This window comes from Pseudomonas sp. UBA1879 (genome assembly GCF_002338065.1).
In the GTDB taxonomy this organism is placed as follows: Bacteria; Pseudomonadota; Gammaproteobacteria; order Pseudomonadales; family Pseudomonadaceae; genus Aquipseudomonas.
In genome coordinates this window covers 113,011-342,756 of sequence record NZ_DDHJ01000014.1, presented here as the reverse complement: position 1 = coordinate 342,756, position 229,746 = coordinate 113,011, and the positions used below count along the sequence as shown (strand labels likewise).

Here is a 229,746-nt window from a genome sequence, read left to right as displayed (position 1 = left end):
CATCGCCGTTATCCCTCAAGGCGATGTGATCAGCAGTTACAAAGGCGCGCGCTGGAGCGATCCGGCCCCGGTGCTGCTGCGTAATCGGCTCGTCGACGCGTTCTACCGCGATGGCCGTGTGCAGTCGATCAGCACCGACGAGAGCAATCTGCAGGCGGATATCGAGCTGGGCGGTGAGTTGCAGGCGTTCCAGAGCGAGTACAGAGGCACCGCTATCGAAGTGGTGATTCGGCTCGATGCACGACTGGCCGACGATCATCAGCGCATCATCGCCAGCCGTCGCTTCGAGGTGCACCAGCCAGTGGCCGACAAACAGGTGTCAGCCGTGGTGACAGGCTTCGGGCAGGCCAGCGATGCGTTGACCACCCAACTCGTGCAGTGGACCGTGGAGCAGGGCCAGCGGCATTACGCTGCCGAGCCGAAGAACCAGTAGCACACGGCGATGGCGGCGATGACGCCGGACAATTCCGCCAGCAGCGCGCACCCTACGGCGTGACGCGCGCGTTGAATGCCGACAGCGCCAAAGTACACGGCCAGCACATAGAACGTCGTCTCAGTGCTGCCCTGAATGGTCGCTGCTACCAACGCCGGGAAGCTGTCCACGCCTTGGGTCTTCATGGTCTCGATCAGCATGGCCCGCGCTGCGCTGCCTGAAAAGGGTTTGACCAATGCGGTGGGCAGCGCATCGACGAATCGAGTGTCCAGCCCCATCCATTGAATGGCGTGGCGAATACCTTCCAGCATCAAATCCAGCGCCCCCGAGGCACGCAATACGCCCACCGCGCAGAGCATCGCTACCAGATACGGCAGCAGATTTTTCGCCACGTCGAAGCCTTCTTTCGCGCCCTCGACGAAGGTTTCGTACACCTTGACCTTGCGCAGCGCGCCGACTACCAGGAACAGCATGATGATGCCGAACAGCGTGACGTTGCCGAGGATCGACGACAGGCTGGACAGCGCCGCAGCGGAGAGTCCGGCCAGAATCGCCATAAAGCCGCCCAGCAGCAGTGCGCCGGGAATGAGGTAGGCCAGCACCACCGGGTCCCACAGACGCAGACGCTGCATGAACGCCACCGAGAGCAGGCCGACGAGTGTCGAGGCACTCGTCGCTAGCAGAATCGGCAGGAAAACCATGGTCGGATCAAGCGCGCCTTGCTGGGCGCGGTACATGAAGATAGTGACGGGGAGCAGGGTCAGCGAGGACGCATTGAGCACCAGAAACAGAATTTGTGCATTGCTGGCGACGGTCTGGCTGGGGTTCAGTTCTTGCAGCGAGCGCATGGCCTTGAGGCCGATGGGCGTTGCCGCGTTGTCCAGACCGAGGGCGTTGGCCGCGAAGTTCAGCGTGATCAGTCCCAATGCAGGGTGCCCGCGAGGGACTTCAGGCATCAGGCGATGGAACAGCGGCGCGAGGGCTTTACCCAACCAGTCGACGATCCCCGCTTTCTCGGCGATGTTGAGGAAACCGAGCCACAGGGTCAGCGTGCCGAACAACAGGACCATGACCTCGACCGAGAGTTTGGCCATCGCGAAGATGCTTTCGACCATGGCGGCGAAGACCCCGGCGTTTCCCCCCAGTAGCCACTGCGCCAGCGCGGAAATCGCCGCAACCACGAAAAAACCAAGCCATAGGCCGTTAAGCATCAGTGAATCCCCTTGCAAGATGCGGGGATGATAGCGGCGGGGGCGTAAACAACAAACCCTCTAAGGGCTTGCGTCGGCATTGTGGGCATGTACCGCCCATGTGGGAGCCGGCTTGTAGGCGAATGTGGTGTGTCATTCAGCCTTGATGACACTGGCCGGACGCCTTCGCCAGCAAGCCGGCTCCCGAGATTACGCGCTCCGTCAGTACGAACGACCTATAAAAACCAACCCCAGCCAAGGCCGGGGTTTGTGTTCAAACGGCGCAGCGATCAATCCACAGCCAACTGCCCTGCAGGCAAGGATTCCTTGCTGCGCCAGTGCGGCAGGGAATTCCAGTAGCGCTGGCCTTTCGCATCGTCGTACATGCCTTCCCAACGGGCGATAACCAGAACGGCCAACGCGTTGCCGATCACGTTCAGTGCCGTGCGCGCCATATCCATGATGCGGTCCACACCGGCGATGAACGCCAGCCCTTCCAGCGGAATGCCCACGCTGCCCAGGGTCGCCAGCAGCACCACGAAAGAGACGCCCGGTACGCCGGCGATGCCCTTGGAGGTCACCATCAGCGTCAGGACCAGCATGATCTGCTGGCCGATTGGCATATCGATGCCATACAGCTGCGCGATGAACAGCGCCGCAATGCTTTGATAAAGCGTCGAGCCGTCAAGGTTGAAGGAATAGCCCGTCGGTACCACGAAACTGCTGATCGCCTTCGGCGCACCGTAAGCCTCCATTTTCTCGATCACACGCGGCAGCACGGTTTCGGAGCTTGCGGTGGAGTAGGCCAGTACCAGCTCATCCTTGAAGATGCGCATCAACTTGGTCACGGAGAAGCCGAACAGCCGAGCGATCAGGCCCAACACCACGAACGCGAAGAAGGCAATGGCCACGTAAACCAGAATCACCAGCTTGGCCAGCGGCAGCAGGGAGGCGAAGCCAAAGTTGGCGACCGTGACGGCGATTAGCGCAAACACGCCTATGGGTGCGTAGTTCATGATCATGTGCGTGACCTTGAACATGGTTTCCGAGACGCCCTGAAAGACCTTGACCAGCGGCTCGCGTACATCAGCGTTGAGGCTGGACAGCCCGAGTCCGAAGAACACCGAGAAGAAGATGATCGGCAGCATGTCGCCACGGGAGACCGCAGCGAAGATGTTCGACGGGATCAGGTTGAGGATCGTCGCGATAAAGGCATGATCATGCTGCACTTCGGCGGTGGTCTTCTCGTATTGCGAGATGTCCACAGTGCCCAGAGTGCTCATGTCGATGCCCGTGCCGGGATGGAACACGTTGGCCAGCACCAGGCCAACGACGATAGCAATGGTGGTGACGATTTCGAAATACAGGATCGTCTTCAGGCCGATGCGACCGAGCTTTTTCGCATCCCCAACCCCTGCAATGCCGACGATTAGGGACGAGATCACAATAGGGATGACGATCATCTTGATCAGACGAATGAAGATGTCGCCCGCGGGTTGCAGAATGTTGCTGATCCACCAGGCCTTTTCGGCGCTGAAATGGTTGAGCACAGCGCCCAGTGCGATACCCAGCACCAGACCGATGAGGATCTGCCAGGCGAGGCTGATTTTTGCCTTCTTCATGTCGATAACCTTGTTGTAGTTGGGGTGGACATTTCTCACCGACGCGTCCGGGGCTACTCACGAGAGCAGCGTCGAAGCCTATACCCTTGGATCTATCCAGAAGGTCTCTGTAAATGAGCGTCCGAGCTACGGGCAGGCGGAAAAAAGGCGCAACTATTCTCATCCTGACGATCAGCGTCTAATGCCGTAAACGCCTGCCCCATGCGCAATCGGTATGAGACAAATCAAGGACTTAGCTTTAAACAGCGTGAAACGACGCACTCCAAGACTCGCGAATTTTGCTGAGAAGTGGCTAAAACGTCGCCTGGCGGTCGTTTCGATATGAATCAGGCAAAGGCAAGTGACAAAACAGTCACCCGTGACCAACACATGGCTTGTTGGAGCAAATTCATCGATGTACGGTCGCGCGCAAACCTGTGACAGCCAGCATGCTAGTGATCCGATTGTGCATATGCGAAGAAGAGAAGAGGTGACGCGCCCTACTGTGCGCAAGACCATGCCTACGGCGGGTGCTCGGAATCAGCATGCAGAATGCGTAAGGGGGAGGTGGCAGATATTTGCGCGTCGCAAGTCCACTGTCAGCTCGCAATCCAATGGCGACGGACGATGGACTTGCGGTGCGGCTTCCTGACCCGGCCCGTTAGTGAGAGCACTCCCTGTACTCCTGAGGCGCTGCGACCACTCCTTTGGTCAGAACGCCCCGGCCCCTTGGTCACGCACAGACCCTCCTCGGGTTGTGCGGCTTTCAGGAAGACCCAACGACATTCGGTCTTCCGTCATTCAAATCAGTACCAGTTCGGATCTTTCTTAAGCTGCTCTTTGAGAAGGGTTTGCATCCCTTCATCCGGCTTACCAAGAAAGCGGTAGTCAGCATGACGCGTTGGCGATTTGTCCGCTGGGAGCCCAGCAGGCACTTCGACCAACATGGCATAGGCATGCTTCTTATCAAGGCTGAACGCCACAATAAGCCGTTTGTTAATACACGTATCCTGAGTTTCGCAAAGCGGACCTACCAGATACGGCTCCCTGTCTTCAGTCACGGCGTTCATCTGATCCGATGCACCGGACAGGTTGATTACCCAATCGGGCAACCGTTCTTCTTTCTTCACAACTGTTGACCAGGTATCGCGGTACTGGGCATCGGAACTCAACAGCTCGTTTACCCGCGACTGACCATCGTTAGCGGCCATAACCATGGCGCTGGCGCTCGACAAGAGCACCAGTGCCATGGCATGGAAGTGCCTGTTCAGCATTCCAGGTCAGCCTCGACCACGACGACCGAAGAAGAACGACACAACGAACATCACCAGGAACACGATAAAGAGAATCTTGGCGATACCCGTTGCAGTGCCTGCGATACCACCGAAGCCCAATACTGCTGCGACGATAGCGATGATCAGAAATGTGATAGCCCAACTCAACATGGTGATTCTCCTTACTGTTTTTAATTTCTAGCCACAACGAGGTATCGGGGTTGACCCTCGTGTAGGGCGTCGGTGCCATTGCTGGTCAGAAAACCCAACTCTGTTGACGCGGTGCTTGCTCGACGGCAGCAGCTGCGTCCTCAACCGGTTGCAGACTCAGGCCAACATCAGTCGCCTTCAGCGCGCTCGCCTTGGCGAATGGGGCTGTATGGCTGTAGGCATGATGAGCCGGGACAATTTCTTCGTGTGTCTGGGTCCAGTGAGCGAACTGCTGAACGACGATCAACGTAATCATCAGCGCCAAACTGGCGAACAAACCTTGCTGCAGGTGCAGTGGAGAGATACGCAGAGTGGCGAGGCGTTGAGTGTTCATGCAAAGGGCTCCAGGCAATCTTGTCGGTCGGCGGTTCAGACCTTGTTGCAGGGAATATTGCAGCCTGTGTGCCAGCTTTTTGATCGAGATAAAAACCATATAAATCAATGGCTTAATAGCGACTCGGAGAAGCATCCTACGCGCAAGCTGCACGATTCAACATTTGGCATCGTGCGTATTGCACGAAGAGGTGGGGCAAAGTGTCGCGGGGTCTGATCGCTGTTCACGGACTGCAGATCGAAGAACGGCACATTGTGGGAGGAAACTTGCTGCTCAAAAGCCAGCCGCATCAACGATCACTGTCGCAGAGGTTGATCAGCCTTCGTCAGCGAGCTCCCACGGGATCGCGCCAGCCACAGTAGAAAAACAGCCGGATTAAGTTACCCCGCAGTGCGGGTCATCACCCGCAACGTATCGGCGTCTACACCTTTGACCCCACGAATGTTTCGTGCGATTTCAACAGCCAGCTCTTTCTCGGCGTAATTGGCAACCACCCCATCCAGGCTGACAACGCCGCTTTTGGTTTCCACTTTTATATTGAGTCCATCGAGATTGCGGCTGTAGATCAGGCTCGATTTCACCTTGCTCGTGATCCACGCATCGCTGAATTCCTCGCGGACGCTGCTGGCCTGGGCTTCGTTCTGCTCCTTGATCGCTTGGGTGTCGCGAGCGCTGACGCTGATGAGGTTGTTCACCTCAGTCACGCCATCGGTGTTGCTCGCCAGGCTGCCGGCCAGTTGCTTGGCCTCAGCATCTTTCGCCTGCCCCTTCAACGTCACCATACCCTTGGCGGAGGTCACGTCGATGTTCAATCCTTCGGTCACGCTGTTCCATAGCAGCTTGGACTTGATGGTTGCCGTCAGCGTCGCGTCGTCGAAGCGTTGGGCCATATTGGCCTTGGTACCAGGTTCAGCCGCTACCTGCGGGTCGATCTGCAATTGGTTGTCGACGTTGTTGATGCCCTGCGTGTCGCTCGCAATCTGCGTGGCCAAGTCCTTGTCGACGGCATTCTCGACCTTCCCCGTAAGCGTTGCAGTCCCTTGCTCGACCTTCACGCCGATATTGAACGGGCTCAGATGGCGGTTGAGGGCGAACGCCGTCCAGATCGAGCCCTCTTGGCGCGCTTCAGCCAGCTGCGTTTGCAGATCACCTTGGGCGGCGTGAGCGATAACGGGCATCGTCACCAGCCAACCGGTGGTGGCCACGGCCAAGACGATTTTCTTCAACGGGTGCATGGCAGTTCTCCAGACAATTGCAAAAAGGGCTACTGGAGAGACTTTGTATTTGCGCGGATGTTCTGCACCCGACAATCCTAGGAACAGTTCCCGCTCGATGTAGGAGACAGATAACCGACCTTGTAGGGCGTAAATCAATGCGCTGTCTGAAATTTCCGCAGATAGCTACCATGCAACGCGCCGAATCAATCAGAATGAACCATGCAACTTGCCCGATTTTTCCGGGACTAACCAAGATCATTTACTTAGGAGCGTAGGAAAAATGGAAGCAGCCACTGAGAATCAGGGCCGTATTCTGCTTGTGGATGATGAATCCGCCATCCTTCGCACCTTCCGCTATTGCCTGGAAGATGAAGGCTACAGCGTCGCCACCGCCAACAGCGCGGCTCAGGCAGAGGCGCTGTTGCAACGTCAGGTGTTCGATGTGTGCTTTCTGGATTTGCGTCTGGGCGAAGACAACGGCCTGGACGTATTGGCGCAGATGCGCATTCAAGCGCCCTGGATGCGCGTGGTGATTGTCACCGCGCATTCGGCTGTCGATACGGCGGTCGACGCCATTCAGGCCGGCGCCGCGGATTACCTGGTGAAACCGTGCAGCCCTGACCAGTTGCGACTGGCCACGGCGAAGCAGCTTGAAGTGCGTCAATTGTCGGCGCGTCTGGAAGCGCTGGAAGGCGAGGTGCGCAAGCCCAAAGATGGCCTGGATTCCCACAGCCCTTCGATGATGGCGATTCTGGAAACGGCCCGTCAGGTTGCCAATACCGACGCGAACATTCTGATCCTCGGCGAATCAGGGACCGGTAAAGGCGAGCTGGCGCGAGCGATCCACGGCTGGAGCAAACGGGCGAAAAAGGCTTGCGTCACCATCAACTGTCCTTCGCTCACGGCCGAGCTGATGGAAAGCGAGCTGTTCGGTCACAGTCGCGGCGCGTTCACTGGGGCCAGCGAAAGCACGCTGGGTCGGGTGAACCAGGCAGACGGCGGTACGTTGTTCCTCGATGAAATCGGCGATTTCCCACTCACGTTGCAGCCCAAACTGCTGCGTTTCATTCAGGACAAAGAGTACGAGCGCGTGGGTGACCCGGTGACCCGTCGTGCCGATGTGCGCATCCTCGCGGCCACCAACCTGAATCTGGAAGACATGGTTCGCGAAGGCCGTTTCCGTGAAGACTTGCTGTACCGCCTGAACGTGATCACGCTGCACCTGCCGCCTTTGCGCGAACGCGGCGAAGACATCCTCACGCTGGCGGACCGGTTTCTCGCCCGCTTCGTCAAGGAGTATGGCCGTCCTGCCAGAGGCTTCAGCGAGGATGCCCGCAGCGCGCTGGTGAACTACCGCTGGCCCGGTAACATCCGCGAGCTTCGCAACGTCATCGAACGGGCGAGCATCATCTGCCCGCAGGAAAAAGTCGAGATCAGCCATTTGGGGATGGGTGAGCAGCCGACCAACAACGCTCCGCGCGTGGGTGCCGCACTCAGTCTGGACGAGCTGGAAAAAGCACACATCGGCGCGGTCTTGGCCACCAGCGACACACTCGATCAAGCCGCACGCACGCTAGGCATCGACGCCTCGACGCTGTACCGCAAACGCAAGCAGTACAACCTGTGACCGTGCGCCCATGAGGTTCGCGATGAAGTTGCGTACTCGACTCTTTCTCAGCATCTCGGCGCTGATGACGGTCGCGTTATTTGGCCTGTCGCTGGGGCTGGTCAGCGTCATGCAGATGGCCAAATCCCAGGAGGATTCGATCCACGACAACTTCATCACGCTGGATATCGGCCTCAAACTGCGGCAGAACCTGGGCGATCAGTTGGTCATGCTGCTCAAAGACACGCCGGATCAAACAGCGCTCAAACAGAACCAGGCACAGTTTCAGGAGCTGCTCGATCAGGGCATCGATCACGATCAGCAGACCAACACCAACAGTGGCTTTGAAAAAGCGCGGGGCGACTACGAGCATTTCCTCAAAGCACTCGAAAACGCTGGCAGTAGCGCTGATGCACTGAACGACAACCAATCGGTCACCGCTGCCTTCAATACGTTGCGCAACGGCTTGCTGGACGCCCACCGTCAGGCGTTAGAGAACATCAGTCACGCCGAAAGCGCTTCCCGTAGCCGCGCTCTATGGGTCGCGGCCTTGTTGGGCCTGGTCGGCCTGGCGGTGCTGGCCATCGGCTTCGTCACAGCCCACGGCATCGCTCGCCGCTTTGGTGCGCCTATCGAAGCGCTGGCCAAGGCAGCGGACAAGATTGGCCAAGGCGACTTCGAGGTCATGCTGCCGATCTCGTCGTCCGCCGAAATGAACCAGTTGACTCGACGTTTCGGGATCATGGCCGAGGCATTGCGTCAGCATCAGGTCACCAACGTCGATGAGCTGCTGGCAGGGCAACAGCGTTTGCAGGCGGTGCTCGACAGCATCGACGACGGCTTGTTGATGATTGACCGTCAAGGGCGTCTCGAACACCTCAACCCCGTCGCGCAACGGCAGTTGGGCTGGGAGGAAGGGCGTTTGGGTCAGGGGCTTGGGGAAGCGCTGCAGCGTCCGGAACTGGACGAGCAGTTATACCTGGTGCTGCGTGGCGGAACGCTGGAGCGAGCGCCGGAAGACTTATCTATCGACATCGACGGCGAAACTCGTCTGTTGACGTACAGCCTCACGCCCGTCAGTCATACGAAAGGTCATATCCTCGGGGCGGTGATGGTGTTGCACGATGTAACGGAGCAGCGCGCCTTCGAACGCGTGCGCAGCGAGTTCGTGCTGCGCGCCTCCCATGAACTACGGACCCCGGTGACGGGCATGCACATGGCGTTCGGCCTGTTACAAGAGCGTGTGCATTTCGCCCCTGATTCGAGGGAGACGGATTTACTCAAGACCGTCAACGAAGAAATGCAGCGTCTGATGCAACTCATTAACGATCTGCTGAATTTTTCGCGTTATCAAAACGGCCTGCAAAAGCTCACGCTTGCGCCCTGCGACGTGGGCGATCTGCTCACTGAGGCCCGTCAGCGCTTTGCCGCGAGCGCGCAGGAACTGGACGTGATGGTTCTGTTGGAAGTGCAGGAACCTTTGCCACGCCTGCAAGCCGACAAGGCTCAACTGGAGCGGGTGCTGGACAACTTGCTCGACAACGCCCTTCGCCACACCCCCGAATCCGGGCTTATTCGGCTTCAAGCCCGCCGACACGGAGAGCGGCTGATCATCAGCGTGGAAGACAACGGCGAGGGCATCGCCTATGGCCAACAAGCGAGGATTTTCGAACCCTTCGTGCAAGTGGGTCGTAAAAAAGGTGGGGCAGGGCTAGGCTTGGCCCTGTGCAAAGAAATCGTACAACTTCACGGCGGACGCATGGGCGTGTACTCACGGCCAGGGCAGGGCACACAGTTCTATATGGCGCTGCCGTTGTAAGCGATGCTGCTAATCCGACTCTGCCTTCAGCGTCTATCGCTCGCGTTGCGGTGGGTTGCACATCCCAGACGGGCGCTGCGCTAGCAGGCGGTTCCGGAAAAACGACGGCGGCGAAGCGGTGGTCAGGTGACTTGTCTTTTACCGACCCACCGCCATCGCGGCCGTCGTGCCTCCGGCGGCTCCTACTGTCATTGCGGTGGATTGCACCTCCCGGTCCGCCGGCTCGCCCTGTAACTGCGGTAAACCGCACATGTTAGCGACTGGCGCCGAATCAGTAGGAGCCGCCGGAGGGACGACGGCCGCGAAGCGGTGGGTCAGGCGCACCGGGTCTTCAAGTTTCGCGGCCTTTGGCCAGGATTAAAGCCTCACGCTACGTCATCGGCCCTGCGCCCGGCATTGCGACGGCCACCGGTGACCAGCTCGGTGAATTTGGCGGCGGTGAGGGGACGGGCGAAGAGCCAGCCTTGGCCGTAAATGACGCCTTCGCTCTTGAGCAGCAACGCCTGGGACTCGAATTCGATGCCTTCAGCGATCACTCGCAATTGCAGCGCGTGGGCCATGCGGATGATGTGCGGCGCCACACCGCTGCTGGCGGCGTCATGCCCGAGGGCGTCGATGAAGGCCTTGTCGATCTTGAGGCAATCGACCGGCAGGGTTTGCAGATACGCCAGGCTGCAGTAGCCCGTCCCAAAGTCATCAATCAGCACCTGATGCCCACGATCTCGCAACGCCTGCAGATGATTGCGCGCGACCACAACGTCTACCAGACCCCGCTCGGTCACCTCAAACGCGATCTGCCGAGGAGCAACGCGATGCAACGCCAGCAGTTTTGCGGTCACCCGGCCAATACGCGGAGCCATGACATCGCAAGCGGCCAGGTTCACCGACACATACAAATGCGGATTGGCGCGCAGCAGGTGCCCAAGCTGTTCGAGCAACTGCTGCAAGACGAAATCGGTGATCTGGCGAATCTGGCCGGTATTTTCAGCCAGCGGGATAAACAAATCGGGACTGGTCAGAGTGCCGTCAGGTCGTCGCCAACGCACCAACGCCTCAGCGCCCACGCATAGGCGGGTATTAAGATCGAAGATCGGTTGATACAACACTTTCAGCTCACCCCGGCGCAGCGCGCCGTGCAGTTCGCCGCCCAGCGACTGGCGTTGACGAACGAGCTGCAACACCAGAATCCCGATGCACAGCGACACCAGAACGCTTGCAGGGACCAGCAGCCACCAGGCCCCGGTGATTTTTTGCTGCAAGCCGTTGCGCGGCGTGATGAGCACTAACTGATACTCCGGACTCTGCGTGGGCATCCGGTAGACCAACTTGTCCTGAGTGGTCATCAGTGTTTCAACGGTGGTCGGGGACCAATCGGGGGTAGGGGGCCAAGACTGCGGAGGGCCCAGCACCGGCACGGCTTTTTTGCCCTGGTCGAGCACGACCACCAGACTGCCGCCGGCAGGCAGATCGACCACATCGGTCAGGTGCCCACGAGACGTCGACACGCGAAAATCACCACGCCCCAGCATCAGCGAGGCGAGGTTGTCGTCTGGCTGAGTGGAGGTGTTTAGCCAATAGTCATAAGTGGGGCCACGAATGTCCGGCGCGCGGCGCTTGCCGATCATGCTTTCGCGGGTCCAACTGGAACACGTCTGCGTGTCGCTCACATACGCCACTTCATAAATGAAGCGATAGCGCGAGTTGACCTGACGCAGCTGTTCAACCATTTGGGGGCTGCAACCCCGTAAAGGCTGAGCTTCCAACTGATCGAGGCCTGCGCGAAGCTGGCCGAAAAGCTGCTCGAGGCGCACCAGGAAGCGCTCGCCCTGAGCGTTCATTTGCGCGCTTTCTTCCTGCTTGGCCTGATGCATCGCCAGCCCGAAACTGCCCGCCAATAGCACAACAGCACTCAACAACGCCGCGAGCAAAGCCAGGAGCGAAGGACGATAAAAGACTGAGCGTAATTGCGATGAAGCCGTGAACATCGGCCAATATCCAATGGAATACCCATCAGTTATAGCAACAAGTACAGAAATAGCCCGTTAAAAATCATCCGCAATGCAAATTAATGCTTTGAATTCAACACGTGCAGCATGGCTGCGCTCTGCAGATCAGGTTCACCGTCAAATTTTTGTGGTCGGTAGTGCATCTGAAATGCCGCAAGCACGTGACGCGTCGCGATGTCCCATTCACCCGTTTGCGGGGTCGGGTAACCCAGCAACGCCAGTTGTTGCTGAAACCAGACTACGCTGGGCAGCACGCCCATCATCTGCGCCTGTTGCTGTGCCACCTGCTGTTCATCCGGCCAAATGCCCAAGCCTTCCTTCGCCAGCCGTTTCCACGGGAACAGCGGGCCCGGATCGAGCTTGCGCAACGGCGCGATGTCACTGTGGCCGATCACGTGGCGTGGCTCGATGTTGTTGCGTTTGACAATGTCTTTGAGCAACACGATCAAGGCCTGAATCTGAGCTTCGCTGTAGGGGTACCACAAACGCCCGGTCGGGGTGTCGCGATAGCCCGGGTTGACGATTTCGATGCCGATGCTGCTGGAATTGAGCCAAGTGCGGCCGTCCCATTCGCTCTCTCCGGCATGCCAGGCACGCTGACTCTCATCCACCAGCTTGAAGACGGTGGCCGGGCCGTCGCCTATCAAATAATGGGCGCTGACCTCTCCATGGGTCAGCAGCGCGAGCGACCGCTCCAGTGATGCAGAGGTGTAATGGACCACCACGAATTGCGCGCGACTGTCGAAGTTCACGGAGGGATGGCTGGTGTCTAGCTTCGGCCCGCTGGAGCAGGCCGTTAGCAGCAGGGTCAGGAAAAATGCGCAGAAAGACTTCATATCGAGACAGAACACTGAGGCAGATAATGCAACAGTGTAACGTAATGGGGCGTCGGCGCCCAAAGTTGCGATGAGGCGAGGTTGAAGGCGGCGTGGGTTACCCCTGTTCGATGCGATTTCGACCGTTATCCTTGGCTCGATACAAGGCCTGATCTGCGCGCTTGAGTACAAGATCGCTACGTTCACCCGGCCTGAACAGGGTAATGCCCATTGAAACGGTGATCGTGACAGGCTCGCCCTTGAAGTGAAACGGACACTGCTCGACGGTCTCGCGAAGACGCTCCAGCAGCGCCACGCCGTCCGCCATTGACGTGTCAGGGAGCAGTACGACGAACTCTTCGCCGCCGAAACGTGCGATGAAATCCGAGCCCCGCAAGCGCTTTTTTATCTGCGCGGCGACAATCTTCAACACCTTGTCGCCGGCCAAATGGCCGTAGCCATCATTGATGCGCTTGAAGTGATCGAGATCAAGAATGCCAAGCAAAAGGCTCGATCGACGTTTTTGTACTTGAGCGACTTCATGCTCAAGACGCTCGTTCCAGGCCGCACGATTCGGCAGACCGGTCAGCGTATCGATAAGGGCTTTTTGCCGTTGCTCTTCGAGGTGCGCGCGGAAGCCCACCGCTTCCTGCTCCATGGTGGCAACCCGGCATGCGAGGGATTGCAGCCGCGAAGCCACTTCCTGCTCTCGCGCATCACGCTGTTGTTGATGTGCGTCCATGGTGCCAAGCAAGCCTTCCAGCCGGGTTTCCAGAATCGTTTTCAGGCTGGTGAGGTCGGCCGCTTCCTGCACACTGGTCTGCAGATCGCCTACATGCTCGCGTAACTGATCATTCATCTCGCGGGAAGCGATCTGCTGCCCGGCGTGATCGTCGCTGGCCGCCTGCAGGTTGGCCTGGAACGACTCCAGGCGCTCGTTCAACTGTTTCAAGTACAGCTCGAATTCGTGCTGGCCGCTGTCGGTGATGGCCAGCATCAGCACCACAAGATCGTCGAGGATCGGCAGCAGTTCGTACCAGTTCAGTCCATGTTCGAGCCGCAGGCGCATGGCTTCAGCCTGTGGCCTGTGGTGCTCAGGGAGGGTCAGATCATCGAGCAGGCCAAGCAGCGTTTCTTCGATGTGCGCCGCAACCGAGCTGTAGCTGGGCTCAGGGGAAGACGGCAACGCGTACGGTCCATCGTCTTCGGCTCCCTCGGTCTTCTCCGCTTTAGCGGTCTCCTCGGTGTCGTCAGGCCCTTCTTCATCGTAGCCGGAGTCTTCAGCCGCCTCTTGAACAGCTTCGTTTTCTCCCGCTTCAGCTTCGGCAGGCTCGATGGCCTGCTCTTCACGTGTGGGCTCTTCCTTGGTGAGCGCCGCTTCACTGGCCACATCAGCGCTGGCGACATGAGCGGGCTCCGGCTCGGCAATAGCGTCCGTGACAGCGTTCGCGGCTGAGTCAGCACCTGGGGAATCGGGTTCCGCGTGTAGAACCGACGATGACCCCGTCGCAGGCTCCGGATCACTGGATTGAGCCTCGGCCACCGCGGCCGGCACCTCGACCTGCGCTGCGGTGGCGAGGGAAGTGGCAGGGGCCACGGGGTGCTCGACAATGTCCGACGGCGGCGCTTCGTTGGTCCACTGTGCCGCCTGCGAGGGGCGTGCTTCGGGGGACTCGTCATCGTCGTTCTCATTCTCGTCAGCCCAAGCCGGCACCACATGCTTCGGCGCCTCGGCATCTGGCTGGACGGGTGAGTGGAGAACCTCCACTTGCTCGGCTGCGGCATCGCGATTGCCAAACAAACGCTGCAAGAAACCCGGGCGCGCCGCCTCTTCAGGGTGTTCGATCACGGACAGCGCCTTGCCCTGCAAGCCACTCAGTTCGCTCAGCAACAATGGTAATTCTCGAGCCTGATCGACACGGTCTTCGAGATGCTTGGCGAAACGCTTGAGCGGTTTGGCAACTTCACGAGGCAGGGGCAGCGACTGCAATTGACTGACCAGCGAGGTCAGGGCCGTACCCATTTGCTCGATCCGCTGCTCGCGGCGCTGCTCGGAATCCAGCACGGCTTTTTCCAGCCGTGGAATCAGCGCCGCCAGCCCGGCGTCCATATCGTCCTTGCGCACGATTTCGCGCATTTCCTTCATGCACTGATCAACCGCCTTGTCAGCCCCCTCAGCCGCCAGACTGCTGCGCACGAGACCGCGCCGCAGCAAGTCGAGGCGGGCGTTCCAGCGCTTTTCGAGCTTGTCCTGTTGCTCGATGCTCTTGAGGTATTTTTCTTTCCAGCGTTCGGCTTCGTCGCTCATTCCGGGGGCTCACGGGGAGATAAGCTTGTTATCGGCAGGGAGTCACCGATTAATGAGGCGGGCAAGCGAATCTCCACCGCAACCGGCAGATGATCGGAAATGGGCTGAGCCAGCACCTGCACTTTTTCAAGCGTCAGGGTCGGGCTGAGAAGAATGTGGTCCAGACAGCGCTGCGGGCGCCAGCTGGGAAACGTGGCTTCGATCTGCGGTGCCAGCAGGCCTAGATCACGCAGGGGCGAGGTTTCCAGCAAATCGGCGGCATGGGTGTTCATGTCCCCCATCAGCACCTGATGTTTGTAACCACCGATCAACTCACGAATGTACGCCAGTTGCCGGGTTCGGGTCCGGGCGCCCAGCGCCAGGTGCATGACGACCACGACCAACGCATCTTCACCCTCACCGAAGCGAACCAGAATCGCGCCGCGACCCGAAGGGCCTGGCAGGGGGTGATCTTCAATGTCCCAGGGTCGCAGGCGGCTTAGCACCCCATTGCTGTGCTGGGCGAAACGTCCGAGGTTGCGATTGAGCTGCTGGTGCCAGTAGGGGAATGAGCCCAACTGGGCGAGGTGTTCGACTTGATTGACATAGCCCGACCTCAGGCTCCCGCCATCGACTTCCTGCAGGGCGACCAAATCATAGTCGTTCAGCAGGTTGCCGATCTTTTGCAGGTTTCCGGCCCGACCGTTGTGGGGCAGCAGGTGCTGCCAGCCACGGGTCAGATAATGCCGGTAGCGCTCGGTGCTGATGCCCACCTGAATATTGAAGCTGAGCAGCCTGAGCCTGCCATCGGCGGGCAATCCGGTTTCCTGCAGGTGTCGCTCGTTGACCTTGGGAATATGCCGGGCAACGGTGCGTTCAGTACCCCAGCGCGTCATGATCGGCGCTTACTTGGCGGTCAGCGCTTCGCGCTCTTTGGCGATCAGCTGATCAGCCACCTGCAGCGTTTGCTCAGGACCACCGGCAGAGCCCAGGTCGAAGCGGTATTTGCCGTTGACGATCATGGTCGGGACGCCAGAAATTTCATACTTCTTGGCCAGTTCCTTGTACTGGGCGATCTTGCCCTTCACAGCGAACGAGTTGTAAGTCTCGAGGAATTTCTGCTTGTCCACGCCTTGAGTGGCCACGAAGTCAGCCATGTCATTCGGGTCAGTCAGACGCTTGCCGCCCTTTTGGATGGCATCGAACACAGCCGAATGAACCTTGTGCTCTACGCCCATGGTGTCCAGGGTGATGAACAGTTGGCCGTGGGCATCCCAAGGGCCGCCAAACATGGCAGGAATACGAATGAAGTGAACGTCAGCCGGGAGTTTTTCAATCCATGGATTGATGGTCGGCTCGAAGGCATAGCAATGTGGGCAGCCGTACCAGAACATTTCGACGACTTCGATCTTGCCCGGCTCTTGGACTGGAACGGCGCTGCTCAGCTGGACATATTGCTTACCGGCTTCGATCGGCTCTGCCGCCTGGGCAGTCAGACCGAACAGGCTGGTGAACACCAGAGCGGCGCTGAGAATCAGATTACGCATGCTTAACTCCTGGGCATGAAAAGTCACCTCGGTGGCCGCATAGGACCGGGTCGGGTGATACGAGTTCGCAAGTGTAACGCTTGCGCGCACAAAAAAGGGCAGCCGTTCGCCACCCTTTTTGGCCCGTTGGCACGATAAGCGTGAGCAACCTTTTCCGACCGTCGAATCACCACGAATCAAGGTCTTAGGGTTAATCCAGGCTTAATGCAGGCCCTGTATGTAGGCCGCCAATGCATCGATATCTTTATTGCTGAGTTTGGAGGCGATAGTGCGCATGACCATGGTGTCGCCGTCGTTGGTGCGATCCCCCTCGCGGAACGCTGTCAGCTGCTTTTTCACGTAGTCCGCGTGTTGCCCACCCAGACGAGGAAAGCCTGCCGCAGCGATGCCTGCGCCGTTGGGTGAATGGCAGCCAGTGCATGCGGGCATGCCTTGATCGAGCTTGCCTCCGCGAAACAGCGCCTCCCCGCGCGCGACGAGATTCGCGTCCGCCGCGCCGGCGCTGCCTTTCTGGCCGGAAAAATAAGCGGCGATGTCGGCCAGATCCTGATCATTCAGCGGGTTCAGCATGCCGGTCATCTCCAGCACTGTGCGCTTACCGTCTTTTATTTCGTGCAGTTGCTTGAGTAGATAGCGCTGGCCCTGTCCGGCGAGTTTCGGAAAACCGGGGGCCATGCTGTTACCATCCGGGCCGTGACAGGCGCCGCACACAACAGCTTTCGCCTGGCCAGCGGCGGGATCTCCCACGATCACATCAGCGGCGCGCGCTGCGCCGGGAATGCCCAGCAGCAGAAGCAGACTCACCAACAGCTTGTTCATCGGCTGATCAACTCATTTTTGTTGTTGAGGTGAGGTGAGTCCGACTTCTTCGGACGTCACCCTGCGACGGGACACGCACACACGAAATGGGCGGCAATATATACTTGCGCCATCGAACGGAAAACGACACACGTTGCCGCACCCTCGCCGCAACGCCTCACCGGATATCCCATGCAACTCAAGAACCCGATCCTCGGCTTGTGCCAACAAGCCAAGTTCATGCTCAGCGCTGCCAAAGTCGATCAATGCCCCGATGACGAAGGTTTCGAAGTCGCCTTCGCCGGTCGCTCCAACGCAGGCAAGTCCAGTGCGCTGAACACCCTGACCCACGCCAGTCTGGCACGCACGTCGAAAACTCCCGGCCGTACTCAGTTGCTGAACTTCTTCAGTCTGGACGACGATCGCCGCCTGGTCGACCTGCCAGGCTACGGCTACGCGAAAGTGCCCATCCCGCTGAAACAACACTGGCAGCGGCATCTGGAAGCCTATTTGGGAAGCCGGGAAAGCCTGAAGGGTTTGATCCTGATGATGGACATTCGCCACCCCATGACCGACTTCGACCTGCTGATGCTCGACTGGGCCATCGCCAGCGGTATGCCGATGCACATCCTGCTGACCAAGGCTGACAAGCTCACGTTCGGCGCTGCGAAGAACACGCTGCTCAAAGTGCAGTCGGAAATCCGCAAGGGCTGGGGCGATGCCGTGACGATACAGCTGTTTTCCGCGCCTAAACGCATGGGCCTGGAAGAGGCGTACACCGTTCTCGCCGACTGGATGGAACTGGAAGACAAAGCGCCTGCGGCCTGAATCGCAGGCAAAAAAAACCCCGGACTTCATATGGGGAGGGGAAGTTCGGGGTCTAAGTCCAGACCTTTAGGGAAAAGTCCGGATATCTGCCAACACTTAACACAACATAGGAGCATGAATGGCTACGTCAGCCATTCGCAACCTCTGACCGGGGTTTGTACTAAGAAGTTCAAAAACCGGGGAAATTTCATGTTGGCAGCGCAGGTAGAAGGCACCGCTCAGTGCACCCAGTCCTCGTAGGACAACTGCGCAACCCGGCTGAACTCCCTCAAGTTGTTGGTAACAAGCACGCAGTCATTGGCGATGGCATGCCCGGCAATGGCGGTGTCGTTTCCACCGATGACAAGACCTGCTTCGGTCAGTTGGCGCTTGACCTCGATGGTGGCATCAACGGCATGCCTGTCCCACGGCAAAACCTCATCCAGACGCTTAACAAACTCATCGACCAGCGTCTTATGCCTGGGCGATGCTTTTTTGCCGATCTGCCCGTAGCGCATCTCGGCGTAGGTGATTGCAGAGATCACGATCCGGTTGCTACGCGAGACTTCCGCAGCAAGGCGTCGCAAGACTGACTCTGGACGCTCGCGCATGATAAAGGAACAAATGCAGGTATCGAGCATGTACACCGTCACAGCTCGAACCTGCCTTCATCATTAATAACCATCGGGCGTTCCTGCAGAAAGTCGCCATCGGCAACCGGCAAATCGGCCAGTGAAAGCCAACTAGAGCGAACCGGGCGCAGCGTGATGGTATCGCCCTCGCGGGTGATCTCCAGCTCACCGACGCCCTCGTAACTCATATCGGTGGGAAGGCGGATTGCTTGATTCTTGCCGTTTTTGAAGATTGACACCGTGCGCATGATTTGACCCTGCATATGCCTGACCTATGCAATATAAATACGCCGTCAGACCTATGCAAGACCTATGTCTGGTTTGAGATCAATGCGCCTCATCCCAGTTGTTGCCCACGCCCACTTCCACCAACAGCGGCACGTCCAGTTCTGCGGCGCCACTCATGTGCACGCGGATGTCCTGGCTGATCTGCTCGACGAGGTCCTCGCGCACTTCCAGCACCAGTTCGTCGTGGACCTGGAGGATCACGCGAGCATCCAGCCCTGACGATTCCAGCCAGCCATTCACCGCGACCATTGCGCGTTTGATGATGTCGGCGGCAGTGCCTTGCATTGGCGCGTTGATCGCCATGCGTTCGGCGCCTTTGCGCAGGGCCTGGTTTTTTGCGTTGATGTCCGGCAGGTACAGGCGGCGCCCGAAGATGGTCTCGACGAAACCCTGCTCGGCGGCCTGGGTACGCGTACGCTCCATGTACTCGAGCACGCCTGGGTAGCGCGCAAAGTAACGATCGACGTACGCCTGGGATTGCTTGCGATCGACGCCAATCTGCTTGGCCAGACCAAATGCGCTCATGCCGTAGATCAGACCGAAGTTGATCGCCTTGGCGCTGCGACGCATATCGTTGGTCACCTCTGCCAGTTCCACACCGAAAACCTCACCCGCCGTGGCGCGGTGGACGTCCAGGTCGTTGCGGAAGGCATGCAACAGGCCCTCGTCTTTCGCCAGATGCGCCATGATCCGCAGTTCAATTTGCGAATAATCCGCCGCCAGCAGTTTGTAGCCCTTTGGGGCGACAAATGCCTGACGGATCCGACGACCTTCGGCGGTGCGGATCGGGATGTTTTGCAGGTTCGGGTCGCTGGACGACAAACGCCCGGTCACGGCCACGGCCTGATGATACGAGGTGTGGACTCGTCCTGTGCGCGGGTTGATCTGCTCCGGCAAACGGTCGGTGTAGGTGCTTTTCAGCTTGCTCATCGAGCGGTACTGCATCAGCACCTTGGGCAGCGGAAATTCCTGTTCCGCCAACTCCGCCAACACCGCTTCAGCCGTGGAAGGCTGGCCAGTCGCGGTCTTGCTGATGATCGGCATGCCGAGCTTTTCGTAGAGGATCACCCCGAGCTGTTTCGGCGAACCGAGGTTGAATTCTTCGCCCGCAATGGCAAACGCCTCGCGCTCCAGCTCGGTCATTTTGTTGCCCAGCTCGACGCTCTGTATCCCCAGCAGGTTGGCATCGACGTACGCACCCTGACGTTCGATGCGTGCCAGCACGGGCATCAATGGCATCTCAATGTCATTCAACACGGGCGCCAAACTTGGGGTTTTTTCCAGTTTCGCCTGCAGGACTTCGTGCAAGCGCAGGGTGAGGTCCACTTCCTCAGCCGCGTAGATACCCGCTTGCTCAAGTGCGATCTGATCGAAGCTCAGTTGCTTGGCGCCTTTCCCTGCGATGTCCTGGAAGTTGACCGGCGTGTGACTCAGGTATTTCGCGACCAGGCTGTCGCGGTCATGGCGAGTGGCGGTCGAGTCCAACACGTAGGATTCGAGCATCGTGTCGAATTTGACGCCCTGCACGTGGATGCCCTGCGCCTGATCGCCGCCGATGGCGCAGTTGGCCAGCAAGTTGATGGCGAACTTGGCGTGCTGACCGACCTTGACCTTGCTCGCGTCTTCAAGCATCGGCTTGACGGCCTTCAGGACGTCGTCGCGATCGAGCTGCTGCGGCACGCCCATATAGGAATGAGTCAACGGGATGTAGCAGGCTTCATGGGTCTTGATGGCAAAGGACAGCCCGACAATCTGCGCGCGCTGGGCATCGGTGCCATTGCTCTGCGCCACGAAAGCGAACAACTTGGCGGCTTGAAGCTTCTTCAGCCAATCGTCGAACTGCGTCTGTTCCAGAATCAGTTCGTACTTGGCTTCGATGACCGGGGCAGGCTCTTCAGGCGCAGCGATTTCTGTACCTTCCTGCTTGGCGTCCCGTTGCAGGTCGTTGATCCAGCTTTTGAACTCAAGCTCGGTGTACAGCGCGAGCAGGGCTTCGCGATCCGGTTCGCCGCAGTGCAAGGCATCCAGTTCAATGTCCAACGGCACATCGATCTTGATGGTCGCCAACTGGTAGGACAGGAAAGCCATTTCCTTGTGTTCTTCAAGCTTGGCGGGTAATGATTTTGCGCCGCGAATCGACAGCGTCGGCACCTTGTCGAGGTTGTCGTAAAGCTCTTTCAAGCCGCCGCCGATCCCGACCAGCAGACCTGCAGCGGTTTTCTCGCCTACGCCAGGAACGCCGGGGATGTTGTCGACTTTGTCGCCCATCAAGGCGAGATAGTCGATGATGTGTTCAGGACCGACGCCGAATTTCTCTTTCACGCCCGCCACATCCAGCACGCTACCGGTCATGGTATTGACCAGGGTAATGTGCCCGTCCACCAGCTGCGCCATGTCCTTGTCACCTGTGGAAATGACCACTGGACGGTCGGCCGCCGCGCTGCTGCGGGCCAGGGTGCCAATCACGTCGTCGGCTTCGACGCCTTCGACGCAGAGCAGCGGGTAACCCAGGCCGCGTACGCAATTGTGCAAGAAATCGATCTGCACGCGCATGTCGTCCGGCATGCTCGGACGATTGGCTTTGTACTCAGCAAACATTTCATCGCGGAACGTGCCGCCTTTGGCGTCGAAAACCACGGCAAAGGGGCTGTCGGGATATTGTTTGCGCAGGCTCTTGAGCATGTTCAGCACGCCTTTGACCGCACCGGTAGGCAAGCCTTTGGACGTGGTGAGTGGCGGCAGCGCGTGGAAGGCGCGGTACAGGTAAGAAGAACCGTCCACCAGGACGAGAGGCGCTTGACTCATGTGAGGGATCAACCTTTTCGGCGGGGTCGGCGCTAGAATGCGGGGACCGTTGACGACAAAGGCACAAGGTTATCATGCGCGCGCTAAATCGCCTGTTACTGGTCGGCTGGATGGCTGCGTGCCCGCTGATGGCGGCGGCCGATGATGACGCACCGTCCGCGGAGCCTGACGTCACGATCCGCAAGGACGGCGACAACTTCGTTCAGGAATACAAGGCCAACGGGTTCGTTTACGCGGTCAAAATCACGCCGAAACACGGCAAGCCGTACTATCTGGTGCGTGCAGACGGCACGAGCGGTCAATTCATTCGTTCGGATCAACCGGACATGCTGATTCCCCAATGGGTATTATTCAGCTGGTAACGCCCTACATTCACTTTTTGCTGGCAGTGTTCATATGTCCGTTTTTACTCCCCTGGCTCGGCCCGAGCTGGAAGCTTTTCTCGCCCCTTACGGGCTCGGCCAACTGCGTGATTTCCAAGGCATCGCAGCCGGAAGTGAAAACACCAATTTCTTTATCAGCATGGAAAAAGGCGAGTTCGTGCTGACGCTGGTCGAGCGTGGTCCGGTGCAGGAGATGCCATTCTTCATCGAATTGCTGGACGTGCTGCACGATGCCGATCTGCCCGTGCCTTACGCGTTGCGCACTACTGACGGCCAGGCGTTGCGGGAGCTGAAAGGCAAACCGGCGCTGCTGCAACCGCGCCTGTCGGGCAAGCACCCGAGTGACCCTAACACTCAACACTGCATGCAGATCGGCGAGTTCCTGGCGCACATGCATCTGGCAACCCGCGAGAAAACCATCGAACGCCGCACCGATCGGGGCCTGGAATGGATGCTCAAAGAGGGCACCAACTTCATCTCGCATCTGAACCAGGCTGAAGGGTCGCTACTGAAGGCCTCGGTCGAAGAAATTGCCCGCGAACAGGCCAGGATCATGGCCTTGCCGCGCGCCAACGTGCACGCCGACCTGTTCCGTGACAACACGTTGTTCGAAGGCACGCACCTGACCGGCGTCATCGATTTCTACAATGCCTGTTCGGCGCCGATGCTGTATGACGTGGCGATTGCGGTGAATGACTGGTGTTCGTTCGAGGATGGCAGCATCGACGCACCGCGGGCTCGCGCATTGTTGGGGGCGTACGCGGCGCTGCGTCCGTTCACAGCGGCAGAAGCGCAATTGTGGTCGACAATGTTGCGCGTAGGCTGCGTGCGATTTTGGGTGTCGCGCCTGATTGCGGCCGAGAGTTTTGCCGGGCAAGACGTGTTGATTCACGACCCGGGCGAATTCCGCAAGCGGCTGGAGCAGCGTCAGGAAACACACATTCCGCTGCCGTTTGCGTTGTAAGCGTTAGCCTGGTCCGCCGGGTCGGCACTGCTGACCCATAACTGCGGGAGTGAACTTGCTCACAAAGAGGTCAGTACATCCGAACCCTTGGCGGGCCTGGAATGCAGTCTTCGTGGGCAAGCTCACTCCCACAGAATTCATGCAGCCTCACGCCCTAAGCGATTCACGCCAGTTGAAGGCAACGCCTATCACAACGACTCCAGACACCCCGCCAGATCATCCGCCAGCTTGCTCAACACGTGCTCATACCCTTGCGCGGTCGCAGGGGTATAACCGCCTAAACCGTCCAGCTCTGCCAGCTTCACTGGCAAACCTGCGCTCAGGGTGTCGGCCAACTTGGGGCGCAATGGCGGCTCACTGAACACACAGGTCTTGCCATATTCCGCCAGCCGCGCGCGCATGGCGGCGACATGCTGGGCGCCGGGCTGGACTTCGTGACTCACCGCGAACACCCCGGCATGCTTCAAGCCATAAGCCTCTTCGAAATAATCGAAGGCTTCATGAAACACAAAATATTTCTTATCGGTGATGCCCGCCACGCGCTGCTTGATCTTCGCGTCCAGCGCGTCCAGCCGTGCATCGAAGGCTTTGACGTTGCTGTCGTAGCGAGCGGCATTTGCAGGATCGGCCTCGCTCAGATCAGCCGCCATCTTCGCCGCGATCACCCGGGCGTTGACGGTGGATAACCACAGATGCGCATCGACGCTGCCGGGGCGGTGATCGTGATCATGCTCGTCGTCATCATCATCGTCGTGATGCGCGCTGCTGGCGGTGAACGTACGCAGATGCATGCCGGGCAGCGATTGAACCGGCACCGAGGCTTTAGTGCGACCGGCGAGCACGCGGGGCAGGAAAGTCTCCATGTCGGGCCCGATCCAATAGAGCAGATCAACGTCTTGCACGCGCCGTACGTCGGAAGGGCGCAGTGCATAGTTATGCGGCGAAGCCCCTGGCGGCAGCAACACTTCCGGCACGGCAATGCCGTCCTGCACGGCCGCTGCAATCAGCTGTAGCGGCTTGATACTGGTCAGCACACGAACGTCGGCCTGGGCGGGGGTGATAGCGGAAAAGCCTGTGATAAAAACGACAAAAAGTAAAAAAAGTCGGGACACGATGACCACTCATGGGGGCAGGAACGGGTAACATAATAACGTCTCTCACAAAAGCCGTCGCCGCCCATGTCTAAAACACCGCTGGCCAGTCGCCCTCACGATCACTCTCATTGCGTCCACAGTGCGCTTGCTGAAGCCGATGCGCTCTGCGCTGGCAAAGGCCTGCGCCTGACCGCTCTGCGTCGTCGCGTGCTGGAGCTGGTCTGGCAAAGCCACAAGCCACTGGGCGCTTACGACATCCTCGCCGTTCTGAGCGAAGAAGATGGTCGCCGTGCCGCGCCGCCGACGGTTTATCGCGCGCTGGATTTCCTCCTGGAAAACGGCCTGGTGCATCGCATTGCCTCACTCAACGCCTTCGCCGGGTGTAACCACCCGACCCATGCGCATCAGGGCCAGTTCCTGATCTGCCGCGCTTGCCACGCCGCCATTGAGCTTCAGCACGGCGCTATCAGTGCGGCCATCGTCAGCGCCGCCAACGAAGTCGGTTTTGACGTTGAAACCCAAACTGTCGAAATCGTCGGGGTGTGTGCTGGCTGCAAGGCTGCCTGATGAGCGACGCATTGATTCGCCTGCAGGGCGTTAGCGTTACGCGCTCTGGGCAGAGCGTGCTGGACAACATTCAGCTGAGTGTCAGCTCTGGCGAAATCGTGACCCTGATCGGCCCCAACGGCGCGGGCAAGACCACGCTGGTGCGCGCCGTTCTTGGCCTGCTCAAACCCGACGCGGGTGATGTCTGGCGCAAGCCCAAGCTGCGTGTGGGTTACATGCCGCAAAAACTTCATGTGGATCCGACGCTACCGTTGTCAGTCCTGCGTTTTCTGCGGCTGGTGCCGGGGGTTGATCGCGATACGGCACTGGCGGCATTGGTTGAGGTCGGCGCCGAAAAAGTCATCGACAGCCCGTTGCAGGGCATTTCCGGCGGCGAAATGCAGCGAGTCTTGCTGGCCCGCGCGCTGCTGCGTGAGCCTGAATTGCTGGTCCTCGACGAACCTGTGCAGGGCGTGGACGTGGCCGGGCAGGCCGAGCTTTACGCGCTGATCACCCAACTGCGCAATCGCCATAAGTGCGGCGTGCTGATGGTGTCCCACGATCTGCATTTGGTGATGAGCACGACCGATCAGGTGGTCTGCCTGAATCGCCATGTTTGCTGCTCCGGCCATCCCGAGCAGGTCAGCAACGACCCGGCGTTTGTCGAGCTGTTCGGCCAAAATGCGCCGAGCCTGGCGATCTATCACCACCATCACGACCACGCCCACGACCTGCACGGCGAGGTTTGCCAACCCGCCGAACACACTCACGACCATCCTCCCGCTCACAACCATGACCACGGGGACAGCTGCAAGCATGGCTGATTTTCTACTTTATGCCTTGCTCGCAGGCCTCGCGCTGGCAGTGGTTGCAGGCCCCCTTGGGTCGTTTGTGGTCTGGCGGCGCATGGCCTATTTCGGCGACACCTTGTCTCACGCGGCCTTGCTCGGCGTGGCGCTGGGCTTTTTGTTGGACATCAGCCCGACCATCGCGGTGACGGTCGGCTGCCTGCTGCTCGCGATTCTGCTGGTCACCCTGCAACAACGTCAGCCGCTGGCCTCCGACACGTTGCTAGGTATTCTCGCCCCCAGCACGTTGTCCCTCGGGTTGGTGGTGCTGAGTTTCATGCGTGAAGTGCGCATCGACCTGATGGGCTACCTGTTCGGCGATCTGTTGGCGATCAGCCCCGCCGACCTGGCCTGGATTCTAGGCGGCAGCGCGGCCGTGCTGGTGTTGATCTGCGCGCTGTGGCGCCCGTTGCTGGCGATCACGGTGCACGAAGAACTGGCCACCGTTGAAGGCCTGCCCGTTGCGGCGTTGCGTATGACGTTGATGTTGTTGATTGCGGTCGTGATCGCCGTGGCCATGAAAATCGTCGGCGTGCTGCTGATCACGTCGCTGTTGATCATCCCTGCCGCTGCGGCCCAACGTCACGCCCGCTCGCCGGAGCAAATGGCCCTCGGCGCCAGCGTGATCGGCATTTTGGCGGTGTGTGGCGGACTGGCCCTGTCATGGTTCAAGGACACGCCTGCAGGCCCGTCGATTGTGGTCTGCGCCGCCGCGCTGTTTCTGCTCAGCTTCCTTTTGCCCAAGCGGTAGAACCTTGCTCGGGATGCAGAGTCATACTCGGCAATCATTGAATGGCGGCAATGTGCAATGATTCGGTTCAGCGTCGCCGATGGTGATCAGTTATTTTCGGTGCAAGGCACTTATGTGTAGACTTGCTCGTTTTTTGCGCAAATAGAGAATCGCAGGAATGAAGCCGTTCGCATCCCGTTATCTGCTGCTTGCTGCATTTTCCATTCTGTTGGGCGCTTGCCAGAGCAAGCCCGTCGAGCAGACCGTCTCAGTGGCGGCCCCCGACGCCTACCAGCAGTTGGAACAGAACATTGCCAGCAGCGAATTGGCCACCGCTGAAGATCAACTCGCCGCTTTGCAAAGCAAGAACGCTGACGACCCGCGTCTGGAGCAATACCAGCGCCAGCTGGCCGAGGCTTACTTGAGCCGCAGCCAGATCGTATTGCAGAAGGGCGATGTCAACGCCGCTGCCACAGCCCTCAGCCGTGCCCGCGCCTTGATGCCTAAAGCGCCCGCGCTGACCAGCGGGGTCAATGGCGCCATCGCCAACGCGCGCAAGGCCGAGCTCGAGAAAGCCGAAGCCGAACTGCGCGCTGCCGAAGCCAAACGCACTGCCAAAATCATTGACCCGACCGTTGATAGCACTACCATTGCACTGAAAATCACCGATTCGAAACAACTGCGGCGCCAATTGAATGACATCGCTGCCGATATCACGGCTTTCAACTGCGACGTGACTGTCCAAGTGCCGCGCACTGACGACTATCCGTGGCTGGCAACACTGTTGACCAAGCGGGTAACGAAGATCAATCCGGATTTCGAGTTGCAGATCCAGCGTGAGATCGAGAAGACTGAACCTGCGCAGATTGTTTTGAAACCCGCCAAGCTCTGATCACTTTTTGATCAAAAGAAAGGCGTTGCCCTCACAGGCAACGCCTTTTTTATTGGATTGACACAACTATTGACATAACGACTGTGGGAGCCAGCAAACCGCCTCCCCCAGGTTCGGGGTGAGTCAGACCCACCCTCACAGCACGATTACGCAGGAATCGCCTTAGCCTTCGGCTCACGCGCCCATACGCGATGCTGTTTGATGGCTTCGAAGAAGGCGTTGAACGATTTGGTGTCCGACACCGCCAACAGCCCCGCGTCCGCTTCCAGACGCAACAGGTCGATCAGCTCTTTCGCTTCGCCAGCGTAAGAGATGGCTTTGAGGTGCTTATAAGCCTCAAGCACGTAATGCAACGCCACGCCGTTACCGCTGAGCGCTTTGATCGACGCCGCGCCTCCTGGAATGAAGACCGCGTCGAAGGCAATCGACGGCAACCCTTCAATCGACGCATCCACTGCCAGGGTCTGGCCGCCTGCGGTTTTGACCGGTGCCGAGGTCGGACCAAGGATTTTGGCGTGCGCGGCTTCTGCTTCGAGTGCTGCTTTCATCGCCGCTACGGCTTTGTCGTCCACGCCATCGGCAATGATGATTGCCACTTTGCGGGACGCGATGTCACCAGACAGCAGATTGGTCTGACTCAACAGAGGCGACTTATCCACGGTTGGCTTACCGGTTTTCTGAGCCTTAACGGTTGGGCCTTTCGGCGCTGGCAGACCCAGATTGGCGGCGACACGCGTAGCAAGGGTCATGTCGATATTGGCGAGAATCTCGTTCACCTGACGTGCACGAATGTATTCTCGCTCGACTTTGCCCAGTTCGAAGCTGTAAGCCGCGATGATGTGCTCTTTCTCATGTTCGCTCATGCTGTTGAAAAACAGCGTGGCTTGGGAGAAGTGATCGCCGAACGAAGGGCTGCGCTCGCGAACCTTGTGCGCTTCTACACGCTCTTGATAAGTCTCGAAGCCACCATCTTCAGGGCCTGCCGGTGTCTCTTTCGGCCAGCCACCGTCGATGGAATTTGGCTCGTAGGACGCACGGCCTTTGTCGATGGTCATGCGGTGCTGAGCATCGCGCTGGCCACTGTGGTTCGGCGAGACCGGGCGATTGATCGGAATCTCGTGAAAGTTCGGACCACCGAGTCGGCTGATCTGCGTATCCGTGTAGGAAAACAGACGGCCTTGCAGCAGCGGGTCATTGGAGAAGTCGATTCCCGGCACCACGTGGCCTGGACAGAAGGCAACTTGTTCGGTTTCGGCGAAATAGTTGTCCGGGTTGCGGTTGAGCACCATCTTGCCCAGTGGCGTAACCGGCACCATTTCTTCAGGGATGATCTTGGTTGGGTCCAGCAAGTCGAAATCGAACTTATGTTCGTCTTCTTCGGCGACGATCTGCACACCCAGTTCCCACTCGGGATAGTCGCCCGATTCGATAGATTCCCACAGGTCGCGGCGGTGGTAGTCAGTGTCCTTACCGGCAAGTTTCTGCGCCTCATCCCACAACAGCGAGCAGGTGCCGTATTTCGGCTTCCAGTGGAATTTGACGAACGAGGATTTGCCCTCGGTATTGATCATGCGGAACGTGTGAATGCCGAAGCCCTGCATGGTGCGCAGGCTTTTTGGAATCGCGCGGTCGGACATGGCCCAGATCACCATGTGCGCCGACTCTGGCACCAGCGACACGAAATCCCAGAAGGTGTCGTGTGCCGATCCGCCGGTAGGAATCTCATTGTGCGGCTCAGGTTTCACGGCATGCACGAAGTCAGGAAATTTGATGGCGTCTTGAATGAAAAAGACCGGCATGTTGTTGCCGACCAGGTCGTAGTTACCCTCGGCGGTGTAAAACTTCACCGCAAAGCCGCGCACGTCGCGAACGGTATCGCCCGAGCCGCGTGGGCCTTGCACGGTGGAAAATCGAACGAAGACAGGGGTCTTTTTCCCTGGGTCGCGCAAGAATTCGGCCTTGCTCAGCGCGGAATGGTTTTCATAGCTTTGAAAATAGCCGTGGGCCGCTGTACCGCGAGCGTGGACGATACGCTCCGGGATGCGCTCATGGTCAAAGTGAGTGATCTTTTCACGCATGATGAAGTCTTCGAGCAGCGATGGACCTCGATTGCCGACCTTCAGCGTGTTTTGGTTATCGGAGACTTTCACACCTTGGTTGGTGCGCAGGGCCTGGCCAGTAGCGTCGGAACGGAATTGCTCAAGACTGTCGAGCTTTTCGTTGGTGTTGCCCCGATCCAGAGTGTCGGTGCCTGCCAGTTCGCTTTTCGGTGTCGCCGTTACAGGTGTAGGTTTTTTCGTAGCCATCGGACAAAGACTCCTCGGTTCAGGCGGCTCTTTTCTCGGTGTCCCGTGGGGGAAATCGGTATGAGCTCGTTAAGCAGGAATTTCCCGGACAACTCACAGGGAAAATTCGGCGCTAATGTAGTGACTGAGGATGAAAATGAGCGTTCCGTGTTTTTTCGCACCTTTGGTCTACCGTTGCTCCATTGACGATGCAGCCCGATATGACCGTTCGGCAGGTGATCCACCAAATAAATGCTAAGAATTCTCGGCCCAATCCCGACACGACAGGCTAAAATGCGCGCCCGGTTTATCCAGCCGAGGCGATAGACGGTTCCACCTCTCAAGTCGCCCAGCAGCGTTCGAGGCTGTTCTCACGCTGAATTTCCAACGCGCCCCCACAAGGTTCGCTACGTGATCGAGTTTCAAAACGTCCATAAAACCTATCGGGTTGCCGACAGGGAAATTCCCGCGCTGCACCCCACCAGCCTGCGGATCGAAAACGGCCAGGTGTTTGGTCTGATCGGCCATTCCGGCGCCGGCAAAAGCACGATGCTGCGTCTGATCAATCGCCTGGAAGCCCCGAGTGGCGGCACGATCCGGGTCGATGACGTCGATGTCACCGCGCTCGATGCCGACGGCCTTCGAGGGTTTCGTCGTCAGGTCGGGATGATCTTCCAGCACTTTAATCTGCTGTCTTCCAAAACCGTGGCCGACAATGTCGCGATGCCGCTGACCCTGGCCGGCGACATGTCTCGGGCGCAGATCGATCAGCGCGTTGCCGAGTTGCTGGCGCGGGTCGGGTTGTCTGATCACGCGAAAAAGTACCCGGCGCAGCTGTCCGGCGGTCAGAAACAACGCGTCGGCATTGCCCGCGCTTTGGCGACCAAGCCGAAGATTCTGCTGTGCGACGAGGCCACCAGTGCGCTCGATCCGCAAACCACAGCCTCGGTCCTGCAACTGCTGGCCGAGATCAACCGCGAGTTGAAGCTGACCATCGTGCTGATCACTCACGAAATGGACGTGATTCGTCGCGTTTGCGATCAGGTGGCGGTAATGGACGCAGGCGTGATCGTCGAGCAAGGGGCGGTGGCCGATGTGTTCCTGCACCCTAACCACCCGACCACTCGCCGTTTCGTGCAGGAAGACGAGCAGGTCGATGAGAACGAACAAAACAGCGACTTCGCTCACGTTCAAGGCCGCATCGTGCGTCTCACGTTTCAGGGCGATGCGACTTACGCGCCGCTGTTGGGTACGGTCGCTCGTGAAACCGGTGTGGACTACAGCATCCTGGCCGGACGAATCGACCGCATCAAAGACACCCCCTACGGGCAGCTGACGCTGGCCATTACTGGCGGCGACATGGAGGCCGCGTTTGCTCGCTTCACCGCAGCTGACGTTCACATGGAGGTCCTGCGCTGATGGAAACTTTGGCTGCTCTGTTTTCCAACGTCGACTGGTATGAAATCTGGGTCGCCACCGGCGATACCCTGATCATGCTGGGCATTTCCCTGGCATTCACGGTGCTCCTGGGCTTGCCCCTCGGCGTGCTGATGTTCCTCACCTCGCCGCGCCAACTGCTCGAGAACAAGCCGGTCTACGCGACCATCGGCCTGATCGTGAACATGCTGCGGGCGCTGCCTTTCATCATCTTGCTGATCGTGATGATGCCGCTGACCGAAATCATCACCGGCACGTCGCTGGGGATTCTCGGCACGCTACCGCCGCTGATCGCCGGCGCCACGCCGTTCTTTGCGCGCCTGGTGGAAACCGCGCTGCGGGAGGTGGATCGCGGGATCATCGAGGCGATCCAGGCGATGGGCGCCACGACCCGGCAGATCATTGTCAAAGCCCTGCTGCCAGAAGCGCGGCCGGGCATTCTGGCGGCGATCACGGTCACTGCGATTGCCTTGGTGTCGTTCACCGCCATGGCCGGTGCAGTGGGTGCGGGCGGCCTGGGTGACCTGGCGATTCGCTACGGTTACCAGCGCTTCCAGAACGATGTGATGTTCGTGACGGTCGTATTGCTGCTGGTGCTGGTGCAGATCCTGCAAACCGTGGGCGACAAGCTGGTCGCGCACTTCTCACACCGTTAATCGAATGGGCCGACACGTGATCGGCAGATGCGTGCCCTGGGGTGCGCATTTCAAGGAGTAAAGCGTTATGAAAAAACTGTTGGCCGTATTCGCTGCTGTGGCCGCATTGTCCGCCCACGCCGATGAAACCCTGACGGTGGCGGCCACTGCGGTGCCCCATGCCGAGATTCTGGAGTTCGTAAAACCTGCGCTGGCCAAAGAAGGGGTGACGTTGAACGTGAAGGTGTTCAACGACTACATCCAGCCAAACGTGCAGGTCGATCAGAAGCGCATGGACGCCAACTTTTTCCAGCACCAGCCGTATCTGGATGAGTTCAACAAGGGCAAAGGCACGCATTTGGTGAGCGTGGCCAAGGTGCACGTCGAGCCTTTCGGCGCGTACTCGGACAAGATCAAGAACCTGGCTGACCTGCCGGATGGCGCGACCGTTGCACTGCCGAACGATGCGACCAACGAAGGCCGTGCCTTTCTGCTACTGGTCAAGGCTGGCCTGATCACCTTGAAAGACCCGACCAGCATCACCGCCAAGCCGAGCGACGTGCTGCAGAACCCTAAAGCGCTGAAATTCCGCGAGCTGGAAGCCGCGACCCTGCCGCGTGTGCTGACCCAGGTGGACCTGGCGTTGATCAACACCAACTACGCGCTGACCGCCAAGCTCGATCCCACCAAGGACGCGTTAATCATCGAAGGTCAGGAGTCGCCGTACGCCAACATCCTGGTGACGCGCGAAGACAACAAAGACGCGCCTGCGATTCAGAAACTGGTCGCCGCGCTGCACAGCCCTGAGACCAAGCAATTCATCGTCGAGAAATACAAAGGGGCCGTTGTTCCGGCGTTCTGATCTCAACGTTCTTTGCGAACCTGACCTTTCACCTTCTCTCCACCAACCCCGGCAGTTGCGCGACCAGTTTCTGGTTGTTGATCGGCGCGCGGATGAAGCCACGTTGGGTGCCGTCGGGGCCGAGGAGGGCGAGGTTGCCGCTGTGGTCGACGGTGTAATTCGGCTTGCTGGTATCGGCCGGGATGAACGGAATGCTCACGGCATTGGCCAGCTTCTGAATGGTGTCGACAGGCGCTGTCAGGCCGACGAACTGCTTGTCGAAATAACCCAGATACGTCTTCAACTGCTGCGGCGTGTCCCGGTTTGGGTCGACGCTGATCAGCACGACGCGCATCTTGTTGACGGTCTCTTGCGGCAGTTCGCCTTTGATCTGGCGCAGTTGGGCCAGGGTGGTGGGGCAGATGTCCGGGCAGAAGGTGTAGCCGAAGAACAGCAGCGTCCATTTGTCTTTGAGCGAATCCAGCGAGACCGGCTGGCCGTCCTGATCGGTGAGTTTCAGGTCCGGTAAGGTGCGGCTTTGCGGCAGCAGGATGACCCCTGCGTCGATCAGCGCGGTCTGGTCGCCCTGGCTTTTGCCGGACAGCGCCCGGTTAACGGTCAGGCCAAGAACCACCGCCACGATGGCCACAAGGATGAACACGGTTTTTTGAGTTCGGGTCATAAATTCAGCATCGAGAATTGATCGGCTGCCACGGTACAACACGCAGGGCCCGTACAGAAAGTGAATCGCCTCGGGTCGGCGATGGCGCCGGCGATTAAGGCGTACCGGCGCTGCAACCATGTCTGAGGAACAGTCATCAAATGGCGATGCACTGGCCGTTGATACCTATGAACCTGGCTTCACAGGCGCAGCATTAGGAGGTCTTTGGCTGAAAAGGCTCCAGAAGTGGCGTTTTAATAGCCAAGGCACATAACCATGAAACTGTTATGACAATTACGTCTTAACTGCTGTCGTAAGCCAGCTAACGTAGGGATTTCCCTATAATCACTGCCTGGTTTATCGCCCTATGGAGCATCCATGAACATCGCCGCATTGCGCGAGCAGATCACACGAGCACAGGAACACGAGACTGAGACTGGTCAGCTATTGCGCCAACTCGAACTGCAACTCCCTCATCTGCACCCCGCCATCCATCTCCCGGACGTCAATGCCGGGGCCGTTCTGGCGCGTTTCGTCAATGCTTATATCGATCAGGTCCCAGACTTGCTGGACGCTGCCAACGACGTGGCCGTGCAGGCCGGGATCGAGGATCAGATCAAACCGGTGCTCAAAATCGCCGAGCAATTCTTCAGTGCGCCGCCTGCCATCATGGACGGCCACGAAGGGCTCGACAGCCTGCTGGACGAGGCGTATCTGGCGCATCGTCTGGTAGAAGAAGTGAACGACCTGTACATCGGGCATCTCGGCCAGCCACTCATCCCGGTGAACACCACCGTGGCCAGCGTCATTGCGCATCAGTTGATCGGCGAGGATTTCGCCAACCAACTCGATGAAGTGGTGCATCACGCCATCGACGAAATGCTGGACGAACAGAGCTTTTCAATTGAATCGGTCGAGGCGTATCGCGAACACCTCGCGAGTGCCGACACCGAAGCCGCGTGGAAGCGCTGGCCGAGCCTGTCCCGCCAATTGGGTGTGGGGCTTGAGATGGAATGCGCGAAGGATTGAACCGCCGCAACATCGCCGTGAACACCTGCTGGGGCAAGCTTGCTCACAATAGCGTCAGGTCAGACAAACCTGATCGCGAGCAAGCTCACTCTTACAGTCACAGCGCTCGCCGTGATGTCAATGTAACGCCGCGCCCCCAATTGAGGTGCGAATCCGTCCCTCGACGCGTCGCTTCAACAAACGCTGCTCAAGCAACAACCGCGAGCCTTGAGCCGCGTTGGCGCGCCCCCATTCTTCCAGCAGTTCAAGACATGAATGATCGATGTAGCTGAGGTTGCTCAGCGGCACGTGCAGCGTCGTGCCTGGCGGGACGTTGCCCAACGCCTGCGTCAACGCAGGCACTTTGAGGAAAGTCGCGGCCCCGTGCAGACGCAGCTCCATTTCACCCTCGGCTTCTAGGTCTACAAGGTTGATCTTCAGTCGTGAGGCGTTCAGCGCCAGTTTCACCAGTGTCAGACCGAAGCCGATCAGCACGCCCGTCAGCAAATCCGTCAGGATGATCGCACTCGCCGTCGCGCCATAAATAAACATCGGCATGCGGCCATAACGCCCCAATCCGCGCAACGCTTTGAGGTCCACCAGCTTCACCCCGGTGTAGACCAGCACGCCCGCAAGGCTCGCCACCGGAATGCTCTGCAAGACGCTCGACAGCAGTAGCACGAATGCCAGCAACCAGAGCCCGTGGAACATCGCCGACAGGCGCGTCTTCGCACCGGCCTGAACGTTGGCCGAACTGCGCACGATCACGCCAGTCATCGGCAGCGCACCCACCAGCCCACACAGCATGTTGCCGACGCCTTGGGCGCTGAGTTCTTTGTCGAAGTCAGAGCGCTGGCCGTCATGCATGCGGTCCACTGCTGCCGCAGAAAGCAACGTTTCGGCGCTGGCGATGAAAGCGACGGCGATGGCGGCGATGAGTATCGCGGGATCAGCGAGGTTCAGCAGGTCGGCGGGACGTAGCCAGTCGATGGCGTCGGCAAGATTGGCCGGCACCTCAACGCGCTTCACGTCGAGACTCATGGCCAGGCTCACCAGCGTCGCAATGCCCACACCCAGCAGGGCGCCTGGCACGAATCGCAGTTTTTGCGGACGGCGTTTTTCCCACAGCCACATCACCGCAATCGTACCCAGCCCGAGCATCCCGGCCTGCATGCCGCTGCCCGGACCGATCGCACCGAAGAGGGTTTGCGGGAAGGCGATCAGGTTATCCAGCCCGGACGGTTTGGGGCCGCTGTCGAACATGACATGCATCTGCGATAACACGATCAACACGCCAATCCCCGCGAGCATGCCGTAGACAACCGCTGGCGCCGTCACGCGAAACCAGCAACCGAGTTTGAGCCGACCGGCCAGCAATTGCAGCAAACCCGCCAGCAGCAGAATCGGCCCGAGCATGGCCATACCGTGCTCACGCACCAACTCGAATACCAACACCGCGAGCCCCGCTGCGGGGCCGCTGACCTGCAACGGTGAACCGGCCAGCCAGCCGACCACTATGCCACCGATGATGCCTGTGATCAGCCCTTTTGCTGGCGGCATGCCAGATGCGATGGCGATCCCCATGCACAACGGCAGGGCGACCAGAAACACTACCACGGAAGCCAATAGCTCCCGTGGTAACAAGGATTTGAGATCTGTAGTAGCCATGACGACTCTCCGCAAAAACTTCAGACGTGACGAAGCCAACAGCACGCGCACTGCGCGGCCGCCAAGGGCTTGATAAGGGGTTCAGGCGTTGGGATGAAACAGCGTCAGGAGGGCGACGCTGCGTTCATCCGATGATCAATCGCAGATCAATAACGCCCGCGCGGCAACGTGGCCATCGGGACTTTGTGATCGCCGTCCAACGGCAGGAAGCAGTCCTGCTCGGCGTCGTAGGCGCGGATTTCGCTGGTCTCGATGTCGTAGACCCAGCCATGGATGAACAGCTGACCGCTCGCCAGTTTCGACGCCACCGAAGGGTGGGTGCGCAAATGTTGCAGCTGAGCGATGACGTTCTCTTCCGTCAACACGTGCATGGTTTCGTGCTCGCCGGAGCAGCTGCAGTTGTCTTGAACCACGGTCTTGGCGACCTCGGCGTGACGCAACCAGGCTTTGACCGTCGGCATCTTTTCCAGGGTGTCCGGGTTCAACACCGCGCGCATCGCGCCGCAATCGGAGTGGCCGCAGACGATAATGTGCTGCACGCCCAGCGCCAATACCGCGTATTCGATGGCAGTGGAGACGCCGCCGTTCATCGGGCCATAAGGGGGCACGACGTTGCCGACGTTACGGGTGACGAACAGGTCGCCCGGCGAGCTTTGAGTGATGAGTTCTGGAACGATGCGCGAGTCTGCGCAGGTGATGAACATGGCTCGCGGGTGTTGGGCGGTCGCGAGCTTCTTGAACAGCTCTTCCTGTTGGGGGAAGACGTCATGGCGGAAATGCTTGAAGCCATCGACGATGTGTTGAAGCGCTTCGTCGGCGGATTCAGCCTTGGCCGAGGCTGGGGCCGTGGAAGCTTGAGGTTGTTTATCCCTGTTGCTCATGTCTCATCCTCTCTGTCGGATTGAAGTGGAGTTTCCAGTGATTCCCGTGGAGGTCCCACTTTTTTCTGGCATGACGGACAATTCCATCTGTGCGCGACCAGCCGGTCACTTGCGAAACACCTTATCGATAAAAACTTAATTGAAACTGAATGCATCGCTCTAGCTCGCGGGTCTGGCGTTAGAAAATCTAACGCGACGGCGAATCGTGGAGCCTGTAGGCGCGTGCCGTGTCCCGCGATCGGCTGCGCAGCCGTCGTAAACCCGGGACACGCGGTACCCCAGCGGAACCGAGTTGCCTGGTTTTACCACCGCTTCGCGGCAGATCGCGGGTCGCGCCTCGCTCCTACATCAGCGTATGAGACGCCATCCGAGTCACAACAGCGACATCTGGCCGCCCGGCGGACAAAACGCCTCGCAGTCCAGCTTGAAACTTTCGCGCTGATTCAGCCCCAGTTTCTTCACCGCCATACTGTAGCGTTGCGCCAGCAGTTCGGCGAATACGCCTTCGCCACGCATCCGCGATCCGAACCGGCTGTCGTACACCTGGCCCCCTCGGCTTTGCCTGACGAGGCTCATCACGTGCTCGGCCCGTTGCGGGTAATGCGCCTGCAACCACTCCTCAAAAAGCGGCGCGACCTCCAGCGGCAGCCGCAGCATCACATAGCTCGCGCTCAGGGCCCCAGCGGCTTTGGCTTCGACCATGAGCTTTTCCAGCTCCATGTCGTTGATCATCGGGATCATCGGCGCCAGCAGCACCCCGACCGGTACACCTGCATCCCGCAGCACGCGAATGGCTCGCAGCCTGGCCTTGGGCGCGGCGGCCCGGGGTTCGAGGATGCGTTTGAGTTCGTCGTCCAAAGACGTAAGGCTGATGAACACCGACACCAGATTCAGCTTCGCGAGTTCTGACAGCAGGTCCAGATCGCGCAGGATCAACGAGCCTTTGGTGATGATCGTCACGGGATGGCGATAACGCAGCAGCACCTCCAGCGTGGCGCGGGTGAGTGCGTATTCGCGCTCGATGGGCTGATACGGATCGGTATTGGCGCCCAGCGTAATGGGCGCGACGCTGTACCCAGGCTTCGACAGTTGCTGCTCGAGCAAAGCGGCCGCGTTGGTTTTGGCGATCAGCTTCGTCTCGAAATCCAGACCCGGCGACATGTCCCAATACGCATGGCTGGGACGCGCATAACAATAGATACAGCCATGCTCGCAGCCGCGATAAGGGTTGATCGACCGGTCGAAAGGAATGTCGGGGGACGAATTACGCGCAATGATGCTCTTGGCGGTTTCCAGCGTGACGGTCGTGCCTTGGGTGACGGGCACCTCCTGATACCAGCCGTCGTCTTCGGCTACCGAGCGATTGGGGGCAAAGCGGTTGTGCGGATTGGTGGCCGTGCCGCGACCACGAGGCGGCAAATGAATCGACATGCGGGCATCCCCAATGACTGTTTATTCATACAGTATAGAATTAGCCCCGGTCCTTCTACCGGCCTGGCACTGCTGCCGCCGACCTCGGACAAACGGCACCGACTCACCACCATTGCGCGGCAGTCAGCACAACGCCCATTGCTTTTTCCGACGCAGCCTATGCGCTGTATGAAGGTAACAACGCGAGTCAAAACCTGGATTGCGTGGTTGCCTCTTCACTCAACAAATCTCGTCAGGGTGAAAAACAATAACTTCGGCTGTTCCAATGTCGTGGCAAATGCGCTCAACGAAGTTTTGACATTTGTCTCACACCGCCTTGACCCCTCGGAACCGACACTCGCGGCACCTCCAGCCCCTGCTCGCTTGAACGGTACTGCTCAATGCGCTTTAAATTGATCGCTCCGCTGGTCGCCACGCTGTGGGCGGCTTCTTCTTTTGCGCTTGCTCAGACTGACGACGCGTTCTCTGCCACGCCACGTCCTAGCCAATGGGCGCAGCCGGTCGACACGCATTACAACCTCTACCAAATGACCCCGACGCTGTATCGCAGTCGCCAACCCGACGCCGCGGCGCAGCCCCTGTTAAAGCAGCTGGGCGTGACAACGGTGGTGGATTTCATCAAGGAAAGCGACAGCACATGGCTGTCCGATCCTGCTGTGACGCAAGTGCAGATTCCGCTCCAGACCGTTCATGTCGACGACGATGACATTATTCAGAGCTTGCGCGCGATTCAGACAGCGCAAGAAACAGGGCCGGTGCTGATGCACTGCAAGCACGGCCTGGACCGAACAGGTTTGGTCGCCGCGATGTACCGGATTATGGTGCAAGACTGGAGCAAGCAGGCCGCGCTGGACGAGATGGAACACGGCGGATTTGGGGATGAAGACAGCCTCAAGCATGGCATCGACTACATCAACAAGGTTGATGTCGATGCCCTGAAAGCCGCGCTGAACAGCGGCGCTTGCAGCACCAGCGCGTTTGCCAGCTGCGCGATCAAGGGCTGGTTTCAGAAAACGGATGTGGTGGGCATTCAGACCCTTCTCTGGCGGTTGTAACGCCTGCGGGAGCGAGCTTGCTCTGGGCCGCATCCGGGCGATTGCGGTGGCTCTGTCACCAGCGCGTTGCCTGACGCGCCGCAATCGCGAGCAAGCTCACTCCTACAGGGTTATCACCAAGCCTGCGGCCTTGGCAGACCGCCGGAGCGGCATGTGGTCAGCTCGGATCAACAGGCTTCTTGAGCTTGGGATTAGGGAAAAACTGCACCCCCTGTACCTTTGGCCCGGCCGGTTTGACCGCAGGCTTGTTGACCCGCGTACCCAACTCCTTCGGAATCGACTGTCCTTGCGCGTTGAGCGTGTCGGAATAGCCGCAATGCACGCACTCGCGGTGCGGCACGTCGTCTTCGCTCCACATCATCAACTTGTCGGGCTCGCTGCACGCCGGGCAGACCGCCCCGGCGATGAAGCGTTTTTTGGTAACCACCTGCGGTGTATCGGTCATGCTGCCGCGTCCTCGCTCAAGCCGGAATGGCGCAAGAGTGCGTCAATCGAAGGCTCGCGTCCGCGGAAGTCGACGAACAGCACCATCGGGGCTTGAGAGCCGCCACGAGCGAGGATTGCCTCGCGGAAGGCACGGCCAGTCTCGGCGTTGAGCACACCATCCTCTTCGAACTTGGAAAAAGCGTCTGCCGACAGCACTTCCGCCCATTTGTAGCTGTAGTAACCGGCCGCATAACCGCCCGCGAAGATGTGCGCAAAGCTGTTCGGGAAGCGGTTATAAGCGGGCGGACGCATCACCGACACTTCATCACGCACGCCTTCCAGCACCTGAAGCGTCGTGCGACCGTCGCCGTGGGTGGCGTGCAGTTCGAAGTCGAACAGCGAGAACTCCAGCTGACGGACCATCATCAGGCCGGACTGGAAGTTTTTCGCTGCGAGCATTTTTTCCAGCAAGTCCTGAGGCAGCGGTTCGCCGGTCTCGTAATGGCCGGAAATCAGCGCCAGGCCTTCCGGCTCCCAGCACCAGTTTTCCATGAACTGGCTAGGCAGCTCGACAGCGTCCCAGGCCACGCCATTGATGCCCGATGCGCCCGCGTGTTCAACACGGGTGAGCAGGTGGTGCAAGCCATGGCCGAACTCGTGGAAGAGGGTGGTCACTTCGTCATGGGTCAGCAGGGCCGGCTTGCCTGCGTCTGCCGGTGTGAAGTTGCACACCAGATTGGCGACCGGGCTCTGCAGCGACCCTGCCGAAGTGCGACGACGATCACGAGCGCCATCCATCCACGCGCCGCCACGCTTATTGGCGCGAGCGTAGAGGTCGAAGAAGAAGCGACCGACGTGCTGGCCGTTTTCCTTGATTTCGAACAGACGAACGTCCGGGTGCCAGGTGTCGAAGCCTTTCTGCTCGGAGATTTCGATGCCGTACAGCTTTTGCACGATGGCAAACAGGCCGCTCAGCACTTTATCGATCGGGAAGTAAGCGCGCAGGGTTTCCTGAGAAACGCTGTAGCGCTGCTCACGCAGCTTCTCGCCGTAGAAGCCGCTGTCCCAGCTTTGCAGATCTGCGCAGCCTTGCTCAGCGGCATAGGCCCTGAGCTGTTGCAGATCCTGCGCTGCGAACGGCTTGCTGCGCTTGGCCAGATCCCGCAGGAAGGTCAGCACTTGGTCGCTGGACTCGGCCATCTTGGTGGCCAGGCTCAATTCGGAGAAGCTGGCGAAGCCCAGCAGTTTGGCCAGTTCCTGACGAAGGTCGAGGATCTGTTCCATCACCGGACCGTTATCGTTCTGACCGGCGTTCGGCCCTTGGTCCGACGCGCGGGTGCAGTACGCGGCGTAGACTTCTTCACGCAGCGCGCGGTCCTGGGCGTAGGTCATCACCGCGTAGTAGCTCGGAAATTCCAGAGTGATCAGGTAACCGTCGAGGTCCTTGGCCTGAGCGGCAGCGGCCATTTGCGCCTTGGCCGAATCGGTCAGACCGGCGAGAGAGGCCTCGTCGGTAATGTGCTTGGTCCAGGCCTGGGTCGCGTCGAGCAACTGGTTGGAGAACTGGCTGCCCAGCTCGGACAGCTTGCTCTGCACTTCAGCGTAGCGCTTCTGCTGCTCGGGTGGCAGGTCGATCCCCGACAGGCGGAAATCACGCAGCGACTGCTCAAGAATGGTTTTCTGGGCGACGTCGAAACCGGCGGCTTCTGGGCTGTTCGCCAAGGCCTCAAAGGCCTGGAACAGCGCGCGATTCTGGCCCATTTCGGTCGAGTAGGCGCTCAGCGCAGGCAGGCAGGACTCGTAGGCTTCGCGCAGTTCGGGACTGTTGCGTACGGCGTTCAAATGGCTGACCGGGCTCCAGGCAGCACCGAGGCGGTCGTTCAGTTCGTCCATCGCCAGCACCAGGCCAGCCCATGTAGGCTGAGCACCCTGCTGGGCGAGGATGTCGGCAATCGCGGCGCGGTTGTCGGCGAGAATCTGGTCAATGGCAGGTATTACGTGCTCGGCACGAATCGCCGAGAAAGGTGGCAGGTCGTAGGATTGCAAAAGAGGGTTGTTCGCGCTCACGGTTTGGCACCTTGGCTGGAAGAAACACCTGAGCATCTTAATTACAATCGGCGCTGACCGCAGCTAATCAGTGCCAGAGAAGGAGCCTATCGTGGCCATTCGCACGTTTCAGCATCACACCCCAGCCCTTGGCGAACGGGCTTTCGTCGACCATTCGGCGGTTGTCATTGGCGACGTCGAAATCGGTGCAGACAGTTCGGTCTGGCCGCTGACGGTGATTCGCGGCGACATGCACCGCATCCGCATTGGCGCGCGCACCAGCGTTCAGGACGGCAGCGTGTTGCACATCACCCACGCCGGGCCATTCAACCCGGATGGCTTCCCGCTGCTGATCGGCGACGAGGTCACTATCGGCCACAAAGTCATGCTTCACGGCTGCACCGTCGGCAATCGGATTCTGATCGGCATGGGCACGACCATCATGGACGGCGCCGTGGTCGAGGATGAAGTGATCATTGGCGCGGGCAGTCTGGTGCCGCCGGGCAAGCGTCTGGAGAGCGGATTTCTGTACGTGGGTCGCCCGGTGAAGCAGGTCCGCCCGCTGACGGAAAAGGAAATTGCCTTCTTCCCGTACAGCGCGACCAATTACGTGAAGCTCAAGGATCAGCACTTGGCTGAAGGTTTCGACAGGCCCTGCTGATCTGCCCGAAACGAGGGAACCCATGCATTACCAGAATATTCTGTTCGACCTGGACGGCACCCTGACCGACCCGCGCGAAGGCATCACCCGTTCGATTCAATTCGCCCTGAGCAAACTGGGCATCGATGAACCGGACATCACTCGGCTCGAACACTTCATCGGGCCGCCCCTGTTGCAGCAGTTCATGCGTGCGTACGACTTCGACGAAGCCAGGGCCTGGGAGGCGGTGGGTTTCTACCGCAAGCGTTTCAAGGTGACCGGGCTGTACGAAAATCGGGTGTTTGATGGCGTATTCGAGCTACTGGACCTGCTGTCGAGCCAAGGCCGCACGCTGTTCATCGCGACGTCCAAGCCATGGGTGTTCGCCCATGAAATCGCCCGCCACTTCGACTTCGCCCGGCACTTCAAGCTGATCTACGGCAGCGAGCTGGACGGCACGCGCACCGACAAGGTCGAGCTGATTCGGCATTTGCTGGACGAAGAAAAGCTTGATCCCCAGCAGACGTTGATGATCGGCGATCGCAAACACGATTTGATCGGCGGCAAACGCAATGGGCTGGACGTGGCAGCGGTGGGTTATGGGTTCGGCAGCCGCGAGGAGCTTGAGGCTGAGGCGCCGACGTATCATTTTGAGTCACTGCCAGCCTTACATCAGGCTTTTCTCAAACCTCTCTAACGCGGCAGAACCTGTACGCGCGCTTGCCCGCGAAGACGCCGTGCCTGAGAAAAGAGATGCTGACTGACACGCCGTCATCGCGGGCAAGCGCGCGCCTACAAGGCCAAGGTCAGTCCGCAGACTTAAGCAGCTTCTCCAACGCGGCCTTGCGTTCATCCTGGGGCAATCCCCCCATCTTCTCGACAGCGTTGAAGAACGCAGACCAATCCCCCTTCACCTGCTTGAACAGCGCCGCGAACGCAGGCGTCCACTGGTCATACAGCCCGATCGGCAGCAATCGGGCATTGTTCATTGGCGCATAAACCCAGCTGTCGAAGCGTGGGTCGCCGCCCCATTGAGTGTCACGCAAGTGCCGGTACTCACTGCGCAAGCGTTCGAATTCGGCAGCTTTGCGCTCGCGCATGATTTCAGGACTCAGCGGCGTGGCGTACAGCGTTTTCAGGCGATCTCGCGTATTGAGCACTAACTGCGTCAGCTGGTCTCTACGCTGCGTTTCGGACGACGCCGTCTCAGCCGGCATCCCACGCGCGGCGCGCCATTGTCGGGTGCCTTCTTGCTCAACGAAGGTGGCGTAGGACTCATTGAACTCAGTGTCATCCTTAACGTAAAACCGCTGATGCGCCAGCTCGTGAAAGATCAATGTCGCCAAGCGTTCATCACCCCAGTTCATCATTGAGCTGATGATCGGATCGTCAAACCAACCCAGCGTCGAATACGCCTCGACACCGCTGACGTAGACGTCCTTGCCGTCGAGTTTCTGCAACGCCGCTTCGCCCCGCGCCGCGTCTTGGTTGTAATACCCGCGATAGGCGACGCAGCCTGCAATGGGGAAGCAGTGGGTCACAGGGTCTAGCGAGAACTCACCCGTGGCGAAGACGTTCCAGACCACGTATCGGCGATGAATGTCGGCGAACAGTCGATAGCTCCGGTTATCCGGCAGATGCAGGTGGTGGCTGGCGAACTCGCGGGCTTGCTGCGACGTGCGCAGGCGATCGCGCAATGTGGGGTCGCGTTGCGGATCAGCGATCACGTCGGCCACCGGCTCGCGGGCGCGCAACAAAGCCAATTGCCCGCTGGCTAACTGCGTGTAATAGGAAAGACTGGAACAACCGCTGAGGAGTAAAATCGCCAGCATCTGCATGCCGCGCCGGAACCACGAGATATTCAATCGATTCATGCCGCGGCCTTAACATCGGAATAAAAGGGTTGCCCCCAGCGTTATGCCGGAGAGCCGACCTTTGTCGCAACCCCCCTTTTCACTTGCCTGAATGCGGAGTCTGTCATGCGCGTGCCCCTGTCGATCATTGCCCTGAGCCTGTTGGCCGGATGCGCAGGCCCGTTGCCTGCGGTGGACCCGCAACAGGCTTGGGTCGACCTGCACACCTTCACCGGCAAGACCTTGATGGCCGACAAGCTCGACGGCGTCAGGACAGAAGACGGCCGCTATTTTCAGGTGACGCCGGGCAAACACAAGCTGGAAGTGCGTTACGACTATGAGTACGCACCGGGCGGGTTGGGGCTGTCGATGGACATTTACAACGAACTGACCTGTTACGTGACGATCAACTATGACCACTTCGAAGCAGGCCACCGCTATCGCCTGGACGTCCGCCACATTGCCAACAGCATCGATGCGCAATTACGGGATGAACAGCGCAGGGTGTTGGCGGAAGAGGGGCAGATCTTTTGTATTCCGTAAGGCCGGAGCAGCACGGCATTGCGTCTACCCCTTGACCTGTGCGAGTGAGCTTGCTCACGAAAAAGCCATTACATTCCCAAGATAGGCAGCGGGTTAAAACCGCATTTGTGAGCAAGCTCACTCCCACAGAGGTCCAGCATTGGCCCGAAGTCCCCTGCTGATGCGCTCTTACAGTGGATCAATATCGACTAGTAACTATCGATCATTCTTCTGATAGATGATCTTCTTCGTGCCGTTTTCACATGTGCCCACGACCATGTTCTGATCGTGAACCTCTTCGTTGCCAACGACCTCGAGGGTGTAAGAGCTGACGTTCTGCGCCTGGATCTTGGCTTCGATTTCTGCCTTGAGTTCATCGCAGGGCTTGGGCGCGGCGAACACGCTAGTGGTCAGCGCAGCGAGGATGAGGGTGGTAGCGATACGTTTCATGTTCGACTCCTTCGATGCCTTGCGGGTCGCAGCGGCACTTCATATGACCTTGCTCGCGTGTACCGGTTCTCAAGGGGTCGAAACGCAGATGACCCGCCTGCGCGGGTCATCTGAATGTTGCATCAGCGCAGGATCAGCTTAGCAGCGTGGCATCCAGCGTGATCTTGGCGTTCAGCACTTTCGACACCGGGCAGCCTTCTTTGGCTTTAGCGGTCAGCTCGTCGAACTGCTGCTGAGTGGCGCCTGGCACTTTGGCTTTCAGGATCAGGTGCACAGCAGTGATCGAAAAGCCTTCGCCATCCTGGTCAAGGGTGACTTCGGCTTGGGTGTCGATGCTCTCGGCCTTCAGGTTCGCGCCGCCGAGGATCATCGACAGGGCCATCGAGAAGCAACCCGCATGGGCCGCGCCGATCAGTTCTTCAGGGTTAGTGCCCTTGCCACCTTCGAAACGGGCCTTGAAGCCATAGGGTGCGTCGCGCAGGACGCCGGTTTCTGTGGAGATGCTGCCGATACCGGACTTCAGGTCACCTTCCCAGTGGGCGGACGCTTTCTTGACGATGCTCATGGTGTCTCCTCATGAAATGAATGCGATGTCTCGCACATGGACCAAAAGTCTGAGGAGTGTAGGCGGGAGTTAGTTCAACGGTTGTGACATGTGTGCTTTATTTCCGATGCTCAGCGAGATAATTCCGACCAAATTAGTAGGAAATTTCGCGTTACCCATTGCAACCTCAAAATCCGGCCCTATCCTAAGGCCTTAACGCAAATGTTTAGGCTTAACGCAGGCTTTGTGCCCCCGCCGTTGTTTTCAGGCGCCCGGCCAGCCTCCCAAGAGGATTCACCACGGCCTATGAAACGCTTAGCTGATGTGAAGATTTCCATGCTCGATCTGGTTCCGGTGCGCGAGGACAAGGGCCCAGCCCTGTCGCTGCGAAATTCGCTGGATCTGGCGCAACACGCTGAGAAATGGGGTTACAACCGTTTCTGGGTGGCTGAACACCACAACATGGACGGCATCGCCAGCTCCGCGACGTCGGTCCTGCTGGCGTATCTCGCCGGTGGCACGTCGACCATTCGCGTCGGCTCTGGCGGCGTGATGCTGCCTAACCATGCGCCGTTGGTGATTGCCGAACAGTTCGGCACGCTGGAGAGTCTCTATCCGGGCCGAATCGATCTGGGCCTTGGCCGTGCACCCGGCTCCGACCAGATGACCGCCCGCGCCCTGCGCCGTGAGCGCTCTGGCAGCGCCGACGACTTTCCCGATGATGTCGCTGAGCTGATGAATTATCTCGGCCCACGCCAGCCCCATCAGCGCGTCGTTGCCGTCCCAGGCACCAACACCAATGTGCCCATCTGGCTGCTGGGTTCAAGCCTGTTCAGCGCGCAATTGGCCGGTCAGCGGGGCTTGCCCTATGCCTTCGCCTCGCACTTCGCGCCACGTTTCATGCACGAAGCGATTCGCGTCTATCGCAATCACTTCCAGCCCTCCGATGTACTCGACAAACCTTACGTAATGCTTGGCGTGCCTCTGTCGGCAGCCGACACCGACGAGCAAGCGGATTACTTGGTGACGTCGGTGTACCAGCGCATTCTCAACCTCATGCGCGGGCAGAGCCTGATGCAGAAGCCGCCTGTTGAAAGCATGAATGGCCTGTGGCTGCCCCATGAACGTGAAGCCGTGATGGATTTCCTCGGATTGGCGATGGTCGGCGGCCCGGAGAAAATTCGCGCCAAGCTGGATGTCTTGCTGGAGCAGACGGACGCCGACGAGCTGATCTTCACCTGTGACATGTACGAACACGCGGACCGGCTGCGTTCGTACGAGATTCTGGCGCAGGTGGCCAAGGGGTGATCACCGCCTTCAAACTGTAGGAGCGTGGCTTGTCCCGCGATCGGCGTACGTCGGTGTTCCATGTGACCTGTAGGAGCGAGCTTGCTCGCGATTGCGATGTGTCAGCACCCTAGATGTTGCTTGATACAACCTTATCGCGAGCAAGCTCACTCCAACAGGACCGCCCTCCAATAAAAAACCGACGCCTACGCGTCGGTTTTTTTGTGGAGCAACGGGCTGAATCAGCCGCGTTTATAGACCATTTCCTTGCTGCCGCCGTCGCAGGTGCCGACGACTTTTGCGTCCGCCGCGCTGCCCTTATCAACCGCTTCCAGGGTGTAAGACGCCACGCCCTTGGCTTTGATCTTCGCGTCGATATCCGCTTTCACGTCGTCGCACGATTTGCCGGCTGCGAAGGTGGTGCCCGCAATGCTTAACAACCCTACCGCCAAAAGAATCTTCTTCATCGGTCACACTCCCTCGTCAGGCACTTTTCAAGCGTAAGAAGCCGCTCAATCGAGCGGCCCGTTCACATGATCCTCGCGTCCGCATTCACGAACGGCGCGTCACGTGTAGCGAAGGTTGTGGCATTCAGCCAGCGCAAAAGTTCATCAGCTAGGATCGATGCGGAAGCCGACTTTGATGGTCACTTGGAAGTGCGCAACCTTGCCGTCCTGGATGTGGCCGCGGGTTTCCAGCACCTCGAACCATTCCAGGTATTTCACGGTCTCCGCCGCCCGGGCGATGGCGTTCTGGATGGCGTCATCAGTGCTGGTGGTCGACGAGCCGACCAGTTCAAGCAGTTTGTATGTGTGATGTTCAGACATGGCAGATCTCCAGATGGCTCCGAAGGGAGCGTAGCAGTGAAAAGTCTCCCTACGTCTGGCGTGACAAGCGGCTAAAAAGTTCATAAATAACCACGCGGGAAAACCACACTGCACTTTCTGAAAACCCTGTAGTCGGAATCAACACACGCCACTCATCACTGCAGGAGAGTCAAATCATGGCATTCACGTCATCCCGTAAAGCGTCTTTGCAAAGTATGGAAGCTGAGATCGAAAGTCTGCTCAAGTCGCTGGAAAGCTTGAAGTCAGATGCTTCGGACGAGTCGCGGAAAACCTTGAAGACCCTGAAAGCCAACGCTGAAAGCGCACTCAGCCATTCGCGCAGCCTGCTGAGCGATGTCTACGAAGACGCGAAAGTAAAAACTCGCGAAGCGAGCGTGGCCACTCGCGACTACGCGCAAGAACACCCTTGGACAACAGCCGGTGTTGCCGTTGGTGCAGTCGGCCTGCTGGCCGCGTACCTGCTGTGCAAACGCGGCAACTGATTCAGCCTCGAATCAGGACCGACCTGAACGCGCCAGCTCCTGCTTGAGCCATTGAGCCAGCTGCTGGGCGCGCCCGTCGGCGGAGCGTTTAGGCACCCATAACGCCAGTTGCGCCGGGGTTTCGCTGAAACCCCAGGGCGCAGCGAGGCGTCCGGCTTTCAAGTCATCGGCCACCAGCGGTTCTGGCGCGATGGCGATGCCCAGGCCCGACACAGCGGCCTCCAGCAAATAATAAAGATGTTCAAAGCCTTGACCGTAATCCAGCGCGTCGGGATCAATGCCGTTCTGCATCGCCCAGCTGGGCCAAGCTTGTGGGCGCGACGACGTCTGAAGCAGTGCTTCGTTAAGCAACGCTTCTGCAGGCGCGCCTTTCAGCGCTTCAAAGCGCGAGAAGTGGGGGCTCAATACCGGGCCGATGCGTTCACTTACCAGTTCAAATACTTGCATGTCGGAGGGCCACGGCGGCTCTGCGAAGACCAGCAGTGCGTCCAGACCGGGGCGTCGCGGGTCGAGATCACCTTCGCCTGCTGACAGGTGCAAACGCAGGTCCGGCAAGTCGGCATTCAGCCGCCCCAAGCGCGGAATGAACCAGCGCGCAAGCAGGCTTCCCGAACACCCCAGCACGAATGGCGCGTCGCCGCTGCCCCTACTCAACTCGGCACATACATGACGCAAGCGGTCGAAGGCTTCGCCGCTGGCATCGCGCAATCGCACCCCAGCATCTGTGAGTTTCAAGCCGCGCCCGTCTTTACTGAACAGGCTGACGCCCAAGTGTTCTTCCAGCACTTTCAACTGTCGGCTGACCGCACCATGGGTAACGTGCAGCTGTTCGGCGGCTTGACTAACGCTGTTGAGTCGCGCGGTTGCCTCAAAGGCTCGCAATGCGTTCAGTGGGGGGAGGTCTCGGCTCATGGTATCTGTGAGTTTTTCTGACAGGTTGCGGCGATCTTATCGGTTTTCATCGGCCATGGCGCTGGTTAAAGTGTGTTCACTGCCTTAACGGCTCACCTGATTCGTCACCCTGGAGGTTCGTATGTCCCAGACAGACACCCAAACCCAATACCGGAACGGCCCTGACACTCGCGGCATGTTCGGCGCTTTCGGCGGTCGCTACGTTGCTGAAACCTTGATGCCGCTGATCCTCGACCTGAACCGCGAGTACGAAGCGGCGAAGGAAGATCCTGCGTTTCTCAAGGAATTAGCCTACTTCCAGCGGGACTATGTCGGACGTCCGAGTCCGCTGTACTTCGCCGAGCGACTGACCGAGCACTGCGGCGGCGCAAAGATTTACCTCAAGCGCGAAGAGCTGAATCACACGGGCGCGCACAAGATCAACAACTGCATCGGCCAGATCCTGCTGGCCCGCCGCATGGGTAAGAAACGCATCATCGCCGAAACCGGCGCAGGCATGCACGGCGTGGCCACGGCCACTGTAGCGGCGCGTTTTGGTCTGGAATGCGTGATCTACATGGGCACCACCGACATCGAGCGCCAACAGGCGAACGTGTTCCGCATGAAGCTGCTGGGTGCCACAGTAATTCCGGTTGTTGCGGGCACAGGCACTCTGAAAGACGCCATGAACGAGGCGCTGCGTGACTGGGTGACCAACGTCGAAAGCACGTTCTACATCATCGGCACCGTTGCAGGGCCGCACCCTTACCCGGCGATGGTTCGCGACTTCCAGGCCGTGATCGGCAAAGAAACCCGCGTGCAGCTGCAGGAGCAGGAAGGCCGTCTGCCCGACAGCCTGGTGGCGTGCATCGGCGGCGGTTCCAACGCCATGGGCCTGTTCCATCCGTTCCTCGACGACACGACAGTGCGCATCATTGGTGTCGAAGCGGCGGGGCATGGCATCGATTCCGGCAAACATGCGGCAAGCTTGAACGGCGGCGTACCGGGTGTGCTGCACGGCAACCGTACCTTCCTGCTGCAGGACGATGATGGCCAGATCATCGACGCGCACTCGATTTCCGCTGGTCTGGATTACCCCGGTATTGGCCCCGAGCACGCCTGGTTGCATGACATCGGTCGCGTCGAATACACCTCGGTCACCGACGACGAAGCCCTGGCGGCGTTCCATGAATGCTGCCGTCTGGAAGGCATCATCCCGGCGCTGGAAAGCGCCCATGCGCTGGCCGAAGTGTTCAAACGTGCGCCAACGCTGCCAAAAGATCACCTGATGGTGGTCAACCTGTCCGGTCGTGGCGACAAGGACATGCAAACCGTCATGCACCACCTGGATCTGTCCCAGCAGGAGAAACATTGATGAGCCGCCTGCAAACCCGTTTTGCCGAGCTGAAAGAACAAAATCGTGCGGCGCTGGTGACCTTCGTCACTGCGGGCGATCCGGCCTATGACACCTCGCTGGCGATCCTCAAAGGGTTACCGAAATCCGGTGCCGATGTGATTGAGTTGGGCATGCCTTTCACCGATCCGATGGCAGATGGCCCGGCTATTCAACTGGCGAGCATTCGTGCACTCAATGCCAAGCAAAACCTGGCGAAAACGCTGCAAATGGTCCGCGAGTTTCGCGTCGATGACAACACGACGCCGCTGGTGCTGATGGGTTACTACAATCCGATCCACAACTACGGTGTCGAGCGTTTCATTGCGGAAGCGCATGAATCCGGCGTCGATGGTTTGATCGTGGTCGACCTGCCGCCCGAGCATAACAACGAGTTGTGCAATCCGGCTCAGGACGCGGGTCTGGATTTCATCCGCCTGACCACCCCCACCTCCGACGATGTTCGCCTGCCGACCGTTCTGAACGGCAGCTCGGGTTTCGTGTATTACGTCTCGGTGGCGGGTGTGACCGGCGCTGGCTCGGCCACGGTGGAACACGTCAAGGAGGCCGTCGCTCGCTTGCGTCGCCACACTGACCTGCCTATCAGCGTCGGTTTCGGTATTCGCACACCGGACCAGGCCGCCGCTATCGCTCGCCTGGCCGACGGTGTGGTGATCGGCTCAGCGCTGATCGATCAGATTGCCAACGCGCAGTCGCCTGATCAGGCCGTGAATGACGTATTGAAGCTCTGCTCGGAACTGTCAGAAGGCGTTCGTCAGGCCCGAGTGTCCTGAACGTAAAGTTTCTGATACAGAGGAATCAACCGTTTAGATCGCAGACTAAGCAGTACAGCAAAGGGGTTCAGGACCTGGTTCTGAACCCCTTTTTGCTGCCTCGAACTCGCTCAGGAGCGCGCCACATGAAAGTCTCGAACCGTTTGATCGCAGGGTTGGGCGTATTGATGGTCAGCGCCAGTGCGCTGGTGCACGCTGCGCCGCCGGATCAACGTGGCGGCCACGATGACCATGGCCCAGGTCAGCATCAGGACCATGGCCCGCAAGGAGGTCCGCAAGGTGCCTCCCATGAGGAGCATGGCAACGATCACCGCGCAGACAACCGTGGCGTCGACCACCGCGGGGGCAATCGTCCTCCCGCAGACTTCGGCGAAGTTCGCCGCACGATTCAAGAGCATCGCGATTTAATCGGTCGCGGCCAGCCTCTGCCACCGAACGTGCATGTCGTCAAAGGACGTCCGTTGCCACGGGGCTATGGCCGTCGACTGGATGCCCGATCGCTCGAATACCTCCCGCGCTACGACGGCTACGAATGGCGCCGACTCGGTCCAGACGTCGTGCTCGTCGCGCTTGGCAGCGGGATTGTCTACGAGATTCTGGAGGGTGTGCTGAATTGAGGCCCGGCCCGACGCTCAACGTGTGCCAGAAACCAGAACGTTGAGAGTGAGCTTGTTCACGAAAGGGGCAATACAGTCGCTGCATCATTGGCTGATAGCCCGCATTCGTGAGCAAGCTTACTTCCATAGGGATTGCACCTGATTCAAGATCACCGGCCTATCACGCTTTCCTAAACATCCCCACATTCAGCTCCCTGACCCCACCCATCCAGATCGCATGCTCGGTGTGATCCGCCAGATCATCTCCGGTCAGCGGGTGAGTAAACACCACCAGCCCATTGCGATTCAGCGCCAGATGCAGCATCACATCGGCAAATTCCTCGTGAGAAAACGCCAGCTGACAGCTCCAGTCCGGATGCGGTCCGACAGGCCTTTCATGCACCCGCCCCATGCGAATATCGAATTTCGCCGAAACCATCTCGCACAAGGCCCGCGCCTGCTCGATAGTTTGGGCGTCGAAATAAACGTGGGCGTGATAGCCCTCAGTGGATGTCATCTCCAATTCCTCGATGTCCTTGAAGTCATTTATCGCCATTGCACACGACGAAACCTGTAGGAGTGAGTTTGCTCGCGATAGCGGTATGTCATATGGCGCATTCATAACAGACCTTCCGCCATCGCGAGCAAGCTCACTCCTACACAAAGCGTCTTCATCGCTCACACCGCGATGGACGGCAACGGCTTGCCCACCAACGAATCCCCGCTCAACGCCTGTTCACTTTTCAACCAATCGACAAATCGTTGCACGATCTGCACCCGCCGTTTGCGTTGCGGCAGCACGATGTAATAGCCGTACGCCGAGATGGCGGTGGCCTCGATGGGCCGACATAGCAGCCCCTGATCCAACAGCTCATCCACCAAATGCCGCCAGCCGATCGCCACGCCCTGGCCGCCAATCGCCGCTTGAATCAGCAACGTGTAATTGTCGAATCGCAGCTGCCCCGGTGCAGGGGCTTGAGCGATGCCGAGAGCGCGAAATACGCCGCCCCAATCGAACCAGTTGTTGCCCCCTTCACCCCGTAAATGCAGCAGCGGGAATTCTTTCAGCGCTTCGGGTCGCAGCGGCAGATCACGCCCGGACAGCAGTTTGGGGCTGCACACCGGAAACACCTCTTCGCTGAACAGCCAGTGGCTTTCGCCTTGCTTGAAACGGCCGTCGCCAAACAGTACTGCCACGTCGATATCGGCGCGCAGCATGCTGTGGCTGCGCTCGCTGGTCACCAGGCTGACATCGACATCGGGGTTGTCCTTATGAAAGCGGTGCAAGCGGGGCATCAACCAATAGGCCGCAAAGGCGAAGTCGGTCGCGACCTGCAGCACCTCGTGTTGATGTTGCTCCGTGATGAGGCTCAACCCGGCGTCCATGGCCTGCAATCCGGCCTGCACATGGTTGAACAGAATTTCTCCAGCGTCGGTCAGTTCGATGCCGCGATAAATACGATCAAACAGGCGCGTAGCGAGTTGTTCTTCTAACCTTTTGATTTGCTGGCTAATGGCCGGTTGTGTCGTACCCAGCTCGATGGCTGCGGCAGTGAAACTGCGCAGCCGTGCTGCCGACTCAAAACCGCGAAGCAAATCCAGGGACATGGCACCAAGGGCGTCAAACATAAGTGTGGCTTATCCTAGGCATTGCGTTTTATGGGCTTTACCGCGAAATCCATGGGTCTCATTCTCTGGTCCAGCAATTTCGCATAAATATTCACTATGGAATGCCGCGAAGACATGAAGCGCAAGAACATTCTTTTCATCATGGCCGATCAAATGGCCGCGCCGATGTTGCCGATGTACGCCTCATCTCCCATAAAAATGCCAAATTTGAGTCGCCTCGCCGCTGAGGGCGTGGTGTTCGACGCTGCCTATTGCAACAGCCCGCTGTGCGCGCCGTCGCGTTTCACCCTGGTCAGCGGTCAACTTCCGAGCAAGATCGGCGCCTACGACAACGCTGCCGAATTCCCCGCCGACGTCCCGACCTACGCCCATTACTTGCGTCGTCTCGGTTACCGCACCGCGCTGTCGGGCAAGATGCATTTTTGCGGTCCCGATCAGCTTCACGGCTATGAAGAGCGTCTGACCAGCGACATCTACCCCGCCGACTATGGCTGGGCCGTGAACTGGGATGAGCCGGATGTGCGCCCGAGCTGGTATCACAACATGTCGTCGGTGTTGCAGGCCGGCCCCTGCGTGCGCACCAATCAGCTCGATTTCGACGAAGAAGTGGTGTTCAAAGCTCAGCAATACCTGTTCGATCACGTGCGCGAGGATGGCGACCAGCCGTTTTGCCTGACGGTATCGATGACCCACCCCCACGACCCGTACACCATTCCCAAGGAATACTGGAATCTCTACAGCGACGACGAGATCCCGATGCCGCCTGCGCCGCCCGCTCAGGCTGATCAAGATCCGCACTCCCAGCGCCTGCTCAAGGTCTACGACCTGTGGGACAAGCCGCTGCCCGAGAACAAGATTCGTGACGCCCGCCGCGCGTATTTCGGCGCATGCAGCTATATCGACGATAACGTCGGCAAATTGCTGAAGACTCTCGAAGACACGGGGCTGGCCGATGACACAATCATTGTGTTTTCCGGTGACCACGGCGACATGCTCGGCGAGCGTGGTCTCTGGTACAAAATGCACTGGTTTGAAATGTCGGCCCGCGTGCCCCTGCTGGTGTACGCTCCGGGGCAATTCAAGGCTGGCCGCGTGAAGGCTGCCGTATCTACCGCCGACCTGTTGCCGACCTTTGTGGCGCTGGCTGAAGGTGAACTGGAAGCCGGTTTACCACTGGACGGGCGCTCGCTGCTGCCGCATCTGCAAGGCGAAGGCGGTCATGACGAAGTGTTCGGCGAGTACATGGCCGAAGGCACCAACAGCCCGCTGATGATGATTCGTCGCGGCGCGTACAAATTCATCTATTCGGAACAAGACCCGTGTCTGCTCTACGACATGGTCAACGATCCGAAGGAGCAGGAAGAGCTGAGCCAATCCGAGGCCCATCGCGACCTGTTCAATGCGTTCCTGGCCGAAGCTGCGGCCAAGTGGGACATTCCGGCGATACACCACCAGGTGCTCGCCAGCCAGCGTCGTCGGCGCTTCGTCGCCGAGTCGCTGGCCCTCGGCAAGCTGAAGAGTTGGGATCACCAGCCGCTGGTAGACGCCAGTCAGCAATACATGCGCAACCATATCGACCTCGACGATCTGGAGCGCAAGGCCCGTTATCCACAACCTTGAACCCTGCCAACACCTAGAAAACCAAGAAGGGGCACACCATGAAGAAGTTGTTCACGACGCTGGCGGTTGCGGTGATGAGTTTAGGGAGCGTCGTTGCATACGCCGCGGACGCTGCAAGCTGCAGTACGGTCAAGATGGCCGATCCGGGTTGGAGCGACATCGCTGCAACCAATGCCACAGCGGGCTTTTTGCTCGACGGCATGGGTTACAAGGCCAAGGTCGATACGCTGGCAGTGCCGATTGCCTATGGTGGCCTCAAGGACGGTCAGATGGACGTTTTCCTGGGCAACTGGATGCCAGCGCAGCAGGGGTTCTATGACAAGTTCATCGCCACGGGGGACGTGACCCAATACGCGAAGAATCTGGAGGGCACCGAATTCACCCTCGCGGTTCCGGACTACGTCTACGACGCAGGCGTGCACAATTTTGCCGACCTGAACAAATTCGCCGACAAATTTCACAAGAAGATCTACGGCATCGGTTCGGGGGCTCCGGCCAACGCGTCGATTCAGGAAATCATCAAGAAGAACGAATTCGACCTGGGCGACTGGAAGCTGGTCGAATCCAGCGAGCAGGCGATGTTGGCCGAAGTGAAGCGTAACGTGAAGAAGAAAGACTTCGTGGTCTTCCTCGGCTGGACCCCGCACCCGATGAACGTGCAGATCGCGGGCATGCATTACCTGAAGGGCGGCGAGAAATACTTCGGCGACACCGGCAGCGTTTACACCGTGACCCGCAAAGGCTACGCCGACGCGTGCCCGAACGTGGCCAAACTGTTCTTCAACCTGACGTTCACGCAGGACATGGAAAACAGCATCATGCAGGACGTGGACAGCAAGAAAATCAGCAACGCCGACGCGGTGAAAGCGTGGGTCAAAGCCAACCCTGCCGTGCTTGAAAAATGGCTCGACGGCGTGAAAACCCTCGACGGCAAAGATGCGCTGGCGGCCGTGAAAGCCAAGCTTTAAAGCTGAAAGGCATCGCGAGCAAGCTCACTCCTGCAGGTGTGCGCAAACCCCGTGGGAGCCGGCCGCAGCAAGCCGGCTCCCACATGAATTTGAGCGTCAGCTCTGCGCCATCAACCGCCGCAGTTCCGCGAGCACTGGCGCTGAATTTGGACGCACCCCGCGCCACACGTAGAACGCCTCTGCCGCTTGTTCCACCAGCATGCCCAACCCATCCACTGCCTGCCCGGCCTGATGCTCGGTCGCCCAACGGCAGAACGCCGTCGGCTCTTTGCCGTACATCATGTCGTAGCAAAAGGTTTCGCCCGGCTGAATCAGACTTGGCGCAATCGGCGGCAATTCACCCGCCAGGCTCGCTGACGTGGCGTTGATGATCACGTCGAACGGCTCTTCCAGCCAGTCATACCCTGCAGGCAGAACCGGTCCCAATTCGGCGAACTCCTTCGCCAGCTGCTCGGCTTTCTCGACCGTACGATTGGCGATGACCAGCACATAAGGCTCTTCTGCGAGCAAAGGCGCCAGCGCGCCCCGCACCGCGCCGCCAGCCCCCAGCAACAGGATGCGCTTGTCTTTGAGCTCGACGCCGTGATTCACCGTCAGATCCCGCACCAGACCGGCGCCATCGGTGTTGTCGCCGAGCAAGCTGCCATCCGCTTGCCGCGCCAGGGTATTCACGGCCCCCGCGCGACGGCCACGCTCGGTCAGTTGATCCGCCAGGCGATAAGCCTCCTCCTTGAAAGGCACCGTGACGTTGGCGCCCCGGCCCGTCACGAAGAACTGCCTGGCGAACGCCGGGAAGTTGTCGAGTGGCGCCAGCGCCGTTTGATAGTCCAGCGATTCCCCCGTCTGTTCGGCGAACAGGCGATGGATCAACGGCGATTTACTGTGAGCGATGGGGTTGCCGAAGACAACGTAGTGATCAGTCATGCTCAGGCCCCCTCGGCCAGCCAGTCGCGGTCTTGCAGGAAATACTCGGTCAGACGCGCTTCTTCGCTGCCTGGCGCGGCTTTCCAGTCATAGCCCCAGCGCACTTGTGGCGGCAGCGACATAAGAATCGACTCCGTTCGCCCACCCGATTGCAGGCCGAACAGCGTGCCGCGGTCGTACACCAGGTTGAACTCCACGTAACGGCCGCGGCGGAATTCCTGAAACTCGCGCTGTTGCGGCGTAAACGGCGTGGCTTTGCGGCGCTGAACAATGGGCAAGTACGCATTGACGAAAGCGTCACCAATCGCGCGCAGGAACGCGAAGCTGGTGTCGAAATCCCACTCGTTCAGGTCATCGAAAAACAGGCCACCGACGCCGCGCGGTTCGTTGCGGTGCTTGATGTGGAAGTAACGATCGCACCAGGCTTTGTAACGCGGGTAGACGTCCGCGCCAAACGGCGCGCAAGCCTGCTCGGCAACGCGGTGCCAATGGACGCAGTCTTCTTCGACGCCGTAATACGGGGTGAGGTCGAACCCGCCACCGAACCACCAGACCGGCTCTTCACCTTCTTTTTCGGCGATAAAGAAACGCACGTTGGCGTGGGAGGTCGGAACATGTGGGTTGTGCGGGTGCATGACCAGCGACACGCCTAGCGCCTCGAAACCGCGACCCGCGAGTTCCGGGCGGTGAGCACTGGCGGAGGGCGGCAAGCCGGCGCCGAACACATGGGAAAAGTTGACCCCGCCTTTTTCGAAAACGTCGCCGTTCTCGATCACGCGGGTGCGACCGCCACCGCCCGCTGGACGCTCCCAGGCGTCTTCGACGAAGCGGCCGCTGCCGTCTTCATGGGCCAGCGCGGTGCAGATCCGGTCTTGCAGATCGAGCAGGTAGGCTTTGACGGCATCGGTGCGTGAGGACATGGGCGTACCTTGAAGTAACGTGTAACCGGTATTGTTGAGCGTCGTTTCGTGGGCCGTCTGCATTCGACGATGACAAAGCAGGCGCGAAAGACCTCCTGAAAGTGGCGCGTAGCATACACCGGCTGGCGCGCTGCCGCAGTTGACGAAGTCCAAACGAAGGAGTCCGATAGGGCCCTTTCGCACTCGCAGTTCTGATCCCGCAGTTTCGATCCATGACGGAGAAAGCAAATGGCAAAGCGTATCCAGTTCCGCAGCCACGGCGGCCCTGAAGTCCTTGAGTATGTCGATTTCGAACCGGCAAAACCGGGCCCCAAGGAAGTCGTCGTGCGCAACAAAGCGATTGGCGTCAACTTCATTGAGACCTACTTCCGAACGGGCCTGTATCCGGTAGCGTCGATGCCGTCAGGCTTGGGCAACGAGGGGGCGGGCGTAGTCGAAGCGGTCGGTAGCGAGGTCACTCACGTTAAAGTCGGTGACCGAGTCGGCTACGGCACCGGCCCACTGGGCAGCTACGCGGACCTGCACCTGACGCAAGGCGCGAACGTGGTGAAGCTGCCGGACGACATCAGCTTTGAACAGGCCGCCGCGATCATGCTCAAGGGCCTGACCGTGCAGTACCTGTTCCGTCAGACGTACGAAATTCGTCCCGAAGAAATCATTCTGTTTCATGCTGCGGCGGGTGGCGTAGGCTCGATTGCCTGCCAATGGGCTGCAGCGCTTGGTGTGAAGCTGATCGGCACTGTCAGCTCCCCGGAGAAGGCCGCTATCGCTAAGGCCAACGGGGCTTGGGAAGTGATCGACTACAGCAAGGAAGACGTAGCGAAGCGAGTACTGGAGCTGACGGACGGCAAGAAAGTCTCGGTGGTGTACGACGGCGTCGGCAAAGACACGTGGGAGACCTCGCTGGACTGCCTGGAACTTCGCGGGCTGCTGGTCAGTTTCGGCAATGCCTCGGGCGCGGTGTCGGGCGTGAACCTGGGAATTCTGGCGCAGAAGGGCTCGCTGTACGTGACCCGTCCGACGCTGGGCTCCTATGCCAACAGTCTCGAAACCTTGCAGGCGATGGCAGACGAAGTGTTCGCGATGGTCAGCAGTGGCAAGGTGAAGGTCGACAACATCAAGCAATACGCCCTGAAAGACGCCGCCCAAGCGCACACCGACCTGTCGGGTCGGCGCACCACCGGGTCGATCATTCTGGTGCCGTAAAGATTGCACGGAACGTGGCGGACTCCACGTTCCTTCCTTGATCAGTCCCACGCAGGGCGTGGGAACGATCAGCACCATCAGCGAATTGCCTCAGCCCGCCCTCATCACCTCAGCCGTCACCAGATCCCGAATCACACTGGGATTGCGACGGCCGCCGAGTGCGCCATTCAAGACCATGTCCAATTGCCCATGAAAATACTGCTCGATCCGCAAGCGGGAGCGGGCGGCCGGGCGGCCGGTGGGGTTGGCGGAGGTGGACACGATAGGGCCGGTCAGCGCGCAGAGTTCGCGGACTTGCGGATGGTCGCTCACTCGCAGGGCCACGGTTTCGCGCCCCCCGGTGATCCAGTCAGGCAACAGCCCCTGATGGGGCACCAGCCACGTATTCGGGCCCGGCCAAGTGCTGGCCATGCGGTCGATCCACAGCTCGGGGAAATCTTCGAACAGGAAATCGAACTGACGGATGTTGTCGGCAATCAGGATCAGGCCTTTTTCCACTGGCCGCGCCTTGATCGCCAACAAACGATACACCGCCTCGACATCCCACGGATCACAGCCCAGGCCCCAGACCGCTTCGGTTGGGTAGGCAATCACCGCTCCGGCACGGATCTCTTGTGCGGCTTGTTGCACACGCCAACTGCTGACCATCGCTCGCTCTCCGAATAAACGCTGATGGGCAGTTTAACCTCAGCGCGCCCGGGCAAACCATCGTCCCGCTTCACAGGTCACGCTGCCGTCCAGTTCAAGCTCGGTCAGCGCCACCAGCACTTTCGGCAACGGCCAACCGATGCTGACGGCCAGCGCTTCGCTGGTGTGTGGCGCGGCATGTAGCAGTGCCAACAAAGGATGAGCAGGGGTCGTCACTGCATCGGCCGGGCCTAGGTCAGCCGCCAGATTCTTCCAGCCCTGCAAGCCCTCCAGGATGTGGTCAACAGTCTCGACCAGCGTGGCACCTTCACGAATCAGCTGGTGACAGCCTCGGGCGCCGGGATGATGAATCGACCCCGGAATGGCGTACACCTCGCGACCTTGCTCGGCCGCCAGTCGCGCTGTGATCAGCGATCCACTGGCGACGCTTGCCTCGACAACCAGCACCCCAAGCGACAGGCCGCTGATGATCCTGTTTCGACGGGGGAAATTGCTGGCATGAGGCTCGGCATCCAGCGGCAGCTCCGAAACGAGCGCACCTCCCTGCGCCACGATGTTCGTCGCCAGCTGTCGATGCCGCTGTGGATAAAGTTTTTCGATACCTGTTCCCAGCACACCGATGGTGGCACCTTTCACGTCCAAAGCGCCTTGGTGCGCGGCCCCATCGATGCCCAGGGCCAATCCGCTGGTGACGACGAATCCGGCGCCGGCCAGGCTTCGCGCAAACGCTGCAGCGGTGTCCAGAGCTGGCCGGGAAGCGCGTCGACTGCCGACCATTCCCAGCTGCGGACGGTCAAGCAAAGCGCGATTGCCCGCAACGAATAACAGCGGAGGCGGATCGGGAATCTCCGCCAGCAGGGCAGGGTAATCAGGGTCGTCCCACATCAGTAAATGCTGGTCCGGACGCTCTAGCCAGGCCAATGCAGCGCTGGCACCATCGCGCACGGTCGGATCACGTCGGGCATCGGCACTGATCGCGGGAAGGCGCAGGGAACGCCATGCGGAGGCTGGCGCGCTGAGGGCAGCCGAGGCGCTGCCAAAAGCATTGATGAGGGTCTGGAACCGCTTGCCCCCGATTTCAGGCAAGCGATGAAGGCGCAGGCGCGCCTCCAGTTCGGCTGGCGACTGCCCCACTTTTTCGAACATCGGCATGAGATCTTCCTTGACCCGGCGCCCACCTCATAGAGCCGGGCTAACCTGTGGATAACTCTGTTGACAACGTTTAGATAAGTGAAGCATGCCGGTGGAAAAAAGTGTTTTAGAGCTGATACATAGGATTACGGATTGCGCACTCGGTCGCTCACCGCCAAAGATCGATTCGCGTGCAGCACCATGCCGTAGCTGAGGTGGTTGTAAGTGCGGAACACCATCAGCAACCCGGCACGCTCGTCAGGAATCTTCACTTGCTCGCCTGTGATGCGGTCACGCACGGTTTCGCCTGCCTTGTAGATCGCAAGCACGTTACCTTCGGCCAGGCCTTCCATCTTTCCGCGATCCAGCGTCACGACGTCGAACTCGCCAATCTGCGTCACCCCACGTGGCACATCAATGATCGTGCCGCGGATTTCCTGCTGCGGTTCGCTCGGCACGAACGTCGAGTTGATTGCACGCTCTTCGCTGATGAACAGACGATCGCCCAGGCGAACTTCTTGAGTGGAGCGCTGCATTTGCAGCGTGCCGACATCCCCTTCGGCGGCCACAAGCTCGCCGCTGCCGATATCGTCGGCGTTGATGCCCAGCGGCACGTTGGTTTCAGGATCAAAGTAGGTCTTGCCCTTGCGGAACACGCCATACGACACGTGGTCCGGGCTGAAGACGCCACGGGCGTAGATGCGATCCCCCGCGCCACTGAGCACGCGCTCGCCATTACCCGCGACGATGTACGGGGCCGTCTCGAACTCTTCAGGGGTGTCGATGATGCGGTTGTTCAGCAAAAACGCGTTGATCGCGCCCAGCGGAATAGTCGGAATCGCGTCGGCAATCGGCGTGCTGCGCACACGCGGTGACAATTTGATGGTCCCGCGAGACTCGCCACGGCTGGCAACGATCCTCGGCTGGCCGTCCACGTAGATCAGCGTGAGGGTGTCGCCAGGGTAGATCAGATCCGGGTCGTGAACCTGCGGATTGGCTCTCCAGAGCTGCGGCCATTTCCATGGCTGGTTCAGAAACTTGCCGGAAATGTCCCAAAGCGTGTCGCCGGCGACAACGGTGTAACGCTCTGGATGGCCTTCCCTGAGTTGTACTTGCGCCTGGACAAGGCCTGTCGCGGCCAACAGCAGCAGGGCGAGTAGTGATTTCCTCATGCGGTGAATCCCTTTATCATGTTGGCTTCGCGTGAAACATTGAGTCTTGCGAGACTTCGGTTTTACAAGGGCTGCCCGCTTGTCGTGTGACGTTCCCAAGCCTAGCAGCCGATCCTGAATTTACCCTACAAGTGCAGCCCTTACGTATATGGCCATTTTAAACATTCTCGAATTTCCCGATTCGCGCCTGCGCACCCTCGCCAAGCCGGTGGTTGCCGTGGACGACGGCATTCGCCAGTTGGTCGACGACATGTTTGAAACCATGTACGAAGCGCCTGGCATCGGTCTGGCCGCGACGCAGGTTAACGTACACAAGCGCGTCGTTGTAATGGATCTCTCGGAAGATCGCAGCGAACCTCGTGTTTTCATCAACCCTGAGCTTGAGCCGCTGACCGACGAGATGGATCAGTACCAGGAAGGCTGTCTGTCCGTTCCCGGTTTCTACGAGAACGTCGATCGTCCGCAACGGGTCAGGGTCAAGGCGCTGGACCGCGACGGTCAACCTTATGAGTTGATCGCCGAAGGCCTGCTGGCCGTATGCATTCAGCACGAATGCGATCATTTGAACGGCAAGCTGTTCGTCGATTACCTGTCCACGCTCAAGCGTGACCGGATCAAGAAAAAGCTGGAAAAACAGCATAAGCAGAACGCTTGATCCCTCACCCAAAAGGCCTCTTGCTGAGGCCTTTTCTTTTTACACAACGAGAAGCCCATGACTGAGCCACTGCGCATCGTCTTCGCCGGCACCCCGGAATTCGCCGCTGAACACCTCAAAGCCCTGCTCGACAGCCCCTATGAAGTGATCGCGGTCTACACCCAGCCCGATCGTCCGGCGGGTCGTGGCCAAAAGCTGATGCCAAGCCCGGTCAAGCAACTCGCTCTGCAACATGATATTGCCGTGCTGCAACCGCCGACCCTGCGCGCTCCCGAGGCACAGGCCGAACTGGCGGCGCTCAAGCCCGATCTGCTGGTGGTCGTCGCCTACGGCCTGATCCTCCCACAAGCGGTCCTCGACATTCCGCGTCTCGGTTGCATCAACAGCCATGCCTCGTTGCTGCCGCGCTGGCGTGGAGCGGCGCCGATCCAGCGCGCCGTGGAAGCGGGTGATGCCGAGAGTGGCGTCACCGTGATGCGCATGGAAGCAGGGTTGGACACCGGCCCAATGCTGCTCAAGGCCGTCACACCGATCACCAGCGAAGACACCGGCGGCACCTTGCATGACCGTCTGGCCGAGCTCGGCCCGGTTGCCGTGGTGCAGGCCATTGCCGGTTTGGCAGAGGGCACTCTGATCGGCGAAGTGCAGGACGACAGCCTCGCAACCTACGCACACAAACTGAATAAAGATGAAGCGCGCATCGACTGGTCGCGTCCGGCTAATGAACTGGAGCGCCTGGTACGGGCCTTCAACCCGTGGCCGATCTGCCACAGCACCCTCAACGGCGAAGCCTTGAAAGTGCTGGCGGCGCAGGTTACCGAAGGCCAGGGCGCACCGGGCACGATTCTGAGCGCCAGCAAGGAAGGCCTGATCGTGGCCTGTGGACAACAGGCGCTGCGCCTGACCCGTCTGCAGCTGCCGGGTGGCAAGCCCCTGGGTTTCGCAGACCTGTTCAACAGCCGTCGCGAGAAATTCGCGACCGGGACCGTTTTGGGTCTCTCGGTTGACGCACCATGAACCCGCGTCTGGCCGCCGCCAAGGCTTTGGCTGCTGTGCTCAGTGGGAAAGCCTCGCTGAACAGTTCGCTGCCCGCGCAACTGGACAAGGTCGATGATCGTGATCGCGGCCTGACCCAAGACCTGGCGTTCGGCACGGCCCGCTGGGAGCCGCGGCTGTCAGCGCTGGCGGCCAAGCTGCTGCAAAAGCCGTTCAAGGCTGCTGATAACGACGTTCAGGCGCTGCTGCTGGTAGGCCTTTATCAGCTGTTCTATTCGCGCATCCCTGCTCACGCGGCCATTGGCGAAACGGTTGGGTGCGCCGACAAGCTGAAGAAACCGTGGGCCAAAGCCTTGCTCAATGCCGTGCTGCGCCGTGCCCAGCGTGAAGGCGAAGCGCTGTTGACCGAACTGGAACATGACCCGGTCGTACGCACTGCCCATCCGCGCTGGCTGCAAAAAGCCTTGAAGGCTGCATGGCCTGAACACTGGGAAGCCATCTGCGCGGCGAACAATGCGCATCCGCCGATGATTCTGCGAGTCAACCGCCGCCACAAAACGCGCGCCGACTACCTGCAACTGCTGCACGACGCCGGGATCGCGGCGACCGGCAGTGCGTTCAGTCAGGACGGGATCGTGCTGGCCGAACCGGGCGATGTTCGCTCGTTGCCGGGATTCGCAGACGGCTGGATCAGCGTTCAGGACGAAGCTGCGCAACTGGCCGCCGACCTGCTGGAGTTGGCGCCTGGCCAACGCGTGCTCGACGCGTGCTGCGCGCCGGGAGGCAAGACCTGCCACCTGCTGGAAGTGCAATCGGGCTTGTCCGGGGTCGTCGCGGTAGATCTGGAAGCCAAACGCATGGTCCGGGTCAAAGAGAACCTCGATCGGCTCGGCCTGAGTGCCGAACTCATCGCTGCCGACGCGCGCGCGACGGATCAATGGTGGGACGGCAAGCCGTTCCAGCGCATTCTTCTCGACGCCCCGTGTTCGGCGACCGGTGTGATTCGTCGTCACCCGGACATCAAACTGACCCGTCAGGCCGACGACATCCCGGCCTTGGCGACGCTGCAAGGTGAGCTGCTCGACGCGCTGTGGCCAACCCTGCAAGTCGGCGGGATCTTGCTGTACGCCACCTGTTCGACGCTGCCGACTGAAAACACCGAAGTGATCGGCGCCTTCCTCGCGCGCACGCCGGGCGCTCGGGAACTGGACATCGCCGGTCAACAGGGTAATCCGCCACCAGGCTTGAAACAGCCGCATGGTCGGCAGTTGCTAGCCCAGGAAGGCGGCCATGACGGATTTTATTACGCAAAGTTGATCAAGATTTCTGCGAGCTAACTGTAGGAGCGCGGCTTGTCCCGCGATCGACTGCGAAGCAGTCGCAAATCCAGACGCATTGGCCATGTCAGACACACCGCGTGCACTGACTTCACGACGGGTTCCCCGCCGATCGCGGGACAAGCCACGCTCCTACAGGGATCAGCGGTGCGGAAATTTCAAGGAGAGACTGATTGAAAATCATCATTCTCGGTGCAGGCCAAGTGGGCGGCACGCTGGCGGAGCATCTGGCCAGTGAGGCCAATGACATCACTGTCGTGGACACCGATGCGGAGCGCCTGCGAGCACTGGGCGACCGACTGGACATTCGCACCATTCAGGGCCGTGGCTCGTTTCCCACCGTGCTGCGTCAGGCCGGTGCCGACGACGCCGACATGCTGGTGGCCGTGACCAGCAGCGACGAAACCAACATGGTCGCCTGCCAGGTCGCTTACACCCTCTTTCACACCCCGACCAAGATCGCCCGCGTGCGCGAATCGGCGTACCTGACCCGAGCCGGACTGTTCGATAACGACGCCATTCCGGTAGACGTGCTGATCAGCCCCGAGCAGGTCGTCACCAATTACATCAAGCGCCTGATCGAATACCCAAGCGCCCTGCAGGTCATCGACTTCGCCGAAGGCAAGGTGCAATTGGTGGCCGTGAAAGCCTATTACGGCGGGCCGTTGGTGGGGCAGCAGCTGCGTCAATTGCGGGCGCACATGCCGGAAGTCGACACACGGGTCGCGGCCATTTTCCGTCGAGACCGTCCGATCATTCCCCAAGGCGATACGGTGATCGAAGCCGAAGACGAAGTCTTTTTCATCGCTGCCAAGGCGGACATTCGCGCCGTGATGGGCGAAATGCGCAAGCTGGATGTCAGCTACAAGCGCATCGTCATTGCCGGGGGTGGGCAGATTGGCGAGCGGCTGGCCGAGGCCATTGAACACCGCTACCAGGTAAAAATCATCGAGATGAACCCGGCGCGCTGTCGCTACCTATCGGACACCCTCGATAACACGGTGATCCTGCAGGGCAGTTCATCGGACCGCGATCTGCTGGTGGAAGAGAACATCGACAACGCCGACCTGTTCCTGGCGCTGACCAACGACGACGAGGCCAACATCATGTCGTCGCTGCTGGCCAAGCGGCTAGGTGCGAAGAAGGTCATGACCATCATCAACAACACGGCCTATGTCGATCTGGTGCAGGGCGGCGAAATCGACATCGCCGTCAGCCCGCAGCTGGCGACCATCGGCACCCTACTGGCCCACGTGCGGCGCGGCGATATCGTCAGTGTCCACTCGCTACGACGCGGTGCGGCAGAAGCGATCGAAATCGTAGCCCATGGCGATGCCAAGTCGAGCAAGGTCATTGGCAAGGCGATCATGCACATCAACCTGCCGCCCGGCACCACGATTGGCGCGATCACCCGAGCCGATCGCGTTTTGATCGCCCATGACAGCACGGTCATCGAGTCTGGCGACCACGTCATCATGTTCCTCGTGGACAAGAAGTACATTCGCGACGTGGAACGGCTGTTTCAGGTGGGGTTGAGCTTTTTCTAAGGGGGGCGACATGCTCGAATCACTGGAAAAGATGCTCGCCAAGGGCATGGACAATGCGCTACTGCGCTTCGGGCTGGGGAAGGGTTATCTGGATGCTGGCGATTCGACCAGCGCGGTTGAGCACTTGCAACGCTGCGTCGAATTCGACCCCAAGTATTCGGCTGCTTGGAAGCTATTGGGCAAGGCATGGCTCGCTTCAGGGGATAACGCGAAGGCTCGCCAGGCGTGGGAACAGGGGATTCAAGCGGCGGTCGGCCATGGTGATAAACAGGCCGAGAAGGAAATGACGGTGTTTATGAAGAAGCTGGATCGCAAAGGATAGTAAACGTATAAGCGAGCGTGCTCGCGATCGATTCCCGGGCGAGAAGCGGCGCTCTCTTATTGCTGCTGGTATATTCAGTGTTTATAGTATTTAAAACATCGCGTTTATTACGTTTACAAGAAGTATAAAAACTAAGCCAATGGTGAACACTCATATTCTGCTGAACGCGATAGACACTTCCACCTGTTGATTTTATCTTTTATTTCTAATCATAATCCGGGCAGCCCCAAATACAGTGTCAGGGAGACATGGGATGTTCTTAGGGAAAGTGCCCTCATGGCAGGAGATAGAAGACCGCATAACCCATGAGATAGGTTATCAATCAGGGGCGGACTTTCGCACTCACCTCAATGAATATGTAGCGTCAGCTTCTCTTAATATTCGCCGTATCCATAACCTCAGAACCGCATTCATCCATGCTGAATGGCGCGCTGGCGATCTTTTGAGGCAGCGTTTCTCCGATCTCGATATAAACAGCATCCTTCAAGAGTTACTGGGTGTCGTCACCCAAATGGCGATGATCGTGGCGGGCAGCGTTTTAACCGGCGGAGCCATTGGCGCGGGCATAGGCGCCTTTGCCGGTGGCGTGGGCGCTGTCCCGCTCGGCGCGGCAGGGGCCGCGATGGGCTTACACGTCAGCACTTGGATACTGGGGATATTAGGGCTAGCGTCCACTGCCGAGTTCTTCATCGAGGGTTTGCCTGCCATCGGCGACTATTACCTAAACGGCATATGTCTCTCTTGGGAAGGCACACGAGGAGATGAAGGATTAAGTCCGTACAGCCAGGATGACCCGACCGCTCAGGGAAACGCAGTGCACCAGATCGCATTGGGACATGTGGAGGTTGCCGTCTTGCTACTGGGCGCAATCGTGGACTATCTCACGCGAGGCCGAAGTCACGCCGGTGTTCTGGCCCAGGAAATGCGCGCCAGTACCAAAGGCGCGCGCTTGGGTGAATGGATGCTCAAGCATGAAGACGCGCTGAAAAAAAGACCCGATCTACAGACGTCACACCCCCGCCGAGGTGCAACCGGCCCACAAGAGCCCCCACCGCCTCGCCGTCCAGGCAAAGACGACGAGCCTCCCAAAAGCAAACCCAACACCATGCCTCGTCATGAAGTAGAGTGCTTCAAGGCGGACAAAATGCCTGCCTCTAAAATGGGCGAGTTCGAACGCCAATTGAAAGGGCAGGAAGACGGATTGAATCGGCTGACGGTGGACGAGTATCTGGAGAATATTGCTAATCCGGTGAAGCGGAGCAAGACGGCTGCCGCATTTGCTAGAAGGAACTTACGAAACAAATTGCAAGAGCGTTTTCAAAATGACTTTTTGCAGACCATGAGTCCAAAAGAAGCAAAGGCAGAAGGCCTGAAAAAAGCAATGGAGACCATGTCGACCCTTGCAGGCTTGCATAATCCTGACTTAAGTGCCGGCGGGAGGGATATTATTGCGGACTTTGGTGACAAACAGGTCAACTCTAGTATTGGCGCTCAATGGAGGAAAAAAATAGAAAATTTAAGGTCTGCTGCGGAAAAGGTGCCAAAATATGCGCAAGGGCAGACGATGCTCAACGTAAAACTTCACAAATGTTAAGGAGTAAAAATGGACGAGATATTTTCAATATTTTTGGAGACATTTGGTGGCGAAGTTGACCGCCGGGAGGTACCTCTATCCAGCATAGAACGGTACAAGGGGAAGCTGCCTAATCTGCTTCTTGAATATTGGGCCGAACACGGCTGGTGTGGTTACGGGGATGGAATTTTCTGGACGGTAAATCCCCAGGAGTACGATGGCGTAGTTGCTTCTTGGCTAGAAGGGACTTCTCTTGAAAACCGTGACAAGTACCACGTGATTGCTCGCAGTGCCTTCGGCGACTTGTATCTGTGGGGTGAAAAAACTGGGCATTCACTTAAGATAGCAAGCGTGGTTTCAAGATGCGTAATTAGTAACTTTGAAATCGCAGATGATGGCATGGATAGGGAGTTACAAGGATTTTTCTTATCTAGGAATCTAGATTCCGACGACTTTGGTGACCTTTTCAAACCTGCCAAGAAGAAGCTTGGCAAATTACGTCATGACGAAATATATGGTTTCGTTCCAGCATTTATGCTGGGTGGCCCGGACACTCTTGAGCACCTTGAAAAAGTAAAAACGGTCGAGCATTTGATGTTGCTTTCGCAGATAACAGAACTTCAACCTTATAGCTTTTCAGATAATTAGGAAAGAGTTTTTAGAAACGAACAGCCCTGGGAGCGACGAGGAGCCCCAATGTAAATATGCATAAATGTTAACTGAGAAGGCGAGATAGATGGATAGAGTATTCGCTAGATTTCTAGAAAAATTCGGTGAGCCAATCGATCGACAAGAGGTGCCCGCGTCGACCATCGATCAATATAAAGGGAAATTACCAAACCAGCTTCTTTCATACTGGGCCGAACAAAGTTGGTGCGGTTACGGTGAAGGGATTTTTTGGTTAGTTAATCCACAAGAGTACGAAGGCGTAGTCGCTTCGTGGCTCGAGGGAACTTATCTTGAGCGACGTGACAAATACCATATCATAGCCCGAGGCGCATTTGGCAGCCTCTATCTCTGGGGTGAAAAAACTGGATATTCGCTTAAAATAGAAAGCGTTGTTTCTAGGTACGTAGTGAATGATTTGGAAATAAAAAGTCATGGCATGGATAAAGCGCTACAAGGCTTTCTTTTATCTAGAAACGTAGACTCCAACGACTTCGGCAATCTCTTTAAACCCGCAAAACAAAAGCTCGGCATGCTGCGTCATGATGAAATGTACGGCTTCGTTCCCGCATTGATGCTGGGCGGGCAGGACACTCTCGATCATCTTGAAAAAGTGAAAGCAGTGGAGCATTTGACCCTGCTTTCACAAATCACCGAGCTTCAACCTTATAGTTTTTCAGATATTTAGACGGAAAGGTTAGGTGAAAAGGCAGGCCGAACAATGACAGATGAAGTATTTACATCGTTTCTGGAAGAGTTCGGCGGTCAGACTGATCGGCAGGAGGTACCTCTTTCGAGCATTGAACGCTATCGGGGAAAACTTCCTGAACTACTTTTAAAGTATTGGGCCGAACATGGTTGGTGCGGCTACGGCGGAGGGATTTTTTGGTTGGTCAATCCGCAGGAATATGAAGGAGTAGTCGCCTCTTGGATACGCGGAACCCAATTTGAAAAATTTGATACTTATCACCTGATCGCGCGAAGTGCTTTTGGCGATTTATATCTGTGGGGCGAAAAAACCGGGGCGTCTCTTGATATAACCAGCATCTTATCTAAATACGTGGACTTTTACTCGACCCTAGGCGAAGAGCAAATGGATAAGCAGTTGCAAAACTTCCTGCTGACCAGAAATAGAGGGGATGATAATTATGGAGAATTGTTTGAACCAGTAAAGAAAAAGCTCGGCACTTTGCGTCACGACGAAATGTATGGCTTCGTTCCGGCATTAATGCTTGGCGGGCCGGACACTCTTGAACACCTTGAAAAAGAAAAAACGGTCGAGCATTTGATCTTGCTTTCACACATAGCAGAACTTCAGCCTTACAGCTTTTTAGATAGTTAGGAGGGAGGCTTGTTCGAACGAACAGGCCTGTATGGAAATGACGGTGTTCTTGAAGAAGCTCAGCCGGCTGATCTGACAAATTGTAGGAGCGCGGCTTGTCCCGCGACCTGCTGCGAAGCGGCAGTAAATTCGACACGTGCGGTGGATCAGTCAGACCGCATTTGTAGACTTTACGACGACTGCGTCGCCGCTCGCGGGACAAGCCGCGCTCCTACAGGTAATCGCGAAAGTCCCTAATACCAGCGCTTCTCACCCTCCGGCCGCTTCTTGAAGCGCTTCATGGTCCACATGTACTGGCTCGGATACGCGCGCACGTATTTCTCCACAACCTTGCTCATCGCCGCCGCCGAGGTTTCGGTGTCGGTGCTGTACATGTCGTCCGGCGCGGCTTCCAGAACCACTTTGTAACCCGAGCCATCTTCCAGGCGCATCGCGTGCAGGAACACGCCGACCGCTTTGCCGCCCGCCAGCATGTTTGGTACGAACTTGCTGGTCAGCGCCACGGTCCCGCAGAACGGCACGAAAATACCTGCCGACTCTGCGGGCTCCGGGTCGGCGGGAATCCCCACCGAGCCGCCTTTGCGCACTTCTTTAATGACGCTGAGAATGCCTTCCTTGGTCGACGCGGCTACGCGGTTGCCCAATTGCACGCGCTGCTTGCGCAGCAGTTCATCGACCGCTTTCAGCTTCGGCGGGCGATAGAAAATGATGGGGTTGCACTGGCTGCAATAGAAGTGGTTCAGCACTTCCCAGTTGCCGAGATGGCTGGTGATGCCGACCACCCCTTTGCCGGAGGCCAACGCGTCTTTCAGCACCTGCAAGCCTTCGACTTCGCGCACCAGATTGATCGATTTTTGCGCAGGCCAGATCCACGCACAGGCGCTTTCGGTCAGGGTCTTGCCGATGTCCATCAGACTGCGACCGACCAACGCCTCAAGCTCGGCGGGGCCCAGCTCGGGAAAACATTTGGAAAGGTTGATCCGCGCAACTTCGCGCGAGCGATTGGGCAGCTTCCACATCAGCCAGCCAATGCCGGTGCCCACCCATTGCACGGCGCGCCACGGCAACAACGCGAACAACCGCAACGCCCCGACCATCATGGCGCCTTTGAACTTATCCACAGATCACTCCTGAATCGATGAGGCGGGCATTGTAACCACTCCTGCAAGCAACGCGGACCCGTGTGGGAGATTCTATGGTGGAGGTCAACGGTCAATGGCCTGGTTTATCAATAGACGCGGTCTCGCTTCTGCCGCAGGCGTGGGAGCCGGCTTGCTGGCGAATGCGGTGAATCAGCTAAACATTAAGCGACTGACACGCCGCTTTCGCCAGCAAGCCGGCTCCCACAGTAGATCTCTGCCATCAGCGAGAAAGCTGCGCATAGCGATCACAATCGGTCGTGTGGTCCATCACCATCCCGGTCGCCTGCATATAGGCGTAACAAATGGTCGGGCCGACAAAAGTGAACCCGGCTTTCTTCAAGGCTTTGCTCATGGCTTCGGCTTCAGGGGTGATCGCCGGCACTTCGCTGCGGTCTTTGAAGTGATTGATTCTTGGGTGCCCGCCCACGAAGGACCAGACGAACGCCACCGGGTCTTCAAGGCGCAACCAGGCTTGAGCGTTCTTGCGTGCGGCGTTGAGTTTCAGGCGATTGCGCACGATGCCCGGTTCCAGCATCAACGCTTCGATTTCACTGTCGGTCATGGCCGCGATCCGTCGTGCGTCGAAGTCGAACAGCACTTCGCGGTAGCGGGCGCGTTTCTTCAAAATGGTGATCCACGACAGGCCGGCCTGGAACCCTTCGAGCAAGAGAAACTCGAACAGCTTCTGCGCGTCGCGCAACGGCACACCCCACTCTTGGTCGTGGTAGTCCATGTAAATCGGCTCTTCGTTGCACCAAAAGCAGCGTGGCATAGGGCTCCCAAGGGTGGAGGCGCTGCCGAATCGGGTATACTCCCGCTCTTTAAATCGCAGCCCCCCAGTACAGGTGAATTTCGTGAGCCAGCCTACGCCAGCCGTGCGTACCTTCCAAGACTTGATCCTCGCCCTCCAGCAATACTGGGCCGAGCAAGGTTGTGTGGTACTTCAGCCCTACGATATGGAAGTGGGCGCCGGCACATTCCACACTGCCACGTTTCTGCGCGCCGTCGGCCCGGAAACCTGGAACGCCGCCTACGTACAACCGAGCCGTCGTCCTACCGATGGCCGTTACGGCGAAAACCCCAACCGCCTGCAGCACTACTATCAGTTCCAGGTGGTTCTGAAACCCAACCCGGACAACTTCCAGGAGCTGTACCTCGGCTCGCTGAAACACGTCGGCCTCGACCCGCTTGTCCACGACGTGCGCTTCGTCGAAGACAACTGGGAATCGCCAACCCTCGGCGCCTGGGGCCTGGGTTGGGAAATCTGGCTCAACGGCATGGAAGTTTCGCAGTTCACCTACTTCCAGCAAGTCGGCGGTATCGAGTGCTACCCGGTCACCGGCGAAATCACCTATGGCCTCGAACGGCTGGCGATGTACCTGCAAGGCGTTGAATCGGTCTATGACCTGGTCTGGACCGACGGCCCGTTCGGCAAAGTGACCTACGGCGATGTGTTCCACCAGAACGAAGTGGAACAATCGACCTACAACTTCGAACACGCCAACGTCGACAAACTGTTCGAACTGTTCGACTTCTACGAAGGTGAAGCGGTACGTCTGATCGACGCCGAGCTGCCGCTGCCGAGCTACGAAATGGTCCTCAAGGCCTCGCACACCTTCAACCTGCTGGATGCCCGTCGCGCTATTTCCGTGACCGCACGCCAGCAATACATCCTGCGCGTACGCACCCTGGCTCGCTCTGTCGCCCAGGCGTACCTGATGGCCCGGGCCAAGCTTGGCTTCCCGATGGCCGCACCTGATATCCGCGATGAAGTGTTGGCGAAGCTGGAGGCTGCACAATGAGTGCTCACGATTTCCTGGTTGAATTGGGCACCGAAGAACTGCCACCCAAAGCACTGAACACCCTGGCCGACGCGTTTCTGGCCGGTATCGAAAAAGGCCTGCAAGCCGCAGGCCTGACCTACAGCGCCAAGCAGGTGTATGCCGCACCCCGTCGTCTGGCGGTGCTGATCACCGAGCTCGCCACTCAACAGCCCGATCGCAGCGTCAATCTGGATGGCCCGCCACGGCAGGCCGCGTTCGACGCCGATGGCAACCCGACCCAAGCTGCACTGGGCTTTGCCAAGAAGTGCGGTGTCGATCTGAGCGAAATCGATCAGAGCGGTCCGAAACTGCGTTACAGCCAGAGCATCGCCGGTAAGCCGACCGCCAGCCTGCTGCCGACCATCGTTGAAGACTCATTGAACGACCTGCCGATCCCGAAGCGCATGCGCTGGGGTGCGCGCAAGGAAGAATTCGTGCGTCCGACCCAATGGCTGGTGATGCTGTTCGGTGAACAGGTCATCGATTGCACGATCCTCGCGCAAACCGCAGGCCGTGAGTCCCGTGGCCACCGTTTCCATCATCCGGACAGCGTACGCATCACTTCGCCAGTCAATTACGCCAGCGATCTGCGCGCCGCTCACGTGCTGGCTGATTTCAACGAGCGCCGCGCGCTGATCAGCAAGCGTGTCGACGAATTGGCGACCCAGCACGAAGGCACTGCCATCGTGCCGCCCGCGTTGTTGGACGAAGTGACCGCGCTGGTCGAGTGGCCGGTGCCGCTGGTGTGCTCGTTTGAAGAGCGTTTCCTCGAAGTGCCGCAAGAAGCTTTGATCACCACCATGCAGGACAACCAGAAATATTTCTGCCTGCTGGACGCCGACGGCAAGCTGCTGCCGCGCTTCATTACGGTCGCCAACGTCGAAAGCAAAGATCCGTCGCAGATTGTCTTGGGTAACGAGAAAGTCGTTCGCCCGCGCTTGACCGACGCCGAGTTCTTCTTCAAGCAGGACAAGAAGCAGAAGCTGGAAACCTTCAATCAGCGCTTGCAGAACGTCGTGTTCCAGGCGCAGCTGGGCACCGTGTTCGACAAGGCCGAGCGCGTGTCGAAGCTGGCGGCGTTCATCGCGCCACGCATTGGTGGCGACGCCCAGCGCGCGGGCCGTGCCGGTCTTCTGTCCAAATGCGACCTGGCGACTGAGATGGTCGGCGAATTCCCGGAAATGCAGGGTGTCGCGGGTTACTACTACGCGCTGGCCGATGGCGAGCCGGAAGACGTCGCACTGGCGCTGAACGAGCAGTACATGCCCCGTGGCGCAGGCGCCGAACTGCCAAGCACCCTGACCGGTGCTGCGGTGGCCATCGCGGACAAGCTCGACACCCTGGTCGGTATTTTCGGCATTGGCATGTTGCCAACGGGCAGCAAAGACCCGTACGCACTGCGTCGCGCAGCGTTGGGCATCCTGCGGATTCTGATCGAGAAGAAGCTGGACCTGGACCTGATCAAGACCGTGCAATTCGCTGTCACTCAGTTTGGCGCGAAGGTCAAACCGGCCGGTCTGGCCGAGCAAGTGCTGGAGTTCATCTTCGACCGCCTGCGCGCACGCTACGAAGACGAAGGCGTCGACGTGTCGGTCTACCTGTCGGTCCGTGCCCTGCAGCCGGGTTCGGCGCTGGACTTCGATCAGCGCGTGCAAGCCGTCCAGGCGTTCCGCAAGTTGCCGGAAGCCGCTGCACTGGCCGCCGTGAACAAGCGCGTGTCGAACCTGTTGGGCAAAGCCGAGGGCAGCATCGCCCAAACCGTCGAGCCGAAGTATTTCGACAACGCCAACGAGTTCTCGCTGTACTCGGCGATTCAGCAGGCAGACCAGGCTGTCGCGCCAATGTCGGCGAACCGTCAGTACAACGAAGCGCTGGCCCGTCTGGCAGCGCTGCGCGAGCCGGTGGACGCCTTCTTCGAGGCCGTGATGGTCAACGCCGAAGACGCCAGTGTGCGCGCCAACCGTTATGCGCTGCTGGCGCGTCTGCGCAACCTGTTCCTGGGTGTCGCTGACATTTCTCTGCTGGGCTAACGCTGGAGTACATGATTTGAAGCTGCTGATTCTCGATCGGGACGGAGTGATCAACGAAGACTCCGACGCCTACATCAAGTCGGTGCAGGAGTGGATTCCGATTCCCGGCTCGATCGAGGCCATCGCGCAGTTAAGCAAGGCCGGCTGGACGGTGGCAATTGCCACCAACCAGTCCGGCATCGCTCGCGGTTATTACGATCTCGCCACGCTGGACGCCATGCACGCGCGTTTGCGCGAACTGGTGGCGGAGCAGGGCGGTGAGGTCGGTCTGATCGTTTATTGCCCCCATGGCCCGGACGCCGGGTGCGATTGCCGCAAGCCCAAGCCGGGCATGCTGCGCAATATCGCCAGCCATTACGCCGTGGATCTTCGCGGAATCTGGTTCGTCGGTGACAGCAAGGGTGACCTGGAGGCGGCGGTGGCCGTCGACTCTCAACCTGTTCTGGTCATGACGGGCAAAGGACACAAGACGCAGAGCAACCCGTTGCCCGCAGGAACGTTGATTTTTGACGATCTGGCGGCGGTTGCCGCAGAACTTATTCACAACAGCGCATCAACGAACGACTGACCGGTCGTTCAACGACACGCTCAATCCGGGCACTGCCCGTAACGGTAAAAGCAGCTATGTCGACAGTGCAGGCCATCAGGATCTTTGTCTTTTACCTGCTGCTGGGCACCACTGCCCTGCTGTGGTGTTCGCTGAGTTTCTTCGTTGCGCCCTTCCTGCCTTTCCGCGCGCGTTATCGCTTCATCAACGTGTATTGGTGTCGCTGTGCGGTCTGGCTGACGAAGGTGTTCCTTAACATCAAAGTCAACGTCACTGGCCAGGAAAACGTGCCAAAGACGCCATGCGTGATCGTCTCCAATCACCAGAGCACGTGGGAAACGTTCTTCCTGTCCGCGCATTTCCAGCCGTTGAGTCAGGTCCTCAAGCGCGAACTGCTCTACGTGCCGTTCTTCGGTTGGGCAATGGCGATGCTTCGTCCCATTGCCATCGATCGCAACAACCCCAAGGCTGCGCTGAAGGTGGTGGCCAAGAAAGGCGACGAGCTGCTCAAGGACGGCGTGTGGGTGTTGATCTTCCCGGAAGGGACGCGGGTGCCTTATGGGCAAATCGGCAAGTTCTCGCGCAGTGGCTCGGCCATGGCCGTGAACGCGGAGTTGCCGGTGCTGCCCGTCGCCCATAACGCGGGCCGGTACTGGCCGAAAGAAGGCTGGGGCAAAAAGCCAGGGACCATCGAAGTGGTCATCGGTGAGCCCATGTATGCCGAAGGCATTGGCCCTCGTGCGATTGCCGCGCTGAATGACCGGGTTTCCGCCTGGAACGAGGCCACGCAGCGGGCAATGGGCTCCCCGGTCATGCCTGCGCCCACACCGGAAAAATCACCGGCGTGAATTGTGGATAACCTGTGCACCGAATGTGTGAGATTCCTGATAATCGACCGTAAATATCTGATTTTATTGCTTATTTCCGGTCGCGATGATTGGACCAAAAACGTGCATAAGTTTTTATGACAGGCAGTGCAGACGCTTGAAAACACCGGTCTTGAGCCTTCCCCGCCAAGACCGATGTCGTTTCTAAGCGCGCTGAGGCGGTGCTGATATCCGCAGATTGCAAAGCGCTGCCATTCCGATCAAAACCAGACCTCCGCAGGCGGCCGCAACGAACCCCGTGGCAGGCGATAACGTGTCGATGGCGTATCCAACCAGAGGCATGGACAGTGTTTGACCCAACCTGTTTGCCGAGTCCTGCAACCCTATCACCTGGCCTCGCACACTGGCTGGGGCAAGCTCTGCCACGGCCTCTGAACTAGCGGCCAATGTCGGCGTGCACAGCAGGTTGGTCGGCAACAACGCCAGTAACAGCCCCCACCAAACCTGATCGAAAAACGCCACCGGCAGCAGTAAAAGGCTCATGGTCACGGCCAGCCGCATGAGTGACCAGGATCGGTGAACGATGCCGTGGACGTAGCCGCCCGCGATCGAAGCGACAGACATCGCGGCGATGACATAACCCGTGAACGCGATTTCGCCGTTTTCTCGCAATACCGCAATCAGTGCCAGCTCAGTGCCAAACAGCACGAACAGCGCTCCAGCACTGACCAGCAATACACCGACCAGCCGGAGACTCAGCCACTCCCGCCATTTAAGCTGGACGGCATCTTGGTCGCGAGCGACTTCGTCGACGTTGCGCATCGGCCAGTTCAGCACGTAGAGCGCGATGTAGGAAAAGGCGCGCCACACACCGATGCCCACCAGCGTCGCCGTAGCGGAATAGGTGGTGATCAGCAGAATGCCCACCGCAGGCGTGATCACGAAAGAGAGTTCCATGAGCATGGTATTCAGCGAATAGGCCGGGCGACGCTGATCTTCCGGCACCAGGCTGGCGACGAATTGCCGGGACAGGGAGCCTGTCGGGATGGTGAACACCCCGGCCGCAAAGGCCAGTGCCACGAACAGCGCGTAATTGACCAACGGCAGCAGAACCCATGCCAGCGTCGACAACGTTCCACAGATCGCGACCACCGGGCGCAGGCCATGACGATCCATCATGCGCCCCAACAACGGCGAGCCCACGGCAAACCCCAACGCCGTGGCAGTCGCGACCACCCCGGCATCGAAATAACTGCGCCCCATTTCATTCAGCACATGCAAGCTGAGGGTGAGGGTCATGATCGTCAGCGGCAGTCCCGCCACGAACATGAACAGCGTCGCTGGCAGCACCCGAGGGATGGCCAGCACTTTCTGGTATTTACGAAACGACATCCGGTTACCGCTCCTTTAACCCCGTCCTTGTCCTGATACAGCGTGCCCCGCTAAATAAGTCGGCGAGTTTATGCCTTCGGTTGAAGCAAAAGGGCCACCAGCGCGCTCCAGCCCGTTTGATGCGAAGCCCCGAGGCCTCGGCCATTTTCGCCGTGGAAGTATTCGTGGAACAGCACAAGATCCCGACTTTCCGGATCTATTTCAAGCAGTGGATAACCGGCCATGGAAGGCCGGTTGCCGGCGTCGTCGCGTAGGAAAAGTCTGTTTATGCGCTGGCTCAGTCCGTCAGCCACTTCATCAAGCGATGCCAGATATCCGGAACCAGTCGGGTATTCGACGGAAAATTTCTCCCCGTAGTAGCGATGAAACTCGCGCAGCGATTCGATCAGCATGTAGTTAAGCGGCATCCACACGGGTCCGCGCCAGTTGGAGTTGCCGCCGAACAGACGGGAGTTCGACTCCGCCGGTTCGTAATCCGCCGACAGCGTGTTGCCGTTGATCTGCATGCTGAACGGCACCTCGCCATAGTAGCGAGACAGGGAGCGGATGCCGTAAGGCGAAAGAAATTCGCTCTCATCGAGCATGCGCTTGATCAGGTCTTTGGTGCGTTGGCCGCGCAACAGCGCCAGCAGCAACCGGTTGCCTTTGCCGGGCTCGGTCCAGCGGGAAACCAGCGCAGCCAGGTCAGGCCGATGGTGCAGGAAACCCAGCAATCGCTCACGCAGCCCTTTTAGCCCTTCATGCTCGCGTTGTTCCAGCACGCGCACGGCAAACAGCGGGATAAGGCCGACGAAGGATCGCAGCTTCACGGACTCACGTAGGCCATCGGGTCGGTGCAGCACGTCGTAGAAAAAGCCGTCCTGATCGTTCCACAGCCCTTCGATTTCATCCTGGTCGACTTCGTTGATGGCCCCCGCGATGTACAGGAAGTGCTCGAAAAACTTCACCGCTATGTCGATGTACACCTCGTTGTGCTGCGCCAACTCGAGCGCGATGCGCATCAAGTCCAGGGCGTAACCGGCGACCCACGCGGTGCCGTCGGCCTGATCGAGTTGGTAACCGGGGGCGAGTGCGGCCGAGCGGTCGAACAGGCCAATGTTGTCGAGCCCAAGGAACCCGCCCTGAAAGATGTTGTGGCCCTCGGCGTCCTTGCGATTGACCCACCACGAGAAATTGAGCAGCAGCTTGTGGAACACTTTTTCCAGAAACGCTCGATCGCCCTGACCGTTCTGCGCCTTTTCAATCTGATACACCCGCCACGACGCCCATGCGTGCACCGGCGGGTTCGCATCGTCGAAGCGCCACTCGTAAGCGGGTAACTGTCCGTTGGGGTGCATGAAGCGGTCTTTGACCAACAGCAGCAACTGGTCCTTGGCGAAATCGACGTCGATCAAGGCGAACGCCACGGCTTGAAACGCCAGGTCCCACGACGCATACCACGGGTACTCCCATTTGTCCGGCATCGAGACAATGTCGAAATTGCACAGGTGTCGCCATTGGTTATTGCGGATGCGCGAACGCCCTTCGGGCAACGGAGGCAGTCCCGGATCCCCAGCGAGCCAGGCTTTAACGTCGAAGTAATACAGCTGCTTCGACCAAAGCAACCCGGCCAACGCCTGACGCTGAACGTTGCGGGCATCGGCGTCTTCCAGCTTGTGCTGCAAGGCGCCATAGAATTCGTCGGCCTCCTTGCGACGCTCATCGAAGAGCGCGCGGGCATTCACATGGGCTGAACCGGCAGGCGCGAACCGCAGGTACACCGCGTGGGACGCGCCAGCTTCCAACGTCAGGATGAAATGCGCGGCAGCCTTGGTGCCTGCGTCTCGGCGTATCGCCTCGGGATTTGCGCCGGTCAGCCAATCGTTGATGCCATCTTTGAACGGCCCGGCCGCAGGATGCCCGAACAGCTTCGGCGCGTTGGTGCGGTTCTCGCAAAAGACCCACTCTGCGGAGTCGTGTCCCCAGGCCGTGGCTTCCCTCACAGGCTCCATCGGATGCCGGGCGATAATCACCTTATCCACACGCGACAGGGCAGGGCGCTCGACCTCATCGCCCCAGCTCCAGATGTCCCGCGCCCAAAGCTGCGGCAGGACATGCAGACGCGCCGGTTGATCCGAGCGGTTGACCACGGTGACCCGCATGAAGATGTCGTCAGGCGTGTGCTTGGCGTATTCGATGCTGACATCGAAGTAGTGATTGTCGTTGAACACCCCGGTGTCGAGCACTTCGTATTCGGGATCGTCCAGACCCCGACGGCCGTTCTCCTCAACCAGATCACTGTAGGGAAATGCCGCATGGGGGTATTTGTAGAGCATGCGCATGTAGGCATGACTCGGCACGCCATCGACATGGAAATACAGCTCCTTCACGTCTTCGCCGTGGTTGCCTTCAGCATTATTGAGACCGAACAACCGCTCCTTGAGGATGGGGTCGCGCTCGTTCCACAGCGCCAGCCCGAGGCACCAGTGTTGCGCCTTGTCGGAGAACCCTGCCAGCCCATCCTCACCCCAGCGATAGACCCGGCTGCGGGCATGGTCGTGGGGGAAAAAATCCCACGCCGCGCCGTCTGCGCTGTAGTCCTCACGCACCGTACCCCATTGCCGGTCACTGAGGTAAGGGTCCCATTCTCGCCACTGCTCGGCGCCCTGGCCTTGTAGTCGTAAGCCTTCGGTAGTGTTCAGATATGTCGTATTGGCAGAGTCGGCAGGCATGTTCACTTCCAGGGTTAACGCCGTGGAAACGGCTGAAACCGGCGCTCAGTGCAGAGGAATCTATCGCGCCGTCAGTTAGGTCAATTTTTTGGCAACCGGGTTATTCACGGGCCGATTAGTGATGGCAATTAGACGCCGTGCACGGTCGGCGTATCGTTCCAGCGTGGGATACGCCTATGGCCAGTCCGAAAAGCGTCAGTGCGGGAACTGGCTTGCTGGCGAACACGCCCGGCGACTACCCGTCTACCCTGAGATTCACCGCTTTCGCCAAGCCGGCTCCCACTCATTAAGTCCATCGCCTATCCCGGCGCCGGATACGAAACAGATGGATCTCGTGTGGTTGCTCGCGTGACGGGCGGAGGCGGTATGAATACATTGGGTGATCTGGCGTCCAGACGAAACAACAATTTCAATCTGATCCGAATGCTCGCCGCCACCGCCGTGTTGGTTTCGCACAGCTACCCGTTGTCCCAAGGCAGCACGGCGGTAGAGCCCCTGTCTGGGTGGTTGGGCCTCTCGCTGGGCGAGCTGGCTGTCATCACCTTCTTCTGCGTGTCAGGTTTTTTCATTTCGCTGAGCCGTGACCGCGCACCCGGCCTGATTGATTTTGTCGCTGCCCGATGCCTGCGCATTTACCCGGGCCTGACACTGGTATTGCTGTTGAGCGTGTTTCTGATTGGGCCGATCTTTACGACACTCAGCACGCCGGAATATCTCCGCTCGGGGGCTACTTATGGCTACCTGAGCCACAACCTGACGCTGTTCAGCATGCAATTCCAACTGCCGGGGCTGTTCGAGGACAATCCCTGGCCAGGCATCAACGGCTCGTTATGGACCCTCTTTTATGAGGTGATGCTCTACGTGCTGGTAGGCGGACTGGGGATCTTCTCCTGCTACGGGAACAACCGTCGCTTCGCCACGTTTCTGTTGGTGTACGGCGTTGCCTACGTGACGTTCAAAGTGCTGTCGGCCAACACCACGCTGCTCGCGGATCTGCACCGTTTGCAGTACTTCTTCACATGGGGTTTTCCGTTCGTGTTGGGCATGTCGCTGTACCGCTATCGGCAGCATATCCAGCACCGTTTCCTCTGGTTTTTGCCGATGGCCGCGCTGGCGGCCGGGTCGTATCAAACGCCGTATTTTTTTGAGTGTTTCGTGTTGGCGTGGACCTACCTGATTTTCTACCTCGGCTTCGCAACGCACCCATTGGTCGATCGCTATAACCGGTTAGGTGATTACTCGTATGGCGTCTACATTTATGCGTTCCCGGTGCAGGAAATCCTCGCGCATCAGTTCAAGGGCATCGGTCCGGTGACGATGATGCTTGTTGCGTTCCCGATTGTGCTGGCGGCTGCGGTGTTCTCCTGGCATTTCATCGAGAAACCGGCGATGACCAGGCGTCACGCGCTCGCTGCGCACATCACCCATTCGTTCAGCGGCCTGAAAGCGTATTGGGCGGGGATGGGAAAAGGCACGGCGTGAAATGCAAAAAACCTCGGTCGATACACATCGGCCGAGGTTTTTCGGAATGCAGGTGAAAAACTGTGGGAATGCCGCCTCAGGCGCGGCGCATCTGGACGGGATCAGGTACCTGATCGATTACGGAACTGCCGAGCGATGATCGGCAGGATGCGGTAGGCATCCGATGCATAACGTCGGCCGAGGCGCGTGGGTTCGGTGCACAACCGGTGCAGCCACTCCAGTGACAGACGCTGCACCCACATCGGCGCCCGCCTTACCTTGCCCGACAGGAACATCAACGAAGCGCCCGTGCACAAGCCGATGCCCCTTGCGCCGCCACGTTTGTACACCTCGCAGGCCAGCACTTCCTGACGAGGCGAGCCAACGGAAAACACGGTCATGCGCGAGCGCTGTCGCTGAATGAAATCAACGCAGCGCTCGACCTCTTGCGGGTCTTTGATGAAACCCATGGGCGGGTTGTAGTGGTGGAACGTCACGGACGGGTAGCTGCGTTTGAGGGTCGTGACGACGTCCCGCTCGCAGCCCAATACGGTGACGTCCCATTGCCTGAGCTGGGCGATGTTCATCATCGCCCGCGTCAGTGTGCTGCCGGGGATGGGCTCGGCAATCCCCGCGTTCAGCCGCTGAAGCACGGGATACAGGACCCGGCTGTCGCACAGCCGATGCCCCGCATGCCGATAGGCCTCGCGCAATTGCTCATCATGCTCGAGCAACACGATGTGATTGACGTTGGCGGTCACCAGATATTTGAAAGGTGCGTCCGTGAGCGTGATCAGCTCGTCAATGAGCTCACGTTGTCGTCCACGATAGAAGTCGATTCCAAACACTTTCATAGGGCGGGCTCCTGCTAATGAATAATCGCGTGCAGTGCCGACTCACACTGAGCATCAGCGCGAATCTGGCGTGTGCGACCCTCTCGGGTACCAGCGGCAAACATCGGGAGCGACGAAACAAGCAGGCACGGCAAAGCCGCGCGCTGCCTGAACAACACGAATTCCGTCCGGGAAATGTCCGCGGTGAAAAAACAGTGAGGATGAGTCGCGCTATGAGGTGGTTGCGCCAGTCGGTGTTGGCCGGCCTGACGCTGACGGTCCTTCAGGGACTGTGCATCCCCGCCCAGGCGACAACCTTGCCCATGGTGTTGATCAACGTCTCGGGGGCCGAGTCGTCGGAAGGCAAGTTTCCGGGTGAACACGGGACGGACTACTTCTTCCCCAGCGAGGACTACTTCGCTCGCTGGAAAGCCAAGGGCATACGCACCGTGCGCTTTCCAGTGAAGTGGGAGCGATTACAGCCGGTGTTAGGCGATGGGCTGGATGCCACGTATGCCGGGTTGATAGACAAGATGCTCGTGCAAGCGAACCAGCAAGGCATCGGCGTGATCATCGATGTGCATAACTATGCTCGGTATCGACAGCAGGTGATCGGCAGCGCCAATGTGAGCGTGGATCATTACCGTCAGTTGATGCAGCGCATTGCCGAGCGTTGGCATGAGGCGCCGGCGCTCTACGCGTATGACTTGATGAACGAACCCCATGACGATTCCGATGCCATTTGGCCTCAGGCCGCGCAAGCCGGTATCGACGGGATTCGCCAGGTGGATCGCAAGCACCTGATCATTGTCGAGGGACGAGACTGGTCCAGCGCCGCCCGTTGGCCTCAGAACAACGACGCCTTGCTGGCGCTGAAAGACCCGGCGAATAACCTGGTGTTTTCCGCGCATCTCTACCTGGACAGCAATGGAAGCGGCACCTACAAGGACGCGAGAAATCGGCCCATTGATCCCGATATCGGCGTGAATCGCGCCAAGCCTTTCATTCAGTGGCTGCAAAAAAACGGTCGGCGTGGGCAGATCGGTGAGATGGGGTTTCCGGATGACGATCCCCGGTGGGCGATCGCCGCGGATCGACTGCTCACGTATTTGCAGGCGTATTGCGTGCCCCTTGCCTACTGGACCTCCGGCGAAAGCTGGGGCCCCGAGCCGATGAATCTGGAACCGGTCAACGGCCAAGACCGGCCGCAATGGCAGGTATTAGTGAAATACCTTGAAGCCTCCAAATGCACGCAATACGGCCCGGGCGCTACTCGCCGCTGAGTCAGCGCTGCGGCTGGATCGGAGACCGCAACGGAGGATCCGGGATCAGCGTGTACGATCTCGACGGTCGACTTGATGCTGACGCTCGCGCGAAATACACGAACGCCGCGAGGGCCAGTCCTGTCAGATCGCCGCCGTACATGATTGAGGTCGACAGAAAAAAGTTGAACGCGTTAAGCGTGAAGTCCAACTGAAGACCACTGAGCAGATCCCCTTTGCGGCGGCACGTGCGCATGATTCGCCAGTAACCGAAATAGTAAAAGCCGGCGATCAGCGGTGTGAGGAAACCGAAGCGGTAAAACACCCCCAACAGTCCGACATCCGAGAGGTAAAAGTAGGCGTTGTATAGCCGCGCGAAGCCGTTCTGCCATTGCAACGACAACGCCCCCATGCCGACGTAATAATTCGCCGGCACTTCCCGCAAGACAATGTCCGAGGTCGTCACTCGCACACCGCCTTCGGTGGTGGCCTCACCGATGAGTGCGTTGAATTGCTGGTACTGGTTCTCGAAGAAATCCGGCGCGATGAAGTACGCCACCAACACAATCCCGATCACCGCTACGCCGGTTTTCAGCAACACGCCCCACCGCGCCCGAAAGATCCAGATGCCGCCCAGTACCCACATCAACATGGTGTTGCGGGTCTGCAGCACCAGCCACAGATAGGACGCGAACAGCAACAGCAGCAAGACCGACCCCAGCGAATAGGCGCGTCGGATTCGGTACATCAGCATGTAGGCACAGACGCTGACATAGGCTGCGCCGATGCTGAAGCGATTGGGACGAAGGGGGTTGAGGCCGTAGTCCTTGTCGTCGACGTTGAACGCCACGTCGTTGTTTTCCGCCAGCACGCCGAAGTAGTAGAGGTAGCCAACCAAAACGCAGGCCAGGCCCGAAGTCAGAAAAAACCGTTCCAGTTCGTCTTGGGTCGGTCGCGCCTTCATCATCAGGAACAACGCCGGGAAGAACAACAAGTACAGAAAGCTGCGACGTTCTTCGAGCAGACCGTACAACAGGGGCTGACCGAATTTGGCGTTGGCCAGCAGGGCCGACAGTAATGGCAACAGCAGGCCAAAGCTCACGATCCATAGCGCTGCTCGTGACTGATGCGCACGCCTCCAGACCAACAGCAATCCCAACGCCGAGACCACCACGGCGATGATGAACAACTCGCGCAGGTAGGGCAGCCCGGCCTTTTTATTGTCGGTCAAGAACAGGCACGCCGAGTTCAGAAATAGCAGGATGAACAACAGAGTCCGGTAGGAAAACAACGCTCTGGTCACGGCGAAATACCTTCATGGATGAAGCCAGACAGGGTAGGGGCCGAGACTCTAGCGCCAGGAAAAGGCGAAGCCCTCACTGATGCCCTTCAGGCCATAACGGATGTTTTTCAGGCTGCGACCGTTTTGCAGCACCGTAATCGATGCCAACGCCAGGGACGACACCACGCAACATGCAGTGGAGTGGAATTTTCGGTTGTACATGATCGCCGCGCGATTGCGATAAAAGTGGAAGAGGTGGCTCTTGCCCTTGGTGCTGCCGCTGTCGCCATGCCGGGCGAAGCTACCAAGCGCGACCTGAAAGGTGATGCCCCGCGCCGCTGCACGTCGCTGCCAGTCCACTTCTTCGGAGTACATGAAGTAGCGCTCGTCCATCAACCCCACCTCTTCGACGACCCGTCGAGACACCAGCATTGACGCGCCCATGAGGTAATCCGGCGTGGGCAGATTGAGTTGCGGCAGTTGCGCGCGTTCGGCCTTCTTGCCGATCAGCCGCGTCTTGCCAAGCCATGGGTACACCGTGCCGCCGCCCACGCACTGAACCATTTCGGGATTGTCGGCGTAGACCAGAACCGAGGCGCTGAATCCGCAATGGGGATCGCTGTGCATCGTATCGAGCAGCCGCTCCAATGCCCCTGGCTCAACGGTGATGTCGTTGTTCAGAATCCAGAAATATTCGTAACCGGCGCGGGCTGCGTAATCGATGCCGACGTTGTTGCCGCCCGCATAGCCGTGGTTGCCGTTGTTTCTGATCAGGCATTGACTGTAGCGGCGGGTTTCGTGGGCAATCTCTTCCTGGGTAGCAATGAGGGTGTCGGCGAGATCCCGTTGCACAATGTTGCTCAACAATTTTTTGTAATCTGACGCATCGGAGTCGTTGTCGATGATGATCACGGGAATCGAACCACACGCCTCGAGAGAACGGATGCAGCTGAGCGTCTGCTCGGCACCGTTCCAGTTGAGGATGATTGCGCAGACCTTTTCTGTATTCATGGGTGCCGAGCCTCAAGAGGGGGGGATAAACGACAGACGTGGCTGCCGCACGATGCGGAGAAAACCGTTTTTTCAAATCAGGACTAGAGGGTAAAAAGGCGCCGATGCCAGCGCTTTGCTTTGATCAATACGATGGCGATCATCGACAGGTTGATCAGGACATTGGCGGCGGCAAAGGCCATGACCACCGCCACTGGATCCTTGAAGAAGAAAGCGCCGGCCAGCACGGCTGAAATCCGCAGGCTGGTGCTGACGATCTCGAACACCAGGAAGACTTTCTGCAAAGACAGCGCGGGGATGGCCACCAGACACGGTCCGCCGATAAACCCGGCGAACTCCGAAATGGCCAGCCAGCGCGCGTATTCTCCAGCGGTGTGCCACTGCCCGCCGAACGCCAGATCGAACAGCCACGGCCCGGCGATGACCAGGGACGCGAAGGGCGCCAGGCCGGCCAGGGACATGCCTAATACGCCGCGCAGCAACAGGCCAGCCACTGGGTCACGGGCATGAATCGCCTCGGTGATACGCGGGTAATAAACGCTGCCTACCGCCTTGCCGATGAAGTTGCTCGGCATCGCCAGCACTTGAAGGCACAGCGCAAAAAATCCTGCCGGGACCGCACCGAATGCCGACGCCAGGACCAGCGTCGGCATGTGCACCGACAACGCGTTGATCAACACTTGAGGCGCACGGAACAGCGGGAAGTCCCGGTATTCGGCCGCCAGCTGACGCAGCGTCTTGATAGGCTCGTTCTTCGTTTCAGATGAGGCCTTGAACACACTTGGCTCGCGTCGCAGGCGAATACCGATCAGCAATAATCCGCTGTGGATCACGTAATAAAGCGAACTGGTGATCACCAGGACTGGCGCTGTCGCCATGATCAGCCCGGCGCCACTGCGCGTCGCGTTATAGATCAACGCGTGCAACGTGGCAGCCCGCGCGGTCAGCGTGAAACGCTGGTTTCGGTAGAGCCATTGCTGGGTGGTCTCCAACACCGCCGAACTGAACATCACCACCGGCAGCCACATCAGGTATGGAATCAGCAGGTCGACCCCCAAGGCATGGGAGGCCTGTTCGCCCCAGCCGTAGAGGAGCAGGGCGGTGAGGCCGCAGATCAACGCCGCCATCAACAGCGACAAGCGGATCAAGCCACGGGCATCACGCTCCGATTGCGGCAGCACGATCGACATTGGGTAGGTCAATGCGCACCACGGGATGAGGATGATGGTCAGGCTTTGAAAGGTGCCGACCACGCCGAATGCCTCGGGCCCGTAGATCCGCATAATCACCGGAATCAACGCCAGGTTGATCGCCTGCGCACCCGCGCTGCCGGAGATCGTGGTGGCAATGTTGCGCACCAGCTTCGCTTGCCATAGCTGCCGAATCGCCCCACGCCACCCTGCGCCGGGTAAGCCGGGCGCCGTGAATTCGGGGTCTGCCATACCGCTCTCCTTCGCCGGGCGGCGCTCAATAAATGTTGCGCGAGAACAGGGTGAACGGCGTGATCAACAGAATCTTGATATCGAGCCAGAGCGACCAGTGATTGATGTAGGCAAGATCCTTTTCGATCCGCAGCTGCATCTTTTCCAGGGTCTCGGTCTCGCCGCGTAAGCCACTGATCTGGGCCAGTCCGGTAATGCCGGGCTTGATCCTGTGCCGCGCCATGTAGGCGAGGATTTTGTCGCCATAGTAGTGATTGTGCGCGACGGCATGAGGGCGCGGTCCGACCAGGGCCATTTCGCCGCGCAGCACGTTGATCAGTTGAGGCAATTCATCGATCGAGGTCCGGCGAATGAACGCCCCCACGCGAGTGACGCGAGAATCATGCTGCGTCGCCTGCCTGACTTCGGTGTCGTCGTGTACGCGCATGGAGCGAAACTTCCAGACCATGATGATCAAGCCATTGCATCCATGCCGTGGCTGACGGAAGAACACCGGGCCGGGGGAGGACAACTTCACGGCAATGGCAACCGTCAGCATCACCGGGAACAGAATGATCAGCGCCAGGAGCGCAAGCCCTCGGTCGAATAATTCTTTGCCGAAAGCTGCCGCCGGGTGCGAGCTTAGCGGGGTCTCGTTGAGGTAGATCGCGGGGAAGTGTTCGATCTGCGAGATCGACTGATTGAGCAACATCATGCTGCTGAAGTCGGGAATCCATACCACGTCCACGTTGAGGTCCAGCAGCGCCAGGTAGATCGCTTCGATCTGCGCGGCCTTGCTCAACGGCATGGCGATGTACACCCGCCTGATGCTGCGGCGCGTCACCAGTTCGTTGAGGTCCTCCAGCGCGCCAAGAACCGGGAGGTCATCGTCGTCCGGCGCGTGCAGGATGTCATCGCCTGTGGAGATCATGCCTTGCACCGGCACTCGGTCACGCAGTTGCTGAGCGAGGCTGTAGGCCAGCGGGCAGGTGCCGACGATCAGCGCGGTGCGTTCGAATCGCAGCCAACGGGCGTGGAGGTTGGTCAGGTAACGCAACGGCAGGTAGCTGCACGCCTGGGCGAGAAACCCGACGAGCACCAATTTCGCCAATAGCGTCTGATCCAGATTGGAATAGTCGAGACAGGCCAGCACTACCGTCGACAGCGCGCCCATCAGCACTAGCCAAGCGGCGAGCAGACGCAGTAATCCAAAGCCGTAGCCATAGCGCTTATGGTAGACGTGCAGCGCAGAATAAATCGGCACCGACGCCAGCATCCCGAGCAGAATAAGGACGCGGTAGGGAATGGGGATATCGCCGAAGTGATCGAAGATCACATAGCAGATCGTCAAGTTGGACAGGGCAGTGGCGCATATCCACTGACTCCAGAACGTCAAGCCTCTCCGGTTGACCGAAGGATGTAAGCGTCGAGCAAGCATGGTGATACTCCCAAGCGTTCGTCGCATGGCCTGTAATACGCTGCCCAGGCTGAGCCGATGATTTCCATTAGCGACAGTCGCCGTTATCCCGTTACACCGTTGCCTGATAGGCCTCACCCGGGAGATAGCCGTAATAGCCTTGGTGGTCATACCGCAGATTGACTGCGGAGACTTGGTTGAGAATCACGCCAATCACCGGGGCTCGGTTGCGCAGCAATTGCCCGACCCCTCGTTGAGCCACCGGGGCAGGGGTGCTGTCGGATTTCACGACGTACAACACCGCATCCGCCAATGCACACAGCAAGGCAGCATCGCTCACCGAATGGCTGGCGGGGGAATCGATGATGATTCGGTCGTAACGCTGCTTGGCCCAGTCCAGGAAGCTGTTGAAGCGGGGAGAGGCGAGCAGCTCCAGTGGGTTGGACGGCACGGCACCGGCCGGCAGGACGTCCATGTCCCCAACCTGCTGAATACACTCGCCGCTGCGCGCGTTTCCGTTTACCAGATTCGCCAGGCCAATATGAGCGTCGCTGAGCCCGAGGTTTTTCCCCAATGTGGGCCGGCGCAGATCAGCCTCAATCAACAGCACGCGTTCCAACCTTCCCAGTGCGCAGGCAAGGTTCACCGCGATAGCGCTTTTACCTTCACCCGGCACGGAGGAGGTGATCACCACCACGTGGCGGCGTGTCTCGATATCGCTGAGCATCACCCCCGTGCGTGCCGTCCGGATGGCCTCACTGAAAGCCGAATCGTCGTTGTGCTCGAACTGCCGCGCGATCCGGGCGCGGTTTTTCTTTTGCAACAATGGCACGACGCCCAGCACCGGGAGGCGAAGTTTCTTCTCCACGTCATCGCTGGATTTGACCGTGTTCTTCATGGCATCACGCATCAGCGCCAAACCGCACGCCAGACCGAAGGCCAGGACCGCGGCAATCGACAGGATCAGCGACTTGCGTGGCATGTTCGGGATGAGCGGAGGAATCGCCTCGTCGACGATGCGCGCGTTGCTTGAGCCCAAATCGGCGGTTGCCGTGGTTTCCCGCAGACGATTGACGAACGTTTCATACAACGAGCGATTGCTGTCGACATCTCGCTGCAACTCGCGCAGCTTGAACTCCTTGCGCGCAATGTCCTGAATCTGCGCGCGACTGGTGTTGACTGAAGTCTTTAATGCGCTCTCGTTGGCTTGAGCCAATTGGTAATTGTTCTGCAAACCGGCAACCACCTGATTCACCTGAGTCGCCATGCTTGCTTTCGCGGCAGCCAGGTCTGAACGCGCCGCCACCATGTTCGGGTGCAGGTCGCCGTAGCGTTTCGACAGCTCGTCGACCTTGGCCTGAGCCTTTGCCACATCCGCCTGGAACTGCTGAACCACCGGATTATTGATCACTGCCGGAAGGGTAGAGAGCTGGCCCGCGCCCTTGCCGTTGATCGACTGTACCTGTTGGTACTGACTTTGCGCTTCGGCGCGCTCACGACGAGCATCAATCATTCGGTCACTGGTTTTGGACAGTTCATTGGCAGTGAGGGTTGTCACCCCGCTGACGTCCACTAATCCTTCGGCATCCCGATAAGCCTGGAGCTTGTTCTCAGCCTGCTGCAGCTGTGTGCGCAACTCGACAACGCGCGTGTCCATCCAGCGACTGGCATTGAGAGAGTCATTGACTTGCGCGTCCAGCCGGCTGTCCAGATAACCCCGCGCCAGTGCGTTGGCTGCAGCGGCCGCCGTCTGTTTGTCCTGAAGCGTGACACCGATGGTCACCAGTTGACTCTTGCCGACCGACCCCACGGACGTATGCTCCATCAATTCGGCCACGGCGGCGTCGAACACCTGACTGGGTGTCAACACGTCCCCGTTGCTCCACGTCACCGGGAACACCTCTGGCCATACCGACGACACTAACGCTTTGATGCGCGTCATCAGGTACGGCCGCTGTCGGGGATCGAACTCGGGATGCTCGGTCAAGTGGAGTTGCCGCACGGCACGCTCTGCCACGCCGCGACTCTGGATCAGGCTCAGCTGCGTTTGCAGGTAATCATTGGTCGGATTGCTTGGGTCGGAGGGCGGCTGGAACGTGATGACTGACATCCCTTTGGGCTCGATCACCAGCGACGCAACTGCGCGAAACATCGGCGTGACCGTCTGTATCAACACCGCCGCCAATATCACTGCAAGCAAGGTAAAGGTCAGAATGCTCCACTTGCTTGACCATAGCGTCTGCCCGATCTTGCGCGAATCGATGAAGTCCTTGTCCTCGTCGGGCATGCCGTCGGGATACCGTGGGATCTCGTTTCTTCTGCTAATACTGATCTGGCCCATGATCAAAAGAACCCCTGATCGATATTGATGGTGTCACCCGGTTCGACCAGGGTGCTCAGTGTGGCCTTGATCTCGCTGCGTTTCAGATCGGAACCACGGACCAACGTGATGCGTTTGTCCGAAGCCCGCTCAGTCAATCCGCCCGCCAGCGCAATCGCCCTGTCTAGCGTTAATCCCGGTTGGAAGGGGTAGCCTCCTGGCAACTTGACCTCGCCACCGATGAAGAACGGCCGATACTTCAGCACGCTCACCGACACTCGAGGGTTCACCAGATAGCCGCCTTTCAATTTGCTGGTGATCAGTTGTTCGACGGCGGTTGGGGTCATGCCTTTCGCAACGACTTCCCCAAGAAACGGGTAGCTGAACGCGCCGGCGTCATTCAGGACGATCTCCTTGAAAGTGAGATCGCTTTCTCCAAACACGTTGATGGCTATCGTGTCGCCCGAACTCAGTTGGTACTGTGCTGCCGCGAACGTCGATGCGCTGCAGACCAGCAACATCGCGGCGATCAAGAGTTGACGTACGCACATGAGAACACCTCCCTTTCAAAGTGAAACAGTGGCGAGCGACTCGACCTAAAGACTCAGGGCCACTGTCAGCAGGTATACGTTGCGGGTGTAGGTCTGATCGGAAAGATCAGAATCGTTCTTCCAGCGCTGATAACCGAGGGAGACTTCTGCCCAGCGGGTAGGTGAATAAATCACCGAAGCGCCATAGTCATTGAGCTTGTCGTCCCTGCCTCCGACACCGAGGTATTCGAGGTCTGCGTAGCGATAATGCACATCCGTGGCCACCCAGGGTGTCCACGTATGACGCCAGCCCAAACGGGTGCTGGTGTCATGGACCGTGTTGGCGCCGTCGTCACCTTCCTCGAACGCCTTGCTCGCCTTGATCGAAAACGTAGAGTACGTACGCGGTTTGTACTCAACGTTGGCCTCCCATGTGGGGCTGCTGTAGTCGTTAACGTCGCTGTTATCGAAGTTCTTACGCTCGTACCCCACGCGCACACCGCCGCTGAGCTTGGCGGTGAGGTCCCGTGTGATGCCCACGAGCGCCGCATCGCCCGTGCTGTTTCGCGGGCTGTTGGAAAGGACGTAATCGAAATCGCTGTGACGCAATTCCACCAACGCGCGGGTCAGGCCACCGAGCCGGTGATACCAGGTGCCTATGTACGTGCGAGTGTTGTGCTCCTTGTCATCGTTGAGCGAGCCGGCATTGCGATACCGCAGCTCTTCGTACTCAGCCGACACCTCGATCTGATTCATCGCCGTTCGGGCGCCGTAGGTATAACCGAACTTGCCGTTCTTCAGCGTGTACTTGTCGTTCTCACGCGGTTCTGCAGTTTGCACGGTGTCTTCAGCCCGTCGATAGCCCACTTCTCCCGTCAGCCGATTGCGGGAATCGAACTCCATGACACTTCGCCCAATGAACGACTGATCGACATGATCGGCCTCGGCGTGGTCTTGATACGTGCGGCTGTCGACGGCGTACTCCAACTGGTAACCGCTGGTTCGTGTTTGCGTCTCCAGGACAAACGTTGGCCGCACGGACGTGATCCAGGCGGCCTCTTCATGGTCAGGCAGGGTCCGAAAGTTATCGTCGTAGCACTCGCTGACTTTCAGCGTCGGGGTGAAATCGAATCCCCCCAGTTCCACGCTCTGCGGCTTGCCCGCCACGGCGGCCATCGGCAAGGGGACGATCACTAGCAGTGTCATGAAATTTTTGCGATTGATCATTCACACATCCTTTCACGCGACAGGGCCAAAAATGGACATGGAAATAGCGCAAGGCGAAGCCGGTAGCCCTTCCGGACATTTCCGGTAAAGGCCATTTCTATCTGGGAATTTTTAGCCAGTCAGTGCCGAGGCGTGGAGCAGGGCAGATGGCGTACTGCACAATCGGGGTTACCGACCGCAGCGGGTACAGCAGGCGGGATAAAATTTTGGATATAGCTACCGCACCGAGGTGACTCGGAAGGGCAAACCAAACAAGAGAGAATGTTCACATCAACCATGCGTAAAGCGGGGACGCACGGGACAACGATGACTGCTGATCCGTCACGACTCTGTCGCATCCGGGGAACTGCGTTGGCGACCATTGGGTGCGTCGGGATAACTGAACCTATCTCCAACGGCGTCGCTCGACGGAGTGAGTATGCTTGAGGAATATGACTTGTGGGAGTGTCTCGACGGACGGTCTTTACCCTGTAACGGCGGTGAAACGCCGATCAGCCGATCTGTATTGTTTGAGAGACAACACGGCTTTTCGCGCCAGTTGATTTCGACTTACATGAGGTCAGCCTGTACGTTCGCTGTGCCGGCATCAGTAGGGTATGACAGCTAATCAGATTTGCAGCGTTCCACGTGGAACACTCATATAAATTCGGCCCTTTTATAAAAAAACCCGGCGCGTGGCCGGGTTTTGTTACAAGCGAGCTCAGAACGGGTTCCGCGCCTTCAGTGATGCACTATCAGAAATCAAGGTTTGATACGGCCAAAGCATTGGCCTCAATGAAGTCGCGACGCGGCTCCACTGCATCGCCCATCAGGGTGTTAAAGATCTGATCGGCAGCGATTGCATCTTCAATGGTCACTTTCAGCATGCGACGAACAGTCGGATCCATAGTGGTCTCCCACAGCTGATCCGGGTTCATCTCGCCCAGCCCTTTGTATCGCTGAATGGTGTGACGCTTGGTGCTTTCGGCCATCAGCCAGGCAAGGGCTTCCTTGAACTCAGTGACAGGCTTCTTGCGCTCGCCGCGTTGAACGTATGCGCCTTCTTCAAGCAACGTCGCGATCTGCGCGCCCAGGGCGGTGACCGTTTTGTAGTCGTTACTGCCGAAGAAGTCGCGGTTGAACGTCACGTAATTGGACAGACCGTGAGAGATCAGCTCCACCTCTGGCAGCCAGACATTACGCTCGCGATCTTCACGCAGGCTGGCCTTGTACACCAGGCCAGACTTCTCACCTACACGCAGACGCTCGTCAAATTTAGCGAGCCAGTCCTGCATAGCCGCATGGTCAGACAATTGCTCCATCGAAACCGGTGGCAGATAGACGAAATGCTCAGTCAGTTCCTGCGGGTACAAGCGCGACAGGCGCTTGAGGGTCTTCATTACCATGCGGAAATCGTTGACCAACTTTTCCAACGCAGGGCCGGAAATCCCAGGCGCGGATTCGCTCAGGTGCAGGCTTGCATCTTCAAGGGCCGACTGCGTCATGTACTCTTCCATGGCGTCGTCGTCTTTGATGTATTGCTCTTGTTTGCCTTTCTTCACTTTGTAAAGCGGAGGCTGAGCGATGTAGATGTAACCGCGCTCAACCAACTCCGGCAATTGACGGAAGAAGAACGTCAGCAACAGCGTACGAATGTGCGAACCGTCGACGTCAGCGTCGGTCATGATGATGATGTTGTGATAGCGCAACTTGTCGATGTTGTACTCTTCGCGACCAATGCCACAACCCAGCGCGGTGATCAAAGTCCCGACTTCCTGAGAAGAAATCATCTTGTCGAAGCGCGCTTTTTCAACGTTCAGGATCTTGCCTTTTAGCGGCAGAATGGCCTGAGTCTTACGGTTACGCCCCTGCTTTGCAGACCCGCCAGCAGAGTCACCTTCCACCAGATACAGCTCGGAAAGGGCAGGGTCTTTTTCCTGACAGTCCGCAAGTTTGCCCGGCAGACCGGCGATATCAAGTGCGCCTTTGCGGCGAGTCATCTCACGCGCCTTCCGCGCCGCTTCACGAGCTCGGGCCGCGTCGATCATCTTGCCAACGACCGCCTTGGCCTCGTTCGGATTCTCCAGCAGGAAGTCAGAAAAATATTTACCCATCTCCTGTTCCACAGCCGTCTTCACTTCGGACGAAACGAGTTTGTCCTTAGTCTGCGAACTGAATTTGGGATCAGGCACCTTCACCGAAATAATCGCGGTCAGTCCTTCACGGGCATCATCGCCGGTCGTGGCGACCTTATGCTTCTTCGCCAGACCTTCCTGCTCGATGTAGTTGTTCAGGTTACGCGTCAGCGCAGATCGGAAACCCACCAAGTGAGTACCGCCATCACGCTGAGGGATGTTGTTGGTGAAGCAAAGGAGGTTCTCATTGAAGCTGTCGTTCCACTGCAAGGCGATTTCAACGCCGACGCCATCATCACGCTGGATGTTGAAGTGGAACACCTGATTGACCGGTGTCTTGTTGGTGTTTAAGTACTCAACGAACGCGCGCAGGCCACCTTCGTATTTGAACAACTCTTCCTTGCCGCTGCGCTCGTCTTTAAGAACGATGCCGACGCCAGAGTTAAGGAACGAAAGTTCGCGAATTCGCTTGGCCAGAATGTCCCAGCTAAAATGGATATTCTTGAAAGTTTCAGCCGAGGGCTTGAAGTGAATCTCGGTGCCAGTTGAATCGCTGTCACCGACAATCTTCATCGGTTCTTGAGGGACGCCGTGGACGTATGTCTGTTCCCAGATCTTTCCGCTGCGGCGAACCGTCAAGTTCAGCTCTTCTGACAGCGCGTTTACGACCGAAACCCCTACGCCGTGCAAACCACCGGAGACCTTGTAGGAGTTGTCGTCGAACTTACCGCCCGCGTGCAGCACGGTCATGATGACCTCTGCTGCTGAAACGCCTTCTTCCTTATGCACGTCGACCGGAATACCACGGCCGTTGTCGCGTACGGTGATGGACTCGTCCGGATGGATGATGATGCTGATGTCATCGCAATGCCCAGCCAGCGCTTCGTCAATGGAGTTATCCACCACCTCAAACACCATATGGTGAAGACCGCTGCCATCGTCTGTATCACCGATGTACATACCGGGACGCTTGCGCACGGCATCGAGTCCTTTAAGCACCTTGATGCTGGACGAGTCGTACGTTTGATTTTCGCTCATGCATTCACTCCCGATGGTCGTGGGTCTGGGTGATACCGCCGTGTTCCACGTGGAACAAGGCGACCGGCGTTTCCGTCCGCCAGCCCTCCCTCAACAATTCATGATCTACACAGGTGATAAAAACCTGGCAGTTTAATTCATCCAGCAAGCGACATAAGGCGCTGCGGTGTTGCTCGTCGAGCTCTGATGGCAGATCGTCGACGAGGTAAATACATTGGCCACGTCTGGCCTGACTGACCAGATGTCCCTGCGCAATGCGCAACGCGCACACCACCAACTTCTGCTGGCCGCGCGAGAGGATATCGGCTGCGTTATGGCCACCCAACCGGAGTCGCAAATCCGCGCGTTGCGGACCGGCCTGGGTATGACCCATTTGCTGATCACGGTGAAGGGAAGAGGCGAGCACAGTACTTAGGTCTTTCTCTTTATCCCAACCGCGGTAGTAACTTAACGTCAAACCTTCAAGCTGGACCAGCTCGCTCAAAGTTTGCTCGAAGACGGGTTTTAAGGCCTTGATATAGGCCCGCCGAAATTCATCGATTTCGTCGCTAGCCAAACACAGCTCACGGTCCCAGGCAGCCTGCGAAGCGCCGTCAAGTGTACCATGCCGGAGCCACGAGTTCCGCTGCCTCAGCGCCTTCTGCAAGCGCTGCCAAGTAGCCATGAAACGAGGTTCCACGTGGAACACACCCCAGTCCAGAAACTGCCGTCGTATCTTGGGCGCGCCTTCGAGCAAACGAAAGCTATCAGGGTTGATCAGCTGGAGCGGCAACGTCTCGGCCAACTGCGCTGCGCTTTTGGCGTTTTGACCGTCAATGCGAATTTGAAAGTCACCCTGCCTATCTCGAGATATGCCGAGGTTGCTGTGCCCGCCTTCGGCCAATTCGACTTGCCCAAACACGGTGCACGCAGGCTGTTCATACTGAATGACTGGCTGCAATCGAACGCTGCGAAATGAGCGCGCGAGCCCAAGCAGGTGTATGGCTTCCAAGACACTGGTTTTGCCACTGCCGTTTGCGCCATAGAGGATGTTGATTCGAGGGGAAGGAGAAAAGGTCACCGGGTGCAAATTGCGCACCCCGGTGACCGAGACGCGGCTGAGAGACATCTACAGGCTGCGGATTACAAGCGCATCGGCATAACGACGTATGCAGAATCGTCATTGCCCGACTCTTGCACAAGTGCACTGCTGTTGGAATCGGACAAAATCAGACGCACCTGCTCCGTGGTCATGACACCCAGCACGTCGAGCAAATAGCTCACGTTGAAACCTATCTCCAGTGAGCCGCCGTCGTAATCGACACCGATTTCTTCTTCGGCCTCTTCCTGCTCAGGGTTGTTTGCCTGGATTTTCAACTGGCCGCTGGCAAGCTGAAGGCGTATACCCCGGTATTTCTCGTTGGACAAGATAGCAGTGCGACTGAACGCCTCGCGCAGGGCCTGACGATCACCGACTACCAGTTTGTCGCCACCTTTAGGCAACACCCGCTCGTAGTCAGGGAATTTCCCGTCAACCAATTTGGAGGTGAACGTGAATTCTCCAGTGGTCGCGCGAATGTGATGCTGGCCGAGCACGATGCTGACCGTGCCGTCCTGTTCAGTCAGCAGACGCGCCAATTCAAGAATGCCTTTGCGAGGGACAATCACCTGATGGCGGTCAGCCTGTTCGATCTCTGCTGCCATGGAGCACATCGCCAGACGATGACCATCAGTCGCCACCGCGCGCAGCACGCCAGACTGAACTTCGATCAACATACCGTTGAGGTAATAACGAACGTCCTGCTGGGCCATAGCGAAGCTGGTGCGCTCGATCAACCGGCGAAGTTTGCTTTGGACCAGATTGAAAGTCAGCGAGCCAGGACCTTCTTCCACGGTCGGGAAGTCATTGGCGGGCAAGGTCGATAACGTGAAGCGGCTGCGACCGGCTTTGACGACCAACTTTTGCTCGTCGACTTTGATATCGATCAACGCATCGTTGGGCAAGCTTTTGCAGATATCCATCAGCTTGCGTGCAGGCACGGTAATTTCGCCCGGCTCTGCCGGCTCTTCCAACTGCACACGACCGACCAGCTCGACTTCGAGGTCGGTACCGGTCAGGGACAACTGCTGGCCTTCAACGACCAACAACACGTTAGACAGAACCGGCAAGGTCTGGCGGCGTTCGACAACGCCGGCGACCAGTTGCAGGGGTTTCAACAGGGCTTCGCGTTGAATGGTGAAATGCATGGTCTAGTCCCTTGCCTTGATAAGCTGCGCTGGCATTACGTAGTCAGGGTGCGCAGCAAGTTCTTGTAGTCTTCGCGGATGTCCGCGTCGGATTCTTTGAGTTCGTTAATCTTGCGGCAGGCGTGCAGAACGGTGGTGTGGTCCCGACCACCAAATACATCGCCAATCTCAGGCAAGCTGTGATTAGTCAGTTCTTTGGACAACGCCATCGCCACCTGGCGCGGCCGCGCGACCGACCTGGAACGCCGTTTTGACAACAGGTCGGAGATCTTGATCTTGTAGTACTCAGCAACGGTGCGCTGAATGTTATCCACACTCACCAGCTTGTCTTGCAGCGCCAGCAGGTCTTTGAGCGATTCACGAATCAGCTCGATGGTGATATCGCGACCCATGAAGTGCGAGTGGGCGATGACACGCTTGAGCGCACCCTCCAGCTCACGCACGTTGGAACGGATACGTTGCGCGATGAAGAACGCCGCATCGTGCGGAAGATCAACCTTGGCCTGATCCGCTTTCTTCATGAGGATCGCCACCCGAGTTTCAAGCTCCGGCGGCTCAACGGCGACCGTCAGGCCCCAGCCAAAGCGTGATTTCAAGCGCTCTTCCAAGCCTTCGATTTCTTTAGGGTAACGGTCGCTGGTAAGAATGACCTGCTGACCGCCTTCGAGCAGCGCGTTGAAGGTGTGAAAAAACTCCTCTTGCGAGCGCTCTTTGCGGGCGAAGAACTGAATGTCATCGATCAGCAGCGCGTCGACCGAACGGTAGAAGCGTTTGAATTCATTGATGGCATTTAATTGCAACGCCTTGACCATGTCTGCCACAAAACGCTCGGAGTGGAGGTATACCACTTTGGCATTCGGATTCTTCTTCAGCAGGTGGTTACCCACAGCGTGCATCAAGTGCGTCTTACCAAGGCCCACCCCACCATAAAGGAAGAGTGGGTTATAGCCATGCTTGGGGTTATCTGCCACTTGCCAGGCCGCTGCACGCGCCAGTTGGTTTGACTTACCCTCGACGAAGTTCTCAAAGGTAAAAGTGCGGTTGAGATAGCTCGTATGCTTCAACGCGCCTTCGACTTGAACATTTCGCTGTTCAGCCCTGGCGGGCGCCTGCTGGGAACTCGCACCAGCCATGGGATCGAAACTGGCGCGTGAAGGCTCATCATCGACATCCAACGCGGCCTGAACAACGGGGGCAGGCGCTGGTGCGGGCTCGGTAGGAGGGGGCGGTGAAGGATGAGTGCTGATGGAAGTCTGCGTAGCCTGAGACGCGGCTGCGGAAGCCGCCAACGGCGCATTCGGCGCGGCACGAGGAGCCGAACTGCGTTTGCTGCCTATTAATAAGGAAAGCGCAGGCGTAACGCCTTGACCTTGTTCCCCCAACAGTTCGAGCACACGACCCATATATTTTTCATTCACCCAGTCAAGCACAAACCGGTTGGGCGCATAGACACGTAACTCGTCGCCCTCGGCTTCGACCTGTAGCGGACGGATCCAGGTGTTGAATTGCTGGGCAGGCAGCTCATCGCGCAAAAGCTCCACGCACTGCTGCCAAAGTTCCACTGACACGGATATCCCCTAAGTTTCGAAAGCCGGTAAGGCAAAACAAGCGGCCATTGTACCCACCAGCGCGCGACTTATCCACATGTCGGATGCTGCTATACACCTCAAAAACGAGATTTGCGGGTGGTAAAAGTGAGGTCATGGCCTGTGCATAAGCTCTGTGGATAACCGCAACTGACCTCGTTGCATAACTCGGGTAAGAGATCTGTGGATAACCGGTCTGTGGATAAAATGGCGTTCCACGCACAGGTTTTCCGACCACGCACCACAGGACCAGCACGGCTTTTCGACAGGCTTTAGGCTCTCTGTACATCACGAGTATCGTGACCTACAGATACTTATCCACAGATACCTGAGTCACTAGTCTTTATAAGCTCTACAAAAAAGCTTTAAATACTCTCCTTCTTTATTTTTATGTCTGTGCGATTTCGGAAGCGTCCGGCGAGGCCATCAAGGGGATAGAAATGCATCTATCAACTAAATGCAGGAAACGCTGGTTGGAAATTGACCTGCGAGCTTGCTTTCTCTAGAATCCCCGCTCTCTTAAAACGGGGTCATTCCGGCCCGTTGTGGACGAACCAGGTAACACACCATGAAACGTACTTTCCAACCGAGCACCATCAAGCGCGCCCGCACCCACGGTTTCCGTGCTCGTATGGCCACCAAAAACGGCCGTGCAGTCCTTTCGCGTCGTCGCGCCAAAGGCCGTAAGCGTCTGGCAGTTTGATTAATCGGCACAGGTGGTGAGTCAGGACTTCAGTCGGGAAAAGCGCTTGCTGACACCCCGGCATTTCAAGGCAGTCTTTGACTCCCCCGCCGGCAAGGTTCCGGGGAAAAATCTCCTGCTCCTTGTGCGCAACAACGACCTGGATCACGCCCGCTTGGGTTTGGTGATCGGTAAGAAGAGCGTCAAGCTCTCCGTCGAGCGCAATCGCTTGAAACGCCTGATGCGCGAATCGTTTCGTCTCCACCAGGACAATCTGGTTGGATGGGATATCGTGGTCGTCGCGCGCAAAGGCTTGGGCGACATTGAAAACCCCGAGTTGATTCAGCATTTCGGCAAGCTCTGGAAACGTCTGGCGCGCAGCCGACCCATTCCAGAAGCCAAATCCGAAACTGCGGGGGTAGACAGTCCTGATGCGTAAACTGGCGCTCGCTTCGATCCAGTTTTACCGCTACGCCATTAGTCCGCTGATGGCCAGAAACTGTCGTTTCTACCCGACATGTTCCTGCTATGCGTACGAAGCCATTGAGCATCACGGCCTGGTACGCGGCGGCTGGCTGACCTTGCGCCGTTTAGGCCGCTGTCACCCTTGGAATCCCGGTGGTTTTGACCCGGTTCCACCAGCTTCCACCTCCCGTTCCTCTTCGATGGCCGAGTAATCATGGATATTAAACGCACGATCCTGATCGTCGCCCTGGCAATCGTGACCTATGTCGGTGTCCTGAAATGGAACCAGGACTATGGTCAGGCTGCCTTGCCGACTCAGAATGTTGCCGCCAGCACCAACACATCCGCACTTCCCGACACTCCACAAGGTACCGCCGCTGCCAATGCGGACGTGCCCAGTGCATCAGGTGAAGTGAGTGCACCGGCTGAAACGCCTGTGGTTGCCAGTAAAGACCTGATCGAGGTCAAGACCGATGTATTGAACCTGGCAATCGATCCTGTCGGTGGTGACGTGGTGCAGCTCCGCTTGCCACTTTATCCTCGTCGTCAAGATCATCCGGAGATTCCGTTCCAGCTATTCGACAACGGCGGCGAGCGTATTTTTCTCGCACAAAGCGGTCTGACGGGTGCGAATGGCCCTGACGCTCGCGCTGCAGGTCGTCCGGTTTACTCGGCCACACAGAAAAGCTTCCAATTGGCAGAGGGTCAGAACGATTTAGTCGTCGACCTGAAATTCAGTGATGCCGGCGTCAATTACATCAAGCGTTTCACATTCAAACGCGGCTTGTACGACCTGACTGTCAGCTACTTGATCGATAACCAAAGTGCTCAACCCTGGAACGGCAACCTGTTCGCCCAGCTAAAGCGCGATGCCAGCGCGGATCCTTCCTCGACCACTGCTACCGGTACCGCGACATATTTGGGTGCGGCAATGTGGACACCTTCGGAGCCTTACAAAAAGGTTTCGATGAAGGACATCGACAAAGGCTCGATCAAAGACACCGTACAAGGCGGCTGGGTGGCGTGGTTGCAGCACTACTTCGTGACCGCGTGGATTCCGAACAAGGCTGACAACAACACTGTTACCACTCGTAAAGACAGTGCAGGCAACTACATCATTGGGTTTACCGGTCCTGCCGTGAGCATTGCCCCGGGTGCCAAGGCTGAAACTACGACTACGTTGTATGCCGGTCCGAAGAGCCAGGCTGTTCTGAAAGAGTTGTCCCCAGGTCTCGAACTGACGGTCGATTACGGCATTCTGTGGTTCATTGCACAACCGATCTTCTGGCTGCTCCAACATATCCACAGCATTGTGGGTAACTGGGGCTGGTCAATCATCTTCCTGACCATGCTGATCAAAGGGCTTTTCTTCCCTCTGTCTGCTGCCAGCTACAAGTCAATGGCGCGTATGCGTGCCGTTGCACCGCGTCTGGCTGCGCTGAAAGAGCAACATGGCGATGACCGCCAGAAGCTTTCGCAATCAATGATGGAGTTGTACAAGAAAGAGAAGATCAACCCATTGGGCGGGTGCTTGCCGATTCTCGTTCAAATGCCGGTGTTCCTGTCGCTGTATTGGGTGTTGTTGGAAAGCGTCGAGATGCGTCAAGCGCCTTGGCTGCTGTGGATAACTGACCTGTCGATCAAAGACCCGTTCTTTATCCTGCCGATCATCATGGGTGCGACCATGTTCATCCAGCAGCGGCTGAACCCTACGCCTCCGGATCCGATGCAGGCGAAAGTCATGAAGTTGATGCCGATCATCTTCACCTTCTTCTTCCTGTGGTTCCCGGCAGGTCTGGTGCTGTACTGGGTTGTGAACAACACCCTGTCCATCACCCAACAGTGGTACATCACCCGCAGCATCGAGGCGAAGACCAAGAAAGCGGCTGCGTGATCTACCCTGTGTACAAGTAATCCAGAACGCCCCCTTGTGGGGCGTTTTGCTATCTGCCATTTATGCAGGAGCCGGACCATGAACGTCCCTCGTGAAACCATTGCAGCCATCGCCACCGCGCAAGGTCGGGGAGGCGTAGGCATCGTGCGTGTGTCGGGACCGTTGGCGAGCGCAGCCGCCATGGCCATCATCGGTAAAGTCCCTGAACCTCGTCGTGCCCATTACGGTCCGTTTCAGGACGGAAACGGTCAGATCATCGATGAAGGCATTGCCCTGTATTTCCCAGGCCCGAATTCTTTCACCGGTGAAGACGTGTTCGAGCTTCAGGGCCATGGCGGCCCCATTGTGCTCGACATGCTGTTGCAGCGCTGTGTGCAGCTTGGCAGTCGACTCGCACGACCTGGCGAGTTCAGCGAACGGGCATTCCTTAACGACAAGCTCGACCTGGCTCAGGCCGAAGCAATCGCCGACCTGATCGAAGCCAGTTCTGCACAGGCGGCGCGAAACGCGTTGCGTTCACTGCAGGGCGCCTTTTCTCAGCGTGTGCATAACCTCACTGAAAAATTGATCAGGCTGCGTATTTATGTCGAAGCCGCCATCGATTTCCCCGAAGAAGAAATCGACTTCCTCGCCGATGGTCATGTGCTTAGCATGCTCGATGACGTACGTGAGCAGTTGTCCACAGTCCAGCGCGAGGCTAACCAAGGCGCACTTTTACGCGACGGGATGACCGTGGTGATCGCTGGCCGCCCTAACGCCGGCAAATCAAGCCTGCTTAACGCCTTGGCCGGTCGTGAGGCGGCCATCGTCACCGAGATTGCGGGCACCACTCGGGATGTCCTTCGGGAACACATCCATATCGACGGCATGCCCCTTCACGTCGTTGACACGGCCGGGCTACGGGATACAGAAGACCATGTTGAAAGAATAGGGGTCGAACGAGCCTTGAAAGCGATCGGAGAAGCCGATCGTGTTCTGCTGGTGGTAGACGCGACAGCACCAGAAGCGGTGAATCCGTTTGCGTTATGGCCAGAATTCCTGGACGAACGCCCTGACCCTGCAAACGTAACGCTCATCCGGAACAAAGCCGACATCAGCGGGGACGTCGTGGGCCTGAATGTAAGTGCGGATGGCCACGTCACGATTAACCTAAGTGCCAAGGCAGGCGGTGAAGGGCTCGAGCTTCTTCGCGAGCATTTAAAAGCCTGCATGGGTTATCAACAGACCTCAGAAAGCAGCTTCAGCGCGCGCCGCCGCCATCTCGAAGCCTTGAATAATGCGAGTGAGTCACTGGACCATGGCCACGCTCAATTGACGCAGGCAGGTGCCGGTGAACTGCTGGCCGAAGATTTACGGCTTGCTCAGCAGTTTCTAGGTGAAATCACCGGCGCATTCAGCTCTGACGACCTTCTAGGGCGCATTTTTTCGAGCTTCTGCATCGGAAAATAACGCCTCATCGCCTGTCCTCCGCAGCTCTTCACCTAGAGCTGCTCCCGTACGTTCCCGAACTTCTCCTGTTTTATTGCGCTCCGGTTCCCGAAGCGGGATTTCGCTTGCCCGTTATCAAGCGTGCGGGGCTGACGGCATCGTTAAGCCCTGTGCATAACTCAGCATAAGATCCGTTGATAACAGGGGCTGTTACCTGGGGCTAACCCCGCCTGTGGATAACAGGCCGTTTAATCCACAGGCTAAATCCTGTTATCCCAAGGCCTCCTGCCTACATCAACACAGGCTTTCAATTCTCTGTACACCAGCATTGACAAGGCCTGTAGGGATCTATCCACAGAAAGGATGTCCTCTAAACATAAACATAAAAACAAAGCTTTTATAAATTTCTTTCCTTTTTATTCTTCTAACTCCCGTTCATCCACAGCTGGTTAAATTTTGTGCAAAAGGTTCCTTTCGAGGGGGCTAAGTCCCTATACTTGCCGCCAATTTCCTATTCCCCCCATTAACAGGCACGAGGTGCGTGGTGGATTTCCCTTCCCGTTTTGAAGTGATCGTCATCGGCGGCGGTCATGCCGGTACCGAGGCAGCACTGGCGTCTGCGCGCATGGGTGCTAAAACCCTGCTGCTTACGCATAACGTGGAAACCCTCGGGCAGATGAGTTGCAACCCAGCGATTGGCGGCATTGGCAAAAGCCATCTGGTCAAGGAAATCGATGCACTGGGCGGTGCTATGGCCACTGCTACCGATTTGGGTGGCATACAGTTTCGGGTACTCAATAGCCGTAAAGGCCCAGCAGTAAGGGCGACCCGCGCTCAAGCCGACCGCATTCTTTACAAGGCAGCCATCCGCGAAATCATTGAGAACCAGCCCAACCTGTGGATATTCCAGCAGTCCTGCGACGACCTGATCGTTGAACAGGATCAGGTACGCGGTGTGGTCACTCAGATGGGGCTTCGGTTCATGGCCGATTCAGTCGTGCTGACCACAGGGACATTCCTCGGCGGACTTATCCACATCGGGTTGCAGAACTATTCGGGTGGCAGGGCTGGCGATCCACCGTCCATTGCGTTGGCACGCCGTCTTCGCGAGTTGCCTCTACGTGTCGGACGTTTGAAAACGGGCACGCCCCCCCGCATCGACGGCCGATCTGTGGATTTCACGGTCATGACCGAGCAACCCGGGGACACTCCGATTCCGGTGATGTCGTTCCTGGGCTCAAAAAACCAGCATCCCCGTCAAGTGAGTTGCTGGATTACGCATACCAATGCGCGCACCCATGAAATCATCGCAGCCAACCTTGATCGATCGCCGATGTACTCCGCTGCGGGAGAGATCGAGGGGGTCGGCCCGCGCTATTGCCCGTCGATTGAAGACAAGATTCATCGCTTTGCCGACAAGGAAAGCCATCAGGTGTTTATTGAGCCGGAAGGGCTCACCACCCATGAGCTGTATCCGAACGGTATCTCGACCTCTCTGCCGTTTGACGTGCAATTGCAGATCGTGCGCTCGATTCGCGGCATGGAAAACGCACACATCGTGCGCCCCGGCTATGCCATCGAATACGACTATTTCGATCCACGTGATCTGAAATACAGTCTGGAAACCAAGGTCATCGGCGGTTTGTTCTTCGCGGGTCAGATCAACGGCACCACCGGTTACGAAGAAGCCGGTGCGCAAGGCTTGCTCGCCGGAGCGAACGCAGCCCTGCGTGCACAAGGCAAAGAAAGCTGGTGCCCGCGCCGCGATGAGGCCTACATCGGTGTGCTTGTGGATGACTTGATCACTCTGGGTACCCAAGAGCCTTACCGGATGTTCACGTCTCGCGCTGAATACCGGCTGATCCTGCGTGAAGACAACGCGGATCTGCGACTCACCGAAAAAGGACGTGAGCTGGGCCTGGTTGACGACGCTCGTTGGGCGGCTTTTTGCGCCAAGCGCGAAGGCATTGAGCAGGAAGAACAACGCCTCAAATCCACTTGGATTCGTCCAGGAACGGAGCAGGGCGATGCGGTATCGGCCCACTTCGGGACGCCGCTGACCCACGAATACAACCTGTTGAATCTGCTAAGTCGCCCGGAAGTGGACTACGCGAGCCTTGTGGCCATCACTGGGAACGGCTCGTTTGATCCACAGGTCGCCGAACAGGTTGAGATCAAGACCAAATACGCGGGCTACATTGATCGTCAGCAGGATGAGATTGCCCGTCTGCGCGCCAGCGAAGACACCAGATTGCCTGCGGACATCGATTACACCGGCATCTCGGGTCTGTCGAAAGAAATTCAAAGCAAGCTGGGGATAACTCGGCCTGAAACCCTCGGTCAGGCATCCCGTATTCCAGGCGTCACGCCAGCGGCGATCTCGCTGTTGATGATCCATTTGAAAAAACGCGGCGCGGGCCGTCAGTTGGAGCAAAGCGCTTGAGTTCTATGGTCACCCCGCAACATGCAGAAGAACTGACCCTTGGCGCCCGGGAACTCGGCGTTGAGTTAACCGAGGCTCAACATGCACAGCTGTTGGGTTATCTGGCGCTCCTGATCAAGTGGAACAAAGCGTACAACCTGACCGCTGTCCGTGATCCGGACGAAATGGTGTCTCGGCATTTGCTGGACAGTCTGAGTGTGGTGCCCTTCATTGAAGGCCAGCGCCAACTGGACGTTGGCAGCGGCGGCGGGATGCCGGGCATTCCCTTGGCGATCCTGTTTCCGGACATGAAGGTCACGTGCCTGGACAGCAATGGCAAGAAAACCCGATTTCTCACGCAGGTCAAACTTGAGCTGAAGCTTGATAACCTCGAAGTTATCCACAGCCGTGCGGAAGCTTTTCAGCCAGAGGTGCCATTTACCGGGATCATCTCCCGCGCGTTCAGCAGCCTGGAAGATTTCACCCAGTGGACGCGACACATGGGCAACAGCGAAACTCGCTGGCTGGCGATGAAAGGTCTGCATCCTGCGGACGAACTGGTAGGATTGCCGGCAGATTTTCATCTGGAAAGCGCGCAAGCCTTGGCTGTCCCCGGTTGCCAAGGTCAACGGCATCTGCTGATACTGCGCCGCACAGCATGACAGGGAACACACGCAAGAATGGCTAAGGTATTCGCGATAGCGAACCAAAAAGGGGGGGTGGGTAAAACCACCACCTGCATCAATCTCGCCGCGTCGCTGGTCGCCACTAAGCGTCGGGTGTTGTTGATCGACCTCGATCCACAGGGCAACGCCACCATGGGCAGCGGTGTGGATAAACACGCGCTGGAGCATTCGGTTTACGATCTCCTGATCGGCGAATGCGACCTCAATCAGGCTATGCACTTTTCTGAGCATGGGGGCTATCAGCTTCTACCGGCCAACCGTGACCTGACCGCCGCCGAAGTCGTTCTGCTTGAAATGCAGATGAAAGAGTCCCGCTTGCGCACAGCACTAGGGCCGATTCGGGAAAATTACGATTACATTCTCATCGACTGCCCACCGTCGCTGTCGATGCTGACACTCAATGCGCTTGTTGCGGCCGATGGTGTGATTATCCCCATGCAGTGCGAGTACTTCGCTTTAGAAGGGCTCAGTGACCTTGTGGATAACATCAAGCGAATCGCCGAACTGCTGAATCCTCAGCTCAAAATCGAAGGTCTGCTGCGGACAATGTACGATCCGCGTCTGAGCCTTATCAACGATGTGTCCGCGCAGCTCAAGGAACACTTTGGCGATCAGTTGTACGACACAGTGATCCCTCGCAACATCCGTTTGGCAGAAGCGCCAAGCTTCGGCATGCCAGCTCTGGCCTACGACAAGACCTCCCGCGGTGCCCTGGCTTACCTGGCTCTGGCGGGTGAGATGGTTCGTCGTCAACGTCGCGGTAGTTCACGCGCCGCAGCCCAGCCCACTTAAGGAAATCCCATGGCCGTCAAGAAACGAGGACTCGGACGTGGGTTGGACGCGCTTCTGAGCAGTCCCACCGTCAGTGCTCTGGAAGAACAGGCCGTCAAGGCCGAACAACGTGAGCTGCAACACATTCCGCTCGACCTGATTCAGCGTGGTAAGTACCAACCTCGGCGGGACATGGACCCGCAGGCGTTGGAAGAACTGGCCAATTCGATCAGGGCACAGGGTGTCATGCAGCCGATCGTAGTGCGCCCGATTGCTGACAATCGCTATGAAATCATTGCGGGTGAACGTCGGTGGCGCGCGAGTCAACAGGCCGGCGTAGAAAACATACCTGCAATGGTGCGTGATGTGCCTGACGAAGCGGCCATCGCGATGGCGCTTATCGAGAACATTCAGCGTGAAGACCTGAATCCGATCGAAGAAGCCATTGCCTTGCAACGCTTACAGCAGGAATTTCAGCTGACCCAGCAACAGGTCGCTGAGGCTGTGGGCAAATCCCGGGTCAGTGTGGCCAACCTGCTGCGTTTGATTGCGCTGCCTGAAGTGATCAAAACCATGCTGTCCCACGGCGACCTCGAGATGGGCCACGCTCGCGCATTGCTTGGCTTGCCGGAAGAACGGCAGGTAGACGGGGCGCGACATGTTGTCGCACGTGGTCTCACCGTGCGCCAAACTGAGGCGTTAGTCAGGCAGTGGTTGAGTGGCAAACAAGAGCCTACTTCGCCCGCCAAAGCCGATCCGGATATTACGCGTCTCGAGCAGCGTCTGGCCGAGCGGCTGGGCTCTAACGTGCAAATCCGCCACGGTCAGAAGGGAAAAGGCCAGCTGGTCATTCGCTATAACTCACTGGATGAGTTGCAAGGTGTTCTCGCTCACATTCGTTGAAACAAATAGACCGCAGCGTGTAGTCGGAAATCACTACCCAGCAGTTGAATAGGGGCTGAACCGCCCCTATACTCTGCGCGCATTTTGTCGGCACAAATTATGCCAAGTTATTGATTTTGGCGGCCGACACACGAGGAGCCCATGTGATGGAAACACGCACGCCAAACCGCTTGCCGTTCCATCGTCTGGCCGTTTTCCCGGTATTGCTGGCTCAATTAATTGTCCTGTTACTGGCCGCGGTGACGCTTTGGCAGTGGCATGGAGTCGTAGCTGGGTATTCAGGGCTGTGCGGAGGCCTGATAGCGTGGCTGCCCAATTTGTACTTCGCTCATAAGGCGTTTCGGTTTTCCGGTGCCAGAGCAGCCCAAGCCATCGTTCGGTCGTTCTACGCCGGCGAGGCAGGCAAACTGATTTTTACGGCAGTGCTGTTTGCACTGACCTTCGCAGGAGTGAAGCCGCTGGCCCCGCTGGCGATCTTCGGCGTGTTCATGCTGACCCAGTTGGTCAGCTGGTTCGCACCCCTGCTAATGAGAACAAGACTTTTGAGACCTTAGGGCGTTTGAGGCAACCATGGCAGAGCAAACAGCTTCGGGCTATATCCAGCACCACTTGCAAAACCTGACCTTCGGTCATTTGCCTGACGGCACTTGGGGCTTTGCGCATTCCGCAGCAGAAGCAAAAGAAATGGGCTTTTGGGCTTTCCACCTCGATACTCTCGGCTGGTCGGTGGCCTTGGGTCTGATTTTTGTCCTGATTTTCCGCATGGCGGCCAAAAAGGCCACCTCCGGTCAACCTGGCGCGCTGCAGAATTTTGTCGAAGTGCTGATCGAGTTCGTCGACGGCAGCGTGAAAGATAGCTTTCACGGCCGCAGTGCCGTCATCGCGCCACTGGCACTGACCATTTTCGTCTGGGTGTTCCTGATGAACGCGGTCGACCTCGTGCCTGTGGACTGGATTCCACAACTGGCCATCATGATTTCCGGTGACCATCACATTCCTTTCCGCGCCGTGTCGACCACCGACCCGAACGCTACGATCGGTATGGCGCTGTCGGTCTTCGCGCTGATCATTTTCTACAGCATCAAAGTCAAGGGCATCGGCGGTTTCATTGGTGAGCTGACGCTTCACCCGTTCGGCAGCAAGAACGTTCTGGTACAGGCGCTGTTGATTCCTGTGAACTTCCTGCTTGAATTCGTAACGCTGATTGCCAAACCGGTTTCTCTGGCTCTGCGTCTCTTCGGCAACATGTACGCGGGTGAACTGGTGTTCATCCTGATCGCGGTCATGTTCGGCAGTGGCCTGCTTTGGCTGAGTGGCCTGGGCGTGGTTCTGCAGTGGGCGTGGGCTGTCTTCCACATCCTGATCATCACCCTGCAAGCGTTTATCTTCATGATGCTGACCATCGTTTACCTGTCGATGGCTCACGAAGATAACCATTGAGGCCCGCCTGGCGAGTCTGATGATCCTCTCATTGCGGTGAGGGGATGCCCGCAAGGGCGGATGTAAAACGATTTTGCTTTACCGCTTTAATCTAAAAAAACCTAACCAATACGACGTAAAAGTCGGGAGGAAAGATGGAAACTGTAGTTGGTCTAACTGCTATCGCTGTTGCACTGCTGATCGGCCTGGGCGCACTGGGTACTGCAATCGGTTTCGGCCTGCTGGGCGGTAAATTCCTGGAAGGCGCTGCGCGTCAACCAGAAATGGTTCCAATGCTGCAAGTTAAGATGTTCATCGTGGCTGGTCTGCTCGACGCTGTAACCATGATCGGTGTTGGTATCGCTCTGTTCTTCACTTTTGCGAACCCCTTCGTTGGTCAACTCGCTGGCTAATCGCTCGAATTTTCGAGTTGATTGGTGTGATGGACAACGAACGAGCGAGGTGTTGGCGTGAACATTAATGCAACCCTGATTGGCCAGTCCGTTGCGTTCTTCATTTTTGTGCTGTTCTGCATGAAGTTCGTGTGGCCTCCGGTCATCGCGGCTTTGCACGAACGTCAGAAGAAGATTGCGGATGGACTGGACGCTGCCACCCGAGCAGCTCGCGACCTGGAGCTGGCCCAAGATAAAGCGGGTCAGCAACTGCGCGAAGCGAAGGCTCAGGCAGCTGAAATCATTGAGCAAGCCAAGAAACGCGGTAACCAGATTGTCGACGAAGCCCGTGAACAGGCCCGTGTCGACGCTGACCGTATCAAGGCTCAGGCTCAGGCCGAGATCGAGCAGGAACTGAACGGCGTCAAAGACGCGCTGCGCGCCCAATTGGGCAGCCTGGCAGTCAATGGCGCAGAGAAGATCCTGGGTGCCACAATCGATCAAAACGCGCACGCGGAGCTGGTTAACAAACTGGCAGCAGAAATTTAAGCGAGGGCGATCATGGCAGAACTGACCACGTTGGCCCGACCTTACGCTAAGGCAGCCTTCGAGCATGCCCAGGCCCACCAGCAACTGGCCAATTGGTCAGCCATGCTCGGCCTGGCTGCTGCAGTGTCGCAAGACGACACAATGCAGCGCCTGCTCAAGGCCCCGCGACTGACGAGCGCAGACAAGGCCGCCACTTTCATTGAAGTGTGCGGCGACAAGTTCGATGCCAAGGCACAGAATTTCATTCATGTCGTTGCTGAAAACGACCGTCTCCAGCTTCTGCCGGAGATCTCCGAACTGTTCGAGCTGTACAAGGCTGAGCAGGAAAAATCGGTAGATGTGGATGTCACCAGTGCTTTCGCATTGAACCAAGAACAGCAAGACAAACTCGCCAAGGTTCTCAGTGCACGGCTCGGCCGGGAAGTGCGCCTGCACGCTGCGGAGGATGCTGCCCTGATAGGTGGTGTCATCATCCGCGCCGGCGACCTGGTTATCGATGGCTCAGTTCGCGGCAAACTTGCGCAACTAGCCGAAGCATTGAAATCTTGAGTTTGAAGGGGCAGCAGAGCAATGCAGCAACTCAATCCTTCCGAAATAAGTGAAATCATCAAGGGCCGCATCGAGAAACTCGATGTCGCCTCCCAAGCCCGAAACGAAGGCACTGTCGTCAGCGTGTCTGACGGTATCGTGCGGATTCACGGTCTGGCCGACGCTATGTACGGCGAAATGATCGAGTTCCCGGGCGGCGTCTACGGTATGGCACTGAACCTGGAGCAAGACTCCGTAGGTGCGGTGGTACTGGGCGCTTACACATCGCTGGCTGAAGGCATGAGTGCCAAGTGCACCGGCCGCATCCTGGAAGTTCCGGTAGGTAAGGAACTGCTGGGTCGCGTTGTCGACGCACTGGGTAACCCAGTCGACGGTAAAGGCCCTCTGAACAACACCGAGACCGATGCGGTCGAGAAAGTTGCTCCGGGCGTTATCTGGCGTAAGTCGGTAGACCAGCCTGTACAGACTGGTTACAAGGCCGTCGATGCCATGATCCCTGTCGGCCGTGGTCAGCGCGAGCTGATCATTGGTGACCGTCAGATCGGGAAAACCGCTCTGGCCATCGACGCGATCATCAACCAGAAAGACAGCGGCATTTTCTGCGTATACGTCGCGGTAGGTCAGAAGCAATCGACCATCGCTAACGTTGTTCGCAAGCTGGAAGAAAACGGCGCTCTGGCCAACACGATCATCGTGGCTGCCAGTGCTTCGGAATCGCCTGCACTGCAATTCCTGGCGCCGTATGCCGGTTGCACCATGGGCGAATACTTCCGTGACCGCGGTGAAGACGCGCTGATCGTTTATGACGATCTCTCCAAGCAGGCCGTGGCTTACCGCCAGATCTCCTTGCTGTTGCGTCGTCCACCAGGACGTGAAGCTTACCCAGGCGACGTGTTCTATCTCCACTCCCGTCTGCTGGAGCGTGCATCCCGCGTTTCGGAAGAATACGTAGAGAAGTTCACCAACGGCGCAGTGACCGGCAAAACCGGTTCGCTGACCGCATTGCCGATCATCGAAACCCAGGCTGGCGACGTTTCCGCGTTCGTTCCGACCAACGTGATTTCCATCACCGACGGTCAGATCTTCCTGGAATCGGCCATGTTCAACTCCGGCATCCGTCCGGCAGTGAACGCCGGTGTTTCGGTATCCCGTGTGGGTGGTGCCGCTCAGACCAAGATCATCAAGAAGTTGTCGGGTGGTATCCGTACCGCGCTGGCTCAGTACCGTGAACTGGCAGCATTTGCCCAGTTCGCGTCTGACCTGGACGAAGCGACCCGTAAGCAACTTGAGCATGGTCAGCGCGTTACTGAGCTGATGAAGCAGAAGCAATATGCGCCAATGTCGATCGCTGACATGTCGCTGTCGCTGTATGCCGCTGAGCGTGGGTTCCTGACCGACGTTGAAATCGCCAAAGTCGGCAGCTTTGAACAAGCGCTGATTGCTTACTTCAACCGCGATCACGCCGATTTGATGGCCAAGATCAACGTGAAGGGTGACTTCAATGACGAAATCGATTCTGGCCTGAAAGCCGGTATCGAGAAGTTCAAGGCCACCCAAACCTGGTAAGCCGCAGCGGGAGCCGCGAGGCTCCCGCTTGCTAACCTGATAGGTGTTACATGGCAGGCGCAAAAGAGATTCGCAGCAAGATTGCGAGCATCAAAAGCACGCAAAAGATCACCAGCGCCATGGAAAAAGTGGCGGTCAGCAAAATGCGCAAGGCTCAAATGCGCATGGCTGCTAGCCGTCCTTACGCGGAGCGCATCCGCCAGGTGATTGGTCATCTTGCCAACGCTAACCCGGAATACCGCCACCCGTTCATGATCGACCGTGAAGTCAAGCGTGTCGGTTATATCGTAGTGAGCAGTGACCGTGGTCTGTGTGGTGGCTTGAATACCAACCTGTTCAAGGCTTTGGTCAAGGACATGGCGAAGAACCGTGAAAACGGCGTAGAGATCGATCTGTGCGTGGTCGGCAGCAAAGGTGCGGCGTTTTTCCGCAACTTCGGCGGTAACGTCGTTGCTGCGATCAGCCACTTGGGCGAAGAGCCGTCGATCAACGATTTGATCGGCAGCGTCAAGGTGATGCTGGATGCCTATCTGGAGGGCCGTATTGACCGCCTGTCCGTGGTATCCAACAAGTTCATCAACACCATGACTCAGCAACCAACGGTCGAACAGTTGATTCCGTTGGTCGCTACCCAGGATCAAGAACTCAAGCATCACTGGGATTACCTGTACGAACCCGACGCCAAAGAGCTGCTGGACGGCTTGATGGTGCGTTATGTGGAGTCGCAGGTGTACCAGGCGGTGGTCGAGAACAACGCAGCTGAACAGGCTGCGCGGATGATCGCGATGAAGAACGCCACTGACAACGCCGGTGACCTGATCAGCGATTTGCAGCTGATCTACAACAAGGCGCGTCAGGCAGCGATCACCCAAGAGATCTCGGAAATCGTCGGCGGCGCTGCCGCGGTTTAACGGTTCAAATATTCAGAGGATCCAGCTAATGAGTAGCGGACGTATCGTTCAAATCATCGGCGCCGTGATCGACGTGGAATTTCCACGCGACAGCGTACCGAGCATCTACAACGCGCTGAAAGTACAAGGCGCGGAAACTACCCTGGAAGTTCAGCAGCAGCTGGGCGACGGCGTAGTTCGTACCATTGCGATGGGTTCCACCGAAGGCCTGAAGCGCGGTCTGGATGTCGTCGACAGCGGCGCAGCCATCTCCGTACCGGTTGGCAAAGGCACCCTGGGCCGTATCATGGACGTTCTGGGTAACCCGATCGACGAAGCTGGCCCGATCGAAGCTGACGAGCGTTGGGGCATTCACCGTCCAGCGCCTTCGTTCGCTGATCAGGCAGGCGGCAACGACCTGCTGGAAACCGGCATCAAGGTTATCGACCTGGTCTGCCCGTTCGCCAAGGGCGGTAAAGTCGGTCTGTTCGGTGGTGCCGGTGTCGGCAAGACCGTAAACATGATGGAATTGATCCGTAACATCGCCATCGAGCACAGCGGTTATTCCGTGTTCGCCGGTGTGGGTGAGCGTACTCGTGAGGGTAACGACTTCTACCACGAGATGAAGGATTCCAACGTTCTCGACAAAGTGGCCCTGGTATACGGCCAGATGAACGAGCCGCCGGGAAACCGTCTGCGCGTTGCTCTGACTGGCCTGACCATGGCCGAGAAGTTCCGTGACGAAGGTAACGACGTTCTGCTGTTCGTCGACAACATCTACCGTTACACACTGGCCGGTACCGAAGTTTCTGCACTGCTGGGCCGTATGCCTTCCGCAGTAGGTTACCAACCGACCCTGGCTGAAGAGATGGGCGTGCTGCAAGAGCGCATCACTTCGACCAAAGAAGGCTCGATCACTTCGATCCAGGCGGTATACGTACCAGCGGACGACTTGACCGACCCGTCGCCAGCGACCACTTTCGCCCACTTGGACGCCACCGTCGTTCTGTCCCGTGACATCGCTTCCCTGGGTATCTACCCGGCGGTTGACCCACTGGACTCGACTTCGCGCCAGCTGGACCCGAACGTTATCGGCCAGGATCACTACGACACTGCTCGCGGCGTCCAGTACGTTCTGCAACGCTACAAAGAGCTGAAAGACATCATCGCGATTCTGGGTATGGACGAGCTGTCGGAAACCGATAAGCAGTTGGTATCCCGCGCTCGTAAGATTCAGCGCTTCCTGTCGCAGCCGTTCTTCGTGGCTGAAGTCTTCACCGGTGCTTCGGGTAAGTACGTTTCCCTGAAAGACACTATTGCTGGCTTCAAGGGCATCCTCGCCGGTGAGTACGACCATCTGCCAGAACAAGCGTTCTACATGGTCGGCGGCATCGAAGAAGCGATCGAGAAAGCCAAGAAACTGTAATCCAGGCGTCCGGCAACGGGCGCTAATCAGGTTGAGGCAAGCAAATGGCTATGACAGTCCATTGCGATATCGTCAGCGCGGAAGGAGAGATTTTCTCCGGTCTGGTCGAGATGGTGATTGCACACGGTAACCTGGGTGATATCGGTATTGCTCCAGGTCACGCGCCGCTGATCACTGATCTGAAGCCGGGTCCGATCCGTCTGATCAAGCAGGGTGGAGAAGCTGAGGTGTTCTACATCTCTGGTGGTTTCCTTGAGGTTCAACCGAACATGGTCAAAGTGCTTGCCGATACCGTGCAACGCGCTGCTGACCTGGACGAAGCCTCTGCTCAGGAAGCCGTCAAGGCCGCTGAGAAGGCCCTGAATGAAAAAGGCGCAGATTTCGACTACGGATCTGCTGCAGCACGTTTGGCGGAGGCCGCAGCCCAACTGCGCACCGTCCAGCAAATTCGCAAGAAGTTCGGCGGCTAAGGTCGACGGTCCTCATGTGCGATTGAGTAAAAGGGTAGCCTCGGCTACCCTTTTTCTTTTTTGGCTCCTCCCGCTGAATCACCCGCCCGGCTAAGGCTGAGGCTAGTCCGCCTGGAATCCCTTCATGTCCCTCGATATCGTCATTCTCGCCGCAGGCCAAGGTACTCGCATGCGCTCGGCGCTGCCTAAAGTCCTGCACCCGGTCGCCGGCAACTCCATGCTGGGCCATGTTATCCACAGCGCTCGTCAGCTTTCCCCGCAAAGCATTCACGTCGTAATCGGCCACGGCGCCGATGTGGTACGTGAACAGCTCGCAGCTGATGATCTCAATTTCGTGTTGCAGGACAAGCAGCTGGGCACTGGCCACGCCGTCGCCCAAGCCGTACCTGTTCTGAGCGCTGATACCGTGCTGATCCTGTACGGTGACGTGCCGTTGATTGAAGTGGCAACGCTGCAACGCCTGCTGACTCTGGTGAACGACCAGCAGTTGGGCCTGCTGACCGTCAATCTGGACGACCCTAGCGGCTATGGCCGTATCGTCCGGGATGCCGAGCATCGTGTCAGCGCCATCGTCGAGCATAAAGACGCGACTGACGCGCAGAAGGCGATCAAGGAAGGTAACACCGGGATTTTGGCCGTTCCTGGCAAGCGACTGGCTGAGTGGCTGAGCCGTCTTTCCAATAACAACGCCCAAGGCGAGTATTACCTCACCGACGTCATTGCCATGGCGGTGAATGACGGTCTGACCGTCGCCACCGCGCAGCCGCAGGACGCCATGGAAGTGCAGGGTGCCAATGACCGCAAGCAACTCGCCGAGCTTGAGCGTCACTATCAGCTTCGAGAAGGTCGCCGACTGATGGCCCTCGGCGTAACACTGCGTGATCCCGCGCGTTTCGACGTGCGTGGCGAAGTGACCGTTGGCCGCGATGTAATGATCGACGTCAACGTGATCCTCGAAGGGCGTGTAGTCATCGAGGACGACGTGTCTATCGGTCCGAACTGCGTAATCAAGGACAGCACGCTGCGCAAAGGCGCAGTCATCAAGGCGAACAGTCACCTTGAAGGTGCGATTGTGGGAGAAGCCGCTGACGCAGGTCCTTTCGCTCGTTTGCGCCCCGGCAGTGTTCTGGGCCCCCGGGCCCATGTGGGTAACTTCGTCGAATTGAAGAACGCCGAAATGGGCGAGGGCGCCAAGGCGGGCCATTTGAGCTATCTGGGCGACGCCGTCATTGGCGCGCGGACCAACATTGGTGCTGGCACCATCACTTGCAATTACGACGGTGCCAATAAGCATAAAACCGTGTTGGGTGAAGACGTGTTCATCGGCTCTAACAATTCGCTCGTGGCACCTGTGGATATCTCTTCAGGCGCAACCACGGCAGCCGGTTCCACCATCAACCAAGACGTGGCTGCTGAACAATTAGCCGTGGCTCGTGCCCGCCAGCGAAATATTGATGGCTGGAAGCGTCCGGTCAAATCCGGGAAAACCTGAGTTATCCACAAGACACATCAGGCTGGAACGCTGGTCACAGCATTCAAGCCTGATTCCATGCCCGGTCGCCCGCGGATGGCCATCTGCGAAGATGTCCACGCTCCAAATCTTCATCGACCTCGCGCTCGCCTCTTGACGAATATGTTTCGATAGGTTTTTATTGCCGTCGTTATCTTTCGAAACGAAACTTAGGGCCAGCATGTCGAAACGCAACACACCCCAACGTCGCCACAATATCCTTGCGCTTCTTAATGAGTTGGGTGAGGTGAGTGTGGACGCGCTGGCCAAACGGTTCGAAACATCTGAGGTTACGGTTCGTAAGGACTTGGCAGCTCTCGAAAGTAACGGCCTGCTGCTGCGTCGCTACGGTGGCGCGGTGCCTATGCCGCAGGAGCTTATTGGCGAGCCCGGCCAGCCGGTGTCTCGTTACAAGCAAGCCATTGCCCGTGCGGCCGTGACGCGCATTCGCGAACATGCACGGATCATCATCGACAGCGGCAGCACCACCGCCGCCATGATCCCGGCACTCGGCCAGCAACCCGGCCTGGTGGTGATGACCAATTCACTGCATGTGGCCAATGCTTTGGGCGAACTGGAGCATGAACCGGTGTTGTTGATGACTGGCGGCACGTGGGATCCCCATTCCGAGTCTTTTCAGGGCCAGGTCGCCGAGCAGGTACTGCGCTCTTACGATTTCGATCAGCTGTTTATCGGCGCCGATGGCATCGATTTGCAGCGCGGTACCACAACATTCAACGAGCTGCTTGGCTTGAGCCGGGTCATGGCTGAAGTCGCGCGAGAAGTGATCGTGATGGTCGAAGCCGACAAGGTCGGTCGCAAGATTCCCAATCTGGAACTGCCGTGGAGCAGCGTCCATACCCTTATTACCGATGATCGCCTGCCCCAAGCGGCTCGCGACCAAATTCAGGCTCGCGGCGTGACACTGATCTGCGCCGCTGTTTCCTAGGAGAAGACCATGTGTGGAATCGTTGGCGCCGTCGCCGAACGTAATGTCACGGCCATCCTGATCGAAGGCCTCAAGCGCCTTGAATACCGCGGCTACGACAGTGCTGGTGTGGCGCTGTTCAGCAACGCCGGCGTGCTCGAGCGCCGTCGTCGTGTCGGCAAGGTCAATGAATTGGAACAGTCGCTGGCGGGTGAGCCTCTGGGCGGCCGCCTGGGCATTGCCCACACCCGCTGGGCCACTCACGGCGCGCCGCTGGAACACAACGCCCACCCGCATTTTTCCAGTGGCGAACTGGCGGTCGTCCACAACGGCATCATTGAGAACCATGAGCCGCTGCGCGATCGCCTGAAAGGTCTGGGCTACTTGTTCACGTCGGACACCGACACCGAAGTCATCGTCCATTTGCTGCACCACAAGCTGCAAGACACGCCGGACCTGGCTGCTGCCTTGAAAGCCACGGTCAAGGAATTGCACGGCGCGTACGGCCTGGCCGTGATCAGTGCCAAGCAGCCGGATCGTCTGATCGCCGCGCGCAGCGGCAGCCCGCTGGTGGTGGGTCTGGGTCTGGGTGAAAACTTCCTGGCGTCGGATCAACTCGCGCTGCGCCAAGTCACCGACCGCTTCATGTATCTGGAAGAAGGCGACATCGCTGAAATCCGCCGTGACAGCGTGCAGATTTGGAGCGCAGACGGCCAGTCGGTCGAGCGCGAGGTTGTGCAATATCGCGAAGGCGCTGAAGCCGCCGACAAAGGCGAGTTCCGCCACTTCATGCTCAAGGAAATTCACGAACAACCAAAAGTCGTGCAGCGCACTTTGGAAAACCGTCTGGGCCAAGGCCAAGTGCTGGTCCAGGCCTTCGGGCCTCAGGCCGCCGAACTGTTCGCGAAAGTGCGTAACGTACAGATTGTCGCCTGCGGCACCAGCTACCACGCCGGTATGGTGGCCCGTTACTGGCTGGAAGGTCTGGCAGGCATTCCGTGCCAGGTCGAAGTCGCCAGCGAATTCCGCTACCGCAAGGTCGTTGTTCAGCCGGATACGCTGTTCGTTTCGATCTCGCAATCCGGTGAAACCGCCGACACGCTGGCCGCGCTGCGCAACGCCAAGCTGCTGTCTCCCCAAGAGGGGGGCTTCCTTGCCAGTCTCGCCATTTGCAACGTCAGCATCAGCTCACTGGTGCGCGAATCCGACCTGACCCTTCTGACCCAAGCTGGCCCGGAAATCGGCGTCGCCTCGACCAAGGCGTTCACCACGCAACTGGTCGCGTTGATGCTGCTGACCCTGTCACTGGGCCAAGTCAAGGGCACGCTGGGGGCAGGCGTTGAAGCCGAGTTGGTAGAAGAACTGCGTCGTCTGCCGACCCGCCTAGGCGAAGCGCTGGCCATGGACAGCACTGTTGAAAAAGTCGCCGAGCTGTTCGCCGAAAAGAACCACACTCTGTTCCTCGGTCGCGGTGCTCAATTCCCGGTGGCGATGGAAGGGGCTCTGAAACTCAAAGAGATTTCCTACATCCACGCCGAAGCCTATCCAGCCGGCGAACTGAAACACGGTCCACTGGCTCTGGTCGACAGCGACATGCCGGTCGTGACCGTCGCGCCGAACAACGAACTGCTGGAAAAACTGAAATCCAACCTCCAGGAAGTCCGCGCCCGGGGTGGTGAACTGATCGTCTTCGCCGATGAGCAGGCCGACCTCAACAACGGTGAAGGCACCCACGTCATCTCGATGCCGCACATCGTCGATGCCCTGGCGCCGATTCTTTACACCATCCCGTTGCAGCTGCTGTCGTACTACGTCGCGGTGCTGAAGGGCACGGATGTGGACCAGCCGCGTAACCTCGCGAAATCGGTGACGGTGGAGTGACGGTGTCTGGTTTCGAAAAAACTGCAGCCTGCCGTTTACGCAGGCTTCAACCGGAACCAGCATCACAACTTTGCCAGTGGCTCATACGCGTGTTCCTGGATGTCGGAAAGGCGTGAGGCGTGCACTTGGCCGCTGAGCCCATAGAATTTCTGGAAGCTCATGATCAGCGGCATCCATTTGTCCGGGTCGATTCTGTTGGCGTGACCTTCCATGAGCAGATCGGGGTGGACGTGCACGCGCGTGACGCGAACCTCGATCAGGCTCAGCACGCCGCGTAACGCGTCGCTGTCTTCGCCCATTCCATGAGCGGCCGCGACAACGGCTTCAAACTGGAGTGGGCATTCCAGCGCTCGCGGCGCTTCGACGGTGAGGTTGGGAGTGCCGTTTTCGTTAACAGTGCTGACCAGAACAACGGGTGTTCCGAGGTAAAGGATGTGCGGCGCTGTGACAACATGAGGGGTGTGCATGAGCGAGTTGCTCCGTGATTAGGGTGCCTCATGGTGCTGCCTAATTTCGTTCCACCCTTTCCGATTCTTGCGGCGCGAATGCGTTCATCTGAGCGCGGGTGCGCGGTCCCTTCTTATTGAAAAGCCAGCATTCACCGACATCACTGTTCAACCGGCCGCTTGATAAAATCAATCACATGAGTAGATAACGTGTCGTAATCATCATTGAAATGATGGTTGCCGGCGATCCCTAATATGTTCCCGACGGCGGTGGTGTCGGTGCATCCGCTCTTGCGTGCCTCCTCCGAGCCATACACGCAGAACACTTTATTCGCCGGCAACCGCGCCATTTCCGGCCCGGTTGGGTATTTGCCGGTGTCTTTGCCCATCATGCCTTCGATGCGGATCTCGAAGTTTGCACTGCGCGCAAATGACAGGAGCACAAGACTTTTGATATCGGCTTGGTCTTTCGTCGGTAAGCGGTTGTAGAGTGCGGGAATCACGTCAGCGCCGAATGAATAGCCCGCAATAATGAAATGTTTGATCCCCCATTTCTGGCGATAGTGATCCATCAGTTGTGCCAGTTCAGCCGCACTTTGTTCCGGACTTTTGAAGTCCCAATAATATTCGAGCGCATCTATACCGACCACGGCGATGTCGGCGTCCGACAGATGTTCCGACACTTGCTTATCCAGCCCCCGCCAGCCGCCATCGCCCGAATAAAACAACGTCAGTGTGTCGCTCTGATGGGCAGCGGGCAATTCGATCAACGGAAGTTTATTCAGAATGTTCAATTCTGGAATATTCAGGATCGCATGCCGCAAATACGTCTCCAGTTCTTCTGATATGACTGCTTTAGGCGTTAGCGGGGTGGTGACATGCGTGGCCACTCCGTTCTCCCAAATGGTGAGCTTGTTCGACGTCAGGTTGTGCCATGTTCCTTTTGACGGAAGCACAGTGGTCGGATCCGCGCAGACTTCCTTGCTCGCCTCGCCAATGCTGTCGGTGGTCAACGAAACAGCAACGGCCCGTTCGTTTTTCTGTAGGGACAACCAGCGCTGCGCCAACATGGCCTCTTCATCGAGGCCGACGACAATGTCTGCCGAGGGTGCAAAGCGACGCAGCGATTCGTCGAAGTTGCGAAGAGCCTGCAAACAATCGGTCGGCGAAAGTTCGATTTTCACGATAGTGGCAGACGCATCGAAGCTCAGTTTACGCAGGCGCTTGGTGCTTAGATCGTTGTCGACCGGAACTGCGATGACGATGGTTTTTTTCGAGACATTGGGCACGAACAGCGTCAGCGTTGAGGCGCCGCCCAAATCATGGGTCTGTATCGTAGGCAGTACCCGCGGCAGCATGGCCCTGCGGGCTTTTCGTTCAACCACGGATTGAGAATGAAGAATCCAGGCGGACGCCAGAGCGACGATCACGAGAGCAATCAGCAGGCAGTGTTTACGTTTGAGTGGAAGTAAGGGCGTTTTGATTGCGTGCATTGTGATTGTTCTGGAAGGCGCTCAGCGTCCGGTATCGCGAGGACACCTCTAACGGTTTGTGTATGAAGGGGTAAGTAGCGAATCAGTCGCTCAACCGCCGCGATGCGCTCGAAAAGTTGAACGCCACTCACTGTATTCCGTATCGGCTGTCTGAACGCTGACGAAGCGGAGTTCTCGAAGCGTGGGTACAAAAAAGCCACCCGAAAAGTGGCTCTTAGGGTGATAAAGGAATCTGCTGCGAAATGGCGCTACCCTGTCAGCTCGTCACATTCAGAGTGGCGAAAACGCCTTAAGCGACCTGATGCGCGGAGGTGTCGCGAACATGTCCTTTGGCTGTCTTGCCCGCTTGCTGCACTGCCCACTTCATGAACTCAACGATGGCCCACTCTTCGCGTCGCTCGTTGGCGCAATACACGAAATAGTCGAATTTCAATTCGGAAGTCGTGTTAGTCACCTGCACCAGGCGTTTGGACTTCAAGGCTTCTGAGGCGAAGACATTGTTGACCAATGCGATACCCTGTCCCGCGCAAGCCGCACTTATCAACAGGGACTCATCGCCATAACTCGACCCCTGGATCATCTTGCGGTTGCCGACACCAAATGCATTCATCCACACCTTCCAGTAGTTGCGCTCAGTATCCTGGAGCAGTGGATAAGTCAGACAGTCCTGGGGACTTTCAATGTTGCGTTGCTTGCCAAGCAGGTGCGGGCTGCACACTGGAATCAGATAAGACGACCATAGACGGGTGGCGTGGTTCTCGGGGCTGCTGGCTACTTCGCGCTGGATGGAGATATCCACATGGCCGTGCTTGAGGTCGGAGAGGCCATTGCAGATCTGGATCGAAATCTCGATGGTCGGACAGCGCTCTTTGAAATCGCCCAGCGCCGGGATCAACCAGGCGCTGGCGATGGTGGATGTGGTGCTGATGGCCAAGCGGGTCTTGCGAGGCTGTCTCAGGGCTGCACCGGACCAGGCTTTATCGATGACGTCGAACGTGTCGGACAACTCATCGAACAGGCTCCGACCACTGGTGGTGAGTTGGATGCCCTTGGCATCGCGCTCAAACAGGCGCTTTCCAATTTGATCTTCCAGGCCTTTGATCTGCTGGCTGACCGCGGCGGGGGACACACACAGGTGATCAGCGGCACGTTTCATACTGCCAACCTTGCACACCTCCACGAAGGTGCGCAGCGCAATCAGGGGGATCGCTCTGCTCATTGTGTTGACTCCAACCGAATGCCGTAGCGCGAGGGCTGCGGAGTGAATGCGTGTAGGAGTGATGCCATGTCAGTCGTTCCAGAACGTGCTTGATGCCCAGACCCGCCGTGCACGTGGCAAAAACCGGACGCAATGGGACCTGTCTGGCAAGTGCCACCAGACCGTTTCGTTACAGGTTCAGCTGTGGATAAGTGTTGAATCAGGTGGTGGCAGGGCTGTCATTGGCCTTGCGGGCGGCTCTGGGCTTGCTCTTGCTGAGCACAAACCACACCGCCAGGCAGATGAGCCCGCCGCCATACAAGTGGCCTGCGGACAGGTGCTCGTCCAGGAACATAACGCCCCACAGCACGCCAAACGGCGGGATTAGAAAGGTGACCGTCAGTGAGCGGACCGGGCCGATGTCAGCGATCAGGCGGAAATACAGAATGTAAGCGCAGGCAGTGCACACGAAGCCTACCGCGAGCAGCGCCAACCAGACGGTCGAGTCCCCCCAACTGGCGGGCGGGTTGACGGTGGCCGAGATACCGAAGAACGGCGCAAGAAACAGCGTGGCGCCGATTTGACTACCGAAGGCGACAAGCTTGGCGTCGAGGCCGCCCTTGTCTGCGATCCATTGCCGGGTGAGAAATCCTGCCGCGCCGTAGCAACTGGTCGCAACGAGACAGGCCAGCGCACCCATGACCACCGTGCTGGTGAAGCTCACGGGGCCGGTGGTCGTCAGTAAGGTAATCCCCATCAAGCCCACCAATACACCCGCTGCTTTTTTCGGGGTCAGCGTGTCATTGAAAAACATCGAACCGATCACTACGCCCATTAACGGCGTCGTGGCGTTGAGAATTGCGGAATAACCTGCAGGCAGTAACAACGCCGCCATGCTGTACATCAAAAACGGGATACCCGAGTTAATGACGCCCAGCACCAGTGTCGCTCCGAGTTTGCCTTGAAAGTCGTGACGGGTTTTAAACATCGCGAGAATCACGAATAGCCCGACGGCAGCAATCAAGACGCGGAAGAATGCCGTGGGCAATGCGCCCAACACCGGAGCGGCCACTCGCATGAACAGAAAGCTTGCTCCCCATAACGCCGCGAGGAGAAGCAGTCGAACATAATCAGATGGACGCATGGCACTTCCTTCCCAAATCCAATGCTTGAAACGGACGGCGCGAACGTGGATTGACGCTCGTCGAGCCGGGGTGTGATGATTTGAGCAGTGTCCCAAGCCATGCTCAAGCGAGCTTTTCTAACGTGCATTAGATTTTCTTAACTAAGGAATGGCATGAAATTCCCGCCTCTGTACGCCTTGCTCTGCTTTGAAGCAACGGGGCGTCACGCCAGCATGAAGAGCGCGGCGGGCGAGCTCTTCGTCACTCCTGCGGCGATCAGCCAGCAGATCGCCAAACTTGAAAAAGCGGTGGGCGTGACGCTGTTTATCCGCAACGCCAAGCGGCTGGAATTGACGCCCGAAGGCAAGATTTACCTGCGCGCCATCCGTCCGGCATTGGGTCAGATCTCTGACGCGACTCAGCGGCTGATGAGCGACAACGGCCCCAACACCATCACCGTCAGTTGTACCAGTGGCTTTGCGATGCAATGGTTGCTACCGCGTTTGCCGGATTTTCAAGCGATCTGCCCTGGCATTGAAGTGTTGATCAGTACCACCAACCGGCTCGTCGACCTGTTAGGCGACGGCGTGGATTTTGCCGTGCGCCATGGCCTTGGCCGTTATCCAGGTCTGGAAGTCGAGATGCTGATCAACGACCGTTTGCAGCCCGTGTGCGCGCCCAGTCTGCTGCCTGAATCACGTTTTTTGTCGTCGCCCATCGACCTCAAAAATTACACCCTCTTGCACGACGAACACCGCGAAGACTGGGCGTTGTGGCTCCGGGCAGTGGGCATCGAGGACGCTGAGGCAGCAGTGCACAAGGGCTCGGTGTTCGTGGATTCCAACGGGGTCATCGAGGCGGCCCTTGCCGGAATGGGCATTGCGTTGGTACGTCGCTCTCTGGTGCGCGAAGAGCTGGCGGCGGGTCGGCTTGTGGTGCCATTTCGCGCGACCATCGACACGCCTATCGCGTATTACCTGGTTTACGACGAAACCGCCATTCTCCCGAAATCGAGCCGCCAGTTTCGGGACTGGCTGGTGTCTCAAGCCATTGCCAGCCAGCGGGAATTCACAACGCGTTGACGCGTAGCTGCTGCAGAGGGCGCCCAGATTCGAACGCTTCGAATACGCCGCATTTGCGCCTCGGCCGCAAGCGTAGGAGCGGGCTTGCCTGCGATCGGCTGCGCAGCAGTCGTAAACCCTGCCGACGCAATTTGCCTGGCGCAACGAATGTTTCCTTAGCGTTCTTCTGTCTTTTTTTGCTTGTTATTTAGGCCGACAGTTAAGTCCTGCTTTAGCGTTCATGATTCAAATACTCTTTGCCCAATAGTCCGGTAAACACTTGATAAATCTCATGATTAAGCAAAGTTGAGTTAAGTCAAACTTAACCGCTGATTGCGTATTTCTTGTTTGCTCCAGTGCTCGATTTTCTTCAGCTTATTCCTCAACTCAACGGCCTTTTCAGACACAGACCTGGGCCGGCAAAACAACGAGCAAGGATGCTCCGGGTTGAAGGAGACACTTCATGACAGATTTTCAAATATTCCGTCCCATGGCGTGGGACAAACTGGTTCATGAATATGATCTGGATGGGTCGCGGCTGTTGCCGTGGAATGGTTACCCGACCCCGATTGGCGGCGGTTGGTGTGTTGTTCGTCCCGGCACCCAATCCCTGTCCCACACTCAGATCGATCAAGAGTTTTTCATTGGCATCAAGGGCACTGCCAAGTTAGTCGTTGGCGACCAGACGTACCCCTTCACCATGGGCGATATCGCTGCCATTCCGAAACACACCGACCATTACGTCCTCAATGACACCGACGAAGATTTCCACTTTTACGTGGTCTGGTGGGACCGTGATTCGGCCAATCGCTTTCTTGACGAAGATGCCCAACAAGCCGTCGCGCTGAACGAGTTCGCGCTGCAGAAGGCGACGATTCATGACGTGTCCGATCAGAGGGCTTCGTAATGGGCAAGCTCCTGGTGACGATCACCCCACCAACCCCCAATGGCGACCTGCACATCGGTCATATGGCCGGTCCGTTTCTGGCAGCTGACATCTACACCCGCGCGCAACGCCAGCGCGGTCACGATTGCACGCTGGTTTCCTATTCCGACGACTATCAGTCCTACATGCTTCGTCGTGGCATCGAACTGGATCGGGCACCCCAGGAATTGGCGCTGGAAAACACCGACAAGATCAACGACACCCTGAAAAAAATGGGCATCGAAGTCGATTTCTGGATGCGCCCGTACCGCAACAACTACTTCAAGAAAGCCGTGGAAGAGACCTACGAATCCGCGGTGAAGGCCGGGGCCATTTACAAGAAAGTCAGCCAGGAGCCCTACTGCGAACAGTGCGACAAGTGGGGCTATGAAGCGTTCGGGCGAGGCAATTGCGATCACTGCGGTTCCGACTCCGACGCCAGCCAGTGCGAAGAGTGCGCTCACACCCCCAATGCGTCGAAGATGACCGCATTTCGCTGCAAACTCTGCTCGTCGCCCATGATCTGGCGGCCTGTGGAGCGTGAGTTCCTGGCATTGTCCAACTTCCGCAGCCACCTCAAGAACACCTTCGAACACGCGCCGTTGCGTCCCTTCATTCGTCGCTTCCTCAACGAAGAATTCGAGCTCGGTCCGGTGGATTGGGGCATCACTCGTCCTCACGACGGGGGCTTGGACCTCAAGCCCGACGGCAGCCGCCGTATCCACACCTGGGTGATGGGCCTGTCGGGTTATCTGGGCGCATTTCGCGAATACCTCAACGAACACAAGCACGCCCCTTGGGAGTACGACGAGTACTGCCGTTCGGGAAAAGGTCGGCTGGTGCATTTTCTCGGCTACGACTGTGCGTTCAGCCACATGATGGTCTACCCGGCGCTGCTGCAAACCATGCACGGTTACCGGATGCGGCAGACGTTCTACACCAACCAGTTCCTGACGCTGAATGGCAAAAACCTTTCGACCAGTCGTAACTACGCCATCTGGGCGCGGGACCTGGTGGCCGAAGCCTGCACCGACAGTGCCCGGTTTTATCTGGCATTGATCGCACCGGAACAGGACACCGACGACTTCGACGTCGAAAAATTTGCCGCCTGGCGCGAGCAAACTTTCAACGAGGTGCTGGCCAAGCTGGCGGCGCAGGCCGAGCGGGAACGGGTCGATGGCGATAGCTTGAAAGTCGCGTCAGCCGATGCCGCAGCCATCAAACTGCTGGTCGCGCGCTGGTTTGAAGTGACCTCGGTGGATCACTTCAGCATGAAAGGCCTCGCTGTGTTGCTCAGCGACGTGATTAATGCGGCCCGTGATCGACAACTCCTGGGCAAACGCATCTTGCCGTACATGGCGCTGATCGGCGCCATTGGCGCGCCGGTTTTCCCCGACCTCGCCAAACAGATCCTGCGCTACTGCCGTTTCACCGAGAACGAAGTGTTCCAGCAACTGGTGTACGTCAGCGCCGTTGAGTACGAGATCTGATCAGGAGACGCTGATGAAGACGTCATTCGATGTGATCGTGGTCGGCGCAGGAGTGATGGGTGCGTCGATTGCCGCCGCGCTGGTGGAAAGTGGCCTCGACGTTGCGCTGATGGAAAAGGGCATCGGCGGCGGACAAGGGGCGACGCGTGATACGGGCGGCATCGTTCGTGCCCTTGAGCTGGATCCGGCATTACGCCCACTGACCCGACGCGACGCGCACCATGGCTCGACCGGAATCGTGCACGCCTTGTTCGAGCAGGCGTTGAAACGCACCGGAGTGGCCTACATCGCCAGCGCTGAGATCTGTGGCCGGTATCTGGACGCCATGGGCACGCAGAACGTCGAACTGCATGCGTCGGTGAACGCACTGGATAACGGCCGATTCGTCCCCTTTTGCACTGACGAATGCCTGCTCATCGAACGCGATGGCGGCAGGGTGGACGCCTTGTCAGCAGTGTCGAGTCTGTGCCGTTACATCAGTGAGAAAGCAACGTTTCTCGATCATCTGGCGGTGGATCGCTGTGTCGAATGCGACGGTTTCGTTGAGGTGCATGCGGGCAAGCTGTGCCTTGAGGCTACGTGGGTCGTCGACGCCTGCGGTGCTGATGGCCCGCTGCCGAGGCCGCCGGGCGCGGTGCATGCGCGCACCATTCCCTTCACCCGAGTGAGCTGCGACGAAGCCCCGAGCATGCCGGTCATCGCGCATCATTTGAATACCTATTTACTGCCCTTGGGACGCACGTTGATGCAAGTGGGCGGGCAGCGCCGTCATCGCGCGCAGCATGCGAGCCAGTTGAATCTGTCCGTCATGGACAATGAACAGGACGTGATGACGCAGGTGGCGAAGCTGGGTTTCGACCCGCAACACAGTCGTCCGGTGGTGACGCAAGTCGCTTGGGACGCGTACACCGATGACGGCCGGCCGCTGATCGGTCGCGCCCATGCGAACAGCCATCTCTATCTGGCCACTGGATTCTGCGGAATAGGCTTCAAGATGGCGCCGAGCGTGGCCGAGCTTCTGGCGTTCGAACTGTGTGGGTTGACGGCGGGGGTCGCCATGGACGCTGACCATCGCTCGATCATGAAAGCCTTCTGCCCTGGCCGGTTCACCGAGGTGGCGTTGTCATGATGCGCCTGGGCATCTGCGCGGCGCTGGACGTCGGCGCCACCTTGCACGCCCGTAGCTTTCTGCGCGGGGTTTACCTGTCCAGCCATTTGTTCAGCCATGTTCGGCGAGCGCGGCATCTCTATGCGGACGATGGCGCGTCAGCGGACGGCGGGCGTGCGGCGGCCAGGCATTTCATCGACGCGGGGGTAGATGCGGTTATCGGCCATTTCGCGTCTGAATCCGCCGCGGCGGTCGTGGAAACTTATGCACAGGCCGGCATCCCCCTTATCCTCCCGGCCTCGACCGCCGCGGCGCTGACCCTGGACGGCAGCACTACGTTCAGGGTCTGTGCTTCGGACCGCTTGTTGGCCAAGCGACTGCTGGACTTCGCGGCGAATCAGGGACTCTGCACGCTGGCGTTGTTCGCCGATCCCAGCCTTCATGGTCAGCGCCAGATGCAGGAACTCTACGACGCCGCGATGTTATCCACAGTGCGCGTGGTGCGAAACATGGCTGAAGCAGATGCCGTGGTGTTTTGTGGGCGGCTGAAAGCCAGTCGCCAGTTCCTTGTGGAAAACCGCCTGTCCGGCTGTGGATTACCGCTGTTCTTCACTGACGACGCGGCCTCACCCGCATTGGTCAGTGGGTTGTCGCAGACCGGCACTGTGTACGTGGTCAGCTTTCCTGTTGCCAGCGACCTGCCTGAAGCCTTGTCGGCCGATCTCGCCTATCAGCGCATTTATGGCGAGTCGGCGCCGGTTTATGCCATCGAGACACTCGCCGCGTTTTCACTGGTCGACCTTGCCGCCCGCCAACGTCGCAGCTTGCTGGATGCGCTGCGTGTCGATGAGTTTTCCACACCTGCAGGCCCCATCCGTTTCAGCGATGGGGAAAACGATCACGCCCGGGTTGCGCTTTGGGTCTACGCCGACCAGCGCCTCCACGAACGACGACTGTTGTGTTGAATCGGGCCGCTTTCGGCTCGCCACGTCTTTGAACCTTTCAGGAAGAACCACCATGAATCAGTTTGAAATCGAGGGTACGCGACAAGAGCTGGACGTCGTGTCGGTTGGCTTCGGTCCCGCCGGTATCGCACTGGCCTGTGCGCTTGAGGATGAAGCGGAAGACAACGGCAAAAGGCCGTTTCAGCGCGTGCGCTTTTTCGAGAAAGGCCGCGATTCGACCTGGCACGGCGCCTTTTTGCTGGCGGGCACTGACATCAACCACCACGTATTTCGCGATCTGGTGACGCCGCGCAACCCTCGCAGCCGCTTTTCCTTCGCCATGTACCTCAAGGAAAAAGGGCGGCTGTACAAGTTCGGCCTGTTGGGGCGGCCTGCGAGCCGTGTGGAATGGTCTGACTACATCGGCTGGGTTGCCGCGCAGCTCAAAGACTATGTGTCCTACGAAGAGGGCGTGCTGGATATTCTGCCGGTTGCGGAAAAAGGCATCCTGCGCGCTGTCGATGTGGTCACCGCACAAGGGACCTATCGCACCCAACGACTGGTGCTTTCCCACGGCAGCCTGCCCAACATTCCGGAAGCGTTCAGCCCTCATCTTGGCGGGCGCGTGTTTCACACCTCGCAATACCTGAAGAACATTCATCTCGGCGGCGGACCGATTGCCCAGCGCTGGCTGGTGTTGGGGTCGGGCCAAAGTGCAGGGGAAGCGGTGGCGCATTTGCTCGGTGCCGCGCCGACCACGCAGGTCCATTCGGTGCACAGGGGCATGGGTTTCCGGGTCGGTCAGTTGGGACAGTTTCCTAACATGGCGTTCTTGCCGGACCAGGTCGATTACTTCCATCAGTTAACGCCCGCTCGCCGTAGCAAAGTGTTCGACGAGATTCGTTCGACCAACTACGCGGGCATCGACGCCGATGAAAGTCAGGCGTTGTACTCCTTCATGTACGAAGGCGAAGTCAGCGGTCATCAGCGCTTGAATCTGCACACGTGGTCCAGCGTCGTCTCAGTGGAAAAGGTCGGCGACGCGTATTCCGTCGTGCTGCGTGACAGCAATACCGGACTTGAGACCACGCTCTACGTCGATGGCATCGTCCTCGGTACGGGCTATGAGCAGTTGGCCGTGCCGCCATTACTGACCCTGTTGCAACCCTGGTTGTTGCGGGAGGAGGACGGCAGCCTGGCCGTGGATCGGCATTACCGGGTTGGGCTGCAGCACAGTGAGGGCATGCAGATTCTCGCCAACGGCACCTCGGAGAAAACGCACGGCATCAGCGACGCGCAGTCGTTTTCCATGGTCGCCTTGCGCGCTCAGCAACTGACCGACGCCTTGCTCGCCACACAGCCTCGACAGTTGGCGCCGGTGGTGGCGCATCCTAAGCGCTCGATGGCCGCTCGGGCCGAGGCACGGCCATGAACTTCATCTCGCATATCGTGGGGGATTCGAATTTCGTCCGCCTCAAAGGTTTGGGGTTCGAGAACCTGCACCTCAAGCTCGAGTCCTGCAATCCAGCGGGTTCGATCAAAATGAAAACCGCCATTGGCCTGATCGACTCCTACGCCGAGCGTCGACTTATCCACAAGGACACGGTGTTGATCGAGTCGTCATCGGGCAATCTGGGGGTGGCTTTGGCAATGATTTGCGCAGAGCGCGGTTACAGGTTCTGCTGCGTGGTCGATCCCAACACCAACCTGCACAACATCAAAATGATGGAAGCCTTTGGCGCGCAGATCGTCATCGTCACCGAACGCGACGACAACGACGGCTACCTCGGCACCCGCATCCGTTACATCCGCGACACGGTCGCTCGTGATCCGCGCCACCTCTGGCTCAACCAATACAGCAATCCGGCCAACGCCCGCACCCACGAGCACACCACAGCACGCTCGATTCACATTGCCTTTCCGGCGCTGGATTATCTGGTGGTTGGAGCGGGCACCACGGGAACACTGATGGGCTGTGTGCAGTATTTCCGCAAGCATTCGCCGCGCACCAAGATCATCGCCGTGGACAGCGCAGGTTCGGTCACTTTTGGCCAGGCGCCAGGCAACCGCTTCATCCCCGGCCTGGGTTCGAGCCAGATGCCGCCGATCTTCCGCGCCAATCACCTGCACAAACAGCAAGTCGTCGACGAGCGCGCCACGGTTGCCATGTGCCGGTGGCTGGCCAAGTCCAATGGCGTGCTGGCAGGGGGCTCGACGGGCACAGTGGTCGCAGGCCTGGCCGCGCCTTCACTGGGTATTCCGAAAGATGCGGTGGTAGTGGCGATCTCACCCGACGCGGGCGAGCGTTACCTTGAAACGATCTACAACGACGAGTGGGTCATGCAGAAATTCGGGCGCGCCGAGCTGGCTGCCCTGTCGTCGCAGCCCATCAGCCGCTACCTGAACACCTACGTCCACACCTTCGAAGGGGAAGCGTTGAATGTCTGAATTTCATGTCATCCCGGGCGCCGTGATCAAGGACATTCTCGAACGCCAGGCGCACAACATGGTCGCGCGGATCGAGCAGGTGTACCTGCAACATCACGACGGCCAGACCCTCAATCCGGACAGCTACTTCCTGCGGTTTCCACAGCAGCCGGCCAATCGCATCATTGCCCTTCCGGCGTCGCTGGAAGGCGAAGACCCTGTCGCCGGGATCAAATGGATTTCCAGCTTCCCCGGCAACGTCGCGCAGCAGAAACCTCGCGCTTCGGCGGTGGTGATCCTCAACGATCGCGAAACCGGCTATCCCTACGCTTGTCTTGAAGGCGCACAGATCAGTGCGGTCAGAACGGCGGCGTCGGCAGTGTCAGGCGCTTACTGGCTCAACGGTCAGTCGCGTAAGGCGGGCTCGGTGGGATTCATCGGAGCAGGGGTCATTGCGCGCAACATCGCGCGCATGCTCGCCGTGGAAGGCTGGGAGATTGCGCAGGCCATCGTGCATGACTTCGACGACGCGTCGGCGCTGGCCTTGAAAGGATTCGTCGAGAACGCCGACTTATGCACAGCCCGGACCGGCTCACTGAAGGATGCATTGGCGGCGGACCTGGTGATATTCGCCACTACAGCTGGCGAACCCTATGTGGCGCCGCCCGTGACATTTCGCGCGGGCCAGGTAGTGCTGAACATTTCTCTGCGAGACATCGCCCCGCAATTGCTGCTGGCGGCCAACAACCTTTGCGACGACGTCGAGCATTGCATGAAGGCCAACACTTCGCCGCATCTGGCAGAACAGCTGACCGGCAGCCGCGCATTCATGAACGGCACCCTGGCCGGATTGATCCGCGGCGAAGTCCAGCTTGACCCGAACAAGCCTTCGATCTTCTCGCCCTTTGGTTTGGGTGTGCTGGACCTGGCGCTGAGTAAGTATGTCGTCGACACCGCGCTGGCGGAGTCCCGAGCCGTGGCCATTGATTCATTCTTCGGAGAAACCCTGCGATGGAACTGAGCCCGCTGCTTCGCTTCGACGGATCGTCCTCTGAAACGCCTGCGGTGGATAAGCATGGACAAAAACCGGCTATCAAAATCGGCATCGTAGGCTGTGGCTCTCGGGGGCTCACGGTCCTGGAACGCCTCTGTGCGTTAGCGGGCGAGGCTGAGTCTCGCATCGAAATCAATGTGTTCGAGCCTCGTCGACCCGGGCCGGGCCTCCATTCGATGGACCAGCCTTCGTATCTGATGCTCAACACCGTGGCGTCGCAGATCTCCATGTTTCCCGATCACTCAGCCTTGGGCGGATTGGCCGGTCGGCAAGGGCCGAATTTTTACGAATGGTGCCTGCGATTCAAATCCGCGGAACGTGCTGTGAAACCCAATGAATTCCTGCCCAGGGCTTGGCTAGGGGAATACCTTGCCTGGACCTATGACGAGGTGATTCGGACGTTGCCACAGCAGGTTCAGGTAATTCATCACGCCCGAACTGTGGATAACATCGAACATACCGATTTAGGGCGATTCGAACTGTCCACAGGTATGGAAATCCATACGGTGGACTGGCTTTTGATCACCATCGGCCATGCGGAACACCCAACGATCTCTAGCTCGGCGAACAGACGAACCAGGCGTTTGGATGTTTATCCACAGCCTTATTCGCTTCAGGCAATTTCACCTTATGACACCGTAGGCGTTGAAGGCCTTGGTTTGTCCGCCATGGACGCAGTGGCCGGATTAACCGTCGGCAGAGGCGGGCGTTTTGTGGATGGGCCTGAAGGCCTGCGCTATCAGCCCTCCGGGCAGGAGCCGCAGGTGTTCATGTATGCCCGCAGTGGCCTGCCGTACTGCACGCGGCCTGATATCACCCCTCATCGAGCGAATGCGCCGGCGCTGATTTTCACGCTGTCAGCGGTGGCTGATCTTCGTGCCCGGCACCCCGGTGGCCTGGATTTCGAAACACACGTGCTGCCGCTGATCAAAGCGGAGATGCTGACGCAATACTTCGCAACGGTCGCGATGCTCAGGGGCGACTCGGCCCTGCGCATTCAATCAGAAGTCGTGAGCGCGTTTTTGCGGGGCGAGATAGAAACCAAACATCGCGATCTCGCTGAGCGTTTCCGGGTACCGTTGTTGGACGAGCGTGCGTACAAGCCCTGCAGCCTAAAACCATCTGTGGATAATTATGAGCTGTGGGTGAAAGCATTCATCCAGGAAGATCTACGGGAGAGTGCGCTCGGGCTGGATAACAGCCCCATAAAAGCGGCTTTTGAGGTCTGGAGAAGCTGCCGTGAGCAACTTCGGCGGGTTGTGGATAACGGAGGATTGACCCCTAGCTCCCACTCAGTCTTCTTTGACCACTACGCGCCGCTAGTCAATCGCTTGGTCGCTGGCCCGCAGAAAGAGCGTCATTACGAACTCCTCGCGCTCGCAGAGGCAGGCATCGTTCGATGGTTAAACGGGGCCAACGTGATTCACGACGTCAGAACTGGCGCCGTCTCTGTCAATCTCCCTGAAGGCGAACGGCTCACGTTCGGCATTTGGGTGCGCGCTTACGGCAGCAACAGTCGAAGCACCACCCCCCCGGTGATTATTCGCCAGCTGCGCGACAGTGGAATTATCCACAGTTTGGATAAATTCGGAGGGGGCGTTCAGGTGGATAGTCAGGGTAAAGCTCAGCCCAATCTGTGGATAACAGGCCCTATCGTTGAAGGCGCCACGTATTACAACCATTACGTGCCGTCATCCGGCAGTTATTCACGGGCCTTTGTAGATGCAGATCGCATCGCGCGGGAAATGATAGGGCTGAGTGTTACTGCGTAATGTCGTATATACCCACATAGGCACACACATCTGGCCCGCATGTGGTCACGAGTCGATGTCAACGCTGGCAGTTGCCGACCTTCAAGATGCAAAAAACTGCTGAAGCTCGAATTGTTGTCAGCGTCAGCAAGTCAAAATGGCTTGCCCTTCAGCATTTCAGTGACTTGCTGCTCAATCAGTAACCAATCGGCTGATGCCCTGCAGCGCCCTGCTACCAGGCCCTGAATGAGCTTGAGGTCCTCATTCAGATTCCGCGCAAAAATGGGTTCGTGATGCGCTATTCGATTCCTGAGCAGCCTGACTTTGTTCAGGTCTTCATAGATTCGTTGCCTGTGTTCAGCGACAGTTTCAGAGGCATTCAGATTCGGCATCACTCTTCGTAGATGTACGTTCCAGAGACGATTGTCGTGCCTACGGGTGAACATTTTTTCCCAAAACACAAACTTGAGCTCAGCAATGACCTGCCCCGTCGTTGCAACTTTTTTGCGCACCATTTGAAGATCGCTGATGGCGTCATACCCTGGTCCACCTTGGCGTGGAAGACTGCGTTCGAAGCCTGGGTTCCACGGCCATTGCGAGCCGTGCATTGCACCCAGCGCTTCTGCGACGGCGTTTCTGATGACCACTTCGCAAATGTGCAATGGCACGAGCAGCGCGCCACTTATTCGAGCATTCCACGCATAGAGCTTGAGCGCAGCGGCGGGTTCATACCCTTTAGCTATTGCGTTGGCTTCGTAAGTGGCCATTCTGGCGGGAGATAAGGCGGATTTTACCGCGCACGTTATCGGCATTGACTGAAAAGACCTATATCCATATAGTTTCGCTCACTAGCCACGGGAAACGCGGGTGCAAGCACCTCCCCCCGAGGACAGACGAAGTAAACGGAACCCCGCCTTTTTGGCGGGGTTTCTCGTTTTGCGGGGCGGCATTATACGTGTTCGACGCTGAGCGTCTGAATCTGGATCGCCTGTTCGCTGCACGTCGCGCAGCCGTTCCTGGCAAATAACACCCGGCAGATGCTTTGCAATTCCCCCAAGCCGCCTGGGATGCCGTTTGCCTGATTCAAGCCTGGCCAGCTGTTTCACGAAAACTCATAAAAAAGCCCGCGCTGACGGGGTCAGGCGGGCTGTGGACGGGCAAGAGATTCAGGCGCCGGGGCTCAGCCGGATGATTTTTGGATACTCAGTCAGGCTGACAGGTGCAGTGCAGCGCTCGCCGTTACAGCTCCAACGTTGCTCGCTGTTTACCATTCCCCTGTTCGCAGCCTGCGTATCGAGCACACGCACTGACGCGTTGTTCATGGCCTGAGCACTGATTTGATCTTCCCGAGGACGGCCTGTGGCCCACGCGACGACGATCTTTTCGTGGCCATCGCTGAACGCCAGTTTGTAGACGCCGTCGGCTTGCAGGCTGGCGGCAGGGTCGTATTCGAAATCTTGTAGGTATGGGCTGATCGCCTTCATCACCGAGTAGGCAGGTTTGGCGCTCAGGTCTACTGTGAGCAGGCCGAAGTTATGTTCCTGATCGTCGCGTTTACTGCCGTCATCGATCAGGTCGTACCACCAGATGCCTTTGATGGAGGGCACTGTTCGCGCCAGGAACCAGGCGCGGGCCAGATACGCGGCCTGATGCGCGGCGTCGATGCCGCACCGGCCTTCATGACTCGGCCAGCTCATTTCGGTCAGGTACAGCGGGACGGGCTTGTGCGCCAGGGCGGTGAATCGACGGTCCAGATCGCGCATCCAGTTGATCCAGCTCTCCGGCGTATTACGATCGTTTCCCTCGCAGTGCACATAGGGGTGAAGCGAGATGCCATCAGCATAATCCAACACCCCGGCGGCGATCAGGCGATCAACGAAGCCGCCTTTGATGCCTGCTGTCGTCACAGCACCCGCCAACACTTTGGCCTGTGGGTTGTTTCTGCGGATGATCGGCGCCGCTTCCTTCACAAGGGCGACGTAGTCCTGGCTAAGCCGCGGGTCACGTGGGCCATCTATGTCCCACTCGTTCCAGACTTCGTAGTACTTCACTGGATTGCCTAATTGGCGAGTGAGGTAATCGACGTATTTCAGGTAGGGAATCTTTACTTCGGGCGTGCGTGGTTTGGCATTGCCGTTAAAGGATGTGCCATAGCCCAGGATGACCATCGGTGCCTGATTCAGCGCGTTGGCCTTGGCCAGCCACGCCCGCCAGGGCGGGATGATCTGCAATTGATTGGGCGCAGGCTCGGCCGTGGACCAGAACCCGTCGTCACGCACCGACGTGATGCCCGCAGCACTGGCCAACTCCAGACTGCGCAACGGCTGGTTGGTGTTGTTCATCGAATGGGTGGCGACGCCGACGATGAACGGGTCGGCGGCCAGAACATGGGTAACCGTGAGACACGACAGCAACAACAGGCCTCGGCGGCCAATACTCGACAGGCTCATGCGCACGCATTCCTTGTAGGTTCAGCTAAGGCCCGGCAGGCCGTTCCAGGAGGTTGCTTCAATCGGCTTTGGGGCGGCTGCTTTCACTTGCGACCTCGCCGCCAGTGCATGCCCGATCGCCATGCCGAGGAAGAGGTTCGCCAGCGTCACCTCCAGGGTGTCGGTCGTCCAACTGACGATGCAGATGCAAAAGCTGGTGGCGAGCATTGCCCGGCCATAGCGCGAGGTCAGGTCGGCCAGGGTGAAGAACAGCGGAATGTGCAGCGCGTAGAGAAACAATCCCGCCACACCGAAGGCGGCCCAGAGGTAGACCACGGTGCTGTCCGACACCATGAACAGGTCTGCGCCGACCACCGGAAACGCGGCTACCGAGCTGCCCACCAGGCCGAATCCGGCACCGGTGTAGGCGCGGTCTTCGCCCGCCAGTTCGCGGATCACGTTCGGCCAGGTGTTGATCAGCCGGTCGTAGATCGAAGACAGCGAACTGCCGGTCGAGATCTGGTTGGGGTCGAAGTCGTACATCATCGCCACGAACGGCAACGCCATGCCAAGCAGCACAGCGACCACGATGGCGCCACGGGTGGTCCAGCGAAAACGCGTGATCAGCAGCAGGCCGACAGCCCCTGCGAATGCCAGCACCGGCGCCTTACTGGTGGTGAGGATGACCCCGGCCAGCCCGGCGCCGCAGATCGCGACCGCCAGCATCTTCGAACGCACGGTGGTCATCAGGTACAGGCTGAAAATAGAGATGATGATCGCCAGTGCGCTGGAAATTCGTGCAAACCCGGCAGGCCGGTCGGCGTCTTCGGAAGCCCAGGTCGTGTTGGCGCTGAGTTCGGTTCCGCCGATGCTGTAGCTGTAGCCCTTCCACGGGAGGTCGGTGTACTTGTCCAGCGCAACGCCGGCCAGCGACGCGCCCAATGCAAAGGCCACGGCCCACATGAACAGGCGTTTGTGCTTCATGATCTGGTCACCACACGCCAGCCCGAACAACAACGGACTGATGCCATACAAGGCAAAGGCGAAATTGCCTGCGCCCGCGCCATTGAGCACAGCCCATGCAGACGACAGCAGTAACGCGACGAAGCTCAGCCACACCGCTGGGCCGGCCTTGAACCGGCCCAGTTCCAGGGCGAAGAACAGCAGGCACGCCACTTTCGGCGCATAGAGCAGCACCGAGATGCCTGCTTTGTCGAGGTAGAAGCGCAGGGCGCCGGAAAAGGTTTCGACCAGAATCAGGCTGATCGCGACCAGCACGATGGCCGTCGATTTGTCGAAGGACATGATCGACGGCTTTTCAACGTAAACGGGCGTAGGCGACATCATGGGAACAGCCCCTCGGGAGCGCGGGATCGAAATGAAATGACTGACAAACGTGGCAAGCGTCGTGAATACGCTACCGCCCACCGACGTTGGCATGCGCCGTCGATGAACACGAAAAGTCGCAATATGTAGAGAGCCAAATGGGAGCGAATGCGCGACCAGGCCCCCCTCAAACTGGCGTGACAGGGGATATATCAGCGTCAGATGGGAGGGCTGTCAATGAAATAGTCAAAAATTCGGACAGATATCAAGGACCTTCAAAATCGTGTTTTGTAAGTCTTTGAAATAATTGAGCGTGTAAAAATTGACGCTAATAAACAGAGGAAAAAAATGAGCCAAAGGCGGCGTGCCTATGACTCATTTTCGTTACAGGTCAGTCGGTTTCACGCACTTTGCAGGGCATGGGTACCGGTGCCGAAAAGCGCGAGCCTGACTCGGCCCCGGAGACTCGTGGATCGAAACTTGGGCTGGAATCAGGTGTATTTACGCTTGTCTGGCGCAGGCGGGTAATACTGGTACAGCCACGTCTCGCTTAATGTCCGGTCGCCGGTCTTGATGAACATGCGCATCTCCACCGGCTCGACCGAATCGCTGGTCGGGTACCAGTCGAAGCTGACGCGGAAGCCTTTGATATCCGGCAACACCAGCACGTTGAAGTCCTGAACCTTGCCATTGGAGACCGTGACCACCGGTTCGATGGCCGAGCCTTCCGGCAGCCGGTCGATGCCGCCGCCATTGAAGTCCACTGCGAAGCGGCGTGCCCACACGTCGGGGTAATGCTCGCCGGGGGCCCAGCCTTCGATAAAACCGCCCATGCCTGATCGAGTTGCATGAACCTGAGCCAGCGGCGTACCCACCGGCGGCAGTGGGCTCCAATACAACTTGTAGCCATAGTTCATCGACATGCCGGCCTTGATAGGCACCTTCGGGTTCCAGAAGGCGACGATGTTATCCAGCGTTTCGCCCGTGGTCGGCAGCTCCAACAGATCGATGGACCCCTCGCCCCATGCCGTTGTGGGCTCGACCCACAGGCTCGGGCGGCGGTGGTACCAGTCGACCGTGTCCTGATAGGTCTTGAACTCGTGATCGGTCTGCACCAGGCCAAAACCCTTCGGGTCTTTGTCGGCGAAGGCATTGAACTGGAGCTTCGCCGGGTTGTTCAGCGGGCGGCAGATCCACTCGCCATTGCCGCGCCACATGGACAGGCGGTCCGAATCATGAATTTCCGGGTGAATGGTGTCGCACATGCGGCGCTCGTGGGTGCCACAGCTGAACATGCTGGTCATGGTCGCAATGCCCATCTGCTCGATGTCGGCGCGGGCGTTGATGTGCGCATCGATGTCCATGACCACGCGGTCGGCCTGACAATCGATATCGAATTTGTAGGCGCCGGTTGCGCTCGGCGAATCCAGCAGCGCGTAGACAACGAAGCGGGTGGCGTCCTTGGTCGGCTTCTCGAACCAGAACTTGGTGAAGTCCGGAAATTCTTCCGGCTTGTGGGCGTAGGTGTCGATGGCCAGACCTCGCGCAGACAGACCGTACTGCTTGTTGCTGTCGATGGCGCGGAAATAGCTGGCACCGAGGAACGACAAAATGTCGTTGATCGCGATTTCAGGGGCCTTGAACAGCTTGAAGCCTGCGAAACCCAGATCGCCCTTGAGTTGGGTCTTATCGATGCGGCTGGCTTCGTAGTTGAATAGCTCCGGGCGGAAATGCACCTCACGTGCTTCGTTGCTCGCCGGGTCCACGCTGTACATGCGTACCGGTGTCTTGAAGCCCGCACCAACGTGGAAGAAGTGCACGTCCAGCTGGCCTTTGACGTCATTCCAGAGGGAATGGCCAGCGTCGTATTTAATGGCATTGAACTGCTGAGGCGTCATGTTCGCCAGCGTCGGCGGCAGGTTTTGCTTGGTGCTGACGTAGGCTTTGCCGGCCATTTGTTTGGCGAGGTCTTGCAAGGTGTTGAAGTCGAAATGTTCGATGTCGCCATCTGCTGCCGCCGCCAGGGCACGTGCTGCATAAAGACCCGTGGCTGGCAGCGCGCTATAGGCTGCCAGCGCCATGGAAGCTTTCAGTAGATTCCTGCGATTCATAAGGTGAAGCCTCTGAAGAAATGCTGTGCCTTCCTGCACAAGAAGTGCGCTTTCCCAATCCTTGCCGAACGCAAATTACCAACAAACAGATAACAATCTCGGCATCTTGTTCGCAAAAAGACAAAAAATCGTGTCAGAGGACTACCTGTGAGCCTTCGCAGTGTTGCTGGTAGTGTCCAAACGTCAGGTGATCACGACTTCTGGATAAACGCCACACTCCTACAAAGTCCACGCTGTTTTGGCTTACGCCTGCGTCGTATGCCCACCCACGCCCATCGCAGCCTGGCGCAGTGCCTCGGAACGCGTCGGATGGGGATGACAGGTCAGCGCGATATCTTCCGCCGACGCGGCAAACTCCATCGCCACGCAATACTCGGCAATCATCTCGCTGACGCTCGGGCCTACCAAATGCACGCCAAGAATCTCGTCAGTCTTCTCATCTGCCAGCACCTTGGCGAAGCCATCGCCCTCGTGATTGACCTTGGCCCGGCTGTTGGCGCTGAACGGGAATTTGCCCACTTTGTAGGCGCGGCCTTCCTCCTTGAGCTGTTCCTCGGTTTTACCGACGCTGGCCAATTCCGGCCAGGTGTAAATCACGTTGGGAATCAGGTTGTAATTCAGCTCGCCTTTCTTGCCAACGATGCGCTCGACGCAGACACCAGCCTCGTCCTCAGCTTTGTGCGCCAGCATCGGACCTGAGGTCACGTCGCCAATCACCCAAATACCGTCCACCGACGTGCGATGGCCCTTGTTGGCCAACACGCCGCGCTTATCGACTTCCAACCCGACGGTTTCCAACCCAAGGCCTTTCGTCACGGGACGTCGGCCGATGGACACCAGCACGTAATCCGCTTCGATCACCTCGGCCTCGCCGCCCGTCGCAGGTTCCACCGTCAGGCTCACACCCGTGTCACTGGCGACGGCGGAAGTCACTTTGGAACTGAGTTTGAAATTCATGCCCTGACGCGACAGCGAACGGTGCAGCGTTTTGCCGGTTTCCAGATCCGAACCATGGGCCACATGATCGAGGAATTCGACGACCGTGACCTTGGCCCCCAGACGACGCCAGACCGAGCCCAGTTCGAGGCCGATTACGCCCGCGCCGATGACCACCAGATGCTTGGGCACCTCGCTCAGGGACAGCGCGCCGGTCGAGTCAAGGATGCGTTTGTTGTCGATGGTCACGCCTGGCAACGGCGTCGGTTCGGAACCCGTCGCGATGATGATGTCCTTGGCGGTCAGCTCGGTTTCCGTGCCATCGGCTGCGGTGACGATCACTTTGCCCGGTCCCGCCAGACGCCCCCAGCCCTTGATCCATTCGGCTTTGTATTTGCGAAACAGAAACTCGATGCCTTTGGTCAGTCCCGTCACGCTCTCGACCTTCTGCGCCATCATCTGTGCCAGATTCAGGGTTGGCGTGACTTCGATGCCCAGTTTCTTGAACTCATCGCCCGTTGCTGCTTCGTACAGCTCGGAGGCATGTAGCAGCGACTTGGATGGGATGCATCCTACGTTCAGGCAAGTGCCGCCCAATGTCTCACGGCCTTCGATGCAGGCGACTTTCAAACCTTTCTGTCCGGCGTGGATGGCCGCGTTGTAGCCGCCTGGGCCGCCGCCAATAATGACAACGTCGTACTGACTCATGAGCGTACTCCTGAATGAAGAAATGACAGTGCAAGCAAGCGTAGACCGCTCTTCGCGAATGTCCCGAGAGACCGACCTGCGTAAAAATTATGCTCGTAATATCTGCTTATGAAGCAGTTGAGGTCAAGCCAGGGCTTTTACAAGACCTGAATGGTATTTGTCCGTAGATCCTCTGCGGTCTTCATCACAGCGTATCTACCTATAAGCCCGACAACCGCAAAAGGGCTGTGGATAAGCTGTTGAAGATCTGTGTGTAAACCTGTTGAAACACTTCGCCTACTCTTGTGCCTAAATGGTGACAGGGGTCGGGACCGCCGGTTTCGTGACCTCCGCCACGGCACCACGAATGCGCCTGACGATGGTCACCAACAGCAGAATGACGATGAGGGCGAGGGTGATGTTGATCGGCGCGGTGAGGACGTGTTCCGAGGCGATCGCTATTCCGAAAACGCCAAAACAGAGCATCCGTGCATGACTTCCCATAGGACCGTCTCGGTGGCGAGAGGCGTTGATCAGAGGCCCCAGTAAACCTGCAAACTCACTCAGAACGGCCAGCAGCGTAACGCTCAACACCAACAGCACACTCACTTTCGGGATCACTGCAAACGGCAGGAATAGAGCGGTTTCGGCCACCACACGGCTCAGTTCGTTTGCACACGTGCCGAGTTTTGAATGCTGCCCGAATTCAGTCACCAGTAACGCTTCGATTGCGTTGAACAGCATGCGCACCAGCATCCAGATCGGGATCAGCAGGAAGATCGGCGGGTACGCAGCGAACGCGGCCACAAGGACCCCGACCGCCACTGAGATCAACCCCGCGCAGGACGTTACATGAATGGCGCGCACGCCGTCATCGAACAGAACCTTCGCCCCTGGGTGCAGAATTTTAAGCAGCGAACTTTTGAGTGTGGTCAGCATGATCGCGGGCCGCTCCCCTGTGGATAACTTTGGGGGAGCATAGTGCATGTTTGAGATCACCCTGACACCGTAAATCCTGTGTGTCCGCTGGAGCACCGTGCTCATCAGGCTGATTCAGAAAGCCGCATGTGAGGGCAAATATGCTTATACAGAGAGGCGCTCCCGATATCACCATTGGCCGCTAACCTGTCAACTGGCTGTCTGAGTGAATAATTCCTCATGCACGAGCGTTGTGATCGGACAAAAATTTCACGACTTCTGTTATATCGTAACGCCCCGTTAAACGGTGTTTCGGGATGCGTATCCCACGACGTGGACAGGCAAAGGTAATGACTACAGCATTCAGTAAGGTGTGGAGTGTCGATGCGGGTTGATCTGGATGTTGAAGGTGCAACGCCTGCAAGTCTGCCACGGTTTCAGCGCGCGAGTTTCCACGCTCGGCGCCTGTCGCGACTGACCTACGTGCTGGGCGCAATAGGCGTGATCGGCCTGGTGCTTTCGCTGTTCGTTGACCTGTTTTCCCCCAATTCCCTATGGACCGCCGTGCTGACCAACAGCGCCGCGAGCTTGTTGGTGCTGGCGTCGGCCATGCAGTCGGCGCAGGTGGTGGCCTTGTGGCGTGCCCGTGTCATCGCGCCGGACGAAGTGGCGGTGGTGACCGACGAAGACGTTGTTGCCGACGAGCAGGGCTGGTACGACCGTTTGCTCGGTCGCATCGGCGGGGCAGGCACCTCGATGGTCGGTCAGATCGGCGCGCCGGTGTTCTGGCTCGCGGGCTGGTCCTTGCTGGCGCTGATTGCCATTTCGATGATCTGGAACCTTGGCCTCGTCGGCACCCACGTTGGCCTGACCGGCAGCGTGGTGGGCGGTGTGTTGATGCTCATCGGCTTTGGTCTGTTGGTGCTGGAGCGTCAGTTCAGCAACGAGTCCGAGGCGTCCTGGCCCGAGGCCGAACAATTGGCGCAGATCGCACGCATGGCCATCGGCACATTGCTGATCGCAGCGCTCTGTCTGTTCTTCTCGTCTGTCGAGCGGGTCTGGCCTGCGCGTCTGGCGGTGTTGATCGGGCTGTTGCCGGGGCTGGTCGCGGTGGAATTGTTGATCCGTGCATTGCTGTCGGTCTTCAGCCCGCGCAACGAGCGTCTTGAGCCGCGTCTGGTCGCCAGCAGGTTTGCTGCCGGTCTCCTGCGCTGGCCGCCGCGGCCGCTGACTGCGCTGCAGAACGAATTGCACAACCGCTTCGGCATCGACCTGCGGCAGATCTGGGCGTTTACCTACATGCGCCGGGCCTTCTTTCCGGTTTTGGCGGTGATCGTCGCCTTGGGCTGGGCATTGAGTGGCGTGCACGAGATTCCTATGCAGGGCCGCGGCATATACGAGCGCTTCGGCAAACCGGTCGAAGTCATGGGGCCGGGTCTGCACGCGGGGTTGCCGTGGCCGTTCGGGACCGTGTTGCCGGTGGAAAATGGCGTCGTCCATGAGTTGGCGACCAGCGTTTCCGAGGGCGCCAACGCCAAAAACAAAGACGCGGAACAGACCCGCGATCCAGCAGAAGGCCCGCCGCCTGCCGTGGCCAACCGACTGTGGGACGCGACCCACATCAACGACAAATCCCAGGTGATTGCCAGCGGTTCGGGCGACAAGCAGAGCTTCCAGATCGTCAACATGGACGTGCGCTTCGTCTACCGCATCGGTCTCGACGACCAGGCCGCTATGGCCGCGACCTACAACAGCGCCGACATTCCAAGCCTGATTCGCAGCACCGCCAGCCGCGTGCTGGTGCATGATTTCGCCTCGCGGACCCTCGATGAATTGCTCGGCGAACAGCGCACCGATCTGGCCGCCGACATTGGCACAGCCGTGGCGCGGGACCTGAAGAAACTCGACAGCGGCGTGGAAATCCTTGCGACGGTCGTCGAATCGATTCACCCACCGGCCGGTGCTGCCAACGCGTATCACGCCGTTCAGGCCGCGCAGATCAGCGCTCAGGCGCTCATCTCCCGCGAACGCGGCGCTGCCGCCGATCAAGCCAACCTGGCGCAGTTGCACGCCAGCGTGGCGCACGATCAAGCCGCCGCCACGTCCCGCGAAGTCATGGCGACTGCCCAAAGCGCGGACCTGCGTTTCAGCGCCGAACAACAAGGCTATACCAAGGCCGGTCAGGCGTTTTTGCTGGAGCAGTACCTGAGCCAACTGACACTGGGCATGACCCACGCCAAATTGCTGGTTCTGGATCATCGACTGGGCGGCAGCAGCGCACCCACTATCGATCTGCGTTCTTTCACTCTCCCGGTCGACCCTGCGGCGTCGCCAAAGTCGGCTGAACAGCCAATGGCTGAATAAGGAGTCGTCCCTTGAGTCTGTTTCATTCCCACGATCATCACGACCACGGCGGTCACGGCCATGGGCATCATCATGGTCATCATCACCACGGCGAAGCGTCGGGGCCGGTGGGCTTTCCTTGGCGCCGTGCCGCGCTGGCGGCGGTGCTGATCGCGTTTGCCGTGGCGGCCGCGAGCCTGGTGCAAGTGCGCTCCGGCGAAGCGACGGTCGTCACCCGTTTCGGTAACCCGGCCCGGGTGCTGCTCGAACCTGGCCTGAGCTGGCGCTGGCCCGCGCCGTTCGAAGCGGCCATTCCGGTGGACCTGCGTCTGCGTACCACGTCCAGCGGCTTGCAGGATGTGGGCACCCGCGACGGCTTGCGCATCATTGTGCAGGCCTATGTCGCCTGGCAGGTGCAAGGCGACCCGGACAACGTCAAGCGCTTCATGCGCGCTGTGCAGAACGAGCCGGACGAAGCAGCGCGGCAGATCCGCACCTTCGTCGGCTCCGCGCTGGAAACCACCGCGGCGAGCTTCGACCTGTCGAGCCTGATCAACACCGATGCCAATCAAGTGCGCATCGGCGATTTCGAAAACCAGCTGCGCCAGCAGATCGACAAGCAATTGCTGACAACCTATGGCGTACGCGTCCTGCAAGTGGGCGTGGAGCGTCTGACACTGCCTTCGGTGACGCTCAACGCGACCGTTGATCGGATGCGCGCCGAACGTGAAACCATCGCCACCGAACGCACGGCCATTGGCAAACGCGAGGCGGCGCAGATTCGCTCGGCGGCAGAACGCGACGCGCGCATCGTCGAAGCGGACGCGACGGTTAAAGCCGCCGACATCGAAGCCCAATCCCGCGTCGAAGCCGCGCTGATCTATGGCCGCGCCTACGCCAGTTCGCCGCAGCTGTACAACCTGCTGCGCTCGCTGGACACCCTCGGGACCGTCGTCGGCCCGACCACCAAGCTGATCCTGCGCACCGACGCCGCGCCGTTCCGCGTGTTAGTGGATGGGCCGCCGAGCCTGGATGGAAAGCAGGACGGCAAGGCTGGAACGCAGCCATGAGTGAGCAGGACTCGACCCCGATCGAGCGTCCGGTGGTGAACAGCCCTTGGCTGCAAGCGAGCCGATTGGCGTTCATGGGTTTGTACGTCGTGACGTTGCTCGCGGCACTGGGTTGGGCAATTTCCAACGTGCGCCAGATCGACCCGCAAAATCGCGCCGTGGTGTTCCGTTTCGGCGAACTGGATCGCGTGCAGAATGCTGGTCTGTTGCTCGCTTGGCCCCAGCCGTTCGAGCAAGTGGTGCTGCTACCGTCGGCGGATCGTGTGATTGAACGTCATGTGGAAACACTGCTGCGCTCCGCGACGGCTCAGGCCGCCGACAAGGTCACCAGCTTCGCGACACCGATGAGTGACGCGCTGGCCGGTTCGGGCTACCTGCTGACGGGTGATGCTGGTGTCGTACAGCTGGATGTGACGGCGTACTACAAGGTCACTGACCCGCGCGAATTCGTGTTACAGGGCGAACATGTGCTGCCTGCGCTGGATCGTCTGGTCAATCGCAGCGCCGTCAGCCTGACGGCGGCGCGGGATCTGGACACGATTCTGGTGGCGCGTCCCGAGTTGGTGGGCGCTGACAGCCAGGCCGCCGAGCGCCGCGAGCGTCTGCGGAGCGATCTGGTGCAAGGCATCAACACGCGCCTCGAAGACTTGACCGCGACGGGTGTTGGCTTGGGCATCGAAGTGGTGCGGGTGGACGTGCAGTCCAGCCTGCCGCCGGCTGCCGTCAACGCATTCAACGCGGTGTTGACTGCCAGCCAGCAAGCCGATCAGGCCGTTGCCAATGCCCGCACCGATGCCGAAAAGCAAAACCAGACCGCTAACCAGCAGGCCGATCGCACTTTGCAGGTCGCCCATGCCCAGGCGTCCGAGCGACTGGCCAAGGCGCAGACCGACACCGCTGCCGTCACCGGTCTGGCGCAGTCTATCCAGAACAAGAGCGACCCCGGTCTGCTGCTGCGGCTTTACCGCGAGCGTGTGCCGGGCATTCTCAAGCAGGCCGGTTCCGTGACGACGGTCGATCCCCATGACGATTCACGCCTGATCATTCAGGGAGCCGACAAATGAGTGGCGAAGCCGCACACACCCATACCCAGGATCATCACCACGCCGATGCGCCTGCCCCCGGCAGCATGCTGACCGGTACCGAGCAGCGCAGCGCCGCCCGGCAATTGACCTTGGCGATGCTCGCGTTGGGCCTGTTGGCACTGGGGCTGGTCTGGCGATTCTTCGCCCCAGAGCAGGTCGGCGTCAGTCAATTGCTGTTGGGCGCCGCCTCGCTGCTGGTGGCGATTCCCGTGGTCAGCGCAGGCTGGCACAGCCTGCGTTACCCAAGTCTGCACGGGATCACCGATCAACTGATCGCCCTGGCGATGCTCGGCGCCTGGGCCACGGGCGACCTGATGACCGCAGCATTGCTGCCGATCATCATGATCTTCGGCCACGTGCTGGAAGAGCGCAGCGTCATCGGCTCGCAAGAGGCGATCCAGGCTCTCGGCAAGCTGACCCGCAGCCATGCGCGGCTGATCGGGGCGGACGGCACGATTCGCGAAGTGGACAACGGCTCTCTGGTCGCCGGGGATCGGGTGGAAGTGCGGGCTGGTGATCGCGTGCCGGCCGATGGTCTGGTGATCTCTGGCCAAGCCAGCCTCGACACCGCGCCGATCACGGGAGAATCAGTGCCTCTCGAAGCGCGCGCGGGCGTGGAAGTGTTCGGCGGCGCGATCAACCTCGACGGCCTGCTACGCATCGAAGTGACGCGCATCGGTGACGAGTCGACGCTGGGCAAAGTCATCGCCCTGATGCAAAACGCCGAACGCTCGAAGCCGCCGATCACGCGATTGCTGGAACGCTACGCGGGCAGCTACTTGGTCCTGGTGTTGCTGATCGCGGCGGTCACCTGGTTCATCACCAACAACGCGCAGGCCATGCTCGCTGTGCTGGTGGCGGCCTGCCCTTGTGCGCTGGTGTTGTCGGCGCCGGCCACGGCCATCGCAGGAATCGCGGTCGCAGCGCGGCACGGCATCCTGATTCGCAGCTCAGCGTTCCTCGAAGAACTCGCCGACCTCACGTCGCTGGTGGTCGACAAGACTGGCACCCTGACCTACGGCAGCCTTCGCCTGCAATCGGTACAGGCCGAGGAGGGGGCGCCTGATGACCTGGTCACCCTGGCGGCCAGCCTCGGTTCGGCCAGCAGCCACCCGGTCAGTCGTGCACTGGCCGGGCTTGTGGAAAAGGATCAGTTGCTGGCCCTTGAGGACATTCGCGAACGCCAAGGTTTGGGTGTCCTCGCACAAACAGCGAAGGGCGAAGCGGCGATGGGGCGCCCGGAGTTGTTCGCGCAATTGGGGATCCAGACCTCGCCCGTGCCTAATCACGACGGTCCGATTGCCGGACTGGCGGTCGATGGCGTGTTCCTCGCCTGGCTGCTGTTGGCCGACAGCCTCAAGCCGGAGGCGCGGCTGGCGCTGAGCGAACTGCGTGAGCTGGGGATGGGGCGCCAGCTGCTGTTGACCGGCGACCGCCAAAGCGTGGCTGACAGCGTCGGTGCCGAGGTCGGCATCGGCGATATTCATGCGCAGGCCTTGCCGGAGGACAAGCTCAATCGGGTGATGGGCGAGATCGAGCGCGGCTTCAGACCCATGGTCGTGGGCGATGGCATCAACGATTCGTTGGCCTTGAAAGCCGGGGTGGTCGGCGTGGCGATGGGGGCGGGCGGAGCAGATATCGCGCTGGCGTCCGCTGACATTGTGTTGATCGGCAGCGATCTGCGCCGTCTGGGGACGTGTGTGCGACTGAGTCGTCAGTGCAGGTCCACCTTGCAGGTGAACGTGATTATCGGGCTCGGCTGGACGCTGGCGATTGTCGCGCTCGCAGCCTTCGGCATTCTCGGTACGGCGGGAGCGATGATCGCCGCCGTGTTGCACAATCTCAGCACTCTTTTGGTACTGGGCAATGCGGGCCGCCTGTTGCGTTTCCACGAGCCCATCGCGAAATTTCACACGACTTCGTAAGCCATTGATTCGGCGCCCTCTCTGAGAGCGCCGATGTAGACGTCTGCATTAAGTATAAAAATTCGCTTGAGCTTTGAATCAGTCTGTTACAAATTACCTGTCATTCAAGAAGAGGGTGCTCCAATGCAGGCTTCACATTGGCTCATAACCTTGGGCATAGATTGACCCGGCAGTAGGTTCTTCGCAGTACGTCATAAAAGCCGATAGCCTGACGGTTCCTACTCTGGAGCCGGTTTTGGACTACCCTTTTCCGTGTTTCTGGATCAGGGGGTGTTTTCAATGCTCGCGCAACTTCCACCGGCGTTACAGAAGCTTCACTTACCACTGCGACTCAAGCTCTGGGATGGCAATGAAGTCGAGTTGGGGGCTGACCCCAGCGTCACGATTGTCGTCAAGGATCCCTCGCTGGTGTCCGATTTCACCCACCCTAGCCTTGACCTGCTGGGCAGCGCCTTCGTTGAGGGGCGTCTGGAGCTCGAAGGTTCGATCAGCGAAGTCATGCGTGTTTGCGACGAGTTGACGGCAGCGCTCGTGGACGAGGATGACGATGTTGTGCCGGTGCGCACCGAGCACGACAAGGAAACCGACGCCAAGTCGATCTCCTATCACTACGACCTTTCCAACGACTTCTACCGGCTGTGGCTGGACAAGGAGATGGTCTATTCCTGTGCGTACTTCAAGACCGGCGCCGAGACGCTGGAGCAAGCGCAGCAGGACAAATTCCATCACCTGTGTCGGAAACTGCGCCTGAAGCCGGGCGAATACCTGCTCGACGTGGGTTGCGGTTGGGGCGGGTTGGCCCGCTTCGCGGCCCGAGAGTACGGCGTGAAGGTGTTCGGCATCACGCTGAGTCGCGAGCAACTGACGCTGGCGCGGGAGCGGGTAAAGGCAGAGGGACTGCAGGATCGAGTCGAGCTGCAACTGCTCGATTATCGCGACCTGCCGCAAGATGGCCGTTTCGACAAGATCGTCAGTGTCGGCATGTTCGAACATGTTGGCCATGCCAACCTTGAGCTGTACGCCAAGTGCCTGTTTGGCGCGGTGAAGGAGGGTGGTCTGGTGATGAACCACGGCATCACTGCCAAGCATACCGATGGTCGTCCCGTTGGACGCGGGGCAGGAGACTTCATCGACCGCTATGTGTTTCCAAACGGCGAATTGCCGCATCTGGCGATGATCAGCGGCTTCATCAGTGAAGCGGGGCTGGAGGTGGTGGACGTGGAAAGCCTGCGTCTGCACTACGCCAAGACTCTCGACCACTGGAGCGCACGGCTGGAAGAGAAGCTCGACGTGGCGGCGGCGATGGTGCCGGAGCAGGCCTTGCGGATTTTCAGGCTGTACCTGGCAGGTTGCGCGTATGGGTTCTCTAAGGGGTGGATCAATCTGCATCAGATTTTGGCAGTGAAGCCGTTTGCCGACGGCAGCCACGACCTGCCCCTGACGCGGGATGATCTTTACGCTTAAGCGCTGACAGAGCACCACGGGGTCCTGTGAGAGCCGGCTTGCTGGCGAAAGCATCAGTTCAGTCGCACAAAGGTTGACTGACACACCGCTTTCGCCAGCAAGCCGGCTCCCACAACGTGTTGCCATGCCTTCACAAGATCGGTGAAATCAACCGCGCCACACGCATCCCCAGTTGCTGTAAATGGTGGGTCTCTTTGCTCTCTTCGATGGAAATCTCGTGGGCCTGCGCGAAGTCCTCGGTCAGCATCGCCTCCACTTCCCGCGCAAAGGCCTCGTCCACGGTCAGCAGCATCAATTCGAAGTTAAGACGAAACGAGCGGTTATCCAGGTTTGCGCTGCCGATCGCCGAAATCTCGTTGTCCACCAGCACCACTTTCTGGTGCAGAAAGCCCGGCTTGTAGCGAAATATCCGGACACCCGCGCGTACGGCCTCGAACGCGAACAGACTGGACGCCGCATACACCGTGTAATGGTCAGGCCGCGACGGCAGCAGCAGACGTACGTCGACGCCGCGTAACACCGCCAGACGCAGCGCTGCCGATACGGCCTCATCGGGAATGAAATAAGGCGTGGTGATCCACACTCGCTCAGTCGCGGCGTGAATCGCTTCGACGAAAAACAGCGAGCAGGTTTCCTGGGGATCGGCCGGGCCGGTGGCAAGGAACTGACAGAGAACGCCGTCTTCGGGATAGCTTTCAGGCAGGATCAGCGGCGGCAGCTCGCGGGTCGCCCAGAACCAGTCCTCGGCGAATGACTCCTGCAAGCACGCCACGACCGGGCCGACAACCGACACATGGGTGTCCCGCCACGGCGCAAGCGGCGGTTTGAGTCCCATGTACTCGTCGCCGACGTTATGCCCGCCGACAAAGCCCTTTACGCCGTCGACGACGACGATCTTGCGGTGATTGCGGAAATTCACCTGAAAGCGATTGAGCCATCCACCGCGAGTGGCGAAGGCTCTGATCTGCACACCGCCAGCCCGAAGCTTTTCGATGTAGCTGGCCGGAAGGGAGTGGCTGCCAATACGGTCGTACAGCACGAAAACCTCAACCCCTTCGGCCGCTTTCTCAAGCAGCAGCGATTGCAGACGACGCCCCAAACCGTCGTCATGAATGATAAAGAACTGCACGAACACCACGCGCCTGGCCGCGCGAATCCCGTCGAAAATGGCGGTGAATGTCGCGTCGCCGTTGATCAGCAGTTTCACCTCGTTGTTGGCGAGGCAGGGCATGCGCCCGAGTTTGGGCATGGCGCGCAAAGACTCATAGGCATCGGAGCGCCGCGCCGCGACGGCCTCTTCAATCCAGGGTTTCCAATTGAAATCGACGATCGCATTGCGCATCTCAGTGTTGGCTTGGCGCCGTGCTTTGATGTAAGCGTCGAATGTGCTGCGGCCGAACACCAGATAGGGAATGATCGTGATGTACGGGATAAAAATCAGCGGCATGGCCCACGCAATTGAGCCTTGTGCGGTGCGCACAGTCAGCAAGGCATGAATCGCTGCTACGATGCCAAGCAGGTGAGTGAAACCCAGCAGATAGCCAAAGAAATACGGGCTGTGATAATCCATGCGCAACCTTGTGCTCGACGCGTATAGGTGTCTAACAGACCACAGCAGATGGGGATTGTCGCTATTTTATTGTGGCTGCAACTGGCTATCAGTTTCGTCGTCTAAGTGTCATCGTCTGGCGGCCATGCCTGGACTCCCAGCTCCCGTATTCAATGGTTTTAGTGCACATAAAGGAAACAGGTTCATGAAAAAGCGCGTATTGGCGTTGATGGTTTGTCTGGCTGCGCCCTTCGCTCAAGCGCAAGTGCTTCAGCCCGGTTTGTGGGAGTTGACGTCGAGCAACATGCAGGTCGACGGTCAGCAAATGCCAGACATGCAAGTGATGCTTGCCCAGCTGCAAATGATGGCGCCGCAACAGCGCGCCGCCATGGAACAAATGTTGGCAAAACAAGGCATTACCCTCGGAGGTCAAGGTGTGCGGGTCTGCCTGACGCCTGAGCAGGTTAAAAATGAGCAGATTCCGCTCACTGATCCCAAGACCGGTTGTACGCAACAAATCACGGATCGCAACGGCGCGACCTGGAAATTCAAATTCAGCTGCCCTCGTGCGCAGGGCACAGGTACAGCCCAGTTCCAGAGCGATCGTCAGTTCACGACACACGTCATCGGGTCCTTCAACGCTACGGGCCAGCAGCAAAACGGCAGTATGGACACCAAAGCAGTCTGGCTTGGCCAGAACTGCGGCACCGTCAAACCCCGCACCTGAAAATTGCCGAGCCACCCTTCTGAACGTCCCGCCCGCCGGGGCGTTTCCGTTTTTCCTCTCTCAATAACGATCCTGTTCCACGTGGAACATCTTGTTGTTTCACATGAGTTTTTGGCCGTTACCCATTGTTTTACGGCATAAAAAGCTCACCGTTTCTGAAATAAGCTTCATCTTCACGCAACGGGCGGCATGTTATATTGTTACGAAGAGTGTCGTTTCAACCCGGGCTGCAATGCTCATTTTCTTTCGGAACGTGTCATGCATCGACGTCAAATGCTGCTCAATATGCTTTTGGCCAGCGCCGCCTTCGCGCTTCCTTTTTCGGTCAACGCTGCCAATGCTGCGCAAATTCGAAATGCCCGACTTTGGCGTTCTGATAACAAGCTGCGATTGGTCTTCGATCTGAGTGGCCCGGTGCAGTACAAGACCTTCACGTTGAGCGCCCCTGAACGCATCATCATTGACGTGAGCGGCGCGCGGCTGGCAGGCAATTTTCCCGAATTGGCCTTGGAGAACACGCCGATCAAGGCGATTCGTTCCGGTCATTTCGGCCAGGGCGATACGCGTATCGTGCTCGACCTTGCTTCACCAGTGCAGCTCAACAGTTTTCTGCTCGGACCGGAAGGCGCGCAGGGCAATCGGTTGGTGGTTGATCTCGGCCACGATCTGAAGCCTCAAGTGCCCGTGCAACTGGCGGCGGCCCCTGGGGCGTTGGCCAAGCAACCGCCTGCGCCGGTGCTGGATAAGGCGCATCCCAAGCGCGACATCATGGTGGTGGTTGATGCGGGTCACGGCGGAAAAGATCCAGGCGCTGTGGGTTCCAGAGGCGAGCGCGAGAAAGACGTGGTGTTGTCGATCGCACAGTTGCTCGCCAAACGGTTGAAGCGCGAGAAAGGCTTCGACGTGCGTTTGGTGCGTAACGACGACTTCTTCGTGCCGCTGCGCAAGCGCGTCGATTTCGCCCGTAAACACAATGCCGACATGTTCATTTCGGTCCATGCCGATGCGGCGCCCAGGCTGACGGCCTCTGGCGCATCGGTGTTCGCGCTATCGGAAAATGGTGCGAGTTCGGCAACTGCGCGCTTCATGGCTCAGCGTGAAAACGGCGCGGACCTCATTGGCGCCAACAGCCTGCTGAACCTGAAAGACAAAGACCCGATGCTGGCGGGCGTCATTCTCGACATGTCGATGAACGCGACTATCGCGGCCAGCCTTCAGCTGGGCCACACGGTGTTGGGTAGTCTGGAAGGCGTCACGACGCTTCACCAGAAACGCGTAGAGCAGGCCGGATTTGCCGTGCTGAAGTCGCCGGACGTGCCATCGATTCTGGTCGAGACCGGTTTCATCTCAAACAGCCAGGACAGTCAGCGTCTGGTGACAGCGCGTCATCAGCAAGCGGTGGCAGACGGTTTGTTCTCGGGCATGAAGCAGTATTTCGAAGCCAACCCGCCAGCGGGCTCATTCATCGCCTGGCGGCAGGAACAGAAGGCGGCGGAACAGGCGGTCGTTTAACGACAGCCCATCACGCGATCACAGGTGATCTTGCTCCGGCTGCCGCTGGAGCTGGACACTCGGCTGATTGTCGTCCAGCCGACTTTCTGGATGTATCCCACCCAGGCCTCGCCATCCGAGGCCAGCCCCGTGAAAAACGTCATCGCGCCATAACGGCTGTTGGTTTGCGCCCACGTGCGATTGGCCACGCTTTCATACCCGCGCAGATACATCGTCGTACCCTTCATCGCCACGCTGTATTGATTGTCGTAGGCGTCGACGCACGCTAATAGCGTCGCACTGCGCGTGCACAACGCTTGATCCAGCTTTGGCGACGGTGGTGCCGCCCATGCGTGGGTGCTCAGTAGCAGAGCGACACACCCGGCAGAAACGCAGAGAACCCTGATCATCGAGTGGACCTTGTAAAAAGCGTTAACAGATTTGTATTGTTATACTATAACGTAAATAACCTTTGAATCCTGCTACCTGATGAGACCGTCATGAACCGCCTCCCCGTTACCGTTTTGTCCGGCTTTCTCGGTGCCGGTAAAAGCACGCTGCTCAATCATGTCCTGCGCAACCGTGAGGACCTGCGTGTCGCTGTCATCGTCAACGACATGAGCGAAATCAACATCGACGGCAGCGAAGTGCAGCGTGACGTCAGCCTTAATCGCGCCGAAGAGAAACTCGTCGAGATGAGTAACGGCTGCATCTGCTGCACCCTGCGCGAAGACCTGCTGGAAGAAGTCAGCCGCCTCGCCAATGAGGGGCGCTTCGATTACCTGCTGATCGAATCCACAGGCATCTCCGAGCCGATGCCTGTCGCCGAGACGTTCACCTTTCGCGACGAGTCTGGACAGAGTCTCGCCGATATCGCGCGACTCGACACCATGGTCACCGTGGTCGATGGCCTGAATTTTCTGCAGGATTATCTAGCCGCGGAAGGTCTGGACAGCCGTGGCGAAACGATGGGCGAAGACGACGAGCGTTCGATCACCGATCTGCTGATTGAACAGGTCGAGTTCGCGGACGTGATTTTGATCAGCAAAATTGACCTGATCAGCACCAGCGACCGGCTGGAGCTGATGGCGATTCTCAAAAGCCTCAACAGCCAGGCCGAGATTTTGCCGATGGTGATGGGTGCTGTGCCGCTAGGCAAGATTCTCGATACCGGCCGTTTCGACTTCGAGCGGGCGGCCCAAGCGCCCGGCTGGCTCCAGGAGTTGCGCGGCGAACACACGCCTGAAACCGACGAGTACGGCATCGCCTCGACGGCCTATCGCGCGCGCCGTCCGTTTCATCCGCAGCGTTTCTTCGACTTCATCAACCAGCCGTGGACCAACGGCAAACTGCTGCGCTCAAAGGGCTTCTTTTGGCTGGCGAACAAACACCAGGATGCGGGCAGTTGGTCGCAGGCGGGCGGACTGATGCGTCACGGATTTGCCGGCCGCTGGTGGCGTTTCGTGCCCAAGGCACATTGGCCGCAGGATGAGGAAAGCACGCAGGTCATCCTGCGCAATTGGCAAGCGCAGACCGGGGATTGCCGTCAGGAACTGGTGTTCATCGGCCAGAACATCGACTTCACGCGACTGACGGCTGATCTCGATGCCTGCCTGCTGACGGATGTCGAGATGGCAGCGGGCGTTGAGACTTGGGCTCAGCTGGACGATCCGTTCGGTGACTGGCACGGTGAGGCCGCGTAACGCGATGTAGACCTGTGGGCGTGCGCTGGCTGACGAAGACTGACGTACATCCGATGAAGCGGCTGCCAAGGCACAGGCCTCTTTGTGAGCAAGCTCACCCCCACAGAATCGTTGAGACGGAGCCAGAGTGTTCACTGCGCCTTCCAAACGCCTTTGCTCTGCTGCTCGCAGAATGGCTTGAGGAACGCTGCGTCGCTGGCCACGCCGTAATAGTGAATGTTCTGCCGATAAGGCATATTGGCAACTTGCGCGTTGCTGCACTGGCCAAAGGACCCGGTGGGACACTGTTCGGCGTAGGTCACTTCGGTCTTCTGGCCCTTAAGCTGAGGTTTGCAGAAGCCGTCGTGGAATAAATCAGGCGGGATAGTGAGATTCTCCTGGCAGACTTTCACGTCAAGCCGCTCGGCCTGACTGTGCACGACACAGGATTCAGCCCACGCCTGACTCGACGTCATCGTCCACCACACCAACGCCAGCCGCGCGGGCAGCCAGATTGCTCGCATTGATTACCTCCGTCTGCGCTCGTTTTTCGGGAGCGGCGTTCAAGAATGGCCGGACATGCTGCAGAACATCCCCACTCATGTGATTGCTGGCCCTTTGGGCGCAGGCAAGACCAGTCTGATAAAGCATCTGCTGGCGCAGAAACCCGCAAATGAACGCTGGGCCATTCTGATCAACGAATTCGGCCAGATCGGTCTGGATGCCGCACTGCTCAGCACGGCGCAAGATGGTATCGCACTTGGCGAGGTGGCTGGCGGTTGCCTGTGCTGCGTCAACGGCGCGCCGTTTCAGATTGGGTTGGGTCGGTTACTGCGCAAGTCCCAGCCAGACCGATTGTTCATCGAGCCGTCCGGCCTCGGCCATCCCGCTCAACTGTTGAAGCAACTGCGGGAGGCGCCGTGGGCGGGGGTTCTGGCCATCCAGCCCAGCGTGATCGTCCTCGACGCTCAAGCGCTCGCGGCCGGAAAACCGTTACCGCTGACGCAGCAGGCGGCCGTTGAGAACGCCGGATTGCTGGTGCTCAACAAATCGGCAGGGCTGGACGCGGCGGTTCAGCGCTTGATCCTTGAAACCTTGCCGGCGCGTGCCGTGTTCTGGGCTGAATCTGGCGCCTTGCCGTTGGAGCGCCTGCCCGGCGTCAATGAACAGGCCAAAGAGGGTGTGGATAACTTCGCTGCTCCGCGATCCCTCGCACAAATGCCTGAGGTTTGGACCGACCCGATGCTGCCGATTTGTCTGTGCCAGGCGCAAGCGGAAGGGTGGAGCATTGGCTGGCGCTGGCACCCAAGTAGTGTGTTCGACGCGGCCAAGGTGCAGGATTGGTTGCAAGACGTTGAATGGCGCAGAGCCAAGCTGGTTATCCACAGTGCGGACGGGTGGGTGTCTGCTAATGCGCTGAATGGAAGCGGGCTGGAATGGGCATCGAGCGAATGGCGCAAGGACTCACGCCTGGAGTTGATCTTCGACGAGCCTCGGGACGAGTCACGACTGACCGCTCAGCTTAAGGCCTGTCTGATCCCGCGCCAGTAATGCACACCGCTCATTGCTTCCATTTGTTGTGTTCTTGCCGCCACTCGGCGAGCTGGATGATTTCAGCCGTCGGTTTGGGGTCTTTGATTTCAAATGGATAGGGCGCCAGTTCTATCTGCGCGGTATGCGCGCCGAACATCGTGATCGTGCCGGGGTGACGTTGCTCCCCGGTTACCGTGAACTCGAAGTTGTAAACGCGAGCTAAACGCTTGCGGCCCTCATTGTCGCGCTTGAGGGCAATGCGCCGCAGCGCGACATTGCCATCGAGCAACTCGATGTCGAGCTTGGCACAGTGCTGTTTCACACGTTCCAGCGCCCGTTCACGTAGACCATGTGAATGCCACAGCCAAGCGCCAGCAGTCGCCAGCAGCATCAGGACGAAAATATTGCCCAAGGTCAGCATGAAAGAGAGCTCCGACAGAAGACGTCCAGCTTAACTGCGTCAGGTGACCGACAGCCATAGCCCGCTCGTTTAATTTCGCTTCACTTCGTCCGCCTGCGCTGCAGCTGAGCGTTATGGCTACCGTTACCCAGTGGACTGAGGATGTCCGCGCCATGGCGAGCGCGGTAGGCCAGATGCAGACGCGTTGAGCGGCCCATAGCATTCGCCAGCAAGCCGGCTCTCACAGGACGTGTTATGCCCGGGCGGCCCTGTTGTTCAAACGCCATCCTCGCGAATTTCGCGATACCGCTTTTCCAACTCCTGGCGCAATTGACGACGCTGCTGTGCCTGCACGTAGCGGCGTTTGTCCTCGCTGGTCTGCGGGGACAGCGGCGGCACGCTGGCAGGTTTGCGCTGATCGTCCACGGCCACCATGGTGAAGAAACAGCTGTTGGTATGACGCACGGAGCGTTCACGGATGTTCTCCGTCACCACCTTGATCCCGACTTCCATGGACGTATTGCCGGTGTAGTTCACCGAGGCCAGGAACGTCACCAGTTCACCGACGTGAATCGGCTCGCGGAAAATGACCTGATCCACCGACAGCGTCACGACATAACGACCGGCGTAGCGGCTCGCGCACGCATAGGCGACTTCGTCGAGGTACTTGAGAAGGGTGCCGCCGTGCACGTTGCCAGAAAAGTTGGCCATGTCCGGGGTCATCAATACAGTCATCGACAGCTGGGCGTTTCCGGGTTCCATAGCGTGCTCACGGTCTGGTTGAGTCAATTGACACCTCGGGTGGGTGCTCTAAGAGAAATTGGCGGTCAAAACCAACGTTATCGGGACGCTGGCAGCTGCGCTGTCGTCACGCCCGGGGTCGATCTGTTTCCATATATTGCACCGGCTTTACCCGCTTTTGTGCAGTGTTAACCTGCGAAAGCCCTTGGATGGGGTATTTCCTGCATTCCGCTCAGAAGTTTCTGGCACTGCTTGGCGTTTCTTCACAGTGCAGGTGTCTGCTTTTCAGCGTGAACGCGCACCGTTGAGTCGTCACAAGGAGCCGCGCCATGCATGCCATCAGTTTCATTCAGGATCTGGCCGTCATCATGCTGGTGGCGGGCGTGGTGACCGTTCTCTTCCATCGATTCAAACAACCGGTCGTTCTGGGCTATATCGCCGCCGGCTTCATCATCGGCCCGCACACGCCGCCGTTCGGCCTGATCCACGACGAAGACACAATCAAGACGCTCGCCGAGCTTGGGGTGATCTTTCTCATGTTCTGCCTGGGCCTTGAATTCAGCCTGCGCAAGCTGTTCAAAGTCGGCGCAACGGCATTCATTGCCGCTTTCCTTGAAATCATGCTGATGATCTGGATCGGCTATGAAATCGGCCAATATTTCGGCTGGAGCACCATGGACTCGCTGTTCCTGGGGGCGATCCTGGCCATTTCGTCCACCACGATCATCGTCAAAGCGCTCAATGATCTGAAGATGAAAAACCAGCGCTTCGCCCAGCTGATCTTCGGCGTGTTGATCGTAGAAGACATTCTTGGCATCGGCATCATCGCGCTGCTGTCGGGCATTGCCGTCAGCGGCACAGTCAGTTCCGGCGACGTGTTTTCCACAGTCGGCAAACTCTCTTTGTTCATGATCGTCGCGTTGGTCGTCGGCATTCTGCTGGTGCCGCGGTTGCTGGCCTACGTCGCCAAATTCGAAAGCAACGAGATGCTGTTGATCACGGTATTAGGGCTGTGTTTCGGGTTCTGCCTACTGGTGGTGAAGCTCGAATACAGCATGGTGCTGGGGGCGTTCCTGATCGGCGCGATCATGGCCGAATCGAAACAACTGGCGAAGATCGAGCACCTGATAGAGCCCATTCGCGACCTGTTCAGCGCGATCTTCTTTGTCGCCATAGGCTTGCTTATCGACCCGCAGATCCTGCTTGCCTACGCATGGCCCATCGCTGTGATCACCGTGGCTGTAGTGCTGGGCAAGATGCTGTCCTGCGGCTTGGGCGCATTCATCGCGGGTAACGACGGAAAAACGTCGCTTCGCGTCGGAATGGGTCTGTCACAGATTGGTGAGTTTTCCTTCATCATCGCGGCGCTCGGGATGACGCTACAGGTCACCAGCGATTTCCTCTACCCGGTTGCAGTGGCCGTGTCGGCGATCACTACATTGCTCACGCCCTATCTGATTCGGGCTGCTGATCCCTTATCCCACACGCTTGGCGCAATCATGCCTACACGCGTCGCGCGAGTTTTCGGTCTCTACGGGGAATGGTTGCGCAGCATTCAGCCACAAGGGCAGGGCGCTTTGTTGGCGTCGATGATCCGCAAGATCCTACTGCAAGTGGGGGTCAATCTGGCGCTGGTGGTGGCGATCTTCTTTTGCGGCGCTTATTTTGCCGAGCGCATCGGCGATTATTTCAGCGAATGGGTCAGCCAAGTAGGTCAGCAAAAAGCCTGGATCTGGGGCGCCTCATTGCTGTTGTCGCTGCCGTTCCTCATCGCGGCCTATCGCAAGCTCAAAGCGCTTTCGATGCTGCTGGCGGAGATGAGCGTCAAGCCAGAAATGGCGGGCAGGCATACGGCGCGGGTGCGGCGGGTGATTGCCGAAGTGATCCCGTTGCTGTCGCTGGTAGTGATTTTCCTGCTGATCGCGCTGCTGTCGGCGAGCATGTTGCCGACCCACGAGTGGTTGCTGGTGATCGTGATCGTAGCGTCGGTGGTGGCGGCGGTGTTGTGGCGCTGGTTCATCCGCGTGCACAGCCGCATGCAGATCGCATTGCTTGAAACCTTGGGGAATCATCAGGAGCCTTCAGAGCATTGAGCCGCTGAAGGCGCCCTCTTGTGCGTGGGCAATGTCTCAGCTTTCGAGCCAGACGTCCCGCGCCCAGTGCCAGACCGATTCCCAACTCTCCTCGGTGACGAGTTCTTCCTCGCCAGACCACAGCACCACCGTGCCGTCTTCCTCGACGCAGTAATAGTCTTCGCCGTCTTGGCAAATGGGAATCAGGTCGCGAGGGACGCCAATGTCCCAAGCGTTTGCCGCCACATCGGGCAGGTAAGTGTGTGATTGTGGGTCGGTGACGGTCACCGGCTCCAGGCTGCCGTATACCACGTCGCTGACGGTCAGCAGAAATTCCTTGAACACAAAAGGAATGTTGATGAACAGCTGCTCTTCGATTTCGACGAGTTGGTCTTCGTCCGGCAGTTCGAGCGGGACGGGAACGGGCTCATTGACTTCACGGAGTTGTTCGATGACTTCTTCCACGACGTGGATCCTCTAACGATTTTCGCGGTTTATACAGTAGCTCAAAGACTTCACCAAATTAACCGTGCCCTTTAAAAACAAAACCCCGGACACAATCCGGGGTTTTGACTAGAGCGAGGCTGCAGAGTTTCAGGCGTTCTGGCGAATACCTGCTACCAGCCAAGGCTGGTTTTCGCCAGGGGCGCGTTCCATGTTCCAGCTTTCGCTGAAGACTTCGCCCTGGTCGAAGCGAGATGTTTTCGACACGCCGCTGAAGGTCAGGGTAGCGATGGTCTTGTCAGCCCGGTCGTCGACGCCTTCAAGTTGCACATTCAGGTTATCGATGTAGGTGGACTGGAAGCCGTCGCCCAGATCTGCACGCTCTTTCTTCAAGAACTGCAGCATCTGTGGGGTCACGAACTCGGAGATTTTGTCCATCTCGTTCGCGTCCCAGTGTTGTTGCAGCGACTGGAAGTGATTACGCGCGGCTTCGATAAAACGTTCTTCGTTGAACCACGCAGGTGCGTTGATCACCGGGCGGGCCGACGCAGCAGGCGAACCACCGAACATCGAATTAGCGTTCTGGGCGGGCTGTTGCTCAAAGGTTTCACGCTGATACGGCGCGCCAGCCGGAGCCATTTGCGGCTGCTGCTTGCGTCGACGTGCGGCAATGAAGCGGAAGATCACAAAAGCGATGACCGCCATGATCAGGATGTCGAAGAACTGCATGCCTTCGAAACCACCGCCCATGAACATGGACGCCAGCAGACCACCGGCAGCGATGCCGGCCAGAGGGCCGAGCCACTTGGAAGCACCGCCCGCAGCAGGCGCAGGACGACCGGCAGCGTTAGGTGCAGCGGCAGGAGCGGAAGGAGCTGTCTGACGCGCCTGGTGGGTTGGCGCCGAGCCCATGCTCTTGCCACCACCGAAACGCGCGGCATTGGCATCCAGACTCATGGTGAGCCCGATGACCAGCGCCAAAGCGATGCTTAGAAAACGTTGCATATTGGGAATTCCCGTTTTGTGGATTGCACGCGCGCCATATTGAACAGGACACATGTGTCTGACCAGCGGCCATATGTTTCTGGCTTTTGCGTGAATCTCAATCACCCGTGTACTACTTGGGCTGTAGGGCGGTTGAGAAAGTTCTGTAGGAAAGATGGGGGCTAGCTGTAGGAATGCAAGCAAAACCGCGTTGATCAGCGTAGGAGCGCGCATGCCCGCGGTTGCGGTGTGTCAGAAACAATCATGCGCAGACACTGCAATCGCGGGCAAGCGCGCTCCTACAAGGTTGCGTCGACGCTCAAACCGGCTCCAGCTTGGCGTAGCCCAACATCAGCCATTTGCTGCCTTCCGAGAAGTTAACCTGGACGCGCGCCTGAGCGCCGGATCCTTCAAAGTTGAGGATCACGCCCTCGCCAAACACTGCGTGCTGCACACGCTGCCCCAGCGCGAACTGGCTCTGCGGAATGCCTTCGCCGTCGAACAGACGGCTCGGCGCCATGGTCTTGGAGCCACCGAAAGGGCGCGTGACGCTGTTGGACAGGCGCACTTCCTGAATCAGATTTGGCGGAACTTCACGTACGAAGCGCGACACCTTGTTGTAAGTCTCGCTGCCGTACAGGCGTCGCGTTTCGGCGTAGGTCAGCACCAAGTGCTGCATCGCCCGAGTGATCCCGACATAGGCCAGACGACGTTCCTCCTCGAGCCGCCCTGGCTCTTCGAGGCTCATCTTGTGCGGAAACAGGCCTTCTTCCATGCCGACGAGGAACACGTAAGGGAATTCCAGGCCCTTGGCGCTGTGCAGCGTCATCAACTGAATGCTGTCTTCGTGCTCATCGGCCTGGGTGTCACCCGCTTCCAGCGACGCATGGCCCAAAAACGCGGCCAGCGGTGTGAGGTCTTCCTCTTCTTCGCTGTTTTCAAAGGCGCGAGCGGCGCTGACCAATTCTTCAAGGTTTTCTACCCGAGCCTGGCCTTTCTCGCCTTTTTCTTCCTGGTGGTACGTGATCAAGCCGGATTGCTCAATGACGGTCTGCGTCATCAGGTGCAACGGCATCTCCATGACCTTGGCCGACAGGTTCTCGATCAGCTCGATAAAACCGGCCAAGGCGCTGGCTGCACGCCCGGTGACGCCTTTGTTGGCGACCAGCAGGCGCATGGATTCCCACATCGACACATCGGCGTGGCGCGCGTGTTCGCGAATCGCCTCGACGGTTTTCTCGCCGATGCCACGGGGCGGTACGTTGATGACCCGCTCAAGCGCAGCGTCATTGCCACGGCCTTCCAGAACCCGCAGGTAGGCCATGGCGTTTTTGATTTCGGCCCGTTCGAAGAAGCGCTGACCGCCATAAATACGGTAGGGGATGCGTTCGCGCAGCAAGGCCTCTTCCAGCACCCGCGATTGGGCGTTGGAGCGGTAGAGAATGGCGATGTCGCTGCGGGACATGCCGGTCTTGATCGCGCTTTCGATGGTCTCGACCACGTAGCGCGCTTCATCGTGTTCGTTGAATGCCGCGTACAGGCTGATCAGTTCCCCGTCGCCGACGTCGGTCCACAGCTCTTTGCCCAAACGCCCGCTGTTGTTGACGATCAGGCCGTTGGCGGCTTTCAGAATGCTCGCCGTGGAGCGGTAGTTTTGCTCCAGTCGAATCGTCTCGGTGTCGGGGAAATCGTCGGAATACTGATGAATGTTCTCGATCTTCGCGCCGCGCCAGCCGTAAATCGACTGATCGTCGTCGCCGACCACCATGAGGCTGTCGCCGCCCTTGGCCAGCAGCCGCAGCCAGGCGTACTGCACGGCGTTGGTGTCCTGGAACTCGTCCACCAGCACATGACGGAAGCGGCGCTGGTAATGCTCCAGCAGGCTTTTGTTATCGCGCCACAGGTCCAGCGCGCGCAGCAGCAATTCCGAGAAATCGATCACGCTGGCCCGCTGGCACGCCGCCTCGTAGTTCTCATAAATAGCTTTCATGGTGCTCAGGAACAGATCGCCGGACGGCTGGATATGCTTGGGCCGCAGCCCTTCATCTTTCTGTCCGTTGATAAACCACTGCGCCTGACGTGCGGGCCATTTCTGCTCGTCCAGGCCCATTTCGCGAATCACGCGTTTGACCAGACGCTGCTGATCGTCGCTGTCGAGGATCTGGAAGTTCTGATTGAGCCCGGCTTCCTGCCAGTGTGCGCGCAGCAGGCGATGCGCCAGTCCGTGGAAGGTGCCGACCCACATGCCTGCCGGGTTGATGCCCATCAACTGCTCGATGCGGTGCCGCATCTCGGCGGCGGCCTTGTTGGTGAACGTCACCGACAGGATCGAGTGGGGCGACGCGTTCTCAACCTGGATCAACCAGGCGATACGGTGCACCAGCACGCGGGTTTTGCCGGAGCCGGCGCCAGCGAGAACCAACTGACGACCCACGGAAGCGGCGACCGCCTGGCGTTGGGCATCGTTGAGGGAATTGAGCAGGAGGGAGAGGTCATCATTGTGCATCGGCGCATTCTAGGGTGCCGGGGGGATGGCGGGCAAACTCTAACGCTGGTCGGTCGTGAAAAGCTGTCCTTAATGTTCTGTAGGAGCGCGACTTGTCCCTGCACTCGGAGGAGCGGCTGCGTAGCAGTCGTACCGTCGGCGGCTTAGGTTTGTGTGGCACGCCATTTCTTTGCTGAGCTCCCGACAGATCGCGGGACAAGCCTCGCTCCTACGGGGGCAGCACTGCACTGGGTACCTACCATTCATGCAATTTATTCCACTGACTGTTTGGTCTGTTCTGCGGCTTGTGTATGCTCCGTCCACGTTCAAGGCCCCTAATTATAAGAATTGCCATGACTCCCAGTTCCGAAGCCCCGGCGGACGCCGTGGCAACACGACGTGTCATCCGCAAACAGTTCGCCACTCAGCTTGCCGTTGAGCGCACACGCCTTCTTTACCAAGGCTCGCTGCTGCCGACCCTGTTCATGTTCATCAACGGTTTGCTCTGCGCCTGGCTGCTCTGGAGCCCGGAACGTTACGTACTCGTCGGGATTTGGGTGGGTTGGTTGTCGGCGTTGGTGAGCCTGCGGGTTCTGCAGGTGGCAGCGTTTCGCGCGGCACCGCCGGAGCGTCAGGCGCAACCCATCTGGACGCGCATGTTTCTGGCCGGCGCCTGTGTCAGCGGATTTACGCTGTCCAGCGCGGCACTGGTGTTGGTTCCGGTGGAAAGCTTCGTGCAGCAGGCGTGGGTGTTCGGCCTGATCGGCGCGGCCACGCTCTCGGCCAGCGTGGCCTACGCCGCGAGCATTCCAGCCTTCCTGACGTTCACCGTGCCGTGCCTGCTGCCGCCCATCCTTTATCTGTTCTGGGGCGGCGATGTGCCATTACGCGGCTGGGGCTGGTTGGGGTTGATCCTGCTGCTGGCGCTGATCGTGGTGGCTGCGCAGGTCAATCGCCTGATTGAGCGGGGTTTGACGCGACGCTTCCAGAATCAGGCCCTTATCGAACACCTGCAGCAGGCGCAAGCCAGAAGCGAAGCACTCAATCACCAACTGACCCGGCATTATGAGGAGCGCGCGCGGTTCCTCTCGCATTACGACGAATTGACGGGCCTGGCCAATCGCGTGCTGTTCAATGAGCGTCTGCGCGAAGCCAATCAGCGCGTGCGCCATGGCGTCCGCACGCTGGCGCTGCTGCACATCAACCTGGACCGCTTCAAGCTGCTCAACGACAGCCTCGGGCATGAAGTTGCTGACCAACTGCTACGCCAGATAGGCCGACGCATCAGTGGCGAGCTGACAGGCGCCGATACCGTGGCACGGCTGTCGGCCGATGAGTTCGCCGTGCTGCTCGACGGTTACGGCAATCTGACCACGTTGACGCGAATGACGACCCGGTTGCTCAGCAAGTTGCGCTCCCCCGTGCTGGTGGCCGGGCACGAACTGGTGGTCAGCGCGTCTATCGGCATCGCGCTGCTCCCGGATTCCGCCAGGGATATTTCCACGCTCGTCACTCAGGCCAACATGGCGATGCAACACGCCAAGCATTTGGGCGGCAACAACTTCCAGTTCTACACCGACAGCCTGCAAGCCCGGACGCTGGAGCGCTTGCAGCTGGAAATTCAGCTGCGCCGCGCGATTGAGGACGGCCAGTTAGAGGTGTTCTATCAGCCCAAGCTTGATCTGGCCACCGGGCGCCTCAGCTCTGCCGAGGCATTGGTGCGCTGGCGCCATCCGGTACGTGGCATGGTCCCGCCAAGCGAATTCATCGGGTTGGCGGAAGAGTCCGGACTGATTGCCGATATTGGCGAGTGGGTGTTGCGTCGTGCCTGTCGGCAGGCGTGTGAATGGCAGCTCAGCGGGCTGTTGCCGATCCGGGTCTCGGTCAACCTTTCGGTGCATCAATTGCGGCAGGGCAAGCTCGTCAGTCTGGTGCGCCAGGTCCTCGACGAAACCGGGCTGAGGCCCGATTACCTGGAACTTGAGCTGACCGAAAGCCAGTTGCTGGACAGCGTCGAGCACATCATCAGCACCTTCCAGCAACTGCGCGAACTGGGCGTCAAACTGGCGATCGATGATTTCGGCACAGGCTATTCGTCATTGAGCTACCTCAAACGCTTCCCCGTGGACTACGTGAAGATCGATCAGGCGTTCATTCGGGGTCTGAACGAAAGCAGCGAGGATGCGGCCATTACTCGCGCAATCATCGCGATGGCTCACAGCCTGGAATTGAAGGTTGTCGCCGAGGGTGTGGAAAACCCTCAGCAACTGGATTTTCTTAGAGCCCATCTGTGTGATGAGGTGCAAGGCTACTTGGTCAGTCGGCCTTTGGAGGCCGGTGCAATGGGCGACGTCTTGCGCAATTGTGAAGCGATAGCCTGGAGTCCAGTGTGAAAAGTCCTACACTGCATGGCGACCCGTCATTCCGGACCCATGGTTTGGAATCGGCAAACTCGTTTAGCTGTGCGGCTTGCAGGTCATGTAGTATAACTACAAAAAAGCTACACCCCGACCCATCCTCCTATTGAGTCTTGTCCTTTGAATCTGTTGCAGCACATCGCCCAGTCTCGCCATCTCTTGCGTAAGTCAGAGCTCAAGGTAGCCGACCATGTGCTGCTTGATCCTGCGGCGGTCATGCACAGTTCCATGGCCGACCTGGCCCACAGCGTGGGCATCAGTGAGCCGACCATCGTGCGTTTCTGCCGGGCGATCGGCTGCACCGGTTTTCAGGATCTCAAACTCAAGCTCGCACAGAGCCTCGCGGCCGGTGCCAGTTTTGGGCAATTCGCGATTCATGAGGACGACTCGGTTGCGGACTACAGCCTGAAAATCTTCGACACCACGCTGCATACGCTGATGGAGGTGCGCGAGAAGCTCGACCCTCACGCGTTGCAGGCGGCGGTGACGGTGATGGCAGCGGCCCATCGCGTCGAGTTCTACGGGTTTGGCGCGTCAGGAGCGGTCGCGGCTGACGCTCAACACAAATTCTTCCGACTGCTACTGACCGCGGCGTCCTACTCGGACCCGCACATGCAAGCCATGTCAGCGGTGACCCTCAAGCCTACAGACGTCGCGGTATGCATCTCACAGTCTGGCCGGTCGAAAGATCTGTTGATCACCGCCAATCTCGTACGCGAAAGCGGCGCGAATCTCATTACGTTGTGTCCCAGCCAGACGCCATTGGCTGAGCTTTCGACCGTTAACCTCGCGATCGACGTGCACGAAGACACCGAAATCTACACGCCGCTGACCTCGCGCATTGCGCATCTGGTCGTGATCGACGTTTTGGCCATGGGCGTTGCCATGGCCCGTGGTCCAAGCCTGGTCAATCACCTGAAGAGCGTGAAGCGCAGCTTGCGCAGCCTGCGTCTGTCACCGAAGTCGATCAAATCCTCGGAAGATTGAGGCGCGAAACCCCAGACAGATGCAAGATCTGCCTGGGGCCTGAGACCGGTGGCTGACTCAGACCGCGGTGTCGATCTGGGTGATATGAGCCACGATTTTTTTGTCGTGGATGATGTAGATCCACGGGGTGTTCTGATAGCCAGGCAGCGTCAGCGAAACCGTTTTGTCGGTCAGTGCAGTCAGGCCGATGCCTTTTTCTTCCAGCACCAGGTCCAGATTCAGCGCGTTGGATCGGTCCTGGCGGCGCGAAACTTTCAGGGATGCCTCGACAGCGCTGTTTGCAACGGTCACGTCGCCGGAGACAACCAGAGTAGGGCCCTCGGTCGAAGGCATCTGGTTCTTGTGGGCTTTCCAGTTCTTGCTGTTGATCAGGTTCATTGTGTAACTCCATCCAGATAGTGATTTGCGTCCTGCGCTTTCAGTATCTTCAGGGTTTCACCTGCGAACGATATAGATATGTATATCGTCCCCTCACAGCTGTTACCAGGTATTGCCAGATCCTTCATCAAGATGTCATTCACCCGCCACCTGATCGTCACGCCCGACGGCCACTCTGTACTCCCGCACACGCAATGGGAGACAGGATATGCCTCGGCACTACGATGACTCGCAGCAGCAAAGCACCAGCGCCAAAACCCGCCGTCAGCAGGAAGACCAGCGTCGCATGGCGTTTCGACGTGCGATTGAAACGCGATGCGAAGACCGCCGCCTGAGCCTTGAATACGACGATTACCTGGAAGCCGGCGCATCGTTCTGGCAGAGCGCTAGCGCGTCGGAAGGTGCCCGTCAAAGCGTGCGACCAGCGCGCTGATCTGCGCGCGCTCGGTGCGAATGAACGCCAGGAAAGCATGGGCCACTGGGGACAGACGTTTCTCCCGAGCTTGTACGACGCACCAGCTTCGGTACAGTGGCAACTCGACCACTGGCAGCTCCTTGAGCGTGCCGGTGGCCAACTCCAGACTCAGCGCATGCCTTGTCAGCAGCGCTACCCCCAGGCCTGCCACGACGCACTCGCGCTGAGCCTCCGCTGACGACACCTCAAGCGAATGTTCGAAGTGAATGCGCTTCTCTTTGAAATACTCTTCGCATGCCTTGCGCGTGCCCGACCCCTGCTCGCGCACCACCAGCGTGTAGGCTTCCAGATCTTTCAGCGTCAGATCTGGCCGTTGCGAAAGCGAATGGTCCGGTCGCGCCACCGCCACGATGGGGTTGTTAAGGAAGGGTAGAAACTCCAGCCCCATGTCTTGCGGGACCATCGACATCACCACCAGATCATCGCGGTTGTCGGAGAGGCGTCTAATCACCTGCGCTCGATTAACCACTGTGAGGTTGAGCATGACTTCGGGGTATTGGCGCTTGAACGCTGCGAACAGGTGAGGAACGAAGTATTTCGCGCTGGATTCGATGGCCAGTTTCAGCTGGCCCTGAAGTGAGCCCTGCATGTCTGACAGTTGCATGTCGAGGTTCTCAAGGCGCCCGAAGATGTCGCGACTGGCTATTTGAAGCGCCTCGGCGGCTTCGGTCAGGTAGAGCTTCTTGCCCACGTACTCGAACAGCGGCTGGCCGATCAGCTCTTCGAGCTGGCGGATCTGCAAGCTGACGGCGGGTTGCGTGAGAGACATTTCTTCGGCCGCGCGGCTGTAGGACCGAAGATCACAGACCTCGTTGAAGATGCGCAGTTGACGCAATGTCATACGCATCAAGGACTTACGCATCGTTGAACCCCATTGCCCATGGCTGAATGCCTAACTATAAGGTTTTACTTATGTTTAACCCAATTTTTACTCATTTTTGTTAATTGCTGATTCGGCATAGGGTGAGCCATCGCTGCGACGCAACATGCTGTAACGCACTGTCGCCGCGCATGACCGGGTTTTCGGTCCGTCTGCTCATCGGTCGAGGAAATGCCAGTGATAACAAAAATCCTGATCGCCAACCGTGGAGAAATTGCTGTCCGAATCGTGCGCGCCTGCGCCGAGATGGGCATCCGCTCCGTGGCGATCTATTCCGACGCGGACCGCCATGCGCTCCATGTGAAGCGTGCGGATGAGGCCTATGGCATTGGTGCCGAGCCGCTGGAGGGTTACCTGAACCCGCGCAAGCTCGTGAACCTGGCCGTGGAGACCGGTTGTGATGCGTTGCACCCTGGTTATGGCTTTCTCTCGGAAAACGCCGAACTGGCGGAAATCTGCTCCGAACGGGGGATCAAATTCATTGGTCCGTCCGCCGAAGTGATCCGCCGTATGGGCGACAAGACCGAAGCTCGCCGCAGCATGATCAAGGCCGGCGTACCCGTCACGCCGGGCACTGAAGGTAATGTCGCCGACATCGCCGAAGCGCTGACCGAAGGCGACCGCATCGGTTACCCGGTGATGCTCAAGGCCACGTCCGGCGGCGGCGGGCGGGGCATTCGTCGCTGCAACAGCCGTGAAGAACTGGAGCAGGCATTCCCTCGGGTGATTTCCGAAGCGACCAAGGCGTTTGGGAAGGCCGAAGTCTTTCTCGAAAAGTGCATCGTCAATCCGAAGCACATTGAGGCGCAGATCCTGGGTGACAGCTTTGGCAATGTCGTGCATCTGTTCGAACGCGACTGCTCGATCCAGCGTCGCAACCAGAAGCTCATCGAAATTGCCCCGAGCCCTCAATTGACCCCCGAACAGCGTGCCTACATCGGCGACCTGTCGGTGCGTGCGGCCAAGGCCGTGGGCTACGAGAACGCTGGCACCGTGGAGTTTTTGCTCGCCGAAGGCGAGGTGTACTTCATGGAAATGAACACACGGGTGCAGGTGGAACACACCATCACCGAGGAAATCACCGGCATCGACATCGTGCGCGAGCAGATTCGCATCGCGTCCGGCCTGCCGCTCTCGGTGAAGCAGGAAGACATCATCCACCGGGGCTTCGCGTTGCAGTTCCGCATCAACGCCGAAGACCCGAAAAACAACTTTCTCCCAAGCTTCGGCAAGATCACCCGGTACTACGCCCCAGGCGGACCGGGGGTGCGGACCGATACGGCGATCTATACCGGCTACACCATTCCCCCGTTCTACGACTCGATGTGTCTGAAGCTGATCGTCTGGGCGCTGACTTGGGAAGAGGCGATGGACCGCGGTCTGCGCGCGCTGGACGACATGCGTTTGCAAGGCGTGAAGACCACTGCCGCGTATTACCAGGAAATCCTGCGCAACCCGGAATTCCGTAGTGGGCAGTTCAACACCAGCTTCGTCGAAAGCCACCCTGAACTGACCAATTACTCGATCAAGCGCAAACCCGAAGAGTTGGCCCTGGCCATCGCCGCCGCCATCGCCGCCCACGCAGGCATCTGAATGCAGCTGCAAGCTGTGAGCGGCAAGCTGCAAGTAGAAGCAGATCGGCTTTTTCTTGCGGCTTGTAGCTCGAAGCTCGCAGCTATGAGGAGATCTAAATGACCAAGAAAATATTCGTCACCGATACCATCCTGCGTGACGCCCACCAGTCGCTGCTGGCGACCCGCATGCGCACCGAAGACATGCTGCCGATCTGCGAGAAGCTCGACAAAGTCGGCTATTGGTCGCTGGAAGTCTGGGGCGGCGCGACGTTCGACGCTTGCGTGCGCTTTCTGAAGGAAGACCCGTGGGAGCGCCTGCGCCAACTGCGCGCCGCGTTGCCCAATACCCGCCTGCAAATGCTGTTGCGCGGCCAGAACCTGCTGGGCTATCGCCATTACAGCGACGATGTGGTCAAGGCGTTCGTCGCCAAGGCCGCGGTCAATGGCATCGACGTGTTCCGCATCTTCGATGCCATGAACGATGTGCGTAACTTGCGTGTGGCCATTGAAGCGGTGAAGGCGGCTGGCAAACACGCCCAAGGCACGATTGCATACACCACCAGCCCGGTGCACACCATCGATGCGTTCGTGGCTCAAGCCAAACAGATGGAAGCCATGGGTTGCGACTCGGTGGCGATCAAGGACATGGCTGGCCTGCTGACCCCGTTCGCGACCGGCGAGCTGGTCAAGGCGCTGAAAGCCGAGCAGTCGCTGCCCGTGTTCATCCACTCCCATGACACGGCAGGTCTGGCCGCGATGTGCCAATTGAAGGCCGTTGAAAACGGCGTCGATCACATCGACACCGCAATCTCCAGCTTTGCGTGGGGCACCAGTCACCCCGGGACCGAGTCGATGGTCGCTGCGCTCAAAGGCAGCGAATTCGACACCGGTCTGGACCTGGAACTGCTGCAGGAAATCGGCCTGTATTTCTATGCCGTGCGTAAGAAATATCACCAGTTCGAGAGCGAATTCACCTCGGTCGATACCCGCGTTCAGGTCAACCAGGTGCCGGGCGGCATGATTTCCAACCTCGCCAACCAGCTCAAGGAGCAGGGCGCGCTGAACCGCATGGCCGAGGTGCTGGCCGAAATTCCTCGCGTACGAAAGGACCTGGGTTATCCGCCGCTGGTCACGCCGACTTCGCAAATTGTCGGCACGCAGGCGTTTTTCAATGTGCTGGCGGGCGAGCGCTACAAGACCATCACCAACGAAGTGAAGCTGTACCTCACCGGGGGCTACGGCAAGGCGCCGGGTCAGGTCGATGAGAAGCTGCGTCGTCAGGCAATCGGTAATGAAGAGCTGATCGACGTGCGTCCGGCAGACTTGTTGAAGCCGGAAATGACCAAGCTGCGCGGCGAGATTGGTGCGTTGGCCAAATCCGAAGAGGACGTGCTCACTTACGCCATGTTTCCGGACATTGGTCGCAAGTTTTTGGAAGAACGCGCTGCGGGCACCCTGGCGCCCGAGCCGCTGCTGCCGATTCCCGAACCTGGCGCTGTGGCGCGGGCGGGCGGTGAAGGGGTGCCAACCGAGTTTGTCATCGATGTTCACGGCGAAAGCTACCGCGTCGACATTACGGGTGTGGGCGTCAAGGCCGAGGGCAAGCGTCACTTCTACCTGTCTATCGACGGGATGCCGGAAGAGGTCGTGTTCGAGCCGCTTAACGAGTTCGTCGGCGGAGGCATCGGCAAGCGCGCTCAAGCCAGCAAACCGGGCCATGTCAGCACCACCATGCCGGGCAACATCGTCGATGTGCTGGTCAAGGAAGGCGACACGGTCAAGGCCGGGCAAGCCGTGCTCATCACCGAAGCGATGAAAATGGAAACCGAAGTTCAGGCCGCGGTGGCAGGCAAAGTTGTGTCGATCCATGTGGCCAAAGGCGATCGCGTGAATCCGGGTGAGATTCTGGTCGAGATCGAATGATCGTGATTTATCACATCTGAAACAGCCTGACGCGCACAGACGCGGCAGGCTGGACGATTACCTCTGGGGGAGCTCTCGTGGCTCCTCTTTTTTTTGTCGCGAATTCCGGCAAGCAATACCTCAAGTCATCGGATTAATTGTGGGCGTCGGCTCGCTGGCGAAAGCCGTGTGCCTGTGACGAATCAGGTGACTGACACACCGCTTTCGCCAGCAAGCCGGCTCCCACAGGTACGCGAACTCGATTGTGCGCTGGTCCAGGCCTTGAAGATGGCCGCGTGCAGCAGCAACGGATGAACAGCTATCGCTCGATCATCGCGAGTTTGCCGGATGGCAGTTACTGAGTCCTACTCCCACGCTGAACATGGTAGGAGCCGGCTTGCTGGCGAATACGCAAGGTCTGACACATCTATCGCGACTGACACGCCGCTTTCGCCAGCAAGCCGGCTCCCACAGGTACGCGAACCCGATCGTGCGCTGCTCCAGGCCTTGAAGATGGCCGCGTGCCGCAGCAATGGATGAACGGCTATCGCTCGATCATTGCGAGTTTGCCGGATGGCAGTTACCGAGTCCTACTCCCACGCTGAACATGGTGGGAGCCGGCTTGCTGGCGAATACGTAAGGTCTGACACATCTATCGCGACTGACACGCCGCTTTCGCCAGCAAGCCGGCTCCCACAGGCACGCGAACTCGATCGTGCGCTGGTCCAGGCCTTGAAGATGGCCGCGTGCAGCAGCAAGGGATGAACAGCTATCGCTCGATCATCGCGAGTTTGCCGGATGACAGTTACCGAGTCCTACTCCCACGCTGAACATGGTGGGAGCCGGCTTGCTGGCGAACGCGCAAGGTCTGACACATCTATCGCGACTGACACGCCGCTTTCGCCAGCAAGCCGGCTCCTACATGTACAACGTCGGTCGCAGATTTATGACTTATGCATGCCCTTTGTGGGAGCCGACTTGGTGCGGGCCGCAGTCGGACGAATGCGATCTGCCAGCCAACATAGAATCTCTCACAGGTTTGTGTTCTCCCGTTGGATTGGAGACTTGCCCGTTCCAGCGACACAGCTATTCAGGCTGAACGCAAAGCCGCCAACGTCTTGATCTGCTCACCATCCTTGAAGTTATCCACAGCCAGCCAGGCGATAAATGCTTTTTCCAGCTCGGGCCATTCGCTGTCGAGGATCGAGAACCAAGCCGTGTTGCGGTTCTTCCCTTTGACGATCATGTGCTGCCGAAACGTGCCTTCGAAGCTGAAGCCGAACCGTTCGGCTGCGCGTTTGGAGCGGGCGTTGTCGCCATTGCACTTCCACTCCAGGCGACGGTTGCCCAGGGCGAACGATTCTTTGGCCAGCAGGTAGACCGCCTCGGTGCTCTTAGGGGTGCGCTGCATCGACGCGCCGAAGGTCACGTGGCCGATTTCGATACGGCCTGCGCTGGGTACGATCGACATCAGGCTGAGAAAGCCGTCGATGGCGCCGGTTTGCTGGTCGATCACGGTGTAGAACCACGGGTCGGTCGAATCTTGCAGCGCGGCGAGATAATCGTTGAACGCTGCACGTTCGGTGAACGGGCCAACGGCCAGGTAATCCCAGAGTTTCGGATCGGCGCCTGGGCCTTGCAGCGCGGTCCACAAACCGTCTGCGTGACGCGTGGCGTCGAGTTTTTCAAGGCGGATAAAACGGCCTTGCAAGGTGCGCGTGTCGGGGAGTTTGGCCGGTTGCCAGTGTTCAAGGTTCGACATGTTCAGAATTCCAGGCTCAGAGCGGTTTGCGGAATTGAATGAAGCCGGGGCGTTCGGCGATGCGTTCGTACAGCTGAATCGCGGTCGCGTTGGTCTCGTGGGTCAGCCAGTGAACCTTGTCGGCGCCGTCCTTCTTGGCGGTCGCGTAGACGTACTCGATCAGCTTGCGCCCGACGCCGGTGCCACGTTGATCTGGCGTAACCAGCAAGTCTTGCAGGTAACACGACCAGTTGATGCTCCAGTTGGAGCGATGGTAGATGAAATGCACCATGCCCACCGCTTTGCCGTCGTGCCAGGCGAGGGCGGCATGGGTCGGTTCGTTGTCATCCAGAAAGCGTTTCCAAGTGCTTTCGGTAACGGCGTCCGGCAATTCGGCCTTGTAGAAGGTCAGATAAGCCTTCCACAGCGGCAGCCAGGCAGCGTGGTCGTCGGCGGTGACACGACGAATCTCAATGTCAGACACGGTTTACTCCTTGGCTCATCAAACGAGCGATTTTCTGATCGGTTGGATCGTCGCTGGCCGCCAGGCCTTTGCTGACCCCTGCAATGTCTTCGGCACTGCGGTTTTGATTGAGCTTGCGCTTGCCTTCCAGTCGCTCGATGGGGATGGCAAAGCCAACGATGGCGTTGAGCATCTTCTCGACGTAATCAGCGGGGGCGTCGCTCACCGCCCAAGGTTCGGCGCGAGTGGCTTCGTGCTTGTCAGTCAAGTCGCTAACGAGCTGCAACAGACGGGCAGGGTCAGTAAACACTTCGGCTTGACCGTAGGCATGCACGGCGAGGTAATTCCAGGTCGGCACGACTTTCCCGTGTTCGGCTTTGGCGGCATAGAAAGACGGGCTGATGTAGGCGTCCAGACCTTGAAAAATGACCAGCGCCTCGCCGGATGCCAACGCCTTCCACTGCGGGTTGGCTTTCGCCAAGTGGCCGAACAGCGTGCCATGGGGCCCTCGGTTCGGGTCGAGCAGCAACGGTACATGGCTCGCTTGCAGACCCGATTCATCGACGCTGATCAGGGTCGCCAAGCGTGCTCCTTCGATCTGCCGATGCAGGCTGACGAGGTCTTCATCGTTGAAATAGCGGGGTGTGTACATGAGATTTTCCTTGGCGATTGGCTTCATCCTAGGCAGCCTATTGGTTCGTTGTAAGAACCATTAATGGCCAATTTCGTAGAACCAATCATGCCAATTACGCCATCGCTGACTTTTGATTTCGCCGGGATCGAGTTAGATCGCAAACAGGGCCTGAGTCGGCAGCTCTATCAGACGTTGCGCCAACGGATTCTCGACGGGCGCCTGAGCAGCGGCACGCGTTTGCCTTCAAGTCGTGACTTGGCAATGGCGCTGACCATCTCCCGAAACAGCGTGATGCGCGCCTACGATCAGCTCTACGCCGAGGGCTTTACCGAAGGACGGATGGGTGACGGCACTTATGTCGCTCAATTGCCTGAAAAGTCGAGACCTGCCAACAAAGTATCCACAAAGATGTCCACAGGGTTATCACCAGGCTTACCCACAGCCTTATCCACAACTCCTGCAAATGAGGCTGGTGATTTATCCAGTAAAGTTATCCACAGTTCATCGATGGCGCGTCTGGAACAGCATCATTTAAAGCCTCATCTAAAGGGTTTGCCGAGGGCCTTTCGGGTTGGCATTCCGGCGTTCGATCTGTTCCCTTTTGAAGTATGGGGCAAGCTGCACGCGGCTTTCTGGCGCAGGCCCGGCCTGCATCAGCTGGGTTATGGCGACCCTGCGGGAGAGTGGCGATTGCGTGAGCTCATTGCTGTGTATTTAAGAACATCTCGTGACTTGCACTGCGTCCCTGAACAAATTGTGATCACCAGTGGTGCGCAGCAGGCGATTACCCTTTGTGCACAGCTGCTGTTGGACGCTGGCGATGGCGTCGCGATTGAAAATCCTGGCTATCGCGCTGCTGGACATGCCTTCGCGGTGGCGGGTGCAACACTGCACGGCATGCCGGTGGACGGGGAGGGGATGCGCAGCCCGGAACACAAAGACAAGGGCTGCAAGTTGGCCTACGTGACGCCGTCTCATCAGTATCCACTCGGCGTGACCATGAGTCTCGGGCGTCGGCTGGAATTGCTGGCGTGGGCGGGGCGCACCCAGGGCTGGATCGTCGAGGACGATTACGACGGCGAATACCGATACAGCGGGGCGCCACTGGCCCCATTGGCCGCGCTGGACCGAAACGGCCGGGTGCTTTATGTCGGCACGTTCGGCAAGATCGCGTTCCCGGCGCTGCGTCTGGGATATCTGGTGCTGCCTCATCATTTGGTGAAAGCCTTCAGTCAACGGCGTGCGGTGGACATGCGCCACTCGGAGATTGGTACCCAAGCCGTGATGGCCGAGTTCATCGCAGCCGGGCATTTCCAACGGCACATCCGGCGCATGCGGCGAGCGGCGCTGAGTCGGCGGGATGCGCTGCTGGCGGGATGGCCCGAGGATGTCCGGGGATGCAGCCCGATGCCCAAGCCGGTGGCGGGGTTGCATGTGTCGGTGGCGGTGGACAGTCTTGAGCGAGAGAAGCATTTGATCGCCACCGCTGAAAGCGTAGGGGTGGAGCTGTCTCCGTTGAGCGATTTCTGGCTTCCTGATTCAGACACACCCGTGGACAATCGGGCAGGGTTGGTGCTGGGGTTCGCGGGGGTGCCTGAGGCGGATATCACGTCGGCGCTGGAGCGGTTGCGGGGAGTCTGGATCTGAAACGCAATCCTTTTTTGTAGGAGCGTGGCTTGTCCCGCGATCGGCTGCGAAGCAGTCGTGAAACCTTCAGGTATGACGGATACACCTCACTTGCTGAATGTGCTGCCGGTTCCCAGCAGATCGCGGGACAAGCCACGCGCCTACAGGTGTGCGCCGTGCCGACACCTGCGAGGTTATACTGGCGCCTATCGCATACATATTCTGAGACACATCAATGAGCCTTCCCCTTTCCGCAGCGCCTGAACGCAAGTTCGGTACGCCGCTGGTCGCTTTCATCCTGTTGGTGATCAGCGCTTTGTTTCTTCAGTCGGCTGTCGGCGGCAAGCAAGTCTTGCTGTTGATCGTCGGCGCGGCGTTGGGCCTGACGCTGTATCACGCGGCATTCGGCTTCACGTCCGCCTGGCGCGTGTTCATCAACGAGCGGCGGGGTGCAGGGTTGCGAGCGCAGATGGTCATGCTGGCGATTGCCGTGGTGCTGTTCTTCCCGGCATTGGGTGCTGGCACGTTGTTCGGCACGCCGGTGACCGGGCTGGTCGCGCCGGCGGGCATTTCCGTGGTGTTCGGTGCGTTCATCTTCGGTGTCGGCATGCAGATGGGCGGTGGCTGTGCGTCGGGCACGTTGTTCACGGTGGGCGGCGGCAACGCGCGAATGCTGGTAACGCTGCTGTTCTTCATCATCGGTTCGGTGGTCGCGACGCATCATGCCGACTGGTGGTTTTCGCTGCCGTCGTTCCCTGCGACGTCGATCGTCAAAACGTTCGGTGTGATGCCTGCCTTGATCATGAGCCTGGCACTGTTCGCGGTGATCGCGCTGGTCACGATCAAGCTGGAAAAGCGTCGTCATGGCGAACTCGAAGCCGCTGCGACGAGTGAACACGTGGGCCTGCGGCGCTTCCTGCGGGGGCCATGGCCTCTGGTGTGGGGTGCGATTACCTTGGCGCTGCTCAACTAGGCCACCCTAGCGTTGGCTGGTCGCCCGTGGGGCATCACGTCGGCATTTGCGTTATGGGGCGCAAAGGTCGCCAGCGAATTGGGCGTGGACGTGGGCAGTTGGGTGTTCTGGCAGATGCCCGCTAACGCCAAAGCGCTGGCCGCGCCGGTGTGGGAAGACATCACCACCGTCATGGACATAGGCATCATGCTGGGTGCGGCAGTGGCGGCTGGGCTTGCAGGACGTTTCTCGCCAAGCCTGAAGATTCCAACCCGTTCGCTGGTCGCTGCGGTGCTGGGCGGTTTGCTGTTGGGTTACGGCTCGCGTCTGGCGTACGGCTGCAACATCGGCGCCTACTTCAGCGGCATCGCCTCCGGAAGCGTGCACGGCTGGCTCTGGTTGATTGCAGCGTTTGCGGGCAATGCGGTGGGTGTGCGGATTCGGCCGTTCTTCTTTGAGGGCGAACGTCGTCCGGCGGTGTTGAGCGGGTGTTGAGCAAGGTGTGACGCGGGTTTGTGCAGGCGCGCGGCAAGTCCCGCGAAAGCACCGGGTTCACGAGCGGCCATAGTCGTCGTGAAACCGTGCGAACCGACTGCTTCGCAGCCGATCGCGGGACACGCCACACTCCTACACATCGACGCTTACTTACCGGCTTGCTCCTTCGCGACCTTGACGATGTTATCGACCGTAAATCCGAACTTCGCCTGCAGCTTGTCGATAGGCGCTGAAGCACCGAAGGTCTTCATCACGATCTTTTCGCCAGTCTGGCCAACGTAGCGGTCCCAGCCCACAGGCCCTGCCTGTTCCACTACCAACCGGCCTTTGACGTCTGGCGGCAGCACGCTGTCGCGGTAGGCCTTGTCCTGATCCTCGAACAACTCCCAGCTTGGCATCGACACCACGCGCGCCGCGATGCCTTCTGCCTTGAGCTTCTCGAACGCTTCGACCGTCATCCCCACTTCGCTGCCGGTGGCGATCAGAATCACATCGACGTTGCCTTCGACCGCATCCGCCAGCACATACGCGCCCCGCGCCAGACCTTCGGCACTGGCGTATTTCGCGCGGTCCAGCGTTGGCATCGGCTGACGTGACAACACGATGCAGCTTGGCCGATCGGTCTGCGCCAGCGCGATCTTCCAGGCTTCGCCGGTTTCATTGGCATCGCCGGGACGCAGCGTGATCAGGCCTGGGGTAGCGCGCAACTGGGTCAGATGTTCAATGGGTTGGTGAGTGGGGCCGTCTTCCCCGACCCCAATGGAGTCGTGGGTAAACACGAAAATCACCGGCAATTCCATGATCGACGCCAGACGAATCGGCGGTTTCATGTAGTCGCTGAACACCAGAAACGTTGAGGTGTAGGGACGGATGTACGACAACGCCAGGCCGTTGGCGATCGAGCCCATGGCGTGTTCACGAATCCCGAAATGCAGGTTGCGGCCGCCGTAGCTGCCAGCTTCAAAGCTGCCAGCACCCTCGAATGTGAGGTTGGTTTTGGTCGACGGCGACAGGTCCGCCGAGCCCCCGATCAGCCAAGGGATCTGCTGAGCAAAACCGTTGAGTACTTTGCCGCCTGCCGCACGGGTCGCCATGCCTTTGGCGTCGGCGTCGAAGCTGACGGCAGTGTTGCGCCAGCCTTCGGGCATCTCGCCCTGACGCATGCGTTGAAGCTCATCAAAGAGCGCAGGCTGTTCTTTCTCGAAGCGAGTGAAGGTTTCCTGCCAGGCGTCGTAGGCGGCGCCGTTGCGTTTCAGCAACGCGTCTCGCAGGTGATGGCGGGCGTCGTCCGGGACCAGAAAGCTGCTGTTTTCATCCCAGCCATAGGCCTTCTTGGTCAGCTTGATTTCGTCCTCGCCCAGCGGTTCACCGTGCGCTGCAGCGGTGTTGTGTTTGTTCGGCGAGCCGTAGCCGATCACGCTGTCAACCACGATCAGGGTCGGTGCGTCGTCGGTTTGTTGAAAAGTCTGAATGGCTTGGGCCAGCGCTGCCGCATCGTTGGCATCTTTCACGTGCAGGGTTTTCCAGCCGTAGCCTTCGAAACGTTTCAGCGGATCGTCGCTGTAGGCCAGTTCGGTGTGGCCTTCGATGCTGATGGTGTTGTTGTCGTAGATCCAGCACAGGTTCGACAGCTTCAAATGACCGGCCAGCGATGCGGCTTCTGCGGTCACGCCTTCCATCATGTCGCCATCACCGCACAGCACGTACACGTTGTAATCGAACAAGGTCGAGCCGGGCTTGTTGAAATGCTCGCCCAGCCAGCGGGAGCCCATCGCCATGCCCACGCTGTTCGCGCAACCCTGGCCCAGCGGCCCAGTCGTGGTTTCGACGCCAGTGGTCATCCGGTATTCCGGGTGGCCGGGGGTCTTCGAATCCATCTGACGGAACTGCTTGATGTCCTCCAGGCTGATCGCCGGATTGCCAGACGGCTTACCGTGTTCGTCGATCTCGACCACGCCTGCCAGGTGCAGCAGCGAATACAGCAGCATCGACGCATGGCCTACCGACAGCACGAAGCGGTCGCGGTTTGGCCAGTCAGGGTGTTCCGGGTGATAGCGCAGGAAGTCTTTCCACACCGTGTAGCCTACAGGGGCTAGCGCCATTGGCGTGCCGGGGTGGCCGGAGTTGGCTTTTTGCACGGCGTCCATGGACAAGGTGCGAATGGTGTTGATGGTTAGTTGGTCGCGGTCATTGTGGGGTGCAGGTCGTTCGGTGGAGGTGGCAGGCGCGCTCATTAATATTCTCCTCGTGACGAGTGGCTAAAGCTTCCAGATAGGTGTTGAGCCTGTCGAAGACGGGTTCGTTCCATGAATAATCTGTCACCTGACTGACCGCTGAAGGCGCGGACTTGGATCTTCCTTTCATGGCATTTGGTTACATTTCCATCGATCAATCGCCCGAACGATCTGTAACAGCGGTATTCGAACCCCTTTGGGACCTCAGCCTGTCGCGGGGTTCATGTGCTGCAAACGGGGGTGGCCATTGCAGGAAACGATCATCAAGAAATACCGCGCCATGATCAGGACGTTTACCTACATCGGTTGGTCGCTGTTCTGGCTGCTGATCTGGGACATCATCGTCACGGTCGACTTCATGCTGTACCTGGAACGCAAAATCACTTTGCCTTCAATGCCGCTGACACTGCTGGGCTCGGCATTGGTGGTGCTGACCAGCTTTCGCAACTCCAGCGCTTATAACCGTTGGTGGGAGGCGCGCACGTTATGGGGCGCATTGGTCAACAATTCCCGCAGCTTTGCGCGGCAGGTGCTGACACTGATTGACGACGAGAATGAGCTGAACCCGGTCAAGGCCGTACTGCTGCGTCGGCATGTGGCCTACGTCGAATGCCTGTCGGCACACCTCAAAGGCGAGCATTGTGGCGAAGACGTCACCGCGATGATCCCCCGCGAGGAATACGATCGCCGCACGCGCACCAACAATTTCCCCAACGACATCCTCAACGAGTCTGCCGCGATCATCGCAGGCGAGTACCAGGCGGGGCGCCTGGACAGCATTCGCCTGGCGCGGCTCGAATCGACGATGGTGGAAATCTCCAATTGCCAGGGCGGTATGGAGCGTATCGCCAACACCCCGTTGCCTTATCCCTATGTGACTTTCCCGCGATTGTTCATCACGTTGTTCTGCATCATCGTGCCGATCGGGCTCGTGGAAACCCTGGGCTGGTTCACCCCTCTCGCCTCAACGGTAGTGGGATTCATGCTTCTCGCCATCGAGCGCATCGGTACCGACCTGCAGAGCCCGTTCAAAGCGTCCGAGCACGAGATTCAAATGAAGGCGCTGTGCGCGAATATTTCAGGGAATCTGAATTCGATGCTACGCGATGCCACTGAGAAGCAGCGGTAGTTATTCAGTGGAATATGCAGGTGTCACCCAAACTGTGGGAGCCGGCTTGCTGGCGAAAGCGGTGGCTCAGCTGCCAAACAGGTAACTGATACGACGCATTCGCCAGCAAGCCGGCTCCCACAGGGATCGGCGGGGATTTTGAGCTATCAAGTGCCGGATTTGATCTTGGTCCACACTCGCGTCCGCGCGCGTTCGGCGTCGCGGGGCAGCGGGGTCAGGGTGTAAAGGGTTTTCATCGCTTCGGCGGTCGGGTACAGGTTCGGGTTGTTGCGGATCGCGGGATCGACTTTGTCAGTGGCGTCCTTGTTCGGGTTCGGATAACCCACGAAGTCGCTGATAGGCGCAATCACTGCAGGCTGTAGGAGGTAGTTGATGAAGGTGTGGGCACCTTCCACGTCCTTGGCGCCTTTCGGGATCGCCAGCATGTCGAACCAGATCGGTGCGCCTTCCTTCGGCAAGCGCATGTCCACGACCACGCCGTTCTTCGCTTCTTTAGCCCGGTTGGCGGCTTGCGAGAAGCTGCCCGAGTAGCCCACGGCCACGCAGATGTCGCCGTTAGCGATGTCCGCCATGTACTTAGAGGAATGGAAATAGGTGATGTACGGACGAATCTTCGTCAGCAAGGCTTCCGCCTTGTCGTAGTCCTTTGGATTTTTGCTGTTCGGATCCAGCCCCAAGTGTTGCAGGGCAAGAGGCAGAATTTCTGAAGGCGAATCGAGCAGCGTCACGCCACACTGCTTGAGTTTGCTGATGTTCTCTTCCTTGAAGATCAGATCCCAACTGTCCACCGGCGCGTTGTCCCCCAGCACGGCCTTGACCTTGTCCGGGTTGAAGCCGATCAGAATCGTGCCGTACATGTACGGCACGGCAAACCTGTTGCCCGGATCGTTGGCTTCCAACAGCTTCATCAAGCTCGGGTCGAGGTGCGAATAGTTAGGCAGCTTGTTTTTGTCCAAGGGCTGGAACACCCCGGCCTGAATCTGCTTGGCCAGAAACACGTTGGACGGCACCACCACGTCATAGCCGGAGTTGCCGGTCAGCAGCTTGGCTTCGAGGGCTTCGTTGGTGTCGAAGATGTCGTAGATCAACGGAACGTGGGTGTCTTTCTTGAAGTTCTCCAGGGTCTGCGGCGTGATGTAATCGAACCAGTTGTAAACGCGCAGGGTTTTCGGTTCGTCGGCGTGAGCCATGCCGCCGAGCATGGCGGCGCAGAGGGCGGGAGCGATCAAGCGCTTGAGTCTGTTCATCGTTGTCTCTCTTCTCATTCGGAGGGGTCAGACGCGTTCAAAACCTTCCAGCACGTTCACGGCGTTGATGCCGATTTCTTCGACGGCGTAGCCGCCTTCCATCACGAACAGCGTGGGTTTGCCCAGCCGCGCGATGCGTTCGCCCATGCGCAGGTAATCCGGGCTGTCGAGCTTGAATTGCGAGATCGGATCGTCCTTGAAGGTGTCCACGCCCAGCGACACCACGACGACGTCGGCGCCAAAGCGATCAATCTCGTTGCAGGCGTTCTCCAGTGCTGCGCCCCAAACGGCCCAATCGCTGCCCGCGGCCAATGGGTAGTTGAAGTTGAAGCCCTCTCCCGCGCCTTCGCCCAACTCGTCTTCGTAGCCGAGGAAGAACGGAAATTCGGCCTCCGGATGGCCGTGGATCGAGACGAACAGCACGTCGCTGCGTGCATAGAAAATCGACTGCGTGCCGTTGCCGTGGTGGTAATCGACGTCAAGGATCGCGACCTTTTTATGGCCTTGATCGATGAAAGCCTGCGCGGCGATGGCGGCGTTATTCAGGTAGCAATAACCGCCCATGAGGTCGCTTGCAGCGTGATGGCCCGGTGGCCGACACAACGCAAAGGCACTGCGTGCGCCTTTTTGAATCGCCGCTTGAGCGGTGAGGGCGACTTGGGCTGCGCTGTAAGCGGCTTGCCAAGTGCCAGCAGTAATCGGCGCACCGGCATCGAAGGTGTAATAGCCCAACTGACCATGCAGGCTGGCGGGGATGACCGATCTCAGTGTGCGGGCTGGCCAGGTGTAGGGCAGCAGGTCGCCCTCCGGGTGGGTGGCGGCCCAGCGGTCCCAGGCACCTTTGAAGAATTCAAGAAACGCTTCGGTGTGGACGCGCCTGATCGGCTCGAGGCCGAAATCCTGCGGACCTTCGACGGTGCCGATCTCACGATCCTTGACGCGTTGCAGCACATGGTCCGCTCGGGAGGGCATCTCGAAGCAGGGCATCAATTGCCCGTCGATCAACTCGCACCGGCCATGATGCAGATGATGATCCTCTGAATAGATCGTCAGCATTTTCCTGTTCTCCAGTGGGCTTCGGTGTCCGACATTCTTGAGGCGGACGACTTTTCGGAGAACGACGGAAACGGCCAAAAGGGGATGTATTCGGCCATTAGAACTGTCCGAAAATCGCCTCTTGGGAGGGCAGCATGTCCCATTTAGAGGCAGCGATCATCAATCGATTGGCCGGTGATATCCCCTTGTAGGAGTGAGCTTGCTCGCGATAGAGGTCGGTCCGACACCGCAGGGGGGACTGACCTACCGGTATCGTGAACAAGCTCACTCCCACAGTTGAGTCATTGTGTTCGGATCAGTGGTCAAACCCTGAATTGACTCGGCGCCACGCCACTCCAGCGAATAAAAGCGTGCCTGAAACTTGCCGTTTCGCTGAACCCTAATACCTCGGCGATGCGGTGGATCGGCACCTGATTTTCCTGCAGCAGCTGCTTGGCCCGCTCGAAGCGCAGCTCGTCCAGCAGCTGTTGATAGCTGCTGCCGGTGGCCTGCAAATGACGGCGCAACGTACGCTCTGAGCAGTTCATCTTCTGCGCCAGCAGCCGCAGGCTGGGGGATTGATCGAGTTGATCGGCGAGTAGATGACGGATGCGCTCAAGCCACGCCTGGCGCCCGGTGAACTCAACGTTTTGCCGACGACAACGCTCGCGCATGTCCCGATGAGTCACGGGGTCGGCAAGGCTCAGCGGCTGATCGAGCCAGCGCTTGTCAAAGGCGAACGCGTTGTCTTGTGCATCGAACTGCAGGTCGCAGGTAAAACTCTCGCAGTAACTCGATTGATAATCCGGTGCGCTGTGAGCGAATCGGGCCGCCAATAGGGGCAGCGGTTGGCCGAGCAGGTCATCGCAAATCACTTTGAGTGACGCCATGCACAGCTCAGCATTGAAAATCCGTAAGCCTTCGTCATCCCGGTAATCGCTGGCGCTGAACCAGATGCGCTCGCCGTCTTCGATCAATTGCAGCTCGAACAGCGTACCCAACAACGCCGGGTACTCCAGCGCCAGGCGCAAGGCGTCACCGAAAGTGGCACTGGTGAGCAGGGCGTAACCGAGAATCCCGTAAGACGACACATGCATGCGCCGCCCCAGCGGCAACCCGATCTCCCGCCGCAACGCCACCGCATTCGCACACACCTGCATTTCCTGAAACGTGGTGATCCGAATGTCCGCCCGACTCAAATCCGCTTCAGTGATCCCGCTCCCGGCCAGCAACGCCTCACTGCCCCACCCCTGGGCTGAAAACGTCTCCAGCACCAGCGAGACAGCGTTGAGGGTAGTGAGGTGCGAATGAAGCATGAGGGCATTCCGATTGTTTTTTGATCGGAAGAGGGGAGCAAGAGGTGTGCCGTCGTGGTGGATTCAGGCTGACCCTGAGATGGTGACAGGTCGAGCGCCTTCGCCAGCAAGCCGGCTCCCACAGCGTCTGCGCCCGCTTGGACATGCAGGTTAGGACACGGCCCTGTGGGAGCCGGCTTGCTGGCGAAGGCGTTTAAGGCATCACCATTGATAGTAAGCCGGGCATCGATGTGCGGTTTAAAGCAACTCCCCACACACATCGAGTTCCACCAAACGCCGCACTTCCTCCACAGGCAAATGGGCGCCCAGCAGGGCGTGAAGTTTGCCAATGGCGGCTTCGCGGGTCATGCCGCCGCCAGAGAGCACACCGACGCTGCGCAGGCGACTGCCGGCTTCGTAGACGTCCAGCTCGACACCGCCTTCGTGGCATTGGGTGATGGCGATCACGCAGATGCCCTGTTGATGGGCGCGTTGCAGGCTGTCGAGAAAGGCCGGGTTGTCGCTGGGGCCGGTGCCGCTGCCGAAGCATTCCAGGATCAGACCCTGGATGCCGCTGTCGATCAGGCCGTTCAGATGTGGCGCGCCGATGCCCGGGAACAGCGGCAGCACGGCAACGTTCGCCAGCTTCCTGGGCTGGTCGTAAGTCAGCGCTGTTGGCAAGGTGCCAGCGGTTTGCCCGCTGCGTGAGCGATTCAGAGCGGCAAAGGGGTTGCGTCCGAAGCTGCGAATCTTCGCGCAGCGGGTTGGTTGCATGAGTTCGCCGTGGAAGTACAGATGCACGCCACAAGACAGGCCTTTGCCCAACGCCTGCAAGGCGCCATTGACGTTTTCCCAGGCATCGCTGTCCGGGACGCCCGCTGGCAACATGGCGCCGGTGAACACAACCGGCGCACTCAGGCCCAGCAACTGAAAGCTCATGGCCGCCGCGCTGTAGGCCAGGGTGTCGGTGCCGTGCAGGATCAGCACGGCATCGCAGCCCTGAATCTCAACCGCCTCGACTACCGCTTCGCGCAGACGCTGCCAATAGGCGGGCGTCATGTTGGCGCTGTCGATCAGGGGAGACATTTCGCGAAACTGCCACTGCGGCACCACCAGCGCAGGCTGGCTCGCCAGTTGCTCGGCCATCCGCGCTTCGAAACCGGAAGCAGGTGCCAGGCCGTTTTCGCTGGCCTGCATGCCGATGGTGCCACCGGTGTACAGCACCATGATGTGGCTGGCCGGTGCGGCGTTGTCGCGATTCATGCGTGTCTCCCTGGACAGACTTTCAGAGGGTCAAGGTGTGTCAACGGCCGGTTTGTTCGCTGGCGTCGCAGGCTTTACAGCCGCGTGGCCATCAAACGGCTTCGGCCAGGCCTTCAGATCCAGATCCAGATCGGAGAACTGGCTGGAATCGAAGACCGGCGTTTTGATGCCAGCCTTACGCTGGGCATCGTAGTCGTTCAGGATACGCAAACCGATCTTGAACAGCATGGCCAGCGCAATCAGGTTGACGAAGGCCAACAGCGTCATGGTGATATCGGCAAATGCAAACACGGTGCCGAGGTCTTCCACGGCGCCCCACAGGATCAGCGCCAGCACCAGTGCGCGGTAGCCCATCAGCGCCTTGCGGCTCTCGCCAAGCAGATAACGCAGGCTGTTTTCGCCCAAGTAATAGTTGTAGAGGATCGAGGTGAAGACGAACAACGCCAGCGCCACGCTGATGAACAGCTTGCCCCAGTCGCCCACGACCGCCGCCAGCGAGTTTTGGGTCAAGGCGATGCCATCGCCTTCGAAGCCTGGGGTGTAGAAGCCGGAGAGCAGAATCAGCAAGGCGGTGCAGGTGCAGATGACGAAGGTGTCGAGGAACACGCTGAACGCCTGGACCACGCCTTGCGCCACGGGATGCTGAACCTCCGCAACGGCCGCGACGTTCGGTGCGCTGCCCAGACCCGCTTCGTTGGCGAACACGCCGCGTTTCACGCCCATGACGATCGCGCTGCCAATCAGGCCGCCGAAGACCTCGTCCAGGCCGAAGGCGCTTTTCACAATGGTCGCCAGCATGTGTGGCACATGTTCGAACTGCACGCCGATGACGTACAGGGTGACGGCGATGTAGATCAGGGTCTTGATCGGCACCAGCAGGTCAGCGACCGCCGCGATGCGTTTGATGCCGCCGATGAAGACCAAGCCCAACAGTACTGCCAGACCAATACCGGAATAGCCCGGCGACACACCAAAGGCGTCATTGAGCGAGTGGGTCACGGCGTGGGATTGCAGGCCGTTGAACGCGAAGCCGAAGGTCACCAGCAAAAGCACCGCCATGACCATGCCCAGCCAGCGTTTGCCCAGCCCGTGCTGAATATAGAAAGAAGGGCCTCCCCGGTATTGGCCTTCGGAGTCGCAGCGTTTGTAGAGCTGACCGAGGGAACATTCGAAGAAGCTGCTGGCCATGCCGACCAGGGCCGTCACCCACATCCAGAACACCGCGCCAGGACCACCGAGGGTCACAGCGATGCCGACGCCGGCGATATTACCGGCGCCCACGCGACCCGCGAGGCTGAGCATTAACGCCTGGAACGAACTCAGTTGCCCTGAGCCGCTGCGCAGGCTGTCACGAAATACTGCGAACATGTGAAAGAAGTGACGCATTTGGACGAAACGCGAGCGAATCGTGAAATATCCACCGAGCCCTACAATGAGCACGATCAGCAATTTTCCCGAAAGGAAGTCGTTGATGACTTCAAGCATTGATCTTTCCTCGCTTTTTAGAGGGGGCGCACTATACCGGTGCGCGTTATCGGAGTCTGTAAACCGTTTCTGCTTTTATGCTCGTTTCGTCGGTTTTCGGTTGTGTAAGAGCGCGCTTGCCCGCGGTCGCGTCGCGTCAGTCGATACATTGCAACATACAGATCGCGGTCGCGGGCAAGCGCGCTCCTACAGGGGCTGCGGCAAAACCGCGGGCAAAAAAAAGGGCCTGGAAGCGTCTACTTCGGGCCCTCAAAAGGGTGAGGGGTGTCTAGGCCCTCAGCCTGGTGATCGTGTTACAGATGAAGCAGGGGCTGCGCGATCAGGCCTTCAACGGCACCAGTCGCGGCGCGATCATGTTTTCAGGGCGCAGGATATCGGCGAGCATCACGTCGTCGAGCAAGCCTTCTTCGCGCACCTGTTCCAGCACGCCACGTCCCGTTTCCAGCGCAACGCGAGCGATACGGGTGGCGTTTTCGTAGCCGATGTACGGGTTAAGCGCCGTGACCAGACCGATCGAATGCTCGACCAGCTCGCGGCAACGCTGTTCGTTGGCGGTGATGCCGACGATGCAATGCTCACGCAGCATGTCCATGGCGCGTTGCAGCAGGCGAATCGAGTCGAAGATCTTGTAGGCGATCAGCGGCTCCATCACGTTCAGTTGCAGCTGACCGCCTTCGGCCGCGATGGTCAGGGCCAGGTCATTGCCCATGATTTCAAAAGCGCACATGTTCACGGCTTCCGGGATCACCGGATTGACCTTGCCCGGCATGATCGAGCTGCCAGGCTGACGCGCGGGCAGGTTGATTTCGTTGATGCCGGTACGTGGTCCACTGGACAGCAGGCGCAGGTCGTTGCAGATCTTCGACAGCTTGACGGCGGTGCGCTTGAGCATGCCGGAGAACAGCACGAAAGCGCCCATATCGGAGGTGGCTTCGATCAAGTCGGCTGCCGGAACCAGTGGCTGGCCGCTGATGATTGCCAGACGCTCGACCGCCAGATGCTGGTAGCCGGGGTCGGCGTTGATGCCGGTGCCAATGGCGGTGCCGCCGAGGTTCACTTCGGTCAGCAGTTCAGGCGCCAGGCTGCGCAGGCGGTTGAGGTCTTCGGTCAGCGTGGTGGCAAAGGCGCGAAACTCCTGACCGAGGGTCATCGGCACGGCATCCTGCAGTTGAGTGCGGCCCATTTTCAGCACGTGGCTGAATTCCTGACCCTTGGCGGCGAATGCCTGAATCAGGCTGTCGAGGCTGGCGAGCAGGGCGTCATGACCCAACAGCAGACCCAGGCGAATGGCCGTCGGGTAGGCGTCGTTGGTTGACTGCGCCATGTTCACATCATTGTTGGGGTGCAGGTGTTTGTAGTCGCCTTTGGCATGACCCATCGCTTCAAGGGCGATGTTGGCGATGACTTCGTTGGCGTTCATGTTGGTGGACGTACCGGCACCACCCTGGATCATGTCTACGACGAACTGCTCGTGGAAGTCGCCACGGATCAAACGGGCGCAGGCTTCGCTGATCGCTGCGTGCTTCTCGCCGCTCAAATGGCCCAGTTGATGATTCGCATCAGCCGCTGCCTGCTTGACCATGGCCAGACCGATCACCAGTTTCGGGTAATGCGAAAGGGGCACGCCGGAAAGGTGAAAGTTGTTCACCGCGCGCAGGGTCTGAATGCCGTAATACGCTTCAGCGGGTACTTCGAGAACGCCAAGCAGGTCTTTTTCGATGCGAAATGATGCAGCGGAGGACATGATAGAGAAAGTCTCAAGAAAGGCACGGACTAAGCCGGAACGCCCTTGATACTAGGCTTTCGGACGATTGCGAACCAATGCTGTTAAGCGCTAGCCTATGCACAAACGGCATAATGCGGGTGTGACGTTCGGATTGTGGTAGGCGTGTGAAGGGCGCATCTCATGCTGTAGGAGCGTGGCTTGTCCCGCGACCTGGTGCGCAGCACCAGTAAACCCTGAGAATGCGATTTGACAGGTCATTGTTGAGTCGCCTGATTTCGCTGCCGCTACGCGCCAGATCGCGGGGCGAGCCACGCTCCTACACTCGAAACCTCAACCTGGCGCTAATGGCGGAGAACACCATGAATCTCGAAAGCAAGTGGCTGGAAGACTTCAGCGCGCTGGCCGCCACCCGGAGTTTCTCCCAAGCTGCGGAACGTCGATTCGTCACCCAACCGGCGTTCAGTCGGCGAATTCGCAGCCTTGAAGCCGCACTGGGGCTGACGCTGGTCAATCGCTCGCGCACACCCGTCGAGCTGACGGCGGCGGGGCAGCTGTTTCTGGTGACGGCGCGCACTGTGGTCGATCAACTGGGCGAAGTGCTGCGGCATCTGCACCATCTGGAAAGCGGGCAGGGCGAGGTGATGCAGATCGCCGCCGCCCACTCGCTGGCCCTGAGCTTCTTCCCGCGCTGGATCGCCCAGTTGCGCAACGAGGGCTTGAACATCGCCACGCGGCTGGTAGCGACCAACGTCGGCGACGCCGTGCATGCCCTGCGCGAAGGGGGCTGCGATCTGATGCTCGCGTTCTACGATCCCGACGCGGCGTTGCAGATGGACGCTGAAATTTTTCCGTCCCTGCACTTGGGCGTGACGGAAATGCTGCCGGTTTGCTCGGCTGACGCTGAGGGCAAACCGCTGTTTGATCTGGAGGGCGAACACAGCGTGCCCCTGCTGGCTTACAGCGCGGGGGCGTTTCTCGGGCGTTCGGTGAATCTGCTGCTGCGCCAGCGCAACGTGCGCTTCACCACGGTTTATGAAACCGCGATGGCCGATAGCCTTAAAGGCATGGCGCTGCAAGGCTTGGGGATCGCGTGGGTGCCTCGTCTTTCCATCGCACCGGAACTGGAGCGCGGCGAACTGGTGATCTGCGGCGGCCCACAATGGCATGTACCGCTGGAGATTCGCCTCTACCGCTGCGCCCTGGTGCGCAAGGCCAACGTAAGGTTGTTGTGGCGCAAGCTGGAAACGGCCGCCGGGACGACCGATTCGAATCAGTGAGCCAGGCGGCCTGTTTCACCGCAATCATGGGGTGTCGTTGAGATAAGCCCGAATGGCCTGCGCTGATTTCTCGCTGTATCGGTAGCAATTCTTCAGGAAGAAAACATCTTCCACGAACATGTTGGTGATGCACGGCGCGGGGGCTGCGGTGGCGTGAAACTCGCCATCGCCGTGTGTGGCACCGAGCGTATGCCCGACTTCGTGGGCGATGGTGCGATAGGCCGTCATCGACGCTATGGCCGAGCGTTGGCCGAGTGCAGCGATGCCTTGCACCAAGAACGTCAGATTGTCCTTGGTGATCAATAGGTATTTGTGGCGCCTGTCGCGAGGTTTTTGTTCACCAATGACGTAATCGATCACGCGCTGGTCCCATTCATACAGCGCCTTGTCGGCATCGCCCAGTCGATAGTCAAAGTCTGTATAACCGGGTTTGCGCAGGATCGGAACGATCTGCACGTCTCTTTCGGTAATGGCGCTGAGGTCTTCGGTGAACCAGCCCAGGTATTTTGCGTCCAGCTGGCGGATGTCCTGATCATTCAATTCATCGTGCAGAAATAGCGTCAGCACGATGGGCTGTTTCGTCTCTGAGGCGTCGCGGTCTGCTGCCAGGTTTGAAGTGGTGATAGCGCCAAGAAAGGTGATGGTAAGTGCTGTGGTCACTAGGTTCATGGTCTTCTCGTCCCTGAGAATAAAGATGCGGTATTGCCGGGTTAGCAAAGCAGGTCACGAATCTGTTGTCAGTCCGGCTGAACACTGATTGGTGTGGGGGCTTTCGACTCTGCATGTAAGAAATCGAACTGGGAACAGGCCCGCAGAGCTCAACGAGGGTTATTTCAGCGTCTTACCAATCTCTGCGGTAAATGCCACAGGCTATGTCGCTCGCCTTAGCCTTGGGGACATTCTTCAGCGTTGCAGATCCGCATCGCAGGGGTCCATTGACTAACGGTCGTCAAAGGGGCTGTCTTCCTTCCGCTTTGCGGTATACTGCGCGGCCTTTGGCCGGTTGCACTGGTCATCATTCGTACGACAAGCCACGCCGGTCTTCCCGCGTGGCTTGTTGTTTTTAGACGCGCCTGCGGGCGCCCGATGAGAGGCACGACGATGAGCGCACTGGTTGGCGTGATCATGGGCTCCAAGTCCGATTGGTCCACCCTTAGCCACACCGCCGATATGCTGGAAAAGCTCGGCATTCCGTACGAAGTCAAAGTGGTGTCGGCCCACCGCACGCCGGACCTGCTATTCCAGTACGCCGAAGAGGCTGAAGGCCGTGGCATCGAAGTGATCATCGCCGGTGCGGGCGGGGCTGCTCATCTCCCAGGCATGTGCGCCGCCAAGACCCACCTGCCCGTGTTGGGCGTGCCGGTACAGTCGTCGATGCTGTCGGGCGTCGATTCGTTGCTGTCCATCGTGCAGATGCCGGCGGGCATTCCGGTGGCGACGCTGGCGATTGGCAAGGCCGGTGCGATCAACGCCGCATTGTTGTCGGCCAGCATTCTGGGTGCCAAACACCCGCAATTCCATGCGGTGCTGAAAAAATTCCGCACTGAGCAGACAGACAGCGTTCTGGACAATCCAGACCCACGCGAGGCCTGAGGTTTTCATGAAGATCGGCGTAATCGGTGGCGGCCAGTTGGGCCGCATGTTGGCACTGGCGGGCACTCCGCTGGGCATGAACTTCGCTTTCCTTGACCCGGCACCGGACGCTTGCGCCGCTGCATTGGGCGAGCATCTGCGTGCCGATTACGGCGATCAGGCCCACTTGCGCCAATTGGCGGAGGAAGTGGACCTGGTGACCTTCGAATTCGAGAGCGTGCCCGCTGAAACCGTGGCGTTCCTGTCGCAGTTCGTGCCGGTCTACCCCAGCGCCGAAGCCCTGCGCATCGCCCGCGATCGCTGGTTCGAGAAGAGCATGTTCAAGGACTTGGGCATCCCGACGCCTGCGTTCGCCGACATCCAGTCCCAAGCCGACTTGGATGCAGCTGTTGCCAGCATCGGTCTGCCTGCGGTGCTGAAAACCCGCACGCTGGGTTACGACGGCAAGGGACAGAAAGTCCTGCGCACCCCGCAAGATGTGGTCGACACGTTCGCCGAACTGGGCAGCGTGCCATGCCTGCTGGAAGGCTTCGTGCCGTTCACCGGTGAAGTCTCGTTGATCGCCGTGCGTGCCCGTGATGGCGAGACCCGCTTCTACCCGCTGGTGCACAACACCCATGACAGCGGCATTCTTCGCCTGTCCATCGCCAGCACGGATCATCCGTTGCAGGCGCTGGCCGAGGATTACGCCAGTCGCGTGCTCAAGCAGCTCGATTACGTCGGCGTCCTGGCATTCGAGTTTTTCGAAGTCGATGGCGGCTTGAAAGCCAACGAAATCGCCCCGCGCGTTCATAACTCCGGTCATTGGACCACCGAAGGCGCCGAGTGCAGCCAGTTCGAAAACCACCTGCGCGCCGTCGCTGGGTTGCCGCTGGGTTCGACCGCCAAAGTGGGGGAGAGCGCGATGCTCAACTTCATCGGCGAAGTACCCGCCGTGGAAAAGGTCATCGCCATCGACGACTGCCATTTGCATCACTACGGCAAGGCGTTCAAGGCCGGTCGCAAAGTTGGCCACGCGACCGTGCGCAGCCACGACCGCGCGACGCTGGATCGGCAGGTGAAGCGGGTTGAGGCGTTGATCAAAAACTGATCAAGCGACGACGCCAGCCCGTTTGCCGCCACCTTGGATCTGGCAATCCTCTGTAGGAGTGAGCTTGCTCGCGATAGCGTTCCGTCTGTTACCGAATAGGTCGCTGACCCACTGCTATCGCGAGCAAGCTCACTCCTACAGTCGTTTGGAGCGTTCAATTGCATTGAACCATTCATCCCGCGCACCCCTCTCATAGCGTGTTGCCAATTGCCGACTAGGCTTTGGCATAACCATTCAAACAGAGGGAAATGGCATGGGAATCATCGGAACCATCTTCATCGGCCTGATCGTGGGTCTATTGGCTCGCTTTCTGAAGCCAGGCGACGACAGCATGGGCTGGATCATGACCATTATTCTGGGTATCGCCGGCTCTCTGGTGGCGACCTACGGTGGTCAAGCCCTGGGTATCTATCAAGCGGGTGAGGGCGCAGGTTTCCTCGGCGCGCTGATCGGCGCGATCGTCCTGTTGGTCATCTACGGCCTGATCAGAAAGAAATGAATGAGTCTGGCCCTCTGCGCTATCGCCGCGCAGAGGGCTAGAATGCACGGCACTTCATCCTTTGCGCCGAGCACGTCAATGCGTCGTCTTCTTCTCGTTACCCTGCTGCTGGTCTGTGGACTGGCACGCGCCGCTGATCTCCCCGAAACCGACTGGCTCGAACTGATGCCCAAGTCGGATCAGAAAGCCCTCGAAGCCATGCCCGAAATCGATCACAACTCCCCGGAAGCCCAGGGTACGTTCGACAGCAAGGGTGGTTTGAAACAGAGCAAAGGCCTGCCGGCCGTGATGTATTCGACCAAAACCGTTGCGGCCATGGACGGCAAGCACATCCGGCTGGGCGGCTATCCGGTCCCGTTGGAAACCGACGCCAAGGGCCATGCCACGCTGTTTTTCCTGGTCCCTTATCCTGGCGCCTGCATCCACGTTCCACCGCCGCCCCCCAATCAGCTGGTGCTCGTGCGTTACCCCAAAGGCTTGAAGATCGACGACATTTATACGCCGTTGTGGGTCATCGGCACGTTGAAAATCGAGAAAGTCAGCAATGATCTGGCCGATGCGGCCTACGCGCTGGATGCGGGGAAAGTGCGAGTGGTGACCGAGGCAGATTTGTAGGCTGTCCGGTTTGCAGTGATAGGCATAGGGTCCACACCCTACGTGGGGGTGAGCAAGCTCACTCCCACGTATTGTGGTTATCTGTTATTCCTCGGCCAACGGCTCGGCCCATAGGCTGACGCCCATGGTGTGCATCTCATTCGGCGCAATCGTCACGACATCGGTCATCACGTTCGCCGTCTCTACGCACACCATGCCTTGCCAGCCATCGGCCTCCATGTCGCTGAAAGTCTTGGTCTTCTCGATCCACGGGTTCCATACCACTGCCGTTTTCGAACCGACGGTCTGGACCTGGATACGGCGCTTCCATGCTGGGTCGACGATGGAGATCAGGTCGGGTGTGTCCTGATAGATACGGTCCGTCTCGCCTGTGAAGGTAACGTCGCCTACCTGATCGTTCACCTTCTCCCAACTCTCCAGCGTGTTCAGGTACTTCACGCCGTCGAGGCCCTCAATGCTGACCTGATGCACGTCGCTTACCGCGAAGTAGCTGTGCAGCGCCTGGCTCAGCGTGACCGCTTCGGGGCCTGCGTTGAAGCTGATCAGGCTCACGTTCAGCGCTGCATCCAGGCGAATCTGCAGCTTCAAACCCACCGTATGGGGCCAGCCCGGCAAATGACCTTCGGCTTTGGGTTGAATGAACTCAACGATCAACGCGTCGCCATCTTCACCCATGCCCATCAACTCCCAGTCAATGGCCCGGACTTCGCCATGAGCGTTCGCATGTTCGCTGCTGTGTCGCATGGCCTGCACGCTTTGGGGATTGCGCTGGAAATTGCCGAACCACGGCCAGCACACGGGCATGCCGCCCCGAATGGCCTTGCCGTGTTTGAACACCGCACCGGGGTTGGACCAGATTAGGGGCTCATCGCCGTCGACCTGGTAGCTGATGATGTGCGCGCCCTGCTGGGCGACCACCAATTCGGCCTGACCGTGGCGAATGCGCCAGCAATTGAGCTCACCGAGCTGGATGGATTCGACTTCTGGCGTAGGCATAGGGGTACTCACTCAAAGGACAGTGACTGAATCAGACTGTGCCAAGCTTGATGAGTTTACGGCGCGCTGCCAAGTGCGAAGAACCCGGGCCTTGACGTTCAGCGTCGGGCAGGAACCGAGCGGGTGCGCCCGCTGCCGTCGATCGCAACGAAAACGAAGACCGCCTCTGTCACCTTGCGCCATTCGCTGGACAGCGGATCGTCGCTCCAGACCTCGACCATCATCTGGATCGAGCTGCGGCCGATCTCCAGCGTCTGGGTATAAAAGGACAACTGCGCACCCACGGCCACCGGCACCAGAAATGCCATGCGATCGATCGCGACGGTTGCGACGCGCCCGCCTGCCACCTTGCTGGCCATTGCTGTGCCCGCCAAGTCCATTTGTGCGACCAGCCAGCCGCCGTAGATATCGCCAAAGCCATTGGTTTCACGGGGCAATGCGGTGATTTGCAACGCCAGATCGCCCTGCGGAATTGGATCTTCTTGCTCTAACTCATTCATCAAAGGGTCCCTCTGACCCATCACGCTCAGTCTTCATAACGTTTAAAGGGGAAGTTCTGCGAAAACGACTCGAATGAATGGCTTCGCACAAATTCCCCGTAAGACCTGTGAGTCGCGGCCAGCCAGTATATCGGTCAGTGCCGGGCCAGACGACCGCCGGGTTTCCATTTTGCCCGACACGCGTTGCAATCCATGTGCATCGACGCGCAATTTGCTATCGTGCCAAACCGATTTGGCTCACTCCGCCAATATTGGCACGCAATTTTGATGCCCGATTCACGTGTCGAGTCGACAAATCGCGTGCACAGCCGCTACCCATGGCTGCCTAGCTACCGATCACTCGTCCGCAAGAGTCTCAAAAGAGAAGCCATTGTCATGTCCTCTGTGTCTTCAAGTGCCACGCAACCTTCACGTCCGCTGACCCGCAACGATTACAAAACCCTGTCGCTTTCTGCCTTGGGCGGCGCGCTGGAGTTCTACGATTTCATCATCTTCGTGTTCTTCGCGGCTGTGGTAGGCAAGCTGTTTTTCCCCGTAGACATGCCGGAATGGCTGCGTCTGATGCAAACGTTTGGCATTTTCGCCGCGGGCTACCTCGCTCGTCCGCTGGGCGGAATCGTGATGGCGCATTTCGGCGATCTGCTTGGCCGCAAGAAAATGTTCACCCTGAGTATTTTCCTGATGGCGGTGCCAACCCTGATCATGGGTCTGTTGCCGACGTACGCGCAGATCGGCATCTGGGCGCCGCTTTTATTGCTACTGATGCGCGTCATTCAAGGCGCCGCCATTGGTGGCGAAGTGCCTGGCGCGTGGGTATTCGTTTCCGAGCACGTTCCCGCACGTAACGTCGGTTACGCCTGCGGTACCCTCACGTCGGGTCTGACAGCGGGCATTCTGCTGGGCTCGCTGGTCGCCACCTGGATCAACAGCGTTTACGCACCGGCCGAAGTGGCGGACTACGCCTGGCGGATTCCTTTCCTGCTGGGCGGGGTGTTTGGTCTGATGTCTGTGTACCTGCGACGTTGGCTGCACGAAACGCCGGTCTTCGCTGAGCTGCAACTGCGCAAGCAGCTGGCCGAAGAAGTGCCGCTCAAGGCCGTGCTGCGTGACCATCGCGGTGCCGTCGTGCTGTCGATGGCCCTGACCTGGCTGCTGTCGGCGGGTGTCGTGGTGGTCATTCTGATGACTCCGACGTTGCTGCAGACCGGTTACGGTTTTGCCCCCGCTGTCACGCTCAAAGCCAACAGCCTGGCGATTGTGATGTTGAGCCTCGGATGCATCGGCGCTGGCGCTCTGGCTGACCGCTTTGGCGCAGGTCTGGTTTTTCTGATCGGCTCCTTGGGGCTATTGCTCAGTTCCTGGACTTTCTACCACACCGTCGGCGCCTACCCGGATTGGCTGTACCCGCTTTATGCGATTACCGGCCTGTTCGTCGGCACCATCGGCGCTGTGCCGTTCGTCATGGTGAAAGCCTTCCCACCCGTCGTCCGATTCTCCGGGTTGTCGTTCTCCTACAACCTGGCTTACGCGATCTTCGGCGGCCTGACACCCATGGTCGTCACCTTGATGCTCAAGGCCAACCCGATGGGGCCTGCGTGGTACGTGGCGATTCTGTGCGTGCTGGGGATGCTGATTGGCGTGTATCTGCTGAAGAGCAAGCGCGTGGCTGATCGCTAAGATGAGTCTGACGTTCGCGGACGATACCGTCCGCGAAAGGCGCATTTATCAGATTTTGATTGCTAAAACGGCTGGCTGACTGCTGGCACTGCCCACTGCGAGTATCTGATCCGGTCTGGTATTGAGCGCAGACCCAGGACTCGTGAAAAAGCTCGAGTCCGGCAACGTGCCGAATGGGCTGCCTTCAGCCAGCGTACCATCCGGGCTGCCGTCCGGATTGAACCTTCCGATTACAGGGCCGGTGCTTCCCTCCGGCCCGCCGCTTCCCATGGCTAAAATCTTGCCATCTGATTGGAGCTGCCGTGTTCCAGTAAACCAGATATCGAAATCCGAGTTATTCGAGAATCTGTGAAATCCCGGCTTTCCGGAGTTGAAGCCTTTGTCGAATTTTCCGTCATTGCTTACGACTGAAATCAGACTCTCTACGACCAAGCCTCCGTCTCGTAGAGTATCCGCAGATCCCGTTGCGAGCATGCGCTTGTCGTTGAGCAGATGAATACCTGTGACAATGGGGCTGTGCAAGCTCTCTGTGAAGTGGGTCGCACCACGTTTCCCGAACGCTTGCACTTTATTCCCGGCACGATCGTACTTCATCAGAACCCCTGACATTTTCTCATCCTGCGCCGTGGCACCATAAGCCAACAAACCATCGTGGCCGTCGCTGACTACGCCGTGGAGATAGGTCGACTTGCCGTCATTTGTGACGATCAATGTGCCTTGGTTCTGGAAAGTGGTGTCGAGATATCCTGTGCTGGATAACTTGGCGATCAACCCGACGTCGGTGTTACGGCGTGAAAGACCGATGAATGCACTGCCATCCGGGAGCAACGACAGAGCGTTGCCGCCCACTAGCTGCACATCGAATTTCAAGCCCAATGCGTTGATATTAATCGAGCCGCTCTCGCCGAAACGGGTGTCGGGTTGCCCGCTGGGTAGCTTTTTGGAGATGAATTGACTGGATATGAACGAGCTTCCTGCTAACGCCGTATTCGTCCCCCATAGAGAAATGTTGCCTTCACTATCTTCATGAATGCCTTGAACGATCGATATACCCTGCTTAGCGAAGCTGACGTTAATAGCGCCTTCTCCGTTTGCAAACGCGGGATCAAGGGTGCCGTCTTGAGTGATTCGCACCAATCGCGCCAGATAGCTTGGCGGCGGATTGACAATTTTTATCACCTCATAAAAAGCCACCAGATACATTCCCGGATGCGTAACGCTGGGAATGATGCAACTGGCCCAACCTGTGCGGCCGTCCATCGGCAGCAACAGTTTTCCTGCTGCGGCAAATGAAACATCATAAGTCAGTGAAGGAAGGTCAGGGCGCAGGTGTTCGTCCAGAGTAAACTTCGGGTCCAGGGGCTTGGAAAAAAGCGCGGATATTGATGGGTTCATGATTCTTCCTTGAAATGTGGAACGACCGTGTCTTGGGTATTGTTCTTTGTAAAAGTAGACAGCGACTGATTGAGCGTTAGTGGGTGTCGCAATATAGTTAATTGCAATTGCGAATATAGAGACTTCAATCTCTTCTCCCGCATTTACATAAAGCGCTGCTTTAGACCCTCCATCCGGCAGCGGTGGACGCGTGGTGGCCGTTCTCGCTGAACAATGTCTCGCAAATCAAGAGCCGGTTTTCAAAAGCGACACCCTGTTTCATTTGTTTGTCACAATCAGGTCATAAAGTCGTCACATGGCCATCACTCACCCCGGCCAGACTTTTAGACCCCGCCAGGAGCCAGGCATGACATTCAAGCGTTTGATGACTGCACTTACCTTTGTCGCAGCTTGCATGGCCACTGCCAGCGCCGTGGCTGCGGTCGATCCCGCGATCAAACCCTATGTCAAAACCTCGGGCGTTTCGGGCAATCTGTCGAGTGTCGGCTCTGACACGTTGGCGAACCTGATGACGATGTGGGCTGAGGGCTTCAAGCGCGAGTACCCCACGGTGAACATCCAGATTCAGGCGGCGGGTTCGTCGACGGCGCCCCCAGCGTTAACCGAAGGCACGGCGACGATTGGCCCCATGAGCCGCAAGATGAAGGACGGCGAGGTCTCGGCGTTCGAGCAGAAATATGGCTATAAACCCACCGCGATTCCTGTGGCGGTGGATGCGCTGGCGGTGTTTGTGCACAAGGACAACCCGATCAAGGGCCTGACGTTGCAGCAAGTGGACGCGATCTTTTCAGCGACGCGGCTCTGCGGCGCAAAATCGGATGCCAAGACCTGGGGCGATGTGGGCGTGACCGGGGACCTGGCGGGCAAGTCGATACAGCTGTTCGGCCGTAATTCGGTTTCGGGCACTTACGGTTATTTCAAAGAAGCCTCGCTGTGCAAAGGCGACTTCAAGCCCAACGTCAATGAGCAGCCCGGCTCTGCATCGGTGGTCAGTTCCATCAGCAGCTCGCTGAACGGCATCGGTTATTCAGGCATTGGTTATAAAACGTCCAGCGTGCGCACCGTGCCGCTGGCCAAGAAAGAGGGCGATGCTTTCATCGAGGACAACGAAGTCAACGCGCTGAATGGGTCGTATCCGCTGGCGCGCTTCCTTTATGTCTACGTGAACAAGGCGCCGAACACGCCGCTCAACCCGCTGGAAGCCGAGTTCGTCAGATTGGTCCTGTCAAAACAAGGTCAGGAAGTTGTCACGAAAGACGGGTACATTCCTCTACCAGCCAAGGTCGTCAGCAAGGCATTGGCTGACTTGGGGCTATAAGAATTCGGTGGTGCGGCTCGCTGCCACCAGACAACCCTGTGCGGGGTGACCGGTTCGTCCCGTTGCTGCACGAAAGGGCCTTATGGAACGAGGCTTGCGAAACAATGAACAGTCCGTTGCCCCGGTTGCGAGGCGACGGGCTTTTTTGCGTCACCATGCTGTCATGTATCTGTCATACATTGCCGCTAGGGTGTGCGCATGAATGATTTGGCCAATTCATCAATGACCGAAAAGTCCCCGCCTGAGCGCATAGATTTCAATGCGCCGGAGCTGCAACGCAAGCGTCGTATTCGCGCGCTCAAGGACCGACTGACGCGCTGGTACGTGTTGGTGGGTGGCCTCGCCGTTCTCGCAGCAATTACGCTGATCTTCTTTTATCTGGCCTACGTCGTCGCCCCGCTGTTTCAGGGTGCGAAGCTGACCGCCCAGGCTGCACAAACTCCCAACTGGATGCAGGACGCTGGCAAGCCGCTGGTGCTCGTCGTCGAAGAGCAGAACCAGGTCGGCCTGCGAGTCTCGGACAAGGGCGAAGCGCTGTTCTTCAATATGGCAGACGGCCGCGAGCTGACCCGCGTGGCGCTGCCGGTCCCTGCTGGCGCGCACGTGACGTCGGTGGCGCAGGATCAGCCCGGCAAGCCGCTGATGGCGGTAGGTTTGTCCAATGGCCAAGTGCTGGTGTTCAAGCATGCCTACCCAATCAGCTACCCCGGCAATAAAAAGACCATCACGCCGGCCATCACTTGGCCCTACGGCCAGACCCCATTCGTGCTGGATGATGCGGGGCGTGCGCTGGAGCATGTCAGCCTCAACGCCAACGACACCACGTTGATTCTGGCGGGCGCTACCGGTGCGCAATTGCATGTGTTGTCGCTGACCCAGTCGGAAAACCTGATGACCGGCGAAACCTCCCATGAGCAAAACCGCATCGCCTTGCCGCAGCTGTCGGCGATGGTGAAAGCGATCTACGTCGATCCCCGCCAGCAATGGCTGTACGTCATTAACGGGCGTGCGCAGGTCGACGTGTTCAACCTTCAAGACCGCACGCTGAACGGCCGTTACAAACTGCTGGAAGACGCCAACGCCGAGACCACGGCCAGCGCGCAATTGGTGGGCGGTATCTCACTGATGATCGGCAGCTCCAGAGGAAACATCGCGCAGTGGTTCATGGCCCGTGACGTCGATGGCGAGATGCGTTTGCAGCACATTCGCGACTTCAAAATGAGCGGCGCGCCGATTTCTCAGATCACCGCCGAGCAACGTCGCAAAGGCTTTATCGCCATGGACACGTCCGGCAAGTTGGGGGTGTTCCACAGCACGGCGCATCGCACGTTGCTGGTTGATCCAGTCGCCAGCGGCCCGGCGGTCATGGCGCTGTCGCCTCGCGCGGATCGCATCGTCGTCGAAGACAACGGCAGGCTACTGCCGCTGACTCTCAAGAACCCGCACCCGGAAGTCTCGTGGAGCGCGTTGTGGGACAAGGTGTGGTACGAAAACTACGACGAACCCAAGTACATCTGGCAGTCCACAGCCTCCAACAGCGACTTCGAACCCAAGCTGAGCCTTGCCCCTCTGACCTATGGCACGCTCAAGGCCGCGTTCTACGCGATGTTGCTGGCGGCACCGCTGGCCGTGGCTGCTGCGATCTACACCGCGTATTTCATGGCGCCCGGCATGCGCCGCAAGGTCAAGCCGGTGATCGAGCTGATGGAGGCCATGCCGACGGTCATCCTCGGCTTCTTCGCCGGGCTGTTTCTGGCGCCGTATCTCGAAGGACATCTGCCGGGGATCTTCAGTTTGCTGCTGCTGACGCCGATTGGCATTCTGCTGGCCGGGTATCTGTGGACGCGCCTGCCAGACTCGATTCGGCTGCGTGTGCCCGACGGTTGGGAAAGCGCGATTCTGATTCCGGTCATTCTGCTGGTGGGCTGGTTCTCGCTGGGCATGAGCTCGCACATGGAGAACTGGTTCTTCGACGGTGACATGCGGTCCTGGATCACCAACGACCTGGGCATCACCTTCGATCAGCGCAACGCTCTGGTCGTTGGCATTGCGATGGGTTTTGCGGTCATCCCCAACATTTATTCGATTGCTGAAGACGCCGTGTTCAGCGTCCCGCGCGGCTTGACCCACGGCTCGCTGGCGCTGGGCGCCACGGCCTGGCAGACCCTGACCCGCGTAGTGATCCTGACTGCCAGCCCCGGCATCTTTTCGGCGCTGATGATCGGCATGGGCCGTGCGGTCGGCGAAACCATGATTGTGCTGATGGCGACCGGCAACACGCCGATCATGGACATGAACCTGTTTGAAGGCATGCGCACACTGGCGGCCAACGTCACCGTGGAAATGCCGGAGTCGGAAGTGGGCGGCAGTCATTACCGGGTGTTGTTCCTGGCAGCGCTGGTCTTGCTGGTCTTCACCTTCATCATGAACACCTTGGCAGAGCTGATTCGTCAGCGCCTGCGCAAGCAGTATTCGTCTCTTTAGGGCAGGTGCGCAGATGAAGAAGACCTCCCTCAAGAGTTGGTTCAACAGCGGCGCCCCCGGCGTGTGGCTCAGCGCGGGTGCGGTGTCGATTGCCGTGATCATGACCATCGGCCTGCTGGCCGTGATCGCCGTGCGCGGGCTGGGTCATTTCTGGCCAGCGGACGTGATCTCTGCGCAGTACGACGTCCCCGGTCAGGAAAAACACGTGCTGGTCGGTGAGTTGGTGCAATCCGAGCAGGTTCCGCGCGCGCGGCTCAAGGCGGCCGGATTGCCGGTGCCCGATCAAGGGCCGGAATTCATGACCCGCGACCTGTTCAAGGTCGGCAATCGCGACCTCAACCCCAGCGACTTCAGTTGGGTCATCGGCGAATGGCTGAAAGATCAGCACAAGCCTGCCGACCTGATGACCCTCGAACGTCGCGAGTGGGGCAACTTTTACGGCTATCTGGTCAACGTCAAAGAGAACGGCAAGGTCATCGCCGAAGGCGAAGCCGCTTGGCCGCAACTGCGCGAGCGCATCGAGCGGGTGCAGACACTTTCCGATGAGTTGGACAGTCTGGAAAAGACCGACATTGGTGCGATCAACCACGGCATCGAACGTCTGCGCCTTCAGGCGCGCAAGCTGGAGCTGAACGGGCGGCTGGATGCCGAAGCGCAAGCGGACCTGGCGACCGAGCGCGCTGAATACGACGCGCGCTACAAAGCCATCGAATCCCGCCTGACTGCGCTGCACGCCGATTTCGACCGCGACAGCCTGACCGCCCGCGACGCCAACGGCAAAGAGATCGAAATCAGCCTGGGCAAGGTCGTTCATGCCTATCAGCCAAATGCCATGGGTGTCGCGACCAAACTGGGCTTTTATTTCCAGAAGCTGTGGGAATTCCTCAGCGATGACCCGCGCGAAGCCAACACCGAAGGCGGGATTTTTCCGGCGATCTTCGGCACGGTGATGATGACCCTGATCATGGCGGTGATCGTGACGCCGTTCGGTGTCCTGGCGGCGGTCTATCTGCGCGAATATGCCCGTCAGGGGCTGATGACGCGGCTGATCCGCATCGCCGTGAACAACCTGGCGGGGGTGCCTGCCATTGTGTATGGGGTGTTTGGTCTGGGGTTTTTCGTCTATGTGCTCGGCGGCTCGCTGGATCAGCTGTTCTTTCCCGAAGCGCTGCCCGCGCCCACGTTCGGGACGCCCGGCCTGCTGTGGGCCTCGCTGACCCTGGCACTGCTCGCCGTTCCGGTGGTGATCGTCGCGACTGAAGAAGGCCTGGCGCGCATCCCATTGACCCTGCGTGAGGGCTCGCTGGCATTAGGGGCGACCAAGGCCGAAACCCTGTGGAAGATCGTACTGCCGATGGCCAGTCCGGCGATGATGACCGGCCTGATTCTCGCCGTGGCCCGCGCAGCGGGTGAAGTGGCGCCGCTGATGCTGGTGGGGGTGGTCAAGCTCGCGCCATCGCTGCCGTTGGACGGCAACTACCCGTATTTGCACCTCGATCAGAAGATCATGCATTTGGGCTTTCACATCTATGACGTCGGTTTCCAGAGCCCCAATGTCGAGGCCGCGCGACCTCTTGTCTACGCCACCGCGTTGTTGCTGGTGCTGGTGATCGCGCTATTGAACCTGTCGGCGGTCACGATCCGAAACCGCCTGCGCGAAAAATATCGAGCGCTCGATGGTTAAAGCAGCTTCGAGCTGTGAGTTTCAAGCGGCAAGCTAAAAGCCGCCACCGTTATTGCCTGAACGTGCAGCGTGCAGCTTATAGCTTGACGCTAAAAAGGAAGTGAGACCGAAGATGCAACGAGACCCGCACACACACGGCGTGAACATGTCGAAATTGGGGCGCCAGCGCCAAGGGCTGGACCTTGCCAGTGAAGACGTGGCGCTGGAAGTGCCCGGGTTGAACCTCTTTTATGGCGACACACAGGCGCTGTTCGACATTCGGATGAACATCCCCAAGCAGCGGGTGACGTCGTTCATCGGCCCGTCAGGCTGTGGCAAGTCGACTTTGCTGCGCACCTTCAACCGCATGAACGATCTGGTGGACGGCTGCCGGGTGCAAGGCGAAATCAAGCTCTACGGCCATGACATCTACACCAAGGGCGAAGACGTCGCCGAACTGCGGCGCCGCGTGGGCATGGTGTTTCAGAAGCCGAACCCGTTCCCCAAGACCGTCTATGAGAACGTGGTCTACGGCCTGCGGATTCAAGGCATCAACAAAAAGCGCACGCTCGATGAGGCGGTCGAGTGGGCATTGCGCGGCGCAGCGTTGTGGGATGAGGTCAAAGACCGCCTGCACGAGTCCGCGCTCGGGCTTTCCGGTGGTCAGCAGCAACGTCTGGTGATCGCCCGCACTATCGCCGTCGAACCTGAAGTGCTGCTGCTGGATGAGCCGTGCTCTGCGCTCGACCCGATTTCGACGTTAAAAGTCGAAGAGCTGATCTACGAACTGAAATCCAAATACACCATTGTGATCGTTACCCACAACATGCAGCAGGCGGCGCGTGTATCGGATTACACCGCCTTTTTGCACATGGGCAAGGTGGTCGAGTTTGGCGACACCGATACGTTGTTCACCAATCCGACCAAAAAGCAGACAGAAGACTACATAACCGGTCGTTACGGCTAGCACGTGTTTCGTCAGCCCTGAACCACCGCGCAATCAATCGGACGGACACTCAGCATGATCAAAGACAGCCATACACATCACATCTCCCAGCAGTTCAATGCTGAACTGGAAGAGGTTCGCAGCCACCTGCTGGAAATGGGTGGTCTGGTCGAGAAGCAGGTCAACGACGCGGTCACTGCGCTGATCGAAGCCGATTCGGGCCTGGCCCAGCGGGTTCGTGAAGTCGACGACCGCATCAATCAGATGGAGCGCAACATCGACGAAGAATGCCTGCGCATCCTGGCCCGTCGTCAGCCTGCCGCTTCGGACCTGCGCCTGATCATCAGCATTTCCAAGTCGGTGATCGACCTCGAGCGCATTGGCGATGAATCCACCAAGATCGCTCGCCGCGCCATTCAGCTGTGCGAGGAGGGTGAATCGCCGCGGGGTTACGTGGAAGTGCGCCACATCAGCGACCAGGTCAGCAAAATGGTCCGCGACGCCCTGGACTCGTTCGCCCGTTTCGATGCCGATCTCGCGCTGTCGGTCGCTCAGTACGACAAAAACATCGACCGCGAGTACAAGACCGCGCTGCGTGAGCTGGTCACCTACATGATGGAAGACCCGCGCTCGATCTCCCGCGTGCTCAACGTCATTTGGGTGCTGCGTTCGCTGGAGCGGATTGGCGATCACGCCCGCAACATCTCTGAGCTGGTGATCTATCTGGTGCGCGGCACCGACGTGCGTCACTTGGGCCTCAAGCGCATGCAGGAGGAAGTCAAAGGGCTGTCCGCCGAAATACCTAATGTTCCGGACGCTCCTGACGATAAGTAAGATTGCCTGCAAAAAAACGCCTGGCGAACGCCGGGCTTTTTTTTGGGAATTCAGCCCGTTCAGGTCGCCTATTTTTCTGTCACCCGCGAATAAATGTCCCGGTGTCGTCAAACAATTTTGGCAGTTGGCCACCAGCCAGCGATATGCTCGCCATTTGCGGTGAACACGCCATCAGGAGCGTCGATGAGTAAAGTCAGTGTATTGGTGGTGGATGACGCGCCGTTCATCCGCGACCTGGTTAAGAAAGGGCTGCGCAACGCTTTTCCCGGCATCACCCTGGAAGACGCAGTCAATGGCCGAAAAGCTCAGGTCCTGCTGACCAAAGAGGTTTTCGATCTGGTGTTGTGCGATTGGGAAATGCCCGAAATGTCCGGGCTCGAACTGCTGACCTGGTGCCGTCAGCAGGACAGCCTGAAAACCATGCCGTTCATCATGGTGACCAGCCGTGGTGACAAGGAAAACGTGATTCAGGCGATCCAGGCTGGCGTCTCTGATTTCATCGGCAAGCCGTTTACCAACGAGCAACTGCTGACCAAGGTCAAGAAAGCACTGCACAAGGTTGGCAAGCTGGAGGCGTTGATGTCGTCCGGCCCGGCGCGTGCTGCCGCCGCCTTCGCCAACGACTCGCTGGGAGCGCTCACAGGTAATCGTCCGGAAGTCGTGTCCGCCACGCCTGCGGCTTCTGCGCCAGCGCAACCCCTGATCAAGCCTGCCGCCCCTGCTGCCGCGCCGACTGAGCCTACCGGGCGCGGCCAAGGCCAACTGCGCCTGTCCAGCGGCACCCAGCAGTGCGTCATCAAAGCGCTGACGTTGAAAGAAGCCTCGTTGGTCGTCCGCCGTGGCGACGTCCTGCCGCAAATTCTGGACAGCGCAGTGCTTGATCTGGAGCAGGGCGAGAATGCCGAAGTTGCACGCTTGAACGGCTACTTGCACGCTATCGCCGCGTTCGAACAGAAACCGGACAGCGACTGGCTGCAACTGACTTTCCGTTTCGTCGATCAGGACACGCAAAAGCTCGACTACCTGTCGCGCCTGATCGCTCGTGGCACAGCGCTCAAGCACTTCGTGCCTGGCGCATAAGCCGTTGCATGAAATTCGTAGGAGCGCGCTTCGCCGGCAAGCGCGCCCCTACACGGCATTGTGATGTACCTGACCAAGCGTGCTCTCATGCAGCATAGAAATTGCAAAACCCTCCGCGTCTGACCCTGACGCGATTTCCTTGACGCTTCGTCTATTACCGATTGATACGGATAAGTCCCGTTCTATCGGCTTCGCTGCTAGGCTGGGCACTCATCGTCCCCTTACGCCAGGCCCATTCCCGATGTTAGAGCGCTTGCTGGTTGTGTGTGCATTGCTTCTGGCCGCGCAGTCGGCCTCGGCCATCACGATCTACCGATTCACCGACGCCAATGGCGTGGTCTCGTTTACAGACCAGCCCGTCAAAGGCGCGCAGATAATGAAGCTGCGCGAGCGCATGGTCGAACGCATCGACAGCCAGGTGCGCCTGAACGTCAAAAAAGCCAAAGGCACCGACAGTCTCTACGTGCGCAACGACCTGTATGCGCCGGTGGAAATCGAGCTGAAGCTGTCGGGCGTGAAGAACGTCGTCGGCGTGGCGGATCAGGTCATCCGCCGCACGATTCCCGCCCGCAGCAACGAACGCCTGATCGCCCTTAGCCCGCAAGTGCCGGGCAAAGCCATGACCTACAAACCCAGCCTGCGCTCGATCGTCGGGGATCCGCAGCGAGGCCTGGCGAGCAACGTGGGCGGGTATCGCTATCCACTGCCATGGGTCGGCGGGCCTTTCCGTATCAGCCAAGGGCCCAATGGCGCTTACAGCCATGTGGGCGCGCGAAGCCGCTACGCCATCGACATCGCCATGCCGGAAGGCACGCAGATCATCGCCGCCCGCAGCGGGACTGTGATCAAGACCGAGAACAGCCAGACGGGCCGAGGCGCGAACCCCTCAGGCAACTTCGTGCGCATCCTGCACGACGACGGCACGATGGGGGTTTATCTGCATTTGAAACAAGGCTCGGTGAGCGTGAAAGAGGGCGAGCGGGTCGCTGTCGGTACGCCGCTCGGGCGGTCAGGCAATACCGGCAATAGCACCGGGCCGCATCTGCACTTCGTGGTGCAGCGCAACGTCGGGCTGGCGCTGGAGTCGATACCCTACGAATTCGCCCAGCCGGTGCAGAACCTGCCAAATTTTGCGATTGGCGGCAATTAGGCCGAGTCGCTGCCGGCCCTGCTGTCTTTGAGCTGTCCCCAAGAAGTTGGACACCCATCCAACCCAGGGGGCAGTTCACTTTGCGGGAGATCCTACGTTGGCTGGCAAACCGCATTCGTCCAACCGCGGCCCTAACCTAAGCGGTTTCCAAGATCGTGCATAGGTCATAAACCTGCGAGCGACGTCGTACTGTGGGAGCCGGCTTGCTGGCGAAAGCGGTGAGCCAGTGATGAAAGTGTCGGCTGACTCGCCCCATTCGCCAGCAAGCCGGCTCTTACAGGTTTTCGACATCGTTCGGGCTTACATCAATCCAGCTTCAACACCTTCGCCAGCACGATCTTCGGGCCTTTCATCTTTTTGATGATGATGCGCAGGCCTTCGACTTCCATGACTTCCTCTTCCTCAGGTACGCGCTTGAGGCTGTCGTAGATCAGGCCGGCAAGGGTTTCGGCCTCGACGTGGTCCAGGTCAATGCCCAGCAGGCGTTCGACCTTGAACAGCGGCGTATCGCCCCGCACCAGCAACTTGCCCGGCTGATACGCGAGGATGCCGCGCTCAGCCTTGCGGTGTTCGTCCTGAATGTCGCCCACCAACACTTCCAGCACGTCTTCCATGGTCAGGTAGCCGATCACCTTGCCATCGGCTTCCTCCACCAGCGCGAAGTGCGCGCCGCCCTGACGGAACTGTTCCAGCAGGCGCGACAGCGGCATGTGCTTGGACACGCGCTCCAGCGGACGGGTCAGTTCGGCCAGGTCGAAGGCTTCCGGAAGATGGTCCAGCGCGGCCAGTTCCAGCAGCAGATCCTTGATGTGCAGCAGGCCGACGAACTCGCCACGCTCGGCGTCGTACACCGGGTAGCGGCTGAATTTGTGTCGGCGGAACAGTGCAAGGATTTCCTTGAGCGGTGCATTGAAATCAAGCGTCACGAGGTCTTCGCGAGAGTTTGCCCAGTCCACGACTTCCAGCTCGCCCATCTCCACGGCAGACGCCAGCACTCGCATGCCTTGGTCGCTGGGGTCCTGCCCCCGGCTTGAATGCAGGATCAGCTTGAGCTCTTCACGACTGTAATGGTGTTCATGATGCGGGCCGGGCTCGCCTTGGCCTGCGATGCGAAGGATGCCGTTGGCACTGGCATTGAGCAGGTAAATGGCGGGGTACATCGCCCAATAAAACAGATACAGGGGCACCGCCGTCCACAGCGAAAGCAGCTCGGGTTTGCGAATGGCCCAGGATTTGGGGGCTAGCTCACCCACCACGATGTGCAGGTAAGAAATCATGAAGAAGGCCGTGAAGAACGACACGCCTTTGACGACCTCCGGCGAGTTCACGCCCAACATCTCCAACAGTGGCGCCAACAAGTGCGCGAATGCCGGTTCGCCGACCCAACCGAGACCGAGGGAGGCGAGGGTGATGCCCAACTGACAGGCCGAAAGGTAGGCGTCGAGTTGGCTGTGAACCGTGCGCAGGATACGGCCGCGCCAGCCGTTTTTCTCGGCAATGGCCTCCACGCGGGTGGAGCGCAGCTTGACCATGGCAAACTCTGCCGCAACGAAAAAACCGTTGAGCAGGACCAGAATCATTGCGAAGAGAATCATGCCGAAGTCGGCGAAAATTGAAGCCAGGCTAATACCAGGGGAAGGGTCCATGATGGAGTTTTGCAGGTTCCGTTTTGATAAGGGATGTCACAAACCCCCACGAATCGGGGGCATAAGCGCAGCAATTTAGCGGCTATCGAGGTGCTTTGCTAGGGCTTGGTCATCTGTGCAGGGGCGAAGTTGCAGATAAATACGCTGCCCTTGCCCAACACGCTGTTGATCTCCATCGACCCACGATGGCGCAGCAGCACATGCTTGACGATCGCCAGCCCCAACCCCGTGCCCCCGGTGTTGGACGCCCGACTCGAATCGACGCGATAGAAACGTTCGGTCAGACGCGGAATGTGCTTGCTGTCGATGCCGATGCCCGAATCCTGCACGCTCAAGTGTGCGCCACGCCCGTCGGCCCACCAGCGCACGCGAATCTTGCCTTCGGCCGGGGTGTATTTCACGGCATTGAAGATCAGGTTCGAGAACGCGCTGCGCAACTCCGCCTCGCTGCCTTTGAGGTTCATGTGGTCTTCGATGTCGAGCGTAATCTGCTGATTCTTGCTGCCGGACAGCGCCTGTGCATCATTGGTAATGGATTGCAGGAGGGCCGGAACCGCAACAGGCTGGTTGTCTGACGGATAGTCAGTGGCTTCGAGCTTCGCCAACAACAGCAGGTCGTTGAGCAGAGTCTGCATGCGACCGCCTTGCTGCTGCATCTGCTGCAAGGCGCGGAGCCAGCGCGGGTTCACGTCTTCGACGTTGTCGAGCAAGGTCTCAAGATAGCCACAAATCACCGTCAACGGCGTGCGCAGTTCATGGGACACGTTGGCGACGAAGTCCTTGCGCATCTGTTCCAATTGATGGAGACGGGTGACGTCGCGCACCAGCATCAGGTGCTCATTGTTGCCGTAGCGGGTAATCAGCATTTGAATGCGCAGACGGTCATTGACCGGCGACGGAATCTCCAGCGGCTCGGCGTAATTGGCTTGTTCGAAATATTCCTTGAAGCGGGGGTGGCGCACCAGATTGGTCACCGGCTGGCCGCTGTCTTGAGGTGTCTTCAGGCCCAGCAGCGTTTCAGACGCGCGGTTCCACCATTCCAGGTTGCCGTCGCTGTCGAGCATGATCACTGCATCTTTCAACGCTGCCGTGGATTCCTGCACCCGGTCGATGACCGCTTGCAGACGCCCCCGCACACGTTGGTCGCGGCGTTGCAGGTGATAAATGCTGTCGAAGACGTCGCCCCAGAGACCGTACCCGTCAGGCGGCGGCTCGTCGGGTTTGTGGTTTCGCAACCAGTCATGCAGGCGCAGCAATTGTTTGAGGGTCCAGGCTAGATAAAGACCCAAGGCGACTGCCAGGCACGCGCCGTAATGCCCGCTGATCAGCCCCGCCAGCAGCGCGGCCGTGACCAATAGCAGCAGGTGGCGGATCAGGGTGCCATGCCAGTTTTGATTCAATTAACGCGTCCTTGTTCTTCAGCGAATGGCGAATCCGCTCCCAAAAGCGTGCTCAGCTTTTGGTGGAGAAGCGGTAGCCAGTACCGCGGACGGTTTGTACCAGATTTTCGTAGGCATCGCCGAGGGCTTTGCGCAGACGACGGATATGCACGTCAACGGTGCGCTCTTCGACATAAACGTTGCCGCCCCAGACCTGATCCAGCAACTGACCCCGGGTGTAGGCGCGTTCCTGGTGGGTCATGAAGAACTGCAGCAGGCGGTATTCGGTCGGGCCCATCTCGGCCGGTTTGCCGTCGATGGTCACGCGGTGGCTGATCGGGTCGAGCAGCAGACCACCGACTTCGATAGGCGACTCGCCGTCGTTCGGGCCTGCACGACGCAGCACGGCCTTGAGGCGTGCCACCAGTTCGCGTGGGGAAAAGGGTTTGGTGATGTAGTCATCGGCGCCGACTTCAAGACCCTGGATCTTGTTGTCCTCTTCGCCTTTGGCGGTAAGCATGATGATCGGGATGTCGCCGGTCAGCTCATCGCGCTTGAGACGCCGCGCCAGCTCGATGCCGGAAGTGCCGGGCAGCATCCAGTCGAGCAGGATCAAATCGGGTTTGCGGTCGACGATGACGGCGTGCGCCTGCTGAGAGTTCTCTGCCTCCATGCAGTCATAGCCGGCCATTTCCAGTGCGACTGCGATCATCTCGCGAATCGGCGCTTCGTCGTCGACGATCAGAATGCTCCTGCCAACCATGCCTCGAACCTCATGTCGTTTATCAGTCTTGGGGCGCATTAGATAACGGAATTATTGCAGTCGTGTGACAGCTTAATTCGAATGAGGCGCGAAGTCTGGCCTCGGGCTAGACTGTCGGTCCTGTCCTACAACAATTGTCTAAATAACGACGAATAAAAAGAGGATGTACCGATGGTGAAAATCTCTTCCGTTTTGATGGGGCTGCTGGCCGCTGCCGCGTTGGCGTCGTCAGGCATGGCGTTCGCCGCCGCTCCGGCAATGACCACTGACGGCGTACTGACGACGCATCAGGGCCTGACCCTCTACACCTTTGACAAAGACACCTCAGCCGGGAAGTCAGTCTGCAACGATCAGTGCGCGACCAACTGGCCACCGTTGACCGCGAGCGCCAGCGACAAGGCCGAGGGCGACTGGACCATCATCAAGCGTGACGACGGTGCTTCTCAGTGGGTTTACAAAGGCAGGCCGCTGTACACCTTCAAAGCTGACAAGGCCGCTGGCGACAAGACCGGCGACGGCAAAGGCGACGTCTGGCACGTGGCCAAGCCTTGATCTGATGCCTCAACCTGCGCTGACCTGCAAGGGTCAGCGCAGCGCGTAATCCGCCACGATCCCGACGAAAATCGCTAACCCCGCCCAGTGGTTGTGTAAAAACGCTTTGAAGCAGGCTTGCGGGTCTCTGTCTCGCGTCGACCAGAATTCCCACGCGAAACAACCGGCGGCCACCAGCAGGCCGAGGAAGAAATACAGCCCCAGCTCGAAACGTGAACCGGCCAGCATCAGGCAGAACAGCGCCAGACCTTGCAGCGTCAGGATGATCACGCGGTCGGCATCGCCAAACAGCACGGCGGTGGACTTCACGCCAATCTTCAAGTCGTCGTCGCGATCGGTGATCGCGTAGTAGGTGTCGTAGCCCACGGTCCAGAGCAGGTTGGCGATGTACAGCAGCCATGCCGCAGCGGGCAGCTCACCGGTCTGTGCGGTGAATGCCATCGGCATGCCCCACGAGAATGCCGCGCCCAGTACCACCTGCGGGTAGTAGGTGTAGCGCTTCATGAACGGGTACGTTGCTGCCAGCGCCAAGCCCCCAAATGACAGCCAGATCGTGGTGGCGTTGGTCAGCAACACCAGGCCGAAGCTCAGCGCGACCAGAATTGCGAACAGGATCAGCGCCTCTTTCGACGTGACCTTGCCGCTGGCCAGCGGACGCTGTTCGGTGCGTTTGACGTGCCCGTCGACCTTGCGATCTGCGAAGTCATTGATCACGCAACCGGCAGCGCGCATCAGAAACACGCCGATCACGAAAATCAACACATTGGCCACCGAGGGTGAGCCTTTACCGGCAATCCACAGCGCCCACAGCGTCGGCCACAGCAGCAGATAAATGCCGATGGGTTTTTCCAGGCGCATCAGTTGAATGAAATCCCACGCCCTGGGATGCAGTCGATTGAGGGATTTAAGCAGCGACAGGTACATCAGGGGCGCTCCTTGTTAGCGTCGGTAACGTGAGCGATGGCCCGCCAGACAGTCGGTAAAAACACCTCAGCCACCAAAATGCTCAACGGCCCACGGCTGAAGCAGGAGCGGCGGCCCCACAGCCCCGGCTCGACATCGGCATCCGGCAGCCATGGCGCGGGGTACTGGCAGATCTGCAGCGGGCCGCGCGTGAACGCCCGGTCGCTGAACAGCAATTCACCCAGCGAACGCGTGCCGAGTTGGTCCATGTGCAGACCGTCTCGTTCAAGGGCAACACGCCCGGCGACGCTGCGGGCGAACACCCATTTTTCGCCATGACCCAGCAGATAGACTTCCCGCACCCAGCCCTCGCTCCCGTTTGGGAGTTGCAACGCGGCGCACTCATCGTCGCGCAGGCGTTGCCAGCCTTCGTGCAGCGGCACCACGCTAAAGGCGTTTTCGGAAAGGCGGGTCAGGCGGCGGGTCAGGGAATCTTCGTGGAACAGCCACTTGAGCATGACAGGCTCAGGCGCTTCGATCAGTTGATCGCGCGACAGCCATTCAGGGGACGGACAAGGGGGATTTTGCTGAGTCACGGTGGGCAAATGTTGGCAGCAATCGAGGCGGCGAGCTTAGCATGATTGACGATTCTGGCCGACGACTGGAGCCGTTGATGGGTGTCGATGAAACTTGCGTCATCGCCCGCCGATCAGTAAAACGCCCTGTCCCATTCGTAAAAAGTGCGATCACCGCCGAACGTCTGGCCTGTCTAGCCTGAAAACCGAGAGAACCGACCGATGAAAAAGTGGCAATGCATTGTCTGTGGCCTGATTTACAACGAAGCCGAGGGTTGGCCTGATGACGGCATTGCACCCGGCACCCTCTGGGAAGACGTGCCGGAAGACTGGCTCTGCCCTGATTGCGGCGTTGGCAAGCTGGATTTTGAAATGATCGAAATCGCCTGATTTTCTGTTTTTCTGTCTGATGTGGAGAAATGCATGAACGCGCCTGTGGTGATCATCGGTACTGGTCTGGCGGGGTACAACCTGGCCCGCGAATTTCGCAAGCTCGATGGCGAAACCCCGTTGTTGCTGATCACCGCCGATGACGGTCGCTCCTACTCCAAGCCCATGCTCTCCACCGGCTTTGGCAAGAATAAGGAAGCCGACGGCCTCAGCATGGCCGAACCCGGTGCGATGGCCGAACAACTGAAGGCCGAGGTGCGCACTCACACGCGTGTCAGCGGCATCGACCCAGGCCACAAGCGGCTTTGGATAGGCGAAGAGTCGGTTTACTACCGCGACCTGATCCTGGCGTGGGGTGCCGAAACCGTGCGCGTGCCGGTTGAGGGCGACGCCAGCGATTCGATCTTCCCCATCAACGATCTTGAGGATTACGCACGTTTTCGTGCCGCGGCGGCAGGCAAGCGTCATGTGCTGATTCTGGGCGTCGGCCTGATTGGCTGCGAGTTCGCCAACGACCTCATTCTGGGTGGGTATGACGTCGATCTTGTCGCGCCCTGCGAACAGGTCATGCCGACCCTGTTGCATCCCGCTGCCGCGTCAGCCGTGCAAGCCGGTCTGGAGGCGTTCGGCGCGCGCTTTCATTTGGGGCCCGTGCTGACCCGGCTGGTGCGCAGTGACAACGGCCTCCAAGCGCATTTGTCCGACGGCGAAGTCGTGCAATGCGATCTGGTGGTCTCCGCCATCGGGTTGCGCCCGCGTGTCGATCTGGCGGCAGCTGCTGGCCTGGAAACGGGGCGAGGCGTGGTGGTCGATCGTCATCTCAAGACGTCACACGCCAACATCTATGCGCTGGGGGATTGCGCCGAGGTCGACGGCCTCAACCTGCTGTATGTCATGCCGCTAATGAGTGGTGCCCGCGCGCTCGCGCAAACCCTGGCGGGAACCCCGACAGCGGTGAAATACGGGCCAATGCCGGTGACGGTCAAAACCCCGGTGTGTCCGCTGGTGATTTCTCCCGTGCCAAAGGGCCTGGAAGGGGTCTGGAGCGTTGAAGGGCAGGGGGCGGACATTAAAGCGCTGTGCCACGACGCGCGCGGAAACCTGGTGGGTTATGCGCTTACCGGTACTGCAGTGCTGGACAAACTGGCCTTGAATAAGGCGCTGCCACCGTTGTTGGCGTAAATACGGGTCGTTCTGTCGGATAAGGCACGTTTTTGTTGGTACAAACGTCGCTCACGCACTGGCGCGGGATTCGGCAGCATGCCATCCTCAGTCCGGTCTGCCGCTACGTAGAGCCGTCGCGGCACCTGCTCGCTGCCCGCCATGGGTTGCACGGGACATAAAAACAAAAAACCGTAAAAGAGGCTTCATATGCGTAAACCAGAACTCGCAGCCGCTATTGCTGAAAAAGCAGATCTCACCAAAGAACAAGCAAACCGCGTCCTCAATGCCGTTTTGGAGGAAATCACCAGCGCTTTGAATAAAAAGGACACCGTTACCCTCGTGGGCTTCGGCACCTTCCTGCAACGCCATCGCGGTGCACGGACCGGTAAAAACCCGCAGACGGGCGAGCCGGTGAAGATCAAGGCCAGTAACACCGTGGCGTTCAAGCCGGGCAAATTCCTGAAAGACAGCGTCAATCCTGAGTCTGCCGCCAAACCCGCGGCGAAGCCAAAAGCTACACCGAAGAAAAAATAAGTCGCTGTTCGTCTTGCGGAGGACGACCAGTACGCAATGGGCATACCTCTCAGGGGGATGCCCATTTTTGTTGCCAGCGATTTGCTTCTATAGGCGCGCCGCTTCTCGAAACGCGTCTGTCCCGCCATTTTGCGACTGACGGGTTCTGCCCGCTCATCGCCTCATCAAGCTCGCTACACTGCTGCTCGATGCTGTATTTGCACACGTTGAGTAGAGGCCTTGAACATGAAGTTTCGTTTTCTTCTCTGGATGCTGGGCGTGTTGATGGCGCGAGCCAGCCGCAATAATCCAGCGTTTCAGCAACAACTGGCAGGGAAGGATCTGACCTTTCAGCTGCAAACCCGGGATGGCAAGGTGGCGCGGCATTTCGTAGTACGTGATCAGCGCGTCAGCAGCCGGAGTGGCGTCGTTGCGGCGCATGCCTTTGCGATTTCGTTCAAGGACGCTGCTTACGGTTTCGCCACGATGCAGGCGAAAAACAAGCAACTGGCGTTCATGCAGGGCATTCAGGACAAACACATTGAGGTCACCGGCAACACCGGCCTGGTGATGTGGTTTCAGGGCCTGACAAAATATTTGAAGCCGAGGAGGAGGTAACGACGGGCCGTTGATGTTTCGGCTGCGCGCTGAACCTGTGGGAGCCGGCTTGCTGGCGAATACGGAGTGTCAGCCGACATTAATGGCACTGAACCACCTTATTCGCCAGCAAGCCGGCTCCCACACGCTTTACGTCAATGAAACTGCGAAGCCAATTCCCGCAGCAGCACTTCGGCTTCCAGCACTTTTTTCACAACGTCCTCAGCCTTCTCGCGTCGCAGCTGCAAGCGTTCGAACAGCTCGTCCGGGATGCTTTCCATCGGGCCAGAGCCGATGCCTTCTTTGCGCAGCAACCGAACAGCCAGGCACACCAAATTGGCGTACTTGTGGTGCTCGCCGTCGTAATGCGGGTCGTGCTGAAAGCGTAGCGCGGTCGCCAGTTCCTCAGGCATGTCCCAATTGCGCATCAGCCAGGCGCCAATCTGCTCGCGGGAAATGCCCAGCAGGTGCTGTTCTACAAAGCTATGGTGCAGGTGCGGGTTGACTTCGATTTGACGGCAAATCAGCGAAAAATGCGGCGGAAATACGTGGGCCAGCAGCAAGTAACCGAAGTTGTGCAGCAGGCCGGCCAGGTAGGTCAAGCCGCTTTCGGGACGCTCGGCGCGTGGCATCGCGCGGGTCAGGCCTTCGATGACCGCCGCAGTGTAGATCGATTGCTGCCAGTAAGGCGTAGCGTGTTGCGGTTGATCCTTAGGCAGCGACAGCGTCTTGCCCAGTGCCAAACCCAAGGCCAGGTTGATCACCAGATCAAAGCCTAGAACACGAACGATTGCGTCCTCCACCGAACGAATCTTGCCCGCAGAGCCGTAATACGGCGATGCCGCCCAGCTCACCACTTGGGCTGCCAGCGCCGGGTCGGTTTCGACGACGCCAGTGATGTCGTCGATAGTGGCGTCCGGGTCGACCCGCAATTTGATGATTTTTTGCGCCGTATCAGCCAGCGGCGGGATTTCTACGGTCGCTTCCAGGCGCTGCTGAATGCGACGTGCAGTGAAGTTCTGAACGGCTTTGGTGATTTCATCGCGGTCGTCATCCGGGCGCGTCAGGTTCGGCTGCACCGAAGTCACGGGCTCGCCGAAGGTTGCGGCGCTTGCTTTACTCAGGAGCGTTTTGAAGTCATCGCTGCTGATCTCCAGCAACAAACCCTGCTCGCCGGAGTCGATCAGTACCGTCGGCTCCAGCAGGATGCGTTCTTCATAAAGGCATGGCGAGCTGGTCAGCGCCGGAAGGGCGGGCAACGTGCGCAGGTTGTTTTTGCCCAGCATCTGATCCAGGTGATCTTGCGAGACCGCCGTCAGTTTGCGTCCGGTCAGTTCGGTGATGCGGTTGAGATCAAGCAGGTGGCTTTGTGGAAACAGGACCAGCAGCGCGCCGACGTTGTCATGAACCAGAATGGCCTGAACCTTCTGTCCGGCAGGAAGAGACCCATCGTCCATGACTTCGCGGTAGTTGATGGCGGCTTTGCCAAGCAACTGTCGAATGACAGACGGGGCGTGTTGGGTTGCTTCGATTTGGGCAACTTCTGTCATGGCCTGTATCCAGATTCCTACAATTGCTGAAGTATAACCAGCTTAGTTGTTCTATTGGTGAGACACGTTCCGATTGCCGACCACTTCACACTTGCCCGTATTGCTGGCCGTGACGCAACCAGCGCTCCAGCAACGGACTGACATGTGTGGGCCAACGTTCGAGTAATGCCTGGGCAGCGTCCCGCACTGCCGGTAGCAGGTCCGCATCGCGCATCAGGTCGGCGACCTTGAATTGCAGCAGGCCTGTCTGTCGCGTGCCGAGCATCTCGCCCGGACCGCGAAGTTCGAGGTCTTTCTCGGCGATCACGAACCCGTCGTTGGTTTCGCGCATGATGCCCAGTCGCTGTTTACCGATTTGCGACAAGGGTGGATGGTACAACAGCACGCAATGACTCGCTGCACTGCCGCGTCCCACTCGTCCACGTAATTGGTGCAACTGCGCCAGACCCAGCCGCTCCGGGTTTTCGATGATCATCAGGCTCGCATTGGGCACGTCCACACCGACTTCAATCACGGTGGTGGCCACCAGTAGTTGCAGATGACCCTGTTTGAACTCCGCCATGACGGCCGCCTTTTCCACCGGCTTCATCCGACCATGGATCAGACCCACTTTGAGCTCGCCGAGGGCGCTGGTCAGTTCTTCGAAGGTGGTCTCGGCGGCCTGACATGTCAGCTCTTCCGACTCCTCGATAAGCGTGCACACCCAGTACGCCTGACGCCCTTCGGCGCAAGCGTTTCGCACGCGTTCGACCACTTCGATCCGGCGGCTGTCGGCCACCAGCACGGTGTTGACCGGTGTCCGGCCCGGCGGCAACTCGTCGAGAATTGAGGTGTCGAGGTCCGCGTAGGCACTCATCGCCAACGTGCGCGGGATCGGGGTGGCCGTCATGATCAACTGGTGCGGGCACATGTGGCCACCAACGCCTTTCTTGCGCAGGGCTAACCGCTGTTGAACGCCGAAGCGATGCTGTTCGTCGATGATCACCAAAGCCAGATTCTTGAATTGCACTTCGTCTTGAAACAGGGCGTGGGTGCCGACCACCATGGGCGCACCACTGGCGATTTTCTCCAGTGCTGCCACACGGGCCTTGCCTTTGAGCTTGCCGGCCAGCCACGCGGTGTCGATGCCCAGCGGCTCAAGCCAGCGAGTGAAGTTGATGAAGTGCTGCTCGGCCAGGATTTCGGTCGGTGCCATCAATGCCACCTGATAACCCGCTTCGAGCGCCTGCAGCGCGGCGAGCGCTGCGACCACGGTCTTGCCCGCACCTACGTCGCCCTGAATCAGCCGAAGCATGGGCTCGTGCTGACTGAGGTCGTAGGCGATCTCCTTGCCGACCCGCTGCTGGGCGCCAGTGGGGGGAAAACCGAGATTGGCCAAAAATTGCTTCGGCAGCCGTTTGGCGAGGGGCAGCGCGGGTGCGCGCTGGGACCGCAGGCTTTCCCGCAGGCGCTGCTGCGACAGCTGATGCGTGAGCAACTCTTCGAAGGCCAGCCGATGCTGTGCCCAATGGTGGCCGAGTGCGAGTTCTTCGACGTCAGCATCGGCGGGCGGGTGGTGCAGGTAATGAATGGCATCCGCCAGCGGCGCAAGTTGGTAATCCCGCGCCAATTCTTCGGGAAGCCAATCGGGCAGGCTTTTCGGGCCCAACATCCCGAGGCTTTGCTGGCACAGCTGGCGCAATCGCTGTTGCGTGAGGCCGTCGGTCAGGGGGTAGATCGGCGTGAGCGTCTGCTCCACCGCGACCTGTTCTTCACCGGTAATGGCGCGGTATTCCGGGTGGTAAATTTCCAGACCCGAGGCGCCGGGCCGTGCTTCGCCATAGCACCGCACGTGGGTGCCACGTTTGAGACCGTCTTTCTGGGCGTTGCTGAAGTGATAAAAGCGCAGGCTCAATACGCCTGTGCCGTCCCCCAATCGCACCAGCAGGCTGCGGCGTTTGCCCATCACCACGTCGGCGCCGCTGACCACGCCTTCGATCACCGCGTCCTGCCCAGGCCGTAGCGCGCCAATCGGCACGACACGGGTGCGATCCTGATAACGCAGGGGCAGATGAAACAGGACGTCCTGAATATTTTCCAGGCCGACCTTCGCCAGCTTTTCAGCCATGGCCTCGCCGACGCCCTTGAGGGCCGTGACCGAGACGTGGGACAGCTCAGTCATACCGCCACTTAGCTCGCTTCGGCCTGGGCTTTGGGGCGTGCGACCGAGCAAAGACGTATGGAATCCGCCAGGATTTCGATGGCTTTTGGTCGAGGGAAACTGGCACGCCAGGCGATCGCGACCGTACGGAATGGCACGGGAGCGGACAGCGGACGGACCTCGATCACGCCAGGCGCGTAATGATGACTGTCCACAGCAGACATCGGCAGTATCGACACGCCGAGCCCCGAGGCGACCATGTGGCGGATGGTTTCCAGCGAGCTGGATTCGACTGTGGTGTGCTTGGCGCTGTCGCCGCCTTTGACCAGCGTCGGGCAGGCTTCGAGGACTTGATCGCGGAAGCAGTGGCCTTCGCCCAGAAGCAGCAGGCTCTTGTCATTGAGCGCTGACGCATCGATGGTCGATTTCTGAGTCCATGGGTGATCTGCCGGCATCAGCACGTAGAACGGCTCATCGTACAAGGACATGGTCAGTACGTCGGCTTCGTTGAATGGCAAGGCAATGATGATCGCGTCGAGCTCCCCGTTACGCAGCTTATCGCGCAGCACGTGGGTGAAGTTCTCTTCGATGTACAACGGCATCTGCGGGGCGACCCGATGCAGTTGCGGAATCAGGTGAGGGAACAGGTAAGGCCCGACGGTGTAGATCGCGCCGACTTTCAGCGGCGCGGTCAGCTGGTTCTTGCCGGTCTGGGCGAGTTCACGAATGCCTTGAGCTTGCTCGAGCACCTTCTGCGCCTGAGCCACGATGCCCTCGCCAACCGGCGTAAGACGCACCGCACTCTTGCTGCGCTCGAAAATCAGCACACCGAGTTCATCTTCCAGCTTCTTCACGCCCACCGACAGCGTCGGCTGGCTGACATGGCAACGCTCGGCGGCGTGGCCGAAGTGCTGCTCTTGAGCGAGGGTAACGATATAGCGCAATTCTGTGAGGGTCATAGCGTGCGTCCATGAAGTTGCGGCCCCAGCATAGCGGGTGCAATCGATAGACGCACGTTATCAGGCGCTCTGTTTTGACAAAAACGTCGTTTCAGCGTTTATCCAGCGAATAAACGAAGGGTGCAACGACCTCCAGGGTGCCATTGTTGAGCAATTCAGCGGGCGGCTTGGGCAGCGGCTGGGCGCGACGAATCATTTCCAGCGTGGCTCGGTCCAGAGACGCGCTGCCAGATCCGCCCGCGATTTCGTAAGAAAGTACGCGGCCTTCGCCATCGACCACGAAGCGCAGGCGGTTGATACCCTGCATGCCGCGACGACGGGCGTCCTCCGGGTAACGCTTGAACTTGCTCAAGTGACGCAGCAAGTCCCCCTGCCAAGTGGGCAGCGCGGTGCTCGGCGGCGCAGGCGGCGCTTGTTCCGGTGCGGCGGATTTCTCCGGCTTGGCGTTGGACGGAGGCGCCTCTACCGGCTTCTCATCAGCAGGCTTCTCTTCCTTCGGCGGCTCGATCTTTTTCACCGGTTTCGGCGGCTGAGGCTTGGGCTTCGGCTTGACCGGCTTGGGAATGGCGATTTCCGGCTTGGGCGCTTCGGCGATAGGCGGAATCGGCAGTTGCTCTTCCGGCGCAGGGGGTTGCGGCGGTTGAACGACTTTCGGTGGTGGCGGTGGAGCCGGCTCGGGAACAGGCGCCAGCTCGATCATCATCGCCGCTGGCGGCAGCTCGATGGCCTGCGGGGAGGACCATCGCAGCGCGATGAGGATCGCCACGGCATGGACCGCCAGCACCAACAACAGACTACCGCTATAGCGCGTCAGTTTTTGGCGCGTATTGATCATTTCTTACCAACCGTCTCAAGACCCACCAGACCGACCTTCAGGTAACCGGCACCGCGCAGGAGGTTCATCACTTCCATCAGGTCGCCGTAATCCACGCCCTTATCGGCCTGGAAGAAGATCGTCGTGTCCTTCTTGCCCTTGGTCTTGGCGTCCAGCACCGGACCGATCTGCTCGCGCGCGACTTTTTCGTCACCCAGGTACAGGCTCTGATCCGCCTTGACGCTCAAAAAAACCGGCTTCTCGGGTCGGGGGGCAGGTTTTGCCGTGGAGGCAGGCAGGTCGACCTTGATGTCCACCGTCGCCAGGGGCGCCGCCACCATGAAGATGATCAGCAGCACCAACATGACGTCAATGAACGGCGTCACGTTGATTTCGTGGTTTTCGGCGAGATCGTCGCCGCCTTCGTTAAGATGCAGGCCCATGACTTACCCCATCTTTACCATGTGAGGCGGTTGGGCACGGTCGGCTGCAGGCTGGTGATCCAGATCGCGGCTCACCAGCAACAAGACCTGCGCCGAAGCGTCGGACACTTGCGCCTTATAACCTGCAATGGAGCGAGCGAAGACGTTGTAGATCACCACTGCCGGGATTGCGGCAACCAGACCCAACGCCGTTGCCAGCAAGGCTTCGGCAATACCGGGGGCGACCACGGCAAGGTTGGTGGTCTGAGTCTTGGCGATGCCGATAAAGCTGTTCATGATGCCCCACACGGTGCCGAACAGGCCGACGAAAGGCGCAGTGGAGCCGATGGTGGCCAGGACGCCAGTGCCCATGCTCATGTTGCGACCGCAGGCGGCAACGAGACGTTCGAGGCGGAAACTGACGCGTTCCTTGATGCCCTCGCGCTCGCGGCTGTTGGCCGAGAGGTGCATTTCCTCAAGAGCGTCATGAACAAGCAGATTGGCCAGCGTACCTTGCTTCTTGGCACCGGCACTGGCTTCGTCCAGCGTACGAGCGCGCTTGAGCGCAGCGATTTCACCCTTCAGACGACGTTTGGCACCCAGTAGCTCGAAGCCTTTGGCGATCCAGATGGTCCACGTAATGATTGAGGCGATGGCCAGGCCGATCATCACCGCTTTGACGATGATGTCGGCGTTTTTGTACATGCCCCAAGGCGACAGGTCGTGGGACATGCCAAGGCTGTTATCTGTTTCGGCAGGCTCTAGCGATTCGGTCGGCGCGGCAGGATCCTGAACGGCTGGCGCTGTCGTGGTGTCCACTGGCGTAGCGGCAGGCGCAGCAGATTGGATGGCTGGCGTTTGTGTTGGAGCATTGGAGTCGGCGAGGGCGATCGGCGTCAGCATCAGGCTGAACAGCACCGCTGCGATAGCGCGCCCTGCGCGTGGCAGGCCTGAGGACGTCGTGGAGGAAGCGGGGGATTGAGTACGTGTCATGCTGGCCCGACCTGATATTGGAAAGGTGTTTCGTTCTGAAGGCGTCACGCTGGCGCGAGGCGAGCGGAGAAGAACAAAGGGCCGGTATTATTGCAAGTAATTCTTGTTAACAAAAGTAATAGAGTATCTTTTTTTAACACGAACGCGTCCCGATGGTCGCTTTTAAGTCCCAATTCATTGGCCCAAACCTATTTTTTGATGTGGAGATTGTCATGGCAACGCCATCCGTTTTGATTGCAGGATGTGGCGACATCGGAGGACGTTTGGCGTCTCGATTGCTGCCGCTGGGATGGACGGTTCATGGCTTGCGAAGGAATGTTGCGAAATTGCCTCAAGGCGTACACGGCGTGCATGGAGATCTGTTCGACGCGCGGATTCCAGAGCAATGGCCCGAAGGACGCATCGATTACCTGGTCTATTGCGCCACGCCGACGGCTCGGGACGAGGCAGGTTATCGCGCCGCGTATGTGCAGGGGTTGCGCAACGTGCTGGGCTGGATCGAACGCAGCGGCCAGAAGCCGCGGCGAGTTCTGTTCGTGTCGAGTAGCAGCGTGTACGGGCAGCAGAACGGAGAATGGGTTGACGAAACCTCCCCGGCCGAAGCCTCAGGATTTTCCGGACAGGTGATGCACGAGGCCGAACAAGTGGCGCTCAAGAGCGGCTGGCCTGCGAGCATTGTTCGTCTCACCGGCATTTACGGGCCAGGGCGCAGCGATCTGATGAACCGGGTGAGGCAGGGCTACAGTGTGGCCGTCGAGCCGCCTTTGTATGGCAACCGCATTCACGCCGACGACGCTGCGGGTCTGCTGGCGTTTCTATTGCAGGCTGATGCTGACGGGGCGGTGCTGGAAGATTGCTATATCGGGGTCGATGATGCGCCCGCGCCGTTAGCAGAGGTGGTGGACTGGATGCGTGAGCGATTGGGCGTGACCCAGTGGTCGGATGAACACACCGTACGGCGCACAGGCAGCAAGCGCTGCAGCAATGCTCGCGCGAAAGCGCTGGGCTGGGTGCCGCAGTATGCGAGTTTCAAAGAGGGGTATGAGGCGCTATTACAGGCACCTCATAACCCGTAGGCGCGAGGCTTGTCCCGCAACCGGCGACGCAGTCGGCGCATCGTCTGCGTGCTCAATGTGCATGACACAACGCGTGCGCTGGGTTTACGACTGCTGCGCAGCCGGTCGCGGGACAAGCCACATTCCTACCAGAGATACGGCTTAGCAATGGGGATCAATTCTTCTCGAGCACCCAACGCCTCTCGCCTGGACGGAGGTCCGGCATTTCTGTGGGCTGAGCATTGTTAACGGCCTGGAAGATCTCCAGCTGTTTACCCTGGCGCACGAATACCCATGGGTTGCCGCGCTCGTTCTTTTCCAGCCACATGCTGTCGTATTCGCCGCTCATGGCCGCACAATCGCCTGCCAGGCACAGCGCGTAACGGTCATTGCCCGGTAATCCGCTCACCGTTCCGTCGGGGGCGAATTCAACGACGCTGCCTTGGCCGTCACCATTGACGATGGTCCATTTGCCGCCCAGATAGGCGGTATAAAGCGCGCGTTCAAAGCTTGTCCCAGGTTGCGCGCCAGCCGGAGCGGCTTCTTTCGGAGCGCGAAAGTGCTGCTCAGGACCGGAATCATTGGCGGCCTTCACCAGCTCATCGCCCTTCAGCTTCAAGTCGTCCGAAGCGCTGCCGTAGACGTTGACCTTCCAGTCGCCTTTCGGGTCTTTGGCCACTTTGCCCTCGGTCAGTTCGAAACCGTTATAGGACGTCGCCTGACCCGCCGCAGTGTTGATATTCCACTCCAGCGTCGGCCCATAAGCCAGCAGCGACTGGCGCAGATTTCCACCTTCGGCGGCGGCATCAATGGCCGCCTGATTGATCCATACGCCGTCAGGGGTTTTGTTGGAGTGGCCGGCGCAACCGCTCAGCATTGCGGCCAGCAGCGAGAAAGCGAACGCAACGCGCATACGCATAGCGGAGTCCTTCCTTTGCTTGAATGGGGTGGCGGAGCGAGAAACGCCCCGCAGGGATTTACTCGATGACCAACACCGCGTCCATTTCGACCTGGGCGCCACGTGGCAGGGCCGCTACGCCAATCGCGGCGCGTGCCGGATAGGGTTGTTCGAAGTATTTGCCCATGATTTCGTTGACCTTGGCAAAGTGGCTCAGGTCCGTCAGGAAGATGTTCAGCTTGACGATGTCCTTGAACGAGCCGCCCGCTGCTTCAGCCACGGCCTTCAGGTTTTCGAAGACTTGAACGGTCTGGGCTTCGAAGCCCTCGACCAGTTCCATGGTCTTAGGGTCCAGAGGAATCTGGCCGGACATGTAGACGGTATTGCCAGCTTTGATCGCCTGAGAATACGTGCCGATAGCGGCAGGGGCCTTGTCGCTGGAGATAACGGTCTTGCTCATGAAAAACT

At 58.8% G+C, this 229,746-nt stretch carries 205 protein-coding genes and 3 pseudogenes (1 of these 208 only partly in view); 109 read left to right on the top strand and 99 right to left on the bottom strand.

What is annotated here, in order from left to right; translation table 11 throughout:
* Positions 1–433, top strand: partial view of an ABC-type transport auxiliary lipoprotein family protein gene (locus B3N48_RS15025; RefSeq protein ID WP_414704243.1) — the 3' portion only. The gene continues 218 nt to the left of window position 1, outside the view; only the last 433 of its 651 coding nucleotides appear in the window; its start codon lies beyond the left edge, outside the window; it ends in the stop codon at positions 431–433.
* Here the strand turns inward: B3N48_RS15025 and B3N48_RS15020 are convergent.
* From B3N48_RS15020 to B3N48_RS14995, 6 genes are all read right to left on the bottom strand, one after another.
* On the bottom strand, positions 406–1,644 hold the full coding sequence (locus tag B3N48_RS15020) for a nucleoside recognition domain-containing protein (protein ID WP_296184976.1): 1,239 nt from the start codon (positions 1,642–1,644) through the stop codon (positions 406–408). The genes B3N48_RS15025 and B3N48_RS15020 overlap by 28 nt on opposite strands.
* 269 nt (positions 1,645–1,913) lie before the next feature.
* Positions 1,914–3,245: a glutamate/aspartate:proton symporter GltP gene (gene gltP / locus B3N48_RS15015; protein ID WP_296184974.1), complete on the bottom strand. Its 1,332-nt coding sequence runs from the start codon at positions 3,243–3,245 to the stop codon at positions 1,914–1,916.
* Between the two features lie 785 nt (positions 3,246–4,030).
* A complete protein-coding gene (locus B3N48_RS15010) occupies positions 4,031–4,498 on the bottom strand; it encodes an inhibitor of vertebrate lysozyme family protein (RefSeq protein ID WP_414704242.1) in 468 nt (155 codons plus the stop codon).
* A gap of 6 nt (positions 4,499–4,504) precedes the next feature.
* Positions 4,505–4,669 carry a DUF1328 domain-containing protein gene (locus B3N48_RS15005; RefSeq protein ID WP_025257796.1) on the bottom strand — a complete coding sequence of 55 codons (165 nt, stop codon included), beginning with the start codon at positions 4,667–4,669 and terminating at the stop codon, positions 4,505–4,507.
* 85 nt (positions 4,670–4,754) lie between these two features.
* Positions 4,755–5,042, bottom strand: a complete 288-nt coding sequence (locus B3N48_RS15000) for a hypothetical protein (RefSeq protein WP_296184971.1) — start codon at positions 5,040–5,042, stop codon at positions 4,755–4,757.
* A gap of 380 nt (positions 5,043–5,422) precedes the next feature.
* Positions 5,423–6,277, bottom strand: coding sequence for a BON domain-containing protein (locus tag B3N48_RS14995; protein WP_296184969.1), 855 nt, complete (start codon positions 6,275–6,277; stop codon positions 5,423–5,425).
* A 262-nt stretch (positions 6,278–6,539) separates the two neighbouring features.
* Here B3N48_RS14995 and algB point away from each other — a divergent pair, with 262 nt between their 5' ends.
* Both algB and B3N48_RS14985 read left to right on the top strand, forming a co-directional pair.
* The gene (algB, locus tag B3N48_RS14990; protein WP_296184967.1) at positions 6,540–7,886 is read left to right on the top strand and encodes a sigma-54-dependent response regulator transcription factor AlgB; all 1,347 of its coding nucleotides are present in this window, start codon (positions 6,540–6,542) and stop codon (positions 7,884–7,886) included.
* A gap of 10 nt (positions 7,887–7,896) precedes the next feature.
* Positions 7,897–9,684: a KinB sensor domain-containing domain gene (locus tag B3N48_RS14985; RefSeq protein ID WP_296184966.1), complete on the top strand. Its 1,788-nt coding sequence runs from the start codon at positions 7,897–7,899 to the stop codon at positions 9,682–9,684.
* A 365-nt stretch (positions 9,685–10,049) separates the two neighbouring features.
* On the opposite strand, the gene B3N48_RS14980 is transcribed toward B3N48_RS14985, so the two are convergent.
* From B3N48_RS14980 to B3N48_RS14955, 6 genes are all read right to left on the bottom strand, one after another.
* Positions 10,050–11,669 carry an EAL domain-containing protein gene (locus tag B3N48_RS14980; RefSeq protein WP_296184964.1) on the bottom strand — a complete coding sequence of 540 codons (1,620 nt, stop codon included), beginning with the start codon at positions 11,667–11,669 and terminating at the stop codon, positions 10,050–10,052.
* 80 nt (positions 11,670–11,749) lie between these two features.
* Complete coding sequence (locus tag B3N48_RS14975; RefSeq protein WP_296184961.1) at positions 11,750–12,526, bottom strand: N-acetylmuramoyl-L-alanine amidase; 777 nt, start codon at positions 12,524–12,526, stop codon at positions 11,750–11,752.
* 97 nt (positions 12,527–12,623) lie between these two features.
* Positions 12,624–14,813 (bottom strand): GGDEF domain-containing protein, encoded by a 2,190-nt coding sequence (locus B3N48_RS14970; protein ID WP_296184960.1) that lies wholly within the window; start codon positions 14,811–14,813, stop codon positions 12,624–12,626.
* A complete protein-coding gene (locus tag B3N48_RS14965; RefSeq protein WP_414704244.1) occupies positions 14,810–15,691 on the bottom strand; it encodes an endonuclease/exonuclease/phosphatase family protein in 882 nt (293 codons plus the stop codon). The genes B3N48_RS14970 and B3N48_RS14965 overlap by 4 nt, the downstream gene beginning before the upstream one ends.
* A gap of 6 nt (positions 15,692–15,697) precedes the next feature.
* Positions 15,698–16,339, bottom strand: a complete 642-nt coding sequence (locus tag B3N48_RS14960) for a thiol:disulfide interchange protein DsbA/DsbL (RefSeq protein ID WP_296184947.1) — start codon at positions 16,337–16,339, stop codon at positions 15,698–15,700.
* 201 nt (positions 16,340–16,540) lie between these two features.
* Complete coding sequence (locus B3N48_RS14955; protein ID WP_296184946.1) at positions 16,541–17,158, bottom strand: c-type cytochrome; 618 nt, start codon at positions 17,156–17,158, stop codon at positions 16,541–16,543.
* A gap of 171 nt (positions 17,159–17,329) precedes the next feature.
* Here B3N48_RS14955 and yihA point away from each other — a divergent pair, with 171 nt between their 5' ends.
* Positions 17,330–17,965 (top strand): ribosome biogenesis GTP-binding protein YihA/YsxC, encoded by a 636-nt coding sequence (yihA, locus tag B3N48_RS14950; RefSeq protein ID WP_062386430.1) that lies wholly within the window; start codon positions 17,330–17,332, stop codon positions 17,963–17,965.
* A gap of 218 nt (positions 17,966–18,183) precedes the next feature.
* Here the strand turns inward: yihA and B3N48_RS14945 are convergent, their stop codons facing one another.
* The 3 genes from B3N48_RS14945 to polA all read right to left on the bottom strand — a co-directional run bounded on the left by B3N48_RS14945 (position 18,184) and on the right by polA (position 21,669).
* Complete coding sequence (locus tag B3N48_RS14945) at positions 18,184–18,597, bottom strand: type II toxin-antitoxin system VapC family toxin (RefSeq protein ID WP_296184943.1); 414 nt, start codon at positions 18,595–18,597, stop codon at positions 18,184–18,186.
* On the bottom strand, positions 18,594–18,824 hold the full coding sequence (gene vapB, locus B3N48_RS14940) for a type II toxin-antitoxin system VapB family antitoxin (protein ID WP_296185032.1): 231 nt from the start codon (positions 18,822–18,824) through the stop codon (positions 18,594–18,596). The genes B3N48_RS14945 and vapB overlap by 4 nt, the downstream gene beginning before the upstream one ends.
* Before the next feature lie 79 nt (positions 18,825–18,903).
* The gene (gene polA / locus B3N48_RS14935) at positions 18,904–21,669 is read right to left on the bottom strand and encodes a DNA polymerase I (protein WP_296184942.1); all 2,766 of its coding nucleotides are present in this window, start codon (positions 21,667–21,669) and stop codon (positions 18,904–18,906) included.
* A 74-nt stretch (positions 21,670–21,743) separates the two neighbouring features.
* Here polA and B3N48_RS14930 point away from each other — a divergent pair, with 74 nt between their 5' ends.
* Positions 21,744–22,031: a DUF2782 domain-containing protein gene (locus tag B3N48_RS14930; protein WP_296184940.1), complete on the top strand. Its 288-nt coding sequence runs from the start codon at positions 21,744–21,746 to the stop codon at positions 22,029–22,031.
* Between the two features lie 34 nt (positions 22,032–22,065).
* Entirely contained in the window at positions 22,066–23,016 is a 951-nt protein-coding gene (locus tag B3N48_RS14925; protein WP_296184939.1) for a homoserine kinase, read from the top strand.
* Positions 23,017–23,204: 188 nt separating this feature from the next.
* Here the strand turns inward: B3N48_RS14925 and znuA are convergent, their stop codons facing one another.
* The gene (gene znuA / locus B3N48_RS14920) at positions 23,205–24,128 is read right to left on the bottom strand and encodes a zinc ABC transporter substrate-binding protein ZnuA (RefSeq protein ID WP_414704240.1); all 924 of its coding nucleotides are present in this window, start codon (positions 24,126–24,128) and stop codon (positions 23,205–23,207) included.
* 66 nt (positions 24,129–24,194) lie between these two features.
* On the opposite strand from znuA, the gene B3N48_RS14915 reads away from it, so the two are divergent.
* The 4 genes from B3N48_RS14915 (at position 24,195) to B3N48_RS14900 (ending at position 27,126) form a co-directional block, all read left to right on the top strand.
* Complete coding sequence (locus tag B3N48_RS14915; protein ID WP_296184935.1) at positions 24,195–24,677, top strand: Fur family transcriptional regulator; 483 nt, start codon at positions 24,195–24,197, stop codon at positions 24,675–24,677.
* On the top strand, positions 24,677–25,480 hold the full coding sequence (znuC, locus tag B3N48_RS14910; protein WP_296184934.1) for a zinc ABC transporter ATP-binding protein ZnuC: 804 nt from the start codon (positions 24,677–24,679) through the stop codon (positions 25,478–25,480). The genes B3N48_RS14915 and znuC overlap by 1 nt, the downstream gene beginning before the upstream one ends.
* Positions 25,473–26,255: a zinc ABC transporter permease subunit ZnuB gene (gene znuB, locus B3N48_RS14905; protein WP_296184933.1), complete on the top strand. Its 783-nt coding sequence runs from the start codon at positions 25,473–25,475 to the stop codon at positions 26,253–26,255. Before znuC ends, znuB begins: the two co-directional genes overlap by 8 nt.
* A gap of 157 nt (positions 26,256–26,412) precedes the next feature.
* Complete coding sequence (locus tag B3N48_RS14900; RefSeq protein ID WP_296184931.1) at positions 26,413–27,126, top strand: PA5502 family lipoprotein; 714 nt, start codon at positions 26,413–26,415, stop codon at positions 27,124–27,126.
* A 146-nt stretch (positions 27,127–27,272) separates the two neighbouring features.
* On the opposite strand, the pseudogene katE reads toward B3N48_RS14900, so the two are convergent.
* A pseudogene (gene katE / locus B3N48_RS14895) lies at positions 27,273–29,444 on the bottom strand (catalase HPII); the annotation flags it as partial.
* A gap of 378 nt (positions 29,445–29,822) precedes the next feature.
* Here katE and B3N48_RS14890 point away from each other — a divergent pair.
* The 3 genes from B3N48_RS14890 (at position 29,823) to B3N48_RS14880 (ending at position 32,345) form a co-directional block, all read left to right on the top strand.
* The gene (locus B3N48_RS14890) at positions 29,823–30,830 is read left to right on the top strand and encodes a methionine ABC transporter ATP-binding protein (RefSeq protein ID WP_296184929.1); all 1,008 of its coding nucleotides are present in this window, start codon (positions 29,823–29,825) and stop codon (positions 30,828–30,830) included.
* The gene (locus tag B3N48_RS14885; protein WP_296184926.1) at positions 30,830–31,504 is read left to right on the top strand and encodes a methionine ABC transporter permease; all 675 of its coding nucleotides are present in this window, start codon (positions 30,830–30,832) and stop codon (positions 31,502–31,504) included. Before B3N48_RS14890 ends, B3N48_RS14885 begins: the two co-directional genes overlap by 1 nt.
* A 67-nt stretch (positions 31,505–31,571) precedes the next feature.
* Complete coding sequence (locus tag B3N48_RS14880) at positions 31,572–32,345, top strand: MetQ/NlpA family ABC transporter substrate-binding protein (RefSeq protein WP_296184923.1); 774 nt, start codon at positions 31,572–31,574, stop codon at positions 32,343–32,345.
* A 28-nt stretch (positions 32,346–32,373) separates the two neighbouring features.
* Here B3N48_RS14880 and B3N48_RS14875 read toward each other — a convergent pair whose 3' ends face one another.
* Positions 32,374–33,006, bottom strand: a complete 633-nt coding sequence (locus B3N48_RS14875; RefSeq protein WP_296184922.1) for an SCO family protein — start codon at positions 33,004–33,006, stop codon at positions 32,374–32,376.
* Positions 33,007–33,363: 357 nt separating this feature from the next.
* On the opposite strand from B3N48_RS14875, the gene B3N48_RS14870 reads away from it, so the two are divergent.
* Positions 33,364–34,014 (top strand): hypothetical protein, encoded by a 651-nt coding sequence (locus B3N48_RS14870; protein ID WP_296184921.1) that lies wholly within the window; start codon positions 33,364–33,366, stop codon positions 34,012–34,014.
* Between the two features lie 117 nt (positions 34,015–34,131).
* Here B3N48_RS14870 and B3N48_RS14865 read toward each other — a convergent pair whose 3' ends face one another.
* From B3N48_RS14865 to B3N48_RS14855, 3 genes are all read right to left on the bottom strand, one after another.
* Positions 34,132–35,661, bottom strand: coding sequence for a SulP family inorganic anion transporter (locus tag B3N48_RS14865; RefSeq protein WP_296184920.1), 1,530 nt, complete (start codon positions 35,659–35,661; stop codon positions 34,132–34,134).
* 146 nt (positions 35,662–35,807) lie between these two features.
* The gene (locus tag B3N48_RS14860) at positions 35,808–36,542 is read right to left on the bottom strand and encodes a carbonic anhydrase (RefSeq protein WP_296184919.1); all 735 of its coding nucleotides are present in this window, start codon (positions 36,540–36,542) and stop codon (positions 35,808–35,810) included.
* A 372-nt stretch (positions 36,543–36,914) separates the two neighbouring features.
* Entirely contained in the window at positions 36,915–37,973 is a 1,059-nt protein-coding gene (locus B3N48_RS14855; RefSeq protein WP_296184918.1) for a PA0069 family radical SAM protein, read from the bottom strand.
* A 380-nt stretch (positions 37,974–38,353) separates the two neighbouring features.
* Between B3N48_RS14855 and B3N48_RS14850 the strand changes: the two genes are divergently transcribed.
* The gene (locus tag B3N48_RS14850; protein ID WP_296184915.1) at positions 38,354–39,028 is read left to right on the top strand and encodes a dual specificity protein phosphatase family protein; all 675 of its coding nucleotides are present in this window, start codon (positions 38,354–38,356) and stop codon (positions 39,026–39,028) included.
* A gap of 157 nt (positions 39,029–39,185) precedes the next feature.
* Here B3N48_RS14850 and B3N48_RS14845 read toward each other — a convergent pair whose 3' ends face one another.
* Together B3N48_RS14845 and prlC are read right to left on the bottom strand one after the other, a co-directional pair.
* Positions 39,186–39,473 (bottom strand): YheV family putative zinc ribbon protein, encoded by a 288-nt coding sequence (locus tag B3N48_RS14845; protein ID WP_296184914.1) that lies wholly within the window; start codon positions 39,471–39,473, stop codon positions 39,186–39,188.
* Complete coding sequence (prlC, locus tag B3N48_RS14840; protein WP_296184913.1) at positions 39,470–41,557, bottom strand: oligopeptidase A; 2,088 nt, start codon at positions 41,555–41,557, stop codon at positions 39,470–39,472. Before prlC ends, B3N48_RS14845 begins: the two co-directional genes overlap by 4 nt.
* Before the next feature lie 55 nt (positions 41,558–41,612).
* On the opposite strand from prlC, the gene B3N48_RS14835 reads away from it, so the two are divergent.
* Both B3N48_RS14835 and B3N48_RS14830 read left to right on the top strand, forming a co-directional pair.
* Positions 41,613–42,161 carry a gamma carbonic anhydrase family protein gene (locus B3N48_RS14835; protein ID WP_296184911.1) on the top strand — a complete coding sequence of 183 codons (549 nt, stop codon included), beginning with the start codon at positions 41,613–41,615 and terminating at the stop codon, positions 42,159–42,161.
* Between the two features lie 22 nt (positions 42,162–42,183).
* A complete protein-coding gene (locus B3N48_RS14830; RefSeq protein ID WP_296184908.1) occupies positions 42,184–42,837 on the top strand; it encodes an HAD family hydrolase in 654 nt (217 codons plus the stop codon).
* A 109-nt stretch (positions 42,838–42,946) separates the two neighbouring features.
* On the opposite strand, the gene B3N48_RS14825 is transcribed toward B3N48_RS14830, so the two are convergent.
* Complete coding sequence (locus B3N48_RS14825; RefSeq protein WP_296184907.1) at positions 42,947–44,014, bottom strand: aminopeptidase; 1,068 nt, start codon at positions 44,012–44,014, stop codon at positions 42,947–42,949.
* A gap of 105 nt (positions 44,015–44,119) precedes the next feature.
* Between B3N48_RS14825 and B3N48_RS14820 the strand changes: the two genes are divergently transcribed.
* Positions 44,120–44,536 carry a hypothetical protein gene (locus B3N48_RS14820; protein WP_296184905.1) on the top strand — a complete coding sequence of 139 codons (417 nt, stop codon included), beginning with the start codon at positions 44,120–44,122 and terminating at the stop codon, positions 44,534–44,536.
* A 195-nt stretch (positions 44,537–44,731) separates the two neighbouring features.
* Here the strand turns inward: B3N48_RS14820 and B3N48_RS14815 are convergent, their stop codons facing one another.
* Both B3N48_RS14815 and B3N48_RS14810 read right to left on the bottom strand, forming a co-directional pair.
* Positions 44,732–44,965, bottom strand: a complete 234-nt coding sequence (locus B3N48_RS14815; RefSeq protein ID WP_296184904.1) for a DUF1161 domain-containing protein — start codon at positions 44,963–44,965, stop codon at positions 44,732–44,734.
* Positions 44,966–45,098: 133 nt separating this feature from the next.
* Complete coding sequence (locus B3N48_RS14810) at positions 45,099–45,530, bottom strand: OsmC family protein (RefSeq protein ID WP_296184902.1); 432 nt, start codon at positions 45,528–45,530, stop codon at positions 45,099–45,101.
* Between the two features lie 285 nt (positions 45,531–45,815).
* On the opposite strand from B3N48_RS14810, the gene B3N48_RS14805 reads away from it, so the two are divergent.
* The gene (locus B3N48_RS14805; RefSeq protein WP_296184900.1) at positions 45,816–46,817 is read left to right on the top strand and encodes an LLM class flavin-dependent oxidoreductase; all 1,002 of its coding nucleotides are present in this window, start codon (positions 45,816–45,818) and stop codon (positions 46,815–46,817) included.
* Positions 46,818–47,038: 221 nt separating this feature from the next.
* On the opposite strand, the gene B3N48_RS14800 is transcribed toward B3N48_RS14805, so the two are convergent.
* Together B3N48_RS14800 and B3N48_RS14795 are read right to left on the bottom strand one after the other, a co-directional pair.
* Complete coding sequence (locus B3N48_RS14800) at positions 47,039–47,263, bottom strand: DUF1161 domain-containing protein (RefSeq protein WP_296184899.1); 225 nt, start codon at positions 47,261–47,263, stop codon at positions 47,039–47,041.
* Between the two features lie 144 nt (positions 47,264–47,407).
* Positions 47,408–47,623, bottom strand: a complete 216-nt coding sequence (locus tag B3N48_RS14795) for a dodecin (RefSeq protein WP_296184896.1) — start codon at positions 47,621–47,623, stop codon at positions 47,408–47,410.
* A 176-nt stretch (positions 47,624–47,799) separates the two neighbouring features.
* Here B3N48_RS14795 and B3N48_RS14790 point away from each other — a divergent pair, with 176 nt between their 5' ends.
* Positions 47,800–48,126 (top strand): DUF883 family protein, encoded by a 327-nt coding sequence (locus B3N48_RS14790; RefSeq protein WP_166593894.1) that lies wholly within the window; start codon positions 47,800–47,802, stop codon positions 48,124–48,126.
* 12 nt (positions 48,127–48,138) lie between these two features.
* Here the strand turns inward: B3N48_RS14790 and B3N48_RS14785 are convergent, their stop codons facing one another.
* Entirely contained in the window at positions 48,139–49,038 is a 900-nt protein-coding gene (locus tag B3N48_RS14785) for a LysR family transcriptional regulator (RefSeq protein ID WP_296184894.1), read from the bottom strand.
* A 121-nt stretch (positions 49,039–49,159) separates the two neighbouring features.
* On the opposite strand from B3N48_RS14785, the gene trpB reads away from it, so the two are divergent.
* From trpB to B3N48_RS14770, 3 genes are all read left to right on the top strand, one after another.
* Positions 49,160–50,392 carry a tryptophan synthase subunit beta gene (gene trpB, locus B3N48_RS14780; RefSeq protein WP_296184893.1) on the top strand — a complete coding sequence of 411 codons (1,233 nt, stop codon included), beginning with the start codon at positions 49,160–49,162 and terminating at the stop codon, positions 50,390–50,392.
* The gene (trpA, locus tag B3N48_RS14775; RefSeq protein WP_296184892.1) at positions 50,392–51,204 is read left to right on the top strand and encodes a tryptophan synthase subunit alpha; all 813 of its coding nucleotides are present in this window, start codon (positions 50,392–50,394) and stop codon (positions 51,202–51,204) included. Before trpB ends, trpA begins: the two co-directional genes overlap by 1 nt.
* A 125-nt stretch (positions 51,205–51,329) precedes the next feature.
* Positions 51,330–51,821, top strand: coding sequence for an anti-virulence regulator CigR family protein (locus B3N48_RS14770; protein WP_296184890.1), 492 nt, complete (start codon positions 51,330–51,332; stop codon positions 51,819–51,821).
* A gap of 160 nt (positions 51,822–51,981) precedes the next feature.
* Here B3N48_RS14770 and B3N48_RS14765 read toward each other — a convergent pair whose 3' ends face one another.
* A complete protein-coding gene (locus B3N48_RS14765) occupies positions 51,982–52,317 on the bottom strand; it encodes a DOPA 4,5-dioxygenase family protein (RefSeq protein ID WP_296185031.1) in 336 nt (111 codons plus the stop codon).
* 161 nt (positions 52,318–52,478) lie between these two features.
* A complete protein-coding gene (locus B3N48_RS14760) occupies positions 52,479–53,429 on the bottom strand; it encodes a choline sulfate utilization transcriptional regulator (protein WP_296184888.1) in 951 nt (316 codons plus the stop codon).
* A gap of 114 nt (positions 53,430–53,543) precedes the next feature.
* Between B3N48_RS14760 and betC the strand changes: the two genes are divergently transcribed.
* Positions 53,544–55,049: a choline-sulfatase gene (gene betC / locus B3N48_RS14755; RefSeq protein ID WP_296184886.1), complete on the top strand. Its 1,506-nt coding sequence runs from the start codon at positions 53,544–53,546 to the stop codon at positions 55,047–55,049.
* A gap of 38 nt (positions 55,050–55,087) precedes the next feature.
* Entirely contained in the window at positions 55,088–56,017 is a 930-nt protein-coding gene (gene choX, locus B3N48_RS14750) for a choline ABC transporter substrate-binding protein (RefSeq protein WP_296184884.1), read from the top strand.
* 96 nt (positions 56,018–56,113) lie between these two features.
* Here choX and aroE read toward each other — a convergent pair whose 3' ends face one another.
* Positions 56,114–56,941 carry a shikimate dehydrogenase gene (aroE, locus tag B3N48_RS14745; protein ID WP_296184882.1) on the bottom strand — a complete coding sequence of 276 codons (828 nt, stop codon included), beginning with the start codon at positions 56,939–56,941 and terminating at the stop codon, positions 56,114–56,116.
* A 2-nt stretch (positions 56,942–56,943) separates the two neighbouring features.
* The gene (hemF, locus tag B3N48_RS14740) at positions 56,944–57,861 is read right to left on the bottom strand and encodes an oxygen-dependent coproporphyrinogen oxidase (RefSeq protein ID WP_296184881.1); all 918 of its coding nucleotides are present in this window, start codon (positions 57,859–57,861) and stop codon (positions 56,944–56,946) included.
* Positions 57,862–58,089: 228 nt separating this feature from the next.
* Between hemF and B3N48_RS14735 the strand changes: the two genes are divergently transcribed.
* Positions 58,090–59,067 carry an NADPH:quinone reductase gene (locus B3N48_RS14735; protein WP_296184878.1) on the top strand — a complete coding sequence of 326 codons (978 nt, stop codon included), beginning with the start codon at positions 58,090–58,092 and terminating at the stop codon, positions 59,065–59,067.
* 90 nt (positions 59,068–59,157) lie between these two features.
* Here B3N48_RS14735 and B3N48_RS14730 read toward each other — a convergent pair whose 3' ends face one another.
* The 3 genes from B3N48_RS14730 to B3N48_RS14720 all read right to left on the bottom strand — a co-directional run bounded on the left by B3N48_RS14730 (position 59,158) and on the right by B3N48_RS14720 (position 62,018).
* Complete coding sequence (locus B3N48_RS14730) at positions 59,158–59,715, bottom strand: L-threonylcarbamoyladenylate synthase (RefSeq protein WP_296184875.1); 558 nt, start codon at positions 59,713–59,715, stop codon at positions 59,158–59,160.
* 39 nt (positions 59,716–59,754) lie between these two features.
* A complete protein-coding gene (dprA, locus tag B3N48_RS14725; protein WP_296184873.1) occupies positions 59,755–60,867 on the bottom strand; it encodes a DNA-processing protein DprA in 1,113 nt (370 codons plus the stop codon).
* A 125-nt stretch (positions 60,868–60,992) separates the two neighbouring features.
* A complete protein-coding gene (locus B3N48_RS14720) occupies positions 60,993–62,018 on the bottom strand; it encodes a LysM peptidoglycan-binding domain-containing protein (RefSeq protein ID WP_296184872.1) in 1,026 nt (341 codons plus the stop codon).
* Between the two features lie 148 nt (positions 62,019–62,166).
* Here B3N48_RS14720 and def point away from each other — a divergent pair, with 148 nt between their 5' ends.
* The 9 genes from def (at position 62,167) to B3N48_RS14675 (ending at position 70,456) form a co-directional block, all read left to right on the top strand.
* On the top strand, positions 62,167–62,673 hold the full coding sequence (gene def / locus B3N48_RS14715; RefSeq protein ID WP_296184870.1) for a peptide deformylase: 507 nt from the start codon (positions 62,167–62,169) through the stop codon (positions 62,671–62,673).
* Between the two features lie 57 nt (positions 62,674–62,730).
* Positions 62,731–63,690 carry a methionyl-tRNA formyltransferase gene (gene fmt, locus B3N48_RS14710; protein ID WP_296184869.1) on the top strand — a complete coding sequence of 320 codons (960 nt, stop codon included), beginning with the start codon at positions 62,731–62,733 and terminating at the stop codon, positions 63,688–63,690.
* Positions 63,687–65,006, top strand: a complete 1,320-nt coding sequence (gene rsmB / locus B3N48_RS14705; RefSeq protein ID WP_296184868.1) for a 16S rRNA (cytosine(967)-C(5))-methyltransferase RsmB — start codon at positions 63,687–63,689, stop codon at positions 65,004–65,006. Before fmt ends, rsmB begins: the two co-directional genes overlap by 4 nt.
* Positions 65,007–65,179: 173 nt before the next feature.
* Positions 65,180–66,553: a Trk system potassium transporter TrkA gene (gene trkA, locus B3N48_RS14700; RefSeq protein WP_296184866.1), complete on the top strand. Its 1,374-nt coding sequence runs from the start codon at positions 65,180–65,182 to the stop codon at positions 66,551–66,553.
* Positions 66,554–66,563: 10 nt separating this feature from the next.
* Positions 66,564–66,875, top strand: coding sequence for a tetratricopeptide repeat protein (locus tag B3N48_RS14695; protein WP_296184863.1), 312 nt, complete (start codon positions 66,564–66,566; stop codon positions 66,873–66,875).
* Positions 66,876–67,128: 253 nt separating this feature from the next.
* Complete coding sequence (locus tag B3N48_RS14690) at positions 67,129–68,469, top strand: DUF6861 domain-containing protein (RefSeq protein WP_296184860.1); 1,341 nt, start codon at positions 67,129–67,131, stop codon at positions 68,467–68,469.
* Positions 68,470–68,478: 9 nt separating this feature from the next.
* Positions 68,479–69,096, top strand: a complete 618-nt coding sequence (locus B3N48_RS14685) for a GAD-like domain-containing protein (protein ID WP_296184859.1) — start codon at positions 68,479–68,481, stop codon at positions 69,094–69,096.
* 88 nt (positions 69,097–69,184) lie between these two features.
* Positions 69,185–69,802 (top strand): GAD-like domain-containing protein, encoded by a 618-nt coding sequence (locus B3N48_RS14680; RefSeq protein ID WP_296184856.1) that lies wholly within the window; start codon positions 69,185–69,187, stop codon positions 69,800–69,802.
* Positions 69,803–69,835: 33 nt separating this feature from the next.
* A complete protein-coding gene (locus B3N48_RS14675; protein ID WP_296184852.1) occupies positions 69,836–70,456 on the top strand; it encodes a GAD-like domain-containing protein in 621 nt (206 codons plus the stop codon).
* A 233-nt stretch (positions 70,457–70,689) separates the two neighbouring features.
* On the opposite strand, the gene B3N48_RS14670 is transcribed toward B3N48_RS14675, so the two are convergent.
* Positions 70,690–71,577 carry a lysophospholipid acyltransferase gene (locus tag B3N48_RS14670; protein ID WP_296184850.1) on the bottom strand — a complete coding sequence of 296 codons (888 nt, stop codon included), beginning with the start codon at positions 71,575–71,577 and terminating at the stop codon, positions 70,690–70,692.
* Positions 71,578–71,818: 241 nt separating this feature from the next.
* Positions 71,819–72,370: a DNA-3-methyladenine glycosylase I gene (locus tag B3N48_RS14665; protein WP_296184847.1), complete on the bottom strand. Its 552-nt coding sequence runs from the start codon at positions 72,368–72,370 to the stop codon at positions 71,819–71,821.
* An 82-nt stretch (positions 72,371–72,452) separates the two neighbouring features.
* Between B3N48_RS14665 and glyQ the strand changes: the two genes are divergently transcribed.
* Genes glyQ through B3N48_RS14645 form a run of 4 tightly spaced genes read left to right on the top strand, consistent with a single transcriptional unit; the run spans position 72,453 to position 76,846 of the window.
* Complete coding sequence (gene glyQ / locus B3N48_RS14660; protein ID WP_296184845.1) at positions 72,453–73,400, top strand: glycine--tRNA ligase subunit alpha; 948 nt, start codon at positions 72,453–72,455, stop codon at positions 73,398–73,400.
* Complete coding sequence (glyS, locus tag B3N48_RS14655) at positions 73,397–75,451, top strand: glycine--tRNA ligase subunit beta (RefSeq protein WP_296184843.1); 2,055 nt, start codon at positions 73,397–73,399, stop codon at positions 75,449–75,451. Before glyQ ends, glyS begins: the two co-directional genes overlap by 4 nt.
* Before the next feature lie 16 nt (positions 75,452–75,467).
* Positions 75,468–76,019 (top strand): D-glycero-beta-D-manno-heptose 1,7-bisphosphate 7-phosphatase, encoded by a 552-nt coding sequence (gene gmhB, locus B3N48_RS14650; RefSeq protein WP_296184841.1) that lies wholly within the window; start codon positions 75,468–75,470, stop codon positions 76,017–76,019.
* 56 nt (positions 76,020–76,075) lie between these two features.
* Positions 76,076–76,846 carry a lysophospholipid acyltransferase family protein gene (locus tag B3N48_RS14645; RefSeq protein WP_296184840.1) on the top strand — a complete coding sequence of 257 codons (771 nt, stop codon included), beginning with the start codon at positions 76,076–76,078 and terminating at the stop codon, positions 76,844–76,846.
* 183 nt (positions 76,847–77,029) lie between these two features.
* Here B3N48_RS14645 and B3N48_RS14640 read toward each other — a convergent pair whose 3' ends face one another.
* Both B3N48_RS14640 and B3N48_RS14635 read right to left on the bottom strand, forming a co-directional pair.
* Positions 77,030–78,217 (bottom strand): MFS transporter, encoded by a 1,188-nt coding sequence (locus B3N48_RS14640; RefSeq protein WP_296184839.1) that lies wholly within the window; start codon positions 78,215–78,217, stop codon positions 77,030–77,032.
* Positions 78,218–78,285: 68 nt separating this feature from the next.
* The gene (locus B3N48_RS14635; RefSeq protein WP_296184836.1) at positions 78,286–80,928 is read right to left on the bottom strand and encodes an MGH1-like glycoside hydrolase domain-containing protein; all 2,643 of its coding nucleotides are present in this window, start codon (positions 80,926–80,928) and stop codon (positions 78,286–78,288) included.
* Positions 80,929–81,294: 366 nt separating this feature from the next.
* Between B3N48_RS14635 and B3N48_RS14630 the strand changes: the two genes are divergently transcribed.
* Complete coding sequence (locus B3N48_RS14630) at positions 81,295–82,410, top strand: acyltransferase family protein (protein ID WP_296184834.1); 1,116 nt, start codon at positions 81,295–81,297, stop codon at positions 82,408–82,410.
* Positions 82,411–82,511: 101 nt separating this feature from the next.
* On the opposite strand, the gene B3N48_RS14625 is transcribed toward B3N48_RS14630, so the two are convergent.
* A complete protein-coding gene (locus B3N48_RS14625; protein ID WP_296184831.1) occupies positions 82,512–83,243 on the bottom strand; it encodes a WecB/TagA/CpsF family glycosyltransferase in 732 nt (243 codons plus the stop codon).
* A 212-nt stretch (positions 83,244–83,455) separates the two neighbouring features.
* Between B3N48_RS14625 and B3N48_RS14620 the strand changes: the two genes are divergently transcribed.
* Positions 83,456–84,505, top strand: a complete 1,050-nt coding sequence (locus tag B3N48_RS14620) for a glycoside hydrolase family 5 protein (RefSeq protein WP_296184828.1) — start codon at positions 83,456–83,458, stop codon at positions 84,503–84,505.
* 1 nt (position 84,506) lies between these two features.
* On the opposite strand, the gene B3N48_RS14615 is transcribed toward B3N48_RS14620, so the two are convergent.
* The 11 genes from B3N48_RS14615 to dnaA all read right to left on the bottom strand — a co-directional run bounded on the left by B3N48_RS14615 (position 84,507) and on the right by dnaA (position 100,638).
* Positions 84,507–85,787: a hypothetical protein gene (locus B3N48_RS14615; protein WP_296184826.1), complete on the bottom strand. Its 1,281-nt coding sequence runs from the start codon at positions 85,785–85,787 to the stop codon at positions 84,507–84,509.
* A 48-nt stretch (positions 85,788–85,835) separates the two neighbouring features.
* Positions 85,836–86,777, bottom strand: coding sequence for a glycosyltransferase family 2 protein (locus B3N48_RS14610; protein WP_296184823.1), 942 nt, complete (start codon positions 86,775–86,777; stop codon positions 85,836–85,838).
* 83 nt (positions 86,778–86,860) lie between these two features.
* Complete coding sequence (locus B3N48_RS14605) at positions 86,861–88,219, bottom strand: lipopolysaccharide biosynthesis protein (protein WP_296184822.1); 1,359 nt, start codon at positions 88,217–88,219, stop codon at positions 86,861–86,863.
* Positions 88,220–88,244: 25 nt separating this feature from the next.
* Positions 88,245–89,636 (bottom strand): undecaprenyl-phosphate glucose phosphotransferase, encoded by a 1,392-nt coding sequence (locus B3N48_RS14600; protein ID WP_296184821.1) that lies wholly within the window; start codon positions 89,634–89,636, stop codon positions 88,245–88,247.
* Between the two features lie 91 nt (positions 89,637–89,727).
* Positions 89,728–91,902 carry a GumC family protein gene (locus tag B3N48_RS14595; RefSeq protein ID WP_296184819.1) on the bottom strand — a complete coding sequence of 725 codons (2,175 nt, stop codon included), beginning with the start codon at positions 91,900–91,902 and terminating at the stop codon, positions 89,728–89,730.
* A 56-nt stretch (positions 91,903–91,958) separates the two neighbouring features.
* Positions 91,959–92,486 (bottom strand): polysaccharide biosynthesis/export family protein, encoded by a 528-nt coding sequence (locus B3N48_RS14590; RefSeq protein WP_414704239.1) that lies wholly within the window; start codon positions 92,484–92,486, stop codon positions 91,959–91,961.
* A gap of 45 nt (positions 92,487–92,531) precedes the next feature.
* Positions 92,532–93,692 (bottom strand): outer membrane beta-barrel protein, encoded by a 1,161-nt coding sequence (locus B3N48_RS14585; protein ID WP_296184818.1) that lies wholly within the window; start codon positions 93,690–93,692, stop codon positions 92,532–92,534.
* A 734-nt stretch (positions 93,693–94,426) separates the two neighbouring features.
* Positions 94,427–96,844: a DNA topoisomerase (ATP-hydrolyzing) subunit B gene (gyrB, locus tag B3N48_RS14580; RefSeq protein ID WP_296184817.1), complete on the bottom strand. Its 2,418-nt coding sequence runs from the start codon at positions 96,842–96,844 to the stop codon at positions 94,427–94,429.
* A 4-nt stretch (positions 96,845–96,848) separates the two neighbouring features.
* The gene (gene recF / locus B3N48_RS14575; protein WP_296184815.1) at positions 96,849–97,952 is read right to left on the bottom strand and encodes a DNA replication/repair protein RecF; all 1,104 of its coding nucleotides are present in this window, start codon (positions 97,950–97,952) and stop codon (positions 96,849–96,851) included.
* Between the two features lie 14 nt (positions 97,953–97,966).
* On the bottom strand, positions 97,967–99,070 hold the full coding sequence (gene dnaN, locus B3N48_RS14570) for a DNA polymerase III subunit beta (RefSeq protein ID WP_296184813.1): 1,104 nt from the start codon (positions 99,068–99,070) through the stop codon (positions 97,967–97,969).
* A gap of 35 nt (positions 99,071–99,105) precedes the next feature.
* Positions 99,106–100,638, bottom strand: coding sequence for a chromosomal replication initiator protein DnaA (dnaA, locus tag B3N48_RS14565; RefSeq protein ID WP_296184811.1), 1,533 nt, complete (start codon positions 100,636–100,638; stop codon positions 99,106–99,108).
* A 586-nt stretch (positions 100,639–101,224) separates the two neighbouring features.
* On the opposite strand from dnaA, the gene rpmH reads away from it, so the two are divergent.
* The 21 genes from rpmH to glmS all read left to right on the top strand — a co-directional run bounded on the left by rpmH (position 101,225) and on the right by glmS (position 121,487).
* Entirely contained in the window at positions 101,225–101,359 is a 135-nt protein-coding gene (gene rpmH / locus B3N48_RS14560) for a 50S ribosomal protein L34 (RefSeq protein WP_002551315.1), read from the top strand.
* A gap of 16 nt (positions 101,360–101,375) precedes the next feature.
* The gene (gene rnpA / locus B3N48_RS14555) at positions 101,376–101,777 is read left to right on the top strand and encodes a ribonuclease P protein component (RefSeq protein ID WP_296184809.1); all 402 of its coding nucleotides are present in this window, start codon (positions 101,376–101,378) and stop codon (positions 101,775–101,777) included.
* Complete coding sequence (yidD, locus tag B3N48_RS14550; protein ID WP_296184807.1) at positions 101,770–102,015, top strand: membrane protein insertion efficiency factor YidD; 246 nt, start codon at positions 101,770–101,772, stop codon at positions 102,013–102,015. The genes rnpA and yidD overlap by 8 nt, the downstream gene beginning before the upstream one ends.
* A 2-nt stretch (positions 102,016–102,017) precedes the next feature.
* Positions 102,018–103,697, top strand: coding sequence for a membrane protein insertase YidC (gene yidC, locus B3N48_RS14545; protein ID WP_296184806.1), 1,680 nt, complete (start codon positions 102,018–102,020; stop codon positions 103,695–103,697).
* Between the two features lie 78 nt (positions 103,698–103,775).
* Positions 103,776–105,146, top strand: a complete 1,371-nt coding sequence (gene mnmE, locus B3N48_RS14540) for a tRNA uridine-5-carboxymethylaminomethyl(34) synthesis GTPase MnmE (RefSeq protein ID WP_296184804.1) — start codon at positions 103,776–103,778, stop codon at positions 105,144–105,146.
* A 523-nt stretch (positions 105,147–105,669) separates the two neighbouring features.
* Positions 105,670–107,568, top strand: a complete 1,899-nt coding sequence (gene mnmG / locus B3N48_RS14535) for a tRNA uridine-5-carboxymethylaminomethyl(34) synthesis enzyme MnmG (protein WP_296184803.1) — start codon at positions 105,670–105,672, stop codon at positions 107,566–107,568.
* Between the two features lie 5 nt (positions 107,569–107,573).
* Positions 107,574–108,209 (top strand): 16S rRNA (guanine(527)-N(7))-methyltransferase RsmG, encoded by a 636-nt coding sequence (gene rsmG / locus B3N48_RS14530; RefSeq protein WP_296185028.1) that lies wholly within the window; start codon positions 107,574–107,576, stop codon positions 108,207–108,209.
* An 18-nt stretch (positions 108,210–108,227) separates the two neighbouring features.
* Positions 108,228–109,025, top strand: a complete 798-nt coding sequence (locus B3N48_RS14525; protein ID WP_296184802.1) for a ParA family protein — start codon at positions 108,228–108,230, stop codon at positions 109,023–109,025.
* Between the two features lie 9 nt (positions 109,026–109,034).
* Entirely contained in the window at positions 109,035–109,907 is an 873-nt protein-coding gene (locus B3N48_RS14520; protein ID WP_296184799.1) for a ParB/RepB/Spo0J family partition protein, read from the top strand.
* Positions 109,908–110,053: 146 nt separating this feature from the next.
* Complete coding sequence (locus tag B3N48_RS14515) at positions 110,054–110,461, top strand: F0F1 ATP synthase subunit I (RefSeq protein ID WP_296184798.1); 408 nt, start codon at positions 110,054–110,056, stop codon at positions 110,459–110,461.
* Between the two features lie 16 nt (positions 110,462–110,477).
* Positions 110,478–111,347 (top strand): F0F1 ATP synthase subunit A, encoded by an 870-nt coding sequence (atpB, locus tag B3N48_RS14510; protein ID WP_296184797.1) that lies wholly within the window; start codon positions 110,478–110,480, stop codon positions 111,345–111,347.
* Positions 111,348–111,481: 134 nt separating this feature from the next.
* Complete coding sequence (gene atpE / locus B3N48_RS14505) at positions 111,482–111,739, top strand: F0F1 ATP synthase subunit C (RefSeq protein WP_002555987.1); 258 nt, start codon at positions 111,482–111,484, stop codon at positions 111,737–111,739.
* A 57-nt stretch (positions 111,740–111,796) separates the two neighbouring features.
* On the top strand, positions 111,797–112,267 hold the full coding sequence (locus tag B3N48_RS14500) for a F0F1 ATP synthase subunit B (RefSeq protein ID WP_166593942.1): 471 nt from the start codon (positions 111,797–111,799) through the stop codon (positions 112,265–112,267).
* Positions 112,268–112,279: 12 nt separating this feature from the next.
* Positions 112,280–112,816, top strand: coding sequence for a F0F1 ATP synthase subunit delta (locus tag B3N48_RS14495; protein WP_166593943.1), 537 nt, complete (start codon positions 112,280–112,282; stop codon positions 112,814–112,816).
* 21 nt (positions 112,817–112,837) lie between these two features.
* Complete coding sequence (gene atpA, locus B3N48_RS14490; protein ID WP_062386207.1) at positions 112,838–114,382, top strand: F0F1 ATP synthase subunit alpha; 1,545 nt, start codon at positions 112,838–112,840, stop codon at positions 114,380–114,382.
* Between the two features lie 50 nt (positions 114,383–114,432).
* Entirely contained in the window at positions 114,433–115,293 is an 861-nt protein-coding gene (gene atpG, locus B3N48_RS14485) for a F0F1 ATP synthase subunit gamma (RefSeq protein WP_110951681.1), read from the top strand.
* Between the two features lie 28 nt (positions 115,294–115,321).
* Positions 115,322–116,698 (top strand): F0F1 ATP synthase subunit beta, encoded by a 1,377-nt coding sequence (atpD, locus tag B3N48_RS14480; protein ID WP_296184794.1) that lies wholly within the window; start codon positions 115,322–115,324, stop codon positions 116,696–116,698.
* Positions 116,699–116,742: 44 nt separating this feature from the next.
* Positions 116,743–117,168 carry a F0F1 ATP synthase subunit epsilon gene (locus tag B3N48_RS14475; protein WP_043192055.1) on the top strand — a complete coding sequence of 142 codons (426 nt, stop codon included), beginning with the start codon at positions 116,743–116,745 and terminating at the stop codon, positions 117,166–117,168.
* A 124-nt stretch (positions 117,169–117,292) separates the two neighbouring features.
* Complete coding sequence (gene glmU / locus B3N48_RS14470) at positions 117,293–118,660, top strand: bifunctional UDP-N-acetylglucosamine diphosphorylase/glucosamine-1-phosphate N-acetyltransferase GlmU (RefSeq protein ID WP_296184790.1); 1,368 nt, start codon at positions 117,293–117,295, stop codon at positions 118,658–118,660.
* Positions 118,661–118,859: 199 nt separating this feature from the next.
* On the top strand, positions 118,860–119,627 hold the full coding sequence (locus B3N48_RS14465) for a DeoR/GlpR family DNA-binding transcription regulator (RefSeq protein WP_296184788.1): 768 nt from the start codon (positions 118,860–118,862) through the stop codon (positions 119,625–119,627).
* Positions 119,628–119,636: 9 nt separating this feature from the next.
* Positions 119,637–121,487: a glutamine--fructose-6-phosphate transaminase (isomerizing) gene (gene glmS / locus B3N48_RS14460; protein WP_296184786.1), complete on the top strand. Its 1,851-nt coding sequence runs from the start codon at positions 119,637–119,639 to the stop codon at positions 121,485–121,487.
* Between the two features lie 62 nt (positions 121,488–121,549).
* Here the strand turns inward: glmS and B3N48_RS14455 are convergent, their stop codons facing one another.
* From B3N48_RS14455 to B3N48_RS14440, 4 genes are all read right to left on the bottom strand, one after another.
* Positions 121,550–121,954 (bottom strand): hypothetical protein, encoded by a 405-nt coding sequence (locus B3N48_RS14455; protein ID WP_296184785.1) that lies wholly within the window; start codon positions 121,952–121,954, stop codon positions 121,550–121,552.
* 140 nt (positions 121,955–122,094) lie between these two features.
* Entirely contained in the window at positions 122,095–123,426 is a 1,332-nt protein-coding gene (locus tag B3N48_RS14450) for a virulence factor family protein (protein WP_296184784.1), read from the bottom strand.
* A gap of 289 nt (positions 123,427–123,715) precedes the next feature.
* Positions 123,716–124,645 carry a LysR substrate-binding domain-containing protein gene (locus tag B3N48_RS14445; RefSeq protein WP_296184782.1) on the bottom strand — a complete coding sequence of 310 codons (930 nt, stop codon included), beginning with the start codon at positions 124,643–124,645 and terminating at the stop codon, positions 123,716–123,718.
* A gap of 199 nt (positions 124,646–124,844) precedes the next feature.
* Positions 124,845–125,768 carry a DMT family transporter gene (locus B3N48_RS14440; RefSeq protein WP_296184780.1) on the bottom strand — a complete coding sequence of 308 codons (924 nt, stop codon included), beginning with the start codon at positions 125,766–125,768 and terminating at the stop codon, positions 124,845–124,847.
* A gap of 153 nt (positions 125,769–125,921) precedes the next feature.
* Here B3N48_RS14440 and gcvA point away from each other — a divergent pair, with 153 nt between their 5' ends.
* From gcvA to B3N48_RS14395, 9 genes are all read left to right on the top strand, one after another.
* Entirely contained in the window at positions 125,922–126,830 is a 909-nt protein-coding gene (gcvA, locus tag B3N48_RS14435) for a transcriptional regulator GcvA (RefSeq protein WP_296184778.1), read from the top strand.
* 442 nt (positions 126,831–127,272) lie between these two features.
* Positions 127,273–127,716, top strand: coding sequence for a cupin domain-containing protein (locus B3N48_RS14430; RefSeq protein ID WP_296184776.1), 444 nt, complete (start codon positions 127,273–127,275; stop codon positions 127,714–127,716).
* Positions 127,716–129,224 (top strand): methionine--tRNA ligase, encoded by a 1,509-nt coding sequence (locus tag B3N48_RS14425; protein ID WP_296184773.1) that lies wholly within the window; start codon positions 127,716–127,718, stop codon positions 129,222–129,224. Before B3N48_RS14430 ends, B3N48_RS14425 begins: the two co-directional genes overlap by 1 nt.
* A gap of 13 nt (positions 129,225–129,237) precedes the next feature.
* Positions 129,238–130,353, top strand: coding sequence for an NAD(P)/FAD-dependent oxidoreductase (locus B3N48_RS14420; RefSeq protein ID WP_296184771.1), 1,116 nt, complete (start codon positions 129,238–129,240; stop codon positions 130,351–130,353).
* Positions 130,350–131,297, top strand: coding sequence for an ABC transporter substrate-binding protein (locus B3N48_RS14415; RefSeq protein ID WP_296184769.1), 948 nt, complete (start codon positions 130,350–130,352; stop codon positions 131,295–131,297). Before B3N48_RS14420 ends, B3N48_RS14415 begins: the two co-directional genes overlap by 4 nt.
* A 52-nt stretch (positions 131,298–131,349) precedes the next feature.
* Entirely contained in the window at positions 131,350–132,708 is a 1,359-nt protein-coding gene (locus tag B3N48_RS14410) for a SidA/IucD/PvdA family monooxygenase (protein ID WP_296184767.1), read from the top strand.
* Complete coding sequence (gene sbnA / locus B3N48_RS14405; protein ID WP_296184764.1) at positions 132,705–133,724, top strand: 2,3-diaminopropionate biosynthesis protein SbnA; 1,020 nt, start codon at positions 132,705–132,707, stop codon at positions 133,722–133,724. The genes B3N48_RS14410 and sbnA overlap by 4 nt, the downstream gene beginning before the upstream one ends.
* On the top strand, positions 133,717–134,724 hold the full coding sequence (sbnB, locus tag B3N48_RS14400) for a 2,3-diaminopropionate biosynthesis protein SbnB (protein WP_296184762.1): 1,008 nt from the start codon (positions 133,717–133,719) through the stop codon (positions 134,722–134,724). Before sbnA ends, sbnB begins: the two co-directional genes overlap by 8 nt.
* Positions 134,715–136,529 (top strand): FAD/NAD(P)-binding protein, encoded by a 1,815-nt coding sequence (locus B3N48_RS14395; protein ID WP_296184761.1) that lies wholly within the window; start codon positions 134,715–134,717, stop codon positions 136,527–136,529. Before sbnB ends, B3N48_RS14395 begins: the two co-directional genes overlap by 10 nt.
* 131 nt (positions 136,530–136,660) lie before the next feature.
* Here B3N48_RS14395 and B3N48_RS14390 read toward each other — a convergent pair whose 3' ends face one another.
* The 6 genes from B3N48_RS14390 to B3N48_RS14365 form a co-directional block, all read right to left on the bottom strand.
* Entirely contained in the window at positions 136,661–137,275 is a 615-nt protein-coding gene (locus B3N48_RS14390) for a hypothetical protein (protein WP_296184759.1), read from the bottom strand.
* Between the two features lie 399 nt (positions 137,276–137,674).
* The gene (locus B3N48_RS14385) at positions 137,675–138,958 is read right to left on the bottom strand and encodes a hypothetical protein (RefSeq protein WP_296184757.1); all 1,284 of its coding nucleotides are present in this window, start codon (positions 138,956–138,958) and stop codon (positions 137,675–137,677) included.
* 21 nt (positions 138,959–138,979) lie between these two features.
* Complete coding sequence (locus tag B3N48_RS14380) at positions 138,980–140,284, bottom strand: hypothetical protein (protein ID WP_296184756.1); 1,305 nt, start codon at positions 140,282–140,284, stop codon at positions 138,980–138,982.
* Between the two features lie 470 nt (positions 140,285–140,754).
* Positions 140,755–142,374, bottom strand: a complete 1,620-nt coding sequence (locus B3N48_RS14375; protein WP_296184753.1) for a glucan biosynthesis protein D — start codon at positions 142,372–142,374, stop codon at positions 140,755–140,757.
* A gap of 243 nt (positions 142,375–142,617) precedes the next feature.
* A complete protein-coding gene (lpdA, locus tag B3N48_RS14370) occupies positions 142,618–144,018 on the bottom strand; it encodes a dihydrolipoyl dehydrogenase (RefSeq protein ID WP_296184752.1) in 1,401 nt (466 codons plus the stop codon).
* A gap of 288 nt (positions 144,019–144,306) precedes the next feature.
* Complete coding sequence (locus B3N48_RS14365) at positions 144,307–145,041, bottom strand: CDP-alcohol phosphatidyltransferase family protein (protein ID WP_296184751.1); 735 nt, start codon at positions 145,039–145,041, stop codon at positions 144,307–144,309.
* Positions 145,042–145,299: 258 nt separating this feature from the next.
* Between B3N48_RS14365 and hflK (B3N48_RS14360) the strand changes: the two genes are divergently transcribed.
* The 5 genes from hflK (B3N48_RS14360) (at position 145,300) to cfaB (ending at position 152,802) form a co-directional block, all read left to right on the top strand.
* Positions 145,300–147,279 (top strand): protease modulator HflK, encoded by a 1,980-nt coding sequence (gene hflK, locus B3N48_RS14360; protein ID WP_296184750.1) that lies wholly within the window; start codon positions 145,300–145,302, stop codon positions 147,277–147,279.
* An 11-nt stretch (positions 147,280–147,290) separates the two neighbouring features.
* Positions 147,291–148,328 carry a protease modulator HflC gene (hflC, locus tag B3N48_RS14355; RefSeq protein ID WP_296184749.1) on the top strand — a complete coding sequence of 346 codons (1,038 nt, stop codon included), beginning with the start codon at positions 147,291–147,293 and terminating at the stop codon, positions 148,326–148,328.
* Positions 148,325–149,392 carry a protease modulator HflK gene (hflK, locus tag B3N48_RS14350; RefSeq protein ID WP_296184746.1) on the top strand — a complete coding sequence of 356 codons (1,068 nt, stop codon included), beginning with the start codon at positions 148,325–148,327 and terminating at the stop codon, positions 149,390–149,392. Before hflC ends, hflK (B3N48_RS14350) begins: the two co-directional genes overlap by 4 nt.
* Positions 149,389–151,338 (top strand): cation-translocating P-type ATPase, encoded by a 1,950-nt coding sequence (locus B3N48_RS14345; RefSeq protein WP_296184745.1) that lies wholly within the window; start codon positions 149,389–149,391, stop codon positions 151,336–151,338. The genes hflK (B3N48_RS14350) and B3N48_RS14345 overlap by 4 nt, the downstream gene beginning before the upstream one ends.
* A gap of 279 nt (positions 151,339–151,617) precedes the next feature.
* Complete coding sequence (gene cfaB / locus B3N48_RS14340; protein WP_296184743.1) at positions 151,618–152,802, top strand: C17 cyclopropane fatty acid synthase CfaB; 1,185 nt, start codon at positions 151,618–151,620, stop codon at positions 152,800–152,802.
* Between the two features lie 130 nt (positions 152,803–152,932).
* Here the strand turns inward: cfaB and cls are convergent, their stop codons facing one another.
* Entirely contained in the window at positions 152,933–154,372 is a 1,440-nt protein-coding gene (gene cls, locus B3N48_RS14335; protein ID WP_296184740.1) for a cardiolipin synthase, read from the bottom strand.
* Positions 154,373–154,556: 184 nt separating this feature from the next.
* On the opposite strand from cls, the gene B3N48_RS14330 reads away from it, so the two are divergent.
* On the top strand, positions 154,557–155,078 hold the full coding sequence (locus B3N48_RS14330) for a DUF3617 domain-containing protein (protein ID WP_296184737.1): 522 nt from the start codon (positions 154,557–154,559) through the stop codon (positions 155,076–155,078).
* A 258-nt stretch (positions 155,079–155,336) separates the two neighbouring features.
* Positions 155,337–156,590 (top strand): N-acetylmuramoyl-L-alanine amidase, encoded by a 1,254-nt coding sequence (locus B3N48_RS14325; RefSeq protein ID WP_296184736.1) that lies wholly within the window; start codon positions 155,337–155,339, stop codon positions 156,588–156,590.
* Here the strand turns inward: B3N48_RS14325 and B3N48_RS14320 are convergent.
* Positions 156,587–156,979, bottom strand: coding sequence for a glutamine synthetase (locus B3N48_RS14320; protein WP_296184735.1), 393 nt, complete (start codon positions 156,977–156,979; stop codon positions 156,587–156,589). The genes B3N48_RS14325 and B3N48_RS14320 overlap by 4 nt on opposite strands.
* A gap of 90 nt (positions 156,980–157,069) precedes the next feature.
* Between B3N48_RS14320 and zigA the strand changes: the two genes are divergently transcribed.
* Positions 157,070–158,272 carry a zinc metallochaperone GTPase ZigA gene (gene zigA, locus B3N48_RS14315; RefSeq protein WP_296184734.1) on the top strand — a complete coding sequence of 401 codons (1,203 nt, stop codon included), beginning with the start codon at positions 157,070–157,072 and terminating at the stop codon, positions 158,270–158,272.
* Positions 158,273–158,403: 131 nt separating this feature from the next.
* Here zigA and B3N48_RS14310 read toward each other — a convergent pair whose 3' ends face one another.
* Complete coding sequence (locus B3N48_RS14310) at positions 158,404–158,775, bottom strand: NADH:ubiquinone oxidoreductase (protein ID WP_296184733.1); 372 nt, start codon at positions 158,773–158,775, stop codon at positions 158,404–158,406.
* A gap of 55 nt (positions 158,776–158,830) precedes the next feature.
* Between B3N48_RS14310 and B3N48_RS14305 the strand changes: the two genes are divergently transcribed.
* On the top strand, positions 158,831–159,802 hold the full coding sequence (locus B3N48_RS14305) for a CobW family GTP-binding protein (protein WP_296184731.1): 972 nt from the start codon (positions 158,831–158,833) through the stop codon (positions 159,800–159,802).
* A gap of 10 nt (positions 159,803–159,812) precedes the next feature.
* Here B3N48_RS14305 and B3N48_RS14300 read toward each other — a convergent pair whose 3' ends face one another.
* Together B3N48_RS14300 and B3N48_RS14295 are read right to left on the bottom strand one after the other, a co-directional pair.
* Entirely contained in the window at positions 159,813–160,205 is a 393-nt protein-coding gene (locus B3N48_RS14300; protein ID WP_296184730.1) for a DUF3301 domain-containing protein, read from the bottom strand.
* Positions 160,206–160,460: 255 nt separating this feature from the next.
* Positions 160,461–160,946 (bottom strand): acyl-CoA thioesterase, encoded by a 486-nt coding sequence (locus B3N48_RS14295; RefSeq protein ID WP_296184728.1) that lies wholly within the window; start codon positions 160,944–160,946, stop codon positions 160,461–160,463.
* Positions 160,947–161,254: 308 nt separating this feature from the next.
* On the opposite strand from B3N48_RS14295, the gene B3N48_RS14290 reads away from it, so the two are divergent.
* On the top strand, positions 161,255–163,018 hold the full coding sequence (locus B3N48_RS14290) for a cation:proton antiporter (protein WP_296184726.1): 1,764 nt from the start codon (positions 161,255–161,257) through the stop codon (positions 163,016–163,018).
* Positions 163,019–163,054: 36 nt separating this feature from the next.
* On the opposite strand, the gene B3N48_RS14285 is transcribed toward B3N48_RS14290, so the two are convergent.
* From B3N48_RS14285 to uvrD, 3 genes are all read right to left on the bottom strand, one after another.
* Positions 163,055–163,462, bottom strand: coding sequence for an SMI1/KNR4 family protein (locus B3N48_RS14285; protein WP_296184725.1), 408 nt, complete (start codon positions 163,460–163,462; stop codon positions 163,055–163,057).
* Positions 163,463–163,591: 129 nt separating this feature from the next.
* A complete protein-coding gene (locus B3N48_RS14280) occupies positions 163,592–164,446 on the bottom strand; it encodes a Tim44 domain-containing protein (RefSeq protein ID WP_296184724.1) in 855 nt (284 codons plus the stop codon).
* Positions 164,447–164,744: 298 nt separating this feature from the next.
* Positions 164,745–166,931, bottom strand: a complete 2,187-nt coding sequence (uvrD, locus tag B3N48_RS14275) for a DNA helicase II (RefSeq protein WP_296184723.1) — start codon at positions 166,929–166,931, stop codon at positions 164,745–164,747.
* 332 nt (positions 166,932–167,263) lie between these two features.
* Between uvrD and B3N48_RS14270 the strand changes: the two genes are divergently transcribed.
* Both B3N48_RS14270 and hexR read left to right on the top strand, forming a co-directional pair.
* Positions 167,264–169,303, top strand: coding sequence for a putative bifunctional diguanylate cyclase/phosphodiesterase (locus tag B3N48_RS14270; protein ID WP_296184721.1), 2,040 nt, complete (start codon positions 167,264–167,266; stop codon positions 169,301–169,303).
* Between the two features lie 144 nt (positions 169,304–169,447).
* Positions 169,448–170,314 (top strand): transcriptional regulator HexR, encoded by an 867-nt coding sequence (gene hexR / locus B3N48_RS14265; protein WP_166593990.1) that lies wholly within the window; start codon positions 169,448–169,450, stop codon positions 170,312–170,314.
* Between the two features lie 57 nt (positions 170,315–170,371).
* On the opposite strand, the gene B3N48_RS14260 is transcribed toward hexR, so the two are convergent.
* A complete protein-coding gene (locus B3N48_RS14260) occupies positions 170,372–170,692 on the bottom strand; it encodes a hypothetical protein (protein WP_296184718.1) in 321 nt (106 codons plus the stop codon).
* A 208-nt stretch (positions 170,693–170,900) separates the two neighbouring features.
* Here B3N48_RS14260 and B3N48_RS14255 point away from each other — a divergent pair, with 208 nt between their 5' ends.
* Complete coding sequence (locus B3N48_RS14255; protein WP_296184716.1) at positions 170,901–171,125, top strand: PA3496 family putative envelope integrity protein; 225 nt, start codon at positions 170,901–170,903, stop codon at positions 171,123–171,125.
* On the opposite strand, the gene B3N48_RS14250 is transcribed toward B3N48_RS14255, so the two are convergent.
* Positions 171,079–172,029, bottom strand: coding sequence for a LysR family transcriptional regulator (locus tag B3N48_RS14250; protein WP_296184715.1), 951 nt, complete (start codon positions 172,027–172,029; stop codon positions 171,079–171,081). The two genes, B3N48_RS14255 and B3N48_RS14250, sit on opposite strands and share 47 nt — an antisense overlap.
* A 195-nt stretch (positions 172,030–172,224) precedes the next feature.
* Between B3N48_RS14250 and B3N48_RS14245 the strand changes: the two genes are divergently transcribed.
* The 3 genes and pseudogenes from B3N48_RS14245 to B3N48_RS26920 form a co-directional block, all read left to right on the top strand.
* Entirely contained in the window at positions 172,225–173,640 is a 1,416-nt protein-coding gene (locus tag B3N48_RS14245) for an acetyl-CoA carboxylase biotin carboxylase subunit (RefSeq protein WP_296184714.1), read from the top strand.
* A gap of 98 nt (positions 173,641–173,738) precedes the next feature.
* Positions 173,739–175,544, top strand: a complete 1,806-nt coding sequence (gene oadA, locus B3N48_RS14240; protein WP_296184712.1) for a sodium-extruding oxaloacetate decarboxylase subunit alpha — start codon at positions 173,739–173,741, stop codon at positions 175,542–175,544.
* Between the two features lie 231 nt (positions 175,545–175,775).
* Positions 175,776–175,885: pseudogene (locus B3N48_RS26920) on the top strand (ribosome biogenesis GTPase RsgA); the annotation flags it as partial.
* Between the two features lie 728 nt (positions 175,886–176,613).
* Here the strand turns inward: B3N48_RS26920 and B3N48_RS14235 are convergent.
* From B3N48_RS14235 to B3N48_RS14225, 3 genes are read right to left on the bottom strand one after another with little or no spacing between them, the layout of a single operon-like run.
* Complete coding sequence (locus tag B3N48_RS14235) at positions 176,614–177,285, bottom strand: GNAT family N-acetyltransferase (protein WP_296184711.1); 672 nt, start codon at positions 177,283–177,285, stop codon at positions 176,614–176,616.
* 16 nt (positions 177,286–177,301) lie between these two features.
* Positions 177,302–177,748: a GNAT family N-acetyltransferase gene (locus tag B3N48_RS14230; protein ID WP_296184710.1), complete on the bottom strand. Its 447-nt coding sequence runs from the start codon at positions 177,746–177,748 to the stop codon at positions 177,302–177,304.
* Positions 177,741–178,379 (bottom strand): FMN-binding negative transcriptional regulator, encoded by a 639-nt coding sequence (locus B3N48_RS14225; RefSeq protein ID WP_296184709.1) that lies wholly within the window; start codon positions 178,377–178,379, stop codon positions 177,741–177,743. The genes B3N48_RS14230 and B3N48_RS14225 overlap by 8 nt, the downstream gene beginning before the upstream one ends.
* An 87-nt stretch (positions 178,380–178,466) precedes the next feature.
* Between B3N48_RS14225 and B3N48_RS14220 the strand changes: the two genes are divergently transcribed.
* Together B3N48_RS14220 and B3N48_RS14215 are read left to right on the top strand one after the other, a co-directional pair.
* Positions 178,467–180,008, top strand: a complete 1,542-nt coding sequence (locus B3N48_RS14220; RefSeq protein ID WP_296184708.1) for a PLP-dependent aminotransferase family protein — start codon at positions 178,467–178,469, stop codon at positions 180,006–180,008.
* Positions 180,009–180,222: 214 nt separating this feature from the next.
* Positions 180,223–181,434: pseudogene (locus B3N48_RS14215) on the top strand (YeeE/YedE family protein).
* 146 nt (positions 181,435–181,580) lie between these two features.
* Here B3N48_RS14215 and tkt read toward each other — a convergent pair.
* Positions 181,581–183,668 carry a transketolase gene (gene tkt, locus B3N48_RS14210; protein ID WP_296184707.1) on the bottom strand — a complete coding sequence of 696 codons (2,088 nt, stop codon included), beginning with the start codon at positions 183,666–183,668 and terminating at the stop codon, positions 181,581–181,583.
* A 247-nt stretch (positions 183,669–183,915) separates the two neighbouring features.
* Here tkt and B3N48_RS14205 point away from each other — a divergent pair, with 247 nt between their 5' ends.
* A complete protein-coding gene (locus B3N48_RS14205; protein ID WP_296184705.1) occupies positions 183,916–184,797 on the top strand; it encodes a bestrophin family protein in 882 nt (293 codons plus the stop codon).
* Between the two features lie 146 nt (positions 184,798–184,943).
* Here B3N48_RS14205 and B3N48_RS14200 read toward each other — a convergent pair whose 3' ends face one another.
* The 6 genes from B3N48_RS14200 to B3N48_RS14175 all read right to left on the bottom strand — a co-directional run bounded on the left by B3N48_RS14200 (position 184,944) and on the right by B3N48_RS14175 (position 192,866).
* Positions 184,944–186,044 carry a polyamine ABC transporter substrate-binding protein gene (locus tag B3N48_RS14200; protein WP_296184703.1) on the bottom strand — a complete coding sequence of 367 codons (1,101 nt, stop codon included), beginning with the start codon at positions 186,042–186,044 and terminating at the stop codon, positions 184,944–184,946.
* A gap of 27 nt (positions 186,045–186,071) precedes the next feature.
* Positions 186,072–187,100, bottom strand: a complete 1,029-nt coding sequence (locus tag B3N48_RS14195; protein WP_296184701.1) for a histone deacetylase family protein — start codon at positions 187,098–187,100, stop codon at positions 186,072–186,074.
* A gap of 302 nt (positions 187,101–187,402) precedes the next feature.
* Complete coding sequence (locus tag B3N48_RS14190) at positions 187,403–188,395, bottom strand: AraC family transcriptional regulator (RefSeq protein WP_296184700.1); 993 nt, start codon at positions 188,393–188,395, stop codon at positions 187,403–187,405.
* Between the two features lie 237 nt (positions 188,396–188,632).
* A complete protein-coding gene (locus tag B3N48_RS14185; protein ID WP_296184699.1) occupies positions 188,633–189,637 on the bottom strand; it encodes an asparaginase in 1,005 nt (334 codons plus the stop codon).
* 30 nt (positions 189,638–189,667) lie between these two features.
* Positions 189,668–191,122, bottom strand: a complete 1,455-nt coding sequence (locus B3N48_RS14180) for an alanine/glycine:cation symporter family protein (protein WP_296184697.1) — start codon at positions 191,120–191,122, stop codon at positions 189,668–189,670.
* Between the two features lie 319 nt (positions 191,123–191,441).
* Positions 191,442–192,866 carry an aspartate ammonia-lyase gene (locus tag B3N48_RS14175; protein ID WP_296184695.1) on the bottom strand — a complete coding sequence of 475 codons (1,425 nt, stop codon included), beginning with the start codon at positions 192,864–192,866 and terminating at the stop codon, positions 191,442–191,444.
* 341 nt (positions 192,867–193,207) lie between these two features.
* Between B3N48_RS14175 and B3N48_RS14170 the strand changes: the two genes are divergently transcribed.
* Positions 193,208–194,125, top strand: a complete 918-nt coding sequence (locus B3N48_RS14170; RefSeq protein ID WP_296184692.1) for a LysR substrate-binding domain-containing protein — start codon at positions 193,208–193,210, stop codon at positions 194,123–194,125.
* A 24-nt stretch (positions 194,126–194,149) separates the two neighbouring features.
* Here B3N48_RS14170 and B3N48_RS14165 read toward each other — a convergent pair whose 3' ends face one another.
* Positions 194,150–194,794: a hypothetical protein gene (locus B3N48_RS14165; RefSeq protein ID WP_296184690.1), complete on the bottom strand. Its 645-nt coding sequence runs from the start codon at positions 194,792–194,794 to the stop codon at positions 194,150–194,152.
* Between the two features lie 432 nt (positions 194,795–195,226).
* On the opposite strand from B3N48_RS14165, the gene purE reads away from it, so the two are divergent.
* The 4 genes from purE (at position 195,227) to B3N48_RS14145 (ending at position 197,922) form a co-directional block, all read left to right on the top strand.
* Complete coding sequence (gene purE / locus B3N48_RS14160) at positions 195,227–195,718, top strand: 5-(carboxyamino)imidazole ribonucleotide mutase (RefSeq protein ID WP_074754780.1); 492 nt, start codon at positions 195,227–195,229, stop codon at positions 195,716–195,718.
* Positions 195,719–195,725: 7 nt separating this feature from the next.
* Entirely contained in the window at positions 195,726–196,808 is a 1,083-nt protein-coding gene (locus tag B3N48_RS14155; RefSeq protein WP_296184687.1) for a 5-(carboxyamino)imidazole ribonucleotide synthase, read from the top strand.
* 253 nt (positions 196,809–197,061) lie between these two features.
* Positions 197,062–197,307 carry a GlsB/YeaQ/YmgE family stress response membrane protein gene (locus B3N48_RS14150; protein ID WP_296184686.1) on the top strand — a complete coding sequence of 82 codons (246 nt, stop codon included), beginning with the start codon at positions 197,062–197,064 and terminating at the stop codon, positions 197,305–197,307.
* 78 nt (positions 197,308–197,385) lie between these two features.
* Positions 197,386–197,922 (top strand): DUF3299 domain-containing protein, encoded by a 537-nt coding sequence (locus B3N48_RS14145; RefSeq protein WP_296184685.1) that lies wholly within the window; start codon positions 197,386–197,388, stop codon positions 197,920–197,922.
* 84 nt (positions 197,923–198,006) lie between these two features.
* Here B3N48_RS14145 and B3N48_RS14140 read toward each other — a convergent pair whose 3' ends face one another.
* The gene (locus tag B3N48_RS14140; RefSeq protein ID WP_296184684.1) at positions 198,007–198,918 is read right to left on the bottom strand and encodes a D-hexose-6-phosphate mutarotase; all 912 of its coding nucleotides are present in this window, start codon (positions 198,916–198,918) and stop codon (positions 198,007–198,009) included.
* 98 nt (positions 198,919–199,016) lie between these two features.
* Complete coding sequence (locus B3N48_RS14135) at positions 199,017–199,418, bottom strand: acyl-CoA thioesterase (RefSeq protein WP_108236231.1); 402 nt, start codon at positions 199,416–199,418, stop codon at positions 199,017–199,019.
* A 375-nt stretch (positions 199,419–199,793) separates the two neighbouring features.
* Here B3N48_RS14135 and B3N48_RS14130 point away from each other — a divergent pair, with 375 nt between their 5' ends.
* A complete protein-coding gene (locus B3N48_RS14130; RefSeq protein WP_296184680.1) occupies positions 199,794–201,095 on the top strand; it encodes an MFS transporter in 1,302 nt (433 codons plus the stop codon).
* 48 nt (positions 201,096–201,143) lie between these two features.
* Here B3N48_RS14130 and B3N48_RS14125 read toward each other — a convergent pair whose 3' ends face one another.
* On the bottom strand, positions 201,144–202,490 hold the full coding sequence (locus B3N48_RS14125) for a hypothetical protein (protein ID WP_296184679.1): 1,347 nt from the start codon (positions 202,488–202,490) through the stop codon (positions 201,144–201,146).
* A 346-nt stretch (positions 202,491–202,836) separates the two neighbouring features.
* On the opposite strand from B3N48_RS14125, the gene B3N48_RS14120 reads away from it, so the two are divergent.
* The 7 genes from B3N48_RS14120 to B3N48_RS14090 all read left to right on the top strand — a co-directional run bounded on the left by B3N48_RS14120 (position 202,837) and on the right by B3N48_RS14090 (position 211,965).
* Positions 202,837–203,808: a phosphate ABC transporter substrate-binding protein PstS family protein gene (locus tag B3N48_RS14120; RefSeq protein ID WP_296184677.1), complete on the top strand. Its 972-nt coding sequence runs from the start codon at positions 202,837–202,839 to the stop codon at positions 203,806–203,808.
* Positions 203,809–204,006: 198 nt separating this feature from the next.
* Positions 204,007–206,292, top strand: a complete 2,286-nt coding sequence (locus B3N48_RS14115) for an ABC transporter permease subunit (RefSeq protein WP_296184676.1) — start codon at positions 204,007–204,009, stop codon at positions 206,290–206,292.
* Between the two features lie 13 nt (positions 206,293–206,305).
* Positions 206,306–207,976 carry a phosphate ABC transporter permease PstA gene (gene pstA / locus B3N48_RS14110; RefSeq protein ID WP_296184675.1) on the top strand — a complete coding sequence of 557 codons (1,671 nt, stop codon included), beginning with the start codon at positions 206,306–206,308 and terminating at the stop codon, positions 207,974–207,976.
* A gap of 112 nt (positions 207,977–208,088) precedes the next feature.
* Positions 208,089–208,922, top strand: a complete 834-nt coding sequence (pstB, locus tag B3N48_RS14105) for a phosphate ABC transporter ATP-binding protein PstB (protein ID WP_296184672.1) — start codon at positions 208,089–208,091, stop codon at positions 208,920–208,922.
* A 54-nt stretch (positions 208,923–208,976) separates the two neighbouring features.
* Entirely contained in the window at positions 208,977–209,735 is a 759-nt protein-coding gene (gene phoU, locus B3N48_RS14100) for a phosphate signaling complex protein PhoU (protein WP_296184670.1), read from the top strand.
* A gap of 183 nt (positions 209,736–209,918) precedes the next feature.
* The gene (locus B3N48_RS14095; RefSeq protein WP_296184668.1) at positions 209,919–210,815 is read left to right on the top strand and encodes a response regulator; all 897 of its coding nucleotides are present in this window, start codon (positions 209,919–209,921) and stop codon (positions 210,813–210,815) included.
* A 241-nt stretch (positions 210,816–211,056) separates the two neighbouring features.
* Positions 211,057–211,965: a peptidoglycan DD-metalloendopeptidase family protein gene (locus B3N48_RS14090; protein ID WP_296184664.1), complete on the top strand. Its 909-nt coding sequence runs from the start codon at positions 211,057–211,059 to the stop codon at positions 211,963–211,965.
* Positions 211,966–212,270: 305 nt separating this feature from the next.
* Here B3N48_RS14090 and B3N48_RS14085 read toward each other — a convergent pair whose 3' ends face one another.
* The 3 genes from B3N48_RS14085 to phoB all read right to left on the bottom strand — a co-directional run bounded on the left by B3N48_RS14085 (position 212,271) and on the right by phoB (position 215,753).
* Entirely contained in the window at positions 212,271–213,611 is a 1,341-nt protein-coding gene (locus tag B3N48_RS14085) for a hemolysin family protein (RefSeq protein WP_296184663.1), read from the bottom strand.
* A gap of 98 nt (positions 213,612–213,709) precedes the next feature.
* Positions 213,710–215,011 (bottom strand): phosphate regulon sensor histidine kinase PhoR, encoded by a 1,302-nt coding sequence (phoR, locus tag B3N48_RS14080; RefSeq protein ID WP_296184662.1) that lies wholly within the window; start codon positions 215,009–215,011, stop codon positions 213,710–213,712.
* Between the two features lie 52 nt (positions 215,012–215,063).
* Positions 215,064–215,753: a phosphate regulon transcriptional regulator PhoB gene (gene phoB / locus B3N48_RS14075; RefSeq protein WP_062379821.1), complete on the bottom strand. Its 690-nt coding sequence runs from the start codon at positions 215,751–215,753 to the stop codon at positions 215,064–215,066.
* A 171-nt stretch (positions 215,754–215,924) separates the two neighbouring features.
* Between phoB and B3N48_RS14070 the strand changes: the two genes are divergently transcribed.
* The gene (locus tag B3N48_RS14070) at positions 215,925–216,305 is read left to right on the top strand and encodes a hypothetical protein (protein WP_414704238.1); all 381 of its coding nucleotides are present in this window, start codon (positions 215,925–215,927) and stop codon (positions 216,303–216,305) included.
* A gap of 33 nt (positions 216,306–216,338) precedes the next feature.
* Here the strand turns inward: B3N48_RS14070 and ubiA are convergent, their stop codons facing one another.
* The gene (gene ubiA / locus B3N48_RS14065) at positions 216,339–217,229 is read right to left on the bottom strand and encodes a 4-hydroxybenzoate octaprenyltransferase (protein WP_296184661.1); all 891 of its coding nucleotides are present in this window, start codon (positions 217,227–217,229) and stop codon (positions 216,339–216,341) included.
* A complete protein-coding gene (locus tag B3N48_RS14060; protein ID WP_296184659.1) occupies positions 217,229–217,804 on the bottom strand; it encodes a chorismate--pyruvate lyase family protein in 576 nt (191 codons plus the stop codon). Before B3N48_RS14060 ends, ubiA begins: the two co-directional genes overlap by 1 nt.
* Positions 217,805–218,005: 201 nt before the next feature.
* On the opposite strand from B3N48_RS14060, the gene B3N48_RS14055 reads away from it, so the two are divergent.
* From B3N48_RS14055 to B3N48_RS14040, 4 genes are all read left to right on the top strand, one after another.
* Entirely contained in the window at positions 218,006–218,173 is a 168-nt protein-coding gene (locus tag B3N48_RS14055) for a rubredoxin (protein WP_296184657.1), read from the top strand.
* Positions 218,174–218,206: 33 nt separating this feature from the next.
* A complete protein-coding gene (locus tag B3N48_RS14050; RefSeq protein WP_296184656.1) occupies positions 218,207–219,355 on the top strand; it encodes an NAD(P)/FAD-dependent oxidoreductase in 1,149 nt (382 codons plus the stop codon).
* A gap of 189 nt (positions 219,356–219,544) precedes the next feature.
* Entirely contained in the window at positions 219,545–219,871 is a 327-nt protein-coding gene (locus B3N48_RS14045; RefSeq protein ID WP_296184655.1) for an HU family DNA-binding protein, read from the top strand.
* 225 nt (positions 219,872–220,096) lie between these two features.
* Positions 220,097–220,468 carry a helicase gene (locus B3N48_RS14040; RefSeq protein ID WP_296184652.1) on the top strand — a complete coding sequence of 124 codons (372 nt, stop codon included), beginning with the start codon at positions 220,097–220,099 and terminating at the stop codon, positions 220,466–220,468.
* A gap of 134 nt (positions 220,469–220,602) precedes the next feature.
* On the opposite strand, the gene B3N48_RS14035 is transcribed toward B3N48_RS14040, so the two are convergent.
* The 6 genes from B3N48_RS14035 to exbB form a co-directional block, all read right to left on the bottom strand.
* Positions 220,603–221,997: an aminoacyl-tRNA deacylase and HDOD domain-containing protein gene (locus B3N48_RS14035; protein ID WP_296184651.1), complete on the bottom strand. Its 1,395-nt coding sequence runs from the start codon at positions 221,995–221,997 to the stop codon at positions 220,603–220,605.
* Positions 221,998–222,082: 85 nt separating this feature from the next.
* Positions 222,083–224,158 (bottom strand): ATP-dependent DNA helicase RecG, encoded by a 2,076-nt coding sequence (gene recG / locus B3N48_RS14030; RefSeq protein WP_296184649.1) that lies wholly within the window; start codon positions 224,156–224,158, stop codon positions 222,083–222,085.
* 8 nt (positions 224,159–224,166) lie between these two features.
* Complete coding sequence (locus tag B3N48_RS14025) at positions 224,167–225,096, bottom strand: hydrogen peroxide-inducible genes activator (RefSeq protein WP_296184648.1); 930 nt, start codon at positions 225,094–225,096, stop codon at positions 224,167–224,169.
* A gap of 91 nt (positions 225,097–225,187) precedes the next feature.
* A complete protein-coding gene (locus B3N48_RS14020; RefSeq protein WP_296184647.1) occupies positions 225,188–225,931 on the bottom strand; it encodes an energy transducer TonB in 744 nt (247 codons plus the stop codon).
* A complete protein-coding gene (gene exbD, locus B3N48_RS14015) occupies positions 225,928–226,353 on the bottom strand; it encodes a TonB system transport protein ExbD (RefSeq protein ID WP_108236211.1) in 426 nt (141 codons plus the stop codon). Before exbD ends, B3N48_RS14020 begins: the two co-directional genes overlap by 4 nt.
* Positions 226,354–226,356: 3 nt before the next feature.
* Positions 226,357–227,325: a tonB-system energizer ExbB gene (gene exbB, locus B3N48_RS14010; RefSeq protein ID WP_296184644.1), complete on the bottom strand. Its 969-nt coding sequence runs from the start codon at positions 227,323–227,325 to the stop codon at positions 226,357–226,359.
* A gap of 212 nt (positions 227,326–227,537) precedes the next feature.
* Between exbB and B3N48_RS14005 the strand changes: the two genes are divergently transcribed.
* On the top strand, positions 227,538–228,401 hold the full coding sequence (locus tag B3N48_RS14005; RefSeq protein ID WP_296184642.1) for an SDR family oxidoreductase: 864 nt from the start codon (positions 227,538–227,540) through the stop codon (positions 228,399–228,401).
* Positions 228,402–228,555: 154 nt separating this feature from the next.
* Here the strand turns inward: B3N48_RS14005 and B3N48_RS14000 are convergent, their stop codons facing one another.
* Together B3N48_RS14000 and B3N48_RS13995 are read right to left on the bottom strand one after the other, a co-directional pair.
* Positions 228,556–229,293, bottom strand: coding sequence for a hypothetical protein (locus B3N48_RS14000; RefSeq protein ID WP_296185024.1), 738 nt, complete (start codon positions 229,291–229,293; stop codon positions 228,556–228,558).
* Between the two features lie 64 nt (positions 229,294–229,357).
* A complete protein-coding gene (locus B3N48_RS13995) occupies positions 229,358–229,738 on the bottom strand; it encodes a RidA family protein (RefSeq protein ID WP_166594036.1) in 381 nt (126 codons plus the stop codon).
* Between the last annotated feature and the right edge of the window lie 8 nt (positions 229,739–229,746).

Excerpts from the sequence above, each read along its gene's own strand:
- B3N48_RS14310 (WP_296184733.1), bottom strand. The coding sequence starts at position 158,775 with ATGCGAGCAATCTGGCTGCCCGCGCGGCTGGCGTTGGTGTGGTGGACG.
- B3N48_RS14680 (WP_296184856.1), top strand. The coding sequence starts at position 69,185 with ATGGATAGAGTATTCGCTAGATTTCTAGAAAAATTCGGTGAGCCAATC.
- B3N48_RS14925 (WP_296184939.1), top strand. The coding sequence starts at position 22,066 with ATGTCCGTTTTTACTCCCCTGGCTCGGCCCGAGCTGGAAGCTTTTCTC.
- B3N48_RS14300 (WP_296184730.1), bottom strand. The coding sequence starts at position 160,205 with ATGCTGACCTTGGGCAATATTTTCGTCCTGATGCTGCTGGCGACTGCT.
- B3N48_RS14445 (WP_296184782.1), bottom strand. The coding sequence starts at position 124,645 with ATGAGCAGAGCGATCCCCCTGATTGCGCTGCGCACCTTCGTGGAGGTG.
- algB (WP_296184967.1), top strand. The coding sequence starts at position 6,540 with ATGGAAGCAGCCACTGAGAATCAGGGCCGTATTCTGCTTGTGGATGAT.
- trpB (WP_296184893.1), top strand. The coding sequence starts at position 49,160 with ATGTCCCAGACAGACACCCAAACCCAATACCGGAACGGCCCTGACACT.
- znuC (WP_296184934.1), top strand. The coding sequence starts at position 24,677 with ATGAGCGACGCATTGATTCGCCTGCAGGGCGTTAGCGTTACGCGCTCT.
- B3N48_RS14255 (WP_296184716.1), top strand. The coding sequence starts at position 170,901 with ATGCCTCGGCACTACGATGACTCGCAGCAGCAAAGCACCAGCGCCAAA.
- B3N48_RS14820 (WP_296184905.1), top strand. The coding sequence starts at position 44,120 with ATGCGCGTGCCCCTGTCGATCATTGCCCTGAGCCTGTTGGCCGGATGC.
- B3N48_RS14760 (WP_296184888.1), bottom strand. The coding sequence starts at position 53,429 with ATGTTTGACGCCCTTGGTGCCATGTCCCTGGATTTGCTTCGCGGTTTT.
- rpmH (WP_002551315.1), top strand. The coding sequence starts at position 101,225 with ATGAAACGTACTTTCCAACCGAGCACCATCAAGCGCGCCCGCACCCAC.
- B3N48_RS14515 (WP_296184798.1), top strand. The coding sequence starts at position 110,054 with ATGGAAACACGCACGCCAAACCGCTTGCCGTTCCATCGTCTGGCCGTT.
- def (WP_296184870.1), top strand. The coding sequence starts at position 62,167 with ATGGCCATTTTAAACATTCTCGAATTTCCCGATTCGCGCCTGCGCACC.
- B3N48_RS14930 (WP_296184940.1), top strand. The coding sequence starts at position 21,744 with ATGCGCGCGCTAAATCGCCTGTTACTGGTCGGCTGGATGGCTGCGTGC.
- dnaN (WP_296184813.1), bottom strand. The coding sequence starts at position 99,070 with ATGCATTTCACCATTCAACGCGAAGCCCTGTTGAAACCCCTGCAACTG.
- B3N48_RS14250 (WP_296184715.1), bottom strand. The coding sequence starts at position 172,029 with ATGCGTAAGTCCTTGATGCGTATGACATTGCGTCAACTGCGCATCTTC.
- yidD (WP_296184807.1), top strand. The coding sequence starts at position 101,770 with ATGCGTAAACTGGCGCTCGCTTCGATCCAGTTTTACCGCTACGCCATT.
- gyrB (WP_296184817.1), bottom strand. The coding sequence starts at position 96,844 with ATGAGCGAAAATCAAACGTACGACTCGTCCAGCATCAAGGTGCTTAAA.
- prlC (WP_296184913.1), bottom strand. The coding sequence starts at position 41,557 with ATGCTCAGGTGTTTCTTCCAGCCAAGGTGCCAAACCGTGAGCGCGAAC.
- yidC (WP_296184806.1), top strand. The coding sequence starts at position 102,018 with ATGGATATTAAACGCACGATCCTGATCGTCGCCCTGGCAATCGTGACC.
- B3N48_RS14730 (WP_296184875.1), bottom strand. The coding sequence starts at position 59,715 with ATGGTCAGCAGTTGGCGTGTGCAACAAGCCGCACAAGAGATCCGTGCC.
- B3N48_RS14190 (WP_296184700.1), bottom strand. The coding sequence starts at position 188,395 with ATGCTTCATTCGCACCTCACTACCCTCAACGCTGTCTCGCTGGTGCTG.
- B3N48_RS14955 (WP_296184946.1), bottom strand. The coding sequence starts at position 17,158 with ATGAACAAGCTGTTGGTGAGTCTGCTTCTGCTGCTGGGCATTCCCGGC.
- B3N48_RS14440 (WP_296184780.1), bottom strand. The coding sequence starts at position 125,768 with ATGCGTCCATCTGATTATGTTCGACTGCTTCTCCTCGCGGCGTTATGG.
- B3N48_RS14800 (WP_296184899.1), bottom strand. The coding sequence starts at position 47,263 with ATGAAGAAGATTCTTTTGGCGGTAGGGTTGTTAAGCATTGCGGGCACC.
- B3N48_RS14050 (WP_296184656.1), top strand. The coding sequence starts at position 218,207 with ATGAACGCGCCTGTGGTGATCATCGGTACTGGTCTGGCGGGGTACAAC.
- B3N48_RS14175 (WP_296184695.1), bottom strand. The coding sequence starts at position 192,866 with ATGTCCTCCGCTGCATCATTTCGCATCGAAAAAGACCTGCTTGGCGTT.
- hemF (WP_296184881.1), bottom strand. The coding sequence starts at position 57,861 with ATGTCCTCACGCACCGATGCCGTCAAAGCCTACCTGCTCGATCTGCAA.
- B3N48_RS14070 (WP_414704238.1), top strand. The coding sequence starts at position 215,925 with ATGGTGAAAATCTCTTCCGTTTTGATGGGGCTGCTGGCCGCTGCCGCG.
- B3N48_RS14120 (WP_296184677.1), top strand. The coding sequence starts at position 202,837 with ATGACATTCAAGCGTTTGATGACTGCACTTACCTTTGTCGCAGCTTGC.
- phoU (WP_296184670.1), top strand. The coding sequence starts at position 208,977 with ATGATCAAAGACAGCCATACACATCACATCTCCCAGCAGTTCAATGCT.
- recG (WP_296184649.1), bottom strand. The coding sequence starts at position 224,158 with ATGACTGAGCTGTCCCACGTCTCGGTCACGGCCCTCAAGGGCGTCGGC.
- rsmG (WP_296185028.1), top strand. The coding sequence starts at position 107,574 with ATGGTCACCCCGCAACATGCAGAAGAACTGACCCTTGGCGCCCGGGAA.
- B3N48_RS14525 (WP_296184802.1), top strand. The coding sequence starts at position 108,228 with ATGGCTAAGGTATTCGCGATAGCGAACCAAAAAGGGGGGGTGGGTAAA.
- B3N48_RS14665 (WP_296184847.1), bottom strand. The coding sequence starts at position 72,370 with ATGCCACGCTGCTTTTGGTGCAACGAAGAGCCGATTTACATGGACTAC.
- B3N48_RS14635 (WP_296184836.1), bottom strand. The coding sequence starts at position 80,928 with ATGCCTGCCGACTCTGCCAATACGACATATCTGAACACTACCGAAGGC.
- B3N48_RS14520 (WP_296184799.1), top strand. The coding sequence starts at position 109,035 with ATGGCCGTCAAGAAACGAGGACTCGGACGTGGGTTGGACGCGCTTCTG.
- B3N48_RS14620 (WP_296184828.1), top strand. The coding sequence starts at position 83,456 with ATGAGGTGGTTGCGCCAGTCGGTGTTGGCCGGCCTGACGCTGACGGTC.
- B3N48_RS14765 (WP_296185031.1), bottom strand. The coding sequence starts at position 52,317 with ATGACATCCACTGAGGGCTATCACGCCCACGTTTATTTCGACGCCCAA.
- B3N48_RS14450 (WP_296184784.1), bottom strand. The coding sequence starts at position 123,426 with ATGCACGCAATCAAAACGCCCTTACTTCCACTCAAACGTAAACACTGC.
- B3N48_RS14455 (WP_296184785.1), bottom strand. The coding sequence starts at position 121,954 with ATGCACACCCCTCATGTTGTCACAGCGCCGCACATCCTTTACCTCGGA.
- B3N48_RS14610 (WP_296184823.1), bottom strand. The coding sequence starts at position 86,777 with ATGAATACAGAAAAGGTCTGCGCAATCATCCTCAACTGGAACGGTGCC.
- aroE (WP_296184882.1), bottom strand. The coding sequence starts at position 56,941 with ATGACTGATCACTACGTTGTCTTCGGCAACCCCATCGCTCACAGTAAA.
- B3N48_RS14915 (WP_296184935.1), top strand. The coding sequence starts at position 24,195 with ATGTCTAAAACACCGCTGGCCAGTCGCCCTCACGATCACTCTCATTGC.
- B3N48_RS14985 (WP_296184966.1), top strand. The coding sequence starts at position 7,897 with ATGAGGTTCGCGATGAAGTTGCGTACTCGACTCTTTCTCAGCATCTCG.
- B3N48_RS14645 (WP_296184840.1), top strand. The coding sequence starts at position 76,076 with ATGTCGACAGTGCAGGCCATCAGGATCTTTGTCTTTTACCTGCTGCTG.
- B3N48_RS14870 (WP_296184921.1), top strand. The coding sequence starts at position 33,364 with ATGAACATCGCCGCATTGCGCGAGCAGATCACACGAGCACAGGAACAC.
- znuB (WP_296184933.1), top strand. The coding sequence starts at position 25,473 with ATGGCTGATTTTCTACTTTATGCCTTGCTCGCAGGCCTCGCGCTGGCA.
- B3N48_RS14685 (WP_296184859.1), top strand. The coding sequence starts at position 68,479 with ATGGACGAGATATTTTCAATATTTTTGGAGACATTTGGTGGCGAAGTT.
- tkt (WP_296184707.1), bottom strand. The coding sequence starts at position 183,668 with ATGAGCGCGCCTGCCACCTCCACCGAACGACCTGCACCCCACAATGAC.
- hflK (WP_296184746.1), top strand. The coding sequence starts at position 148,325 with ATGAGTGAGCAGGACTCGACCCCGATCGAGCGTCCGGTGGTGAACAGC.
- atpG (WP_110951681.1), top strand. The coding sequence starts at position 114,433 with ATGGCAGGCGCAAAAGAGATTCGCAGCAAGATTGCGAGCATCAAAAGC.
- lpdA (WP_296184752.1), bottom strand. The coding sequence starts at position 144,018 with ATGAGTCAGTACGACGTTGTCATTATTGGCGGCGGCCCAGGCGGCTAC.
- polA (WP_296184942.1), bottom strand. The coding sequence starts at position 21,669 with ATGAGTCAAGCGCCTCTCGTCCTGGTGGACGGTTCTTCTTACCTGTAC.
- B3N48_RS14170 (WP_296184692.1), top strand. The coding sequence starts at position 193,208 with ATGAATCTCGAAAGCAAGTGGCTGGAAGACTTCAGCGCGCTGGCCGCC.
- B3N48_RS14410 (WP_296184767.1), top strand. The coding sequence starts at position 131,350 with ATGAATCAGTTTGAAATCGAGGGTACGCGACAAGAGCTGGACGTCGTG.
- B3N48_RS14865 (WP_296184920.1), bottom strand. The coding sequence starts at position 35,661 with ATGGCTACTACAGATCTCAAATCCTTGTTACCACGGGAGCTATTGGCT.
- B3N48_RS14600 (WP_296184821.1), bottom strand. The coding sequence starts at position 89,636 with ATGCTTGCTCGACGCTTACATCCTTCGGTCAACCGGAGAGGCTTGACG.
- B3N48_RS14085 (WP_296184663.1), bottom strand. The coding sequence starts at position 213,611 with ATGGACCCTTCCCCTGGTATTAGCCTGGCTTCAATTTTCGCCGACTTC.
- B3N48_RS14000 (WP_296185024.1), bottom strand. The coding sequence starts at position 229,293 with ATGCGCGTTGCGTTCGCTTTCTCGCTGCTGGCCGCAATGCTGAGCGGT.
- B3N48_RS14995 (WP_296184969.1), bottom strand. The coding sequence starts at position 6,277 with ATGCACCCGTTGAAGAAAATCGTCTTGGCCGTGGCCACCACCGGTTGG.
- B3N48_RS15020 (WP_296184976.1), bottom strand. The coding sequence starts at position 1,644 with ATGCTTAACGGCCTATGGCTTGGTTTTTTCGTGGTTGCGGCGATTTCC.
- mnmE (WP_296184804.1), top strand. The coding sequence starts at position 103,776 with ATGAACGTCCCTCGTGAAACCATTGCAGCCATCGCCACCGCGCAAGGT.
- B3N48_RS14795 (WP_296184896.1), bottom strand. The coding sequence starts at position 47,623 with ATGTCTGAACATCACACATACAAACTGCTTGAACTGGTCGGCTCGTCG.
- atpD (WP_296184794.1), top strand. The coding sequence starts at position 115,322 with ATGAGTAGCGGACGTATCGTTCAAATCATCGGCGCCGTGATCGACGTG.
- exbB (WP_296184644.1), bottom strand. The coding sequence starts at position 227,325 with ATGACACGTACTCAATCCCCCGCTTCCTCCACGACGTCCTCAGGCCTG.
- B3N48_RS14260 (WP_296184718.1), bottom strand. The coding sequence starts at position 170,692 with ATGAACCTGATCAACAGCAAGAACTGGAAAGCCCACAAGAACCAGATG.
- B3N48_RS14305 (WP_296184731.1), top strand. The coding sequence starts at position 158,831 with ATGCTGCAGAACATCCCCACTCATGTGATTGCTGGCCCTTTGGGCGCA.
- B3N48_RS14640 (WP_296184839.1), bottom strand. The coding sequence starts at position 78,217 with ATGTCGTTTCGTAAATACCAGAAAGTGCTGGCCATCCCTCGGGTGCTG.
- B3N48_RS14975 (WP_296184961.1), bottom strand. The coding sequence starts at position 12,526 with ATGAAGTCTTTCTGCGCATTTTTCCTGACCCTGCTGCTAACGGCCTGC.
- B3N48_RS14475 (WP_043192055.1), top strand. The coding sequence starts at position 116,743 with ATGGCTATGACAGTCCATTGCGATATCGTCAGCGCGGAAGGAGAGATT.
- B3N48_RS14690 (WP_296184860.1), top strand. The coding sequence starts at position 67,129 with ATGTTCTTAGGGAAAGTGCCCTCATGGCAGGAGATAGAAGACCGCATA.
- B3N48_RS14960 (WP_296184947.1), bottom strand. The coding sequence starts at position 16,339 with ATGCGTAATCTGATTCTCAGCGCCGCTCTGGTGTTCACCAGCCTGTTC.
- oadA (WP_296184712.1), top strand. The coding sequence starts at position 173,739 with ATGACCAAGAAAATATTCGTCACCGATACCATCCTGCGTGACGCCCAC.
- B3N48_RS14165 (WP_296184690.1), bottom strand. The coding sequence starts at position 194,794 with ATGAACCTAGTGACCACAGCACTTACCATCACCTTTCTTGGCGCTATC.
- uvrD (WP_296184723.1), bottom strand. The coding sequence starts at position 166,931 with ATGCACAATGATGACCTCTCCCTCCTGCTCAATTCCCTCAACGATGCC.
- B3N48_RS14235 (WP_296184711.1), bottom strand. The coding sequence starts at position 177,285 with ATGTCGAACCTTGAACACTGGCAACCGGCCAAACTCCCCGACACGCGC.
- B3N48_RS14825 (WP_296184907.1), bottom strand. The coding sequence starts at position 44,014 with ATGAATCGATTGAATATCTCGTGGTTCCGGCGCGGCATGCAGATGCTG.
- B3N48_RS14195 (WP_296184701.1), bottom strand. The coding sequence starts at position 187,100 with ATGCTGACGATCTATTCAGAGGATCATCATCTGCATCATGGCCGGTGC.
- B3N48_RS14785 (WP_296184894.1), bottom strand. The coding sequence starts at position 49,038 with ATGAGCCGAGACCTCCCCCCACTGAACGCATTGCGAGCCTTTGAGGCA.
- B3N48_RS14830 (WP_296184908.1), top strand. The coding sequence starts at position 42,184 with ATGCATTACCAGAATATTCTGTTCGACCTGGACGGCACCCTGACCGAC.
- B3N48_RS14290 (WP_296184726.1), top strand. The coding sequence starts at position 161,255 with ATGCATGCCATCAGTTTCATTCAGGATCTGGCCGTCATCATGCTGGTG.
- B3N48_RS14880 (WP_296184923.1), top strand. The coding sequence starts at position 31,572 with ATGAAAAAACTGTTGGCCGTATTCGCTGCTGTGGCCGCATTGTCCGCC.
- B3N48_RS14005 (WP_296184642.1), top strand. The coding sequence starts at position 227,538 with ATGGCAACGCCATCCGTTTTGATTGCAGGATGTGGCGACATCGGAGGA.
- B3N48_RS14025 (WP_296184648.1), bottom strand. The coding sequence starts at position 225,096 with ATGACCCTCACAGAATTGCGCTATATCGTTACCCTCGCTCAAGAGCAG.
- B3N48_RS14330 (WP_296184737.1), top strand. The coding sequence starts at position 154,557 with ATGAAAAAGCGCGTATTGGCGTTGATGGTTTGTCTGGCTGCGCCCTTC.
- pstA (WP_296184675.1), top strand. The coding sequence starts at position 206,306 with ATGAAGAAGACCTCCCTCAAGAGTTGGTTCAACAGCGGCGCCCCCGGC.
- B3N48_RS14055 (WP_296184657.1), top strand. The coding sequence starts at position 218,006 with ATGAAAAAGTGGCAATGCATTGTCTGTGGCCTGATTTACAACGAAGCC.
- B3N48_RS14810 (WP_296184902.1), bottom strand. The coding sequence starts at position 45,530 with ATGAGCATCGTCAAGAAAGCGTCCGCCCACTGGGAAGGTGACCTGAAG.
- pstB (WP_296184672.1), top strand. The coding sequence starts at position 208,089 with ATGCAACGAGACCCGCACACACACGGCGTGAACATGTCGAAATTGGGG.
- B3N48_RS14220 (WP_296184708.1), top strand. The coding sequence starts at position 178,467 with ATGCCAATTACGCCATCGCTGACTTTTGATTTCGCCGGGATCGAGTTA.
- phoB (WP_062379821.1), bottom strand. The coding sequence starts at position 215,753 with ATGGTTGGCAGGAGCATTCTGATCGTCGACGACGAAGCGCCGATTCGC.
- B3N48_RS14180 (WP_296184697.1), bottom strand. The coding sequence starts at position 191,122 with ATGCTTGAAGTCATCAACGACTTCCTTTCGGGAAAATTGCTGATCGTG.
- B3N48_RS14375 (WP_296184753.1), bottom strand. The coding sequence starts at position 142,374 with ATGAATCGCAGGAATCTACTGAAAGCTTCCATGGCGCTGGCAGCCTAT.
- B3N48_RS14365 (WP_296184751.1), bottom strand. The coding sequence starts at position 145,041 with ATGAGCACGGTGCTCCAGCGGACACACAGGATTTACGGTGTCAGGGTG.
- vapB (WP_296185032.1), bottom strand. The coding sequence starts at position 18,824 with ATGCGCACGGTGTCAATCTTCAAAAACGGCAAGAATCAAGCAATCCGC.
- B3N48_RS14900 (WP_296184931.1), top strand. The coding sequence starts at position 26,413 with ATGAAGCCGTTCGCATCCCGTTATCTGCTGCTTGCTGCATTTTCCATT.
- B3N48_RS14675 (WP_296184852.1), top strand. The coding sequence starts at position 69,836 with ATGACAGATGAAGTATTTACATCGTTTCTGGAAGAGTTCGGCGGTCAG.
- B3N48_RS14155 (WP_296184687.1), top strand. The coding sequence starts at position 195,726 with ATGAAGATCGGCGTAATCGGTGGCGGCCAGTTGGGCCGCATGTTGGCA.
- B3N48_RS14415 (WP_296184769.1), top strand. The coding sequence starts at position 130,350 with ATGATGCGCCTGGGCATCTGCGCGGCGCTGGACGTCGGCGCCACCTTG.
- B3N48_RS14980 (WP_296184964.1), bottom strand. The coding sequence starts at position 11,669 with ATGTTCACGGCTTCATCGCAATTACGCTCAGTCTTTTATCGTCCTTCG.
- B3N48_RS14425 (WP_296184773.1), top strand. The coding sequence starts at position 127,716 with ATGGGCAAGCTCCTGGTGACGATCACCCCACCAACCCCCAATGGCGAC.
- atpB (WP_296184797.1), top strand. The coding sequence starts at position 110,478 with ATGGCAGAGCAAACAGCTTCGGGCTATATCCAGCACCACTTGCAAAAC.
- B3N48_RS14430 (WP_296184776.1), top strand. The coding sequence starts at position 127,273 with ATGACAGATTTTCAAATATTCCGTCCCATGGCGTGGGACAAACTGGTT.
- glmU (WP_296184790.1), top strand. The coding sequence starts at position 117,293 with ATGTCCCTCGATATCGTCATTCTCGCCGCAGGCCAAGGTACTCGCATG.
- B3N48_RS14125 (WP_296184679.1), bottom strand. The coding sequence starts at position 202,490 with ATGAACCCATCAATATCCGCGCTTTTTTCCAAGCCCCTGGACCCGAAG.
- B3N48_RS14970 (WP_296184960.1), bottom strand. The coding sequence starts at position 14,813 with ATGAGCGACGAAGCCGAACGCTGGAAAGAAAAATACCTCAAGAGCATC.
- rsmB (WP_296184868.1), top strand. The coding sequence starts at position 63,687 with ATGAACCCGCGTCTGGCCGCCGCCAAGGCTTTGGCTGCTGTGCTCAGT.
- B3N48_RS14185 (WP_296184699.1), bottom strand. The coding sequence starts at position 189,637 with ATGAATCGCGACAACGCCGCACCGGCCAGCCACATCATGGTGCTGTAC.
- B3N48_RS15005 (WP_025257796.1), bottom strand. The coding sequence starts at position 4,669 with ATGTTGAGTTGGGCTATCACATTTCTGATCATCGCTATCGTCGCAGCA.
- B3N48_RS14385 (WP_296184757.1), bottom strand. The coding sequence starts at position 138,958 with ATGAGCCTGTCGAGTATTGGCCGCCGAGGCCTGTTGTTGCTGTCGTGT.
- B3N48_RS14020 (WP_296184647.1), bottom strand. The coding sequence starts at position 225,931 with ATGATCAATACGCGCCAAAAACTGACGCGCTATAGCGGTAGTCTGTTG.
- B3N48_RS14630 (WP_296184834.1), top strand. The coding sequence starts at position 81,295 with ATGAATACATTGGGTGATCTGGCGTCCAGACGAAACAACAATTTCAAT.
- B3N48_RS14720 (WP_296184872.1), bottom strand. The coding sequence starts at position 62,018 with ATGAGGAAATCACTACTCGCCCTGCTGCTGTTGGCCGCGACAGGCCTT.
- B3N48_RS14735 (WP_296184878.1), top strand. The coding sequence starts at position 58,090 with ATGGCAAAGCGTATCCAGTTCCGCAGCCACGGCGGCCCTGAAGTCCTT.
- B3N48_RS14585 (WP_296184818.1), bottom strand. The coding sequence starts at position 93,692 with ATGATCAATCGCAAAAATTTCATGACACTGCTAGTGATCGTCCCCTTG.
- sbnB (WP_296184762.1), top strand. The coding sequence starts at position 133,717 with ATGTCTGAATTTCATGTCATCCCGGGCGCCGTGATCAAGGACATTCTC.
- B3N48_RS14280 (WP_296184724.1), bottom strand. The coding sequence starts at position 164,446 with ATGCAACGTTTTCTAAGCATCGCTTTGGCGCTGGTCATCGGGCTCACC.
- B3N48_RS14790 (WP_166593894.1), top strand. The coding sequence starts at position 47,800 with ATGGCATTCACGTCATCCCGTAAAGCGTCTTTGCAAAGTATGGAAGCT.
- B3N48_RS14465 (WP_296184788.1), top strand. The coding sequence starts at position 118,860 with ATGTCGAAACGCAACACACCCCAACGTCGCCACAATATCCTTGCGCTT.
- zigA (WP_296184734.1), top strand. The coding sequence starts at position 157,070 with ATGAACCGCCTCCCCGTTACCGTTTTGTCCGGCTTTCTCGGTGCCGGT.
- B3N48_RS14695 (WP_296184863.1), top strand. The coding sequence starts at position 66,564 with ATGCTCGAATCACTGGAAAAGATGCTCGCCAAGGGCATGGACAATGCG.
- B3N48_RS14590 (WP_414704239.1), bottom strand. The coding sequence starts at position 92,486 with ATGTGCGTACGTCAACTCTTGATCGCCGCGATGTTGCTGGTCTGCAGC.
- B3N48_RS14875 (WP_296184922.1), bottom strand. The coding sequence starts at position 33,006 with ATGACCCGAACTCAAAAAACCGTGTTCATCCTTGTGGCCATCGTGGCG.
- yihA (WP_062386430.1), top strand. The coding sequence starts at position 17,330 with ATGCAACTCAAGAACCCGATCCTCGGCTTGTGCCAACAAGCCAAGTTC.
- B3N48_RS14150 (WP_296184686.1), top strand. The coding sequence starts at position 197,062 with ATGGGAATCATCGGAACCATCTTCATCGGCCTGATCGTGGGTCTATTG.
- B3N48_RS14770 (WP_296184890.1), top strand. The coding sequence starts at position 51,330 with ATGAAAGTCTCGAACCGTTTGATCGCAGGGTTGGGCGTATTGATGGTC.
- B3N48_RS14045 (WP_296184655.1), top strand. The coding sequence starts at position 219,545 with ATGCGTAAACCAGAACTCGCAGCCGCTATTGCTGAAAAAGCAGATCTC.
- B3N48_RS14860 (WP_296184919.1), bottom strand. The coding sequence starts at position 36,542 with ATGAGCAACAGGGATAAACAACCTCAAGCTTCCACGGCCCCAGCCTCG.
- atpE (WP_002555987.1), top strand. The coding sequence starts at position 111,482 with ATGGAAACTGTAGTTGGTCTAACTGCTATCGCTGTTGCACTGCTGATC.
- B3N48_RS14395 (WP_296184761.1), top strand. The coding sequence starts at position 134,715 with ATGGAACTGAGCCCGCTGCTTCGCTTCGACGGATCGTCCTCTGAAACG.
- B3N48_RS14095 (WP_296184668.1), top strand. The coding sequence starts at position 209,919 with ATGAGTAAAGTCAGTGTATTGGTGGTGGATGACGCGCCGTTCATCCGC.
- B3N48_RS15010 (WP_414704242.1), bottom strand. The coding sequence starts at position 4,498 with ATGCTGAACAGGCACTTCCATGCCATGGCACTGGTGCTCTTGTCGAGC.
- B3N48_RS14495 (WP_166593943.1), top strand. The coding sequence starts at position 112,280 with ATGGCAGAACTGACCACGTTGGCCCGACCTTACGCTAAGGCAGCCTTC.
- gltP (WP_296184974.1), bottom strand. The coding sequence starts at position 3,245 with ATGAAGAAGGCAAAAATCAGCCTCGCCTGGCAGATCCTCATCGGTCTG.
- B3N48_RS14850 (WP_296184915.1), top strand. The coding sequence starts at position 38,354 with ATGCGCTTTAAATTGATCGCTCCGCTGGTCGCCACGCTGTGGGCGGCT.
- B3N48_RS14115 (WP_296184676.1), top strand. The coding sequence starts at position 204,007 with ATGAATGATTTGGCCAATTCATCAATGACCGAAAAGTCCCCGCCTGAG.
- glmS (WP_296184786.1), top strand. The coding sequence starts at position 119,637 with ATGTGTGGAATCGTTGGCGCCGTCGCCGAACGTAATGTCACGGCCATC.
- purE (WP_074754780.1), top strand. The coding sequence starts at position 195,227 with ATGAGCGCACTGGTTGGCGTGATCATGGGCTCCAAGTCCGATTGGTCC.
- B3N48_RS14345 (WP_296184745.1), top strand. The coding sequence starts at position 149,389 with ATGAGTGGCGAAGCCGCACACACCCATACCCAGGATCATCACCACGCC.
- B3N48_RS14200 (WP_296184703.1), bottom strand. The coding sequence starts at position 186,044 with ATGAACAGACTCAAGCGCTTGATCGCTCCCGCCCTCTGCGCCGCCATG.
- B3N48_RS14295 (WP_296184728.1), bottom strand. The coding sequence starts at position 160,946 with ATGGAACCCGGAAACGCCCAGCTGTCGATGACTGTATTGATGACCCCG.
- cls (WP_296184740.1), bottom strand. The coding sequence starts at position 154,372 with ATGGATTATCACAGCCCGTATTTCTTTGGCTATCTGCTGGGTTTCACT.
- B3N48_RS14805 (WP_296184900.1), top strand. The coding sequence starts at position 45,816 with ATGAAACGCTTAGCTGATGTGAAGATTTCCATGCTCGATCTGGTTCCG.
- B3N48_RS14815 (WP_296184904.1), bottom strand. The coding sequence starts at position 44,965 with ATGAAACGTATCGCTACCACCCTCATCCTCGCTGCGCTGACCACTAGC.
- B3N48_RS14140 (WP_296184684.1), bottom strand. The coding sequence starts at position 198,918 with ATGCCTACGCCAGAAGTCGAATCCATCCAGCTCGGTGAGCTCAATTGC.
- B3N48_RS14040 (WP_296184652.1), top strand. The coding sequence starts at position 220,097 with ATGAAGTTTCGTTTTCTTCTCTGGATGCTGGGCGTGTTGATGGCGCGA.
- B3N48_RS14855 (WP_296184918.1), bottom strand. The coding sequence starts at position 37,973 with ATGTCGATTCATTTGCCGCCTCGTGGTCGCGGCACGGCCACCAATCCG.
- B3N48_RS14380 (WP_296184756.1), bottom strand. The coding sequence starts at position 140,284 with ATGATGTCGCCTACGCCCGTTTACGTTGAAAAGCCGTCGATCATGTCC.
- B3N48_RS14605 (WP_296184822.1), bottom strand. The coding sequence starts at position 88,219 with ATGGCAGACCCCGAATTCACGGCGCCCGGCTTACCCGGCGCAGGGTGG.
- trpA (WP_296184892.1), top strand. The coding sequence starts at position 50,392 with ATGAGCCGCCTGCAAACCCGTTTTGCCGAGCTGAAAGAACAAAATCGT.
- fmt (WP_296184869.1), top strand. The coding sequence starts at position 62,731 with ATGACTGAGCCACTGCGCATCGTCTTCGCCGGCACCCCGGAATTCGCC.
- dprA (WP_296184873.1), bottom strand. The coding sequence starts at position 60,867 with ATGCCGATGTTCGAAAAAGTGGGGCAGTCGCCAGCCGAACTGGAGGCG.
- glyS (WP_296184843.1), top strand. The coding sequence starts at position 73,397 with ATGAGTGCTCACGATTTCCTGGTTGAATTGGGCACCGAAGAACTGCCA.
- recF (WP_296184815.1), bottom strand. The coding sequence starts at position 97,952 with ATGTCTCTCAGCCGCGTCTCGGTCACCGGGGTGCGCAATTTGCACCCG.
- B3N48_RS14325 (WP_296184736.1), top strand. The coding sequence starts at position 155,337 with ATGCATCGACGTCAAATGCTGCTCAATATGCTTTTGGCCAGCGCCGCC.
- B3N48_RS14885 (WP_296184926.1), top strand. The coding sequence starts at position 30,830 with ATGGAAACTTTGGCTGCTCTGTTTTCCAACGTCGACTGGTATGAAATC.
- B3N48_RS14090 (WP_296184664.1), top strand. The coding sequence starts at position 211,057 with ATGTTAGAGCGCTTGCTGGTTGTGTGTGCATTGCTTCTGGCCGCGCAG.
- B3N48_RS14270 (WP_296184721.1), top strand. The coding sequence starts at position 167,264 with ATGACTCCCAGTTCCGAAGCCCCGGCGGACGCCGTGGCAACACGACGT.
- B3N48_RS14595 (WP_296184819.1), bottom strand. The coding sequence starts at position 91,902 with ATGCCCGACGAGGACAAGGACTTCATCGATTCGCGCAAGATCGGGCAG.
- B3N48_RS14130 (WP_296184680.1), top strand. The coding sequence starts at position 199,794 with ATGTCCTCTGTGTCTTCAAGTGCCACGCAACCTTCACGTCCGCTGACC.
- B3N48_RS14390 (WP_296184759.1), bottom strand. The coding sequence starts at position 137,275 with ATGGCCACTTACGAAGCCAACGCAATAGCTAAAGGGTATGAACCCGCC.
- gcvA (WP_296184778.1), top strand. The coding sequence starts at position 125,922 with ATGAAATTCCCGCCTCTGTACGCCTTGCTCTGCTTTGAAGCAACGGGG.
- B3N48_RS14135 (WP_108236231.1), bottom strand. The coding sequence starts at position 199,418 with ATGAATGAGTTAGAGCAAGAAGATCCAATTCCGCAGGGCGATCTGGCG.
- cfaB (WP_296184743.1), top strand. The coding sequence starts at position 151,618 with ATGCTCGCGCAACTTCCACCGGCGTTACAGAAGCTTCACTTACCACTG.
- hflK (WP_296184750.1), top strand. The coding sequence starts at position 145,300 with ATGCGGGTTGATCTGGATGTTGAAGGTGCAACGCCTGCAAGTCTGCCA.
- B3N48_RS14035 (WP_296184651.1), bottom strand. The coding sequence starts at position 221,997 with ATGACAGAAGTTGCCCAAATCGAAGCAACCCAACACGCCCCGTCTGTC.
- choX (WP_296184884.1), top strand. The coding sequence starts at position 55,088 with ATGAAGAAGTTGTTCACGACGCTGGCGGTTGCGGTGATGAGTTTAGGG.
- B3N48_RS15000 (WP_296184971.1), bottom strand. The coding sequence starts at position 5,042 with ATGAACACTCAACGCCTCGCCACTCTGCGTATCTCTCCACTGCACCTG.
- atpA (WP_062386207.1), top strand. The coding sequence starts at position 112,838 with ATGCAGCAACTCAATCCTTCCGAAATAAGTGAAATCATCAAGGGCCGC.
- B3N48_RS14420 (WP_296184771.1), top strand. The coding sequence starts at position 129,238 with ATGAAGACGTCATTCGATGTGATCGTGGTCGGCGCAGGAGTGATGGGT.
- ubiA (WP_296184661.1), bottom strand. The coding sequence starts at position 217,229 with ATGTACCTGTCGCTGCTTAAATCCCTCAATCGACTGCATCCCAGGGCG.
- exbD (WP_108236211.1), bottom strand. The coding sequence starts at position 226,353 with ATGGGCCTGCATCTTAACGAAGGCGGCGACGATCTCGCCGAAAACCAC.
- B3N48_RS13995 (WP_166594036.1), bottom strand. The coding sequence starts at position 229,738 with ATGAGCAAGACCGTTATCTCCAGCGACAAGGCCCCTGCCGCTATCGGC.
- B3N48_RS14145 (WP_296184685.1), top strand. The coding sequence starts at position 197,386 with ATGCGTCGTCTTCTTCTCGTTACCCTGCTGCTGGTCTGTGGACTGGCA.
- B3N48_RS14320 (WP_296184735.1), bottom strand. The coding sequence starts at position 156,979 with ATGATCAGGGTTCTCTGCGTTTCTGCCGGGTGTGTCGCTCTGCTACTG.
- B3N48_RS14625 (WP_296184831.1), bottom strand. The coding sequence starts at position 83,243 with ATGAAAGTGTTTGGAATCGACTTCTATCGTGGACGACAACGTGAGCTC.
- B3N48_RS14225 (WP_296184709.1), bottom strand. The coding sequence starts at position 178,379 with ATGTACACACCCCGCTATTTCAACGATGAAGACCTCGTCAGCCTGCAT.
- betC (WP_296184886.1), top strand. The coding sequence starts at position 53,544 with ATGAAGCGCAAGAACATTCTTTTCATCATGGCCGATCAAATGGCCGCG.
- sbnA (WP_296184764.1), top strand. The coding sequence starts at position 132,705 with ATGAACTTCATCTCGCATATCGTGGGGGATTCGAATTTCGTCCGCCTC.
- B3N48_RS14845 (WP_296184914.1), bottom strand. The coding sequence starts at position 39,473 with ATGACCGATACACCGCAGGTGGTTACCAAAAAACGCTTCATCGCCGGG.